Source organism: Sorangium sp. So ce394 (assembly GCF_051474665.1).
Lineage (GTDB): Bacteria > Myxococcota_A > Polyangia > Polyangiales > Polyangiaceae > Sorangium > Sorangium cellulosum_D.
In genome coordinates this window covers 5,692,475-5,923,160 of the sequence record NZ_CP150339.1, presented here as the reverse complement: position 1 = coordinate 5,923,160, position 230,686 = coordinate 5,692,475, and the positions used below count along the sequence as shown (strand labels likewise).

Below are 230,686 nucleotides of genomic sequence, written 5' to 3'. Positions count from 1 at the left end.
CGCCTCGCGCACGGCCACGGACCTCGCCGCCCCGGGGTCGCGCCCCGCCCCGAGCGGCACCGCGCGGCCCAGCCCTCCGACGGGCCTGGGCGGCGGGCCGGCGTCGCGGGACGACGCCATCGCCGAGGTCATCGGCCCCGCCGGCGCATCGCCGGCAGGCGCGCGGACCGACGGCGACCGCTTCACGGCCGGCGACGCGGGGGCCGGCGGCACGCTCTGGCCGCTGCGCTCGCCCCGGCCCCCCTCCGCGCTCGGCGGTCGCGACGGCGCCGCGAGGGACCCGGCTCCCGACGCGCCCGGCCTCGGCGGCGGCGCGCTCGCCGTGGCAGGAGACGCGCCGGACGCCTGAGGCGGCGCGCTCAAGGGCGTCTTCGGCGCGCTCCCGATCGCCGGCGGCGAGTCCGTGGCCGTGGCCGAGCCCGGATCCTCCTCGGTCACCGCGATCTTCTGCGCCACCTCCGCGGCCGCCTTGAAGAGCTCGAGGGCGCGCAGGTCGGCGTTGGCATCCGAGGCCTGCTCCGCGGCGCGGCGCAGCCACCTCAGCGCTTCTTCACGCTCGCCGCGCCCCCACAGGGCGGTCGCGGTCGACAGCGCCCAGTGCACGTCTTCGTCGTCTTCGTCGTGCGGCGGCGGGATCGGGCGCAAATTGGCTTCCATGAGGCCTCGTCGAGCAGGTCGCTCCCCTGTACCACGACTCTCGCGCCCGCGTCTCCAGCCCGCTCTGGCGCACTCTTCGCTACGAATCATTCCTTTTCGCCCGGTGCCGTTCTCTTGCAGGCGCCCATCGATCGCCCCAGCGGCGCTCGCTGCATTCTTCCTGCCCGACCGTGCTCGCGTAGTATCTGCTGCGATGAGCCGACCTCGCGCCGCGCTCCTGCCGCCGCCGCTCGGCGCGGCCGCTTCACGCCCGCTCCGCGCCCGCGCTCGTGCGCCCCGGGCGCCGCGCGCAGCGCCGCCGGCCGCGGCGAGGAGGGCCGCGTCCGCGCGCGGCACGTCGCTGGGAAATGTCAAGCAGCCGCGCGCCGAGCGCGCCGCCACCGGGCGCCGCGGCCGCAGTTCCCGGAGCGGATCGCCGCGGTCATCGGCAAGGCCGCGGCGCCGATCCGGTACGAGAGCTTCGGCCCGGAAGCCGATGAGATCATTCCTCTCGGCCGCCGTCGCGCCCGAACTTGAGGTTCGTGTCCCCTTCGTGGCACCCTGGCTTCGCAGGACCTCCTTCGTGACGTGCGAGCGCGATGGCGCTGCGTCGCTCCGGCAGACGTCGAGGCTGCGTGCCTCCACGAACGTAAAGGCGGCACTCGAGCCCCACCCCTCCCAACTCCGCCTCCCCCTCTAGGACCACCGCGTGCAGATCTTGTCGGACCTCAAGCCTGGAGACACGCTGGGCCGCTACGAGATCCTCATGCCGGTCGCCCGTGGAGGGATGGCGGCCGTCTGGGCGGCGCGCCTCGTGGGCTCCCGCGGCTTCCAGAAGATCGTCGCCATCAAGACGATGCTGCCGGAGATCGGCAACGACCCGGCCTTCGAGGCGATGTTCCTCGACGAGGCGCGCCTCGCGTCCCGCATCCGGCACCCCCACGCGGTCGAGATCGTCGAGCTCGGCGACGAGAACGGCGTCCTCTACATCGTGATGGAGTGGGTCGACGGCGACACCATCTCCACGCTCAACAAGCAGGTCCGATCGACCGGCGGCGTCCCCCTGCCGATCCTCCTGCGCATCGCCTCGAGCATCTGCGCCGGCCTCCACGCCGCGCACGAGCTCCGCGACGACGAGGGGAAGCTCGTCGACCTCGTGCACCGCGACATCTCGCCGCAGAACGTCATGGTGTCGTACGACGGCATCGTAAAGATCGTCGATTTCGGCGTCGCCAAGGCCACGGGCCGGCTGCACGAGACGCGCGTCGTCGGCCAGCTCAAGGGCAAGATCCCGTACCTCTCTCCGGAGCAGCTCACCTCGGGCAAGGTCGATCGCCGCTCCGACATCTTCTCGCTCGGCGTCCTCCTCTACACCACCCTGAGCGGCTATCACCCGTTCCGCGGCCGGAGCGACGCCAAGACCATGGAGAACATCCTGCGGTTCGCCCCGGTCCCCCTCCGGGAGCTCGTGCCCGACGTCCCGTTCGACCTCGCGGTCGCCATCGAGCGCGCGCTGGCCAAGGATCCGGCGGACCGCTGGAACGACTGCGCGTCGTTCCAGCGCACGCTCGACCAGATCGCGATCGCGATCGGCACCCCGGTGACGGACGGCGACGTCGGCCGCTTCGTCCGCGAGACGCTCGGGGACATCGTTGCCGAGCGCCGGAAGAAGCTCGCGACCGCGATCCAGCTCGCGGACAGCCGCATGTCGGCGCGGGGGGAAGGCCGCACCGCGTCCTCGATCAGGGGCGACCGGCGCAAGCAGGCGCCCGCCGGGAACACGCCCCTCCCCGCCACCTTCGCGGGCATCCTGCCCGTCTCGCTCGAGGAGCCTCCCCCGAAGTCCTCGTCCCAGTCGCTGCCCGCGAGCCTCGCGCTGCCGGTCGCGTCCGCGCCTCCGGCCCTGGTCACCCCGGCGCCCCGCGCCCGGCGAAGGTGGCGCCGCCGCATCTCCCTGGCCCTGCTCCTGGTCCTGCTGCTCGTCACGGGCGCGGCGCTCGCCGCCCGCGCGGGCCTCCTGCCCGTTCCCGGCGAGGTGCACGATCTCCTGCGCGACGGGCGCTCGCTCCTGCGCAGCGCGCGCGAGCTGCTCCGCGGCTTGCTCGAGCGGCTGAGCGCCCTCCTCGCCGACTAGCTCCACGCTCGGCCGCGGCGGCCTCGCGCCGCGCGGTCAGCGCGGGTCGGCCGCGGTCACTTGATGCCGGCGGACGGCTCCGGCAGGCAGACGCCGAGCGTGCAGAGCAGGAGGTTGACGTCGCCGGCCGCGCAGTACACCTGCCGCGCGCAGTAATCGTCGTAACCGCAGAGCTGATGGCAGGACGCCTCGTTCCCGAGCGCGCCGGTGAACGTCATGCACGACCAGCCGCTCGAGAGCCACAGCCCCTCGGGCCGCTTCGTGTCGAAGAGGCACGCGTCGGCGCGCGTCTCCGGGTCGAACACCTCCGCGGTGCACGCCTCGCCCCCGGACAGCTTGCTCCGCGCGGCGGACATCGTGTTGAGCAGGTAGGTCACGTCGCACGTCTGCCCGGTGGCCGACTCCCTCACGACCCGGGCGCGCAGCTCGTCCTTCCTCGCCGCGTAGGCCCGCACGGCGCGGATCGCGCCCGTGACCTGGTTGTTGCCGCCGTCGGGCTTCGGCCCCTCGGTGAGCGCCGCGAGCACCCGCTCGGCCAGCTGCTCCGCCTCGGGATCGGCGCCCGCCGCGCCGTCCTTCGCGTAGCCGAGGCGGATGTACGAGGCGGGCGTGCGCGGCGTGCACGGCTTCGCGTGGGCCCAGAGCTCCTCGCTCACGATGGGCGGCCGCTTCGTCTCCGGCTGCTTGCAGACGCCCACCGAGCCGGGGGGCAGCGTGCCGGAGGCCCGCGGCGTCGGCTGCCCCGGACCTTCGTTGACGTACTCGGTCGACGCGCAGCCCGCGGCGCCCGCGGCGACAGACAGCGCGACCAGGCAGCCCACCGAGAGAGCGAAAGCAGAGCGGCGCGGAGCGATTCCCACGGCCGCACGGTAGCAGAGCCGGCGCGCGAGCAGAAATTCTCGCCGGGAGGCCCGCGGCGGCGGCGGTCGACGCCGGCTCCGCGGCGAGCCCGCCCCGAGGCGCGAGCCCGCCCCGAGGCTCCCGCGACCGGACCGAGAGGACCTCGCGGCGCCCTCCCGCGCCGCGGGCGATCCCCGCCGACCGGCGCCCGGGCCTACAGGCCGAGGTTGGACTGCTCGATCAGGTCGTCGACGACGGCCTCGAAGCTCTGCGTCCGGGCGTAGACCGCGAGCTGGCGATCGGCGCTCGTCCCCTCGTCGAGGATCGCCCGGATCCGCTCGAGCTCGCCCTGCGATCCGAAGATCTCCGCCGACTCCTGCACGAACTCGAGCAGCTCGCCGACGAGGAGGCGGACGGGGACCTGCTCCTGCTTGCCGAAGTCGATGAGCTGCCCGTCGATGCCGTAGCGCACGGCGCGCCACTTGTTCTCCTCGATGAGCTCCTGCCGGTACTCGCGGAACCCCAGGTTGCGCCGGTAGAGCAGGTAGAGCTTGCCCATGACGGCCTGGATGAGCGCCGCCAGCGCCACGGTGTCGTCGAGGCGCGTCGTCATGTCGCAGATCCGGACCTCGACCGTGTCGAAGAACGGGTGGGCGCGCACGTCCCACCAGATCTTCTTCGCGTTGTCGATGCAGCCCGTCTTCACGAGCAAGTCGACGAAGCGCTGGAAGTGGCCGTACGACTCGAAGCGCCCCGGGATGCCGGTGCGCGGGAAGCGCTTGAAGATCTCGCTGCGCGTGCTCTTCAGGCCCGAGGAGCGGCCGAGCCAGAACGGCGAGCTCGTCGACAGCGCGAGGATGTGCGGGAGGAAATAGCGGACCTGGTTCGCCAGGGCCATCGCCACCTCGCGGTCCTTGACGCCCACGTGCACGTGAAGCCCGAAGATGAGGTTCGCCCGGGCGACGTCCTGCAGGTCCTCCACGATGCCCCGGTAGCGCTCGCCGTCGGTGATCTCCTGCTTCTTCCAGTCGCTGAACGGGTGCGTTCCCGCCGCGACGATGCGCATCCCGCCTTGCCGCGCGAGCGCCCTGAGGCTGCCGCGCAGCTCGGCCAGCTCTTCCCTCGCCTGCCGGATATCCCGGCAGACGCCGGTGCCCGTCTCGACGACCGACTGGTGCATCTCCGGGCGGACCCGCTCGCGCAGGAGCTTGTGGCCCTGCCCCCCCTCGAGCAGCTGGCTCACGTACGACCGGAGCTCGCGCGTCTCGGCGTCGACGATCTGGAACTCCTCCTCGATGCCCAGCGTGAACTGGCCGTCGAGCAGCCCCAGGGCCGCGGTCACGACGAGGCCCCGAGCCGGACCTTCTGCACGGAAGGCCGCACGAGCCTCGACCACGCGTAGCCGTCGCGCGTCCGCCGGTCGCCGCGCGCGCACTCCACGGCGTACGCGACCATCCAGTCGACCGCGATGTTGAAGTAGCGCTCCCGCAGGTGCTCGATGTGCATGTCGGGCGCCGGGTTCGTGAAGTCGATCGCGTACGGCACCCCGTCCCGGATCGCGAACTCGACCGAGTTCATGTCGTAGCCGAGCGCCCTGTTGATCTTGATCGCGTCCTCGACGATGCGATCGTGGAGCGCCTTCGGGAGCCACCGCTCGTCGTCGTGCTGCACGTAGCAGCCGCGGAGCCCGGTCGGGCCGATCGCCTTGGGGTCGTACTGGATCGGGAGGATGCGATCCTTGCCGACGCAGATGCAGCGGACGTAGTCGTCGAAGTCGATGAACTCCTGCAGGGTCATGACGTTCTGCCCGGAGGCGTTGTAGGCGGCGAGCAGCTCCTCCTGGCTGCGCACCACCGACACGTCCTTCCAGCCGCCGCCGTCCGCGGGCTTGAGGATGGCCGGGAAGCGCACGTAGTCGATGATCGACTCCCAGTTGAGCGGGTACTCGAGGTTGCGGAGGCTGCGCTCCTTGACGATGGCCGGGATGTAGTCGCGCTGGGGCAGCATGACGGTGCGCGGCGTCGCGATCCCGATCTGCGACGCGAGCGAGTAGCCGAAGAACTTGTCGTCCGCGCTCCACCAGAACGGGTCGTTGATCACGAACGCCCCGCCGAGCGCCGCCGCCTTGAGGTGGAAGCGGTAGTGCTTCACCTCCTGGCTGATCCGGTCGATGAGCACCCGGTACGGGCTCTCGAAGCGCTCGGGCGTCCCGCCGATCTTCGCGATCTCCGCCCGGACGCCCGGCACCTTGTTGCACCTCTCGAGGAAGGCCTGCGGGAACGACTGCTCCCAGCCGACGAGGATGCCGATTTTCTCCGCCATACGTTGCTGTCTCCTCCCACCACACATGGTCGCGGCCACCGCCGCTGACGCACAGCGTAGCGCGGATACCCAGGAATTTTACGCTAGAAGTGTAGCGATGAGACGGCCGCGCGAGCCCGGTCAACGGCTCTGCCCGCCGGTCCGTCCGGTGCGATCGCGGCATGGCCGTGCTCGGCGGGACACAGAGACAGAGGAGGACGTCCGCCACCGGCGAGCGTGGCGCGCGCGGCGTGAAGAGCGCGCCACGCGTACGGCACGCGCTTGACGCGCAGCCCCAGGCGGAAAACCCCGGCCAGATCGGCCAGGGACGGAGGCCGTCCGAAAATAGATCTTGACGGAACCTGCTCGGCGAGTAGAGTCGCGCACCTCTCCGACGGGGCGGGTAGCTCAGCGGCAGAGCGTCGGCCTTACAAGCCGATGGTCGCAGGTTCGACCCCTGTCCCGCCCACTCCTGGGTCAAGGGCCTGGGCGAGCTGTGATGATGTCAGTCTGGGGTGGTAGTTAAGTTGGTTATAACGCCGGCCTGTCACGCCGGAGGCCGCGGGTTCGAGTCCCGTCCACCCCGCCAGCTTTCTTTTATATTTCCGAGTCGCCGCTTCCCTGAGCCTCCCTCGGTAGTTCCGTGTCGATCGATGCGGCGCTGCGAGGAAGATTGGCTCATGGGAGCCGGGCATCTGCCCGCACGGCGATCGGAACGCTGACATCTGGGGTGGTAGTTAAGTTGGTTATAACGCCGGCCTGTCACGCCGGAGGCCGCGGGTTCGAGTCCCGTCCACCCCGCCAGCACCGCATCGGAATCTTCGATGCCCGGCCGTCAGGCCGCTTTCTCCAGGGCCGCTCGACAGCCTGTTGAGCCCGTTGACCTGGCCGCGCGCCGTCACAGGCTGGGCCATCGCTGCGCCGCAGGCCCTGCGCTCGCCGCGCTGCCTCACCGCGCCGTAGGCCCTGCCCTCACCGCGCCGTAGGCCTGCCCTCGCCGCGCCGCTTCGCGCCGTAGGCCCTGCCCTCACCGCGCCATCACGCGCTGGATGGCCGCGTCGAGGTCGCGAAAGCTCACCGGCTTGATGAGGTGCTCCAGGAAGCCGGCGCGGATCGTCTTGCGGCGATCCTCCTCCATGCCGTAGCCGCTCAACGCGATGGCCTTGAGCTCGTGGCCGGCGGACCGGATCGACGCGATCAGGTCCGTGCCGCTGCCGTCGGGCAGCCCGAGGTCGCTCACGAGCAGATCGAACGCCTCCGCCCCGACCAGGTCGAGCGCGGCGCGCACGCTCCGGGCGATGCGCACCGTGTGGCCGGTCAGCGTGAGCAGCTCGCTCATCATCTCCGCCGTGTCCTCGTGGTCCTCCACGAGCAGGATGCGCAGCGCGCGCCTCGGCGCGGCCGTCCCGGCGGCCTTCGCCTGCGTCGGCGTGGCGGCCGCAGGCGGCCTCGCGGCGGGCAGGAGGACGCGGAAGGTCGCCCCGGCCCCCCGCCCAGGGCTCGACGCCGTGATCGTGCCGCCGTGCAGCTGCACGATCGCGCGCGAGATCGCGAGCCCGAGGCCGAGCCCGCCGAAGTGCCGCGTCGTGTCCGCGTTCCCCTGCTCGAAGGCGTCGAAGATCCGCGGCAGCACCTCGGGCTCGATGCCGACCCCCTGATCCCGCACCTCGATGACCACCTGCGCGGCCTCGTCATAGCAGCAGAGCTCGATCTGCGACCCGGGATAGCTGAACTTCACCGCGTTCTTCAGGAGGTTCCAGACCACCTGCTCCAGCCGGGCGACGTCCGCCGAGACCCAGTGCTCGCCGGGCGCGACGTCGAGCGTCAGCCGGATGCTCTTCGCGTCGACCTCGTCGGCGCAGATCTCCATCGCGTGCTCCAGCACCGTGCGCGCCGCGACCGTGTGCGTGACCAGCTCGAGCTTGCCTCGAACCACCCGCGTCAGGTCCAGGAGATCGTCGATGAGGCGCGCCTCGAGCTCGGCGTTGCGCTGGATCATCTCGACGCCCCGGCGGACCTCGTCGGGCAGGTCGTCGCGGCGGAGCAGCCGCGACGCGGCGGTGACCACCGGCGTGAGCGGCGTCCTGAGCTCGTGCGACAGGACGGCCAGGAACTGATCCTTCGTGCGGTTCGCGTGCTCCGCGGCCTCGCGCGCCGTGATGAGCTCCGCCTCGACCTCCTTGCGCCGCGTGATGTCCTGCACCACCGCCATCGTGTGGGTGATGCGGCCGCCCGCGTCCCGCACCGCCGTCACCGTGGTGCTCGCCCAGAGGCGCCTCGCGTCCCTCGTCACGTAGCGGTTCTCGAGCGCGAAGTCGCTGATCTCGCCGCGCAGCAGCCGCTCGTACCGATCGGCGACGGCGCTCGCGTCCTCCGGGGCCGTGACGTCGAGGAGCGCCTTGCCGAGGAGCTCCCTCGCCTCGTGCCCGAGCATGCCGGCGAACTTCCTGTTCACCCGCACGAAGCGGCCCGTGGCGGGCTCGCACTGGACCTTGCCGACCACGGCGCTCTCGAAGATCAGGCGGAAGTCCTCCTCGCTCGCGCGGAGCGCCTCCTCCGCGCGCTTGCGCCGCGTGATGTCGGTCAGCATCGCGGACGCCCCGATGATCGCGCCGCCGGCGTCGTGGATGGGCGCGACGCTGATCGAGACGTGGACCCGATCGCCGCCGCGCGCGATCCCCACCGTCTCCACGGGCTCCACCCGCTCGCCGCCGAGCACCCGATCGAGGACGGCCCGCATCTCGTCCGCGCGCTCGGGCGCGATGATGAGGTGCACGGGGCGGCCGGTCACGTCCCTCTCGCCGTAGCCGAACATCCGCTCCGCGGCCGCGTTCCAGCTCGTGATCGCCCCGTCGACCGCCGCGCCCAGGATCGCCTGCTCGGCCGACGCGACGATCGCGGCGAGCCGGCCGCGCTGCTCCTCGGCCTCCTTGACGCTCGTCACGTTCACGAGCGTGACGACCACGCCCGAGATGACGTTCGCCAGCGTGCGGTACGGCAGCACCCGCAGCATGTAGCAGCAGCGGCCGTCCTCGAGCTGCACCTCCCGCTCCTTCGGCGCGAGCGTCCGCAGCACGTCGCGCGCGTCCGCGACGAGCGAGGAGGCGTCGAAGCGCGCCGCGATGTCGAGGATGGATCGACCGATGTCGCCCTCGATCAGCCGGAAGACCTCCGTCGCCGCGGGCGTGAACCGCCGGATCCTGAGCTCGTCGTCGAGGAACACCGTCGGGATCTGGGTGCTGAGCAGGAGGTTCTGGAGGTCGTCGTTGGCCGCGTCGAGGGCCTCGATCTTCGACTTCAGCTCGCTGTTCAGCGTCTCGAACTCCTCGTTCAGGCTCTGGAGCTCCTCGTTCATGCTGAGGAGCTCCTCGTTCGAGCTCTTCAGCTCCTCGTTCGACGTCTCGAGCTCCTCGATCGTCGTCTGGAGGTGCTCCCGCGTGGCCTTGAGCTCGTGCTCGAGCTGGTCGACGAGCGACGCGCTCTCCCGCCGCGGGCCGGGCGGCGGCGCCTCGCCCCGCGCCGCCGGCCGGAGCTCGTCGAACACGACGACGAACAGGCCGAGGTCGTCCTCGAGGCCGCCGAGCGGCCGCACGACGAGGTTGAGGCGCTGCGTCCCCGCGATGGTCTCGACCGCGATGTTCTCGTGGACCACCTGCTCGCGCATCCTGACGGCGCGGTGCACGGCCGACCGCACCTCGGGGCGCAGCGCCCGCAGCACCATGTTCGAGACGTTGACGTCGAGCGCCCCCGTCGACGGCGCGAGGTACTTCCCCGTCTCGCCGGACAGGTACACGATGTCGCCCTGCTCGTTCACGACGACGCACGGCGGCCCATAGCGCTCGAGGAGGCACCGCTCGATGGTGCGCTCGATGCTCTGCTCGGCCGACCAGGCGCCGCGGCGCGCGAGCTCGCCCGCGCGCCCGTCCACCCCGGTCCGCTCGGCGAGCGGGAGCCGCGGCAGCGCGTGCCCGACGGCGCGCTTCTTCTGGAAGATCCGCCGCTTGCCGTCGATGGGGCGGAACAGGTCGCTCCGCTGCGACACGCTCTCCGAGGGGCCGAGGAGCAGGTAGCCGTCATCGACGAGCGCGTAGTGGAAGACCCCGAGCACCCGCCGCTGGAGCTCGCCCTCGAGGTAGATGAGGACGTTGCGGCATGAGATCAGATCGAGCCGCGAGAACGGCGGATCCCTGGTGAGATCGTGCCGGGAGAAGACGCAGACGTCGCGGATCGCCTTGGCGACCGAGCGGGCGCCGCCCTCCTCGGCGACGAGGAAGCGCGCGAGCCGGCCCGACGCGATGAGCTGCGTCGCCTCGCTCGGGTAGCGCCCCTGCCGGGCGATCTCGATGGCCTGGTCGTCCACGTCGGTGCCGAAGATCTGCACGCGCGGGGCCGCGGGCAGCTGCTCGACGTGCTCCATGAGGAGCATCGCGATCGTGTAGACCTCCTCGCCGGTGGCGCAGCCCGGCACCCAGACGCGGATCGGGCTGTCCGCCTCGCGCTCCGCGAAGAGCGCCGGCACGATCTCCTGCCGCACCGCCTCGAACGTCTCCGGATCGCGGAAGAACTCGGTCACGCCGATGAGGAGATCGCGGACGAGCTGCGTCGGCTCGTCCGCCTCCCGCCGGAGCAGCGCCATGTAGTCGGCGATCGAGGTCGCCCGCAGCACCTGGGCCCGGTGCTGCACCCGCCGGACCAGCGTGGTCCGCTTGTACTGGCGGAAGTCGTGCCCCGTGCGCTCGAGGAGCAGCGCGCAGATCTCCGGCAGCCGCGCGGCGATCTCCTCGACGAGGTCCGCGCGATCCCCCTCCGCGGGCAGGCGCCGCGCGTACTCGAGCAGCGCGGCGGGGATGTCGCGGAGGGCGAGCACGTAGTTGACGAGCCCGGTGTCGATCGCGTGCCGCGGCATCTCCGGGTGAGCGGCGGTCGCGGGGTGCTGCGCGATCGTGAGCCCGCCGTGCTCTCGGACGACCTTGAGCCCGCTCATGCCGTCGTGCCCCGAGCCGGAGAGCACCACCGCCACCGCCCGCTGCTTCGCCTCTTCGGCGAGCGACCGGAGCAGCGCGTCCATCGCCGCGCGGTGCCCGCGCGGCTCCGCGAGGCGGCTCAGCCGGAAGACGCCGTCCTGGATCGTCGCCGTGGCGTGCGAGGGGGTGACGTAGACGTGGCTCGGCTGGATCGGCAGCCCGTCCGTCGCCTCCAGCACGGGCATGCCCGTGTGGGCGGCGAGCAGCTGCGACATCACGCCCGCGTTGTGCGGCTCGAGGTGCACGAGCACGAAGGCGAACCCGCTGTCGGGCGGTATCGCCGAGAGGAAGGCCCTGAAGGCCTCCAGGCCCCCCGCCGACGCCCCGAGCGCGACGACGAGGCTGTCGGCCAACCGTGTTCGCTGGGGCGACGGGACCCCCGTCGCGGCATCGCGGCTCTCACCGTCGCTTCGCATCAAAGCCCCTGACGCTTAGTACACGTCTGGGACAACAGCCAGCGAACGTCGGCGCGAAGCGCGGCCGGGAGCGCCATAAGGATCTACCCGACCGCCATATCCAGGTGCGCCACCTCCTGGGAGCGCTCGTGGCTCGGTCGTCACACGTCGTCTCCGCGGGCGCGAATGCGACGCTTGTCCTTGACAAATCGCATCATCTCCGCGTGCATAGCCGCCGAGCGGCCGGACCGGCCGCGGAGACACGGAGCGCTTATGAGTCGATTTCTACTCTGGTGGAGGGCGACGTCCGTCACGGTGAAGGCGGCGGCGGCGTGCGCCGTGGTGGGCGCCCTGGGCGCCGCGGTGCTCGTCGGGCGCTGCGCCGTGACGACGCAGGCGGAGCCGCCGCGGGCCGGGCCGGTCCTCGTGAGCGGCGCGGTGGTCACGATCGACGCGGTGCCCGCCGCGCCGCCGGGGGTCGTCGTGGTCGGGCAGGCGACGGACTTCGGCGGGCCCGAGACCGCGGGGGTGAACGCGCTGCGCGGCCTCGTGTACTTCGTGCCGAACGGCACGTCGCACCTCCTGAACACCGCCTCGCTGAGCCCGGTCGCGGTCCTCTACACGCCGCGGCTCGATATCTCGCCGCGGTCCTGGCAGAGCGGCTTCCCGGGCGTGCCCGGCGGACGCAACGAGTGGTTCCAGATCTCGTACGAGGGAGAGTTCGTGACCTCGCGCAGCGGAGCGCACCAGTTCGAGCTGCTCTCCGACGACGGCTCCAGGCTCTTCATCGACGACCGGGTGGTGGTCGAGAACGACGGCCGGCACGAGCCGCAGAGCGCGCAGGGCGCGGTGATGCTGGAGCCGGGGAAGCACCGGATCCGGCTCGGCTATTTCCAGGGGCCGCGCTTCGAGATCGCGCTGCAGCTCTTCGTGACGCCCCCGCAGGGCGGCCGGCAGATCCTCGACATCTCCCGGGTGCTCTGAGCGCGGCGCGCGCGGCGGCCGCGCCCCTCAGCCGCCGCGCTGCGCGAGCGCGAGCAGCGCCTTGACCTTTGCGTACGAGACGTAGGGGTTGTCCTCGGTGCCCCCGAGATCGTCGCTGTCCTCGCCGGTCCCCTGGGCCCGGACCGGCATCCACGCGTAGTCGGGGTGGAGCTCCTTGCCGTTGATCCCGTTGACGATCGACGGGTTCTTGATCCACTCCCCCCCGAGGATCGTGAGATCGCTGTCGAGCTCGAGCACGTAGTGCAGCTCCGAGACGGAGAGCGGGACGTCGCGCTGGGCGGGCGGGAGGAGCAGCGTCTCGCCGGTGACCGAATCGGAGATCATCCAGAAGCGCGCGGCCACGCGGACGAAGCGCCTCGCGGCCGGGTTCATCCGGTAGCTGTAACAGTCGGCGCCCATGTACGCGCCGCCGCACAGGAGCCGCGCGGCGTCTTGCGGGCCGATCTCCTCGATGGTGTCGATCGAGAACTGTTTCACGGGGAAGCTCCACACCTCCGCGTCCCAGGTGTGGTCGACGATGAACATGAGCCGCTGTTTCTGGGTCGACTCGCCGGAGAGCGGCTTCGCGCCGACCCCGAGCAACCCGGTCATGGCGACGTGCATCGTGGCGGGGTTGAGGTCGCGGCAGGCGGGGTCGAGCGGCCTGCCGTAGATGTCGCGCGCCGTCCGATCCGCCCGCGTCTCGCAGCGGCGCCCCGAGAAGGTCACCGCGTCGCTGAAGTAGACCTCGCTCATGAGCGCCTCGATGTCCGCCATGCGGAACAGGACGCACCCGGTCTCCGCCGCGGCGCACTCGGTCACCTTGGAGTCGACGAGCTTCACCCGGACGTCGCGGCGCGGCCCGGCGCCCTCGGCGGCGACGTACGCCGACCACCCGTTGCAGTGCCCCCACCAGTACTCCGGATAGATCCCCTGGTAGAGCCCGTGATGCTGCAGCTCCCAGCGCGTCGCCGGACCGGCCACGACCACCGCCGGCTGGATGTAGGGCGGGTTGCGCAGGTACGGGGGCCTCCGGAGGTCGTCCGCGCTCCACGTGGCGATGCTCGCGAGCGACTCCATCTGTCCCGGGTGGAAGAGAACGTCGTATTTCTCGACGGGAGAGAGGTTGTCCGGGTCGGAGGTCCGATCGGAGTAGTTCTTGAACATCGAGTTCCAGCGGTCGGCGATGCCGTTCTGCCGCTGGGGCCACCAGTTCGAGGGGAACGCGCTCGACTGCGCCTCGCCTTGCAGCAGCGTCGTGTCGAGCCGGAGCCGGGCGCCCTGGAGATCGGGGTGCAGGTGCGAGGGCAGGTTGGCGCCGTCGATCGCCTCGCGGCCGCCGGTCGTGGGGATGAGCAGCTGGTGGGCGCCGCCGAGGATCTGGCCGGTCTCGGGCGTGTAGCCGAGCACGTAGGGCACGGGCCCACCCTCGATGAAGCGGAAGGCGGGGCCGTTCACGCTGCTCTGCGCGGCGGCGACGCGCTCGTCCGGCGCCCGGTCGAGCTCCGCGCAGCCCAGGAGCAGAAACACCGAGCTCACGATGCCCGCCTTCATCCGCGTCTTCATCGCTGATCCCCCCGGAGACCGACGCTCGCCGATCCCTCGGGCGTTCTCTGCAGAGGCCGCGCCACCGGGCGCGTCGTTAAAGAGCGCAGCCATTGCACGCGTCGGCAGCCGGAGCATTCACCGTGCGCCGATGCGCCAGAGCACGACCTTCACGGTGTCGATGAGGATGGAGATATCGAACCAGAGCGAGAAGCTCTTCATGTAATAGAGATCGTACTGGAGCTTCTCCAGCGCGTCCTCGGCGGACGCGCCGTAACGGCAGCGCACCTGTGCGTGCCCCGTCACGCCCGGCTTCACGCAGAGCCGCTGCCGGAAGAAGGGGATCTGCTTCTCCAGCGCCTCGATGAACTCGGGGCGCTCGGGCCGCGGCCCCACCATGCTCATCTCGCCGACGAGCACGTTCCAGAGCTGAGGCAGCTCGTCGAGCCGCGTCTTCCGGATGAACCGCCCGACCCGGGTCACGCGCGGATCGTTCTCGATGGCCCACGCGGCCCCGTTCTTCTCGGCGTCGGTCCGCATCGACCGGAATTTGTGGATGCGGAACGGCTTCCCGAGGGCGCCTGTCCGGATCTGCGAATAGAGCGCCGGTCCCCTGGAGTCGACCTTCACCGCGATGGCCGTGAGCGCCATCAGCGGCAATGCGAGCACGAGCCCGGCGCTCGCGCATACGACGTCGAAGAGCCGCTTCGCGACCAGCGTCCGCCGCCGCACGCGGAAGCCGTGAGAGAAGATGATCTGGCTCGGCTTCAGCTCGCGCACGCAGATCTTGCCGGTCACGCGCTCGTAGAAATCCATGCCCTCCTCGATCTGGACGCCGCGGAACTTCAGATCGAGCAGCTCCTCCAGCGGGAAGGCGGCGCGCCGATCGGGGATCGCCACGATCACCACCGCGACGCCGCGCTGCTCGACGAGGCGCCGGAGATCCCGGGTCCTGCCCGCGATCTCGGGATCGTCGATCGGCTCTTCGTCCCTGACGAGCCGGCCGGCGAGGCGCAGCCCGAGGACGTCTCCGTCTTTCCGGATGAGGGACGCGCACGTGCGGGCGAGCTCGCCCGACCCCAGCACGACCGCCAGCGTGGAGAAGCTCTCGCTGCTCAGCACCCGATTGCACGCCGCGCGCCACGCCGGGAGCACGATCGCCGCTGCCCCGAGCGACGTCAGGAGCACCCGGTCGCCGAGCTCCGCGTCCGGCACGAGCCAGAACGCGAGCCACAGCACCGCCGCCGCCATGCCGAGCGCCCGGAACATCGTCAGGAACAGCGCGCGCGCCCTGGGCGGCTCCGGCCCGTACAGGCCGTGATAGTAGAGCGACGCCAGCGCGACCAGCGAGATGCTCAGCGTCTGCCCGAAGCGCTCTCCGTCGAGCGCGTGCTCCCAGCCCACGAGCACGCCCGGCGCGCAACACACCAGGAGCGAGAGCAGGCTGGCCTCGACAAACCACACCATGGCCCGGCGCGGCGACCGGAACAGCTCCAGCATCGTCCCTCCCCACTCGTCTAGCCCAGCGCCCCGGGCGGTCGCGCGCCACGGCGCATCGCCTCCGGCGGGGCACACACGGTTGTAGTTGGACCCACATTAGAGCGGACCGGGGCAGATCGCCAGATGCCTCCGACGAATCTCGTCCATCGGCGGCGGACTGAGCCGCCGCGCGCGAAGCCGGGCGCGGCGCAATCGACGACATCGCGGGCGGTTGCGCCGGGAATGCGCGGTGACGAGGGGAGTCGCGGCGAGAGAACGCTGTCGACGGACTGAGTACGTCGTCTCCGGGCGCGCGCTCGGGGAGCTTTGCGGATCGGCGGCGCGGCGAGCGCGTCGCTCCGGCCGGGAGCGCGCTTTGCCCCGTCGTGTCGAACAGGGGCGTTGAACGGGTGTGTCGAACAGGTATGTCGACGCGGCTTATCGCGCGCCGACGTCACCGGCGCGCGCGGGCGGCGTCTCCCGCGGGGCCTCGCCGGGGGCGGCGGTGTCGCCGGAGGCGGCGCTGCGGTCGTCGCGCTCGCCGCCCGGCTCGGGCGGTCGCCAGCGGCCGGACGGCATTCCCTGGATCATCGCGGCGCGGCGCTCGTCGTCCCAGGCGCTGTCGGGATCGCGGCGCACGGTCCGATGGCGATCCGTCGACAGCGTCCCCGAGAGCCCGGCCGTCACGATGCTCCTCAGCGAGCCGCCGGCCTCGCCTGTGCTCGGCGCCGGGTCGAGCGCGGCGCGCACGAACTCCAGGTCGACGCCGCCGCGCAGCGCGATCCCGCGCGCCAGGGGATAGGCGATCTCCGCGCCCGCGAGCGCCGTGGTCGTGGACAGCGAGCCTTCCCTGGAGGGCGCCGGCGCGCCGGGGGCGAGGTGGAGCGGCGGATTCGCGGCGACGGGGGCGCTGCCGGTCGAGAAGCGGGCGACGCCGGTCACGAGGAGATCGCGGGTCGCGCCGCCCCGCGCAGGCCGGAAGCTCGCTTCGAGGGACGCCTCGTGCTCGTGCCCGAATCCGATCCTCGGCCCGAGCGACGTATAGGCGTACGCGTACCCCGCTGTCAGCCGGTAGCGCTCCTGCACGTAGGTGAGACCGACCCGCGCCGTCGGCGCGATCACCGCGTCGCGCGACGACAGCACGGGCGGCGGGCTCGCGACGGTCACGCCGCCCGAGGCGCGCGCCGAGGCGTTGCGCGTGAGCTCGTGGGTCGCGGACAGGAGCGCCGCGCCGGCGTGGACGCGGGCCTCCCCGCGCGTGAGCTCGGTGTCGAGCAGCGCGTGATGATACTGGGTGATCTCGTACCGGAGCTCGGGGGTCAGCGTGTCCAGCGCGCCGAGGTCGATCGACGTGCTCACCTGGGCCCGCCCCGTGTGCGCGTCGATCCCGACCCCGGCCGGGTCGTCGGCCGAGAGCGCGCCCGCCTGCTCGTACCCGAGCTCGAGGCGCGCCGCGGCTCGCCGCGATGTCGCGATCGACAGGGCCGGTCCCCCGGAGAGCGTGTATTGCAGGCGATTGCCGTACAGGAACGGATCGCGCGCGGCGAGCGCGTCGGCGGCGCGCACGCCGAGGCGGGTCGCCAGGTAGCCGGCCGCCGCCATCGAGAGGTCCGCGCGCGGCGAGAGCGTCCAGCCCGCTCCCCCGCCGAGGCGCGCCGAGACGCTGTCGGACGGCGCGGAGCGCGCCGCGTCGAGCGAGACCTGAAGGACCCGCCCGTAGCTCCCGTCGACGCTGAAGCCGTAGCGCGAGCGCTCGCCGCGCAGCGAGCCCTCGACCGAGCCCCCGGCGCCGGCCATCAGCGCGCCGGAGCCCACGTCCCCGACGTTCGACGCCACGCTCTGCTCCACCGCCGCCTGCGCCGTCACGTCGGACTCCCACATCGGCAAGACGAACGAGAACACGCGCCCCCTTGCTGTCGAGCGGCACGCCGCGCGGCGGGCACGACCCGAATCGGCCGCCCTCCCCTCCCCGGCAGCGCCCGGCGCCCGGAGCGTCCCACGTTCGTTGATGTTTGCAACATTACAAATTTGACCCCGGCATGCCGCGGGTGTGGCGCATGGCTGCGCGCGGCGGCGACCTGAGCGCTCCTCGGGGGCTGGCACCGCGGGCTCTCCCGGCGTGGACGTGCGCAGGCAGGGCGGGACGTACCTCGAGTCGGTCCCTGCCCCGCTGGGGCGGAAGGACGGTTTGTAGTATGAATTACATCATGAAATCCGGCGTGGGCGCGGGCGTGGAGGAGGAAGGCTTGTCGAGGCCGCTGCGCGTTCTCTGGGTGACGCGCATCTTTCCGAACCGGGTTGAGCCGCTGTCGTGCGCGTTCCAGCGGCAGCAGCTCGCGGCGCTGTCGCGGCGCTGCGAGGTGGAGGTGCTGGCCGCGATCCCGTACCACCCGGGCGTATCGCTCCTGGGCGGGCGCACGCGGCCGGGCCGCCTGACGGCGGTGCCCGAGCGCGACGAGATCGACGGCGTGCCGGTGGTGCACCCGCGCGCGCCGTACCTGCCGGGGGCGGGCCGCGTGCTGGCGCCGGTGAACGCGCCGCTCTACCTGGCGGGGCTCCTGCCCTACGTCCCGCGGCTGCGCGGGCGGTTCGACGTCGTGCTGGGGGCGTGGCTGTACCCCGACGCCTGCGCGGCGGCGCTGCTCGCCCGGATGCTCGGCCTCCCCTATGCGGTGAAGGCCCATGGCACGGACGTGAACGTCGTCGCCCGCTGGCGCTCGGTGCGTCCGCTCGTCGGCGGCGCGCTCCGGTCCGCCGCGTACGCGATCGGCGTGAGCCGTCCGATGGTGGAGGCGCTCGCGGCGCTCGGCGCCCCGCGGGATCGCGCGGTCCTCGTCCGCAACGGGGTCGACCGCGCGCTCTTCCGCCCGGCGGACCGGCGCGCCGCCCGGCGCGAGCTCGGGCTCCCGGAGCGCGGGCGCGTCGTGACGTTCGTCGGGAACGTCCTCCGCGAGAAGGGCATTCACGAGCTGCTGCGCGCGTTCGAGGCGATCGACCGGGATGGCGGCGACGGCGGCGAGCCGATCCACCTCGTGGTCGTCGGCGACGGCCCGGAGCGGGCGGCGGTCGAGCAGGCGGCGCTGCGGCGCGATCGCGAGGGCGGGTCGGCCGAGCTGCGGGGCGAGCGGGGCCGGATCATCGCGGTCGGGGCGCGGCCGCTCGCCCAGGTTGCCCGCCACCTCGCGGCGACGGATCTGCTGGCGCTCCCGAGCTGGGCGGAGGGCACCCCGAACGTGGTGCTCGAGGCGCTGGCCGCGGCGCGGCCCGTGGTGGCGACGCGCGTGGGGGGCATTCCGGACGTGGTGACGCCGGGGCGCACCGGGCTGCTCGTCCCGCCGCGCGACGCCGGAGCGCTCGGCCGCGCGCTGCGCGACGCGCTCGCGCGGACCTGGGACGACGGCGCGTTCGCCGATGCGGCGCCGCCGTCCTGGGAGGAGAGCGCGGAGGCGCTGCGCCGGCTGCTCGCGCGGGCGGCGTTCGGAGAAGGCGGGCGGGCCGCCGCCTGACGCCTGGGACGTCGCGCGGCGCCGCGGCGCCGGGCGTGACCGCGCAGCCCCCTCCCCTCGCCGCTCACCCCCACGAGATCGACCAGGTGCACCGCGGCGCCCCGTGGTGCCTGCAGGTCGTGTGGTCGACCGCGATGCGCCGGCTGCCCGCGAGCGCCAGGCCCGCCTCGATCCAGCCGGAGATGCCCTGACTGCACAGGTAGAGCGGCAAGCCGCCGCCCGAGAGCGTGACCCTCCCCGCGACCTCGCTGACGACCCGCACGCTGAAGTCGCCGTATTTGAAGTAAGTCCTGTACACGAGGCCGAAGCGCTTGAAGAGCATCGACGGCGAGCTCCCCAGCGCCATCGTCTTGTAGATCGTCGTCAGATCGCTCCGGGCGACGTCCGCGCCGAAGTGGCGCATCTTCTCCATCCTGCCGGCGAAGACGCCGTGGATGAGCGCGCAGTCGATCTCGATGAGCGGCGCCATTTCGTTCCAGGTCGACGGGATCGGCGGATCGCTGAGATAGCGGGCCGCCTGCGGCGAAAGCTGGCGGCCGAGATCCGCCACGAACCGCTCGCCATAGCTCTGCCGCAGCGTCTGGGCGCGCGAGCCGATCAGGGTGCCTTTCACGAGATTGCCCTCGCCGACGATCCGTGGATCGCCGAGGAACGGGGAGAAGTCTGGTGCGAGCATACTGCGGAGGGCTCCCATCTTCTCATAGTGTAGCGGCAGATCCGCGCCCATGTGCGACAGATTCGCGTCACCTCCTCCTTTCTGAACCGGGCCTGCCGCCCGGAGACGGGCAGCGCGGCGGCCTCGTTGCTCGTCCTGCGCGTCGTCCTGCGCGTCGTCCCGCGCTCGAGCACCAGCTTTCGACAGCGGCGCGGCTCGAGCGGGATGCTGGTCGCGTTGGCCGTGTTGGTCGCGTTGGGCGCGTCGGTTGCGCCGGTTGCGCCGGTTGCGCCGGGCGCGATGTTTCGACAATGTTTCTTGAATGTTTCGCGGGTGCGAGCTTCGGCGCCTGGCGGCGGGCGGCCGTTCGGCAGGAACGCTCGGCGCTTTCGGGGTGACGCGGGGCGCGCACGCTTGTACCCGGCATGACGCGTGCTGCTCGGCGTCGATCGACGCTGGCCGGCGCGGCTGTTCGCGCCGAGCAACATTGAGGATCCCATGCGACCGATTCACCACATCCTCACCGCCGCGGCGCTCTCTCTGGGCCTTGTCGGCGCGGCGGCGCGCGCCGACGCGGCGCCCACCGCAGGGCACCCGCGACTCTGGCTCACGAAAGACCACCTCCCCAGGCTGCGCGGGTGGGCGGCCGACAGCCGCAACCGCATGTACAAGGAGGCCATGCTGCCCGCGCTCCAGGGCGCCATCGCGGCGTACGACGGCCGCTTCTACCCGAATGGCCGGCCGAACCCCGCGTGGCCGGACGGCGGCACCAACGCCTACGTGCAGTATCCGACCGAGGCGTATGCCGAGTTCTTCGCCTTCATGTCGCTCATCGATCCGGACGTCGCGGCCCGCCCGGTCCACGCCGTCAGGGCGCGCAACCTGCTGATGTACGCCATCGAGGAGGCGAGCAAGGGGAGCGCCGACGGCAAGCCCTTCCGCGACCCGAAGTTCGCGACCGGCGACCGCTCGCGCTGGTGGGGCGATGGGTTCCCGCTGACGGTGGACTGGATCTACGGCGCGACCGACGCGGGCGGCCGCCCCGTGCTCTCCGCCGGGGACAAGGCCAAAATACGGCAGGTTTTTCTCAGGTGGGCTGACGACAACCTTCACGCCGCCACGGCGGGCAACGAGCACCCCCACCCGGTCGGCGTCATGAACGATCCGGCGCTGCTCCGCGATCCGCTCCAGCTCCGGTGGGCGGCGAACAACTTCTATCTCGGCCACCTGCGCCAGGTCACGCTGATGTCGCTCGCGATGGACGAGGCGGACGACCGCCCGCTCGATCCGAACACCCCGCCGGAGGCGCTCGGCAACACGCTGCGCAGCTACCGCGCGGACGCCACCGGCGCCTGGCTCTATCAGGCCTTCGCTATCTTCGAGGCGCCCGAGATCGCCGCCAAGCACCTCGGCGTCTCGCCCGACGGCCTCGGCGTGGCCAGCGGCGGCCTGCCCGTGGAGGGCTTCCTCTACGGCGGCGGGCTGGCGAGCCTCCACCAGGCGCTCCTCGCGCTCCACACGGCCGGCTACGACGCCCGCGCCCTGTCAGGCCCGCAGATCGGCCTCTTGCGCAGCGGGTACTGGGACCGGTTCTCGGACGGGTTCCTGCACTCGATGTCGCCGGGCCCGGTCACGTACCCGTCGATGCCCGACCTCGGGCCGGTGTACGAGGCGGCGAACTACGGCGACACCTTGCGGGTCCGGGTCGAGCCGCGCTTCGCCGAGGTGTTCGGCTCGCTGGGCGTCTACGACCTCCTCACCGGCAACACGGCGCGCTTGCAGAAATCGCGCTGGATCGTGGCCAACGCGTTCGAGGGCGGCGCGCCCGCGCTCTACGCCCGCACGTCCAAGGTCTGGGGCTCGCCGGTCCCGACCCGGGCCATCCTGAGCTTCTTGCTCTTCGACCCGGCAGCGCCGCTCCCGCCGGATCCTCGCCCGGCGATGCCCACCGTCTTCTTCGAGCGGGCGCCGGGCCGCGGCGCCGTGCTCGCGCGCTCGGACTGGACCAAGAGCGCGACGTGGTTCACGTGGCGGTGCGGCTGGGTCACCATCAACCACCAGCTCGGGGACTGCAATCAGATCGAGCTCTACCGGAAGGGAGAGTGGTTGACCAAGGAGCACACGAGTTACTCCAGCAACCTCATCGGGTCCACGGCCGACTACCACAACACCCTCTCCCTGCAGAACGACCAGCCGTCGCGGCTGCGCTGGTTCGAGAAGGAGCTCGCCCCGCGAGGCGGCCAGTGGCGCGAGGGGCGCGCCGCCGGCGACCCGATCGCGCGCATGAGCCGGGGCGCAGGCTACGTGTTCGCCGAGGGCGTCGCGACGGACCTCTACAACACCCGCGCGAACGCCTGGGTCCCGTCGGACGCCGCCAGCGACATCGTCCACGCGAGCCGGTCGGTCGTCTGGCTGGAGCCCGATCACGTGGTGGTCTACGACCGCGCGGCGTCGCGCACCGCCGGCCGGTTCAAGCGGTTCAACCTGATGACCACCGCGGCGCCGCAGATCTCGGGCCGGACGGCCACCGCCGTGACCCCGAGGGGGCAGGCGCTGTTCGTCCAGAGCCTCCTGCCCCGCAGCGCCCGCATGACGGCCGTGCCGGTCGAGGACGTCGACGACGCGGCGGAGATGGAGCCGACGACCCACCGCCTCGTCGTGGAGGACCCGGCCGGCCCCGCGGACGTCCGCTTCCTCCACGTGCTGCAAGGCGCGGACGCGGGCGCGACGATGGACGCGGCCGTGCGGATCGAGGGCGCCCAGGGCTCCGGCGTCGAGGGCGCCCTGGTGGCCGGCCGGGCCGTCCTTTTCCGCTCGGACCTGCAAGCGACCCCGGGGCCGGTGTCCTATCGGGTGCCCGCCGCGACGCGCAGGCACGTGATCACCGGCCTCTCGCCGAGGGCCGGCTACGACGTGGCCGTCGTGCCGCAAGGGGCGGAGCTCGTGGTCCGCGTCACGCCGGGCAGCGCCCACACGACCGACGACGCGGGCGTGCTGGCGTTCGGCGCCCCGTAGCGCGCGGGCCGCGGCGCGCCACGGCGCGACGCTGCCCTCGCCTCAGGCCTTCGGGGCGAAGACCCGATCGAGCTCCTCTTTCCCGAACACCGGCGCCCACGGCAGGAGCTCGTACTGCGCAATCCCCTTCTGCGTGAAGGGATCGCCGTCCCGGATCTGATCCAGCGTCGCCCCGGCCGCGTCGTCCGGCACCCGGAGCAGGATCGCTCCGCCGTAGCGCGGGTCGAGCGGCCCTGACGCGAGCACCAGCCCTTGATCGATGAGCCTCTTGAGATAAGCGCGGTGGTCGTCGACGACCTTCAGCACCTCGTCGAGCGGGCGCCGGTAACGGATGATCGCAATCGCGTACATGATGTCTCGATTCCTCGGGCGGCAATCTACCAGAGCGCAGCGCCCTGCCGAGCCTGTTCTGGACAGGCCGCCGTCCGCCGGAGATCGCGCGCCCGCGCGGGGCGCGTCCGAAGGGGGCGCGCGCCGGCGGGCCGCCGCGACGGATCGCGAGAAAACCCATCGCATCGCCGGAATGTGCTGCCCTCGCGATCTCCAGGCTTGACTTGGCGGCCCGCCATGCGGGAGCGCGGCGGCGAGGGCGCGCGAGGGCACGCGAGGGCACGCGAGGGCACGATGGACGTCGCGTCGTCGCACGCCCCCCTTTCCCTTCGCGCTTCCGTCTGGCAGTGTGCGCGCCCTCCGCTGGAGACATCTGTATGGCGCGACCCCCGAAAGCAGCACCTGCTCCCGTTCTCCCGTCCTCGCCTGCCGCCGCGCTCGCGGCGTACGGCCGCGTTGAGCCGAAGCTCCTCGAGCTCGGCCCCGAGGACCTCGTGACCGTCTACGTCGAGGTCCCCAGGGCCGTGAGCTCCGTGCTCTCCGCCCTGCCCCACCTGCGCGAGCTCCGCGACGAGATCGTCCGCGATCTCCCGAACCACCCGATCGAGATGCTGGACGAGCTCGAGGACTACGCCCTCGCGGCGTGGTACGCCGACCTGCTCTACAGCACGCCCGCGAGCGAGCTCGACGCGAAGAAGCTCACCGACGACGCCGGCACGCTGCGCGAGGGGCTCCTCGTCGCCGCCGAGGCGCTCGCCTACAGGAACCTGCTCGACAAGCAGCGCGTCGCCGACATCCGCAAGGGCAAGGGCCACACGGATCTCGCGAGCGATCTCATCGCCCTCGCCGAGCTGTTCCGCGGCTCCTGGGACAAGGTCCGCGCGAAGACGGCGGTCGAGGACGAGGAGCTCGAGCGCGCCGCGGATCTCGGCGTGCGCCTCCTCGCCGCGCTCGCCGCGAAGCCCGGCAAGGGCTCGTCCGCGGCGCCGAAGATCACCGACGCGAGCGATCGCCGCGCCCGCGCGATCTCGCTGGTCGCCAAGGCCTACGAGGAGTGCCGCCGCGCCGTCGCCTACCTGCGCTGGCACGAGGGCGGCGACGGCGACCTGGCCCCGTCGCTCCTGCAGAAGCCGCGCGGCCGCCCGCGGAACGCCGAGAAGGCCGCCGCGGCCGCGAGCGGCGCGGCCGCCGAGGCGCCGTCGAAGGCGTCGGCCGACGACGCGGCCGCCGCGGACGGCGGCGCGCTGCCCGCCCCCGAGCCGGCGAACGACGCAGCGCCGGTCGCGAGCGCCTGAGAACCTCGGCGCCTCGCGAGGGGATCCACGCGACGAGGCGCGGACGCCGCGGAGGCCCTCGAGCCTCCGCCCCGCTCCGCGCCTCTCCGGTCGCGCGCTCTCTCCTCGACCTCGCCTCGACCTCGGCCTGCCGGCCTCGATCGTCGGGCTACTGGTTGCGGCTCGACTCCTCGATGAGCTCGACCTTGTAGCCGTCCGGATCCTCGACGAACGCGATCACCGTCTTGCCGTGCTTCATCGGGCCCGGCTCGCGCGTGATCTTCCCGCCCGCCGCGCGGATGCGGTCGCAGGCCGCGTAGATGTCGTCCACCCCGAGCGCGACGTGCCCGTACGCCGTGCCGAGCTCGTACTTCTCCACGCCCCAGTTGTGCGTGAGCTCGATCTCCGCGTGCTCCGGGTTCCTCCCGTACCCGAGGAAGCACAGCGTGAACTTGCCCTCCGGGTAGTCCTTCCGCGACAGGAGCTGCATCCCGAGCACGTCCCTGTAGAAGCCGATCGAGCGCTCGAGATCGCCGACCCGCAGCATCGTGTGCAAGATCCTCATGCCGAACTCCTGCTCCTTTTCCTCTTCCTCCGGCCGCGCCGCTGCGGCGCTCAGCCGTACCGCACCGAGATGATCTCCATCTCCGCCTCGCCCGCCGGGCGGCGCACGGTGATCACGTCGCCCGCGCGCTTGCCGAGGAGCGATCGGCCGACCGGCGAGCGCCAGCTGATGCGCCCGGCCCCGCTGTCGATCTCGTCCTCGCCCACGATCTGGTAGGTGTGGCGCGCGCCGTCCTCGTCCTCGATCTCGACCGTCGCGCCGAAGAAGACCTTGTCGCCGCGCTGCTCCGACGGGTCGACGACCACGGCCTTCTCCAGCCGCTTGGTCAGGTAGTGCATCCGCCGGTCGATCTCGCGCAGCTTCTTCTTGCCGTAGATGTACTCGGCGTTCTCGGAGCGGTCGCCCTGCGCCGCCGCGTCGGCGACCTCCTGGACGATGCGCGGCCGCTCCACGGAACGGAGGCGCGCGAGCTCCTCGGACAGCTTCTTCGCCCCGCCGGGCGTGATGTAAGCCGGGTCGGACATGGTTCGATCGCGACGGAGCCTACGCCGCGCCGCCCGTCGGATCCACCGCCCTGGCGCCCGCCGCGGACCCGCCCCACGACACCCCCGGCAGGCCCCCGGATCGCGTCTGATTTCCGGAAGATGGCCCCCCTGTCACGGACGCATGTTGACGCGACGCGGCGGCATGCTAGGCGAATGAAGAACTATGCCGCGGCTGCGCGGTAGACCGGGAAGGGTACCGGCTGCCAGCGCCGGATGCCGCGGCACCGAGGAGGTCTCCCATGTCGAACGCCCAAACCTTCCAGAACCGCTACAAGGCTGACCTCCGCGAGATCCGCTTCCTCCTGTTCGAGCAATTCCGCCTAGACGAGCTGCTCGGCAACGCGCCGTACGACGCGTGGGGGCGCGACGAGGTCTCGATGGTCGTCGACGAGGTGTACAAGTTCGCGTGCGAGGTCTTCGGCCCGCTGAACACGGTCGGCGATCGGGTCGGCTGTCGCATCGAGGCGGGGCAGGTCAAGACCCCGCCGGGGTTCAAGGAGGCCTGGGACAAGCTGTACGAGGCCGGGTGGAAGTCGGTCTCCGTCTCGCCCGCCTACGACGGCCAGGGCGGCCCGTTCACGCTCTACACGGTGGTCGAGGAGTTCCTCTGCGGCGCCAACGCGGCGCTCAACATGTACCCCGGGCTGACCTACGGGGCGGCGGAGCTGATCGAGCACTTCGGGACGCCGCGGCAGCGCGACATCTACCTGAAGCGGATGTTCGGCGGGCAGTGGAGCGGGACGATGTGCCTGACCGAGCCCCAGGCCGGCTCGGACGTCGGCTCGTCGCGGACGACCGCGGTGAAGCAGAAGGACGGCAAGTACCTCATCCGCGGCACCAAGATCTTCATCTCCGGCGGCGACCAGGACCTCACCGAGAACGTCGTGCACCTCGTGCTCGCCCGCGTCGAGGGCGCTCCGCCCGGGACGAAGGGGCTCAGCCTGTTCGTCGTGCCGAAGTTCCGGGTGAACGACGACGGCTCGCTCGGCGAGCCGAACGACGTCCTCGTCGGCAACATCGAGCACAAGATGGGCATCAACGGCTCGTCGACGTGCGTGCTCAACTTCGGCGAGAACGACGGCTGCCTCGGGGAGCTCGTCGGCACCGTCGAGCACCAGGGCATGCCGCAGATGTTCCGGATGATGAACGGCGCGCGCATCTCGGTCGGCCTGCAGGGCGTGTCGGTCGCGTCGTCCGCGTACCTGAACGCGCTCGAGTACGCGAAGGACCGCAAGCAGGGCTCGTCGATCCTCCAGTGGAAGGACGCGACCGCGCCGCGCGTGCCGATCGTCGACCACCCGGACGTGCGGCGGATGCTGCTCGACATGAAGAGCCGCGTGGAGGGCATCCGGGCGCTGATCATCAAGCTCGCGCGCCACCAGGACGCGGTCGCCGTCTACCAGGGCAAGGACGACCGCGCGGCCGCGTACAACCAGGGCCAGGTCGATCTGCTCGTGCCGCTCGTGAAGGCCTACTCGTCCGATCAGGCGTTCCGCGTCTGCGAGACGGCGATCCAGACCTTCGGCGGCGCCGGGTACACGAAGGACTACCCGGTCGAGCAGTACTGCCGCGACGCGAAGGTCTTCTCGATCTACGAGGGCACGAACCACATCCAGGCGATGGACCTCGTCGGGCGCAAGCTCGGCCAGGCCGGCGGGGCCAACCTGCAGGCCTTCCTGAACGACGTGGCCGAGTTCGTGAAGGCGCACGAGAAGCACCCCGTCCTCGCCGCGAGCGTCAAGGAGCTCCGCGAGGCGCACGAGGCCGTCGCCGGCACCGCGATGCGGCTGCTCTCGTGGTTCCAGATGGGCAAGATGCCGATGGTGCCGCTCGCGGCGAACCGGTTCCTCGAGATGATGAGCGAGCTGGCGATCGGCTGGCTCCTGCTCGACGGCGCGGTCATCGCGCTCAAGGCGCTGGAGACCTTGCCGCAGGGCGACGCCGGCGCGAAGGACCGCGCCTTCTACGAGGGCAAGAAGCACGCGGCCCTCTACTTCGCGTCCAACGTGCTCCCGCACGCGAAGTTCTCCGCCGAGCTCCTCGGCCGCGAGGACTCGTCCGCCCTGGACATCCCCGTCGAGTCGTTCGCGACCGTCTGATCTCGCCCGTCCCGCTCGGGTCGTTCGCCGCCGTCCGACCGCCCTCCCCCGCGCCGGGCTCGCCTCGGGGCGGGGGCTCGGCCGCGCGGCGCGGGCTCATTCCGGGACCGTGAGGCGCTCCGCCAGGTCCCGGATGGGCACCGGCATAGTCGGGTCGCGCGACACGGCCGCGATGTCGGCGCGGAGCGCCCGCGCCTCCGTGAGCCGGAGCCACGCGAGCGCGAGGCGCGTCATGCTCGGCAGGCCCCGCGCGAGCACCGCCCGGACGACGTCGACCGCGGGGAACGAGAAGGCCACCTCCTCGGGGGGCAAGCCCGCGGCCTTCGCCGCCGCCTCGATGCTCGCGTCGAAGTCGTCCCGCCGCGACTCCAGCACCTCGAAGAAGACGCGCCCGCGCTCGGGCGCGAACGCCTGAGCCGCCCCGCCGTCCTCGGGCGCGAAGACCCAGCCGCCCGCGCCGTCGAGCCCCACCCGCGCGCCCGACTCGAGCGTGACGAGCGGCAGGAAGCGACCGCCTTCGAGCGGCTCCCCGCCGCCGGCGTCGAGCAGCTCGCGCACGAGGTCCTTCAGGTTCGCGCTCATGGGCCGATGTTCGCACGGAAACCACCGCGATGGGCAAGCGCGATGGGCGACCGCGATGGCAGCTCGGCAGATACACCTCCTTCCGGCGGGGGACGTCGCGCTCTAAGCCCCCGTCGCGCGCGGCGCTGACACCCCGCGGCGACGGCGGCCGCGACGAGAACATCCGTGGAGAGCGCGCCGCGCGGGAGGCGCCAGGTCGCTTTGCTTGGTAAACGCCCCGGGGTGGCCGGAATAAGAATAGTATGGGGATTCAATTCAAAGCTGATGCACTCGTATTGCTGGGATTCATTTCGGCTGCCGCGGCGACGGCCAGCGGTTGCAGCCTCGGCGGGGGTGATTCCATCCAGATACCCATCGATGATGGGCCGTCGGACGACGACTGCACTCCGAGCAAGGCCAAGGGGAAGATCGCTTCGTCGTGCGGCCTGTGGGTCTCCCGCACCGGGCACGACGGCAACGCGGGGACCTCGGGGGCGCCGCTGAAGACGCTCTCGAAGGCGCTCGAGCTCGCCTTTAGCAAGGGAAAGCGCATCTACGTCTGCGCCGAGGAGTTCGACGAGGCGGTGCTCGTGCCCGCGGGACACAGGATCTTCGGTGGGCTCGATTGCCGCGACGACTGGCGGTGGATAGGCGACAAGAAGAAGACGACGCTCACCGCGCCTGAAGGCGAGACACCGATCAAGTTCCATGGCGGCAGCGGCGCCGCGACGGTGCTCGTCGAGGACCTCCACGTCATCGCGCGCTCGATCCTGCCGACCCACACCGAGCTGGCTGGCCGCTCCTCGATCGCCGCGAACACCTCGGGGATCCCGGTCGCCTTCACGCGGTGCATCCTCGAGGCGGGCGACGGGGCGCCGGGCAAAGAGGGCGAGTCGTTCGCGAGCGACCCCGCCGAGGCGGGGCAGTCCGGCAACTTCGGCAACGCCGCGTGCACGTCCGCTTCGGTCCTCGGCGGGGCCCCGGTGTTCAACACCTGCGGTACGCCCGACGACCGCGAGGACGACTCGCGCAGCGGCAGCGGGGGCGTCGGCTCGATCTCGTCGGGCTCCGATGGCGGCGACGGGGACCCGCGCGGCGCGGAGACCAGCGCGGAGAACGGCGGGCGTGGCGAGTCCAGCAGCAGGGCCTGCACGCCGGGCGTGGCGGGCGCGGACGGCGCAGATGGGCGTCCGGGCGCGGGGGCGGCCGGCTTCGGCGACGTGATCCTGGACGGGTACACCGGCCCGCTCGCCGGCAACGGCACGCCGGGCAAGCCGGGTCAGGGCGGCGGGGGCGGCGGCGGCGCCAAGGGCGGCGCGGGCGCGCTGATGTGCCCGTTCGAGAGCACGGCGGGAGGCGCCGCGGGCGGCTCCGGGGGCGCAGGCGGCTGCGGCGGGCTCGGCGGCAACGGCGGGGGCGCGGGCGGGGCGAGCATCGCCGTGTTCGCGGGGAGCGCGACGGTCCTCTTCGACGACGTGGTGCTGAGGACCGGGCGCGGGGGCGACGGCGGAGACGGCGGCAGGGGCCAGGAGGGCGGCGAGGGCGGTCAGGGCGGGCCCGGCGGCATCCTGGGCGAGGCCACGGGGCTGAACGCCGCCTGCAGCGGCGGCCCGGGCGGGCGAGGCGGCCGGGGCGGCCACGGCGGCGGTGGGCTCGGCGGGCACTCGATCGCCGTCGCCTACGCGGTCAGGGCGCCTTCCCTCTCGAACACGACCATCGAGCTCGGCGAGGCCGGGCTCGGCGGGCGCGGGGGCTCGGCGCGGTACAACGGGCAGGACGGCGTCGCGGCCGAGATCTACGACATCGAGCAGTCCTTCCGGCAGTAGCGCGCTGGCCGCCGGAGAGCGCCTACGCCGGCGCCGGGGGCGCGGGCCAGCTCCGGTCCTCCTGCATGCAGCGGAGCTGCGTCACGCGCCGTCCCTCGGCGGTCGTCACCGCGCTCTCCCGGACGGGCGCGTCGCGCCGCGCGCGCCGGCTCAGCTTCTCGACCACCAGGAACCCCTCCCGCTCGCCCGCGAGGCGGAGGAACTCGTCGAACAGCGCGACGTGCCCGCCGGGCGCCCCGTCCTCGGCCGTCGCGATGCGGCGCTGCGTGGCGACGCCGATCGCCACCGCGCCGCCCCGGGCGCGCACGACCATCGCAGGATCGAGCCCGCGCTGGCTCTCTTCAGGCAACGTCCAGATCTCCGCGACCCCCGCCTCGGCGAGCCGCCGCTTCACGTAGTGGAAGGCGGACTCGAGCGTGTTGTTCCGGTACGGGACCGCCCTCGACTCCATCGGATCGACGTGGTTCCGCCAGAACGCGATCAGCGCGTGCGCCCAGCGCCTACCGTCGGGCCGGCGGTCCTGGAACGGCCAGTCCCCGGCCATCGCGTCCGCGCAGGCGCGGAGCAGCGCCTGCTCGTCGATCCCGCGCGTCGCCAGGCAGGGCGCGCAGTGCATGTACGCCGTGCCCCGCTCGAGGAGCGCGCCGCACATCGAGCAGACGTCGTTGCCGTAGCCAGGGCCCATGTACCGGAGCCAGCCGGCGTTGAGCGCCAGGTGGGCCGCGCGGCGATCGTCGAGCCACGCGAGCTCCCGCAGCCCGTCCCTGAGGGCCATCGAGGCCGCGCGCCGCTCGTCTTCTCGCTGCGTCATCCGCCGTCCTCCAGCGTGGGCCCCGTCCGCGCCGGCCCCGCAGTGTAGCGCCTGGACCTCCGCCGCGCTTCGCGCGGTGACGCGGACCGTCCGTGCGAGATCAGCAGCGGTCAGCGCGGCGTTCCGGGTTGTTGACATCGACTTTCAATTACCCTTACGCTACGCGTCGACAACATGTCGCGATTTGCCTCAGTTCTCGCGCTTCCTGTGCTCTTCATCTTCGGCTGCGGCGGAGAGCCTGCGCCCGACGACCCGCTGCTCGGCCTGCAGCTGATCGGCGATGATCTCAGCGACATCCCGCTGCACGGCGCCTCCGCGGAGCAGGTGGCCCGGTTCAAGGAGGGCGACGCGCTCTTCGACTTCGTGTTTCGCGAGCGCGACGGGCTCGGGCCGCTGTACATCCGCTCCTCGTGCGCGGGGTGCCACGAGGGGGCCGCGCGCGGCCCGGGCGCCGTCCAGAAGATGGTGCTCGTCGAGGCCGACGGCGTGACGCCGGCGGTGGATCAGGCGGCGCTCCCCTACGGGCACACGATGCGGCCCTACGGGGTCGCCGGGGCGACGACGCTCGCGCGGCCCGAGCTCGAGGGGACGATCAAGCTCTCGCAGCGCCTCGGCCCGCCGGTGTTCGGTCGCGGGTACATGGAGGCGGTCGACGACGCCGAGATAGAGCGGGTCGCGACCGAGCAGGCCGCGCGCGGCGACGCCATCCGCGGGCGCATCAACCGGGTGGTGTTCCACTCGAAGAAGAACGCGGACGAGACGTTCCACGCCTTCGCCGAGGGCGACGAGAACCTCATCGGCCGCTTCGGGTTCAAGGCGCGGGTCGCGACGCTCGATGACTTCACGGCCGACGCCTACCAGGGCGACATGGGCATCACCTCGCCGCTCCGCCCCGACGAGCTGCCGAACCCGGACGGGCTCACGGACGACGCCAAGCCGGGCGAGGACGTGGTCCTCGACACGGTGAACGCCGTCGCCGACTACATGCGCTTGCTGGAGATCCCGAGGCGCGCGCCCGCCGACGAGCGCGGTCAGGCGTTGTTCGCCGAGGTCGACTGCGCCGCTTGCCACGTCCCCTCGCTGCGGACGCGCGCCGACTACCCGATCGCGCAGCTCGCGGACATCGACGCGCCCGTCTACACCGACTTCCTCCTGCACGACCTCGGCCCCGATCTCGCCGACGGGCTGGCCGACGAGTCGGCGAGCTCCGTCTCCTGGCGGACGGCGCCGCTCATCGGCATGCGCCACAGCACCTCGTACCTCCACGACGGCCGCGCCAGGACCATCGAGCAGGCCATCCTGCTCCACGACGGCCCGGCGTCGGAGGCGGCCGACTCGGTCGCCGCCTTCCGCGCGCTCTCCCGGGAGGATCGCGAAGCCCTCATCGACTTCGTGCGCTCGCTCTGATCGACGTTTGCCGGCGCGCGCTCGCGCCAACCGACATCCCGCGCTCGCTCCGGGCGAGCCGCGACCAAGGAGCTCGAAAGATCCATGCACATCCCCGCCTGCCTGCGGTCCGGTCTGGCCATCGCCGCCGCCGCCCTCTCGCTCCCCGCGTGCGGGAGCGACAACGAGACGCTGTACACCGACGCGGATTATGAGCGACGGGCAGTGCTCGAGGTGAAGGCCTTCATCCAGGACAACCTCGACGAGTTCGCCGCCGCCACGGCCGCGCTCCAGGCGGCCGCGCCCGAGCCGGACGAGGACGGGTGGAGCGCGTCGAGCGACAAGGCGGCCGTCGACGCGATGAAGGCCGCGTGGAAGGAGGCGCGGCAGTCCTACGAGCGCGTCGAGGGGGCCATCGCGGTCGTCTTTCCGGACCTCGATTACTCGACGGACGCCCGCTACGACGCGTTCATCGAGGTCGCCGCCGACGACGACCTCTTCGACGACGAGGGGGTGACCGGCGTGCACGCCGTCGAGCGCATCCTCTGGGCGGACGAGATCCCGGAGCCCGTCCTCGCCTTCGAGTCGGCGCTCACGAACTACAAGGCCGCGGCCTTCCCGGCCACCGAGGCCGAGGCGGCCGCGTTCAAGGGCGAGCTCTGCGAGCGGCTCAAGGCCGACGCGGAGAAGATGAAGGCCGATTTCGAGGGCCTCGCGCTCGACGCGCCGTCCGCGTACCGCGGGGTGATCAGCTCGATCCTGGAGCAGGTCGAGAAGACGAGCAAGGCGGCGACCGGCGAGGAGGAGTCGCGCTACGCGCAGTACACCCTCGCCGACATGCGCGCGAACGTCGCGGCCGGCGAGCAGACCTACGCCGCCTTCCAGCCGTGGCTGCTCACCAAGGGGGCCGAGGGCGCGGAGGTCGACCAGGCGGTGCTCGCCGGCTTCGACCGGCTGTCGAGCGCGTACGACGCGATCGAGGGCGACGCGCTGCCGCCGCTGCCGGACGAGTGGAGCGAGGAGGCGCCGACCGAGGAGCAGCTCGCGACCCCGTTCGGCAAGCTGTTCTCGCTCGTCGAGCGCGAGAGCGATGACGCGACGCCGGGCACGCTCGCTTACGATATGACGAGATCCGCCGACCTCCTCGGCATCCCCTCCCTGCCTTAGGCGCTCACCCGCTGCGGATACGGGCCCAGCTCGACGTTTTCGGTGCTCGGCGTACAGGAGTACGCCTCCGCGCCGAAAACGCCGATCTGGGCCCGTCTCCTGTGCGGGTGAGCGCCGCGAGCGCACATCCGTTGGGGGAGAGAGCGGGCGGTAGGAGCGTGGCGAGCGGGCGTCCGTTGGGGGGGAGAGCGGGCGGTTGGGGACGTCAGGCGGCGGGGGTCCAGCGGATGAGGACGCACGTCACGTTGTCGGGGCCGCCGTGCTGGTTGGCGCGGTCGATGAGCGAGCGGGCCGTCGTGGCGAGATCGGCGCCCTGCGCGAGCAGCTCGGCGATCTCCGGCTCGGGGACCGGGCCGGAGAGGCCGTCCGAGCAGATGAGCAGGAGATCGCCGGCCTCGGGGCGCTCGATGCGCGTGGCGACGTCGACCGTCTTCCCCATCCCGAGCGCGCGCGTCACGACGTTGCGGGCGAGCAGCGGATCCACGTCGTCGGGCAGCTGCTCGCCGCTGTGCAGGTGCTCGTTCCAGAGCGAGTGGTCCTCGGTGAGCCGCTCCAGCCGGTGCTCGCGGTACCGGTAGACCCGGCTGTCGCCCACGTGCGCGATGCACGCCGAGGTCGCGTCGGCGTACACGCCCGCAAACGTCGTCCCCATCCCGTAGAAGCGCGGGTCGCGCTGCCCCACCTCGAAGATGCGCTCGTTGGCGCGCCAGATGGACGAGACCAGGCGCAGCTCCAACGGGCCCGCGGTCTCGTCGTAGCCCGTGGGCTGCGTGATCTCGCCCTCGCCCTCCTTGCAGCACGCCTGCACGATGTCGACCGCCATCCGCGACGCGATCTCCCCCCCGGCGGCGCCGCCGATGCCGTCCGCGACGACGAAGAGGCCGAGATCCAGATCGACGGCGAAGCTGTCCTCGTTGTGCTCGCGCTGGCGGCCAACATGGCTTTCACCGGCGGCTTCGATGCGGAGCGGGGCGTTCACGGAGCTTCCTCGTCGGCGAGACGCATGTCGACTCCGGGCAGCATCCAGCGACCGGACGCCTCGCGCAAGTCAGGAAGGGGCTCAATTCGAGCGGGGAGCGCCGGGCCGCTCGCGCACGCGCGCTACGTGCGCAGCGCCGCGGTCGCGGGCGACCGCAGCGGCGGGGGGGCGCCGTGCGGCTCGCGGAGCTGCTCGGCAGGGGGCGGGACGCTGGCCGTGCGGGCCTCGAAGCGGCCGTTCTTCCAGGTCACGAGCCCGCCCGAGAGGCGCGCGGAGCTGCCCGCGCCGGGCTCGGACCGCAGCCAGACCAGGGGGCGCGCGGCGAAGACCGGCTTGGTGCAGGCGATGTCCTCGAAGGCGGCGGACCACGAGCCGGTGTTGCCGAAGAACAGCCCGCCCTCCCAGCTGCCCTCGGGTGTGTGCGTGTGGCCGAAGACGACCGCCCGGGCGCGGTGGGCGCGGGCGACCTGGCGCGCGGCGCGGCTGACCCGCTGCCAGGTGGCCTCGAGCGGGAGCTTCGGCACGAGGCGCTCGTAGACGACGAGCCCCGCCGGCGCGACGAGCGCCGCCGGCGCGAGCCAGGTCGGCGCGAGCAGCAGCCACACGAGGGCCACGGCGACCGCGAGCAGCCCGAGGGCGGCCCGGTCGAGCCAGAGCTCGCGCGCGACGAGCCCCAGCCGGTCCTCGGCCGGCGGCGCGAACAGGCGGGCGTGGCGGGCGACGGCGCGGAGCGGGGCGCCCGTCTCCTGCGCGGCGGCGGCGAGGCACTCGCGCAGGCGGGCGCGCCGCTCGGGCTCGCGCCGGCGAACGAGCTCGACGACCGTGCGCAGCGCGCCGAGCGCCCACGCCCCCGCGAGCGAGCGGCGAGAGAACAGGTAATAGCGCGCCCAGTGCGCGAGGTAGCCGAACGCGGACAGCATGAACGAGGAGTCCACGTGCGGGTTGAAGTACCCCATCCGCGAGACGAGCAACCGGCACACGAGCGAGCCCATGGTCGGCTGGATCTCGCCCGGCTTCCGGCCGAACGGGACCATGGGGTAGCGGTAGCTGCAATAGGCGTCGTACTGGTTGCCGTGCTCCACGATGATGCCGTCCGGCGTCTTGTGGAACCAGGCGCGGAACACGACGCGCGCGCCCAGCGCCGCGCGCGCCCGCTCGGCCTCGCCCGCGGGCGAGCTCGAGCCGGGGCGCGGCGCGCCGTCCAGCGCGGCGAGCGCCGCCTCGACCACGCGGGACCGGACCAGGTCGCGCACCTCGGGCAACGTGAGCTGAACGTCGTGGTTGCCGGAGATGAACACGACGGTGTGACCATCCGCGACGACGCGGCCCAGCGCCTCGATGAACACCGGGTGGTCCGCGAGGATCGCCTTCATCGCCGGGACCGCGTGCTCGGCGCTGCGCGGCAGGTCGTGGAAGACGCTCTTTTGATCGATCACACGCGGCGCGTCGAGGTCGAACACGTCGCCGTTGAGCACCAGCGTGAGCTCATGCCGCCCGGCGCCGCGCGCCGTGCCCTGCTTCATCTCGTCCCGAAGCGCGTCCAGCATCGCCGCGACCTCGCTGTCGGGGGAGTAAGGAGCCTGACGGTAGCGCATCCAAAGACCGTCACCCGGCTCGAGCTCGCAAAGATGGATATCTGAGATTGCCACCGTATGGAGCATCCCTCAAGGTGACACACGCGCCTGACCACGGCTGTCAGGGAACGGTCACGACTGGGGTCGGGCGATAGCGTATGGCGCGGCGGCGCGGCGGCGCGGCGGCGCGGCGATTGCCCTGGCTGCAAGGCGCGGCGCGGCTGTCGGGGGCTGTGGTGTCTCGGGCGTTGTGGCGTGGCGAGGTCGCAATCACGACGACCTCGCCCGCTCGCTACTGCCGTCCTTTGCGCTTGATGATCACGAACTGGACGCGGCGGTTCTTCTGGCGCCCTGTCTTGACTCGGTTGTCCCCGAGCGGCTGCTCGAAGCCGTAGCCCCTGGCGACGAGCTTCTCTCGCGGCACCCCCGCGGCCACGAGCCACGAGAGGACGGCCTCGGCGCGCTCCTGGGACAAGCGCTGGTTGTAGTCCTCGGTCCCGCTGTCGTCCGTGTGGCCTTGCACCTCGACGAGCTCGATGTCCGGGTTCTGCTGGATGGCGTCGCGCACCTCGTACAGGATCTCGTCGGAGACGGGATCGACCGTCTGGGCGCGGGTCTTGCCGTACACGACGAACTGCACCGGCTTCGACGTCGTGATCTCGTCGGCGTTCACGCGGACGAATTTGGGGCAGCCGTTCTGCCGTGGATCGGGGTCGGAGAGCCCCCGCTCGTTCGGGCAGGCGTCCGCGGCGCCGCGGACGCCGTCGCCGTCCGGATCGTCCGGGCAGCCGTTCTGCTTCGGGTTCTGGCTCGCTGGCCCCTTGACCTTCGGGCAGGCGTCCGAGGCGTCGGCGATGCCGTCGCCGTCCGCGTCGCTCGGGCAGCCCACCTGCTTCGGGTCGTCGCTCGGCCCGCCGCGCACGCTGGGGCAAGCGTCGATGCCGTCGTGGAAGCCGTCGTCGTCCGAGTCGTCCGGGCAGCCGTTCCGCGTGGCGTCGGCGCTGCGCGCGCCAGGGGTGGACGGGCAGGCGTCGTCGATGTCGAGCACCGCGTCGCCGTCGCGGTCCGCCGGAGGGCAGCCGTCCCTCGCGGGATCGGGCGAAGGATCGCCCTTGACGTCGGGGCAGGCGTCGATGTGGTCGTCGATGCCGTCGTCGTCCTTGTCGCCAGCCGCGGCGACGTTCGGCGCGCGCGCCGAGGCCGGCTTCGGGAGGGGCGCCCAGCCGAGCACGCCGACGGCGCGCACGGTCGGCGTGCCAACGGCGTTCAGGAGGCCGGGACCGAGCGCGGCGCCGAACGTCAAGCCGCCGAGGACCCGCAGCTTGGCGCCGAAGAGCAGCTCGGCGTTGACGCCGGCGTCCGCTTGCGTGGCCGGCACGCTCGACAGCACGAGCTCCTCGCCGAGCGGCGCTGCGCCGTACAGCTCGGCGCCGAGCTGGAGGAGATCGCCGCCCAGGAGGAGCCCCGCGGCGCCGCCGAACGTGACCAGCGGAGGGCGGTTCTGCCCTCCGCCGAGCTCGACCCCGCCGCTCGCATTCCAGAGGAAACCGAGCGTCGAGCCGGCGCGCCCGCCGATGCTCGCGTGGAAGGCGCCGCGGACCTCGGCGTCGCCGGTGTACTGCGACGGTGAGCCCGTGGGCGCGAACAGGTAGCCGCCGAGCCCGAGCTGGACCGGACCCGCGTCCTCGCCGAGCAGGCGGACCCGCGCGCCGAGGCGGAGGTCGGCGAGCTTCGGCGCCGTCAGCTCGGTGAACTGCACGCCGGGGATGCCCGGGTCGTCGCCCCCTTGCGCGATGGCGAGCGGCGCGTCGATCGAGAGCAGCAGGCGCTCCCACAGCGCGAGCGAGGCGTCGAGGCGCAGGTACGCCTGCGAGGAGACGATGGCGACATCCGCCTCGCCGCTCGTGCGGATCGGCAGGTGGGAGTAATCGAGCATCGCGTGGGCGCGCGCCGCGAAGTGGCCGGGAGCGGCGGGCGACGGCACGCCGAAGAACGCGTCCCCGGCGGGCGCCGGCTCGAACCGGTTGAGGGAGAAGCCGCCGGTGGACTGGCCTCTCGACGCGCTGGCGAGCGTCATGAGGACGGCCGCGGAAGCGACCGCTGCGACGGAGGGAGACCTCATCGGCCGGCCACGATAGCGGGGCGGTGACGCGGGGGGCAACATGCCATCGCGCCGCGGCGGGTCACGCGTGCCCCCCCGCGCGTTCCCGCAGGACTCACCGCATGGCTGCTCGTCCGCACATGATCCGGCTCGCTCGAACCCCGTTCGCGAGTCCCGGCGCCATTGACATCGATGTGCCAGTGTACCTTGAATTCCTTGCCTCTTGGCGCCTGTCCAGTGACGATGGACGTCCCGTCGTCTGCTATCGCGGCCGAGCCATTCGGCGCGACCGCGGTGTCGTCCACGGCCACGACGGTCCCATAGACGCTGAGACCCGCGTAGGCGTGTAGCGCGTGCCAGGTAGCACGTAGACTGGAATCGAAGCCTCCGCGCATCGTGCCGCGTCCAACGGGGCACGGTCGGCCGGACCTGAGCCGCGTCGCGCCGCGGGCCGGCGCGTCAGAACTGGTACCGCAGGCTCGCCCCGGGCGCGATCATCAGGACGAAGTCGCCCATGAGCGACTCGTGCTCGTACGTCCCGATGCCGTCGGTCGACGCCGCGAGCTCGATGGTCCTGTCCCACGACGGCTTGCTGAGGCCGATCAGGAGGAGCAGCTTCACGCTGGCCGAGAGCTCCCAGCGCTCCCCGAGCCGCACGCCGAGCCTCGCCTCCGGATCCACGTAGAAGTACGTCGCCGAGGCGAAGTCGACCACCGGGTACGTGTTGAACCACGCCCCCTGGGTCGTCCTGAACCTGCCCGCCCGCTCGTCGCGGACCTCGCCCACGAGCACCCCGGCGCCGAGCCGCAGCAGCGCGGGGTACTGCTCGCCGAGGTGATAGCCGAACGTCGCGCCGGCCAGGAAGCCGCCGAGGCGGAGCGCGTCGCTCGCCGCGCCGCCGAGCGGATCCCGGTAGCCGATCGGCCTGAGCTCCGCCGCGCGCTCGTCGAGCTGCTGCGCCGCGACGATGCCGCCGAGCTCGATCCCGACGCCGAGGCCCGAGCCGAGCTCGTAGCCGCCGTGGATCGTGCCGAGCCCGCCGAGGCCGATCGCGCTCGAGCACCCCGAGCCGCAGGCGCTCGCGACGTCGCCGCCGAAGGTCGGCGCCACGAGGAACGAGGCGCTCGCCTCGAGCGTGATCTTCGGCGGCTTGCGCCAGATCTCCGCGTCCTCGTCGCGCTCGAGCGCGAGGCTCAGGCCCTGCCGCTGGCCCTTCTGCAGCGTCACCGTGCGCGCCTCGGAGACGAACCCGTCGGCCTTCACCTCCACCCGGTGCGCGCCGGCCTTGAGCCGGCCCAGCCAGACGCCGTTGCCCACGTTGACCGAGTTGATCCAGACGCTCGCGCCGGGCGGCGTGGGGTCGACCCGCAGCGACGCGTCGAGGTCCTCGGCGAGGAGCGACAGCGTCGTGAGCTCCTGCGGCTTCACGGGCGCCGCCGTCGGCTGCGTCCCGAGCTTCCCCTCGCCGCGCAGCGCCACCATGTGATCGCCGACCGACAGCGTGCCGATCCACGGCGTCTGCCCCACGACCACGTTGTCCACGAGCACGTCGACGGTCTTGCCGGCCCGCTCCACGACGCGCAGCCGGCCGGAGCGGACCAGCCTGCGGAGCTTCGCGTTCACCGTGACCGTCTGGCCCCCGGCGACGTCGACGCGCACCTCGACCGGCTCGTAGCCCTCCTTGAACACGCGGACGACGTGCGCGCCCGCGGCGACGCGGATCGGCTTGACGGGCGGGTACTGCCCGCGCTCCTCGCCGCTCACCACGATCGACGCCCCGGGCTCGGCGTTCGTGATGTCGAGCGTCCCCACGAGCGCGCGCAGCTCGGCGATCTCGCGTTGCGCGACCGCGCGCTCGGCGGCCGACATGGTGAAATCGCGCAGGAAGGTCTCGAACATCTCGAGCGCCTCGTCGTAGCGCTGGAGCCTGCGCAGCGCGATCGCGGCGTTGTTCGTGGCCGCGCGCGTCGGGTAGAGCTTGCGCGAGAGGAGGAACTCGGCGAGCGCGGGGCCCCAGGCCTCCTCGCGCAGCAGGGCGAGCCCCTTCTCGAAGTGGAGCCGCGCGACCTGCCGGGTCGTCTCGGAGACGGGCGCCTCCTCGGCCGGCGCGGCGCCCTCCCCGCCGGCCGGCGCGGCGTCCTCCGCAGCGGCCGGCGCCGGCTGCGCGAACGCCGGCCCCGCGGCGACCGCGACGGCGAGCGCGGCCGAGAGCGCGCGCAGCCACCGCGCCGACCGAAGCCGCCGCGCGAGGGAGAGAGGACACGAGCCGCCGCGCCGCGTACGCAGATCCATTCGATCGAGCACCGTACTCAGCCTTGTCCTTCTGCGCTTACTTTCCGAACTCTTCCGTGTCGTTGATGATCCCCTTGTAGGTCGTCGGCGCTGGGGCCGGCGCCGGCGCGGCGGAGGCGCTCTTCGCCGGAGGCGCCGGGGCGCCCTTCGTCGGGGTCGGCGCGAGCTCGATCTTGAGCGGCCGCGCGCCGCTGGTGGTCACGATCACGTCGGTCACCGCCTCGTTCGCCCCCTTGAACACGCGCACCCTGTGCTCGCTCCCGAGCGGCCCGGTGATCTCGAGGATCCCGTTCCTGGTGGTCGCGCGCGCGCCTTCGACCTCGACCGAGGCGTCGGGCGGCAGGATGACCACCTGAACCCGCCTGGGCTGCAGCTCGGCCGCGACGGCCTCCGACGTCTCCGTCGCGGCGGGCGGCGGCGCCGGGGTCGGCGCCGGGGTGGCCGCCGCCGTCGGGAGCACCTCCGGGGTCGCCGCCGCCGCCGGCGGCGCGGCGGGCTCTGGCGACCCGCCGCTGACGAAGTACACGCCGGCCGCGATGCCCGCGGCGAGCAGCGCGGCGCCGGCCACGACCGGCACCCGCGACGCGCCCGGCTGCGTGCCGCGATGCGACTGCGTGAGCGCCCCGGTGGTCGCGGCGCCGGCGTGGTTGGCGGCCGGCGCGATCGCGCCGTGCGGCCCGCCCGGGTTCGGGGGCGGCGCGAACGACGGGTACCCTCCTCCGCGGTGCTCGTGCGGGACCGCGGGGTACCCTCCGCTCTGGTTGGCGGGCGAGGCGGCGGCGTACGCGCCGCTCTGGTTCGCGGGCGAGGCCGCGAGCGCCGGGTACCCTCCGCTCTGGTTGGCGGGCGAGGCGGCGGCGTACGCGCCGCTCTGGTTCGCGGGCGGGGCGTTGACGTTCATCGAGAGCCGCGGCGCGGACTGCCTGCGCACCGCGTCCGGCAGCGGCACGAGCATGCTCTCGTGGATGCCCCAGCCGTAGGGGAGCAGCGGCCGGATGGCGCCGAACATCTCCTGCGCGCTCTGGTAGCGCTGCCCGGGCGCCTGCAGCAGACAGCGGTGCACGATCGCCGCCACCTCCGGCGGCACCCACGGGGCGAAGTCCTGCACCGGCGGCGGGGGATCCGAGCAGATGGCGATGATGAGCTCGCCGAGCGCGGTGATGTGATGGTACGGCGTTCGCCCGGTGAGCGCCTGGTAGAGCACGGCGCCGAGCGACCAGATGTCGGTGCGGTGATCGATCTCCTTTTGCCCGCGCGCCTGCTCGGGCGACATGTAGAGCGGGGAGCCGATGAGGTTCCCGGTGCGCGTGAGGTCGGCGCCCTCGGTCTCGTTCGCCCGGTCCATCTTGACCTTGGCGATGCCGAAATCGAGCAGCTTGACGAGGATCTCGCCGGCGTCGCGCCGCGAGAGGAACAGGTTGTGCGGCTTGATGTCGCGGTGGACGACGCTCGCCTCGTGCGCCTTCTGGAGCCCGAGGCACGACTGCGCGACGATGCGCAGCGAGAGGTCGGGCGCGAGCGGCCCGACGCGCTTGATGAGCTGGTGGACGTCCTCGCCCGCGAGGTACTCCATCGCGAGGAAGGGCAGCTTCGAGTCGCGGTCGACGCCGGCGTCGAGCACCTGGGTGATGTGCTGCGTGTCGATCGCGCCCGCCGCGCGCGCCTCGCGCTGGAAGCGGCTGACCACCTTCGGATCGCGGGTGAGATCGGCCGAGCTGATCACCTTCACGGCGCAGCGGCGTCCGGTCCCCGTGTGCTCGGCCTCATAGACCGAGCCCATGGCGCCCTCCCCGAGCAGCTTGCGTATCTGGTACTTGCCGTCGATGATCGTGCCGATCACAGCGTTCCGGCCACTCTAAGGGATTGCGCACGGGGGGGCAATGTCCGCGAGCGCGCGCGGGCTCGCGGCCCAACCCGTCGCGGATGCGTGTACAGTCTCGCGGGACACGCCGCGCTCCTGGGGGGGCGCGTACCTGGAGCGAGGCGCGGCCTCACCCGGCCACGCCGCGTCCGGACGAGCCAGCCGCCTCCGCCGCCGTCACGTCCCCGGCATCGCTGGCCGCCTGGGGGTAGGCCCCAGGCGGCCGCGGGGATATCTGCGAGAGAGCTGGCGACAGAGGGCCGATGCCGGCCGGCCATCAAGGCGAGGTCGAGGGCTCTGCTAGCGCCGCGCGAGCGGGCGTGGCGTTAGCAGCTGCCGCGGTCCGAGCGCCGGCTACCAGCCGAAATCGCCGCCCCCACCGCAGTGATGCGGCCGGCAGAAGTGGTGGAACGGCGGGCAGCAGTGGTGGAACGGCGGGCAGAAGCGGAAGTCGTCGCGGAAGCGGAAGTCGTCGCGGAAGTCGTCGCGGAACGGCGGGCAGAAGCGGAAGTCGTCGCGGAAGCGGCAGTCGTCGCGGAAGCGGAAGTCGTCGCGGAAGCGGCAGTCGTCGCGGAAGCGGAAGTCGTCAAAGAGCGTGTTGATGTTGACGTTGGTGTTGTTGTTAAAAATCGTGGGGCAGCAGCCGAAGCCGCCGAAGCCGCCGAAGCCGATGCCGCCGAAGCGCGAGCCCACGGCGCCGAAGCCCGGCATGCCGAAGCCGAGGCCCGGCACGCCGACGCCCGGCACGCCGACGCCCGGCAGGCCGAGGCCCGGCAGGCCAGGCGCGCCGACGCCCGGCACGCCCACAGGCCCCTGGCCAATCGGCGCCTGGCCGACCTGGCCAATCGGCGCCTGGCCGACCTGGCCAATCGGCCCCTGGAGACCGGGAGCCGCCGGCCCCTGCGCGCCGATCGGCGCCTGGCCGAGATCCGCAGGCCCCTGCAGCCCCCCCTTGAGCGGCGCCTTGCTCGGCGCCTGCTGGAACCCGCCCCTCGCCTCGTCATCCCCCTCGAGCGCCTGGGCGGTCGAATCGACCTGCTCGACCTCGTCGAGACCGGCCTCGTCGAGCTCCACGTCGCTCACCGAGTCGACGGCGCACCCCGTGCCCAGCGCCGCCATCACCACCGCGAGTCCCAGCACCTTGCCATGAATCGAAAGCATGTTGTTGTCCTCCTCAATATCCCGTGATGGCCGGAAGGCCCGCGCCATCTTGGGCTCATCGAAGAGCAGGCTGTGTGCCTCAGCCTTCGTGTGCAGACACTGCCGCTCGGAGCTCGCGCTGCCGGCCGCGCCGCGCTCGCGAAAAGGCATTCTCTGGATCAGCGCCGGCGCTGGTTTCCCGGGTTCTCAGCGCGAAGACCGGCGGGACGTCCACCGCGCGGCGGTCCTATCGCGCGCGGGCTGTGCGCGTCCGCTGGAGATGACGAACTCACCGCTTTCGCGGCCGTCGCTCGCGCGGCGCGCAAAACCCCCTACCGCGCGCGTTCGAGCAGATCACGTGCGCTCCCGCCCGCGCCGCGGCCGTCGTGAACGAGAGCCGCGGCGACCCTCCGGCGACGCGCGGGCGGCCGGCGCGCGCCGCCTCGCGGGCCGATCGTCTGACCCGGCCAGAAACCGCCCTCGCCGCAGCGGAGGCCCCGGCCCCCTGCGCCTCACCTGCTCAGGATGCGCCGTTTGTGACCAACGAAGGCAAGAGGCGAGTCGATCGACTCGGGCCGTAACCATCCGCCTCCGTCACCGCGGCTCCGCGGTGGGCGCTCGAACTCCGCAGCTCCGCCGTGCGCGCTCGAGTCCGCCGCGCCAGAGCAAACCTGCGCCGATGGACCACCTGATGCGCGTAAGTGGGCTCATGTGAGCGAGCCTGTGTTGTGGGGATCCGGACGGCCGTTTACGTGCGGTCAGCGGGTTGGTAGAACTTTTCTCCGGAGGACGCATGAGCAACGAGCCGAAGGAGACGGAAGGCGCCGACGCGAACCGCCGCGGGGGGCTGCGCGCGGCCGCCATGACCGCCGCGGCCATCGTGAGCGGCGCCGCCGGGGGCGCGCCGTCCGCGGCGCCCGCGTCCCCTCGAGGCGCCGCGGCGGCGCCGCCCCGCACGCTCGGGCGGACCGGCGCGCAGGTGGAGGCGGTGTCGCTCGGCGGAGAGGGGATCCTCCGGACCACCGGCCGGCATCGCGAGGCGGTGCCGGTGATCCTGGAGGCGCTGCGCCTGGGGGTCAGGTACTGCGACACCGCGCCTGCGTACCAGCAGAGCCAGGACTATTATGGTGAAGCCTTCCGCGCCGCCGGGCCGAGCGCGCGCGAGCAGGTCTTCCTCGCCTCCAAGACGCACGCGCGCGATCGCGATGGCGCGCTCAGGCTGCTCGACGACAGCCTGCGCCGCCTCGGGACAGACCACCTCGATCTGTGGCAGTTGCACGACCTGCGCGAATTGGACGAGCTCGACGCCATCTTCGGCAAGGGGGGCGCGATCGAGGCCGTGGAGCAGGCCAAGGCGGACGGCCGCGTGCGCCACGTGGGGATCACCGGGCACCACGACCCGCAGATCCTCGTCGAGGCGATGCGGCGCTACCCGGTCGACACCGTGCTGTGCGCGATCAACCCCGCGGATCCGGCGCGGCTCCCGTTCCTGACGACGGTGGTCGAGGAGGCGCGGCGGCGCGGCGTCGGCGTCATCGGTATGAAGATCATGGCCGCGGGCCGCCTGCTCCAGGATCGCGCCGCGAGCCCGAGCGAGCTCATCCGCTATGCGGCGAGCCACGCCGACACGGTGATCATCGGCTGCTCCTCGATCGCCGAGGTGCGCGAGAACCTCGGCGCGAGGTCCCTGCCCTTCCCCATGCCGCCCGCCGAGCGTGCCGCGCTGGAGGCGCGCGTCGCGCCGCGCGCCGGCCGTTACGACGCCTTCAAGGCCTGAACGGCGCGCCGGCGCCCGCTGAACGCGGCGCGCGCGGCCGCGCAGACCGCGGTCTGCGCCGGCGCGCGAGCGCCGCGAGCAGCAGCAGCAAGCTGGCGCCGGCGCCCTCGCTGGCGCCTCCGCCGGCTGTCATGCGGCAGTCGCAGCCCCCCTCGAATTTCGGCCTGTCGAACGGCGGCTCCCCGTCCGCGCCGCCTGCGCCTCCCTGGCCGCCGCCGGCCCCGGCCTCGCCGCCGCCCGCGCCGCCCGCGCCGCCTGCGCCGCCCGCGCCGCCCTGGCCGGTCGGCATGCAGGTCTCGCCCCGCTCGGTCGGGCACGGATCGCAGGCGTCGCCGAGGTCGTCCTCGTCCGCGTCGGACTGGTCGTTCTCGACGAGGGGGCAGTTGTCCTCGTCGTCGAGCGCGCCGTCGTCGTCGTCGTCATCATCGCACGCGTTGCCGTCGCCGTCGCCGTCGGTGTCGAGCTGATCGTCGCTCGGGTCGTCCGGCGTCGGCAGGGTGGGCCCGTTCGCGACGAAGGGGCAGTTGTCGTCGTCGTCGGGCGCGCCGTCGTTGTCGTCGTCTCCGTCGCACACGTCGCCTTCGCCGTCTTCGTCGGCGTCGAGCTGGTCGTCGCTCGGGTCGTCCGGCGTCGGCGCGGCAGGCCCGTTCGCCACGTACACGCAGTTGTCCTCGAAGTTCCGGATTCCATCGTTGTCGATGTCCTCGTCGTCGCACGCGTCCCCGCGCCCGTCGCCGTCCTCGTCGTGCTGATCCAGGGTGCGGTGGGTCCTGCAGTTGTCGACCTTGTCGAGGAAGCCGTCGTTGTCCGAGTCGAGATCGCGATAATCGGGGATCCAGTCGCGGTCGTCGCCGATCGCGTCGGTGTCTGCCGGAAGGCCGTCCGGGGTGAGCGGCTGCGCCTCATCCTCGTCGGGCACGGAGTCACCATCGCTGTCTCTGTCGAGCGCATCGATACCTTCGTCGTCGTCGTCCGTGTCGGTCGGCTCCGTGAAGTAGCAGCCCCCCGCCTCGCAGGGCGTCAGGCTGTCGGGGAGCGCGTCGCCGTCGGTGTCGATCGGGAGTAGGGCATAGCAGTCGCGCGGGTCGCTCTCCGAGCACACCTCGAGCGCGTCGGGGACGCCGTCGCCGCGGACCGTATCGACGGCCTTTGCGATATAGCAGCTCCGGGGGGCGTCATCCTGGGTGCAGATCCGCAGGCTGTCGATGACCCCGCTGGTGTCGCCGTTGCCGGCGACGCTGTTCCACGGGACGCATGTCACGAAGTTCGGGCACACCTCGGTGGCGTCGTCGATGCCGTCAGCGTCGGTGTCCGAGTTCCGCGAGCCCGTGGCCCAGAGCGTCTCCAGCTGATTGTGAAGGCCGTCGTTGTCGGCGTCGTTGTCGCACGAGTCGCCGAGGCCGTCGCCGTCGGTGTCGGCCTGCGAGGCGTCCAGCCCCGGGGGCGGGTTGGCGACGAACTGGCAGTTGTCGATGTCGTCGGCGACGCCATCGTTGTCGTCGTCGGGGTCGCAGGCGTCGCCGCCGTCGGTGCCGTCGTTGTCGGCCTGCGGCCCGCCCGGGGTCGCCGGTGGATTGGCCGTGAACGGGCAATTGTCGACGTTGTCGAGGACGAGGTCGTTGTCGTCGTCGGGGTCGCAGGCGTCGCCGCCGCCGGTGCCGTCGTTGTCGGCCTGCGGCTCGCCCGGGGCCGCGGGCGGGTTGGCGACGAACTGGCAGTTGTCGATATCGTCGGGAACGCCGTCGTTGTCGTCGTCGGGGTCGCAGGCGTCGCCGCCGCCGGTGCCGTCGTTGTCGGCCTGCGGACCGCCTGGGGTCGCAGGCGGGTTGGCGACGAAGGGGCAGTTGTCGACGTCGTCGGCGACGCCATCGTTGTCGTCGTCGGGGTCGCAGGCGTCGCCGTCGCCGTCGTTGTCGCTGTCGTCCTGCGGCCCGCCCGGGGCCGAAGGCGGATTCGCGACGAACCGGCAATTGTCGTCGACGTCGAGGACGTCATCGTTGTCGTCGTCGAGGTCGCAGGCGTCGCCCTCGCCATCGCCGTCGTTGTCGTCCTGCGGCCCGCCTGGGGCCGAAGGCGGATTCGCGACGAAGGGGCAATTGTCGTCGACGTCGAGGACGTCATCGTTGTCGTCATCGAGGTCGCAGGCGTCGCCCTCGCCATCGCCGTCGTTGTCGTCCTGCGGCTCGCCCGGGGCGGGAGGCGGATTCGCAACGAACCGGCAATTGTCGACGTCGTCGTCGACGCCATCGTTGTCGTCGTCGGGGTCGCAGGCGTCGCCGTCGCCGTCGCCGTCGCTGTCACGTTGGATATCGAGGTCAGGCCCCGGCTCCAGCGGCCCGTTGTCGGCATCGGGGCAGTTGTCGCACGCGTTGCCGAGGCCGTCGCCGTCGTTGTCGTCCTGCGGCTCGCCCGGCGTCGCCGGCGGGTTCTCGATGAACTGGCAGTTGTCGAGCGGCGCGTCGTCCTCCCCGACATCGGGGACGCCGTCGTCGTCGTCGTCGGGATCGCAGGCATCGCCCTCCCCGTCGCCATCGTTGTCGGCTTGCGGCTCGCCCGGCGTCGCGGGCGGGTTCTCGACGAACCGACAGTTGTCGTCGTCGTCATCGATGCCGTCGTTGTCGTCGTCGTCGTCGCACGGGTTCCCGCGGCCGTCTGCGTCGTTGTCGCCGAAGTCCTCGCTGGCGAGGTATGGGCAGTTGTCGCAGTCATTGCCCCTGCTGTCCCCGTCCTGGTTCCACTGGCTCTCGTTCTTGGTGCTCGGGCAGTTGTCGCAAGCGTCGCCGTGCCTGTCCCCGTCTCCGTTCTCCTGTTCGGGATTGGGAAGATCCGGGCAGTTGTCAGGGTAAGCACCGACGTTGCTGACGCAATCGCCATCGGGATCGAGCGCCGCGGGCAGAGTGCACGACTGGGCCCAGGCGCTGCGCGCGCTCAGCACCGACGCGGCGAGGATCGACAAGCCGACGACGAGCAAGCGGGAATGCCACATCACAGCGGACGGGAGCGTGCCGCCACGCAGAGAGTACCGGTGAGAGGAAGGAGACAGAAGGTGACGAGCCACGGCGAGCCCTCCGCGGTAGGTGTAGGAGAATACCATCAAAAGAGCTGCCCTGATCTGGGAAGCCGAGCCGCTGCGAACTGCGCGGCGTTGCCGGGCGTCCGTCACGAGGGAGGCGCGTCGGCGCTGCTTCCGCCGCCTCTCACGGTCGCGGTCCTGGCGCTCGATGCGCCCGCCCTGGGGGTCATGCAGCGGGCGAATTATCGCCGCAACAGCTCGTCTGGCCGCACGCGCGTGCGGCCGAGTGGATGATTGCCGTCGCGGCGAACGGAAGAACCCCAAACGTCGCATGAGCCCTCTCTCGGTTCGGCCGAGATCTTGGTTTTACACCCCTGTCGTCTCCGGCGGCGATCCCATCGTCGTCGCGATCGAGCTGATCTCCGTTGCCACCCGCGTCACGCCGGGCGGCGGTCGTCACAAGACGCACGCGTTCGCAGAAGGTGCCGTGCAATCGTCGTTGCCCTCGCATACGCAGGCACCTTCGACGCACTTGCCCGATCCGCCACATTCTTCGGTGCTGGTGCACACGAACGGCTCGGATTCGATCCTGCAGAACGTCTTACCGACATCGTCGACCCCGACGCACTTGGCTCTCCCCGAGCAATCCGTGTCGACGGAGCACGGGGTGACGCACTGCCTCACGCCGCCGGATGGCACGCACTGCTTGTTCGGATTGGTGCCGCCGTTCGTACAGTCGTCTTGGCTCGCGCACTGCGGCGCGCCGCAGATGCCCTCGTCACAGGTATAGTTCGTGGGATAGCTGTCGCTCGGGCAATTGCCCTGACCCGGCGCACAGCAATCCGCGGGCGTCGCGCAGCCCTTGGCGCAGTAGCCATAGATCGTCGCCCCGCCCGTGCCTCCTGCGCCGCCTGTGCCCGCGCCGCCCATACCCCCCGCCCCGCCTGTGCCCGCGCCGCCGGCACCCCCGCCGCCCGTGCCCGTTCCGCCCCCCTGGCCTCCCTCGCCGCCGCCGGTGCTGCTCCCACCGCCGCTCGTGGTCGTGGTGGTGGCGTCTGCCGCCCCCGCGCCGCCGGTCGTCGCGTCGCCGGGCGCGGCATCCTCGCCGCACGCAGCCCCCTGGAGGAGCGCCGTCACGGCAAGTGAAAGATAGGTCAATCGTCGCATGAATTCCCCTCTCGATTCGGCCGAGATCTCCATTTACACCCCGCCTCTCGCGCGCAGCAAGCGCGTCCGGCGACAGGATCGCGCCCGTGTGGTCCCGTGTGGGGCCCGGCGCGATCCGCGCTGCCGCGCTCCGCCGCTCCGCGCGCGTCGCTCTCCGGTTCGCCGTTCCCGGTTCGCCGTTCCCGTTCCCCCGCTCCCCCGCTCCCCCGTTCTGATTCCGCGGCGCGGCGCTCTCCGGTTCTGATATCGTGCGGCCTCCTCGTCCGGCAGCGCCATGCGCCGGCCACCGCTGCGCCGGCCGGACGGACTCCCGAGGAAGGAACACGACTCCGTGCTCAAGCCCAAGCGCGATCCCGCCGCGCCGCTCCCGCGACCTGCCAGGATCCTCGCCGGCGCGGGCGCCGTCCTGCTGCTTTCGGTCTGCTCCGAGCGCCCCCGCGCGCCGGAGGGCCCGCCGGCAGCTCCGCCCGCGCCGGTCGGCGCGGCGGACAGCCGCGCCCGGCTCGCGGCGATCCGCGCGCGCCTGCCGGGCGCCGGCGCCGCGCTCGCGCTGCGCCCCGGGCCGGCGAGCGTCGCCGTCTCCCCGGGCGTCGTCCGGCCGCACGTCCCGCGCGCGCTCGCGGCCGTGGAGCTCTCGCCCCGCGCCTCCGGGCCGGTCCGTCTCAGCGACATGACCTCGGGCCTCGGCGTGGCGTTCTCGCTGGACGGCGCCGCGGACGCGCCGCTCGCCGAGGCGGACGGGTTCGCGATCTACGCGGGGGCCGGGCCCGACGGCGCGGATCTGCTCCACCGGATCGACCGCGTGGGCACCGAGGACTTCGCGTTCTTCGAGCGCGCGCCCGCGCGCGAGGAGCTCCGGTACCGCGTCGACGTGGGCGGCGCCGCCGGCCTGCGCCTCGTCGCGAACACGCTGGAGTTCCTCGACGCGGGCGGCGCCCCGCGGCTGCGCATCGCGCCGCCGTACGTGCTCGACGCGGACGGCGAGCGGCGGCCCGCGCGGCTCGCGGTGGAGGGCTGCGCGGTCGACACGAGCCCGCGACCGCCGTGGGGTCGGCCCGTCACCGCGCCGGGCGCGGCGGCGTGCGCGGTGACGGTCGCCTGGGCGGGCGCGGGCGTGCGTTATCCGGCGCTCGTCGACCCGTACTGGCAGGTCACCTCCGAGGCGATGGCCGAGGCGCGCACGCGCCACACCGCGACGCGGCTGGACGACGACGATCCGCGGAGCCGGGTGCTCATCGCCGGCGGCTTCGGCGCCTCGGGCGCGGCGCTCGCCTCGGCCGAGCTCTACGATCAGCAGAGCCGCTCGTTCGGCACGATCGCCCCGATGCCCCAGGCGCGCGGCGGCCACACCGCGACGCGGCTCGACACGGGCGCGGTCTTCCTGGCCGGCGGCAGCGGGTCGGCCACCGGGACGGCCGTCACTACCACGCTCGTCTACGCCGACGGCCTGTTCTCACCGGGCCCGCCGATGCGCTCTGCGCGCATCGCCCACACCGCGACGCGGCTCGCGGACGGCCGCGTGCTCATCGCCGGCGGCGCGACCTCCTCCGCGAACGTGTTCCCGCTCGGGACCTTCGACGTCTACGACCCGGAGAGCGGCGCGTTCGTCTCCGGTGACGGCGCGATGCAGGCGTCGCGCAAGGCGCACGCGGCCGTCCTGCTGAACGACGGCCGCGTGCTCGTCGCCGGCGGCTTCGTGGACGCCGTCGTCGCCGGGCAGACGCTCGAGATCTACGACCCGGCGGGGGGCCCGCGGGGCACGTTCGCCTTGCTCTCCCAGCGGCTGATCGGCAGCCGGGCCCGGCACACGGCCACGCTCCTCGACCCCGGTCCCGAGGAGGGCTCGTCCAGCGTCCTGTTCACGGGCGGCGTGACCGCGGCGAGCGGCAATTTCACCTACCTGAGCAGCGCCGAGCGCATCACGATCGCGGGGGACGCCGTCGCCGTCAGCGCGGCGCCCGCGATGGGCGTGCGGCGCGCCGCGCACACCGCGACGCGGCTCTCGAGCGGGGACGTCGTCATCGCCGGCGGGACCGACGGCAGACCGCTCGCCAGCGCGGAGATCTACTCGGCGCTCTCGGGCAGGTTCGGCGCGCTCATCCCGGGCGCGAGGGACCAGCACCATCAGGACCATGCGGCCGTGCTGGTCAGCGGCGGCGACTCCATCGCGTCCGGCGTCGGCGTGCTCGTGACGGGCGGCGTCGGCCTCGCCCTCGCGACGGACGATGTCGTGGTGCAATCCAGCGCGGAGGTGCTGGTGAGGGCGCTCGGGGATGCCTGCCGGGAGGACAGCGACTGTCTGTCCGGGTACTGCACCGAAAACGTGTGTTGCAACGAGCGCTGCGCCGGCCAGTGCATCTCGTGCCTGGCGGCGCGCAAGCAGAGCGGCGACGACAACGGGATCTGCGGGCCTGTCGAGGCCGAAGCGAAGCTCCCGGTGGAGTGCGTCGGCGGCATCGAGGTGCACAACAAGTGCGACGGCGCAGGCGAGGTCGTGGCGAGCGACCTGACGCGCAGCTGCGCCCCCGGCGTGTGCGGACCTGACGGCCTGTGCGTCAGCCGGTGCGCGGCGAGCGCCGACTGCGCGGCCGACGCCTGGTGCGACCTCTCTGCGGGCGCAGAGGGCGAGGGCGGCGCTGGGGGTGCCGGCGGCGCGGCGGGTGCTGGGGGTGCCGGCGGCGCGGGCGCGGCTGGTGGCTCGGGCGGCGGGGCGGGCGCCGCGGGGACCGGCGGCGCGGGGGCCGCTGGCGGTTCGGGCGGCGCGGCGGGCGCTGGTGGCGCCGGGAGCGCGGCGGGCGCCGGGGGCGACGGCGCGGGCGCCGCGGGGGGCTCGGGCGGCGCGACGGGCGCCGCGGGGACCGGCGGCGCGACGGGCGCCGCGGGCACCGGCGGCGCGGGGGCCGCTGGCGGCGCCGGGAGCGCGGCGGGCGCAGGCGGCGCGGGGGCCGGCGGCGGCTCTCCGGCGAACGTCGGCCTGTGCAGGCGCAAGCTGCCTGTCAGCACGAGCTGCACGGACGACGAGCAGTGCGCATCCGCGCACTGCGTCGATGGAGTCTGCTGCGACAGCGCGTGCGGCGCCCCCTGTCAGGCCTGCGACATCGCGAGCTCGCTGGGCAGGTGCACGGCGGTCGGAACGGACGAGCGGCGGGAGGACCCGCACCCCAATGCCGGCGCCGACGGCGCCCCGCGGCGCGAGGGCTGCGGCGGCGAAGAGAGCTGTCGCGGCTACTGCGGCGGGAACGCAGACGGATCGTGCAAGTTCCCCCAGAGCGATGAGGTCCTGAGGGAGGGCGAGTGCACGTGTGCCGGCGGCGACTGCGCCATCGCCGCTGGCACGCAGCTGCGCTTCTCCTGCGACGGCAGAGGCGGCTACACGACCGAGCGCTCGTCGTGCCGCGGATTCCGCTGCGCCGAGGACGGCACGGCGTGCAGGACGACCTGCGCGTCGGACGCCGACTGCATCCTCGACTTCATCTGCCAGGACGGCGCCTGCGCCGATCTGCGCGAGATCGGCCCGAGCTGCGACGGCGAGCACACGCGCCGCATCGCCGGCGCCGCGGATCAGGACTGCTCTCCCTACCGCTGCCCATCCGGCGCCGGCGATTGCCTGAAGCAGTGCCGGTCGACGGCCGACTGCGTCTCCCCCTCGGTGTGCAACCTGGCCGGCCAGTGCGTCGTCCCGCCGTCGCCCCCCGGCGTCCCGTCCTGCTCCTGCCGGGTCCCGGGCGCGCCGGACATGGGCGAGCGAGGCGCGGGCGCCCCGCTGCTGGCCATGCTCGCCGGGCTCGGCGTCGCTGCGGCTGCGCGCCGGCGCCGCCGCTGAGCCCCGGCGAGGCGGGGGATCCCGGCGAGCACGGGAGGCCTCCAGGCCCGGCGGCGCCCCGCCCCGCGGCTCGCCGGGGTCAGACGGCGCACCCTCGCACCGCGGGGGGCGCCGCCGCGCGCCGCAGGGCGCGCGCGCTCACGGTGACCCGATGTCCTTGCAGCAGCGGAATCCCAGGTGGTAGTTCGCGTGGCTGCCCTTGCTCATGATCCGCGTTCCATGCCAGGCGGGCGCGCGCCATCTGCAGTCGTCGGCGTGGACCTCCATCGACGAGAACGCGAACCAGCTGCCCTTCATCTCGGTGAAGCCCCGATCGCCGCGCCGCGCGAGCTCGTCGGGCAGGATGGGCAGGCTCATGTGCTCGGCCACGTTGCCGTGCAGATCGAAGACCCCGAGGCGGCTCCGGCACGCGGGGAAGGCGCCGGCCGGATACGTGTTGGAGCCGCAGCGGTCCCACCCGCCGCCCGGGCAGCCCGGCGTGCGGGCGCTCCCCGTCCCGCAGAGCGCGTGGTTCTTCTCGGAACCGTAGCTCCACACCTTCTCGCGAAGGAGGTTGTGGTGCCAGCTCGCCTCGTCCCGGGGCCGCTCCCACTCGTACTCGACGTCGGGCTCCCTCAGGGCGCCGGCGCACGCCCCTTCCCACTCGTGCGCATCGCAGATCCGCTTCCCGATCGCCCTGCAGAGGAGCGCCGCTTCGCGCGCCCGGACGTGCACGACCGGATACTCGCAGGGGATGTTCGGGAACTCGAGCTGATCGATGCACACCGGCGCGCTCTCCGCGGTCTGCCCGCGCGTGGGATCGAAGAGCGGCACCATCCCCGGCGCGCCGCAGGCCGGCTCGCGCGCCGGCGCGACGCCCGCGAGCTCCCGGGCGCGGCGGCACTCGGAGCGCGACATCGGGTGACGCGAGAGCGCGGGGTTGCCCTGCCCGAGCACCGGCGACGCCGCGAAGATCGCCTCGACCTCCCGCATCGCCTCGTCAGAGAGCGCGAGCTCGCGCCGCATCCGCGCGAAGAGCCGGAGGCGCTGCTCCTCCAGCGTGTCCGGCGCGACGTCCTCGTCGTCCCCCGCGGGCGCCGCGCGCTCCGGCGGCGCGGCCGACGCGGCGAGCGCGCGCTCCTGCAGCGCGCCTGCGATGAGCGGCGCCGCGGCCCGCGCCGCCGGCGCGTTCGCGTGCGCCGCGGTCTCCACGGCGGCGGCCGCGCCGAGCGCGCCTGCGCCGAGCGCGCCCGCGGCGGCGAGCGCCGCGATCGAGCCACCGCCGCGCGCGCCGCGCGCGGTGGCGCTCTTCGCGTTCGCAGCGCGCGGGCCTGTCGAGAGCGCCGGCGGCGGATCGCTCGGCGCGGTCGGTCGCGGCGCGGAGGCCGGGTCGTGCGGCGTCTCGGGGCAGGACATCGGTGGGACGGCTCGCGCTTACTGCTACGGACATCCATCAATTTCGGCAACTTTCAGGGCGCGCGCGGCCGCCTGCCCACCCGAGCGGCTGCTTGACGGTCCTGCCCGGGGCACGTCAAATGAAGCATCGTGCGAAGGGCGGCCCTGCGAATTCTCTACCTGGCGCTCCTGCCGGTGCTCGTCCTGTCCGCCCTGATCGTCGCCCCCGCCGTGGTCGTCTCGCGCATCGCGAGCCGCGGCCGCGTGTGGCGGCCGGAGACGTGGAAGAAGGTCTCCTACGGGAGCCGCTATTTCCGATCGTCGTTCCGGGGTCGGCTCGGCGAGGTCGTCGACGTCATCGACGTCGTCCGCGATCGCCTGATCCTGCTGTTCCTCGTCCTCGCCGCGGTCTGCCTCGCCGGCGGGTTCATCGCGCATCTCCTCGAGATCGGGGTCCCGAGCTGGCTGACCGCGTGGCTGGACGGCTCGATCCTCTCGTCCTTCGGGTCCGATCTCGCGTGGTTCCCTGCGGGCGGCAGCGTCTCGTTCGGGGGCGGCGCGGCGTTCGTCCTCGCCGGCTGCATCGCGCTCGCGCTGCTCGCGCTCGGGCTCTCGCTGTATGCCTGGCTCGCGTTCGCCCTGGGCGAGGCGACCCGGGTGATCCTGCGGTATGGCGGCGCGGCGACGCTGTTCCCCGACCCTGGGGACGCGATCCCCGGCGGGCGGCTCGTGCTCTGCCAGCTCTCCGATCTGCACATCACGGCGGGCGGCCGCGAGCCGTACGAGATCGAGGAGGGCTCGGCCGCGTGGCCCGAGGGGGTCGCTCGCCCCGACACCGCCGAGCTGACCGGCCGTCTCCGGCGGCTCGTCGCGGAGATCGCGGCCATGAAGCCGCCGCTCGTCGCGCTGACGGGCGACATGACCGATCTCGGGGAAGAGGCGCAGTGGGCCGAGCTCGAGGCGGCGCTCTCCGGCATCCCGGCGTCGTCGCAGGTGCTCATGGTGCCTGGCAACCACGATATCGCCATCAACGTCGGCACGTCGCCCGACCCGTACCTCAAAAAGCGGGCCGAGCGCGAGCAGCGCTTCATCGAGGTGCTCACCCGGGTGGAGCGCGGCCCCTTCCAGCCCCGCTTGCACATCCCCGCCCGCAAGCGGGCGCGGCGCCGGCTGCGCGCGATCGCCGGCCTGTATCCGCGGCGGCTCGATCTCGAGGGGGGAATCCGGATCTTCGGGCTCAACTCGAACCGTTACCGCTCGCGGTTCGTGGGGTCGAACGCGATCGGGCAGATCGGCGGCGGTCAGCTCCGGCGCCTGGCCCGCGCGCTCCGGCGGGGCTCCGGCCCGGTCATCGTGCTCCTGCACCACCACGTGGCGCGCCTCGCGGGGCCGATCTCGCTCAACGACACGTTCATGATCGCGATGGATGGCCCGCGCCTGCTCGAGATGCTCGCGGCGTACCAGCAGAAGAACCCGAAGAAGAACAGCGCGCTCGTGCTGCACGGGCACAAGCACCTCGCGTTCTTCGGCCACTACCGCTCGAAGAGCGGCGGTCGCGTCAGCGTCTACGCGCACCCCTCGTCGACGCTGGGCCACGAGACGGACGGCCACCTCGACGGCGTCGCCCGGTTCGCGGCGATCCGGCTGACCGACGAGGGCATCTGGCGCGTCGAGACGCACCCGCTCCGCCCCGCGCGCGCCGCCGTCGAGGCGCCCCCGGCCGCCGCCGAGGCTGCGATGTCCTGAGGATGAACCGCCAAGCCGCCAAGGACGCCAAGAGTGGATTGTCTTCTCGGCGTTCTTGGCGGCTTGGCGGCTTGGCGGTCCGTAGCTCTGCGCTCTTCAGGCCGTTTCAACCCGCTCAGGCCGTCTCAATCCGTTGGTCGCTCTTGACGACCCGCCGCGCCCTCTCCAGGTGGTCACCCATGGAACAGTCGACACCCAGCACGATGCGGGCAATCGCGATCGACCGGTTCGGCGGTCCCGAGACGCTCGCCCTTCGAACGGTCCCTGTCCCTACCCTCGCCCCGGACGAGGTCCTCATTCGCGTCGAGGTCGCTGGCGTCGGCGAATGGGACCCTTTCGAGCGCGAAGGCGGCTACGCCGAGATGCTCGGGCAGCCGCCCCAGTTTCCGTACGTGCTCGGCTCCGAGGGCGCGGGCACCATCGTCGTGGTGGGCGAGCACGTCCGCCGCCTCCGCGCGGGCGACCGCGTCTACGCGCTCGGCTTCCTCAACCCCAAGGGCGGCTTCTATGCAGAGTACGCCGCCGTGCGCGCCGATCTCGTCTCCGCGATCCCCGGCGCGCTCACGCTCGAGCAAGCGGCCGTGATGGGCGGCGTCGCCACCACCGCGCTGCGCGGGCTGGACGACACGCTGCACCTCAAGCAGGGCGAATCGGTGGTGATCCTCGGCGCCAGCGGCGGCGTCGGGCACACGGCCGTACAGCTCGCCAAGCGGATGGGCGCCCGGGTGCTCGCGGCGGCCTCGGGCGACGACGGCGTGGCGCTGGTCGAGCGGCTGGGCGCCGACGCCGCCGTCGACGGGCGCAAGGGCGATGTGCTGGCCGCCGCCCGCGCGTTCGCGCCCGACGGGCTCGATGCCGCCCTGCTCGCCGCCGGCGGCGAGGCCGCTCAGCGAGCGCTGCTCGCAGTGCGCGACGGCGGGCGCGCCGCCTACCCGAACGGCGTCCAGCCCGCGCCGGAGGCGCCTCCAGCCGTCCAGATCGCCAGCTACAACGGCGAGCCCGACGCCGACATCATCGAACGGCTGAACCGCCTTGTCGCGTCCGGCCCCTTCCACGTCGAGATCGCCGGCCGATTCCCCCTGGCCCAGGCCGCCGAAGCCCACCTCGCCCTCGGCCGTCACCACCTCGGCAAGCTCGCCCTCCAGGTGCATTGAGCCGGCAGCGCCGCGCGGCCGCGCGCGCGAACGCGGCGCTCCGGGCCCTCACCCCCGCACCCCGGCGCCGCGCGACGGCCGGCGTGAGACACGCGACCACAATCCAAGGAATGCGGTGTCGCGGTGGTCCCATTGCCGCGGCGCAATGCCGTGAAGCATCATTTCGCGGTCGGACGCCGGCCGGCAGGTAGCTCCGTCAGCTATGCTGTATGGACCGCGGGATCTCGAAGCGAGCTTCGCGGCCGCGTTTGCCTTGAATGTGTCACGCACCATCGACGGCTCCGCGCGTCAACCTGCGCCCGGACCGCGCTCATGGAGGATCCAGCTCATGAAATTGCCCACGAAGACCATTGTGTTGCTGACAGTGGGTGCGATCGGTGTCGCATGTGGGAGCAATGGCGCCGGGGACAGCGGCGGGAGCTCGCAGTCCGGCCCCGGGACTGGCAGCGCGACGACGAGCGGCGGCCGGGGCGAAGGGGGCGCGGGCGACGGGGGCGCGGGCGAAGGAGGCTTGCCGGGGTTTGGCGGCGATCTCGGGCCGGGGGGCCCGGGCAGCGGCGGCTCCTCGGGCGAGGGCGGAGCGTGCGCCACCCAGACCGCCGAGGCCGATCTCGAGCCCGTCTACCTGGCCTTCGCGTTCGACGTGTCCGGCAGCATGGGCATGGGCGACGACCCCTGGCACGACAAGTCGCTCAAATGGGATCCCGTCGTCGCGGCGACGAAGCAGTTCTTCTCTGACCCCCTGTCCGAGGGGCTCAACGCCTCGCTCCGGTTCTTCCCGAGCGAGGGCGACACCGACACGAAGTGCGACGCGGACACCTACACGACGCCGGAGGTGCCGATGACGCCGCTGCCCTCGCCCGCCTTCGCCGCGGCGATCGACGCCATCACGCCCGAGACCGCCGACGACTGGCGCGGCGGCACGCCCACGCTGTTCGTGATGCAAGGGACGATCTCGTACGTCGAGGCGCAGCGGGAGACCACGCCGGGGAGATACGCGATCGTCCTCGTCACGGACGGTTATCCGCAGGGGTGCGGCACGCGGTACAACCAGATCTCGCTCGTGGCGGACGAGGCCTCGAGCGCCCTCTCGAACAACATCCCCACGTACGTCATCGGGGTCGCCAACCCGCCCATCCAGGGCGCGCCGGAGACCGTCGAGGACATGGACGAGGTCGCCGTGGCGGGCGGCACCGACCACGCCTACCTGATCGACACCGGCAACCCCGCGGCGACCTCGGCCGCCTTCAAGGCCGCCATCGACGCGATCCGCGGCGCGGCGGTCTCCTGCACGGTCGACATCCCGCCCGCGCCCGACGGGAGGACCTTCGACGCGCAGAAGGTCCGCGTGACGTACACGAGCGGCGACGGCGCCCCGACCGCGCTCGCGTACGACCAGGAGTGCGCGGCCGAGAACGCATGGCGCTACGACAGCCCCGAGAACCCGTCGCAGATCGTGCTCTGCGACAGCACGTGCGCCACGATCCAGGCGGACCCGCGCGCGGCCCTCGGGGTCGACTTCACCTGCGAGGACGTGATCACGATCCCCCGGTGATCCGCCGCCAGCGACGGCCCCTCCGCCCCGCGCGCCGCGCCCCGGCGGCGCGGCCCGCCGACACCGCCGCAGGTCCTTGACACCCTGCGGCAATCCCGCCCACGATGGATCGGGTGATCCCCCGCACGCCGAAGTCGCCCGCGGCATTCGCGGCCCCCCGCGCCTCCGCCTGCTCCGCCCTCGCCGTCGCGCTGTCGCTGCTCGCCGGCGCGTGCAAGAGCTCGTCGACGAGCACGAGCCCGCCCGCGGAGAAGACCGCCGCGCCGACCGCGGCCGAGGCGAGCGCGTCGGCCGCCGCGCCGACCGCCCAATACAAGGTGGGCATGATCCTGGTCGGCCCTTACAACGACAAGGGGTGGAACCAGGCCCATTACGACGGTCTCCGGTCGGTCCTCGGCAAGATGCCGGATGTCAGCTTCGAGTACGTCGACAAGGTGAACCCGGCCGATCGCCCCAACGTGAAGGGCTCCCAGGTCGCGGACGACCTCATCTCCCGCGGCGCCAAGCTCGTCGTCTACAACTCCGACGATTACAAGGACGACGCCCTCGAGACCGCGCGCAAGCACCCGCAGGTCACCGTCCTCCACGTCTCCGGCGATTACGCCTGGAAGGACGGCAAGAACCACAAGCCCCAGCCCAACCTGGGCAACATCATGGGCCGCATCGAGACCGCCAAGCACATCTCCGGGTGCGCCGCCGCGCTCGGCACCGAGACCGGCAAGATCGGGTATCTCGGCCCGCTCGTGAACGACGAGACCCGCCGGCTCGTCACGGCGGCGTACCTCGGCGCGCGCTACTGCTGGGAGAAGTACCAGAAGAAGAAGCCGGAGGAGCTCACCTTCAAGGTCACGTGGATCGGCTTCTGGTTCAACATCCCGGGCGTCACCCTCGACCCCACCAAGGTGGCCGACGACTTCTACAGCAGCGGCTTCGACGTGCTCCTCACCGGGCTCGACACGCCCGAGGCCGCGCTGCAGGCCAAGAAGGCGAGCGGCGCCGGCAAGAAGGTCAAGTACGTCCATTACGACCACAAGGCCGGCTGCGACCTGGCGCCGGACATCTGCCTCGGCGTCGCCTACTACAACTGGGCGCCGCTCTACCGCGACGCCATCGAGAAGGCGCGCGCGGGCAAGTACACGAGCGAGTTCGTCTGGGAAGGGCCGGACTTCCGCGACCTCAACGGCGACGCCTCGGTCGTCGGCTTCCTGCCGGGCAACGCGCTGGGCGAGCGCAAGGCGCAGCTCGGCGCGTTCGTCCTGACGCTCGCCAACGGGCTCGACCTCTGGAAGGGACCGCTCAAGTTCCAGGACGGCACCGACTTCCTGAAGGACGGCGAGGCCGCGACGCCCCAGCAGATCTGGTATCTGCCGCAGCTGGTCCAGGGGATCACCGGGCCGAGCAAGTAGCCGCCGCGGGGCGGTGCTCCATGCAGATCGAGATCGAGCGCGTCGCCAAGCGGTTCGGCCCGGTCAGGGCCAACGACGACGTGTCGCTGATGATCCGGGCGGGCGCCGTCCACGGCCTGCTCGGCGAGAACGGCGCCGGCAAGAGCACGCTGCTCCGCATCCTCGGCGGGCTCCTCCGCCCGGACGCCGGCCGCCTGCTCTTCGACGGCCGTCCGGTGGCGCTCGCCAGCCCGGCCGACGCCCTCGCCGCCGGCGTCGGCGTGCTCCACCAGGAGCCGCTCGACTTCCCTCCCCTCACCGTCCTGGAGAGCTTCCTCGTCGCCCGCCCCGCTGCCGCGGCGCGGCACGAGAGCGGCGCGCCCTCCCCCGCGCCGCCCTCGCGCCGCGCCGCGGGCGTCTTCCTCCCCCGCCGCGCGGCGCGCGAGGAGCTGCTCGCGCTTGCGGCGCGGTTCGGCTTCTCCGTCGATCCGGACGAGCAGGTCGGGCGGCTCACCCTCGGGGAGCGCCAGCAGCTCGAGCTCCTGCGGCTCCTCTCGCTGGGCGTCCGCGCGCTCCTCCTGGACGAGCCGACGACGGGGATCTCCGGCGCGCAGCAGGACGCCCTCTTCGCGGCGCTGCGGCGGCTCAAGCAGGACGGCAAGGCGATCGTGCTCGTCTCGCACAAGCTCTCGGACGTCGAGGCGCTCTGCGACCGCGTGACCGTGCTGCGGCACGGCAAGGTGGCCGGCGAGGCGGAGATGCCGGCTGGCGCCGAGCGCCTCGTCGCGCTGATGTTCGGCGAGGCGCTCGCGCCCCCGGAGCGGCTCCCGACGGCCGGCGACGGGGTCGCGCTCGCCCTCGACGGCGTCGGCGTCGGCGATCACCGCCTCGACCTGCGCCTCCCCCGCCTCGCCGTGCGCCGCGGCGAGGTGCTCGGGCTCGCGGGCCTCGAGGGGAGCGGCCAGCGCCTCCTGCTGCGCGCCTGCGCCGGGCTGCTCCGGGTGCGGCAGGGCCGCGTCGCCGTCGGCGGGGCCGACCTGACCGGCCGCCCCTACCCGGCGTTCCTGCGCGCCGGCGTGGGCTACCTGCCCGCGGATCGCCGGCGGGAGGGCCTCATCGCGGGCCTCTCCCTCGAGGAGCACGTCGCGCTGCGCGCGCCCCGGCCGGGGGTGTTCCTCCGCCCGCGGGACATCCGCCGCGCCGCCGAGCGGCTCATCGAGGCGTTCCGGATCCGCGGTCGCCCCGAGACCCGCGTCGAGGCGCTCTCCGGCGGCAACCAGCAGCGCACCCAGCTCGCGCTGCTCCCCGAGGGCCTCACGCTGCTGCTCCTGGAGCAGCCGACCCGGGGGCTCGACCTCGCGTCGGCGCGGTGGGTCTGGGAGCAGCTCCTCGCGCGGTGCCGGGCCGGTACGGCGCTCGTGTTCGCGTCGTCCGAGCTCGACGAGCTCATGCGCTACAGCGACCGGATCCTCGTGTTCAGCGGCGGTCGCGTCTCGCGGCCCGTCAGCGCGGCCGACCTCACCCTGGACCGGCTCGGCCGGATGATCGGCGGCGAGCTCGACGAGCCCGCCCCGGCCGCGCCCGCGGGGGTCGGGCCATGAGCCCCGAGCCGCCCGCCATCGGCCCCGAGCCGCCCGCCATCGGCCCCGAGCCGCCCGCCATGAGCTCCGGGCCGCCCGGCGGATCCCGCCCCGGCGCGCGGCCGGCGTGGCCGCGCGAGGTCGCCGCCCGCCTTTCGCCGCTCGCGCCGCTCGCCCTCTCGCTCGCGCTCGTCGCGGGGCTTTGCGCGCTCCTCGGCGCCTCGCCGGCGGCGGTGGCCGCGGGCCTGTGGGACGGCGCGTTCGGCACGGCGGATCAGGCCGCGCGGGTGTTCGTCACGCTGGCGCCGCTGCTCCTCTGCGGCAGCGGCCTCCTGTTCACGTTCCGCGCCGGCCTGTACCACCTCGGGGTCGAGGGGCAGCTCGTCATCGGCGCCGTCTGCGCCACCGGCGCCGCGCGCGCGCTCTGGCCGGGCCTCCCCGCCGGGCTCGTCGTCGCGCTCGCGGTCGCCGCCGGGGCGCTCGGCGGGGTCCTCTGGGGCGCGCTCACGGGCGCGCTGCACACGCGCGCCCGGGTGAGCGAGATCTTCGCCGGCCTCGGCATGAACTTCGTCGCCCAGGGGGCGGTCCTCTACCTCGTCTTTGGGCCGTGGAAGCGGCCTGGCGTCGCGTCGATGGCCGGCACCGAGCCGCTCGACGGCGCGCTCTGGCTCTCCACGCTGGGCGGCACCGACCTGAGCCCGACCGCGCTCCTGCTCGCGGCGCTCGCGCTCGTCGGCGCGGCGGTGGTGCTCGGGCGGACCCACTTCGGGCTCCGGCTGCGCGCGGTGGGGCTGAGCCCGGAGGCCGCGGCGGTGCTCGGCGTCCCGGCGGCGCGGGAGATGCTCGCCGCGTTCGCGATCTCGGGCGCGCTCGCCGGCGTCGCCGGCGCGCTGCAGGTGCTCGGCACGTTCCACCGGCTCCTCCCGAACGTCTCGAGCAACCTCGGCTTCCTCGCGCTGCTCGTGGTGCTGCTCGCGGGCCGGCGCGCGGCGCTCGTCGCGCCGATCGCCCTGTTCTTCAGCGCGCTCAACGTCGGCAGCCTCAAGCTCCCGATGACGCTCGGCCTGGAGTCCTCGCTCGCGGGCGTGCTCCAGGGCGCGCTCGTCCTCTTCGCGCTGCTGTCGCCCTGGAGCGCGCGCCGGGCGCCCGGCGGCGGCCGCCCGGAGGAGGCCTGATGGACGACGGCGGCGAGCTCCTCTCGCTCCTCGCGACCGCGCTCGCGGCCTCGACGCCGCTCGTCTATGCGGCGGTCGGCGAGACGATCGCCGAGCGGGCCGGGGTCATCAACCTCTCGGCGGAGGGCTCGATGATGCTCTCGGCGATGGTCGGCTTCGCGGCCGCGCTGTCGACCGGGAGCGTCCTCGCCGGCTTCGCCGCCGCGGCCGCGACCGGCGCGCTCGTCGCGCTCGTCGTGGCGATCGGCGGGATCTTCCTGCGCCGCTCGCAGATCGCGATCGGCTTCGTGCTGGCGATGCTCTGCGCGGATCTCTCGTCGGTGCTCGGCGGCCCGTTCGTGCGGGTGCCTGGTCCCACGGTCCCGGCGCTCTCGATCCCGGTGCTCGGGGACGTGCCCATCGTCGGCCCGCTGTTCTTCCGGAGCGATCCGGTGGTGTACGCGAGCTACCTGCTCGTCGCGTGCGCCTGGGTGTTCCTGTACCGCACGCGCGCGGGGCTCTTGGTCCGGGCGGTGGGCGAGCAGCCCGCGGCGGCGCACGCCCGCGGGGCGCGCGTGGCCCGGGTGCGCGCCCTGGCGACGCTCGTCGGCGGGGCGCTCGTGGGGATCGGCGGCGCGGCGTACTCGCTCGACTTCAAGGCGGGCTGGAGCCACCGCCACACGGCCGGCTACGGCTGGATCGCGCTGGCGATCGTCATCTTCGGCGGCTTTCATCCGGTGCGGGCGGCGCTCGGCGCGTGCCTGTTCGGCGTGCTCTCGTCGATGGCGAGCCTCGGCCAGAGCGCGCTGCCTTCGGTGCCGACGCAGGTCTTCAGCGTGGCGCCGTTCGCGCTGATGATCGTGGTCCTGGGGCTCACCTCGAGCGGGCTCCTCTCGCGCCTCGGCGCGCTCTTGCCCGACGCGGCGCGCCGCCCGCTCCTGCGCGCGTTCGACGCGACGCCCCCCGCCGCGCTCGGCAGGCCCTACCCCGCGGAGGACAGCGCGGAGGCGAGGCCGCGCGGCGCGGATCAGGGCGCGGAATAGCAGATCTCGAGCCAGGGGCGGTCCTCCTGGAGGGGGTGGTCGCTCGAGCGGTACGACGTGCGCCCGGTCGGGTCCTCCTCGACGAGGAAGCCGTGGTTCGGCGCCGTGCCGTCGACCCATGCCTGGACGAGGCCGGTCAGGTCGGCGCTCATATCGTAGGGTCCGATCCAGGTGAGATCGGCCTCGACGTCCTCGTCGTAGCTCGCGGCGAAGTTGTTCCAGGTGACGTTGTCCTCGCGCCAGGGCGCGGTGATGCGGTGGATGCGGACGATCTCGTCGCCTGGGCCGTAGGCGGCCACGCCGAAGTCGGCCGACGTGACGGTGGCGCCGGCGGGGATGCTGTCGAGCCCGAACCAGTAGAGCGCTTGCTTGCGGAAGCCGTGGGCGTTGCCCGAGGCGTTGTAGGGGACGCGGCCGTCGCTGTAGTTGGGGAACGCTTCCCAGATATCGGCGTCCGCGACCTCGCCGAAGGTGCCTCGCTGGAGGGTGACGCAGGCGTGTGCGCACGCGTCCCCGTGTCCGTCGCCGTCGCTGTCGGCCTGGTCTGGATTGGCGGCGGAGGGACAGTTGTCGCAGGCGTCGCCGATCCCGTCGGCGTCGCTGTCGGTCTGGCTCGGGTTGGCGGCGGAGGCGCAGTTGTCGGCCGCGTCGCAGACGGCGTCGCGGTCGCGGTCGCCGCGCGGACAGGGGTCGCAGGCGTCGCCGATCCCGTCGGCGTCCTCGTCGGCCTGATCCGGGTTGTGCGTGACGGGGCAGTTGTCGCAGCCCCGGCCCAGGCCTGGCGCGATGCCGTCCCTGTCCTGGCTCCCGAGCGACGTCAGCCCGACGCCGTAGCCGTCGCAGACGTCGCGATCCGCGCACGGAATCGGGCCGCGCTCGGCGTCGTACAGGCACAGGTACGATGAGCCTTCGGTCGAATCGACGTGAATGCGCGCAAAGCCGAGGAGCAGGCCCTGGCCTTTGTCGATATCGACCCGGACATCGTTGCAGGTGTTCGGGTCGTAGAGGGCCAGCACCTCGGGTTCGGTGAACGCCCTCTGGAGCGTCTCCGTGCGGCATTCGCACCCGTTCTCGCTCGGGACCGTGTCGAGGAGGACCCCGTTCAGGTAGAGCGAGAACTCGGCGTTGCCGCAATCGGCATGGTTGATGACGAACGTGATCGCGGTCGTCGCCCCGAACGCCGTCCCGGGGAGCGCAGCGAGCACGAGGAGGGAGAGGCAAGCGCGCGCGGTGCTTGTACGGATGTATCGCATGATCCACCTTATATTCCTCCCTTGCACGGTATACAACGCTCATTGCTGACTTTTTGGTCGAGCGTGTTCACGCGTCGGGTGCGGGGGGCGCGAACGGGTCTGGCGGTGCCGGGGTGGTGCCGGGTCGGTTGCGTCGGCTACGGCGGCCACGGCGGTTGCGGCGGCTACGTCGGCTGCGTCGCGGATTGGCGGTGATGTCGCGATCCGCTGAACGTGGTGTGAACGCGGCGTGGGCGTGGCGCGCGTTCAGGGCTCCGGGGGCATTGACGGTTTCTTGCGGAGCATGGCTCCGACGGGTGGGCTCGCTGGCGAGGGGTAGGTGGTCGGGATATACGGTGACGAACGGGGGAGCGCTTACGTTCGCCCACAGATGGTCAGGAGATGGCCAGGAGATGACCAGGAGAAGAGGCAGGCATGAGGCGAACGTTCACCGCCGTTGATCTGGTCCAGCTCCCGAAGCTGGACGCGCCGTCCGCCCAGGCGCTGGGCACCGAGGTGTTGACCGCCGCGAAGGCCGTGCTGGGCGACAGGGGCGCGGCCCGGAAGGTCCCCGAGGGGGTGATGGAGGCGCACGAGGACCTGACGTCGGCGCTCGCGACCTTGAACCAGGCGGTCGCGACGCGCCTACCTTCCCAGCCGACCGAGGACACGGCGCGCGCGAAGGCGGCCGATATCACGGTGGACGCCATCTGGAGCGGTCTCTACGACGTGCTGGGCGGCTGGTCGAAGATCCCCGGGCTGCCGGAGGCCGAGTCGGCGTCGTCGCTGCGCGCCGCGTTGTTTCCGAGAGGGCTCAAGTTCACGCAGATCGCGTACAAGCTCGAGTGGGCCGAGAGCAATACGCGCATCTTGATGATCAAGGACAACGAGCTCGAGGCGCAGCTGAAGCGGCTCGGCGCGGGGAAGATCCTCGAGCGGCTCTACGAGGCGCACGAGGCGTACGGCGCGGCGCTGGGGATCACGTCGCCCGTGGAGGGCCCCGAGGTCGAGGTGACGAACGTGCGCGCGGCCCTGGACGAGCTCGTGGACGCGTTGCGGACGTACGTGGTCCGCGTGTCGGGGATGGTCAGCAAGCGGGATCCGAGGAAGACGGAGATCGCGCAGCAGCTGCTCGCGCCAATCGAGAACTGGCGCCCTGCGGCGGCGCGGGGGAAGGCGGCGGAGACGCCGGCCGAGGCGCCGGGGGCGGAGCCGAGCGGGGAGCCGGGGGCGGCGCAGCCGGGGCTGGCGGAGGCGAGCCCCGTGGATGCCGGCGAGGAGGCCGGGGGGCTTTAGGGTCAAGGCGGGGCGGGGCGCGACCTGCGGGTCGGCTGCGGGGTGGTTCGGAGCGGGCGGACGCGACCTGTGGGTCGGCTGCGGGGTGGTTCGGAGCGGGCGGACGCGACCTGTGGGTCGGCTGCGGGGGCGTCTGGACCGGGTGGGCGCGACCTGCGGGTCGGCTGCGCGGTGGTCCGGACCGGGCGAGCGCGACCTGTGAGTCGGCTGCGGGGTGGTACGGACCAAGGGGGGCGCGACCTGCGGGTCGGCTGCAGGGGGTCCGGACCGGGCGGGCGGGACCTGCGGGTCGGGTCTGGCGTGATCCGGACCGGGCGACCGATGGGCGCGCGCTACCGCCCGACGCGCGCGCGGATGGCGGCCCTCGTTTCCGCCGAGAGCGTGTCCAGGTAGGAATCGGAGAGCGCTCGGAGCACGTCATCGGGCAATGCAAGGAGCACCTGCTCGGGCGGCAGCCCGGCCACCCGCTGCTCGGGCGGCAGGCCCGCCACCCGTTGCTCGGGGGGGAACGCCGAGAGCACCTGCTCGGGCGGCAGGCCCGCCACCCGTTGCTCGGGGGGGAACGCCGAGAGCACCTGCTCGGGCGGGAGGGTCGAAAGCAGCTTCCGGACGACCTCGTCGAAGCCCTCCAAGTCGTGCATGGCCATCGCGATCTCCTCGGCTCCAACCTGCTGCGCCAGCCACCGGCGGGCCGCGAGCGTCGGGGCCTCGTCGTGACCGAACAATCGTAGCAGATCGTCGTTCTCCGCCGCCGCCACCGCCTCGATCTCCACGACCACCAGCGCGAAGGCTCCGCCCCGGAGCCGCCAGTAGCCGTCGCCGAGCTCGTCCCATCCCAGACCCAGGTCCGCCACATCCGCATCGAGCGACCTCGTGCGTGTCGGGACGAGCAGCACCCCGCACAGGTCGCTCCGCTGCTCGATCCGTTCCAGATTATCGGCGCAGTACAGGTGCAGGTAGCTGAACAGCCGATCGAGGTTACGGCGGCGATACGGCCGGCCGATGCTCTTGAACTCGACGATCGCGTCCTTGGACAGGAGAGCCCAGAGCTTCCTCAACGTGCCGGCCGGCTCGCTCGAGTCGGGCGCCGCGTTCTTCCGGAGCAGCAGGTAGTCCGCCCGGAGCGGCTCGGTCGAGAGCGGCACCTCGACGCGCACCTCGAAGCTGCGCGACCCGCGCTGGCTGAGGAGCGCAGCGAGCAACACGTGCCAGGCCGTCCGGGTCGTGCCCATGCAGGCCCGCCTACAAGCTCCTCCGGCGGCGGGCCAACAATCCGCTCCGCGGCGGATTGCCGACGTCTTCGCAACGGAGGAGCCGGCGGCGCGCGCTCTAGACCGGACGTCGTGGTGTCACGCGGGTCAGGAGCGAAAGTCCTGGTCCAGGCGGGCGACCAGGTCCATCCGATCAATGCTGCGCCAAGCGGCGCGCGCGGCGTCGACGTGCCGCCGCTGGGTCGTGGAGTCGGGAGCGATGGCGGCGAGATAGTAATGGGTACAGCCGATCGAGTAAGGTTCCGGGATTCGCTGGTACAGCGGGAGGGCCTCTTGATAACGAGCATGAGCAGCGTCGGCATTGCCGTGGGCTCGCGCGATGTCTCCGAGGCTCTGGAGGCAGTTGGCCTCCCCGTGTACAGCCCCCACTGTCCGGTAGAGCGGCAGCGCTTGCTCGTAGCGCGCTGTGGCCTTGGCGTGCTGCGAACGTCTCAGCTCGACGTCTCCGAGGCTCTTGATGCAGTTGGCCTCGCCGAGCACAGCCCCCACCTTCTGGTAGAGCGGCAGCGCTTGCTCGTAGCGCGCACTGGCCTCGGCGAGCTGCGAACGCGCCAGCGCGACGTCTCCGAGGCTCTTGATGCAGTTGGCCTCGCCGAGCACATCCCCCACCTTCTGGTAGAGCGGCAGCGCCTGCTCGTAGCGCGCTGTGGCCTCGGCGTGCTGCGAGCGCTCCAGCGCGATGTCTCCAAGGCTCCGGATGCAGTCGGCCTCGCCGACCACATCCCCCGCCTTCTTGTAGAGCGGCATCGCTTGCTCGTAGCGCGCACCGGCCTCGGCGAGCTGCGAACGTGCCAGCGCGATCTCTCCGAGGCTCCGGATGCACCGCGCCTCTCGCCGCCTGTCGCCGGCGCGCTGCGCCGCCTCCAGCGCCGGACCGAGGGGCAACGGCGCCGTATGCCCGGAGAAACGCGCGAAAGCCGTCAACGCCGCCGCCGCGTCGATCCATCGCCCCGCGCCGGCCTCCGCGAGCCCCCGCCGGATCATCGCATCCAGGTTCGCCGCCTCCGGCGCGAGCCGCGCGGCCGCCTCGGTGCCGCCGGGCCCCCCCGGCAGCGGACCGAGCGTGCGCGCGAGCTCACCGTAGTGCTCCATCACCTGCCCGAGATCCTCGGCAGCCGGCGGATTGGCCGCGCTCACGTACTCGCGCACGGGCGAGAGCATCTTGAGCCGCCCGCCTTCGAAGTAGGCCAGCCGGAGCTGCGCCAGCACGCGCGCCGCCGCAGGCCCTGCATCCGGTAGGATCGCGGCGAGATCCCGCTGCGCGATCCCGTCCGGCAGCACCGCAAGCACCGCGAGCAGTCGATGCGCCTCCGCGGTCATCCGCCGCGAGCCGATCGACAGCTCCAGCGAGGCCTTCCAGCTCCGGAGCCGGTCGCGCGCTCCGCCCCCACGCTCCAGCACCGCCGCCCGGCTGAGCTCCCACTCCTCCCTCAGGTTGACGAGGTCATTGCCCTGCGCCGCGCTCGCGAGCAGATCGATCGCCAGCGGGACGCCCTCCTGCAGCGACAGGAGCTCGGCGAGCGCCGGCTCGCCCCGGTGCTCCTCGCCCGCGATCGCGCAGAACATCTCCTCCGCCGCGGCCGGTGCGAGCGGCCGGAGCTCGACCGGCGCGCTCCAGGCCACGCGCCCCGGCCGGCCCGCGCCCCGCACGGACGCCACGAGCGCGAGCTGCGGCATCGCCGCGAGCTCCGCGAGCAGCGCCTCGGTCCCGGCCTGGTCGCCGCCATCCCAGGGCGTCTCCAGGTTGTCCAGCGCGAGCACCGCCGGCCCCGCGGCGAGGAACGACAGCGCCCGCTGCCGCAGATCCGGTCCGGGCGGGATGCGCAGCGCGTCGGCCAGCGCCACGGCCGCGGATGCCGCGTCCGGCGCGGCGTCGAGCTCCACGAAGAAACGCCGCTCCTCGAAGCGGGCCACGACCTCGGGCCGGTGCAGGACCGCCCGGCTGACGGTGCTCTTGCCGATCCCCGCCGCGCCGAGGAGGAGCACGCGCCCCGGAAGATCGCGCGATACCGCCGCGGCGAGCGCCTCCACCTCCGCGTCACGGCCGATGCACCGCCCCACGTCGGGCAGCCCCGCCGCCCCCGCACGCGGGCGGCCGCCGGCCGCTCGACGCCGCGCCACCTGATCGGCGACCTCCAGCAGGCCGCGCGTCACCTCATTCCAGGGCTCGTCCCGATCCGGCCAGGCGTTGACGGGCCGCCCACCCGCCGGCAGCGGTTTGAGCCGGCCGAACCCCGTCCAGCTCCAGTCGCAGTGCCGCACAGGCACCGGCACGATCACCACCTCGCCCGCGGCGCTCCGGGCGAGCGCGCGCGCTGCCTCCTCGTGATGATGGCGATCCGAGGCGAGGAAATCAGGGCTCACCAGCAGCACCACGATGTCCGCCGCCTCGAGCCTCGCCCGCGCCTCCGCCGCGGACGCGTCACCGGCGCCGACACGCCCCTCGTGCCAGACGTCAATCCGCCCGCCGCGCTCGTGGGGCTTCAGGCAGACGTCGAGCTCGTCACGTAACGCGGCGTCCTTCGGGACAGCGGAGATGAAGAGACGGACCGGATCCGACATGCGCGCGCAGGGCTGCTGTCTGCTCCGGCGAGCTTACAGCCGTCGCGGTGCGCTGGACAGCGAATGACACCCGCCACGGATCAGGACGCGTCGGCAGGAGAGGCCCGGGACGCTCCCTCTCCGGGCACTCTCCCGCCGGGCCGCGCGACGATGGACCTCATCGCCCGTCGCGCGCCACGGAACCCCGGTCTCCCCTCCTCCCCGCGCGCCGGAGCGGCGCGAGCGCGGCCAGGAGCAGCAGGGCGAGCCCCGCCTTCGGCGTGGAGCTCCGCGAGAACGCGCAGCCCGACGCCTCGCGCTCGACCTGGAGCACCTCGCTGCGCTCGCTCTCGTTGCCGGCCTCGTCGATCGCCGAGACCGCGATGTACACGTTGCGGCCCACGTGGTCCTCGTCGACGTAGAGGAACATCGAATCGCCCTCCAGCCACGCGTCCGGCTGCGACTTGGCGAGCGCTTGCTCCGGGCTGAAGCCCACGTACACGGCGTAGACGAGCGCCTCGGCGGGCGTGTGATCGTCCTCGCTGGGCGCGGCCAGATCGAACGTCAGCGTGGTCATGTCCGGGCAGCCGCCGTAACCGCACGCGGGCTCGTTCGCGTGGAACTCGATGTCTCCGCCCGCCAGCACCGGCGCGCTCGGCGGGGTGCCATCGACGACATCCGACGTCCGGACGAGGCGCTCGACAGTGGGCCTCAGGCGCAATCGGTACGTGGTGTCAGGGGCCAGCGTATCGGCGGGGCGAATCACGCTGTAGCCCGGCGGGGCCACCGGAACGTCGGAGCCAGCGCCGGCGACGGCGGCGCCGGTCTCCTCTTCGACCAGCAGGTGCGACAGCTCCGGGAGCTCGCCCCAGATCACGATCGCCACATTGCGTGGCACCGTGGCGGGCTCTCCCGGCGCGGCAGCGCGAAGGAACCCCTCCGAGACGCTGGTATCCACAGGGTCGCAGGCGCTCGCGGGGCCGCCGGCCGTCAGCACGCCGAGCGCGGTCGCGAGGGTGAGGCACGTTCCGAGCTTCATGCGGGGCCAGCAGAGCAAGCCGCACGCCACGCGGGCGTGTACGTGAGCCGGCGTCGCCCGGCGCCACCGAGGTCTGATCGCCGCGTCGCGTCCAGCCAGCGCCGGCCACGCCGCGTACGCGGCAGCGCGCCTCACGCCGCGAGCGCGACGCCAGCGCCACGACGCGCCGCCCGGGCAACCGATGGTCGTAGCGAGACCGACCCTGGGGCGAGGTGGGCCGAGGTGTCGCACAGTTGCGCCGCCGGCCATCCGGCGACATCGGCCCGCTCCCGTGTACCATCGCGCGATGTCGCGGCCGATTCGCGCCGGGGGAGCCGTGCCGGTCAGGCGCGCCGTCGCGCTGCTGCTCGGCGCAGCGCTCTCCCTCGCGCCGGGCGGGACGCTCGGCCGCGGCGCCGCGCCCCGCATGCCCGGGCCCGAGCCGCCCAGGAACCTCGATCCCGTGGCCGTGAACCGCGATTGCGAGCGGTGCCACGCGGAGATCGCGCGCGAATGGCGCGGGTCGAAGCACCAGCGCGCCTACGTCGACGCGCCCTTCCAGGCAGCGCTCGCGAAGGAGCGAGCGCGCCGCGAGGCGCGAGGCGCGGAGCGGGCCTGCTGCGGGCTCAGCCCGCGGGCGACGGTGACGGGGCGCCGCCCCGAGGCGATCTCGACAGCGCGGCGATCAGCGCTCAGGCCGGCCGATGCGCTTCCGGATCGCGTCCTGGACCTCGGCCGGGAGCGAGCGCAGGTGCTCGTCGGGGAAGCCGCGTAGCGCCTCGTCGGACAGCGCCAGCAGCTGGTGCGCGGGCGACAGCCCGGCCAGCCGCTCCTCCGGAGCCAGCCCGGCCAGCCGCTCCTCCGGGGTCAGCCCAACCAGCCGCCGCTCGACCGGCAGTGAGTCGAGCAGCTTCTGCAGCATCTCGTCGTAACCTTCCAGCTCCTCCACGTCCTGCATCGTACCCTCCTCCGGCCTCACCCACTGCTGTAACCACCGCCGCGCCTCCGGGCTGAGCACCGGGCGATGGCTGAAGATCCTCAAGAAGTCGTCCTGCTCCGACTCCGCCACCTCGTCCGTGACGACAAGATAGGTCGTGTACACCGCGCCGTCGATGCGGCCATAACCGCCGCCCAGAGGCACCAGCACCCAGTCCATTTCGGCGAGCTCCCGGACCAGCGTGCGCGTAACGCTCGCGACGACCAGGACCAGCGTGAGCGCGCGATACCCCGACAGCCGCTCGATCTGAGCCACGTGGTGCTGCACGCCGTACCCCCACAGGCGCAGGAGATCACCGCGGCGGAACGCGGACCGGGCAGGGCTCTTGTACTCGAGCACCGTGTCCGTTCCGAGCAGAGGCCACAGGCCGCGCAGCACCCGGGCGTCACCCGCCTCGTGCGGGGCGTCCGCTTTCCGCAGCAGCAGGACGTCCGCGCGCTGCGGCTCGACCGTGAGCGGCACATCGAGCTGGACCGCGACGTTCGAGGGCCCGCGGGCGCGAACCAGGTTCGCGAAGCCCAGGTGCCACAAGTTCCGGGATGTCGTCGCCATGAAGGGCCATCCAGAGGACGCCGGAGAGCGGCGCGCTGGATTGCGCGCAGGCTCCGCTGCAGCGCAACGGGTGGGCGTCGTTCATGGGTTCCGGACAGGGGCGCAGCGCTATCTCGGAAACGACATGCAGCCAGGGGGCCTCAGCCTCGGCCGGCCGGCGCGCCGCCCCGCCAGGCTGCACCGAGAGCTAGCTGCGGCCGGCGCGCCGCGAGACCTGATCCCAGACGTCGGTATAGGAGAAGCGAGTCAGGACCGGGGCGGCGCAGGCGGCCCCGCGCGCCGTCGAGCGTCGGCTCGGCGCAGGATCAGCTGATGCCCATGGGCGCGCCGCCCTCGGCGACGAACCGATCGGCGATGTCCACGAGGAGCGCGTCGGTGGCGGGCTTGCTCTTCACCGTGACCTGCGTCTCGTCCGGCAGGAGCACGAACGAGCCGATCACCTTGCCGTCGAGCCGCACCTCGTGGCTGCCGCCGGGCGGAGCGGAGGCGACCTCGTAGACCTTGCCGTCGCGTGCCTTGATCTTCATGCCCTAGCGGTAGCACGCGGCGGCGCGGCGCGGGGTCGCCTGCCGATGACGCCGCGAGCGCGCGAGCACGGCGGCGCCCCCCCTTCACCGCGGGCGGATGGCGCGGTAGGATGCGGCCGCGCCGCGCGCGAGGAGTGTGCACCGTGCCGAGATTCGATCTGGTCCTGATCCCGTCGCTTGCATCGGCGAGGCGGGGCTCCGCGCGGAAGCGGCCCGGGGGAGCGTCATGACGGCGGCCTCCTCGCAGCTCATCGAACCACGGACCGACGCCGCGGGTCCCCCGCTCGACGCCGATTGCTGATGGCGATGCCAGACTCTGGCCAGCCCCACGAGACCGGCGGCGGCGGGTGGATCATCCTCGGCGTCCTGAACGAGATCCTCCTCAAGCTCGCGAGCCAGCCGGATCTGCGGTCGCTCTGGGAGGAGGTCTGCTCGAGCGCGCGCTGGAGCGTCCCGTCCCAGCGGCTCTGCGTCGTGCTCGGCAACGACGGCGGCGGCGCGCGGATCGCGGCGCGGTACGAGCGCGGCAACTTCGAGTACGGCGCGCCCCAGGGCGGCGGCGTCGTCGTGGACGCGTGGATGGTCGCGGCGCTGGAGGCGCAGCGCGCCGCGTGGTTCAAGGGGCCCTGGACCGAGGCGCGGGAGGCGGACCAGGCGCGCGCGTGGCTCCTCGCGGAGGACCCGGAGGTCGTCTTCCACGTGCCGATCCAGGTCTACAAGAAGACGATCGGCACGATGCTCTTCGCCCTGGAGGACCAGCGCCAGATCGACCGGAAGGCGCTGGCGAGCGCGACCACGTACGCGCTCTACGTCGGCGCCACGTACACGATGCTCAAGAACTCGCTCGACCTCGCCGCCGCGAGCGCGCAGCTGCGCGAGCAGAACGAGGAGCTCGAGCGCGTCCAGCTCGAGCTCCGGCGGCAGCTCGACCGGGTCCGCGCGCAGCACGAGGCGATGCTCGAGATGTCGACGCCGATCATCCAGGTGTGGGACAGCGTGCTCACGCTGCCGGTGATCGGCACGGTCGACGGCGCGCGCGCGGCGCGGATGATGGAAGAGGTGCTCGCCGCGGTCGTCCAGCACGGCGCCCGCTTCATGATCGTGGACCTCACCGGCGCGCAGGCGACCGACGCCTCGACGATCGAGCACCTCCTCAGGATCTTCGCGGCGACGAGGCTGCTCGGCAGCCAGTGCATCGTCTCCGGCGTCCCGGCGGCGATGGTCGGGCGCCTCCTGGAGGTCGGCGGCAGCCTGGAGGGGATCCCGGTGTTCAGCACGCTGAGGAGCGCGCTCGAGCACGTGATGGGCGCCCTCCGGCAGAGGCCGCGGTAGGCCGACCCAAGAAGCGGCGGCCGGACGCGGGCGCGGCGCCGGCGGCGCGCTTCGCGGCGCGCCCTGTGATACGCCCGCGGGCGCAGACAGGAGCGTGACAGATGAAGCTCGCAATGATCGGACTCGGGAGGATGGGCGCCAACATGGCGCGCCGGCTCATGCGCGGCGGCCACGAGGTCGTGGCGTTCGATCTGAACCAGGACAGCGTGAGGCAGCTCGGCGCGGAGGGCGCGGCGACGGCCTCGTCCCTCGGCGAGGTGGTGGCGCAGCTCGCGTCGCCGCGCGTGGTCTGGGTCATGCTCCCGGCGGGCGCCCCGACCGAGCGCGTGGTCCAGGAGCTCGGCGAGAAGCTCGGCGCGGGCGACGTGATCATCGACGGGGGCAACACCTACTTCAAGGACGACGTCCGCCGCGCCAGGGCGCTCGCCCCGAGGGGCATCCGCTACGTCGACGTGGGGACGAGCGGCGGCGTGTGGGGGATCGAGCGCGGCTACTGCCTCATGGTCGGCGGCGCGCCCGAGACGTTCGCGCTGGTGGAGCCGATCCTGCGGACGCTCGCGCCCGGGCCGGGGGACATCCCGCGCACGCCGGGCCGGCGCGAGGCGCAGAGCACGGCGGACGAGGGCTTCCTCCACTGCGGCCCGGTCGGCGCCGGCCACTTCGTGAAGATGGTCCACAACGGGATCGAGTACGGCCTCATGCAGGCGTACGCGGAGGGGTTCGACATCCTGAAGAACGCGGGGACCGAGCGGCTGCCCGAGGAGCACCGGTACGCGCTCGATCTCGGCGAGATCGCCGAGGTCTGGCGGCGGGGGAGCGTGGTGGGCTCGTGGCTGCTCGACCTCACCGCGATCGCCCTGACCGAGAGCCCGGAGCTCGCCGGGTACAGCGGCTTCGTGCAGGACTCCGGCGAGGGCCGCTGGACCGTGATGGCGGCGATCGAGGAGGCGGTGCCCGCCGAGGTGCTCTCGTCGGCGCTCTACGCGCGCTTCCGCTCGCGGCACGATCACACGTTCGCCGAGAAGGTGCTGTCGGCGATGCGCCACAAGTTCGGCGGGCACCTGGAGCGGCCGACGGGGGGGTGAGCGGGGCGAGGAGGGAGCCGCCGGCGAGGGGTAGCTCGGGCGCCCATCGGGGAGCTCGAGGGGCGTGCCGATCCATGCAAACGTCCGCCGTCCCCCGTCCGCCGTCCCCCGTCCGCCGTCCCGCCCTCCCCCGTCCCGCCGTCCCCCATCTTCCGTCTTCCGTCTTCCGTGCGCGTCCTTCGTGCGCGTGCGCGTGCGCGATTCCTCGGAGTCAACGCGCACGCGCACGAGCACGAAGAGGGAAGACGGAAGACGGAAGACGGAAGACGGAAGACGGAAGACCGTGTCAGTCCCACCTAAGGACCGCTCTAGAACAGCCGAGGCGAACGTCTTGAACCGAGGTGCGAATGCGTCCGAAGGAAAAGAAAGGATCTCCCGCGGGCGCGTCTTTGACCGAGGGGGAAGAGCGCGCCCGTGAAGCGATCGAGCGCTGGCGCGCGTCTCCGGCACCCGCGTGCCTGCTGCACGGTGCTCCGGGAGCCGGCAAAGCGGCGCTGTGCGCCCGGCTCGTCGCCGAGGCGCGCGAGCGTGCCGGGGTATGTGCCGCTGTGGTGCATATAGAACGATCGCGCCGCTTCGCCTCCGAGCATGAGATCCTCACGTCGCTCCTGCAGCAGCTCGGCGAAGACGTGCTGCGCCCTCCGCGGGACCTCCTGAAGCTGCGCTCGGAGCTCCGGAACAGGCTGGCCAATGGCCAGGATGAAGACGAGCCCGAGTTGCTCCTCGTGCTCGATGGTCTCGACGAGTGCATCGACTGGCCTCACGATGGGCGGATATCCACGCTTCGGGAGCTCGGGAAGCACGTTCGATGTGCGGTTTCGATCTCCGGTGGCGAGAGCGAGGCGCACGCCTGGAGGGAGCGCCTCGGCTGGAACGGCGTTGATGCGCATCTCGTCGAGATTGCACCCGTTTCCCCCGCGGCGGCGGAGAGCCGAGGCGTCCCGAGCGGGGCAGACGCGAGCGCGCACCTCGCCCTCGGCGGCGCTCCTGTCGCCTCGATGCTCGCGTTCGCGGAGCCGAGCTGGGTACGCCCTGTCTCCGCCGAGGCGCTCGCCGATGCCCTCGTCGATCTCCGCCGCCTGCGCGATCGTCTCGGAGAGGAGGTGGAGCGTTGCAGGTCCCTCACTCCGAACCTCGCCGCGGCGCTCGTCCGCTGCGCGGCGGCGCAGGGCGCGGCGGCGACGCTGGGAGACGCGGAGCCGTGGGCGAGCCCCGATGCCGACCTCGTCACGCCACGACTCGACGCGGACGCGGCGCGCGCTCTCTCCTTGGTCGCCCTCGCAGCGGAGGTCTCACCGTCCCCCCGAGCCGGGGTCCTCGAGAAAGCGTTCGAGCTCGCCGATCGCACGGGCGCGCGGTGGTCGAGCCCCTCGGCGCTGATCGCCGTGGCCGAGGCGGCAGAGGGCGAGCGGCGCATCCGGATCGCGCGCGCCGCGCTGGACGTTGCGCGCTGTTCGGACGGGGGGGACGCGCCCCGGGAGCTCGTCGCGGCGGCGGGTCTGCTCCCCGAAGAGGAAGCTCAGGAGATCGCGGCAGAGGCCATCGTGCGCGCTGGAGGGGCGCCACCCACGCTCGTGCCTGGCCCGGGCGTGGGCGAGGCTTCCGCCGTCGCGCTGGAGCGAGCTTCGCGTTCCCTGCCCGCGCCCCAGCGGATTCGGGTCCTCGCCCGGCTGCTCGCCGGCCTGCCGGCAGCGGCGAGGGCTCGCGCTGTCCAGGAGATCGAGAGGAACTGGTCGCCTTGGTGCTTCGAGAACGAAGCGGAGGCCGCGGCGGTGGCGCCTCATCTGACCGAGCCTCTCCTGGAGAGGGCGCTCGAGGAGGTCCCGGTCTGGCCGGTGCACGCTCTCGGCGCGCGGCTGGTATCGCTCGGGCGAGAGGACGAGGCGCGCGCGCTCGTGCTGCGATGGGCGGGGAGCAGCGCCGGGTACCAGGCGGACGCGCTGCTTCGCCTCGGCGAGAGGCTCCCTCCGGGAAGGCGGCCGGAGAAGGAGATAAAGGCCCTCATCGAAGAGCTCGCTCCGGAAGAGCGATGCAATTCGATCAAAGAGCACCCCTCCGCCTCGGTCGCGATCCTGGGGGCGGAAGCGGCTTTACGGATCGTGGAAGACTGTAACGAGCTCTCCGGGAGCTATGTTCGAATCGTGGCGCTGGCACGGCTCGCCCGGGCCCTCCCCGAACCGATGCGCGCCGAGGCTGCCCGGCGCGCGGTGCTCGCCTTCGAGGCAGGAGGCGCGGACGCCGACGCGCTCGGCGATCTCTGCGAGGCAGCGCCGTGGATGAGCCCCGCCGACGCGGCACGGCTGCTGTCGACGTGCCTGTTCGACGCGTCGGGGAGCCCGTCGCTGGCCGGTGTCTTCCAGGGATGGGCAAGCCTGACCCAGCTCGCAGGCGTCCTTCGCCGGGCCGGAGGCGAGGAGGCCGTGCTCGCGGCCTCCGATGAGGTGGCGATTGCCGGAAGATGGCTGCACAAGATGGCGATCAGCCAGCTAGATCAATAGATTTCAACCGATGTCCCCGGTCTGAAAGCTCTCCGGCAGGTCGGGCTCCTCGGGCTGCGCTCGCTGCCCGGCGGCGAGGAGCGCCTCGGCCACGAGCATCGCGTCGACCGGCCAGAGCTCGGGCGGGCGCCGGTGCTTCGCCCCCGCCTCGGGCAGCGGGCGGCAGGACAGCACGAGCCGCCGGAAGCGATCCGGCACGGCGTCCCGGCCGTGAACCGCGCCGAGCAGCGCGCCGGCGATCGCGGCGTTCGTGTCGGTGTCGCCGCCGGCCATCACCGTGTCGACGAGCCCCTGCTCGAGCGAGGGCGCGTGGAGGAGCCGGTAGAAGGCGTTCTGCAGGGCGATGATGACCCAGCCGGCCTGATGCGAGAAGCTCCGGGGCGGCGCGCGCTGCGCCGCCTCCAGCGCGGCGAGGACCACGCGCTCGCCGCTCCGCTCCGCCTCGGCGCGCGCGGCCGCGAAGGCCCCATCGACGCCGGCGCCGCCCACGGCGGCGGCGATGGCCGCGACGAACGCGCCAGAGGCGGCGCAGCAGACCGGATGGGGGTGCGTGAGCGCGCTGTCGTCGCGCGCCCACGCCGCGGCCTCCCGCGGGCGGCCCGCTCCGAGGATGCCGAGGGGCGCCGCGCGCATCACCGAGCCGTTCGCCTCGCTGGTCAGGCTCGCGGCCGCCCTCGCGTGGTCGCGGCGCGCGCCGGGCGAGGGCGCGCCCGCGGCGGCGCGGAGCGCGGCAGCGACGGTGTTGCCGACGTCGAACGGGCCGGAGCGGTACCAGTGCACGTAGGCGTCGAGCGCGGCCTCGGCGACGAAGCCGCGCTTGCGGACGATCGACCGCGCCAGCAGGAGCGCCATCTCGGAGTCGTCGGTCGGCTGCCCGGCGAGGGTGTCCCACGTCCCGCCATCGGCGAGGTCCCGGGCCCCGCCCGGATAGAGGCGCTCGATCTGCTCCGCGCTCCGGAACTCGACGAGGGAGCCGAGCGCGTCGCCCGCGAGCTGGCCGAGCAGGCAGCCCTGGGCCCGGGAGAGCGCGCCGGCGCCCTCGATCAGCAGGCTGTGCGACGGGCGCAGCAGCCCGTACGTCCCCTGAGGCGCCGGGATGCGGCCGTGGATGACGGCGTTCCACGGGCGCCGCGCGAGCTCCTGGACGACCGCGGGGGCGCCGCCGAAGAGGCGGCAGATCTGGCCCTCGCGCTCCGGGGTGTACGCGATGGGCGCGCCGTCGTCGTCGACGAGCTCGCCGCCCGCGGCGCGCACGAGCGCGTGGCCGGCCGCGTAGTCCCAGCAGCGCGGCCGGCTGAGCGAGACCGCGGCGACCCCCTCCCCGACCGCCGCCAGCGCGAGCCGGTAGGCGAGGCTCGGCAGCGAGAGGAACCGCGCCGGCGCGACGCACCGGGCGTTGCGGGCCGGGAGGTAGTCCGCCGACTGCGAGAGCAGCACGACGGCGTAGCGATCGAGCGTGGCGCCGGCGAGCGACGACGAGACGGGCGCGCCGTTGCGCCGGATCGGCCCGGCGCCCTCCGCCCAGGCGATGAGGTCGCCGTGGTCGTCGGGGTAGGCGTACGCGAAGACGACGCCGAGCACCGGCGTGCCCTCGCGCAAAAGGCCGATCGAGACCGAGGCGCCGCGGTAGCCGTGCAGGAAGGACGCGGTGCCGTCGTGCGGATCGACGACCCAGCGGTGCGACGGGTCCGCGCCGTCCAGGGCGCCGGTCTCCTCCCCGAGGAACGCGTAGGGGGTCGCGCGGGTGAGCGCGTCGCGCAAGAGGCGCTCGACCTCCACATCGACGTCGGCGTGCGTCCCGGCGCCGCGAGGGCCGCCGGGGCGGTGGAACTCCGCGCGGAGGAGCGAGCCCGCGCGGCGCGCCGCCTCGACGGCGAGCGCGAGCTCAGCGTCGTAACCCATGCCGGTCCCGTGGCTCCAAGCGAGGCCGCCTACCCGAGCTCGGCGCGCCGGCACCCGCCGGCGTCGAGCGGTCCTGGCGGGGGCGCGGCGCCGTAGCTGCGGAGGTCGGCGACGGCCGCGTCGACCTGGGCGACGATGGTGCGGGCGTGATCGAGGAACGCCGCGCCCGCCGGCAGGAGGCGCATGCCGCGCGCGGTGCGCTCGAACAGCTGCGCGCCGAGCTCGTCCTCCAGGCCGCGGATCTGCCGGCTGAGGGGCGGCTGCGCGATGTGGAGCCGGCGTGCGGCGCGGCCGACGTGGCCCTCCTCGGCGACGGCGATGAAGTAACGGATCTGCGACAGGCTCACGCGGCCGATTCTACTCGAACGCCGCTCGGGAGAGGAGCCGGGCGCGGGCGCCCGAGATCAAAACAGTATTGGATGGCCGCGCGCCGCGCGCGCATACGCCTCGCATGAACGTGGACATCCTTCGGCCTCGCGCGTGCGAGGCGATGCGGCGCGCCGGGCGCGCGGCCGCGGCGACCCTGGCCGCCGTCGGGGCGCGGCTCGCGCCCTTCGTGACGACCGCGGACATCGACCACTGGGTGCGCGAGGACACGGCGCAGCGCGGCGGCCGCCCGAGTCAGCTCGGGTACAAGGGCTTCCCCGCGGCGGTGTGCACGAGCCGGAACCACGTCGTCTGCCACGGGATCCCGCGGCGCGACGAGGTGCTCCAGCCGGGCGACATCATCAACGTCGACGTGACCACCGAGCTCGACGGCTACCACGGCGACACCTCCGCGACGTTCTTCGTCGGGGAGCCGAGCGCCGAGGCGCGGCACGTGGTGGACGTCGCCCGGCGGTGCCGGGACGCGGGGATCGCGGTCGTGCGCGACGGGGCGCGGCTCGGCGACATCGGCGCGGCGATCGAGGAGCTCGCGCGGGCGGAGGGGTGCAGCGTGGTCCGCGAGGTCGGCGGGCACGGCATCGGGCGGAAGATGCACCTGCCGCCGCACGTCGCGCACACGGGCGTGCGCGGGGCGGGCATGCGGCTCCGCGCCGGGATGGCCATCACGATCGAGCCGATGGTCAACCTGGGCTCGCACAACATCCGCACGCTCGACGACGGGTGGACCATCGTCACCGAGGACGGCAGCCTCTCGGCGCAGTTCGAGCACACCGTGCTCGTGACGCGGGACGGCTGCGAGATCCTGACGCGCTGACGCGAGCGGCCGCGCGGCGCGCGCTCCCGGCGCGCCGCGCGCGATCGCGCCGGCGGCCCGGGCGCCGTCACACCCCCTTGGTCACCCAGGCCCAGACGAACTCGCACTCCATCGGCGACGCGCCGCCCTCGTCCGTCACGGTGACGGCGACGGCGACGTCCCCCTTCGGCTGGTCGAGGAAGGCCTGCCGCTGCTCGGGGGACAGGGTCGCGACCGCGCGCAGCCCGCCGCGGGCGCGGCGCGTGTAGTCGACCTTCATGCTGCGCAGGAGCGGCAGCTTGTCGTCGGGGAGGTTGACGGCGACGACGAACCCGGTCGCGGTCTCGGCCAGGAGCCCCGCCGCCGCCGCGTGCACGCCGCCGATGTGGTTATGCACCCTGCGGCCGTTGGCGAGCCGCAGCGCCACCCGATCCGGGCCCACCTCCTCGAACAGGATCCCCGCGGTCCCCGTGAACGGCACCATGCGCTGGAACAGCACGGTCTGCGCGCGCGAGCGCAGGAAGGGCGGGAGCACCTGGAGCGGGGCGAGGGCGCGGGCGATGAAGTTCGGCTTGGTCGACATGGGGCCTCCGAGGGCCGCGAGCTTACCCCATGCCGGCGTCATCCCGGCGCGAAGCTCGGCGAGCGGCCGGCGCGCGGAGCCCGGGTCAGCGCCGCCGCCGCCGCGCCTTGCTCACCGCGACCCCGGCCTCTTCCTCCGCCTGCTCCGCCTCCTCCGCCCGGGAGCGCGCCGTGTCCGCCTCGACGCGGAGCCTGCCCTGCCGCTCCTCGTCCGCCCCCTCGATGCGCTGGCGCCGGGCCGCGGCGGGGCGCGGGCCCCTGCCGGCCGCCCGCGCGAGGGCCACCTCGTGCATGCGGCGGTGGTGCTCGCGCCAGAGCTCCATGCGCTCGGCCTCCTCGGCCCAGTCGTCCTCGTGCGCCGTGAACGCGACGAGCGCGTGGATGGCGACGCCGATGCCCCAGCCCAGCGGGATGATCGCCGCCCAGAGCACGACGCCGAGCACGAGCGCGAGCGTGAGGAGCGCCGCGTTGACGATGAGGTAGACGCCGAGGTGCCGGTAGAAGTTGCGGCGCTTGCGCCGGAGCCAGGCGGCGCGCTCGGCGGCGGTCGCCGCGCCGGCCTTCCGCTCCACGCCGTCGCGCTCGCGCGCGCGCAGCGCGCGGCTCGCCTCGCGCACCGCCTCCGGGTCGACGCCCACCTCCTCCGCCGCGGCGAGCAGGTCGTCGAAGCCGAGCCGCGCGTCGCCCCTCGGCGCGCGCGCGGCGCCGGCCTCGCCCGCGGCCTGGCGCTCGATCGCCCGCGCGAGCACGTCGCGGACCTCCTCGGTCGAGAATCGCTGCGCCGCGGTCTCGCCGCCGCGGGGCGCCTCGCCCCCCTTCGCGGCGGGCGCCTGCGCGTGCGGCGCCGGCATCGCGGCGGGCGCCTCGCCCCGCCCGGCCGCCTCGAGCGCGCGCACGAGGTCATCCATCGACGCGAACCGGTCCTCGGGGCGCTTCGACAGCGCGCGCAGCACGACCGCGCTCACCGCGGGCGGCACGGCGGCGGCGTCGAGCGCGGCGCGGTCGGCCTCGTCGGTGAGGATCGAGGCGACGACGGCGAGCATGTCGCCGGCGCCGCGCCAGGGCAGCCGGCCGGTGAGGAGCTCGAACGCGAGCACGCCCCACGCGAACTGGTCCGCGCGCCCGTCGAGCTCGGCGCCGCGGATCTGCTCCGGGGCCATGTAGACGGGCGTCCCGAGCTTGACGCCGAGGGCGGTCAGCGTCGGCAGCGCGGGGGCCTCGGTGGACGCGGTCGGATCGGCGCCGCCGGCGGCGCGGCGCGCGATGCCGAAGTCGAGCACCTTGATCACGCCGTCGTCCCGGACCATCACGTTCTCCGGCTTGATGTCCCGGTGGACGAGCCCCCGCCGGTGCGCCGCGGCGAGCGCGCGGGCGACGTCGGCGAGCCAGCCGACCCGGGTCGGGACCGGCGCCTCGGCGCCGCCGATCGCGCTGCGCAGGGTGCGGCCGTCGACGAGCTCCATCGCGATGAACGGCGTCCCATCGAGCTCGCCGACGTCGAAGATCGAGACGGCGTTCGGGTGATCGAGCGCGGCGGCGGCGCGGGCCTCGCGGAGCAGGCGCGCGCCGGCGTCGTGGTCCATGGCGCCGCCCGCGATCACCTTGACGGCGACGCGCCGCCCGAGCCGCGCGTCGTGCGCCCGGTAGACGCAGCCCATCCCCCCTTGCCCGATGGCGGCCTCGATCGTGTAGCGCTCGAACGAATCGCCCGGCTTCAGCATGCCCGGCGGCGAGCGTAATGGATCCACGCGGGCTTGGACAGGCGGCCGGCGGCCCTGGCCCGCCAGGAGGGCGGTCGCTCCGCGGCCACGGAGGGCGATCGGGGCGCGAACTCCGCGGCTCACGGCGCCGCGGCTTGTGTAAGGTGGCGTCATGTCATCGCATCGAACGATGCTGCTCGGGGTCGCGGTGGGGGCAGCGGGCGGTCTGACGGCGAACGCGGTCGCGGCGGGCTCCCCGGCGCTCACCTGGATCGTCGATCACATCACCTACCCGGTGGGCCAGATCTTCCTGCGCCTGCTGTTCATGCTCGTGCTCCCGATCCTGTTCTCGGCGCTCGTCATGGGCGTCTGCGAGCTCGATCTGAAGCACGTCGGCCGGCTCGGCCTGCGGACGCTGGGCTACACGGCCGTGGTCTCGACCATCGCGGTGCTGATCGGCCTCGTCCTGGTGAACCTGATCCGCCCGGGGGACGGCCTGCCCGAGGCGGTCCGGAGCCTCGCGCACGGCGGCGGGATCAAGGCGGCCACCGCCCCGGTCGACACCTCGCCGGTGGGGATGATCATCGCGATGGTGCCGGACAACGTCATCAAGGCGGCCGCCGGGGGCGACGTGCTCGCCGTGATCACGTTCTCGCTGCTCTTCGGCCTCGCGCTGTCGCTCACCCAGACCGAGGCGGCGGCGCGGCTCCGCGAGGTCATCCAGGGGCTGTTCGACGTCTCGATGCGGCTCATCGAGGGGGTGCTCCGGTTCGCGGCGATCGGCGTGGGCGCGCTGCTCTTCACGATCACGTCCCGCATGGGCATCGGCATCATGCAGCAGCTGGCGGCGTACGTGCTCACGGTGCTGCTCGGCCTCGGGCTGCACATGTTCGTCGTGTACTCGCTCTCGGTGCGCTTCCTCGGCGGGATGTCGCCGGTCGCGTTCTTCCGGGGGAGCCGGACGGCGATCGTGACGGCGTTCTCGACCGCCTCGTCGAACGCGACGCTGCCGACCTCGCTGAAGGTGGCCGAGGAGGAGCTCAAGCTGCCGCCGTCCGTCGCCCGGTTCGTGCTGACCGCCGGCGCCGCGATGAACCAGAACGGGACGGCGCTCTTCGAGGGGGTGACCGTGCTCTTCCTCGCGCAGGTCTACGGCGTGTCGCTGACCTTCGGGCAGCAGGCGATCGTGATGCTCATCTCGGTGCTCGGGGGCATCGGCACCGCGGGCATCCCGGCCGGTTCGCTCCCCGTCATCGCGATGATCCTGGGTCTGCTCGGGATCCCGCCCGAGGGGCTCGGCCTGGTCCTCGGCGTGGATCGGTTCCTCGACATGTGCCGGACCGTGATCAACGTGGTGGGGGATCTGGCCGCCGCGGTGTACGTATCGCGGGACCAGCACCCGAAGCCGCCGGAGGCGGCCGGGGCGTGACCGGGCGAGGCCGGCGCGCCGCGCCTCGCGGGTGAGGCCTCGCGCCAGCACAAAACCCCGATAAGCGGGAGCGCTCGCCCTCGCTTATCGGGGTTTTTGACGTCTGTCCTCGATCCGAGATCAGGCCGCCATCTTCATGCCGGGCATCATGCCCATCATGTTCGGCATCATCATGCCGGGCATCATGCCCATCATGTTCGGCATCATGCCGCCCATCATCATGTTGGGCATCATGCCCATCATGTTCGGCATCATGCCGCCCATCATCATGTTGGGCATCATGCCCATCATGTTCGGCATCATCATGCCGGGCATCATGCCCATCATGTTCGGCATCATGCCGCCCATCGTGCGGCTCATCATCATGTTGGGCATCATGCCCATCATGTCGGACATCATCGGCATCATGCCGCCCATCATGTTCGGCATCATGCCCATCATACCCATCATGTTGGGCATCATCGGCATCATGCCGCCCATCGGCATCATGCCGCTCATCGACGGCATCATCGTACACATCATCGGCATCGAGCTCATTGGCATGGTCATCATGGCTTTTCTCTCCGTCAGGTCGTTGCGGGGATTGAAATAACTCCCTGCCCGGATCGGAGCAATATCCAAGGCTTGGAGCGCGGCGCTTTCCTCCACGGGAGCGGACAGGGCTTCGGACGGAGCGGATGGATGGACGAACCGAACGGAGGAGCGTCCACGATAGCGACAGCCGTCGCCGCCGCCCTGGCCGCACGGGCCGGCAGCGCCAGGCGCCTCTGGCGTTCGCGACAAAACGCTGTGTGCTGGACGAAACACGTCCGAAACGGGGCAGCCGAAGGCAGCAACTTGAGAGCGACGAGAGGCAAAGCGCCGTGATCATCCGCCGAGCTCGTCCGCTCGTGGATGAGCTCGTCGCGAGTGCCTCGCTGCATTGTGAAGGCGATATGCGCCCCGTTCGCCTGCTCGGCTGGCCGTGGTCGGCTGGCCGTAGGTAGCAGGTAGGTAGGTAGCAGGTAGGCAGCAGGTGGAAGGAGGGGCTGCGGCTCCCGCCGAGCTCGCGGTGGGGACGGGGCTCCGGCGGAGCCGCGCCCAGGGTCGGGGTGGAATGGCGCTCTCCCCGGGAGACAAAAAAGCGCGCGGCCGGGGCTGAGCCCGGCCGCGGCGCCGACTCGCGAGGAACGCTCACGCCGTCATCAGGAGAACGACCGGTGTTCCGAGCGGTAACGCGCGCTGGCCGCCGTCGTCGCGTAGGCCGAACGGTAGTCGGTCACGAGCCAGACCAGGCCGACGGCCACGCCCGACACGACGAAGAAATTCCTCGCCGCGGGCGCCGCATCGAAGTTGAACAGCCAGGGCGCGGCGACGAGGAACACGCCGACCGCGGCCTCGAGCCCTCCGTGCACCGGGAACGGGATGATCTTGGCGGCGCCCAGCGGAAACGCGGTGAGCAGCGTCATGCCGAGGTGCACGGCGCCCAGGATATAGCAGAGCGTCTCCGGGAGACCGCTGAAGCCGAACAGCGACGGAGCCAGCAGGAACAGGGCCGCAACCGCATAATCGATGTACCCATGAACTCGAGGCGACAGGATCTTCATGACCGACTCCTTGCAATCCTATGTTTGGTTTGAGTGCCTTCGTCGGTCTGGCGAGCTGCAAGGCGCATGCCGCGGGGCAGCCCGGCGCGGAGGGCCGTCCGCCGCGGCGAGCTCAGCGGCCATTCCATCATTCCACGGCGCCGAGAGGGATTGTCAGCCGGCCTGCGCTGGCGCGCTGCGGCGGCGATGGCCACCGCGAGCGCCGCGCTCCTGGATCACGAGCGCCGCTCCTGCCGCATGGCCGGTGCCCTGGAGATCTCGTCCTGTGGCACATTGCCCCGAGATCGCCCACCCGCCACGGGACACGGTACCTCTCGACGGGTCATGTCCTTGGCGGAGAGGCCGTGTCGTCCTGGCTGTCCAGCGCGCTCGCCCGTTCTCCCAGGCCCGCGCCGCCCCGGGCGCGCCGGCGTGCGGGGCGCCCTTAAGGAGCTTGCTCGAGGAAGCCCACGAGCGCGTCCCGGTATTTCTCGAACGCCTCGACCTGCGGCAGGTGGCCGACGCCGGGCAGCTCGACGAGCTTGGCCCCCGGGATCGCCTGCGCGGTCTTCTTGCCCAGGGTCGTGTAGTCGCCGAGCGCGTCCGCGGCCTCCTTCGGCGCCCAGGCGCGGCCGAGCGCCGTCCGGTCGCGCAGCCCGATGATGAGCAGCGTGGGCGTGCGGAGGCGCGGGAGCTCGTAGACGACGGGCTGCGTGAAGACCATGTCGTACGTGAGCGCGGAGCACCAGGCGACGCGCGGATACTCGGGGTGCTCCGTCCAGCCCGCCTGGATCTCGATCTGGCGCTCGTACTCGGGCTTCCACGCCCCGTCGTAATAGCTCTTGCGCTGGTACTCGCGGATGCTGTCGCGCGTCGCCTCGAGCTCCTGCTTGTACCAGGCGTCGATGGAGCGATACGGGACCACCGTCTTCCAGTCCTCGAGGCCGATGGGGTTCACGAGGATGAGGCGCTCCGTCCGGTCGGCGAACATGAGGGCGAAGCGCGCGGCGAGCATGCCCCCCATCGAGTGGCCGACCACGGCCGGCCGCTGGACGCCGAGGGCGTCGAGCAGCGCGCGCGTCGTCTCGGCCAGCCCGTGGAAGCTGAACTGATAGGCGGCGGGCTTTGTCGATTTGCCGAACCCGATCTGATCGGGCGCGATGACCCGGAACCCCCGCTCGGTCAGCGCCCGGATCGTCGGCTCCCAGTACGCCGCGGAGAAGTTCTTGCCGTGGAGGAGGAGCACCGCGCGCCCGTTCGGCTTCTCGGGCTGCACGTCCATGTACGCCATGCGGAGCTTCTGGCGCTGCGACTCGACCTCGAAGTGCTTGACCGGATAAGGGTACGCGTACGACGTGAGCTCCGGGTCGAGGCCGGCCGCCGGCTTCCCCACGGGCTGCGCGGCCGGCGGCCCCTCGGGGCGCGCGGCCGGCGACCCGGCCGGCCGAGGCTCGACGCGGGGGGCCGGCGCGCAGCCGGACGCCGGGACGAGCGAGAGGAGGAGCGACGCGAGGACGGGGGTTAGCGCGAGCGTTCTCAACAGGGACCTTCCAGGTGGCGTATTCTCAGGACGACGAGGGGAGCGGCGCTGCGGAGGAGCGGCGCGGGCCGTGGGTCAGGAATCCCGCCAGGGACCTGCCTCGCGAGCATGAGAGATTTCAACGCAAAGACGCCAAGAGCGCAAAGACGCAAAAATGCAGATTCATGCTATTATTTATTTTTTGCGCCTTTGCGCCTTTGCGTTGAAATCTCTCTCCGGATCCCTGGCCGGACTCCTGGTGGGTGGAGCGAGGAGGCCGGCCGTCACTTCGCCGGCGTGACCAGGAGCTCGGGATCGACGCGCGTCTCGAAGAGGTTCATGCGCCAGTCGAGGTGCGGCCCGTTCGTGCGGCCGGTCATGCCGACGGTCGCGACGACCTGACCTTGCTTGACCTCGTCGTTCACCTTCGCGGCGAAGCCGTGCAGATGGATGAACGTGGAGGTGAGCCCATGGCCGTGATCGATGATCATGGTGTGGCCGCTCAGCGGGAGGTCCTTCTCGACGAAGACGACCTTGCCGCAGGCGGGCGCGCGCACCGGCGACCCGACGGGCACCGCGATGTCCACGCCCCAGTGGACGCCGCCGTCCGTGCCGTTGAGCACGCGCGGCTGGCCGTACCGCGAGGTGACCGGGCCCTTCGACGGCCAGATGAAGCCGTTCTTGTAGCAGTTCTTCTTCGTGTACTTGTTGCGGATGGCGTCGAGCTTCTTCTCGGCCTGCGTGAGCTTCACGCGCGTGGCCATGTCGAGCTTGACCATGTTCTCCGGGAGGTTGTCGACCTTGTCGACCTCGTAGGTGCGCTGCTCCACGTCGAAGAGCTTCTCGAGCACCTGTCCGTCGTCGAACGTGATGGTCAGCTTCTCCTGCGCCGGCGCGTTGCGCGAGAAGGCGATGAGGAACTCCCCCTCATCGCTCACCGTCACGCGGTGGCCGGGGAACGCCATGCGGCGCAGCTTGCCGTTCAGCTTGGCGCGGAGGAGCCCTCCCTGGACGGCGCGCCCCTCCACCGTGAGCCGGCCGTCGTCGGCCGCGGGGGGACCGGCGTCGCCCGCGTCCGCGCTCGCTGCCGCGGCCGCGCCGGCGTCGGCCGGGGCGGGCGCGGCGCCGGCGTCGCCCGCCGCGTCCGCGCTCGCCGGGGCCGGCGCGCTGGCCGAGGCGAGCGGGGCGGCGGAGGCATCCGCCACCGGAGCGGCCGAGGCCTGGGCATCCGCGGCGGGCGAGCTCGATGGAGCGCCGCGATCGCAGGCAGCGATGGTGAGCAAGCTTACGACGATGGCGGGAACGCGCATGGCTGAGATCGTGCCAGAATTTGCGCACACCGCGAAAATAATGTGGATGTGGGCAATGCAGGCACGCGCCGGTGGGAGCGGCGGGAGGGGCCGCCGCCTGGCGCCCTCGCCCGCGCTGCCGAGCGTGAGGCTCAGGCCAGCGACGGCTCGCTGGGCCGATCCGGGCGAGCTCGGCGCGGCGGGGCGGACGGGGGCGGCGGGGAGCCGCCGCTCCGCGTGAGGGGCGTCAGTTGTCCGCGCGAGGGGTATCGTGGCGCGGCTGCGGCCGCGCCTGGGGCTGTCCCTGCGGCTGAGGCCGCGCCTGCCCCTCGGGCCGCGCCGGCGGCTGGGGCCGCGCCGGTCCCTGAGGCCGGGCGTGCCCGTGCGGCTGCGGCCTGCCCTGCGCCTGGGGCCGGCCCTGCCCTTGCGGGCGCTGCTGGGGCCGTCCCTGCGCCAGAGGTCGCCCCCCCTGCCCTTGCGGGCGCTGCTGCTGCGGCCGCCCCTGCGCCTGGGGCCGCCCCTGCGGCTGCGCCTGATGGGCGGGCCTGGGGTCGGCCTGGAGCCAGGGGATCCCGGGGATGGAGAGGAGCGGGAGGCGCTTCTGGATGAGGCGCTCGATGTCGGCGAGGTACGGGCGCTCCTCGCTGTCGCAGAACGAGAGCGCCACCCCCGACGCCCCGGCGCGCGCCGTGCGGCCGATGCGGTGCACGTAGCTCTCCGGGATGTTCGGGAGGTCGTAGTTGATCACGTGCGAGATGTCCTCGATGTCGATGCCGCGCGCCGCGATGTCGGTCGCGACGAGCACGCTCGTCGTCCCCTGCTTGAAGCTCGCGAGCGCCCGCTCGCGCGCGCCCTGCGACTTGTTCCCGTGGATCGCGACGGCCTCGATGCGCGCGCGGCTGAGCTGCTGGACCACGCGGTTGGCGCCGTGCTTGGTGCGGGTGAACACGATCGCCCGGCGGAGCGCGGGGTCCTTGAGCACGTGCTCCAGCATCGCGCGCTTGTCGGACCGCTCGACGAAGGCCACCCGCTGGTCGATGTTCTCGGCGGTCGTGGCGACCCGCGCGACCTCGACCCGCACCGGGCGGTGCAGGATGGTGTCCGCGAGCTTCTGGATGTCCGGCGGCATCGTGGCCGAGAACAGGAGCGTCTGGCGGCGCTCGGGCAGCATCGCGAGCACGCGCCGGATGTCGTGGATGAACCCCATGTCGAGCATCCGGTCGGCCTCGTCGAGCACGAGCGTCTCGAGCCGCCCGAACGGCGAGAGGCCCTGCGAGCACAGGTCGAGCAGCCGGCCCGGCGTCGCCACGAGGACGTCGACGCCGCGGCGCAGCGCCTCCATCTGGGGGCGCTGCCCCACCCCGCCGAAGACGACCGCGGTCCGTAAGCCGAGGTTCTTGCCGTACGTGGTGAAGCTCTCGCCGACCTGCGCGGCGAGCTCGCGCGTCGGGGTGAGCACGAGCACGCGGAGCCCGCGCTGGGTCGGCGCGCCGCTCTGCGCGAGGCGCTGCAGGATCGGCAAGGCGAACGCGGCGGTCTTGCCGGTCCCGGTCTGCGCGCACCCGAGGACGTCGTTGCCCTCGAGGATCGGCGGGATGGCCTGCTGCTGGATCGGCGTCGGGGTGCTGTATCCTTCGGCCTCGATGGCGCGGAGCAGCGGTTCGATGAGCTTGAGATCGGCAAATTCCATGGACATCGGGCTCGTGGAGAGCCCCTCCTGAGCAAGGGCGGAAAGCGCCGCGGCACCGCGCCCTCCTCTGCGAAGGGCCCGATCACGGAGAGCTGCCGCCTCGCGCCTCCCTCAGCGGAGACTGCGAGGTCCACATGACAGCGACCGAGCACCGCGACCCGTGCCAGGTCAGTCCGAGGCCGCGACTCTAGTACGGCGCGGTGAGGAAGTCGAGGCGCGACCGCGAACCTGGCAGCGGGATCGTCGCCGCGCGCCGCGACGGACGCGGCGGTCGGACCCGCGCTCGCCGCTCCTCTCCGCTCCGCGCCGCGCCTGCGCGGCGCGGGTTTCGTGCGCTCGGCGCATCGTGCTACACCCTCCCCGAGCCGGGGGGACCGCGGATCGCGAGCGCCCGCGTCGCTTCGCTGCTCCCCTCCACGCGACGCATCCGCATCACGCGCATCACGCGCATCACGCGCATCACGCGCATCATCCAATGGCCGACACCGCCGAAGCCTCGAACACGCCGGCCCAGGCCGGGCACTCCGCCCCGCAGCGCCCCGACGCCCTGCAACGCCGCCGCCGGCTGCGGCGCTGGGTCCTCGGCTCCCTCGCCGTCTCGGGGCTCGCCGGCGTCGGATTGTGGATCGCGGTGCACCGGATCCCGTGGATGGGCCCGCTCGTCGCGAACGGCCTGCGCTCCGTGATCGGGGCCGAGAACGTGACGGCGCTCGAGGAGACCGCCTACGGCGTCGAGGATCGCGTCCACCAGCTCCTTCGCAAGAACGAGCCGCCGAAGACGTACTGGGAGGTGCCCGAGCCGGCGCCGGCGCCGGCCGCGCCCGCCGCCGAGGCGAGCGCCGCGGTCGCCCCGGCGGTCGTGGCGGCGGCGTTCCGGCCGAAGGACGTCGGCCCCTCGCACGCGGCCTGGCCGGCGCCCGGCGACGGGCAGTGGGTGCCCATCGTGGATCGCGCGCGCCCGGGCGACCCGCCGCGCCTCTACAAGACGCTGATCCACCCGGATCCGCACCGCTCCTGGGCGGAGCTGTTCATCGTGGCGGTGGATCTCTCGGGGGTCGACGTCCACCTCATGGCCGGCTCGCGGGAGCCGGCGGCGACGACCGAGGAGGGCAAGACCTACGAGCGGCCCGCGAAGATCCCGGAGGCGGACCACGAGCGGCTGCTCGCGGCGTTCAACGGCGGCTTCATGACCGAGCACGGCCAGTGGGGCATGCGGATCGACGGCGTGACCCTGGTGCGCCCCCGGGAGAACGGCTGCACCCTCGCGCTCCACGGCGACGGCCGGATGCAGATCGCGCCGTGGGCCCGCATGGCCGCCGAGGAGGGCGCCATGCGGTGGTGGCGGCAGACGCCGAGCTGCATGGTCGACGAGGGCGAGCTCCACCCGGCGCTCCGCGTGCCCGAGGTCCGCAACTGGGGCGCCACGCTGGACGGCAACACGGTGATCCGCCGCTCCGCGGTGGGGCTCGATCGCGACGGCAAGGTCCTCTTCGTGGCCATCAGCAACCACACGACGGCGCCCGCCATCGCGCTCGGCCTGCGCCACGTCGGCGCCACGGCGGTGGCGCAGCTCGACGTGAACTGGTCGTACCCGAAGTTCTTGCTCTACGAGCCCGGCGAGGGCGGCGCGCTCATGCCGGTCGCGCTGGCGAGCGGCTTCGAGTTCTCGGAAGACGAGTACATCCGCAAGCGCTCGCTGCGCGACTTCTTCTACCTCACGCGCAAGCCCGCCGCGCCCTCCGCGGGCAAGCCGTAGCCCCCGCGACGCGAGGGCCGCTCGCTCACGGCGCGAGCAGGAGCACCTTGACCTGGCTCGGCACCACGGAGACGGCGGGGCAGTTCGTGGAGTTCGTGATCGTCATGCTCGTCAGCCGCGTGGCCGGGATGCCGCCGGCAAGCACGGTGAACGACGCGGTGACGTGGCGCGACGGGCCCATCACCATGCCCGAGGCGACCCCGAGCGCGACGCCCGGGTTGTCGCCGTTCGTGAGCGGCACGGTGGTCGCCAGGTTGTGCGCCGGCGTGCACATGAACAGCACGTTGTACGCGGCCGGGATGCCCATCGGCTGCATGGAGATGTTGGGATAAGGGATCGGCGTCGGGGCCGGCATCGGCGTGAGGCACACGTCGGGGAAGCCGAGGGACATGCCCATCATCTGCGTGTTCGCGAACATCTCGTGTCCTCCGTCCTCTCAGCCCAGGTGGATCTGGGGGCCGTCGATCTTGGTCAGCCCGCCGCTGTTCACGAGCGTCGCCTCCGCCTTCACGTGGAACGCGGACCGCGCCTCGAACTCCACGTACTCCGCGCGCACCGTCTCGGACCGCGCGATGAAGCGGTAGGCCCGGTCGAGCCGCTGCACCAGGCGCTCGGCGACCGTCTCCACCGACTGCGCCACGGTCTTCACGCGGTCGACCTGCGCGGTGACGCTGTCGCCGAGGAGGCTCAGCGCCCCGAGCACGACCTCGGCGCGCCCCGCCGAGACGCGCGCGGCGCCCGCCGCGATCACGGCCTCGCCGGGCGTGAGCACCTCCACGCCGTCGCGCCCGCTCACCGAGACCCTGCCCGCGGCCGCGGCGATCTCGAGGTCGCCCTCGGCGGAGAGCCGCGCCGGCGCGTCCTCGTCGCGCTCCAGCACCGCGAGCACGTGCGAGCCGCGCTCGTGGTGCGCCACGAGGACCTCGTCGCCGAGCGCCGGGTCGAGGAGACAGCTGGCCGCGCGCCGCGCCTCGAGCTCGCCGGAGCTCGATCGGACGCGCAGGCAGCGGCCCGACACCCCCACCACGGTCGCGACCTCCTGTTCAGGCAACGCGAGCTTTCTTGCCAGATTGTCTCTCATCGGTACCTCCTTGCTGCCTATCGACTCTCCGAGCGCCGCTCCGCCGCGCTCAGCTCCTCGTCGTCGCCGAGCGCCGCGGACCGGCTGGTGAACTGGGTGTCCTGCTCGCGCGTCCGGTGGAACCGCGCGCGGAACAGCTTGCAAAGCGAGAAGTCGGCCCTCGTGAGGTCCGCGTAGGAGAAGTCGGCGTACGTCAGATCGGCGCCGGTGAACGTCGCGCCGATGCAGCTCGCGCTCTTGAAGATCGCCTGGCACGCGCTCGCGCCGTCGAGGACCGCCGCGTCGAGCCGCGCCTTCACGAAGAGCGCCTGGTCGAGCTTCGCCTTCGCGAGCGACGCGTTCGACAGGTTGGCGTCGGCGAAGAGGGCGCGCTCGAGGTTCGCCTCGTCGAGGCGGGCGCCCACGAGGGACGCCCCCTTGAAGTTCGTCTGCACGAGCCGCGCGCCCCGGAGGTCGCAGCCGCCGAGATCCGCGTCCATGAGCTGCGCGAGCGTGAGGTCCATGCCCGAGAGGTCCTGGCCGGTGAGCTTGCTGCCGATCAGCATCGTCTTGTCGAGGCGCGCGCCGCGCAGGCTCGCCGTCGTCAGGTCCGCCTTCAGGAGCGCCGTCTGCAGCAGGTTCGCGCCCTCGAGGACGATCCGCGGGGCGTCGGCGTCGACGAGCGCGGCGCGGTCGAGGTTCGCCCCCTTCAGGCTCGCCTCCTCGAGGCGCGGCTTGACGAGGCTCGCGATGGTCAGGTCGGCGCCGTCGAGGCACGACCGCGACAGGTCGGCTTCCACCAGGCTCGCGGCGACCAGATCGGCGCCGCGCAGGTCGGCCGCGAGGAACGTGCACTGGTCGAAGGTCGCGTGGCGCAGGCGCGCGCCCGGGAGCCGCGCCCCCTCGAACCGGCAGTCGGCGAAGACCGACTCGTGGAGCTTCGCCGAGGTCAGGTCGGCCCCCCGGAACGACACGCGCTCGAACACGGCGCCGGAGAGGTCGGCCTCGCGGAGGTCCGCGCCCGTGAGGTCCTCGTCGGTCACCGGCTCCGCGTTCGCGACGCACGCGAGGAGATCGTCTCTGGTCATCGCTTCCGCCTCGGGAACAGGGTGCGGACGACGTGGGCGTCCTTGAAGCTCGTGCGCGCGTCGCCCTCGGCGCCCATCAGGTTCGCGCGGAACAGGTTGGCCCGCTGGAACGACGCGCCGGGCACCTTCGCGCCCTGCAGCATCGCCTCCATCAGGTTCGCGTCCGAGAGCTCGGCGTCGGCGAGGTCCGTGCGGATGAGCCGCGCGCCCCGGAGGCTCGCGCCCGCGAGGCGCGCCTCGCGCAGGCTCGACTCGCTGAGGTCGCACCCGTCGGCCCGGACGGCGGAGAGATCCGCCTTCGCCATCGCGGCGCCGCGCATCGTCGCCAGGGCGAGCTCAGCGCCCGAGAGATCGGCCCCGCCGAGCTCGCACCCGAGCACGAGGCGCAGGTTGTTCGCCCGGGCGCCCCGGAGCGACGCGCCCTCGGCGCGGGACTCGACGAGCGCCGCGCCCTCGAGCACCGCCTCCGCGAGGCTCGCCCCCGCCATCCGGCACCGGTAGAAGGTCGCCTTGCGCAGGCTCGCGCGGTCGAGCTTGGCGCCCTCGAGGTCGCACTCGAAGAAGAGGACCTCGTCTGCGAGCGCGCCCTCGAGGTCCCCCCGCGGCAAGCGCGCCTCGAGCAGGTCCGCGCCGCGGAGGTCCGCGCCGCGGAAGACCGCCTCCTCGAGCGCGCCGCGCTGCAGGACCGCCCTGGCGAGGCGCGCGCCCCCGAAGTCGGCGCCGCGCGCCTGCGCCTCGCCGAGGTTCGCGCCGTCGAGCGTCGCGCCCGCGAGGCGGACACCCTCGAGGTTGGCGCGCGTCAGCACGGCCCCGGACAGGTCCGCGCCGGACAGGGTGCAGCCGCGCAGGTCGGCGCGCTCGAGCAGCGCCTGCTGCAGGGCGGCCCCGGACAGGTCGAGCCCGCGGAGGTCCGCGCCGGTGAGGTCCCAGCCGGTCATCACCGCGCGCGCGCCGGAAGCGAGCGCAGCCTCGACGCGGCCGCGCAGATCCCGCCGCGTCTCGGCGTCGGGGATGGCCGCGGGCGGCAGGTGGTGCGCGGTCAGCCGGTAGGCGACGAGCTGGGCCTCCTCGAGCTTGCGCAGCCTCGCGAGGAACGCGGGGTCGTCGAGCTGCGCCTCGAGCTGCTCCAGCGGGGCGCCGAGCTCACGGCCCGCCTCGGCGGTCTCGCGCATGCGGGCGATGTGCTCGTCGACGCGGAACCGCGGCGGCCCGCCTTGCTCGCTCTTCGACCGCTCGATGATCTCGTCGAGGTTCAGGCCGTGCTCGGCGAGCTCCTGGCGCGCCACGGCGAGCGCCTCCTCCTGCTTGGCCTTGGCCTCGGCCTCGATGCGGGCTGCCTCCGACTCGACCCGCTCGACGTAGTCGGGCAAGTCGTCGAGCCGCGGCGGCGCCTCGGGCGGCGGCAGCTCGCGCGGGACGCCCTTCTCGTCCGGATCGATGCCGAGCGCCCGCAGGGACAGGCGCGCCTTCTCCAGCTCGCGCCGCGCCCGCTCGTGCGACCGCCGCTCCAGCACGCCTTCGCGCTGGAGGAGGTCCTCCATGTCGCCGATCTTCTCGTCCGGCAGCGCGGGCGCGCCAGGGTCGGGCTCGGGCAGGAGGTCGCGGTCGCGGAACGCCACGAGCGCGCCTTTCTTCTTGTCGAGGCGCTGCGAGAAGATGGCCTGGTAATGCTCCTTGGGGCGCGGCGCGCCGCGGCGCTCGAGCGCGGCGAGCAGGCACTTCACGTCGTGCGCGTCGTCCTCCTCGACGCGCGCGACGCCGCGGAAGATCGCGATCATGCGCGCGACGTTGGGCAGGAGCACGACCGTATCGAGCCGCGTCGCGACCTCCTCGAGCGGGACGTCGCCCGCGGCGCGCGTCAAGAAGCAGCGCGCGGCGAGCGCCGTCACGCGGCTCGTCAGGGCGGCCTGCTCGGGGTGGAGGTGCTCGAGCGCGATCGGCTCGTCGCCCTGGAAGAACCCGGGCAGGCGCTGGTCGGGCGGCGCCACCATGAAGTACTCGGGGTCGAGGTCGCGGGCGAGGCCGGGGAAGTCGTTCTCGAGCCAGGCGGCGTCGTACGTGCCCGCCTTGTCCATCCGCCCTGGCCAGGTGGGGTCGAGGGGGCCGAACGCCGCGGGCGGCGGGCGATCGTTCGGCGACTTCACGAGGCGCTTCGGGTCCTCGAGCTGGGGGAGCGCGTGGATCTTCTTGCCGTTCTCCTCGGTCGGCGCGAACCCCGTCCCGAGCGGGTTCGCGGCGAACCCCGGCCCGCCGAACGCCTTGTCCCAGCCGAGGGCGAGCTCGGTGAGCGGCTCGGGGTCGGTCGGCACGCCGCGCTCCCAGCGGCGCTTGCCGACGACGTACACGACCTTGTCGATGGGGCCGACCTGGACGCGCGCGCGGAACGCCGGGCGCGGCTGGCCGCCCGCCGAAAACGCCTTGCCGAAGACCAGGACCTCGCCCCGCGGCTTCGGGAGCCCTTCGTCGAGCGCGGCGTCCTTGCCGAGCTGCTTCGCGACCTCCTGCCACATCGCGATCTCCGGGAGCGGGAGCTCCGGCGCGTCGAGCGGGACATAGGCCGTGAGGCCGAGGGCGAGGAAGCGCTCCTGCTTGAGCTCGAACACGCGCTGCAGGATCGAGACGCGCTGGGGTTTGATGACGCGCATGGAGGATTCGAGGGCTCGGGGGGGCTCGTTCAGACCGGAAGAGGGATCATCGCTTGGGCTCGCCCGTGAGGCGGCGCGCGGCGTACGCGCGAGAGAACGTCGCCCACGTCACGTCCGGGTAGATGAGCCCGGGGTCCTCGGCGTCGATCTTCACGCCCACGGGCCTCCCGGGCTCGACCTGCGACAAGGAGCTCGTGTTGAGCTCCCATTCCGTCGTCGCGGCGTACGCAGCCCCGCTCGAGGGGCGCACATCGAGCCGGAGCTCGACGAAGGCCATGGCGCCGCCTTCGAAGGTGGTGAGCGTGCGGCTCGACGACACCGTGGCCTGGGCCGGGGTGGCGCGCGCGATCCTCTGCGTCAGCGCGGCCATCCGCTCCCTGCCCTTGGCGATGAGCGCATTTTCGCCCCGGAAGACGAAGAAGAGGATGGCCGCGATGACGATCAGCGGCACGAGGAAGGCTGTGAGAGCGATGACGATACCCATGTTCCTGCGCGCGCTTTCCTTGGCCTGCATGGGGCGCTAGATCGAGGCTCGCGAGATCGAGCCGCGCAGGCGGCCCGGGAGAGCTCCGTCCGGCGCGCTAGCTGAGGACATGGACGTTCGAGAGGGAGAAGCGGAGCGAGCTCATCGCGAGCCTCGCCGGCATGTGCTCGATCCGCGCCTTGACCTCCTTGAGCTCGATCGGGCGCACCGTGATGTCCGCGGAGTTGTTGATCGTGAGCGAGGCGCCGAACTTGTAGGCCATCGCGACGCCGGCAGTGATGTCGAACTTGGCCGCGTAGGTCGCCGTGAAGGCGGCCGACAGCTCCAGGGTCGCCTTGAGGCCGATGAAGGTGGAGACGGCGCCGCCGACGGCCGTGGTGACCGAGAGCCCGAGGAACGTGTCGCTCTTGAACCCGCCCGTGACGTTGACGTTGTTCGAGACGAAGAGCTTCTTGAAGGGACCGTAGGTCTTGAGCTCCTCCGCGCCCTTGATCTGCCCGACGCGGTTGCCGTCGATGTACTCGATCATGTTGCTCTTGACCCGGACCTCGCACTCGTCCTGCGTGTCGAGCGTGAGCTTGCCCTTGCTCTTCACGGTCGTGGTCCCGGCCTGGGTGTCGACGAGCGTATTGCCCGCCTTCGTGGTGACGGTGGTGTCCCCGGTGTTGACGTTCACCGTGTAATTGCCGGTCTTCACCGTCGTCGTGGTGTCTCCCTCGACGTTGGTCACCATCGTGGCCGAGTCGACGTCGGTGAAGAGGTTGCCGCTCGTGACGTGGAGCCACGTGTCGCCCTTGACCTCGGTGTACGAGGTGCCGGTCTCGATGTAGAGCTCGTGGATGCCGGACTGGACGTGGGTGATCCAGTTGTCCTTGATGGTGGCGTTCCACGACCCGCCGCCGTTCTGGCCCACCGTCTGGTCGAACGTCTTGCCCGCGTCGAGGAGCGTGTTGTCGTCGGTCTTGACGATGAGCTCGTGCCCGTCGTTGGGAGAGCCCATGCGCACGTAGGTGTTCGAGTACGGGGTCGACAGGGTGACGCGCTGCTGCCCGGCCTGGTCCTCGAGCTCGAGGCGGTTGCGGCCGCCCGTCTGGATGACGTTCTTCGTGTGGTTGCCGCTCGTGACCGGGCTCGGCGTGAGCGCGTTCGGCACGACGCCCGAGATGACCGGCCGATCGGGGTCGCCGCCGAGGAAGCTCAGGACCACCTCCGTGCCCCGGCGCAGCGGGAAGTGGAAGCCCTCGATGCCGCCGCCGTGGGGCTGCATCATGCGCACGAAGGTCGAGGCCTTCCCGCTCTTCAGGTTGCTCTCGTCGAACCTGAACTTCACGTTGTAGCGGCCGAGGTCGTCGATCTGCGCGTACTCGCTCTCGGCCGGTCCATCCACCGTGCCGTTCTCGTACCCGTAGATGCGCGGCCACGGCGTGCGGGACTCCGCGCGAAACTGCGTCTTCAGGGGGATGGCGGTGATCTCGGCGAAATAGACGTCCTCGTGCTGCAGGTCGAGCAGCTCGCGGAGCTGCGTGGACGCCGCCATCTGGTTGCCCTGGTGGCGCACCTCGATGGTGAGGTATCTCGCGTTGAACGCCGCGCGCGGGTGGTCCTCGAGCTCGAACGTGTAGCCGGATCGGAGGTGCGTGCGGGTGCCCGTCCCGTGATACAGCACCTGCCGCGCGAGCATCTCCTCGGCGCGGATCTTCGCGAGCCGCTCGCCCGCCGCCGGCGTGAAGAAGCGCTCCCCGTACAGGTTCACCTCGCCCGCGCCGTTCGGCGACACGTGGGCCGAGCCAGCGACATTGAGGTTGGGCCGGGCGTAGTCGTAGTCCTTGAGCTTGATCATCGCCGGCAGCGTCGTGTGCTGGCAGGTGAAGGACCGGAACGACGCGCCCGCGGTCACGTCGTGACCTTCCTGGGGATGGTAGCGGACGGGCTCGCCGATCGCGTCCTCTTCATAGCTGGTGGCGTCGCAGAAGATGACCTTGTCGCCGTCCGGCGTGTGCTCGAAGAAATAGAAGATGCCCTCGCGCTCCATCCACCGCGAGAGGAAGTCGAGGTCGCTCTCGCGGTACTGGCAGATGTGCTCCTCGACCTCGTAGCTGCCGAGCCGCAGCTCGTACTCGTCGGCGGCGATCCCGTTCTCCTCCAGGACGGCCTTGATGACGTCGGGCACCGATTGCCTGGTGAAGATGCGGCTGTGCCGGGAGAGGCTGAGCAGCCAGAGCTTCGGGACGAGCGCCGCGCGGAGCAGCGTGCGGCCCTCGGTCTCGTGCAGGATCGAGACGTTCGCGAAGATGCCGGAGAACACGAAAGGTGGGAGCTTGTCGGTGACCCGATCCAGCACGAGCGAGGCCTTGGCGCCCACCGCGTCGGAGAGGTCGAACGACTCCGCGTCTTGGCCCTGGAGCTGGAGGAAGATCTCGATCTGGTACGGGCGCGAGATGGCCTCGATGCCGCGAAAGCCGACGACGCGCGTGGTGGCAGGGAGCACGCCCGAAGAGATTGTGATGAGATCCATGGCATTCACCTGCAACTTTCGAGGGCACGCACCGGGGATCGCGCGACGACCGCGGCCGCCTGACGCCCCGGGGGGGCTCATCATGCAACTAGACAAAAATCGGCCGCAACGTCAACTTCTGGAAAGTTCTCCTGGATCGCCTTCGGACGGCGGGATCTCGACGAGGGAGCGGAGGATGGCGCCGCTCGACTTTGCGCTCTCGAGCTTGACGCCATAGACGTTGGCGCCCGCGAGGTCCGCGTCGCGCAGGTCGGCGCCCTCCACGCTGGCGCGCGGGAGCTGCGCTTCTTTGAGCTTCGCCGCGCGAAGGACGGCGCCGGAGAGGTTGGCGCGCGAGAAGCCGGCGCGCGAGAAGTCGGCCTTGCTGCCGTTGATGCCGGCGAGGTTCGCCCGGTCGAAGGTGGCCTCGATGAAGCGCGCCTGCCGCAGGTCGGCGCCCTGCAGCGACGCGCCGGCGAAGGTCGCGTTCGAGCCCTTCGCGAAGGAGAGATCCGCGCGATCGAGGATCGCGGAGGAGAGCTGCGCGCGGTCCAGCGTGGCGCGGGAGAGATCGGCGCGCGTGAGGTCGGCGGCGTCGAGGCGCGCGTCCGTCAGATCCGCGCCGCGCAGGTTGGCCCCGGCGAGGCGCGCCGCCGAGAGGTTGCACCGGGCGAGGGTCGCGCCGGCGAGGTTCAGGTGCTCGAGCGACGCTCCGTTGAAATCGATGCCGTCGAGGTCGAGGCCCGCCAGCTCCAGGTCGTCGAGCGGCCCGCGGCTGCGCAGTCTAGCGAGCAGCGTCGCGCGTGTGCCCCGGGCCCCGGCGGGAGCGTCGAGGTGCGGCGGGGGCGCGGCCACCTCGGCGGGAGCGTCGAGGTGCGGCGGGAGCGCGGCCTCGGCGCGGGCGAAGGGCCTCGCGAACGGCACGGAGCCCGGGGCCGGCTCGGGACGCGGCACCGGCGCCGGCGCCGGCACGAACGGCAAGCCGGCAGGCGGCGACGGCTCGGCGCCGCCTGCCTGGGGCGGGGACGTATCGAACGGCGGCGCGGACGCGCTCACCGTGGCGTCCGCCGTCTCGCCGAGCAGCGGATTCAACGGCATGAAGCGCACCGGGCTCCAGGGCGCCCCGGGGAGCGCGGTCCCCTGGGGCGCAGGCGCGCTCCGGGGCTCGGCCAGCGCGAAGGGCGCAAGCGGGCGGGACCGGGGCCTCGAGGGGTGGCCGTCGGAGGTCTCGCCCTCCTGCTCGTCCCCGGCGAGCGTCAGGCCACGACCGGCCCCAGGTGCGCTCCCGGCGGGGGGCGCATCGGGAGGCGCGAGGGGCGACGCCGGGCCAGAGCGTGGAGAGGGCCACACGAGCGGCACCCCCGGCATCTCGACGCCCGCGGCCACGCGCATCCGGGCCAGCGTGTCGCCCGGCGCGAGCGCGGCGCTCCCGCGCCAGACCATCGAGCAGAGCAGGCGATCCGCGTCGATGGCCAGCGTGTCGGCGACCAGCTCGACCGGCTGCTCGTGGTCCTCGCCCCCCGGCCCGCTCCGGTAGAGCCGCGCGACCCCGCGCGCCGGCGGCAGGCTCGACCGGAACCACGGGTAGTGCGGATGCAGTCCTTCGAGGTAGATCCACGCGCCGCCGCGCAGGAAATCGAGCTGCTGGTCCGCGGGCGCGGCTTGGAAGTAGCGGAAATCGAAGCTGCCATCGAGCGCCGGCACGGGGGCGTCGGGCTCCTGGCCCTGCTGGAGGAAGCACCGCCGCGGGGCCCATGTCCGCGCGATCGGACCGAAGCCGGCCGGCCGCGTCGCGTCGGCCGGATCCACCAGGTTCGGCAGCGTCGCGCCGAACCCCACGCCCACGGGGTTCGTCTCGACATGCGGGCCGCCGTACGCGCGCTCGTACACGATCGGGATGCGGGCGAACGGGCGTGGGCTCGGCGCCTCGCGCGTGCGGTCGCCGTAGACGTGGAGCACCTTGTTGAGGATCCAGCGGTCATCGCCGAAGAGCGCGATCCGCACCGAGAGCGCGGTGACGGTCGTCCCCGCGGGCGCCGAGGCGTGTCCGCGCACGAGGACCCCTGCGCTCGGGAGGTAGGGTGCTGTCTCGCAGGCCTGTTCGAGGCTGCCCCACCCATCCCGAGGAACGTCGGCGCCGACGAGAGCCGCCGGAGCGGCGAGCTCCGCGGTGCGCTCGTGGACGAGGGAGAAGGTGGCCTTGACGATGACCGTGAGCCGCTCGGCCCCCTGCATCCGCCACAGGACGGCGCCGCACGAGGCCGGCGTCAGGGTGGCGACAGGGAGGGGCCAGGGCGACTGCACGAACGAGCTCTCGAGCCCCGCGCGCCTCGACCGCGACGGAGGGCTCTTGGGCCGTGTAACGTACCGTGGCGCGCCTCGCGGATGCAAGCGGGCGCAGCGAAGGTGAGGTAGGTCGCCTGTCCGGATCGCTCCAGGTAGGAGCGTGTCGTTCCGGAGACCTCGCCGCGAGCACACCGGCCCAGTCGAGGGGCGAGCGGACTCGACGCGATCGCGAGCGACAGAGGCGCGCTGGCCCCCGCGCGTCGCACGCGTCTCCGTCGACGCGCGTCGCGCTCGACGCCCGTCGGCAACCGCCTTTCCGCTTCATGCCGCATCCACGTCGCGCCCGCCCCGCCGGCATTGACATTACGGCGAGCGACCCTCGATTGCCACGTTCCGCGCTTTATCTTGGGTCTTTACGATTTGCGTATCAATTTTCCCATCATTTATTCAACAAAAGCATCGGTGTCCACGATTGACAGCGCGAGGAAGTTCTCGATAGGGAACAACACCTCAATTACGGGTCACCATGCGTTTCTATGCCGACCTTCACGTGCATTCGAAATACTCGCGTGCCACGAGCAGCGATTGCGATCTCGCGCACCTGAGCTACTGGGCTCAGCGCAAGGGCATCGCGGTGCTCGGCACGGGGGATTTCACCCATCCGGCGTGGATGGCCGAGCTCCGCGAGCGCCTCGTGCCCGCCGAGCCCGGCCTCTTCCGCCTGCGAGACGACCTGGGCCGCGCCGTGTCGGAGCGTCTCCCTGGCGCGTGCCGCGGGGAGACCCGCTTCATGCTCTCGGTGGAGATCTCGACGATCTACAAGAAGGGAGATCGGACGCGCAAAATCCATCATCTCCTCTATGCGCCGGACTTCGAAGCCGCGGACCGGATCGTCCGCGCGCTCTCGAAGATCGGCAACCTGACCGCCGACGGGCGGCCGATCCTGGGGCTCGATTCGCGCCACCTGCTCGAGATCGTGCTGGAGTCGGGCGAGGGCTCCTACCTCGTGCCAGCGCACATCTGGACTCCGTGGTTCTCGGTGCTCGGCTCCAAGGCCGGCTTCGACGCGGTCGAGGAGTGCTACGGCGATCTCGCGCCGCACATCTTCGCGCTCGAGACCGGGCTCTCGTCCGATCCCGCGATGAACTGGCGCATCTCGGGGCTCGATCGCTACCGGCTCGTCTCCAGCTCGGACGCGCACTCGCCCGCGAAGCTCGGCCGCGAGGCCACGGCGTTCGACGCGCCGCTCGATTACTTCGCGATCCGGCGCGCCCTGGAGACCGGACAGGGCTTCGGCGGCACGGTGGAGTTCTTCCCGGAGGAGGGCAAATACCACCTCGACGGCCACCGGAAGTGCAATGTCGTGCTGTCGCCGGCGGAGACGCGGGCGCGCTCCCTCGCGTGCCCCGTGTGCGGGCACCCGGTCACCGTGGGCGTGCTGCACCGGGTCGAGGAGCTCGCCGACCGCGAGGAGGGGGTGCGCCCCGAGGGCGCGAGCGAGTTCCGCAACCTGGTGCCGCTGCCCGAGGTGCTGGCCGAGCTCCACGGCGTTGGCGCCTCCAGCAAGGTGGTGCAGCGGAGCTACGACGGGGTGCTGTCGCGGCTCGGCCCCGAGCTGTTCCTCCTCGGCGACGCCCCGCTCGACGAGATCGAGCGCGCCGGGACGCCGCTCCTCTCCGAGGCGATCGCGCGGATGCGCGAGGGGCGCGTGATCCGCGACGCCGGCTACGACGGCGAGTACGGCGTGATCCGGGTCTTCCAGCCGGAGGAGCTCACGCAGCGCCGCGGGGGCGGGCTCCTCTTCCAGCCCGAGCCCGCGGCGCCGGAGCCGCCGTCCGCGCCGGCGCGCCCTCCCGCGCCGCCGCGCGCTTCCGACGCGTCGCGGCCGCCCCCGCGCCGCGGCCGGGCCCCCGCCGAGCGCGCGCCGGGGCCCGCCGGCGAGGCGTCCCTCGGCGCGCCGCCCGGCGGAGGGCCCCCGGGCGGCGCGGCGCTGCTCGACGGGCTCGACCCGGAGCAGCGGGCCGCGGCCGAGCTCACGGACGGCGCGGTGCTCCTCCTGGCGGGGCCGGGCACGGGCAAGACCCGCACGCTCACGCACCGGATCGCCCACCTCGTCCTGGATCTCGGCGTGCCGCCGGAGCAGTGCCTCGCGATCACCTTCACGCGCCGGGCCGCCGACGAGATGCGGGAGCGGCTCGGCGCGCTGCTCGGCGAGGCCGGCGGCCGCGTGCCGGCCATGACCTTCCACGCGCTCGGCCTCTCGCTGCTCCGCGAGCACGCGCAGGCCGCCGGCGGCGCTCCGCCCGGGATCGCCGGCGAGCGCGAGCGGCTGGCGATGCTCGCCGCGGCGCTCAACGTCCCCGAGCGGCGGGCGGCCCGGCTGCTCGCCGACATCGCCGCGCTGAAGCGGCGCTACCCGCGCCACGCCGACGCGCCCCGGCCGCAGGAGGGCGCGCCGGCCGAAGGCGGCGAGATCGACCGCCACCTCGACCGCGCGTGGAAGGTGTACGAGGACGAGCTCGCCGCGCGCGGGCTCCTCGACCTGGACGATCTCGTCGGCCATGCGGTGCTGCTCCTCGAGGCGCAGGGCGACGCGCTCGCCGCGGCGCGCGCGCGGGCCCGGTATCTCTCCATCGACGAGTACCAGGACATCGACGAGCGCCAGTACCGGCTGGTGCGCGCGCTGGTCCCGCCCGGTGGGAACGTCTGCGCCATCGGCGATCCGGATCAGGCCATCTACGGCTTCCGCGGCGCCGACGTGGGCTTCTTCTTCCGCTTCCAGCAGGACTTCCCGGCGGCGCGCGTGGTGCGGCTGAAGCGGAATTACCGCTCGTCGCGCCCGATCGTCGAGGCGGCGCTCCAGGTGATCGCGCCCTCGCCGACGCTCGGCGCGCGGGAGCTCCTGCCGAGCGCGGGGGGCGTGGAGCTCGTGGCGGTTCATGACTCGCCCACGGAGGCGGCCGAGGCCGAGCGCGTGGTGCACACCATCGAGCGGATGCTCGGGGGGTCGACGTTCTTTTCGATGGATAGCGGGCGGGTGGACTCGCCTGCGGCGGGCGGCGAGTACTCCTTCTCGGATTTCGCGGTGCTCTACCGGACGGAGGCGCAATCCGAGCCGCTCCGGGAGGCGTTCGCCCGTTCGGGCATGCCGTTCCAGCGGCGGTCCGAGCGTCGCCTCGTCGAGCGCGCGGCCTCGGAGGCGCTCGCGCGGGCGCTGGCCGGCGCTCCGCCGGGGCCGCTCGCGGCGCGGCTCAAGGCGGCCGCGGCGCGGCTGCGGGAGGAGGTCGCGCAGCCGGCGGTGGACGTCGCTCCGCCCGCGGAGGCGGTCGCGGAGGGCGCGGCGCGCCTCGGCGAGGCCGACGTCGACGCGGCGCTGGAGCTGCTTTTGCCGCTCGCGGAGCGCTGCGGAGGGGATCTCGACCGATTCTTGATCGAGCTCGCGGTGAGCACAGAGATCGACGCGTGGGATCCGCGGGCCGACCGCATCTCGCTCCTCACGCTGCACGCGGCCAAGGGGCTGGAGTTCCGGGTGGTCTTCCTGGTGGGGTGCGAGGACGGCCTGCTCCCGTTGCGGTTCCCTGGCAGGGAGGAGACGGACGTCGCCGAGGAGCGCCGGCTCTTCTATGTCGGCATGACGCGGGCGCGAGAGCGGCTGTTCCTCACGCGCGCGATGCAGCGCGCGCGGCACGGCAAGGTGGTCGAGACCGAGATCTCGCCGTTCGTTCGCGAGGTCGAGGAGCGGCTGCTCCTGCGGGCCGGTCCGTCGCCGGAGGCGCAGAAGAGGCCGCGCGCGGCGGCGGATCGCCAGATGAAGCTGTTTTAGGGCGGTTCTGAGCCGGGACTGAGACACCGTCTCTCGTCGCTGGTTTCCGTTCTCCGCTTTCGTCTTCCGTCTTCCCGCTTCCGTCTTCGTGCGCGTGCGCGTGCGCGCTGATTCCGGGGAATCGCGCACGCGCACGCGCACGAAGGACGCGCACGGAAGAGGGGAGACGAGAGACGAGAGACGAGAGACGGAAGAGGAGTGAGGGAAGACCGGCGCGAGGGAGCGCCCGCCTCGTCGACCTGAGCTCGCGGTTCGCCGGAGCGCCGCGGCCCTCGCCTACTTGCGCGCGCCGCCGAGCCGCTTCTGGCTCGCGCACGCCGCCTTGTCCTGGGTCCGCGAGCACTGCTCCGCGTAGAAGGCCCGCGCGCGCTCCTTGTCCTTCTTCTCCAGGAGCTGTCCGAACGCGTCGCACGCCTTCTTCTCCCCCCACTGCGAGCACGCCTTCTCGTACAGCGAGAACGCCCGCTCCGGGTCCGCCGTCACCCCGTCCCCGCGCTGCCAGATCTCCGCGGCCCGCAGGCAGCCGCCCGAGCCGCACACCTTCTCGTAGAGCGCGGCGGCGCGCGCCATGTCCTTCGGAATGCCGGTCCCCTTCTCGTACATCCCGGCGAGGCTCATGCACGCCTCGGCGCCGAAGCCCTTCTCCGGGCAACCCTTCTCGAAGAACGAATAGGCCTTCGCGACGTCCCTCGGCACGCCGTCGCCCTCCGCGAAGACCGCGCCCGCGGCGTTGCACGCGCGCATGTCCCCCAGGCTGCAGCCGCGCCGGTACGCCGCGATCGCCTTCACCCCGTCCTTCGGCGCGCCCTGCCCCTTGCGGAGGATGTCCCCCAGGTCGACGCAGTCCTCGGCCTGGCCCCCCTCGCACGCGCGCTGGAGCACGCCCACCGCCACCGCCACGTCCTTCGCCGCGAGCTTCCCCTCGATGAGCATCTTGCCCAGCGCGCTGCAGCTCGGCCCGTACCCGAGATCGCAGCCGCGCCGGAGGAACGCGACCGCGCGCGTCGCGTCCTTCGGGAGGACCGCCTGCGGGCCCTCGCTCAGGTACCACTCGGCCGCGCTGAAGCACGCCCAGCCGTCGCCCATCTCGCACGCCTTGTCGGCGAACTCGCGCACCTTCGCCCGCCCCGCGGTGTCCGGCGGCACCTTGGCGCTCTGGATGTCGCGCAGCTGCAGCCGCGCCCGCGCGTAGCAGGCCTGCGTGACGCCCGCGCCGCACGCCTTCTCGAACAGCTCCGCCGCCCTCGCGTCGTCGCGCGGCAGGTCCTTGCCGCTCAGGTAGTGAATCCCGAGGTGATAGCAGCTGCCGACGTCGCCCTTCCCGCACTGCGCCGCGCACGCCCTCGCGTCCGCGGGCTCGCACAGGTGCGCGGGCGTGGCCGCCGGCGGCGAGCACTTCGCCCCGCTCCTCACCGTCCCGACCGGGCACGAGCTCGCCAGCTTCGGGAGCTCGTCCTCGGCCGGCTTCGCCGCCGGCTCGGCCGTCTCTGCCTTCTTCGCCTCCAGCGGGACGAGCTCCAGGCGAAGCGGCGCATGGCAGCGGTCCGTCGGGGCCTGCGCGTCGGGCTTCGCGGCCCGGCACGCCTCGAGCTCCCCTTCCCGGCTCGCGGTGCCCCCCTGGTTCGACGCTGCCGCAGGCGCGACCGCCGCGAAGACCTGATCGACCGTCCGCGCCGCGCCGCGGCTGCCCGGCGCCATCGCGAAGGCCCCGAGGAGCGCCGCGCGCACGAAGTGCGTCGCGCCCTCGCAGCTGCCCGAGAGGTCCTGCGCCGAGGCCGACGTCACCGTGGTCGCCATCTTCCCTGCGGGCACGAGCGCCACGTCGAACGCGGCCGTCTGGTTGCCTTCGATCGCGGTGCTGAGCGCCGGCGCGCCGAACGGAACGTTCGCCTGCATCTCCGCAGGATTTGTTAATTGAATCACATTTTCGTTCCGGCTCACGCCCGCGTAGGAGTAGGTCCCTGGGAGCTTGCACTGGGCGAGGAGCTTCAACGTCGTGCAGTCGTAGGAGACGACGGCGACGCCTTCTTTCATCGCGAGGCCGAGATCGGAGCGGCGGGTCGTGAGCCAGTCGACGATGAGCGGCTCGGTGTGGCCGATGGCCGGACACCCGCCGGTGTTCTCGCCGGCGCTGCTCGCGGGCAAGACGGTGGGCCGGGGCGGGTGCACGACCACCTCGGGATCCAGGCCCGGTCCACAGGCCGTCGCTGCGAGCGAGAGCCCAACCACGCACATGTCGAAGGCGCGCTTCATCGGGGCGACAGAACCATGAGCCGTGGGGTCCGGTCAATATGGCGAGCGCGGCAGCGCGCCCGTACGCCGGCCGCGCGGTCCGTGCCGGGCTATGCTCGGCGCGCCGCCCGCGCCCGGAGCCTCCATGAGCACGTCCAGGTCCCAGGAGAGACTGCAAGAGAGCCAGAGCCTGGTGACTACCCTGCTCGAAAAGCAACGCGTCATCGAGGCCCTGACGCACAAGCAGGAGAGCAAGAACAAAGAGCTGATCGAGTCGCTGGTCCACCGTCAAAATCTCGCCCTGCTGCAGAGGAAGCTCAGGGATCTGCACCCGGCGGACCTCGCTCACATCATCGAGGTGCTCCCCCAGCCGGACCGGCTTGTGGTCTGGGCTGAGCTCGAGCCCCACCACGCCGCACAGGAGCTCTTCGTGGGCCTGATGAACGGCGCGGTCTGGGGCACGCTGGTGGGGCTCTCCGCGATGGCCCTCTACGGCAGCGTCCCTCTCGGTCTGGTGATGGCCGCGGCGATCCTGCTCAACCTGGTGGTGGCGGCCATGGTCGGCTGCATGGTTCCGATCGTTCTTCAGCGCCTGGGCCGCGATCCGGCCCAGGGTTCGAGCGTCCTGCTCACGTTCACCACGGACAGCATGGGTTTCTTCATTTTCCTCGGCCTGGCCCGTGCGTTCCTCGTCTGAGCCTGCGCCGTCGGATCGCGCTACGCTCGCGTCATGGATGCCGTCCCTGCCCCGCCTCGCCCGCTCGTCGCGATCCGCTACTGCCCGAAGTGCCGTTGGCTGACGCGCGCCGCCTGGCTTGCTCAGGAGCTCCTCATCACGTTCCCCGACGAGATCGACGTGCTCCTCTCGCCGGGATCGAGTGGCATCTTCGACGTCACGCTCGACGGCGTCCTCCTCTTCTCGCGCGCCTCTGCCGAGCGTTTCCCCGAGCCCAAGGAGCTGAAGCAATCGATCCGCGACCGCATCGCCCCCGACCGCCCCCTAGGCCACTCCGACCGCTGACCCCCCTGCCCTCCCGCGCTCCTCAATCACCTCTTCTACATACAAAATAAAAATGTGGCGCCCAGCGGCGGTCGCCCGCACAGGAGACGGGCCCAGATCGGCGTTTTCGGCGCGCAGGCGTACTCTTGTACGCCGAGCACCGAAAACGTCGAGATGGGCCCGTCTCCGAAGCGGGCGCCCGCCTCAGATATCGAAGTCTAGAATGCTGGCGTCCAGCTCGGAGCCGCCGACGGCGGGCGCGCCCTGGGACGGCGAGGCGACGCGCAGCCTGGGCGCCTCGATCGCCACGCGCTGGCCGCCGGCGACGCTCTTCGTCAGGAACACCGAGCCGCCCACCACGCTCCCCTGCCCCAGCACCGTCTTTCCGCCGAGCACGGTGGCATTCGCGTAGATGGTGACATCGTCCTCCACCGTGGGGTGGCGCTTCAGGCCGCGCGCGCCCCGCGAGTGCTGGGGCAACGACAGGGCGCCGAGCGTCACGCCCTGGTAGAGCTTGACGTGCGCGCCGATGTCGGTGGTCTCGCCGATGACGACGCCGGTCGCGTGATCGATGAAGAAGCTGTCGCCGATGTTGGCGCCCGGGTGGATGTCGGCGCCCGTCCGCGTGTGCGCCCACTCGCTCATGATCCGGGGCATGAGCGGCACGCCGAGCAGGTACAGCTCGTGCGCGACCCGGTGCACCGTCACGGCGAGCAGGCCCGGATAGGCCAGGATGATCTCGTCCATCGAGGCCGCCGCCGGGTCGCCGTCGTAGGCCGCCTGCACGTCGAGCAGGAGGCGCCGCCGGACGTCCGGCAGCCGGCTCACGAACGCCCGCGCCACGTCGCGCCCCCGCTGCCGGCACTTCGGGACGTCGAGGCGCCGCGCGTCCACCGTCTCGTCCTGGAAGCAGAGGCAGCGCTCGATCTGCCGCTCCAGCTTGTCCCGCAGGTTCGAGACCAGCGTGCCCACGTGGTAGAGCAGGTCCTCGTCCGACAGGTCCTGTCGCCCGTGGTAGCCCGGGTAGAAGATCTGGAGCAGGAGATCGATGATCTCCGTGATCTCCTGGCGCGACGGGGTGAAGCGCTTGTTGATGTGATGCCCGCGCGGATCTTCGCGGTAGCTCGCGATCAGCGCATCGACGATGCCGTGCAGGTCGCCCGACGCCTGGGCCGAGGCACCATCACATTCCTTGCTCACGTCGACCTCACGAGGCCTTCATCGCCTCGATCTCCGCGAACATCCCTTCGAAGAGGGGCCCGGAGAGGTACCGCTCGCCTGCGTCCGGCAGGATGGCCACGATGGTCTTGCCTTCCCACTTCGGATCCCGCGCGAGCCGGCTCGCCGCGACCATCGCGGCGCCGCAGGAGACGCCGCACAGGATGCCCTCCTCGCGCGCCAGGCGCCGCGACATGGCGATCGACTCGTCGTTGGAGACCGCCTCGACCTGATCCACGAAGGAGAGGTCGAGGTTCTTGGGGACGAAGCCGGCGCCGATGCCCTGGATCTTGTGGGGCGACGGGGTGAGCGGCTGGCCCGCGAGCGTCTGCGCGATGACCGGCGAGTGGACCGGCTCCACGGCCACCGAGTGCAGCGCGCGGCCGCGGACGCGCTCGAAGTAGCGGCTGACGCCGGTCAGCGTGCCGCCGGTGCCCACGCCCGAGACGAGGACGTCGACGTTGCCGCCGGTGTCGTCCCAGATCTCGGGGCCGGTCGTGGTCTCGTGGATGGCGGGGTTCGCCGGGTTCTCGAACTGCCGCATCAGCACGTAGCGGCCGGGGTCCGAGGCGGCCAGGGCCTCGGCCTTGGCGATGGCGCCGTTCATCCCCTGGGGGCCCGGCGTCAGGAGGAGCTTGGCCCCGAGGGCCACGAGCACCTTGCGCCGCTCCATGCTCATCGTCTCGGGCATGGTGAGCACGCACTCGATGCCGCGCGAGGCGGCGGCGAAGGCCAGCGCGATGCCGGTGTTGCCGCTGGTCGCCTCGACGATCGCCTTGCCGGGGCCGAGCGCGCCCCGCTTCTCGGCCTCCCAGACCATGGCCGCGCCGATGCGGCACTTGACCGAGTACGCCGGGTTCCGCCCCTCGATCTTCGCGAGCACGATGGCGCCGCCGCCGTCGGTCACCCGGCGGATGCGGACGAGCGGCGTGCGGCCGATGCTCTGGGTGTTGTCTTCGTAGACGCGGGGGAAGTTGGTCATGGGGGCCCGTGCGGGTGGGAGGAGGGGAAAGGAGATCCAGAGGCGCCCCGCGCTGTCAAGGCCCACGTTCGCCCCGCCCCTCGCCGCCCCGGATTTCCAACGCGCGGCGCGGCGTTGCCCGGCGCTCCCCAGCGACCGCTCGCTCGCCGGGCGCCCGCGCGGCGCGCGACCGCTCGCGGGCCGTTGGACGTGCAACCGATGGACGTGCAACCGACCCGTTGGACATCCAACGGCTTGCGAGGCCCGGCGCGCGAGCGCTCGCGCGCCACGGACGCCGCGAGCGCCAGACGGGTGGACGTCAGTCGGTTCATGGCCAGTTCACACCGTCAGGCCGCGAATTCGAGTACGCGCGAAGCGCGGTAGACGCAAACGCGTTCGGTCGCGAAGTAAGGTGATTGCCTGAGGGCTCGGCTGACCATCTCCATGGTACGACGTCGGACCAGGTCCACCTTCTTGACGCGCGCGAATGCGAGCTTAGCTTGCTGAATTTCGCGCTTGCCCTTCGTGGCATGGGCCTCGCATCATGGCTGAGCATGTTCCCCGCAGAGCCCCATCGCGCGGAGGTCCAACTGCTTCACGACGAGGATGAACCCACTTTAATTTTCCGCCGTCCCCCGGCATCGCTTGCGGGCATGGCCATGCCGGTCGGGGCGGCGGCTCCGGTCGATGCGACGCCAGTCGAGGCGGCTCCGGTCGAGGCGGCGCCGGTGCGGCGTTCCATGTCGCGCCTGATCGCGCTGAGCGCGGGGGCGGGCCTGGGCTTTGCGGCGGTGCTGGGCGCGCTCGTCTCGCTGCAGCTCGGGGCTGCGGGCTTCGATCTCCGCGGGGGCTCGGCGATCCAGCCCGCGGCGGCTGCGGCGGCTGTCCTGCGCTCCACCGGGGCGGCGGCGCGGGTCGAGGCGCGGGCGAAGGCGGCTGCGCCGGTCCAGGCGCAGGCGGAGGCGGCTGCGCCGCTCATCGATCTCGACGACCGTGCCGACGCGACGCTCGATCGCTCGGCGGTGATCCCGATCCCCGACGGCATCATCACCATCCCCTCGTCGTTCTCCTCGGCGGATGGGGCTTACGACCTCGTGGTCCATTTTCACGGGATCAACGACGTCGTCCAGACGGGGTTCGAGCGGGCCGGGCTCAACGCGGTCGTGATGATCATCAACATGGGCATCAGCTCGGCGGCGTACGAGACCCGGTTCTCGATCCGCTCCTACCTGCCGGTGCTCCTCGCGAAGGCGCAGACCGCGCTCGAGGCGCGCGGGCTGCGCGACGCCCGGCTCAGGCGCGTCGCGCTCTCGGCGTTCAGCGCGGGGTACGGCGCGGTTCGCGGGCTCCTGAACCAGCCCGGGTTCACCGACAAGGTCGACGCCGTCCTCCTCCTGGACGGCATCCATACCGGGTACATGCCGATCGACCACAGCCTGGACATGGAGCGTCTCAAGCCGTTCGGGCGCTTCGCCGAGCTGGCGGCCGCCGGCAAGAAGCTCATGTCGATCACGCATTCGGAGATCATCCCGGTGGGCGATTACGCCGGCACGCACGAGAGCACGGACGCTCTCCTCAAGCTCACGGGGGCGCAGCGCTCGCCGAGCGCCGGCGCCGATGCGCAGGCGGTCTATGACCTGACGGGGACGTCGGGCGAGGCGAAGCCCCGGTTCGCTCCGCTGTCGGAGGCGCACCGGGGTGCGTTCCACGTGCGGGGATATCCAGGCACCCAGAAGCCGGATCACGTGCGACATCTCACCCGCATGGCGGAGACGGCCGTGCCCGATCTGGTGCGCCACTGGAGCGAGACCCCCGCGCGGTGACGGGCGGAGAGCGCATATTGAGCGCGCGCCCTCGACAAGAGGGTGGGTTACGGAGATGAAGTCAGTTTCATTTGAGAATTCAGCTTGAGGTCGGTTCGACGCGTCGGTCGCGAGCGCTGTCGAGGGAGGGCGGCCGGCGGACGTCGTTGAGCCAGCCTAGGAGTTGGCTCCTGCGATCGTGATCTGCTACCGCGCGGCGCGATGGGTCAGCCGGACCTGTTCGCCAAGCGAACCTTCGCCGAAGAGACGGAGCGCCTCACCGGAGGCGCCATCACCTGGCAGGATCCACCGGAGATCCGGCTCGAGAAGGTGCAGAGCGACGGGCTGCTCCTGATACATCGCCCCGATTTCCTGGAGCACCTGACGGCGCCGTGGCCCGAGGCGCGGAAGCACGAGGAGGTGATGGTCGAGCTGAAGCTCGCCGGGGATCACGTGGATCGAAGGGCGATCGAGAGGGCTCTGTTGCGACGCCAGGCGAGGCAGTTGCAGCGGGTCGAGGAGCAGGAGCCGACGCCGTCCTGGCTGGGCCACGAGCCGCTCTGGATGGTCGCGCCGCACGTGCCGGAGTGGCTGGGACGGGTGTACGCGCCCGTCCGCTTCGCGCCCGGCTGCTACCGGGTGGAGCCGCTCGGGCACTGCTTGGTGTGGGTCGCAGCGAACGAGCTCCCCCTGCGGGACGAGCTGATCGCGTTCCTGGTCGCCCGCTCCGGTCGAGCCCTCGACGAGTTCGGCCGCTGGGTCGCGGGGCGCAGGCCCATCGAGTGGGTGCTGACCATGCTAGAGTACCTGGCGATGTCAGCGACGACCCGTGAGGAGCTCCTGTGGCGGTTCGGCAAGGCCGAGGACCCGGAGGTGGAGGCCCGGCGGCAGCGCATCCTCGAGGTGCTGCTCGAAGCGAGCCCGCAGGTTCAGAAGCGGCTGATCGAGAAAGGTGTCGAACAAGGCATCGAGAAGGGCATCGGCAAGGGACGGCTGGCCGAGGCGCGCGCCGCCCTGCGACGCGTGCTCGCACGCCGTAAGCTCGAGCTCAGCCCCGACGACGACGCCCGCATCGAGGCGTGTGTCGACCTCCCGACGCTGGAGCGCTGGCACGACCAGGCCATCACCGCGGCGAGCGCCTCGGAGGCGCTGCAGTAGCTCAGCCCGACGTGGAGCCGTGTCGCTCGTCCCGAGGAGCGCGGCTCGACCGCCCACATCGTCTCGGCACGACGAGCCGAGCGCCCATGACGGCAAGCGTAACACGGATCGTCTGCACGGATGGGGTCGTCCCCTCGCCGAACCTGAAGTCCGTCCCGTCTCGAGCCGAAGCGTCCGTGCAGCCCTGAGCAGCTGTTCAATCCAGGCTCGTGACGAGCGTGGAAACCCATCGCCGTCCGGGACCGCGTGTATCCCGCGGCCCAGTGCGTCTCGATGCCCAGGAGCGAAATCCGTGCGCCAGGCGCGTCGCCAAGCCGCGAGCGTGGCAGTTCGCCTCATTCTGGGGCGCGTATGCCGAGCTCAGCTGGCTACGCCATGAGATAAGGAGCCAGGGCGCGGATCGCATTCCGGTATCGAAATTGCTTTGCCGTCAAAAAAAAGGCGGTGCGCGACGATGGTCGGACAGAGACAAGCGCGAAGCGCGGCGCGGCGGACTCAGGACGAGCGGCCCCTACCCCCGACAGCCCGCCGCAGACGCGGCGCGACTGCGACGGACGTGGACGGCCTGCGCTCGTCCACCGCGAAGGGACAGGCGGACGGCGCCGCCGCGGCCCCGCGCCGGACGCTGACCTACGCGGATGCGCTCGAGGGCGCGCGGAGAGGGCCGTTCCCGGACGAGGTCGAACCCCAGCTCGCGACGCTCGTCACCGGGCCTCCGCAGGGCGAAGGGTGGCTCTACGAGGTCAAATTCGACGGCTACCGGATGCTCGCGCAGCTCCGCGGCGGCCGCGTGACGCTCCTGACCCGCCGCGGCCAGGACTGGACCGAGCGGTTCGCGAGCGTGCGCGACGACCTCGCTCGGCTGCCAGCCCGCGATGCGGTGATGGACGGCGAGATCGTCATCGTCGGGCCCGATGGCGTGACCGATTTCCAGGCCCTTCAGAACGCGCTCAGCGACGGAAATGATGGGCGCGAGGGGCGACTGATGTACTTCGTGTTCGACCTGCTCTACCTGGACGGCCGCGATCTCCGCGACTGCGCGCAGGTCACCCGCAAACGGGCGCTCAAGGCGCTGCTGGAGGAAGCGCCCGAGGAGGGCACCCTGCGCTACACGGAGCACCTCGAGGAGGACGGCGCCGCGGTGTTCCAGCACGCGTGCAAGCTCGGGATCGAGGGCGTCATCGCGAAGCGCCCGGAGGCTCACTACCGGAGCGGGCGCGGGAACAGCTGGCTCAAGGTGAAGTGCGGCAAGCGCCAGGAGTTCGTGATCGTCGGGTTCACCGAGCCGACCGGGGCCCGCCAGGGGCTCGGGGCCGTCCTCGTCGGCGTGAACAGGTCAGGCAAGCTCGCCTACGCCGGAAAGGTGGGCACGGGCTTCACGAACAAGACGCTCACGACCCTGCGCAGCCGTCTCGAGTCGATCGAGCGCGCCAAGCCGGCCTTCGCAGGGGCGCCGCGCATGCGCGGCGTGCACTGGGTCGAGCCCAAGCTCCTCGCCGAGGTCCAATTCTCCGCCTGGACGCGCGACGGGCGGCTGCGGCACCCGTCGTTCGAGGGCCTCCGCGAGGACCGCACCCCGGAGTCGGTCACCGTCGAGCGCGAGCAGCCCCCGCCGGCGCCGCCGCCCCGCAAGGCGGCCGGCGCGCCGAGCAAGGCGGTGAGCGCGGCCAGGAGCAAGGGGGCGAGCGCGAAAGCCGGCAAGGCGGTGAGCGCGGCCCTGAGCGAGGCGGCCGGCGCGGCGGGCAAAAGGGCGCGCAGGGCCGCCGGCACGACGCCCGGCAAGGCGGCCGGCGCAGCGGCGATCGAGGCGCCGGGCAAGGCCCCTCTCGGCGGCCGGGGCGGCGCCGAGAGGATCGAGGTCGCGGGGACGCGGCTGACGAACCCCGACAAGGTGCTCTATCCGGCGCAGGGGATCACGAAGCTCGCTCTCGCGCGGTATTACGCGCGGGTCGCCGAGCACATGCTGCCCTATGTCGCGAAGCGGCTGCTCACGCTCGTCCGCTGCCCCGCGGGTCAGGGCAAACCCTGCTTCTTTCAGAGGCACGAGGCCGAGGGGCTCTCGGAGGCCATCCGGCGGACGCTCGTCGAAGAGGACGATGGAACACGAACGTATCTCTACATCGAGAACACCGAAGGGCTGGTGTCGCTCGTGCAGATGGGGGCGCTCGAGATGCACATCTGGGGGAGCCGCGTCGACCGGATCGAGCAGCCGGACATGATGGTCTTCGACCTCGACCCGGCGCCGGAGCTCCCCTGGGAGCGCGTGGCCGAGGCCGCGAAGACCGTGCGGCACCTCCTGGAGACGCTGGGGCTGCGGAGCTTCGTCAAGACGACCGGCGGCAAAGGCCTCCACGTGGTGGTCCCGATCGAGGCGCGCAGGCGCTGGGACGAGGTGAAGCCGTTCACCAAGGCCGTGGCCGACGCGCTCGTGCGCTTCGAGCCGGCGCGGTACATCGCGACGCTCTCGAAGGCCAAGCGCACCGGCAAGGTCTTCGTCGACTACCTGCGGAACGGGCGCGGCGCGACCGCCGTGGCGCCGTACTCGACCCGCGCGCGCCCCGGCGCAGCCGTGGCGACGCCGCTCTCGTGGGACGAGCTCGACGCGCCGCTCGATCCCGCCTCGTTCACCATCGAGACCGTGCCGCAGCGCCTCGCGACCATCGCAGATCCGTGGGCCGAGCTCCCGACCGTGCGGCAGTCCATCACCAGTGCCATGATGAAGCAGGTCGGGCTCTGACCTCCTCGCGACGTCCCCGGCAAACCCAGGAGCCGGTGAGCACACCGAAGAAGAGAGACACCTGCGACACAACGAATGTACCTTTCACTGACGCTATGTTCAGCGGGGTCGTACTATCGCAACATGGCGGCGTGCGCTTGGTTGACGATGCCGCGGGCGCGCTGCATCGTCCCCTGCGTCTGTCATGGCCAAGGATCGGGACTCCAGCGCGCTGGCGGAAATTGCAGAGCGACTCCACCAGTTCGACGGTGAGCCGCTGCGGGTCGCGTTTCTGGCGCGCGGCATCGATGCGCTCACCCAGGTCGCCGAGCGGCTCGATCAGCGCGAGCTCGGCGAGGTCGTCGCGTCGCCCAGCAACGCGGACGCCCTGGTGACGGCGCTCACGCAGCCGAGCGCCGTGGGCCTCTTCTCCGCTGCGGATCCGCTCACGCCGGCCCGCCTCCGCGGCCTCCAGGCGAGGGACGCGCTCCTCGCCGCCGAGGGGGGCGCGCTCACCGCGGAGGAGGTCGGCGAGGCGCTCCACCTCGCGCCGCAAGCCATCGAGGCGCGGCGCGCCGCCGGGAGGCTGCTGGCCGTGAGCATCGGCCGTCGGGGGCACCTCTACCCCGCATGGCAGTTCGCGGACGACGGCGTGCTGCCGGGGCTGGAGGAGATCCTGGCCCTCCTCGACGACCACCCCCCGCTGGCGAAGGTCCGGTTCTTCCTCTCCGGCAACCACCGCCTCGACGGGGATCGGCCGCTCGACCGGATTCGCCGCGGCGATCTGGATCCGGTGCGGCTCGCCGCGCGCACGTTCGGCGAGCAAGGCGCGGCCTGAGAGCGCGCTGCGAAGCCGACATGACGACGACGATCGGGCCGCATCCGGACCCGCCCTTCGACTTCGCGACGAGGCCGCTCCCCATCACGATCTTCCGGCGGTGCTGGTTCCGGATCCACGGGCTCGCGCGCGATCCGCTGTACTTCGGCCGCTCGGGCGACAACCGCTTCGACGCCCCGGCCGGCGAGTTCGGGGTGCTGTACGCCGGGAAGGACGAGCATTGCTCGTTCATCGAGGTGTTCGGCCACGCGACCGGCGTGCGCTTCGTGGAGCAAGGCGAGCTCGCCGCGCGCGGGCTCGCGCGCATCGCGCCGAGGCGCCCGCTGCGGCTCGTGAACCTCACGAGAGAGGGGCTCGCGCGCCTCGGGGCCGACGCCCGCCTGACCTCCGGCGAATCGTACGGGGCCGCGCACCGCTGGGCGCTCGCGATCCACGAGCACCCGAGGCGACCCGACGGCATCGCCTATGCGGCGCGCCACGATCCGAGCCGCGTCTGCGCCGCCCTCTTCGAGCGCGCCAGCGCGGACCTCTCGGTCACCCGGCTCGGCTCCCTCGCGGATCCGGCGCACGCGGCGCTCCTCGCCACGATCCTGGACACCTACAAGTTCGGGCTCGTCTGAGCATCGACGCGCGGAGGGCCGCGCGGCGCCCGAGGCGCCTTGCCGCGCCGCGAGACGGCGGCGCCGGGCGCGGCGTGGGCGCGCCCGCCGGGAGCCACGCGCGTGCGCGCCGGGCGCGCGCGCGCCGGCACAGCCGGTGCTTCCCGTGAACACAGGCGCGCTGCGGCGGCGCCGCGGCGGGCGGTGGCCACGGCGCGCGCGGCCGGGCGGCGGGGGGTTCGATGAAAATCAAGAATCTGCGGCTGGAAACAGGCTATCTCGTGGAGCCCATCGCGCTCCAGAAGGGGCTCGCGATTCACCAGATCCAGATCGCGACGATCGGCGGCGAGGGGTCGTCTCGGGTCCGGCTCTCGCTCGAAGCCAACGTTTGCACGATCGACAGCTTCGGCGAGGCGAAGGCGTGCGCGCGGGGGGCGCCCATCCACCTGGACGCGGACGTGGAGCTCCTCGAGGAGTGCGATGAGAAGCAGCTGCTCGCCCTCAAGTTCGACGGCGGCAGCGGGCCGGCGCTCCGGCTGGCGCTCCTGCCCCTCTGCGGCGTCGTCCAGCAGGCGATCGTGGCGCGGCTCCTCGTTTTCGGGGAGAGCGGCGAGCTCAAGGCCATCGTGCCGATGCAGGGATCGTCGGCGGGCTGCGTGGTGGCCTGAGCGAGCGCGGCGGCGCTGCCAGCGCCTGGAGCCCGGAAAGGGCGTCGTTCAGGAGCCGCGCGGGCCGCCGCCGGGCCCGAAAGGACCGGCCGGCCCGCCGGAGACGCCGTCGGGACCAGCGCCGTGGGGGCCGGGTGCGCCCTGCGGCGCGCCGTAGGCACCGGCGGGCGCGCCGTAGGCACCGGGCGGGGCCCCCGGAGGCGCACCGTAAGCGCCGGGCTGAGCGCCAGGGAAAGCGCCATAGGCGCCCGCGGGAGCCCCGTAGGCGCCGGCCGGACCGGGGGGAGCTCCAGGCGGCGCGCCGTAGGCCGCGGGGGCAGCGCCGTAGGCGCCGGGCGGGGCCCCAGGAGGCGCGCCGTAAGCGCCGGGCGGGGCCCCAGGAGGCGCGCCGTAAGCGCCGGGTGGGGCTCCAGGAGGCGCGCCGTAAGCGCCGGGCGGGGCTCCAGGAGGCGCGCCGTAAGCGCCGGGGGCAGCGCCGTAGGCGCCCGCGGGAACGCCGTAAGCGCCCGCGGGAACGCCGTAAGCGCCGGCGGGAGCGCCATAAGCGCCGGCGGGAACGCCGTAGGCGCCGGGCTGAGCCCCTGGTGGCGCTCCGTGAGCCCCCACCGGAGGATAGCCCCCGAGCGCGGCTGCGGTGGCCGGCCCCTGCCCGGGCGGGTACGCGGCCTCCATGGCGACGCGGCGGGGATTGGCCGGGTCGTAGCGCACCGTGACGATGCACCCCGGCTGGATACGAGGGGCCGCGAGCACCGACACGAGGGCGACCGTCTCCACCTGATAGGGCGGCATTCCCGGCGGCATCACCTCGAGGAGCAGCTTGAGGCTGTAGGAGTCCTGGGCGCCCATCGACACCTTCATGCCGGTCTCCTGGTACTGCAGCACGCGCGCCGCGCACGAGACGCCGATTCGAAGCAGCTGCTGCTGCTCCTGCTGCTGGGCCCGGAGCGGACCGAGGACCTTCTTCCAGACCCCGAAGAGGACCGCCGCAGTGATGCCGAGCGGCACGATGACGCTGAGCGCGATGATCAGCAGGGTGGACGTCATCGGGTCAGCGTACCAGGCCGGCGCCCCGGCGCACCAGGGCGTCGGCGCCCGTCATCGCCGATCGCGCCGCGCGCGTCGGGGCGCCCCGCGGAGCTCAGGGGCAGCGGCGGAATGTGAGGGCATAATCGATCCGGACCTGCACGTCGGTGGTGTCGTTCGTGAGGACCCCGGAGCTCGACGGCGCGAGGCGGTTCGTGACGTAAAGGCTCGTCTTGATGTTGAGCGGCCGCACCGTGCCGCACTCGGACCAGACCGTGGTCGCGAACGCGTCCGTGCGCGAGAAGTCGTTCGTGAACGGCCCGATCATGCTCCATGTGAGCGGCCCCGAGGTGAGCGGCGAGCCCGAGAAATAATACGATGTCTCGTGGAGCCCGTGGACGCCCGGCTCCAGGTCGGCAAAGCCGCGGTACGTGGCGTCGAAGACGGCCACCTGCCATCCCGGATCAAACCGAAGATCCACGGCCAGCTGGCAGAACGCGCGGTTCGCGGCGCGCGCGGCGCCCGGGCCGGCGTGCGCCTCGAACTGGTCGAAGATGACCGTCAACGCCTTTTGATCCGGCGAGATCACCCCCGCGGCGGAGCCGACGGGACATCCGCTGCCGGCGTAGGTGAACGCCTCGATCCGCGCATTCTGCGCCAGCGCCGGAAATGCGAAGAGAAACGCCGAAGAAAAGCCGAACGCCCATCGCAGCAACATGCTTGCCCCCCTTTTCATCTTCAGACGACATCGCGTCGCCGTCCGTCGGCGCCCGCGCGCGGATCAACGCTGTCGCAAGCCAGCCGACATGTCATGACGAGCATGCGATGGCGGCGCGCTCCGCGCAACCTGCGCGGGGCGCCCACGCGCGGCGCGCAGGTTGCGTGGGGCGCGGATTGAGCGGAATCCATCGAGCGGCGTGAGATCCGCGGGACGCACGGACATTCGACCGGATCCCGGAGCGCAGACGAGATGCGGAGAGGCGGCTCAGGGCGAGGCGGCGACGCGGAACACCGGGACGAGGTTCACGCGCTCGTCCCAGGAGGGGTGGCGCCGGTAGAAGAAATCGAGCCGGGCCTTCGCGTCCTTCGCGAACGCGGGATCGCGCAGGCGCGCCTCGAACTCGGCGCGCAGCGCCGGATCGGCGGCCAGCATGCGGCGAGCCTCCTCCTCGGCGACGTAGGCCTCCATGTACTCTTTGCGCTCGAAGGCGGCGTTGAAGAAGCCCCAGGCCACGAGGGAATCGGGCGCGAGCGGCTCGAGGAGGTGCATGACGAGGGGCGCCCGCGGCTGCGCGATGGGTACGAAGAGCGAGCCGGCCGGCAGATCTTGTCGCTCCGGCCGGAAGGCGCCCTTCAGCTCGACGGGCGTCCGGCCCTCGAAGGACGGCTCGTAAGCCACCGCGTCGGCCCGGAACGCCTCGACGGCGAAGCCGGGGCGCGCCTCGGACAGGAGCTCGTAACGCACGCCGTGCAGGCGCAGCTTGTCGGCCACCCAGGCCGCGTGCGCCGCCGGGACGACATAGCCGGCGGCGGGCGCGGTGACGGTCAGATCCGGCTCGAGGCGGTCGAACAGCGGCACGCGCCAGATCTCCGGGCGGGACTCGTCGTAGCGGGTCCACGTGCCGCCCGAGATCTCCGAGGCGCGCTTCTCGTAGGCGTACCCGCGGAACGGGAAGATGCGCGGGACCGGCCCCGCGCGGTGCGTGAGGGCGAAGGGGGCGCCGGCGAGGCGCGCGGCGGCGGCGTCCGCGCGATCGGCCGCCGCGCGGAGGGCGCCCGCGCCGCCGGCGGCGGCACGTTCAAAGAGCGCCGCGAGCAGGTCGTGGACCGCCCGCACGCGCGCGGCGTGGGTGGCCCAGCTGTGCGTCTCGACGAGCACGCCGACGCGGTTGCGGGCGGCGCCGTAGCTCTGCGAGTAGCGCGGCGGCCCCGGCTTGGCCGAGATGCCCGACGCGGGGTCGTCGTCCTCGCGGAACGACGGATAGAACGGGAGCGGCAGGTGACCGAGCGCCGAGAGGCGCGCCTGGAGCGCGTCGGAGAGCTCGCGCGCCGCGGCGTCGAGGTTGCCAGGGTGCGGCGTCGAGGGCTCGACGATGACCGCGACGTCGTGCTGGAACTTCGCGCCGTCGGTCGTGTGCAGGTCGACCTGGACCACGGGGTCCCAGGCGTCGAGGAGGGCCAGCATCGCCCGCATCTCGGGCGCCTCGGCCTTCATGTAATCGCGGTTCAGGTTGAGGTTCTGGCCGGTGGTGCGGAAGCCCATCTCCTCGGGGCCGCGCTGGTTGGGCCGCTGGTTTCGGCGGAAGCGCTCGTGGCCGTCGACGTTGAACACGGGCACGAAGAGCGCGGTGGCCGCGGCGAGGGCGCCGGGCGCCATGGCGCCGTCGAGCAGCTCGCGGAGCGCCCAGAAGCCGCCGTCCTTGCCGTCGATCTCGCCGGCGTGGATGCCGCCCTGGAACAGGATCACCGGGCGCCGCTTCGCCCGCGCCGCGGCGGGGTCGAGCGCGCCGTCGTCGGAGGCGGCGATCGCGAGCATGGGCCTGCCCTCGGGCGTCGCGCCGAAGCGGACGCAGCGGGCGCGGCCCGGATAGGCCTGCTCGAAGGCGGCGCACAGCCGCTCGACCTCGGCGTAGCGGCCGGTGCGCTGGAAGCCGGTCCGCTCGGCCTCCGTGACGAGCGACGGCGGCGGCGCGCGCGGGATGACGGGCGCCGGCGCGAGCGCGGGCCGACCGGCGGCCGGATCCGCCGGCGAGCCGGGCGCCGGGGCCTGGCAGGCCGCGAGCAGCGAGAACAGCGCGATTCCGCGGGAAAGTACGCGGCCAGCGAGCGCGGCGCGGGGGCGTGACATCGCGGGAGTCGACCAAATTCCGCGGTCAACGGCAAGGCGTGCTCCCATGGTTGGGCGCGAGGTAAGCTCGCGCTGGATGAGCGCGCTCCCTTCCCGCCGTGCGCTGGCCCTCGGAGCGGCCCTGATCGGGGGCGCGGCGCTGCTCACCCCGCTCGGCATCGCGTCGCTGCGGCGCACCGAGGCGGAGCGTGGCGAGGCCCCGGCGGGGTCGGCGGCGGCGCCAGGGCCGGGGGCCGCGGCGGCGGTGCCCGGGGATGGCGGGGCGCTCCCGGCCGACGGCGGCGCCGGCTTGCTGGACGACGGCGGGGCCAGCCTCTCGGACGGCGGCATGGACGCGGGCCCGGCGCTGTTCGAGAAGCCCGTGTGGTCGGAGGCGTCGCGCGCGGCCACCTACGGGCGGCTCTCGAGCGACGCGTGCGACCGCGAGCTGAAGCGCCGCGGGATCCCCCACGCGCCGGCGCCGCGCGGCGCCCCGCTGGTCGACCGGCCGGTCCGGATCACCGGCGCGCTGCGCGGGGTGACGTTCCGCGGCGACGGCGTGGCGAAGCCGCGGTCGACCTCGGTCTTCGACATCGCCGATTGCCGGCTGGTCCTCGCGCTCGACGATCTCGCCGCCTTCCTCGCGACGCGCGGGATCGCCGAGGTGGTGCACGTCAGCATCCACCGGCCCGCGCCCGCCGGCACGCCCGCGCCCAAGCCGAAGAAGCCAAAAAAGGCGCAGAAGACGCCCGCGAAGCCGCCGGCCGGCAAGAAGACCTCGAAGGGCGCGGCCAAGGCGGCGAAGAAGGGCGCGGTCGCCCCGAAGCCGCCGGCGCCGGCGCCCGGGCGTCCCAGCCAGCACGCCCTCGGGCTCGCCATCGACGTGGCCGCCTTCGTGAAGGCCGACGGAGCGCGGCTCGACGTGAAGACCGACTGGCACGGCGCCATCGGCGCGCCGCCGTGCGGCCCCGGGTCGGAGCCGAAGGAGCCGAGCCCCCACGCCCTCGAGCTGCGGGAGATCATCTGCGCCGTTCATACGAGCGGGCTGTTCAACGTGGTGCTCACGCCCAACGCGAACGAGGCGCACGCGGACCACTTCCACTTCGATATCAAGCGCGACGCGCACTACTTCCTGCTCGAATGAGCCGCCGCGCGCGTGGCCATGCCGCCGGAATTCGGCAGCTGGAGCGTATGAGAGACCGCCCCGGCGCCAAGGACTCAATGGACAACAGGACAAGAGGCGCTGTCCGGTCCGCGTCCCAGCATGGCGCATGCTGGCGTCACTCGACCCACATCGAATGCGAAACGGGCTTCGCGGGGGCCTGAAGCCGCCCACGACGAAGAGAAGAACCGGCGTGCAATCTGGACAGACGCGGTGCTTCGTGCGACTTTTTGGAAAGAACATGTCGATCCGGTGTCGCAGCCATGTTCGCAGCTTTTCCGCAGGCGAGGTGCACTGGGAGGAGTGGAGCCCTCCCCGGAATGGCGACCCGGACAAGCGCACCGTGGTCCTGGTGCACGGCCTGTCCGATAGCTGTAGGACCTGGAACCGGCTCGCGCCCGCGCTCGCGGCCGGCGGGCGCCGGGTCGTCGCGCTCGACCTGCCCGGCCACGGACACTCGGCCCGTCCGGACGCTCCCTACACGGTCGCCTGGTACGCGAGCGTCGTCGCGGAGTGGATCCGCGCCCTCGGGCTCAGCGATTTCGATCTGATCGGGCACTCGTTCGGCGGCAGCGTCTCGATGTGCGTGGCGATCGAGCGGCCGGGGCGCGTGCACCGCCTCGGGCTGGTCGCCGCGGGCGGCATCGGGAGCGAGGTCGCGCTGCCGCTGCGCTTCGCCGCGGTGACAGGGCTGCTGGAGCTGGCCGCGCCGGTGCTCATGGGCGTCGGCACCCACGCGGGGATGCTGGTGCTCGGCGGCAACTTCAACGCGGAGGAGCGCCGGCACCTCGCCCGCGTGAACGCGCGGCCCGGCACGGCCCGCGCGCTGTCGCGCACGCTCCGCCACGCGATCGATCTGCGCGGCCAGCGCGAGCACCTCATGGACATCGCGCACCGGATCCCGGAGATACCGCCGGTCGCCGTCTACTGGGGCGAGCGCGATCCCGTGATCCCCGTGCGCCACGCGGCGGACATCGACCGCTACCTGGAGGGGGTGGCGGTGCGCCGCTTCGCGAAGGCGGGGCACTACCCGCACCGGGAAGCGGTGGCCGATCTCGCCCCCGAGCTGCTGCGCTTCCTCGACGAGCCTCGGCCCGCGCCGCGCCTGCGCGCCGGGGCGCGCGCGCCTCGCGCTGCCGCCGCGGCGGTCGCGGCGCCGGCCAGCCCGCGGTGGCAGCCGTGGGCGGACGCCCCGGTCCGGCAGTGGGCGATGCGCTCGCTCTCACCGCTGCTCCGGCAAACACCGCAGCAGGACCCCGGCGACTCCGTGTCTCCCGCCGACCTCGGGAGCCGGCCGCCGCCCGTCCCCTGCTGACGGCGCGCGGCCCCGCCGGCGCCGCGCCGCCCCTTCCCTGTTGACGCCCCGCCCCCGGGTGCGGTTCTCTCGGGCGCCGGTGCAACTCGAATGTGAGACCTGCGGCGCCTCGCTGCGCGTCGAAGCGGACCAGCGGACCGCGGTGTGCCCCTACTGCGCGTCGCCGTCGGTCGTGGAGCGGCCGCCCTCGAACGACCGGCCGTCGCCGCACTTCGTGCTCGGGTTCGCGATGGCCAGGGAGAGCGCGCAGGGCGCCGTCGCGGCGTGGCTCGGGAAGCGGAGCCTCTTCGTGCAGTCGAGCGTCAAGAAGGGCACCATCGACGCGATCCGCGGCGTCTACACGCCCGCGTACCTGTACTCGGCGATGGCGCAGACGCGCTACGCGGCGCAGATCGGCGAGAATTACCAGGAGACCGAGACGTACACGACGACCGACGACAAGGGGAACACCGTCACCCGCACGCGCGTCGTCACGAGGACCGAGCACCGGCACCTCGAAGGCCAGCACGCCACCTACGTCATGGATGTGCTCGTCGTGGCGTCGCGCGCCGTCCAGAACGCCGAGCTCGAGGCGATCGAGCCGTTCGACCTGCGCACGATGCGGCGCTACACGCCCGCGGTGCTGAGCGGCTGGGTCGCCGAGGAGCCGACCATGACGCAGGCGGAGTGCTACGCCCTCGCGCGGCGGGAGGCGCTCGAGAAGGTCGGCCGCGACCTCCCGGGCTTCATGCCCGGGGACAGCCACCACGGCCTCACCCACGAGACGCGCCTCGACCAGGAGACGCTCGAGCTCATCTATGTGCCCCTCTGGGTGCTCGCGATCCGGCACGACCCGCGCAAGCCGCCCTTCCGGGTCCTCATCAACGGCCAGACCGGCGCCATCCACGGCAAGGCGCCCCTCTCCTGGGTGAAGATCGCCCTCGCCGTGCTGCTCGCGATCCTGCTCCTCGCGGCGCCGTTCGTCCTGGCCGCGGCGCGCGACCGCGACCCGGCCGAGCGGCGCGGCGTCGCGCGGCCGCCGGCCCCCGCCGCCGCGCCCGCGCCGGCCGAGCGCGCCCGTCCCGGCGGGAGCAGGCCCACCCCGACCGGAGGGGCGCGATGAGCATGAGCGTGGGCGTCTCGCCGGCCGCGGCGCGGTGCTGCGCGCGCTGCCAGGGGCCGCTGGAACCGGGCGACCTGCGCTGCGCCGTCTGCGGCCTCGCCGCGCCGCTGGACCGCGGCCCGGCCCCGCCGCCGGTGCAGGTGCTGCGGTGCACCGAGTGCGGCGCCGCGGTGGCGTACTCGGCCGAGGCGCAGGCGCCGAAGTGCCGCTTCTGCGGCGCGGTCACGCGCCTGGAGCAGCCGGTCGACCCGGTCGACCAGGCCGACTGGCTGCTCCCGTTCGGGGTGCCTCCCGCGGAGGCCGACCAGGCGCTGCGGCGGTGGATGTCGACGCTCGGCTTCTTCCGGCCGTCGGACCTGTCGCAGGCGGCGACCGTGGAGGGGCTGCGTCCGATCTGGTGGGCGGGCTGGCTCGTCAACGCGGACGCGGTGGTGAGCTGGACGGCGGACTCGAACGCGGGCGCCCGGCGGAGCGCCTGGGCCCCCCACGCCGGACAGACGCAGCTGCCGTTCCGCAGCCTGCTCGTGTCCGCGTCGCGCGGGCTGTCGCTCGACGAGGCCCGGGAGCTCGCGCCGCACTTCCGGCTCGACCAGGTGGTGCCGGTCGCGCAGCGGGCCCAGCAGCAGCTCGGCCCAGAGGACGCGGTGCTGGAGCAGTTCGACGCGCAGCGCTCGGCGGCGCGGAAGATCGTCAGCGAGCGGATCGCCGCGGCCGCGGCGGAGGCGCTGAAGCAGGGCGTGATCCCCGGGTCCACCTTCCGCAATGTGCACGTGGCGGTGCTCCTGCGCGCGCTCGAGACGCGCCGGGTGGCGCTGCCCTCGTACGTGCTCGCCTACCGCTACGAGGGGCGCAGCTACCGCGCCGTCGTGCACGGCCAGGACGCGAGCTGCGTCACGGGCACGGCGCCGATCGCGTGGGGCAAGGTGGCGCTCGTGGTCGTCGGCGCGCTCGCGCTGATCGCGATCGTCGTCGCGGCGCTCGCGCTCACGCGCGCTGGGTAGCTCCGCCAGCGCCGCGCGACAGCCCTCCTGGCGCTGCGCAAGGCGGCGGCTCGCGCTCGCGCGGACCGCGCGGACGGCTGTGGCGGAATGCCTCTAGCGCACGCTGGGTGCGGCACAACAGGGCCGTTCATCGCGCGATCTCGCGGGTGAGCCGGCCGTGGTCCGGATCTCGCAACTGACGGCGGGACTCAACGGAGGAGACCATGGAAACTGGGTCGCGAGAGAAGCTGCTGGAGATCCTCAAGAAGTTCCGGAATGCCATGCTCGTCACGCAGGCCAACCACGGCTCGCTGCGGGCGCGTCCCATGGCGCTGGTGAAGGTCGACGACGGCACCGGTGACATCTGGTTCATGACGAGCATCGACTCGGGCAAGATCGACGAGATCGAGTCGAATCCGGAGGTGAACGTGACGCTCCAGGAGGAGCGCCGCTTCCTGTCGCTCTCGGGTCGCGCGTCGATCGTGAGGAGCCGGGCGAAGATCGAGGAGCTGTGGTCGGAAGAGGCCAGGGTCTACTTCCCGAAGGGCAAGGACGACCCCCACCTCGCGCTCATCCATGTGACCCCGCGCGAGGGCGAGTACTGGGACAACCAGGGCACGGCCGGGCTCCGGTTCCTGGTCGAGGCGGTCAAGGCCTACGTCACCGGGACGACCCCGAAGACCGACGCCAGCCAGCACGCCGCGGTGCCGCTGAACGGCGGGCCGACGAGCGACGGCCGGGTGGCCGCGCGGTAAGCGATCTCCACCGCGGCGAGGAGCGCTGCGCCGGCTCGCTCTGGCGCAGCGCTCCGACGCGTCGATGTGGCCGACGTGGCGCGGCGCCGCATGCGACATCGCGCCTCACTGCCCTCTGCGGCGCTCCTGAGTCTGCCCCCCTCCCCCAGCATCGAACCGGCGCGCGTAGCAGATCGCTCCGCCCGTGCAGGCTGGCCCCACCTCCACGATCCCGCGCGAGGAACGAACGCCGCGCCGCGCGCGGCGAGCGCGCGAATCCAGCGGACGCGGCGAGTCCGCGAGCGCCCCCGCGCGCGGGGGACCAGCGGGACGGAGCGTGGCGCATCCCTTGCTTTTCATGGAATTGCACCGTGCTCACCTTCTGAGATGGACGTGACGCGGGAACCCGTCAGCAGCGAGGTCAGGCATGGGGATCTTCACGATATCTCGTCGAGCTCAGATGATGATGGTCGCGGCGGCCGCGGTCGTTGTCATCGTGGGGTTACGCTACGCCGAGCCGTTCCTCGTGCCGGTGCTGTTCGGGATCGCGCTCGCGGCCATCTCCTCGCCCATCGCGAGCTGGGTGACGCGGCGGGGGCTCCCCCCGGCCGTCGGGGCGCTGGCGGCGCTCGTGGTCGACCTCGCGATCCTGGCCTTCGTGGGGGCGGTGGTCACCATCGCCGGGGTGGAGCTGGAGGAGAAGGTGCCGGCCTACCTGGCGCGCGCCTCGGAGATCACCGTGGCGATCGCCGCGACGCTCACGGAGCGCGGGCTGCCGGTGAACCCGGAGTTCCTGTCCAAGACGCTGCACACGGCGTCCCTGGTGCCGCTGCTCGGCGGGGCCGCGGTGACGGTCGCCAGCGCGGCGTCGAACCTGGGCATGGTGCTCCTCGTCGTCTTCTTCGCGCTCTGCGAGTTCGCAGGCGCCGGCGCGAAGCTCCGGGCGATCATCGCGGACCCCGGCCGCGGGCTCGAGCACGTCGACCGCATCGTGCGCGAGGTGAAGAAGTACCTGCTCGTGAAGACGCTGACCAGCCTGCTCGTCGCCGTGCTCGCCTACGTGATGCTGGTCCTCCTGGACGTGGACCTGGCGCTCCTCCTGGCGTCGAGCCTGTTCGTCCTGCACTTCATCCCGAACATCGGCGCGGCGGTGGCGACGATCCCGGCCGTGCTCGCCGCGCTGGCGAGCCAGGGGCCCGGGACCGCGGCGATCGTGGCGATCGGGTATCTGCTCATCAACCTGCTGGTGGGCAATGTGTTGGAGCCGCGGGTCCTCGGGCGGACGCTGGGGCTGTCCCCGCTCGCCGTGCTGCTCGGGATGCTCTTCTGGGGCTGGCTCTGGGGGCCGTCGGGGGCGCTGCTGTCGGTGCCGATCATGATGGTGGCGAAGATCACGCTGGAGAACGTGGAGGGGCTGTCGTGGATCGCGCGCGTCATGGAGCCGGCGCCGGAGGAGCACGAGCCCGAGGCGGCGCCGGCGAGCGAGGAGCCGCCGCCGTCGCTGCTGCGGCCGAGCGTGGCGGGAGCGCGGAGATCAGGGTGAGCGAGGTTGTGCCCGGCCAGGGGGCCGGCGAGGGAGCACGTCGCGCGGTGCGGGTCAGGGCGCCGCGGACGGCGCCGGCGCGATCCCGAAGACGCGCTCGTGGCGGGCGCTCACATGACACCCCATGCACGACGCGACCCGGCCGGCGGAGGTCACCTCGCCCCCGGGCGTGACCGTCCCGTAGACCCAGCCGGCGTCGGTGCCGGGCGTCTCCGGCGCGACCTTGAGCACCACGTAGGCGCCGGCGAAGCGCGACGCGCGGTAGACGCGATCGCCGTCCCGCAGGTAAGGATCGAAGTGATCTGGCGTGCCGGACGCGCCGTCAGCCCCCGAAGGCTGGTGCGACGGGAGCTCGGGGACCTCCTTCGCGTCGACGAGCTCGGGGTGGTAGCTCTCCTTGACGAGGGCCTGCCCGACCGGCTGGGATACGGGCGCCTCGGCCTGCACCAGCGGATAGCGATCGCGGTGCTTGGCGAACACCGAGTAGAGCTTGCGGGCGTGACCGCCGTCCTCGGCGGCGCTCATGCGGGCACGGCCGGGGAGCGGCAGGCGGCAGAGCCAGGGCGCCCAGCGGAGCTCGTCGTCGACGCGGCCCCACGCCTTGTAGTCGCGATAGGCGGAGGCGATCAGCGGGGCGAAGCGGGCGTCCACCTCGGCGGCGCCTGCCGAGGGCGCAGCGGCCGGAGACGCCGGAGAGGAGGACGAACCGCCGGAGGGAGGGCTCTTCGGATTCTCGGCATCCGGAGAGACGGGCTCGTCCACGGGGTGGCTGCACGCAGGCACGAGCACGAGAAGGAACCAGGCGACGCGCATGAGGCTGGATCTTACGATCCGGCCGACAAAAAGGTCTCGGCCTCGCGCATCTCCGGATCTCGGCCGCCTCGCCGCCCTCCGCAGGCGGCCAAGATCACGATACCGATCGCGTAGATCCGTCCGATGAAGGCGCGGACCCGTCCGAGGACGGCGCAGATCCGTCCGGCTGCATTGTCTCCGCCGGCGTCGCTGGAGCGGCCGACGGCGCCGGCGCGGCGCGGGCCGGCTGGCAGCGGGGGCAGAAGTACGTCGACCGCATCATCGTCCCCTGGCGGCGCATCTGGATCGCGGCGCCGCAGTCGTAACAGGCGCGCCCCTCGCGGCCGTAGACGCTGACCGGCCGCCTGCCGCGGTCGAACCCCGCGCGCGTCGTGCGCGTGTGGAGGTAGTGCGCGGTGGGGCCGCGGTACGCGCCGGAGGGATCCCGCGGCTCGACGTTGGCCTGCAGGAGACGGCGGCCGAGGTCGAGCATCGCGGAGAGCTCCTCGTCCGAGTACGCCCGGACCGGGGCGAACGGGTCGAGCCGCCTCCGGAAGAGGAGCTCGCTCTTGTAGACGTTGCCGATGCCGGCGACGACGCGCTGATCCATGATCGCGACCCCGAGCGGCACCTCGTCGAGCGCGCGCAGGCGGCGGAGCGCCTCCGCGGCGTCGAAGCCGTCGCCGAGCAGGTCCGGGCCGAGGCCGCCGAGCAGCCGGTCGCCGCGCAAGGCGCTCGCGCGGAGCAGGCGCACGATGGGCGCGCGGAAGCAGACGGCGACGTAGCCCGGGACCGCGAGGATCGCCGTCGCCGTCGCCTCGGACCGCTTCCAGCGCTCGCCCTCGCGGTAGAGGTGCCACGCGCCGCTCATCCGCAGGTGCGTGTGCAGCACCGTGCCCTCGTCGAAGAAGATCAACAGGTTCTTGCCGCGCGCCTCCACGCGCTCGATCCGCCGGCCGACGAGCGCGTCGCACCGCCGGTCGCTCCGGGGCAGCTCCAGGGCGATGACGCGCGCGCCCTCCAGCGCGGGGCCAAGGGCAGCGGCGATCCGGAAGAGCGTGTCGCCTTCGGGCATGAGCGGCGTGAGGACGCTCTGGGTGCAGACCGACCGGATCGCAAGGGGCTCCCGCGCGAAGAGCGCACGATCGTCCGCCGGCACATGTCCGCCTGCATCCGCGCGCAGGAGACGATCGTCCTCGAGATCGGGAACGCCACCGACGCCGACAGCAAGGCGGCGAGGATCGGCGCCCGCCGAGATCCCGGGGAGCTACCGCGTCGTCCACGAGAGCGGCGAGCACCGTCTGTCTCTCAGGCGTTCGTTAAGAATTGTAATGTTGGGTGTTATGGCGTGAAGGGCGCAAAAAAAAACCGAGCTGAGCCAGGCAGACGAAGGGGACGGCACTGCTGTGCCTGCGGACTTTTCTTTCGGAGCGACAATCGACCGTCGGCGCGCAGCGCGCGAGGTTTGCCGTTGCAGCAAGGCTGGTGCGCTGTTTCCACCATTCGCCGCCACCCTCGGCGGCGCTCTCACCAATGCAGGAATGCATCCGTCGATGGCCGTATCGAGCGCTCGGCCCGCGCGCTTGCCCGAGCCGGGCATTCGTTCTAAGGTGTGTCGCATCGACCCGGAGGCCAGGAAAGACCTCCATCGCAAAAGGAGTTATCCATGCGTCGGATCGGCCCTGCTACCCGCTTGCGGTTCTTCTTCGCTGCCCTGACTGCAGGCGCGGCGATGCTGGGAAGCGCCGCCCTGCTGGCTCCCTCGAGCGAGGCGGCGCCCGGGGCGAACTGCATCTACTACAGCGACGAGAGCCACACGACGGTCGTCGGCAAGTATGGCCGCGATTGCTGCAACAACCAGATCGCGTGGGGCACCAAGACGCAGCATTACGAGTGCGGCGGGTGTTTTCTCTGCACCCCGCCTCCTCGCTGAGGCAAGCGCGCCACGCTCCGCACGCTCTCGTGACCGTCGCACGGATCGCTCCTCGGCACGGATCGCAATCGATCCAGAGGACAGCGGGAATTCCAGGGACCGATCTGCCCGGCGTGCCTGGCCGGGCGCGTGCTCTCTCGGATCGCGCGGCTGACCAACGGCTTTCTTGCTCCAGAAGTCACCATCGACGATCATCCAAATCGCGGGGGGTTGGCATGAACAAGAACCGTGCTTCTCGATGGCTGTGCGGCGCGCTCGGGCTCGGGCTCGCGGCCCTCTCTGGCTGCTCTGGCAAGGTCGACAGGGTTGACCCTGGCCCGGGCGGCTCGTCGAGCGCAGGGGGCTCGACCGGAGCGGACGGCCACGGCGTCAGCGCCGGCGTCAGCGCGAGCGGCGCTGGCGCGGGCGGCGCGGGGGCCTCTGGCGCGGGTACGGGCGGCGCCGGCGACGGCGGCTCCGGGGGTGCTGGGACGAGCGGCTCCGGGGCTGGCGGCTCAAGCCACGGGTCGGGCGGTTCGAGCAGCGCGGGCAACGGCAAATTCGTCGGCAACATCACGACGGATCGCGCCGTGCGCGACGACTTCATCCGGTACTGGGACCAGATCGCGCCCGAGGTAGAGGGCTGGTTCAGCAGCGTCGCGCCCTCCCGCGACGTTCGAGACTGGAGCAGGCTCGACGCGATCTACGCGTACGCGCAGGACAACGACATCCCCTTCACGGAGTACGCCTTCGTGTATGGCAACACCCCGCCGAACTGGATCGGGCGCCTCACCGCCGACGAGCAGCGGCAGGCCATCAGGGACTGGATGCAGGCGTTCTGCGAACGGTATCCCGCGACGAAGTACATCATCGTCGTGAACGAGCCGCCGCCCCACACCACGCCTACCTTCAAGAACGCCATCGGGGGCGATGGCGAGAGCGGCTATGACTGGATCGTCAACTCCTTCACGTGGGCGCGCGAGTTCTGCCCGGGCGCGACCCTGATCCTGAACGACTACAACAACATCGAGTACAAGGGCGAGCACGACCGCTTCGTCGAGATGGTGAAGGCGCTGCTGGCCGCGGGCGCTCCGATCGACGGCCTCGGCGCGGAGGCCCACGATGCTTACAAGTTCGACACCAGCACGGTGAAGGGCTTCATCGACGGGCTCGCCGCCACGGGCCTGCCCGTCTACATCACCGAGTACGACATCAGCCTCGCGGACGACGAGGAGCAGCGACGGGTGATGGAGGAGCAGTTCACGATGTTCTACAACCACCCCGCCGTCAAAGGCATCACCCTCTGGGGCTACGTCGTCGGCTCCACCTGGCGGGACAACACGGGTCTCCTGCACCCGGACGGCACCATGCGGCCGGCCATGGCCTGGCTGATGGAGTTCCTCGGTCGCGGGGAGTGACCCGTCGCCGGCCCGCTCGGAGCGTGGAGCGACGAGCACCGCACCGCCGCGCCCGACTCGGCAGCGGGCGAGCCGAGCGCACGCGCTGGAGGCCCGCGGCTGAACCCGGATACGGCAGAGCGGCGGCGCTGGCCGCAGCGGTGAGCGCGGTGAGCGCCGACGGGCAACCGCTGGGGCGGGCACGTGAGGGGACGCCGGCCGTCGGCGTCAGCGCGTGGGCGGCGAGGAGCCGACCGTCCGCGCGCAGCGGAAGCCCATATCATGGGCCCGGGTGGAGTAGCTCTCCAAGCCGGAGCCGTACGATCGATCCGCGAGCCGCAGCTTCGTCAGCGCGGTGTACCAGGAGCCCCCCCGCGCGCCGGCGCCAACGACGTCGACGTCAGGCCAGCCGAGCAACTTGACGTCGGGGTTCCCGAAGCCGTCGAGCTCGCCGGTGCCGGGGGTACCGGTAAACGCCCGGCCCTGGGGCTCCCCGACGGTCACGCACCACTCCCAGAGATTGCCGCTCAGCCCCATCACCCGGTAATACGATGCGCCGGTCCGCTCTCGCTCGTTCACCTGGACCGGGGACAGGCCGGACTGGTCCTCGGCGAAATCGCGACGCATGCCGAAGGCGCACGCGCCGGACCAGGACGCCGGCGGGCCGCCGAAGGCGTTGCCGGGCAGCGGTCCGGAGCCGCCGTCGCCGCCGACGAAGATGGCCTGTTGGAAGGCCGCGTTGCCGTTGACCCAGCTCACGCCCCCCTCGTTGCCGAAGATCACCTGGGCCTGCACGGCCGTGGTGGTGCCCCACGCATACTCGCAGCTCACGGCCTGCGCTGGACCACGGCAGGCCTTCTCGTACTCGAGCTCCGTCAGCGGGCGCAGGCCCGCCCAGCAGGCGAAGGCTGCCCCGTCCATCCACGCGAGCCAATTGCAGGCGTTGTCGGGACGCAGCGTGAGGCGAGCGCTCGATTGCGTCATGAAGGTGGTGTAGCGATACGAACCAAACCAGTACGAAAAGCGCACCGTTCTCGCCGGGCCCTGGAGCGTGTTGACGAAATCGCCGTACTGGCCCTGGTTGATCTGGTACTTCATCACGTAGAAGGCGCCGTACCCGTTCGGGAATCCCTTCGGAATCGGGCCCTGCCCGTCGCCCTCGTTCCCCTCGGACGCGTCCCCGTCGTAGTAGAGCCGCGACCGGTCGCCGTTCGGCCCCACCTCGATCGGGCCGTCGGACGTCACGCGGTAGGATCGATCGGGGTCCTTGTCGCCGAGCGAGGCGTCGTAGAAGCAGGCGGCCGGCCCGCCTGGGCCCAGCGGATCCCCCAGCGAGAACGGGCCCTCGGGGATGTAGACCATCTCGATGCCGAACACCCAGAGCGACACGTGGTCGGCGAAGGCAGGGCCGTCCGGTGGGCGGCAGAGGGTCAGGGTCACCGCGCGGAAGACGACAGGGCCCACGCCGGCGTTCTCGTCGCTGCGGTAGAGGAACACGCCGCGCTGATCCTCGGGGAGGAGCACCTCGCCTCCAACGGGCGCGCGGGCGGCTGCGATCAGCGCGTGCCGCCACTCGCTCATCCGGCTGGCCTCGAGGCCGTGGCCCCTGTCGCCGAGCGCCCGCACGGTGATGTCCTCGACGGACGACTCCAGCGGGCCCATCGGGCTGCGGTGGTGGTACCGCTCCACCCGGACGCGCCACTTCTGGCCCGGGGTCACCGGGTGCACCTCACGCTTGCCGCGCAATCGCAGGGAGCTCGGCCTCCCAGACACGGGAGCGGGGATCGGCGCAGCCGCCGCGGGAACGGGGATCGCCACCGCAGCCGCCGCGGGAACGGGGATCGCCACCGCAGCCGCCACGGCAGCGGGGACCGCCGCGGGAGCGGGGATCGCCGCCATCGCCGCTGCGGCGAGCGGGGACAGGTCCCCCTGATCCGCCGCAGCGCGGATCTCCCCGTTGTCGTGCAACGGGACCACCTCGGTGCCGCGGTACTTGACGAAGAGCCAGACGGCGTCCCAGTTGCCAGCCCCCGGCCCGCCGCGCTCGCGGAACGAGTTGTCCCAGGCGACATCGAAGCGAACGGTGATCTCGTCGCCCTCCCGGCCGACGATCTCCAGGTTGGTGACGCGCGCGCTGCCGGCGGTCGGGGGGCTGCGGGTCTCGAGGTCCATTGCTGTTTCTCCTTGCTCGACGTGACACACGGGCGTGTCGAGGGGTGAGCCCGTCGCGCCGCGTCCGCTCAGGTGGGGTGCACCGTCGGCCAGCGACGGTAGCGCGGCGCGTCCACAGCCGGGCTCGCCTCGCGCAGGCGCTCCACGTCGGCGCAGTCCCGGATCACCCCCTCGGGGCGGCTCCGGCTGCGCACCAGGAGGGCGGGCTCCCCGGAGTAGCCCGGCGGGACGTCCGCCGCGTGGTAGCGCAGATCGAGGCTCCAGCGGACGCGCTCGGTCCGGTTCAGGCCGGACCGGTGCGGCATGAGGCCGCTCATGAGGAGCACATCGCCCGGGCGGGCCGGGACCTTCACGGACTCGAGCGGCGGCAGCGCCTCGCCCAGGATCTCGAGGAACGGCTCGCCGTGCACGTTGCGGTGCGGAAGGATGCCTCGATGACCGCGGGGGAGCACCTCGATGCAGCCGTTCTCCTCGGTGGACTCCGTGAGCGGGATCCAGACGGTCGCGTAGAAGTACCGGTCACACTCCGGCACCAGGTAGGCCACGTCCTGGTGCCACGGCATGGCGCGCATCCACGAGATGGGGCTGCTGCTCGGGAGCTTCGGCCGGACGCGGTAGCCGGGGTGGCAGGCGATCTCGGGGCCGAGCAGCGGCTCGAGCAGATCGAGCAGCGCGGGGCCGCGGATCAGCTCGAGCAGCGCAGGGCGCATGTAGTTGCGGTTGAAGAGCGTCCGCACCACCGCGTCCGTGCGCAGGGAGAGCCGGTGCAGGCGCGTGTCGAAGCCGTGCTCCTCCAGCGGATCCTCGAGCTGGCCTCGGTCGCGGAGATCCCGGGAGCAGGCGTCGACCGCCGCGTCGAGCTCGTCGATGACCGCGGCGACGACCGGCGGGGGGAGCGCGCCCTCGACGAGCAGGTAGCCCTCGTCGGAGAAGGCGCGGAGCATGGCGTCGCTGAGGGTCGCGCTGCTCACAGGGTGATCTCCTCCCATCCCCCCGCGGGCTCGGCGCGCGCGGCGAGCAGCTCCGCGAGGGCGAGCACGCCCGGCGAGCGTAACACATCGACGATCGAGACCGCGATCGCCAGCTCGGCCGCGAGCCGGCTCCGGAGCTCGACCGCCATGAGCGAATCGAGGCCGAGGCGGACGAGGGGCTCGTCCAAGGGCAGATCCGCCGCGGGCCGGCGCAGCGCTGCCGCAACGCGGGCCCGCAGGTACAGCTCGAGGCGCCCCCGCCGCTCCTCGGGCGCGCCGGCGAGCGGGTCGGCGACCAGCAGGGCGGCGCCCCCCGGGCCCTCGCCGGGCGAGGGGGCCGCGCCGCGCCCGGCGAGCAACGCGAGGCGCGGCGCGGCCGCGGCCTCGGGGTAGGCTGCCGACCACGCGCTCCAGTCGACGCCCAGCACGCCGACGTGGGGGGGCGCGCCAGCGAGCAGGCGCTCCAGCACGTCGAGGCAGCGATCCGGGGCGAGGGGCGCGACGCCGCGCGGCGCGGCGCGCCGGCCCTCGGCCCGCTCGCGCCGCGCGGCCATGCCGACGCCGTCCCAGTAGCCCCAGCCGACGCTCAGCGCGGGGAGGCCGCGCGCCCGGCGATCGTGGGCGAGCGCGTCGAGGAACGCGTTGGCGGCGGCGTAGCCGCCGAGCAGGGGCGAGCCGAGCTGCGTCGCGGCGGAGGAGAAGAGCACGAAGAGGTCGAGATCCGCGAGCAGGCGATCGAGCAGCCAGGCGCCGAGCACCTTGGATCGCAGGTCGGGGAGGAGGTCGTCGGCCGCGAGCTGGTCGAGCGGCGCGGGGCGATGCACCCCGGCGCAGTGGATCACGCCGCGGATGGCAGGCCAGGCCGCGGCGTCGTGGGCCGCGAGCGAGGCGCGCAGGGCCCGCTCGTCGCCGACGTCGGCCACGGCGATCCGCACGCGCGCCCCGAGCGCCTCGAGGGCGGTGATCGCGGCGGCGCGCGCGTCGCCCGCCCCGGCCGCGCCGGGCGGCGTCCGGCCGAGGAGGACGAGGTGCCGCGCGCCCCGCTCGACCAGGCGGCGCGCGACGAGCAGCCCGAGGTCGCCGAGGCCGCCGGTGACGAGGTAGCTCGCGTCGGGGCGCAGCCGGAGCGGCTCGGGGGCGGAGCGCTCGTCGTCCCAGGTCGAGAGCCGAGCCGCGAGGCGCTCACCCCGGCGGTACGCCACCTCCTCCGCGGGGCCGGATCGACCGGCGATCTCCGCGGCGATCAGGGCCGCAGCCTCCCCGGCGGCGGCGTCCGGCGGCAGGTCCACGAGGCCGCCGAGGTGCTCGGGGCGCTCGGCCTCGAGCGTGCGACCGAGCCCGAGGAGCACGGCCTGCGCCGCGGCGACCGGGCCTGGCTCGACCGGCTGCGCGCCGCGCGTGATCAGCCAGATCCGGTGCGATCGCCCGGAGTCGAGCGCGCCGTGGAGCTGCTCCAGCGCGAGGCCCGCGAGCCGCAGCACCTCGGCTTCCAGCGCGGCCGCGCTGGCGGCGCCGCCCGCCGGCGCGTCCAGCGCGGCGAGGTAGACGATCTCCCACGGCGGCTCCGGCGCCGCGGCGCCGGGGAGCGAGGCGTGTGCGGCGCCGACGTCCGGCCTCACGAGAGCGCAGGGGCGGCCATCGGCCCGAGCGATGGCCGCGAGGCGGTCGCCCACGCCGCCCCGATCCGCGACGATCAGCCAGCCGCCGCGCGACGTCGGCGCGCCGGCGGGGCGCGGCGCCGGCTGCCATTGGAGGACCGTGAGCGCGTCCTCGGGGCGGCGCTCCGGTCCGCGCGCGGCGAGGCGCGCCAGCCGGAGATCGTCGACCTCGACCACGATCCGGCCGTCCGGATCCGCGACGCGCACGTCCGCGTGTACGCCGTCTCGATCGCGGCGGCGGACGGTCAGGTGGCTCCAGAGCCGCGGGACCAGGGGGCCGCGCAGGCGCACCCGCGCGACGCCCGCGAGCACGAAGGGGCCGGGCATCGCGGGGTCCTCGGCGAGCTCCACGGCGGCCTGGCCGCAGGCGTCGAGCAACGCGGGGTGCAGCGCGTGGCGCGGCAGCGCGCCGGCGACCTCCGCGGGGGCCACGATCTCGGCGAGCGCCTCGGCGTCGCCGCGCCACAGCCGCGCGATGCCCTGGAAGCCGGGGCCCCAGGCGTTGCCGCGCGCGGCGCGCCGCGCGTAGAAGGCGGCGCCAGGCTCGACGGCGCCGCAGCGGGCGCGGATCGCGGCGACGTCGAGCGCGAGGGGCGCGGTGGCTGGCTGGGCGACGGCGGCTCCGCCGCGCGCGACGAGCGTCCATGCCGGCTCGCCAGGGCGGCGCTGGTGCAGGCGGAACGCGGCCGCGCCCGGGCCCTGCTCGGTGACGAGCATCTGGAACCGGCACGTGCCGTCGTCTGGCAGCACCGCGGGCCGTTCGTAGACGACGTCCGTGAGATCGCGGGGGCCCGGTCCGAAGAGCTCCGCCGTGGCGGCGAGCGCCGCGTCGAGCGTCGCCGTGCCCGGGAGCACGATGGCGTCCTCGACGCGGTGGTCGGCGAAGAGGGCCAGATCCGCCGCGTCGAGCGCGCCGTGCCAGAGGTGAGCGCCCGGCGGCTCGGCCAGCGCGATGTGCTCGCCGAGCAGCGAGCGGGCCGCCGGAGCGCGGCGCTCCGGCGCTGCCGGGAGGGCCGCGCGGTCCCAGGGGTAGGCCGGCAGCGCTGCGCGCGGCCCGCCGGGCGGCTGGAGCGCGCTCCACGCGACGGGGAAGCCGAAGCAGTACAGCGCGCCGACGGCGCCGAGGAGGCCCGCGCGATCGTCCTCGCCCCGCCGCATGGCGGCGAGCAGCGGGCTGCGCGCCTCGAGGCCGAGGAGGGCGAGGCCCTCCCGGAGCGGCGCGAGCAGCGTCGGGTGCGGGCCCAGCTCGAGGAACACGGAGGGGGTGTCGGACACGAGCGTCCGCAGCGCGGGCCAGAAGCGCACCGGCTCCCGGAGGTTCCGGGCCCAGTAGGCGGCGTCGAGCTCGGGCCCCTCGACCGGCGCGCCCGTCACCGTGGAGATCATCGGCATCGCCGCGCGGCGGGGCTGCAGATCCGCGAGCTCGGCGCGGATCGTGGGGCAGAGCTCCTCCACCGCCGCGCTGTGCGAGGCCACGTCCACCCGGATCCGCCGCGCGTCCACCCCGCGGCGCTCCAGCTCCGCGACGATGGCGTCGAGCGCGGCGGCGTCGCCCGCGATGACCGTCGCGGTCGGCCCGTTGACGGCGGCGATCGAGAGCGCCTCCGGCCGCCCTGCGACGAGCTCCGCGGCCTGCTCCGCCGAGAGCGCGACCGCGGCCATGCCGCCCGAGCCTCGCGCGCGCGAGAGGAGCCGGCTGCGGCGCGCGACGACCCGCAGGCCCGCCTCGACGTCGAGCGCGCCCGCGACGACGGCGGCCGCGGCCTCGCCCATGCTGTGGCCGATCACCGCGTCGGGCTCGATGCCGAAGGCGCGGAGCTGCGCGGCCAGGGAGACCTGGAGCGCGAAGAGCAGCGGCTGGACGCGATCGACGCGATCGAGCCAGGCGGGATCGCCGGCGAGCGCGTCGCGGAGCGACCAGCCCTCGGCGGCGCGCAGGGCGCGGTCGCATGCCTCGAAGCGCTCGCGAAAGGCGGGCTCGCTCTCGAGCAGCGCGCGGCCCATGCCGGGCCACTGGCCGCCCTGCCCCGGGAAGACGAAGGCGAGCCGCGGCCGTCCGGCGACCGGAGCGCGCCCGGCGCTCGTACCGGGCCGCGGCTCGCCCTTCAGGAACGCGTCGAGCCGCTCGGCGAGCTCGGCGCGGCCCCGGGCGACCAGCGCGAGGCGGTGCTCGTGGTGCGCGCGCCCGAGCGCGGCGGCGGCGCAGATCGCCTGGACCTCCGCGCGCGAAGGCTCGCCCTCCGGCGCGTCGAGGAGCCGCCGGTAGCCCGCCGCGAGCGCGCGCAGCGCCCCGGGGCTGCGCGCCGAGATGGGCAGGAGCTCGGCGCACCCTGGCGGGCGCGGCGCGGGCGCGGGCGCCGGGCGGGGCGCCTCCTCGAGCACGAGGTGCGCGTTCGTGCCGCTCAGGCCGAAGGAGCTGAGCCCCGCGAGCCGCGGCCCGCCCCCGGGCGGCCACGGCGTCGGGGCTCGCGGCAAGAGGAAGCACGAGCCCGCGAGCGGCAGATCGGGGTTGGTCTCCTCCAGGTGGAGGTTCGGCGGGATCTCGCCGCGCTGCAGCGCGAGCGCCGCCTTGAGCAGCCCCGCCATCCCGGCGGCGGCCTCGAGGTGCCCGAGGTTGGTCTTCACCGCGCCGAGCACGCAGGCCCCCCGATCGGGGCGCGGCGCGCCGACGACGGCGCGCAGGGCCTCGACCTCGATGGGATCGCCGATCCGGGTGCCGCTGCCGTGCGTCTCGACGTAGCCGATCTGCGCGGGCGAGGCGGCGGCGTCGGCGAGGGCCAGCCGGATGACCTCCTCCTGCGCGCGGCCGCTCGGCGCGGTCAGGCCGTTGGTGCGGCCGTCCTGGTTCACCGCCGTCCCGCGCACGAGCGCGCGGATGTCGCGGCCCGCGGCGAGCGCATCGGAGAGCCGCTCGAGGACGACGACGCCGCAGCCCTCGCCGCGCACGAAGCCGTCCGCGCGCGCGTCGAAGGTCTTGCAGCGCCCGTCGGCCGCGAGCATGCCGAGCTTGGCCATCGCCACGCACTCCTCCGGCGCGAGCACGAGGCTCACCGCGCCGACGATGGCGCGGTCGCACTCGCCGGCCAGCAGGCTGCGGCAGGCGAGGTGGACGGCGACGAGCGAGGACGAGCAGGCGGTGTCCACGACGAGGCTCGGCCCGCGCAGGTCGAGCAGGTAGGAGATGCGGCCCGCCGCGAGGCACTGCTGGGCGCCGAGGCCCGCGTAGGCGTCGATCGCGCCCGGGTCCGCGAGCGCGAGGCGCGCGTGGTCACCCTGGTAAGCCGCGACGAATACCGCGGTTCGGCTGCCGGCGAGGGAGGGGCCCGGCAGGCCGGCGTCGTCGAGCGCCTCCCAGGTGACCTCGAGGAGCACGCGGTGCTTCGGGTCCATGCGCGCCGCTTCGCGCGGGGAGACGCCGAAGAACGCGGCGTCGAAGCGATCGATCTCGCGCAGGAAGGCGCCCCACCGCGAGCTCGTCCGACCGGGCGCGCCCGGGTCCGGGTCGTACCAGGCGCGCGCGTCCCAGCGCTCGGGCGGCACCTCGGTCACGGCGTCGTGGCCGCCGCGCAGCAGGCGCCAGAGGCCCTCCGGATCGTCGGCGCCACCTGGGAGCCGGCAGCCCATGCCCACGATGGCGACGGGATCGACCACGAGCCGCCGCGGGATCTCACCCGCGGCGCGCAGCTTGCGCGCGAAGAGCGCCCGCCGCTCCGGCGACAGCGCGGCGGCGCGCGCCGACACCTCGTCCCAGGGGATCTCCCGGCCTTCCATCCAGCACCCCGCCAGCAGCCCGCGCGCTGCCGCGCTCGAGCGCGCACCCTACCACGAGCGCGCGTGCGCATGTCACGAGCCACAGCGGCCCGCGCCGGCTTGCTGATCCAGAAGTTCTCACGTATTCAGCGGACTTTCCACGCGAGGTTCGCTCGTTCCCGGGAGGTCGCGTGCCGCTGTACTCGACGGATGACAAGCAGGTGGGGGCCTGCGACACGACCGCAAGGCGCGGCGAGGAACCCCGGAGCGTCGAGCCCGCCGAGCCGGTCGCGCTCATCGGGATGGCCGGCCGCTTCCCCGGGGCGCCGAGCGTCGAGGATCTCTGGAAGCTCCTCTGCGACGGCGCGGAGGCCATCCGCGACGTCCCTGCAGACCGCTGGGACGCGGAGGCCTACCACGCGCCCGATCCGGCCGCGCCCGGCAAGATGCTCACGCGCGCGGGCGGCTTTCTCGGCGAGGTCGACCGCTTCGACGCGGCCTTCTTCGGCATCTCGCCGCGCGAGGCCGCGCACATGGACCCGCAGCAGCGCCTCGCGCTCGAGGCGAGCTGGGAGGCGCTCGAGGACGCGGGCATCCCGGCGGCGGGGCTCACCGGCAGCGCGACGGGCGTGTTCCTGGGCGCCATGTGGCGCGACTATGGCCGGCTGCCCGGCGCCCGCGGCGAGGCGATCTCGCAGCACACGGCGACGGGCAACGATCTCAGCATCCTGGCAGCGCGCGTCTCGTACGCGCTCGGGCTGGAGGGGCCGAGCGTGGCCCTCAACACCGCTTGCTCCTCGGCGCTCGTCGCCGTCCACCTCGCCTGCCAGAGCCTGCGCGCGGGCGAGTCGTCGCTCGCGCTCGTGGGCGGCGTGAACCTCATGCTCTCGCCCGAAAGCACGGTGGCCATGACCAAGTTCGGCGGGCTGTCGCCCGACGGCCGGTGCTTCTCTTTCGACGCGCGGGCCAACGGCTACGTGCGGGGCGAGGGCGTGGGCGTCGTGGTGCTGAAGCTCCTCGCGCGCGCGCGCGAGGACGGCGACCGCGTCCGCTGCGTGATCCTCGGCAGCGCAGTGAACAACGACGGTCGGGGCCGGACGGGGCTGAGCTCCCCGAGCGCCCGCGCGCAGGCCGCGCTCCTGCGCCGCGCCTACCGGAGCGCGGGCGTCCTGCCGGCCGCGGTCCAGTACGTCGAGGCGCACGGCACCGGCACGTCCGCCGGCGACCCCGTGGAGGCGGAGGCGCTCGGGGAGGTGCTCGGCGCGGGCCGGCCGGCGGACCGCCCGCTCCGCATCGGATCCGTGAAGACCAACATCGGGCACCTCGAGCCTGCAGCGGGCGCCGCGGGCCTGATCAAGGCCGCGCTCTGCGTCGAGCGCGGGGCCGTGCCGCCGAGCCTGAACTTCGAGACGCCGAACCCCCGCGTCCCCTTCGAGGCGTGGCGCCTGCGCGTGCAGACCGAGATCGGCCCCTGGCCCTCGCCTGCCGAGCCCGCCCTCGCCGGCGTGAGCGCGTTCGGCTTCGGTGGCACCAACGCCCACCTGGTCCTCGCCGAGCCGCCAGCGCCAGAGGGCGAGGCGCACGCGCCAGGCCTGCGGGTGATCCTGGTGTTCGCGGGCCACGGATCGCAGCGGCCGGGCATGGGCGGCGCGCTGCTCGAGCGCGAGCCGGTCTTCCGCGCGGCGCTCGAGGCGTGCGCCGACGCGCTCCATGGCCTCGGCGGCCCCGCGATCCTGCCGGCGATCGCGGCCGGCGCGGCGAGCGCCGCGCTGGAGGACGTCGAGGTGGCCTGGCCTGCGCTGGTGGCGGTGGAGATCGGGCTCGCGGCGCTGCTGCGATCGTGGCGCGTGGAGCCCGCGGCCGTGGTGGGCCACAGCGTCGGCGAGGTCGCGGCCGCGCACGTGGTCGGGGCGCTGAGCCTCGAGGAGGCGATGGAGATCGCGCTGCGCCTGGCCCGGCGGGCCGCGCGCGCGCGCGGCGGCGCCATGGCCCACGTCGACCTGCCCCCGGCCGAGGCGGCCGCGCTGATCGAGGGGCGCGCGGATCGGCTCCGGGTCGCGGTGCACGCGAGCCCCGGGGCCACGGTGCTGTCCGGCGACGCCGAGGCGCTCGGCGACGTGCTCGCCGCGTGCACCGCCCGCGGCGTCGGGTGGCGGCCGGTGCGGGGCGACGTCGCCGCGCACGGGCCGGCGCTCGCCTGCCCCGCCGCGCGCGCGGAGCTCGGCGCGGCGCTCGCCGGGCTCCGGCCCCGCGCGGCCCGGGTACCCCTCTATTCCAGCGCGACCGGCGGCGCAGCGCGGGGCGAGTCGCTCGACGCGGCGCACTGGGAGCGGAGCATCGCCGAGCCGGCGCGCTTCGCCGAGGCGGTCGCCGGCGCCGCCGCGGAGCCCTCGGCCGTGCTCGTGGAGGTGAGCGCGCAGCCGATCCTGCAGCAGGACCTCGAGGCCATCCTGGCGCACGCCGGGCGGGCCGCGGTGGTGCTCCCGTCGCTCCGGCGCGGCGAGGACGAGCGCCGCTCGATGCTCGACGCGCTGGCCGCGGTCCGCGAGGCCGCCTCCGGGCAGCGCGCCCCGTGCCCCGCGCGCGTGGAGATCGTCCCGCTGTCTGCGAGGGATCCGGCCGCGCTCGCCGCCCTGGCGCGCGCGCACCGGGCTCATCTCGCCTCGGAGGCGGGCCGACGCGCGCTGCTCGCCGACATCGCCTACACCGCCGCGGTCCGCCGCAGCCACCTCGAGCATCGCGCCGCCGCGGTCGGCGGCTCCCGCGAGGAGATCGGCGCCGCGCTCGACGCCCTGGCGGCGGCCGAGCGCGCCCCGGCGCCCGCCCTGGGGCGCCCCCGGATCGCGTTCGTGATCTCGGGCCAGGGCACGCAATGGGCAGGGATGGGCAGGGAGCTCTCCGCCTCGGAGCCCGTGTTCCGCGCGGCGATCGCGCGCTGCGACGAGCGCTGGCGGCGGCTCGCAGGCTGGTCGCTCGAGGCCGCGCTGGAGGCGGGCGAGGCCTCGAGGCGCCTGCACGACACCGAGATCGCCCAGCCGACCCTCTTCGCCGTCCAGCTCGGTTTGATGGAGCTCCTCGTATCGTGGGGCGTCGAGCCGGAGCTGCTGCTCGGCCACAGCCTCGGCGAGGTGGCAGCGGCCTGCGCGGCGGGGGCGCTGACGCTCGACGACGCCCTCGTCGTGGTGCACCACCGATCCCGGCTCCTTCAGCGAGCGACCGGGCTCGGCGCGATGGCCGCCGTCGAGCTCGCGCCCGAGGAGGCGGCGCGCGCGATCGCCGGCCACGAGGGCCGCGTGGCCATCGCCGCGGTCAACGATCCGGGCTCGGTGGTGCTGTCCGGGGAGACCGCGGCGCTCGAGGAGGTGCTGCGCGCGCTCCGCGGCCGGGGCGTCGAGGCCCGATCGCTGCCGGTCCGCTACGCCTTTCATAGCCCCCAGGTGGCGCCGCTCGGCGACGCGATCGAGCGCGCGCTGGACCGCCTCGCGCCGCGGCGCGCGGCGCGCGGCCTGATCAGCACGGTGACAGGCGCGCGCGCCTCCGGCGCAGAGCTCGACGCGCGCTACTGGGGCCGGAACGTGCGCGAGCCCGTCCAGCTCGCGGCGGCGACGCGCGCCGCGCTGGATCTCGGAGCCGACGTGCTCGTCGAGATCTCCCCCCACCCCGCCCTCGCAACGTACCTCGAGCGCGCGATCGCCGCCGCTGGCGCCGCGGGCCGCGTCATCACCACCCTGCGCCGCGGCCGCGCGGAGCGCCGCGCGATGCTCGAGGCGCTCGCCGCGCTCTACGCCGCCGGCGTGGACGTCCGCTGGCAGGCGCTGTATCCCCGCGGCGGCCGCTGCGTCTCGCTGCCCTCGTACCCGTGGCAGCGGACGCGCTTCTGGCTCGACGCGCCCCCGGCCGAAGCGCCGGAGCGCCCCGCGCGGACCGGCGAGCACCCGCTGCTCGGCGGCGGCTTCACCGTGGCCACGCAGCCAGGCGCCCGGTTCTGGGAGCGGCGCCTCCGCGCCGGCGCGCCGCGCTGGCTGGCGGACCATAGCGTCCTCGGCGAGGTGATCGTCCCCGCGGCCGTCCTGGCGGAGATGGCGCTCGCGGCCGCGGCGGGGAGCGCCCCCGGAGGCGTCGTGCTGGACGATCTGCGCTTCGAGCGCCCGCTCGCGCTGCCAGCCACGGGCGCGCGGACCGTCCAGGTGGCCGTCACGCCTGGGCCGGGGGCGGGCGCCTTGGTGCAGGTGGCGAGCCTGCACGAGGGCGGTGAGGCGTGGGTGGTACACGCGCGCGGCGAGGCGCAGCCCGCGGACGGCGCGCCCGGCGCGGAGCCCTCGCCGCCCGCCCCGCCGGAGCGGGCCGTCGCCGAGGACGCCGCCGCCCATTACGCCGACCTCGCCGCGCGCGGGCTCGTCTACGGGCCGTCGTTCCAGGGGCTCGTGGAGCTCTGGCGCGCCCCGGGCGAGGCCCTGGCCCGCCTCGTCGCGCCCGCCGCTCCGGCTCTCGAGCCCGGCCGCTGGATCCTCCAGCCCGCGCTCGTCGACGGCGGGCTCCAGCTGCTCGCAAGGCTCCTCGGCGCTGCGCTGGAGGAGGGGCCCGGGGCGGCGGCCGGCTCGCCTGGCGACGCCGGCGCCGCAGGGATCGCCTACGTGCCCGCCGGCGCTGAGCGGCTCCGCGTGTACGAGGCGCTGCCGCGCGAGGCGTGGGTGCGCGCGCGGCTCCGGCCGGCGGTGGGCGGCGAGCTGCCGCGCGGCGATCTCGCGTGGATGGATGCGCGCGGCCGGGTGCTGGTAGAGGCCAGCGGAGTGCGCTTCGGCCAGCTCCACGGGACGCGCGCCTCGGACGCGTGGCTGCACCGCGTCTCGTGGGCGCCCATGCCGCTGCGGGCCGCGGCGCCGCCGGGGAGCTCCTCGCCCGAGGCGGGCACGTGGGTCATCGTGGGGGACGCGGGCGGGCTGGGCGCGGCCCTGGCGGCTCGGCTCGAAGCGAGGGGCCATCGCTGCGTGCGCGCGGCGGCCGGCGCGCGCGCCCCGCGCCGCGTCGACCGCCTGGATCCCGCCGATCCGGGGGCGCATCGCGCGCTCCGCGACCTCTCCCTCGCGGGCGGCGTTCCGCTGCGGGGTGTCGTGCACCTCGGCGCGCTGGACGCGACGGCGCTGCCAGAGGCGGGCCTCGACGCGATCGAGGCCGTCGCGCGGCTCGGTCTCCTCGGCGCGCTCGGCGCCGCCCGGGCCATCCTGCGCGGGGAGACACGCGACGCGCCGCGGCTCTGGCTGGTCTCGCGCGGCGCCCAGGCCGTGCGCGAGGCCGAGCCCGCGCGGCCCGCACAGGCGCTGCTGTGGGGCCTCGGTCAGGCGCTCGCGCTCGAGCACCCGGAGCTGCGCTGCACCTCGGTCGATCTCGATCCGGCGCCCCGCTCGGACGAGGCGGAGGCCCTGCTCGCGGAGCTGCTCGCGCCCGACGGCGAGGATCGCGTCGCGCTGCGCGCGGACGGCCGGCGCGCCGCGCGCCTCGTCCGCGCCCCGCTCGCGCCGGCGCCAGATCCGCAGCTGGCGCCGGACGCTACCTACCTCGTCACCGGCGGGCTCGGCGGCCTCGGCCTCAGGCTCGTGCGCTGGATGGTCGCGCGCGGCGCGCGGCGCGTGGTGCTGGCGGGGCGGCGCGCGCCGAGCAGCGCGGCCGCCGAGGTCATCGCGGAGCTCGGTCGGGCCGGCGCGCGCGTCGACGCCGCGGCGGTGGACGTCGCGGACCGCGCGCAGCTCGCCGCGCTCCTCGACGCCATCGCGCGCGAGGGGCCGCCGCTGCGCGGCGTGATGCACGCCGCGGCGGTGCTCGACGACGGCACCGCGCTCGAGCTCGACGCGCCGCGCCTCGCCCGCGTCCTCGCGCCCAAGGCCCGGGGCGCCTGGAACCTGCACGCGCTCACCGCTTCCTTGCCGCTCGATTTCTTCGTGCTCTTCTCGTCCGTCGCCTCGCTCTTCGGATCCGCGGGGCAAGGCAGCTACGCTGCCGCCAACGCTTTCCTCGACGCCCTCGCGCGCGCCCGCCAGGCCGCCGGCCTGCCCGGCCTCAGCGTGGCGTTCGGGCCCTTTTCCGAGGTCGGCCTCGCGGCGGCCGACGAGCGCCGCGGGGCCCGGCTCGGCCGCCGGGGCGTCGGCAGCTTGAGCCCTGCCGAGGGACTGTCGGCGCTCGGCCGGCTGCTCGGGGCCGGCGCCGCCGGCACCTGGGGGGTGGTCCGCCTCGACGCGCTCCGCTTCTTGGAGTCGCATCCGGGCGCCGCGGCTTCGCCCTTCTGGTCGGCGCTGCGGGGCGCGGGGGAGCACGCCCTGCCCTCGTCGGCGGCGGGCATGCGGGACGCGCTGTCGAGGGCGCGCCCAGAGGCGCGCGTCGCCTTGATCGAGGCCCACCTCGCCGAGCAGATCGCGCGCGTCGTCGGCGTCGACGTCGCGCGCCTCGACCTGACCCGGCCGATCCTCGATCTCGGCATGGACTCCCTGATGAGCCTCGACCTGCGCAACGGCCTGGAGGCCAGCCTCGGCCTCCGGCTCGCGGCCACGCTGCTCTTCGCCTACCCGAGCGTGAAGGCGCTCTCGGCCCACCTGCTCGCGGAGCTCGGCCTCGGCGACGCGCCGGCGTCGCGCGCGCCGGCCGCGCCCCCGGCGGGCTCTCGCTCGGCCTCGCCGGGCGGTGACCCGCCCGCGCTCGCCGAGGAGGCGATCCTCCGCCTGTCCGAGGCGGAGGCCGAAGCGCTGCTCCTCGAGCGACTCGGGGCGCTGGAGCGGCGAGGGGCGCCTTGAGCGACGCGCAGGCCTCCCCGATCAAGCGCGCCCTCGCCGCGATCGAGGAGCTCCGCGCCGAGCTCGACGCGCTACGCCGCGAGCGCGCCGAGCCCATCGCCGTCATCGGCATGGCCTGCCGCTTCCCGGGCGGGGCCTCGTCGCCCGAGGCGCTCTGGCGGCTGCTCGACGGCGGCGCCGACGCGGTGACCGAGGTCCCGCCGGACCGCTGGCCCCTCGCGCCCGCCGCGGACCTGGCGCCCGCGCAGCGCGCCGCGCGCTGGGGCGCCTTCCTCCGCGACATCGACGCCTTCGACCCGCATCACTTCGGCGTCTCGCCCCGGGAGGCGGCGAGCATGGATCCACAGCAGCGGATCCTGCTCGAGGTCGCCTGGGAGGCGCTCGAGCGCGCGGGCCAGGTGCCCGAGCGGCTCGCGGGCAGCGCCGCCGGCGTCTTCGTCGGGGCGATGCACGACGACCACCGCGAGCGCAGCGCCGCCGGGGACCCGTCCCGCTTCGACCTGCACACCGGCACCGGTGCGTTCCGCGGCTTCGCGGCGGGCCGGATCTCGCACGTGTTCGGGCTCACGGGCCCCAGCCTGGTCGTCGACACCGCGTGCTCCTCCTCGCTGGTGGCCGTGCACCTCGCCTGCCAGAGCCTGCGCCTCGGCGAGTGCGATCTCGCGCTCGCCGGCGGCGTGAGCCTGATGCTCTCGCCCGCCACGATGGAGATGGGCGCGCGGCTGAACGGCGCGCTCTCGCCCGAGGGCCGCTGCCGGACCTTCGACGCGCGAGCGAGCGGCTTCGTGCGGGGCGAGGGCTGCGGGCTCGTGGCGCTCAAGCGCCTGTCGCGGGCGCGCGCCGACGGCGACCCGGTGCTGGCGCTGCTCCGGGGCTCGGCCGTGAACCAGGATGGGCGCTCGGCGGGGTTGACCGTGCCCAGCGTGCGCGCGCAGGAAGAGCTGCTCCGCGCCGCGCTCCAGCGCAGCGGCGTCGCTCCCGAGGACGTCACCTACGTGGAGACACACGGCACCGGCACCCCGCTCGGCGACCCGATCGAGGTGGAGGCGCTCGCGGCCGTGCTGGGCGGCGCGCACAGCGGTCCGCCGTGCGCGCTGGGCGCGCTGAAGCCCCACCTCGGGCACCTCGAGGCGGCCGCCGGCGTCGCCGGGCTCATCAAGGTCGTGCTCGCCATGGAGCACGGCGCGATCCCCGCGAACCTCCACTTCGAGGCCCTGAACCCCCGCATCTCGCTCGAGGGCACGCGCCTCCGCCTGGCGACCTCGAGGCTGCCCTGGCCCGCCGCCGGCAGACCGCGCGTGGCCGGGGTCAGCTCGTTCGGGCTGAGCGGCACCAACGCGCACATCGTCGTCGAGGAGGCCCCGCCCCCGCCCGCGACCGAGGCCGCGCCCGCCGGACGCGCCGTGCTCCTGCCGCTCTCGGCCCGCGACCCCGCCGCCCTCCGCGCGCTCGCGGCCGCGTACCGCGAGCCGATCGCAGCCGCGCCCTCGGCCGCGCTCGCGGATCTCGCGTACACGGCCGGCGCGCGGCGCGCTCACTTCGAGCACCGCCTCGCCGTCGTCGGGGCGTCGCGCGGCGAGATCGACGCCGCGCTCGCCGCGGTCGTGCGCGGCGAGGCGCATCCGGCGGCGCTCCGGTCCGACGGCGCCGGAGCGCGCCCGTCCGCGCGGCGGCCGCACCGCCTGGTCTTCGTCTGCCCGGGCACCGGCGCGCATCGGGCGGGGATGGGGCGCGAGCTCCTCCGCGACGAGCCCGCCTTCCGCCGCGAGCTCGAGGCGTGCGACGCCGAGGTCCAGCGCCGCGCGGGCTGGAGCCTGCTCGAGGAGATCGCGGCCGACTCCGACCCGGCGCGCGCCGACCTGGTGACCATCGGCCAGCCCCTGATCTTCGCGCTCAGCGCCGCGCTGGCCGCGCTGTGGCGCTCCTGGGGAGTCCTGCCGGACGCGGTGGTGGGCCACAGCTTGGGCGAGGTGACGGCCGCCTACCTGGCCGGTGCGCTGAGCCTGGCCGAGGCGGTGCGCGTCGTGTGCACCCGCGCGGAGAGCCTGGCGCTCAGCGCCGGCCGCGGCGCCATGGCCGCGATCGACCTCGGGCCGGCCGACGCCGAGGAGCAGCTCCGCGGCGAGGACGACCGCCTCGCGATCGCCGCCTGGAACGGCCCCGGCGAGGCCGTGCTCTCGGGGCCCGTCGAGGCGCTCGACGCCGCGCTCGCCCGGCTCGCCGCGCGTGGGGTGGCCGCGCGCCGCCTGCGCTCCCCCCACGCATTCCACGGCCCCGCCGTACGCCCCGCCGCGGACGCGTTGCGCGCCGCGCTCGCGGATCTCGCGCCCCGGCCCGTGGCGCTGCCCCTCTACTCCACCGTGACCGGCGCACGCGTCGAGGGGCCGGATCTCGGCGCGGCGCACTGGGCCCGCAACGTGCGCGATCGCGTGCTCTTCTGGCCAGCCGTCGAGCGCCTGCTCGAGGACGGGCACGGGATCTTCCTCGAGCTCAGCGCGCACCCCGCGCTGCTCCCGTCCGTCGACGACGCCGCGCGCCGCACGGAGCGGCAGGCGCTCACGCTCGCCTCGCTGCGCCGTGATCGCGGCGAGCGGCGAGCGATGCTCGAGGCGCTCGCCGCGCTTTACACAGAGGGCCGCCCCGTGGACTGGGCCCGCCTCCACCCGGGCCGCGCGCGCTGCGTCCCCGCGCCCACCTACCCCTGGCAGCGGCAGCGCTTTCCGATCCCCGGCGCGCCGCCCGCCCGCCCGCGCGCCGCGGCGACGGAGGCGGCGCCGCCGCTGTCCGCCGCACCGGAGGGGGTCGACCTTCCCGCCGCCCCCCCGGTCGTCCACGGCGTCACCTGGAGCCCGGAGCCGCGCCCCGTCATGGCGCCGCCGGCGCCGACGGCCCCGGGCCGATGGATCCTGCTCGGCGGCGCGCGCGGCGCGGCCGGCGCGCTCGCCGCCCGGCTGGGCGCCGCCGGCGACACCTGCGCGCGCGTCAGCGTGGAGGAGCCGGAGCAGCTCCGCGCCGCCATCGACGCGCTCCTCGCCGCGCCCGCGCCGCCCTGCCGCGGCGTCGTGCACCTCGGCGCGCTCGATCTCCGCGAGCGCGCGCCGGGCGCGCTGACCGGCGCGGTCCTGCTCCGGGACGCCGAGGCCGCCGCGGCCGGCCTGCTGCACGCCGCGCAAGCGCTCGCCGCCTGCCGCGCTCCGCCCCGGCTCTGGCTGGTCACCACCGGCGCGGCCGTGGATGCGCCCCGCGACGCCGCGTCCCTGGCCGCGGCGTCCCTGTGGGGCCTTGGGCGGGGGATCGCCGCCGAGCATCCCGAGCTCGCCTTCACCAGCGTCGACCTCGCCGCGCCCGGCGAACCCGAGCTCGGCGCGCTCGCCGAGGTGCTGCGATCGGACGACCGCGCCGAGCAGGTAGGCCTGCGCGGCGGCGCGAGGCTCGTGCCCCGCGTCGCCCCGCTGCCCCTGCCCTCGGCCGCGGCGCCCCGCGTCGCCGGCGCCTGGCTCGTCACCGGCGGCCTCGGCGCGCTCGGCCTCGCCGTGGCTCGCTGGCTCGCCCGGCAGGGCGCGGAGGCGATCGTGCTCGTGGGCCGGCGCCCCCCCGGCGAGGCCGCGGCGCGCGTCGTCGACGACCTGTCGCGCGGCGGCGCCCGCATCCTCGTCGAGCGCGCCGACGTCGCGGACGCCGAGCAGCTCGCGGCCCTGCTCGCGCGCGCCGCGGGGGCGCTCCCGCCGCTGCGCGGCGTCGTGCACGCGGCGGGGGTCGCCGAGCGCGCGCTCGTCACCGATCTCGCGCCCCGCGCGCTCGGCGCCCTGCTCGCGCCCAAGCTCGCCGGCGCCTGGAACCTCCACCGCCTCACCCTGGAGAGTCCGCTCGACGCCTTCGTGCTCTTCTCGTCCGTCGCCGCCTGGATCGGCGTCCCGGGCGCCGCCGCGTACGCCGCCGCCAACGCCTCCCTCGACGCCCTCGCGCGCCATCGCCGCGCCCTCGGCCTCCCCGCGCTGAGCATCGGTTGGGCCGCCTGGTCCGGCCGTGGCATGGCCAGCGACCCGCGCGTGGCCCGTGCCCACGCCTATTTCGAGCGCCGCGGCATGGCCGGCATCGCCGAGGACGACGCGCTGTCCTTGCTCGGCCGCCTCCTTGATCCCGCCGCGGCGGCCCCGCCGCACGTGCTCACGCTGCCGCTCGACCCCGCGGGCCTGGCGGCGGAGCGCCGCCGCGCCGACGCCCGCTGGCTCGCGCTGCTCGGGCAGGAGCCGGCCCCCTCGGGCGGGATCGCGCCCGCGCGCGCCATGCTCGCGCAGGCCACGCCCGCGGCGCGGCGCGCCGCGCTGGAGCAGCACGTCCTCGGGCTCGCCGCCCTGGTGCTCGGCACTCCCGCCGATCAGATGCCCCTCGGCGCTTCCTGGAGCGACCTGGGCATGGACTCGTTCCTCGCCACCGAGCTGCGGCGCCTGCTGGAGGCGAGCCTCGGCGTGCCGCTCCCGGTCACCCTCGCCTGGCGACACCCCACGCTCGCCGACCTCACGCGCCACCTCGCCGGCGCGCTCGGCCTCGATCTGCCCGCCTCGGCCGAGCTCGCGGCCGCCCCCTGCCCCGCCGGCGGCGCGGCGCTCGGGGACATGCTCGGCGAGATCGAGCAGCTGCCGGACGCCGAGGTGCGACGGCTGCTCCGCGGAGCGTGAGGCGGGCGCGGGCCGGCAGGAGAGCCGCCCTCGCCGAGAGCGAGGCTCCCGCGCGCGGGTAACCGACGGAGACCGACGGAGACCGACGGAAAGCGGCGCGCGCTCGCGATCCGACAACCGGACGACTGCCACCCGGAGTAGGATGGGTTACGGTGGACGCCTCCGAGCTCCTTGCGGTTTTGGCACGACGCGGTGTCGAGCTATCGACCGATGGAGACCAGCTCCGGCTTCGCGCCCCCGCGGGCGTGATCACGCCCGCGCTCCGGGACCTCGTGGCTCGCCACAAACCGGAGCTGATCGCCCTGCAGCGCACCCGCCGCAGCGCCCGCGCCATCCCGCCGGCGCCGGCCCACGGCCCCCTCCTGGCCTCGTGGGCCCAGGAGAGCCTCTACCTCTTCGAGCGCCTCGCGCCGAGCTGCGCCGCGTACAACATCGCGCTCACGATTCACCTCGCCGGCCCGCTCGATCCAGGCGCCCTCGCCCGATCCATCGAGCTCATCGGCCTCCGCCACGAGCCGCTCCGGACCACCTTCGCCGAGGTGGACGGCGCGTGCTCGCAGATCGTCGCTCCCCCGGAGCGCTCGGCCCTCCCGGTGCGCTACCTCGACCTGCGCGGCGCGCCGGACGCCGCCGAGCGCGCCGGCGCCGTCGCGGACGAGGAGGCCGAGCAGCGCTTCGACCTCGCCCGCGGCCCGCTCGCGCGCGCCGTCCTGCTCCGGCTCGCCGAGGAGCGGCACCGCCTGCTCTTCGTCGCGCACCACATCGCCTTCGACGCCTGGTCGACGCGCGTGCTCGCCCGCGAGATCGAGGCCAGCTACCCTGCCCTCGCTGCGGGCCTCCGGCCGGAGCTCGCGCCCCTCCCCGTCAGGTACGCCGATTACGCCGCCTGGCAGCGCGCCCGCTCCGGCCCGGAGGTCGACGCCGATCTCGCCTTCTGGCGCGCCCAGCTGCGGGATCTCGGCCCGCTGCCGCTGCCCGCCGATCGCCCGCGCCCCGCCGCCCCGAGCTACCGCGGCCGGCGTGTCGGGCGCGAGGTGCCGCCCGAGATCGCGCAGGCGCTCTCCGCGTGGAGCCGCGCCGAGGGCGTCACCCCGTTCGCCACGCTGCTCGCGGCCCTGCAGATCCTGCTCGCGCGGCTCTGCGGGCAGGCCGACGTCGCCGTGGGCGCGCCGAGCGCGGGCCGCGGCATGCCCGAGCTCGATCCGCTCATCGGCCTGTTCGTGGACACGCCCGTGGTGCGCGCCGATCTCTCCGATGATCCCTCGTTCCGCGCGCTCGCGCGCCGGGCCTCGGCGGCGGCGCTGGAAGCCTTCGCGCACGACCGGGTCCCGCTCGCCCGCATCGCGGCCGAGCTCGCGGCGGACCGGCGCCAACGCGGGCCGCTCTTCCAGGTGATGCTCAACTGGATCGGCTTCGAGGAGGCCCGCCTCTCCCTGCCGGGCGTCGAGGCCGAGCTCGAGGAGCGCATGCCGGGGGCGCGCTTCGATCTCACGCTCTACGCGCGGCCGCGCGGCGAGCGCCTGCGCCTCGAGCTGGCCTGCGCCGCCGACCTGTTCTCGGAGGAGCGCGCGCGGGAGCTGCTCGCGCAGATCGCCGCCCTGCTCGCCCAGGCGCTGGAGGATCCGGAGCGGCGCGCCAGCCAGTTCTCGCTGGTCACGCCCGAGGCAGCGCGGCGCCTGCCCGACCCGGCGGCGCCGATCCGCGCCACGTCGGGGCCGCCGGTGCACCTCCGCTTCGCGGATCATGCGCGCCGCGATCCGGCGCGGGTGGCGGTGGAGGCGCCGGGCGAGCGCTGGACGTACGGCGCGCTCGGCGCCCGCTCCAGCCAGCTCGCGCGCCTGCTCGCCGCGCGCGGCGTGAGGCGGGGCGATCGGGTCGCGGTGTACGCGCAGCGCAGCGCGGCGTTGGTGTGGGCGCTGCTCGGCGTGGCCAGGGCAGGCGCAGCGTTCGTGGTGCTCGACGCGGCCTACCCGCAAGCGCGGCTCGCGGCGTGCGTGCGCATCGCCGCGCCGCGGGCCTGCCTCCACCTCGAACAGGCGGGCCCGCTGCCGCCCGAGCTCGCAGCCGCCCTCGCCGAGGCCGGCTGCGGGGCCGCGGTGATCCGGCTCCCGCCGGGCGGCGCGGATGCGGAGGGGCCGTGGCGCGCGCTGCCCCCGGACGACCCCGGCGTCGAGATCGGCGCCGGCGATCTCGCCTACGTGGCCTTCACCTCGGGCACCACCGGCGCGCCGCGCGGCGTCGAGGGCGCCCACGGCCCGCTCGCGCACTTCGTCGCCTGGCACGCGCGCGCCACCGGCCTCGGGCCGGACGACCGCTTCGCGCTGCTCTCCGGCCTCGCGCACGATCCGTTGCTGCGCGACGTCTTCACCCCGCTGTCGCTCGGCGCCGCGCTCTGCGTACCGGACGGCGAGGCCGCGGCGCCGCCCGGCCTCTCGGCGTGGCTGCGCCGCGCGGCCGTCACCGCCGTCCACCTCACCCCGGCCGTCGGGCGCCTGCTCGAGGCGCCGCTGCCGGCGCTGCGCCGCGTCTGCTTCGGCGGCGAGGCGCTCTTCCCGCGCGACGTCGCCGCGGCGCGCGCCGCGGCGACGGGCGCCGCCTTCGTGAGCTTCTACGGTGCCACCGAGACGCCGCAGGCGATGGGCTGGATCGCGCTGCCCGAGGGCTGCGAGGCGCTCGCGCGCGAGCGCGTGCCGCTCGGCCGGGGCATCGACGGCGCGCAGCTGCTGGTCCTCACGCCCGATCGCCGCCTCGCCGGCGTGGGTGAGCTCGGCGAGATCTACGTGCGCACCCCGCACCTCGCGCGCGGCTACGCGGGCGACGCCGAGGCGACGCGCGAGCGCTTCCTGCCAAGCCCCTTCTCCGCCGATCCCGGCGACCGCCTCTACCGCACCGGGGATCTCGGCCGCTTCCTCCCGGACGGCCAGGTGGAGATCGCCGGGCGCGCCGACCGCCAGCTGAAGCTCCGGGGCGTGCGCGTCGAGCCTGGCGAGGTCGAGGCCGCGCTGCGGCAGCACCCAGCGGTGCGGGAGGCGACCGTGGTGCTGGCCGAGGGCCGCGGAGGCGAGGCGGAGCTGCGGGCGTACGTCGTGGGCACGGGCGAGGCGCCTGGCGCGCCGGAGCTGCGCGGGTTCTTGCGGGCGAGGCTGCCGGAGGCGATGGTGCCCGGCGCGATCACGGCGCTCGCCGCGCTGCCGCTGACGCCCAACGGCAAGGTGGATCTGCGCGCGCTGCCGCCGCCCCGCCCGGAGCCGCCGGCGGCGGACGAGGCGCCGCGCACCCCGGTGGAGGACGTCGTGTGCGCGTTGTGGGCGCACGTGCTCGGCGCGGCCCCGGCCGGGCGGCGGGCGAGCTTCTTCGAGGCGGGGGGGCACTCGCTGCTGGCCGCGCGGCTCCTCGCGCGGGTGCGGGACGCGCTCGGGGTGGAGCTCACCCTGAAAGCGCTCTTCGAGGCGCCCACGGTCGAGGCCCTCGCCGCGCGCGTCGAGGCGGCGCGCGCGGCGCCCGGGGCGGAGCCGGCGCCCGCGCTGCGGCCGGCGCTCCGGGACGGGCCGCCGCCGGCCTCGTTCGCGCAGCGACGGCTGTGGCTCCTGCACCGGATCGACCCGTCGGACACCTCGCTCCGAATCGCGCAGGCGGCGCGGCTGCGGGGCCGGCTCGACCGCGAGGCGCTGGAGCGAAGCCTCGCGGAGATCGAGCAGCGGCACGAGGTGCTGCGGATCACGTTCACGCCGGCAGACGGCGAGCCGATGCCGCGGATCGGCCCGGCGCGCCGCGCGCTGCTCGAGCCGATCGAGCTGCCGATCGGGCCCGGGGAGGAGCCCGCGGCGGCCGTCCGGCGCTGGCTCGCGGCCTGGTCCGATCGCCCGTTCGACCTGGAGCGGGGCCCGATCTGGCGAGCGGCGCTCGTGCCGATGGGGCCGCACGAGCACGTGCTCGCCGTGTGCGTGCACCACATCGCGGCGGACGCGGCGTCGATGCGCGTGCTGCGGGAGGAGCTCTGCGCGCTCTACGGGGCGCTCGCGCGAGGCCAGCCGTCGCCGCTCGGCCCGCTGCCCGTCCAGTACGCGGACCACGCGGCGTGGCAGCGGCGCCGCCTGACGGCGCGCGCCGCCGACGCGCACCTGGCCTACTGGCGGGAGCAGCTCGCCGGCGCGCCGGAGCTCGAGCTGCCGCTCTGCGCGCCGCGCGCGCGAGCGGGGCCCCGGCGGGCAGCGAGGCGGTCGCGCGCGCTGCCCGGTCCGCTGGTCGAGGCGGTCCGGCGGCTCGCGCGCGGCGAGGGGGCGACGCCGTTCATGGCCGTGCTGGCGGCGCTCGGCGTGGTGCTGGGTCGCCACGCCGGGCTCTCCGAGGTGGTGATCGGGGCGCCCTTCGGCCAGCGGGAGCAGCTCGAGGTGGAGGGGCTGATCGGCCTGTTCGTCGAGCCGGCCGCGCTGCGGGTGGATCTGCGCGGCGACCCGACCTTCCGGGCGCTCTGCGGGCGCGCGCGGGAGGCGGTGCTGGGGGCTCACGCGCACCGCGCGCTGCCCTTCGAGCGCGTCGTGCAGGCGCTCTCGTCCGGTCGCGAACCGGGGCGGCACCCGCTGTTCCAGGTCTTCTTCAACTGGGTCCACGCCGACGTCGAGCGCTTCTCGCTGGGGGAGCTGGAAGCGGAGATGCTCGTCCCCGCGGAGCTGCCGGCGCCCTACACGCTGACGGTGCGCGCGGTGGAGCGGCCGGACGGCGTCGCGCTCACCGCGGCGCACGACGCGGCCGTGTTCGCCCCGGAGCAGGCGGACCAGCTGCTGGAGCACGTGGCGGAGGTGCTGGCGGCGGCGACGCTGCGGCCGGACGCTCCGGTCTCGTCCATCGCCCTGTCGCCGCCCACCGCGGCGCGCCGCGAGCGGCGGGCGCTCGGCGCGCCCGGCCCGCGCTTCGTGGAGCTGCGCGGCGAGGGCGACACGCTCGTGGCCTGCTTCGAGGCCCAGGCGCGGCGGCGCGCGGCGGCCGTGGCGGTGGACACCGGCGCGAAGCAGGTCACTTACGCCGAGCTGGACGCGCGGGCCGAGCGCGCGGCGGCGGCGCTGCTCGGGCGCGCGGCGGCCGCGGCGCGCGTGGCGCTGCTGTTCGAGCACGACGAGCAGATGGTGGCGGGCGTGCTCGGGACCCTCAAGGCGGGCGGCGCGTACGTGCCGCTCGACCCCCGCCTGCCCGACGATCGCCTGGCCACGATCGCGCTCGACGCCGAGGTGGGCGCGATCCTGACGCACGCCGGGGGGCTGGCCCGCGCGGCGCGCGTCGCGCCCCCCGGCGCCGCGGTGGTGGACGTCGACGAGGCGCCCGCGGGACCGAAGCGCGCCCGGCCGGCGGTAGCGCCCGAGGCGCTGGCCTACCTCCTGTACACCTCCGGCTCGACAGGGCGGCCGAAGGGGGTGATGCAGAGCCACCGCGGCGCGCTGCACCACGCGCGCACCTACGCGAGCGGCCTGTTCCTCGACGCGGACGACCGCGTCAGCTTGCTCTCGAGCTACGCCTTCGACGCGGCGGTGATGGACCTCTTCGGCGCGCTGCTCGCCGGGGCCACCCTCTGCCCGATCGAGGCCGGCGGCGAGGCGCTGCTGCGGCTGGGCCCGGCGGTGGCCGAGCGGCGCGTGACGGTGCTGCACGCCACGCCGACCGTCTACCGGCGCATCCTGGAGACGCTCCCCGCGCCCGAGATCCTCGAGACCGTGCGCCGGGTGGTGCTGGGCGGCGAGGAGGCCCGGCGCAGCGACGTCGAGGCCCTCTCGGCGAGCTTCCCGCCCGGGTGCGTGCTGGTCAACGGCCTGGGTCCGACCGAGTGCACGCTCGCGCTGCAGGCCTACTTCGAGGGCCGCGCGGCCCTCGCGCGGCCCTCGGCGCCGGTGGGCTTCCCGGTGCCTGGCGTCGAGGTCCTGCTGCTCTCCGGCGGGCGCGAGCAGGTCGCGGTGTACGGGGTCGGCGAGATCGTCCTGCGCAGCCAGCACCTGGCGCTCGGCTACTGGCGCGACCCCGAGCGCACCGCGGCCGCCTTCGCGATCGACGCCGAGGGGCGCCGGCTCTACCGCACCGGGGACCTCGGCCGGCTCATGCCCGACGGCAGCCTCGAGCACGCCGGGCGGCGCGACGCGCAGGTCAAGATCCGGGGCGTGCGCGTCGAGCCCGGCGAGGTCGAGGCCGCGCTGCGGGGGCTCGCCGACGTGGAGGACGCGGCGGTGGTCGCCGCGGGGGAGCCCGGGGAGGTGCGGCTCGCGGCGTACGTGGTCCCGCACCGCGGCGCGCGCCCCGACCCCGCGGCGCTGTCCGGCGCGCTCCGAGAGCGGCTGCCGGCGGCGATGATCCCGGCCTCGCTCACCGTGCTCGACGCGCTGCCGCTCACGCCCACCGGCAAGGTGGATCGCCTCGCGCTCGCGCGCCTCGCGCCGGTCCCCGCCGGCGGGCCCCTCGCCTGCGGTGCGGGCGCCGCGCGCGCGCCGGAGCCGAGCCGCGACCCGCTCGAGGCCGAGGTGGCCCGCGTCTGGGAGGACGTGCTCGGCGTGCGCCCTGCCGGCGTGCACGACGATTTCTTCGCGCTCGGCGGTCACTCCCTGCTCGCCGCGCGCCTCGTGGAGCGCCTTGAGCGGCGTTGTGGCGCCGCGCTGCCCCTCGCGGCCGTGTTCGAGGGGCCCACCGTCGCGGAGATCGCGCGGCGGCTGCGGCGCGAGCGCCCGGAGCCGGCCGCCCTCGGGGAAGCGAAGCTCGTCTCCCTGAGGACAGGCGGCGAGAGGCCGCCCTTCGTGTGCCTCACGCCGCCTGGATCCCGCGCGTCCCTGCACTTCCAGCACCTCGCGGCGCGGATCGCGCCGGACCGGCCCTTCCTCGCGATCGAGCCGCCCACGTTCGGGGCCAGCGGCCCGCTGCCCACCCTGGCGCAGGCGGTGGACGCCTGCCGCGCCGCTCTTGGCGCGGGCCCAGTGGGCCCCCTCGTCCTCGGCGGCTACTCGAACGGGGGCATCCTCGCCTTCGAGCTGGCGCGCCGGCTCCTCGCGGCCGGCGAGCGCGTGCTGGCGGTCGTGATGCTCGACGCCGCCGCGCCGTCGATGGTCGCGCGGGCCCTCGCCGTGCACGACGACGTCGCCTGGACGCTGCGCTTCGCGGCGAACCTCCTCCGGCGCGGCCGCGCGCGCGAGGCCGGCCGCGACCCCGCGCCGCCCCCGCTAGAGGCCGCCGCGCTGCGCGGCCTCGATCCGGAGGCGCGGCTCTGCCGCGTGCTCGAGGCGGCGCGCGACGCCGGGGCGCTGCCGGCCACGACCACCGTGCGGGAGATCGGCGACGCCCTCGCGTACTACCGCGCCAACACCGAGCGCAACGCCGCGATCCTCGGCCGCTACGCCCCTCCCCCGTGCCCCGTCCGCGTCGCGCTCCTGCGCGCCGAGCGCCGCGCCGTGGGCGACCCGGATCTCGGGTGGGGGCCGCTCTCCGCCTGGCCGGTCGAGGTGCGCCCGACCCCGGGCGACCACGAGTCGATGCTCGAGGAGCCCGCGGTCGCGGCGCTCGCCGAGCTGCTCTCGCGCTGCCTCGACCAGGTCAGCGCGCCCCCGGGCGGCGAGGGAACGCAGTGGCGGGACACCATGGATCTCGGCGATGGGCGCGGCGCCCCCGCCGGCGCGCAGGAGAGGAGCTCATGCACACCCCGGGTTACAACGTCGTAGACACCCTGTACACGAGCGCGCACACGATCGTGTCCCGCGCGCGCCGGGAAGCCGACGGTCGCACCGTGATCCTGCGGGCGCCCAGGCGCCCCGACAGCACCGCGGATCTGGCGAAGCTCCGGCACGAATACGGGATGCTGCTCCTGCTCGGCTGGGGGCACTTCCTCAATGCGCGCGAGCCGAGCCGGCTGCACCCCGGGGTGGTGGTGGCCTCCGAGGATCCGGGCGGGGCGCCGCTCGCGCGCATCATCCCCGGCGAGGGCATGCCGCAGGAGACCGCGCTCTGGATCGCCGAGCGGCTCATGGATCGCGTCGGCGAGATGCACCAGCGCCGCATCCTCCACAAGGACGTGAACCCGTACAACGTGCTCGTCGACGTGGGGGCGCGGCGGGTCGAGCTGCTCGGCTTCAGCACCGCCACGCGCCTGCCGCGCGAGGCGCCCAACGCGCTGAGCCCGGAGCGCATCGAGGGCCTCCTGCCCTACGTCTCGCCGGAGCAGACGGGCCGGATGAACCGGCCCATCGACCACCGCACGGACTACTACTCCTTCGGGGTCACGCTCTACCAGATGCTGACCGGGCGCCTGCCCTTCCGCCTCTCGGACCCGATGGAGATGGTGCACGCGCACCTGGCGCGGACACCGACGCCGCCGCACGAGCTCGTGCCGGCCGTCTCGCGGCCCGTCTCCGACCTGGTGATGAGGCTGCTCGCCAAGAACCCGGAGGAGCGCTACCAGAGCGCCCGCGGCGTCCTCGCCGACCTGCGCGCAGCCCTCGAGCAGCTCGCCACGCTCGGGCGCGTCGAGCACTTGAACCTCGGCGCCAGCGACCGGCCCGATCTCTTCCAGATCCCCCAGCGGCTGTACGGTCGCGAGGCCGAGGTGGCCGCGCTGGTCGAGGCGTTCGAGCGCGCGAGCGCCGGCCGTCGCGAGCTCGTGCTCGTGGCTGGCTACTCGGGCATCGGCAAGAGCGCCATCGTGCGCGAGGTGCACAAGCCCGTCGTGCGCCGGCGGGGGTTGTACATCGAGGGCAAGTACGAGCAGCTCAAGGCCGACATCCCCTACTTCGCGCTCACCGCCGCCTTCCGAGGCCTCTTGCGGCAGCTGCTCGGCGGGTCTCCCGAGAGCCTCGCCCGCTGGCGAGAGCGGCTGCTGGAGGCCCTCGGCAAGGACGGGGGCGTGCTCACCGACGTCATCCCGGAGCTCTCGTTGATCATCGGCGAGCAGCCGCCCGCCGTGGAGCTCGGCCCGAGCGAGGCGCAGAACCGCTTCAGCTCCCTCTTCGAGCGCTTCGTCGGCGTCTTCGCCGGGCCGGAGCACCCGCTCGTGGTCTTCCTCGACGACATGCAGTGGGCGGACTCCGCGTCGTTGAAGCTCGTGCAGCGGCTCACCACCGGCCCGGAGGAGCTGCACCTGCTCGTGGTGGGCGCCTACCGCGACAACGAGGTCGACGCGGGACACCCGCTCCAGCTCGCGATGAAGGAGATCGAGCGGGCTGGCGCGCGGATGAGCTCGATCGCGGTGGGGCCGCTCGCCGGGCCCGACGTCGTGGCGCTGGTCACCGACGCGCTCCGCGCCGCCCGCGGCGAGGCCGAGCCGCTCGCCACGGTGCTCCTGGAGCGGACCCACGGCAACCCCTTCTTCCTGATCCAGTTCCTGCACGCCCTGCACGAGGAGGGGCTGCTCCGCTTCGACCCGCAGAGCGGCTCCTTCCGCTGCGACGTGGGCGAGGTGCGCCGGCAGAAGGGCAGCACCGACAACGTGATCGATCTGATGGTGCGGCGCCTGCGGAGGCTCCCCGAGCGGACCCGGGCGACCCTGACGCTCGCGGCCTGCATCGGCAACCTCTTCCACCTGAGCACGCTGGCCGTGGTCACCGGCCGCTCGCGCGCCGAGATCGCCGCCGATCTCTGGGAGGCGGTGAACGAGGGGCAGATCGTCCCGCTCCTGGACGACCTCAGCCCCGAGGCCCGCGCCCTGCTCGAGAGCGGGCGGGCCGCCGCCGGCCCTCCCTCCCAGGAGCGCCCGCCGTCCACCGCCTCGCAGCCGCACAGCAAGCTCGGCCAGGGCGAGCCGTCGCAGACCCTCCCCTTCGACGCCGATCCTGCGGCGCTCGAGCCGATCGAGATCTCCTACCGCTTCCTGCACGACCGGGTGCAGCAGGCCGCCTACACGCTGATCTCGGAAGAGGAGCGGCGCGCGGTGCACCTCAAGACCGGCCGCCTCCTGCTCGCGCGCGTGAGCCCCGCCGCGCTCGAGGAGCAGGTGTTCGACATCGCGGGCCACCTCAACCTCTGCCTGGACCTCATCGACGCGCCCGCCGAGCGGCGGCAGCTCACCGAGCTGAACCTGCTCGCCGGGCGGCGCGCGCGCGCCTCCACCGCCTACGGCGTCGCGCTCAAGCACCTGGCCGTGGCCGACCAGCTCCTGACCGACGGGAGCTGGGAGCGCGACTACGAGCTGGTCTACGCGCTGCACCTCCTGCGCGCGGAGTGCGAGTTCCTGGACGCGAATCACGACGCCGCCGAGCGGCTGTTCGTGGACCTGCTCGGCCACGCCCGCACGGCGCTGGAGAAGGCGAACATCTGCGTCCTGCGGACGATGCTCTACCGGAACGCGGTGCGCTACGGCGACGCCGTGCAGGTGATCCTCTCCGGCCTGCGCCTGCTCGGCGTCGATCTGCCGTCGCCGGACGACGCCGAGCGGCTCGGCGCGATCGCCGCCGCCGAGGCGGGCGAGCTCAAGGCGCTGCTCGCCGGCCGGGCCATCGCGGATCTCATCGACCTGCCCGAGGTCACCGACCCCGAGACGCTGGTCGTGATGGATCTGCTCGAGGAGCTCTCCATCGACGCCATCTACGTGGGGCCGCTGCTCCTGCAGGTCGCCGTCTTCAAGCTGGTCGTGCTCTCGCTGCGCCACGGCAACGCGCGCGCCTCCTGCTCCGCCTACGCGGCGTACGGCTCGCTGCTCGGGGTGGCCATGCACGACTCGCGGGCCGGCTGCGCGTTCGGCCAGCTGGCCATGGAGCTCAGCCGGAGGTTCGGCGACCCGCGCGCCGGGTGCCGCTCGGGCGTGTGGTACGGCGCCTGCGTCGGGCACTTTGGCGAGCCGCTGCCGGTGGGCATCGCCGTCCTGCGCGAGGCCTGCGACATGGGCGTGCGCGCGGGCGACCCGGCCTACGCCTCGTACGCCGCGTTCTTCCTCGCGGTGCACTCGATGGCGCGCGGGGAGAGCATGGATGAGGCGCTCACCGAGCTCGCCCACTACCGGCGGCACATGGACGCCGAGAGCCGCCTCAGCGTGCTCGCCCACCGCCAGATGGCGCTCAGCCTGAAGGGCGCGACGCGCGCCCCGGGCGACTTCGACGACGGGACCATCGAGGAGGCCCGCTTCATCGCGGATCTGCGGGCGTGCAGCGTGCTCGCGCTGCAGCACTACCACGTCGCCAAGCTGCAGGCCCTCGCCCTCTCCGGCCGCCACGAGGAGGCGATGCGCGTCATCGACGCCTCCATCGCCCTCGGCGACATCGAGTCGATCCTCTTCGGCCAGCTCGCGCCCACCATCTTCGCGTTCTACGCCGCCCTCTCCACGATGATCGTGGCCCAGGGGCTCTCCGGCCCCGAGCGCGCCGCGCGCGAGGAGGCGGCGCTGCGCTGGCTGGACAAGCTGCGGCGCTGGGCCGAGGGCTGCCCGGCGAACTTCCAGCACCAGCACCTGCTCCTCTCGGCCGAGCTCGCGCGCCTGCAGGGCCGGGAGATCGACGCCATCGACCTCTACGAGCAGGCGATCGTGTCGGCCAGCGAGCACGGCTTCCTGCAGCACCTCGCGCTGGCGGCCGAGCGCGCCGCCGAGCTCCACCTCGACCGCGGCCGGCGTACCCTCGTGCGAGGCTACCTCGTCATCGCCCACGACGCCTACACCCGCTGGGGCGCCACGGCCAAGGCGAGGACGCTGGAGGAGCGCTATCCCCACCTCACCGCCGAGCACGTCGACGGCGGCCCCTCGGGCGCGGCGCTCGACGCGACCACGGTGATGAAGGCCGTGCAGACGATATCGAGCGAGATCGTGCTGGAGCGCCTGCTCCAGCGCATGATGCGCATCATCCTGGAGAACGCCGGCGCGGAGCGCGGCCACCTCCTCGTCCACCGCGAGAGCGGGCTCGCGGAGGAGGCGGCGGGCACCGCCGGCGGCGAGCATGTCACCGCCCTCCGGTCCACCCCCGTCGAGCGGTGCACGGACCTCCCGCTCTCCATCGTCCGCTACGTCGAGCGCACCGGCGAGATCCTGGTGCTCGACGACGCGGCGAACGACCCCCGCTTCCACGCCGATCCCACCGTGGCGAGGCGCCGGATCAAATCGATCCTGTGCGCGCCCGTCGTCAAGCAGCGGCGGCGGCTCGCGATCCTCTACCTGGAGAACAACCTGACCACCGGCGCGTTCACCGCGGATCGCACGCGCGTCCTCGAGGTCCTCTCCTCCCAGGCGGCGATCTCCCTGGAGAACGCCTGGCTGTACGACACCCTGGAGCAGAAGGTGGCGCAGAGGACCACGGAGCTGCAGAGCAAGAACACCGAGCTGGAGCGGGCGATGAGCCGCCTCGTCGAGACCCGGAACCAGCTGCTCATGCAGGAGAAGCTCGCCAGCCTCGGCGCGCTGACCGCCGGCATCGCCCACGAGATCAAGAACCCGCTGAACTTCGTGAACAACTTCGCTGAGCTCTCGGTGGGGCTGCTCGACGACCTGCGGGAGCAGCTCACCGCCGTGGCCGGGCGCGACCCTGCGGCGGCGGAGCGGGTGGAGGATCTGCTCGACGACCTCCAGCAGATCGTGACGAAGATCAACCAGCACGGCCGGCGCGCCGACGCCATCGTGCGGGCGATGCTGGAGCACTCCCGCGGGGGCACCGGCTCGCGGGAGGCGATCGACATCAACGCGCTCCTCGCCGAGTACGTCGCGCTCGCCTGCCACGCCCTGCGCTCGCGCGACGGCCTGGATCCGGTGGCCGTCGAGGCGAGCTATGACGCGTCCACCCCGCGCGTCGTGCTCGTGCCGCAGGAGATCGGCCGGGTCTTCGTGAACCTCATCAACAACGCCTGGTATGCGACGCGCGCCAAGCAGGCGACGGCCGGCAGCGACTTCGCTCCGTCGATCGCCCTGAGCACGAAGAACCTCGGCGACCATGTGGAGATCCGCGTCCGCGACAACGGCACCGGCGTCCCCCTGGCCATCCGCGACAGCATCTTCCAGCCCTTCTTCACGACCAAGCCGCCAGGCGAGGGCACGGGCCTCGGGCTGTCGATCAGCCACGAGATCGTGCAGGCCAACGGGGGCACCCTCCGCATGGAGAGCGAGGAGGGCCAGTTCGCGGAGTTCATCGTCAAGCTGCCCCTGCCGGGGCCGTCGGTCGGCTGATCCGCGCGGCGGCGCGCCCGGCCGCGGCGCTACATCTCGACGGTCGGCATCTCCGCGAGCGCGCGCGACGCGGGGTCGCTCCGAAGCACCCGGTAGACCGCCGTCGGATCCGCCCTCGGCCAGACGCCCCGCGCGCCGGCGGCCTCGAGCTTGATGTCGCGCCTGGCCCCCGCGCAGACCGCTTCGTCGACGAGGATCTCTCCGGGGAGCGCCGCCCGCGCGAGGTGGGCGGCGGCGTTCACCGCCTCGCCCAGCACCGAGTAGCCGAGCTGCCCGCACGCGTGCGAGCCGACGCCCGCCGCGAGGACGTCGCCCGTGGAGAGGCCGATGCACACCCCGTGCGCATACGGCGAGTCGTCGCCTGCGCGCTGCGCGATCGTCTCGATCTGCGCGCGCACGGCGAGGCACGCCCGGAGCGCCCGATCGAGGTGATCCGGCCCATGGAACACCGCCATGACCGCGTCGCCGACGAACTTGTCGACCATCCCGCCCTGCGCCAGGAGCTCCGGGACGATCACCTCGAAGTTGGCGTTGAGCCGCCGCGTGGCCTCGACGGGGGGCCGCTCCTTCGCGATGCGGGTGAACCGGTGGACATCGACGAACACCACCGTCGCCTCGAGCGTCTCGCTCGCCGTCACGCCCGCGGGCCCGTGCGACCGGAGCCGCTCGATCAGGGCTGCATTCGTGAACTTCCGCAAGAGGTCGTTCTCCTCGTTCGAACGCGCTTTGCGCCGGTGCTCCTCGACGCTGCTGAGCGTCTTCTCCAGCGTCGCCTCCAGATCCTCGAAGTGGATTGGCTTGAACAGGAAATCGAAGGCCCCCCGGTTCATGGCGCGGCGGATGTTGGCCATGTCGCCGTACGCGGACACGATCACCGTCTTCGCCAGCGGGTTCACCTCGGGGACGCGCTCGAGGAGGGAGAACCCGTCCATCACCGGCATGTTGAGATCGGTGACGATGACGTCGATGTCCGGGTTTCGCCGGAGCTCGTCGAGGGCGAGCTGGCCGTTGTCGGCGAAGACGAGCTCGTAGGCGCGGCCGGTCTTCTTGCGAAAATACAGCTTGAGCAGCATCTGGAGGTCGGGCTCGTCGTCGACGACCAGGATCTTGGCGGGGCTCGCCGCGGCATTGCAGATCGCGGCGAAGGCCGAGACGAGCTCTCGGCCCGACTGGAACCTGCGAGAGCGGTCCTTCGCCAGGGCGCGCTCGAAGAAGCGGTCGACGCCGGGGGGGAGGTCGACGCCGAGCGACGACGCCGGCGCGAACGGATCGGTGCAGATGCTGACGATGAGCTCCGGGACGTCGGTCAACGGAAACGGGAGATGGCCGGTGAGCGCGCGGTAGACGATGACGCCGAGCGACCAGAGATCGGTCAGGGGATGGGGGACGGCGCCGCGGACCTGCTCGGGACTCATGTACGCCGGGGTCCCGAACCGCCCGCTATACCGCTCGTTCGATGGAGCGTCGCTCCCCTCGTGGAGCGTCCACCCGATCCCGAAATCGAGGATCTTCACGGATTCGCCGTATGCGCTCCGGGCAAGGAAGATGTTTGCGGGCTTGAGATCGCAATGGACGATGCCCGCCGCGCTCGCGGCGTCGAGCCCCGCGCTGATCTGCCGGAGCAACGACAGCACGGTCGGGGCCGGGAGCAGGCGCACCCGCCGGAGCCGCGAGTCGAGGTCCTCGCCCTCGAGCAGCTCCATGACGATGTAGGGCGACCCCTCGTCGATGCCGAAGTCGTGCACTTGGACGATGTGCTCATGCCGGACCCGGGCGATCGTCGTCGCCTCCTGCGCCAAGCGGCGCTGCGCTTCGTCGGAGGCGAGCTCATGGGGGGCCATCAGCTTGATCGCCACCGTCCGGCGGAGCATCTGATCGAACGCCTCCCACACGACGCTCATGCCGCCGCGGCCAATCATGCGCCGAAGCGCGTACCTGCCTCCGATCGTGTGGTCGTGCATGACAACTCAAAACACCTACGCTTCCGCGGACCGCCGGTCAACGGGCAGCGCGCCGCAGGGCCGTTCGGGCGCGGCCGCGGAGATCGCTCGCCATGATGCGGAGATCGCCCGCTGCTGCGCCGCGCGCGGGCGGAAGGAGCGATCTCCTCTACCACCCTCGCTTCGAGCGCGCCGTCCTGCGGGACATCGCCGTTCGGGACGCGGCCGAGCTGCCGCGGGTGGGGCCGTGCTGCGTCGCGCCGGGGGCCGCCCGCGGCGCGACGCGCGAGGGCGGCCCCCTCCGCCGCGAGCGCTACCGGGGCACCAGCACCGAGACGCTGTGGGCCGGCATCGCGTACGTGAAGGCGTTCGTGGCGCCCGGGGTGACCGCATCCGCGGCCACGAGATCGGCCTTTGCGGCCGTGAGCTGCCACACGTCGACGGCCGTGTAGCTCGCGTAGGCGGCGAGGGTCACCGCGGCCGTGAGCGGGGCCGCCGTCTTGTTGATCGCGACGAGGACCATGCGGTTCGGATCGGCCTCGTCGATGCTCGCGTACACGGTGGCCTTCGCGACGTCGCTCGTCTCGGCGTGGATGGACGTGTCGCCGAAGCGCGCGCCTTTCCCGTCGTAGCTCGTGAACGCCCGCACGCCGGCCCGGAGCATCGACACCTCCTCGCCGGGATCCCAGATCGTCGCGAGGAACACGCCCTCGCGGCCGAAGACGCCGAGCGCGTCGGCCTGGGCGATCGCGCCGGAGATGTGGTTGCCGCCCCCGTAATTGTACTCGGTGAAGCCGATCTCGGTGCCCGGGTAATGGGCGTCGATCAGGCCGCGGAGCCACGGGATGAGCGTGATCGGGCCGTTCAACACGTCGTTCGCGATCCAGCTGTCCTCCTTGAAGGTGGGATCCCAGAGCGAGCGCGGCGCCTGGACGCGCGCCTCCACGGACTCGGGCGAGGAATCGTCGCCCGTGATGCGCTCGCCGTTCGCGTAGATCTCCGTGTACCAGTGCAGATCGAGCACGTCGACGAGGCGGTGCCCCGCGCTCGCCTCGGCGGCCTTCATGGCGTCGAGGTAATGCTCGATGAAGTTCCCGTCCGCGTCCGGCGCGCCCTGCAGGCTGACGTAGCCAGAATACCCGTACGAGACGAAGCCGGTGACGAGCGCGTTCGGCGCGACGTCCTTGACCGCGGCGGCAAACTCGATGTTCTTCTCGACGAGCTCGGCGTAGGTCACCGGCTCCGGGTGGATGCGCTCGTGGGTGTGATTCCAGAGGTCGGGCTCGTTGTCGAGCGAGAACAGGACGCTCGCGACCTCGCCCTGGAAAGCGTCGGGGAAGGCCTGCTTCATCCAGGCGACGAACTCGTCCTGGTACACGGCGTCGTCGCCGAGATCCGGCGCCGCGGAGAGCGGCGCGCCCTTGCGCGCGATCGTGGGGTGAAAGCGCGTCTGGAGGTAATTCGGGGTCTTGTTGACGTCGCCGTCGCCGGCCTTGTCGGCCGCGACATAGCCGCAGATCGGGATGGTCGCGATGAAGGCGGCGCCGTGCGACAGCGCGTCCTCGGCCAGCACGCGCACCGCCTCGCCGGGGACATCGCCGCTCGGGCCGTTGCCGGCGAGGTGGGCGTCGTTCTGAAACATGTAGTCCGAGCCGGCGTTGGAGGCGTTGTTCTCCCAGTTGTAGGCGGTCATGCGGTTGCCGCCCATGCGCACGACGCTCGTCCCGCGCTGCTCGCCGTCCAGGTCCTCGGCCCAGTTGGCTCCGTAGATGAGCGGGCTGATGGGGCGCACCCCCTGATCGACGCGCACGGTGAAGGTGACATCGCCCTGCCCGGGGTCGCCGGGCTCGACGATGTCCGCGGGCAGATGGCCGCCCTGGCCGCCGCCGGCCGTGCCGGAGCCGCCGCCGGCCGTGCCGGTGCCGCCGCCGGCAGCGCCGGTGCCGCCGCTGCCCGTGCCGGTGCCGCCGCCGGAGGCGCCGGCGCCGCCGCTGCCCGCCAGGGACGTGTCGCCGTCGTCGCCGCAGGCCAGGAGGGCGGCCGACGCGAGCAGCGCGAACAGGACTCGCTCGGGAGCAAGCGAACCAAGTGTAGAAATTTTCATTACGATGGTCTCCTGCCGGCCATCATTTCCCGAACCGCTTAAGTTAAATCTATTTATTAACCGGTTTACCCTGCCCGGTTGGCGCCCTTGATAGCTTGGCGGTCCACGCTTTCGCGGCGCTGCGTGCGGCCGTTACCGCATCACCCGCTACCGGCGGAGCAGCGCCGGGTCCATGAGATCGACCTCGCCGGGAGATGGCTTGGCGGCAGGGCGCGCTCGCTCGACCGCGGGCGCCTCAGGGGGGCTGTCCTTGGCCGGCGGCGCGGCGGGACGGGCGCGCGCGCTGGACGGCGGGCGCGCTGGCGGGCTCGGCGGCGCCGCTGCGGCCGCGGCCCCCGCGCCCTGCGACGGCGGGGCGCCCGCGGAGGCGTCGGTCTCCGCGGGCGCCGCCGCGCTCGCCGCCGGAGCGGGCGGCGGTGGTGGCGCGGGCGCGGCGGCGCTGCGCTGGAGCGCGTGGCTCGGGCTCGGCGTCCCGTCGGTCGACGGCGCCGTCGCGCCGGCGGAGGCAGGCGCCGCGAGCGGGCCCTCCTCGCCCCCCGGGGCGCGCAGCACGGCCACGAGCCCAGCGCCGAGCGCGATCGCCGCGCCCGCGACCAGGACGAGCGCGCCGCGCCGCCCCCTGGACGCGGCCGGCGCATTCCGGGTGCGCGCCGTGGTCGCGCGTTCCGAGGGCGCGTCGTCCGGGCGCGCGGCCGGCGCGCCCGCGTCCGCGCCCGGCGCGGCGCTCGCGTCGGCGGCCGCCGCGCCGGCCCCGGCGACGCGGGCGATGCGCTCGACCGAGAGCCGCGAGCCCTCCGGCGCGTACGGCCCGAGCGCCTGCGCGAGCTCGGCGACGCTCTGAAAGCGCCGCGCGGGGTCCTTCTCCAGGCAGCGGAGCACGACCGCGGCGAGGCCCTCCGGGGCCTCGGGGCAGCCCTCGCGGAGCCCGGCGGGCGCGCCGGCGGCGATCTTCGCGCCCATGGCCATGAAGCTGCCCGCCGCGAACGGCGGACGGCCGGTGAGGAGCTCCTGCAGGACCACGCCGAGCGACCAGATGTCCGTGCGGGCGTCCACGCGCTTCGTGCTCTCGAGCTGCTCGGGCGACATGTACAGCGGAGAGCCCATGATCGCGTCGGGCGCGGTGATGCTCACGTCGAGCGGGAGCGTCACCGCGTGCGCGTCGTCGCCTGCCCGCGCGGCGTCGCTCGCGCGCGAGATCTTCGAGATGCCGAAATCGAGCACCTTGACGAGCGGCGAGCCGTCCCGCCGCGCGGTGAGGAACAGGTTCGACGGCTTCAGATCCCGGTGGACGACGCCGAGCGCGTGCGCCTCGGCGATCGCCTCCCCCGCCTGGAGCACGTAGTCCACCGCCACCCCGACCGGCAGCCGCTTCTTCTCGTGCAGGACCTGCCCGAGGTCCTTGCCGCTCAGGAACTCCATCACGATGAACGGCGTCTCGTCGTCGAGCGTGCCGACGTCCATCACCCGCGCGACGTGCTCGCTCTCGAGCCGCGACGCCGCCCGCGCCTCGCGCAGGAAGCGCGCCACGTCCCCGCCGCTCTTCCTGCCGCGCAGGAGCTTGAGCGCCACGTTCCGCTCGAGCGCCTCGTGCCGCGCGAGCAGCACGACCCCCATCCCGCCGCTGCCCAGCGTCCGGACCACCCGGTACTTGCCGGCGAGCAGCGTCCCCGGCGCGGCGGCCTGCGCCGGGTCGCCGGCCGCCGCGGCCGGGGCGGCGCCGAGGCCCCCGTCGGCGAGGAGGGCGCCGAGCTCGGCGGCGACCTCGGCGGCGCTCGCCGGGCGGCCCTCGGGGGCCTTGGAGAGCATCCGCGCGACGAGCGCCTCGAGCGCCGGCGGGGCGAGCGGGCAGAGCTCCCGGACCGCGGGGGGCCGCTCGACGAGGATCTTCACCAGCACCGCCTCGGTGTCCGCGCCCGAGAACGGCGCCCGGCCGGTCAGGCACTCGAAGAGCACCGCGCCGAGCGCGAACACGTCGGTGCGCGCGTCAGGGGTCGCCGCGCCGCGCACCTGCTCGGGCGCCATGTAGCTCGGCGTGCCGACGAGCGTCCCGGCGCCGGTGACCGCGGCCGCGTTCGGCCCGCGCGCGAGCCCGAAATCGAGGAGCTTGACCCGATCGACGGCGCCGTCCTGCAGGAAGATGTTGCTCGGCTTGATGTCGCGGTGGACGAGGCCCTTCTCGTGCGCGGCGGCGAGGGCCGAGGCGACGCCGTGCCCGACCTCGGCCGCGTCGCGCACGCCGAGCGGGCCGGCGGCGAGCCGCTCCGCGAGCGTCACGCCCACGAGCCGCTCCATGGCGAGGTACCGCTCGCCCATCGGGGTGCTGCCGTGGGCGACGTAGCCGACGATCCCCGGGTGGGAGAGCGCGGCGAGCGCCTCGGCCTCCCGGTCGAACCGGGCGCTCGTCGCCTCGTCGACGTCGCGCAGGAGCTTGAGCGCCACGCTCCGGCGCTCCTCGCGGTCCCAGGCCTCGAAGACGACGCCCATGCCGCCCTCCCCGAGCAGCGTGTCGATCTCGAACCTGCCGGCGACGACCTCGGGCTCGGCCGCGAGCGAGACGAGGCGCCCGACCCCCGCGTCGTCGAGGAAGGTCACCGGGCGCCCCCGAGCAAGGCGCGCGACTCGGCCTCGAACTCGGCCTCGGAGCCGGTGATCTCCCGGAGCTTGTCGAGGAGCAGGCCGCGGAACTCGCGCCGCGCGGAGGCGAGGTAGTTGGTCACGTCGGTGACCTTGATCCCGAGCTCCGCGGCGAGCTCAGCATAGGTGGGGCGGCCCTCGGGGCCCTCGTCGAGCACGTAGCGCTCGAAGACGCGGAAGGTGAGCTGCTTGCCGCCCCGCTCGCAGCGCTCGCGGAGGGCGTCGACCGCCATCCCGACCAGGTGACGCTTCCACTCCCGGTCGAAGTACGTGTCGATCGAGTCGGACGCGGGCACGGCGAGCGCCTCAATCTCCCGCTCGGCAGAGGGGAAGTCAAGGCTCAGCGTCACCGCATGTCCGCCGCGCTTCTGCCGCCCGCTGCTCTCGGCCTCCTTCATGACGAAGCGGTCGAGGCACATCTTGAGATAGGTGCGGAACAGCGCCCGCGCCGGGTCGTACGCGGAGAACGTCCGCTGCTCGAGCGCGCGCGCGAAGAAGCCCTGCGTCAGGTCGGCGGCGCGCTCGCCTTCCATGCGCCAGCGGACGCGGAGGTGCTTGTACACCGGCTTCCAGTAGGCGCGCACCAGGATGTCGAACGAGCGCGCGCGCTCCGCCGGGTCGTCGCTGCCCACCGCGACGACGGCGGACCGGTGGGTCGTCGGAAACCTGCCTCGCCGGGGCCCGCGCGAGAAATCGTCGGCCATGCCTAAAGGGACGCGGGGGCCACGCGGAATAGGATCATCGACGAGGCGAAGCTACCACAGGCCGACCCCGGGAGGGAGCTCCGGCGGGCCGCGGGCGCAGGGCGCAGGGCGCATCGCGGGCCTGCCGGCGCTCCGAGCGCTCGCGCCGCCCGGCGCTCGGCGCTGCGGAGGCGCGCCTCGGTGGTACGGGAGGCGCGGCCTCGGGAGCACTCGATGTTTGAGCCGACCTTTCGTGAAGAGGAGAACAGGACATGAACAAGGCATCTCGTTTGGCCCTTGCCTCGCTGCCAGCCGCGTGTGACGACGGGGGCGTCGACGTGGAAGGACAGCAGGTTACCTTCACGGTGCTCGGCGTCCCGGCCGCACGCCCGGGGATCGGGCTGGCAGGCCGGAGCGATGCTCCGACGGCTTCTGAGACTCTTGACCGCTAGCGCCTCCCGAGGACCACGTGAAACCGCTCCGTCCGTTCCGTCGCACGCTCCGCGCTCCCCTCGCGGGGGCGCTCCTCGGCGCCTCCGCGCTGCTCTGGGGCCGGCAGGCCGCCGCCGTGGAGAGCGCCGCCGAGCAGCTGTTTCGAGAGGGCCGCGCGCTCCTCGTCGAGCAGCGCTTCGCCGAGGCCTGCCCCAAGCTCGAGGAGAGCCAGCGCCTCGAGCCGAGCCTCGGGACGAAGCTCAACCTCGCCTTCTGCCACGAGCGGCTCGGCCAGGTGGCCACGGCCTGGGTCGGCTTCCAGGAGGCGCTGATCACGGCGCGGACCGCGGGGGACGCGGCCCGGGAGGCGTTCGCCAAGGCGCGGATCGACGCGCTCGCGCCGCGGGTGCCCTGGCTCCGGGTGCGCGCCTCGGCGGGCGACGCGGGCGCCGACCAGGTGACGATCCTGCTCGACGGGGCGGCGCTCGATCCGGTCGCGTGGGACAAGGAGCTGCCGGTGGATCCGGGCGAGCACGTCGTGGCCGCGGCGCACCAAGGGGAGGTCTTCTGGGAGACGACGGTGGCGCTGAAGGAGTCGGAGCGCGTGGACGTCGCCGTGCCGGCGCCCGCGCCGGCGGAGGCGGCCCCGGCGGAGGCGGCGCCGGGGGCCGCGTCAAGGCCGGCGCGGTCGCCGGCGGTGCGGCTGCCCAGGGCGCGGCTGCTGCCCGAGGCGCCGCGCGATGGAGTGCGCGACGAGAGGAGCGTGCGCGCCGCCGCGCCGGGCGTATTGGACCGCCTCGTCTTCGAGGCAGGCGGGTTCATCGGCTATCTCTGGATGGAGGCAGACGAGATGGATGTCTGCAGCAGCAGCGGGTATGGGGACTGTTACTACGCTCTCGCAGAGGGTAGCTTCCTCGCAGGGGCGACGGGGTTCATCGGATACACGGCGACGGAGCGCCTGGACCTCGGCGTTCGCGCCCACCTCAGCCTTCACTCGAGCGCGGGCCTGCTCATCGCGCTCGGCCCGTCGGTGTCGTACCCGCTCGGCGATCGCTTCCGGGTGGGATCGTCGCTGCTCTTCGGCACGGCGACGCAGAGCGGGACGGCCTACACGGAGGGCTATTCGTGGAATGAGAACGGCTACGAATATGGTGGAGACATGGTGGAGGCGAGCTTGTCGCTGGGATTTGCGCTGGGCCTGGGCGCCGAGATCGGCATGAAGCTCACGGACAGCCCGTCGGGCTCGCTCTTCCTGCAGGCCACGCCGCTGTTCCTCGTCGGCGCGGACGGCCTGGCGGCGTCCCTGCCGCTCGGCGTGGCCTACCGGTGGAACTGACGTCCTGAGCCGGCTGCGCTCAGGGCGCGGTCACGACGGCGATCTCGCCGGTCGCGTACAGCGCGGAGGTGTCCCACGCGAGCCCCGGTGCGAGCGGCACGTCGATGTTCACCGAGGCGAACGCCCCTGTGAGGTCACCGCTCCAGCCGAGCAGAGCCACGGTGTCCCCGGCCTGGAACGACGCCGAACCGTCCGCCGGCCGGACCTCGAGCGCCCCGTCGAGGTGGACGTCGCCGTCCACCTGGAGGAGCGGCAAGGCGCTCGATCCTGCGACCGTGACGCGGAGGGCGGCGCCTGGCCCCTGGGTGTAGCTGCCGGCGACGACGGTCGACAGGTGGACCTCTCCCACGGAGAGCTCGCCGGCCTGGAGGTTGTCGAGATCGCCCACGAAGCTGCCGGTCTCGAGGCGCCCGCCGGCGAGCTCGAAGTCGCCCTCCGCGACCTCCATCGCGCCCGCGATGAGGTCGCCGTCCGCGAGGCGCACGGACGGCCCCAGGTACGGGTAGGGATCGCCGCCTGCCCACGGCGTGGTCCGCAGGAGGCCGCCAATGCTCACGAAGGCGTGCTTGTCGACCAGGAGCGATGGATACTGGTTGCCGATGGCAGAGACGGTGACGTCGCCGCTGTTGATCCACGATGCATAGACATCGTTCACCTTGACGAAGCCCCCGCCGAGCTCGGAGCGGATCTCGGTCTCTTCCGTCACGAGGGTCCCATAGGCCCCGACGGTGAGCGTGCCGTATCCGCGGTTCGCCCCCACGCGCAGGAGCCCCTGGTTGGTCCACGTGCCGCCCCAGCCGCTCACGGTCGCGTGGCTGTTCAGGAGGTCATCGCCGTCGATGCGCGCGCCCACCGTGAACAGCTCGCCGCGGTGAATGTTCAGGAGGCCACGGCTCGCCACGCCGAGGACGAACTCCCCCGTGCTCACCCACTTCGTCGCGGAGCCCGTGATCACGACCTCGCCCCCGCAGATCGAGCAGCCGTGGACGCCGCCGATATAGACGTCATGGGAGAAGAGGCTCCCTCCTTGCTTGAGCTCGACGTAGCCCTGCCCGAGGTCGCCGACGTAGGTGTTTCCTCCGCTCGTCAGGGTGGCGTCGTACCCCTCGACGAACAGACGACCATGACCCAGCGTGCCTCTCGCGCCCACCACGAGGTCGTCGGTGATCACCTCGGCGCCGTTCCGGACGACGACCCAGCCCTCGGAGAGGTTGGCTCTGCCGATCCCCATGGATCCATGGTTGATCCATGTCGAGCCATACCCCTCGATCAAGACGGTGCCGAAATCGGCGCTCCCCCCGTTCACGGACGCGCCGGGGCTGATCAACGTCCCACCATCGGTCACCTCGACCGTCCCGGATCCCACGACGAGCTGGCTCGTCCCCAGGTCCCAAGGATCGGATGGATTCTGAGGAGATACGCCTCCCGCGATGGTCACGGCTGCGTGGGCCTGTTCTGCCGCGCCCGCCGACGTGGCGACGAGCAGCACCGAGAGAGCGCATCGAGCTTGATAGTTCATCATTCTGATCCCTCCACGAGAAAGTTCAGTGCGCGTGAGAGCGCGCCATTGCCTGATGCCTCCGCAGCTCCGGAGCACCATGCGAATGTGGTCTCCCACGATGAAATGGATAGGCGAATCGATTCACCATTGCAATGCATTTCGCCGGGTCATCGCGGCCTGGGTCCGCATGTCACCGGATGGTAGAAATCGAGTCACACAGCCCCGTGATCCCAGCGCCAGCGCCAGCGCCGCAGCGCAGCGCCTGGATGACGCGCTGCAGTGCGACGCCCGGGGACGCGGCGGACACCGGTTCTTCGGCGAGCGCGGCTCTGCTCCCTACCCCGCTGCGCTGGACGTGTCGTGAGCGTCCGGCGCGCGCCGGACGTTCGTGCCAGGGGTAAGCACCCATCTCGCTCGGTCAACGGGTCTGGCAAGATTTCATCGCTCCTGGTCGACGAGGGCGCTGAGCATCGGCGGCCTCCTCCGGACGGCGCCCTGGGCTGGCGGCGATCCCTACCCCTACCCGGGGCCGGCCTCCGCCCACGCCGTGCTCCCCGTCGCCCAGTTCGCGGAGGAGGAGGGCACGATGACGAACCTCGAAGGGCGGGTGATCCTCCGGCAGCGGGCGCGCCGGCCGCTTCTATCACCCCGGCGGCCGGGCGCGCTTCCACGCCGTCCACCACCGGCCGGCCGCCGAGCTCCCCGACGACGCGTATCCGCTCTACTTCACGACCGGACGCTACAAGGAGCATTACAACTCCGGCGCTCAGACGCGCCGGGTCTCCGCGCTGGACGAGGCGAAGCCCGAGCCGAAGGTCCAGGCCCACCCCCGGCTGGTGGCGCGGCTCGGCGTGGTCGAAGGCGACTGGCTGCTCGTCGAGAGCCGCCGAGGGTCGGTCGTCTTCCGGGTCTCGGTCACGCCGGAGATCCGGCCCGACACGCTGTTTGCGCCGTTCCACTGGGGCGGCAAGAAGGCCGCCAACGTCCTCACCAAGCCGGCGCTGGACCCGACCAGCCGGATGCCGGAGTTCAAGGTGTGCGCCGTCAGGGCGCGCCGGGTCTCGGAGTCGAACCGATGCGAAGGAAGGACCTTGTCGTCGTTGGCAATGGCATGGCCACCTGCCGCCTGCTGGACGAGCTCGTCTCGCGCGGCGCCCGGGACCGCTACAACATCACCGTGTTCGGCGAGGAGCCCGGCGGCGCGTACAGCCGCGTCCTGCTCAGCAAGGTGCTCGCGGGCGAGGCGCCCGACTCCATCGTGACGAAGCCGCCGGCGTGGTACGAGCGGAACGGCGTGAAGCTCGTCAGCGGGACGTCCGTGGAGCGGCTCGACACCGCGGCCAGGATGGTCGTGACGGACGGCGCCGCGGCCCACCGTTACGACGTCGCGGTGATCGCCACCGGGAGCCGGCCGCTCGTCCCGCCGCTCGAGGGGATGACGACGGCGGAGGGCGATCTGCGTCCGGGCGTCTTCGTCTACAGGACCATGGACGATTGCCTCCGGATGCGCGGCCACGCGCGGGCGGGAGACAACGCCATCGTGGTCGGCGGCGGGCTGCTCGGCCTGGAGGCCGCCAAGGTGCTGAGCGACATGGGGCTGCACGTGACCGTCATTCACGTCGCCAAGGGCCTCATGAACGCGCAGCTCGATCAGATGGGCGGCGACATGCTCGAGCAGCAGATCGAGCGCTGCGGGATCTTCGTCCGCACCGGGCGCACGGTCGAGGCGATCTGCGGGGACGAGGTGGTGGAAGGGGGCCGGCTCGACGACGGCAGCGTGTTGCCGGCGGACATGGTGATCCTGGCGTGCGGGGTGCGGCCGCGCGTCGACGTCGCGCGCGCCTCGGGGCTGCCCATCAACAAAGGCATCGTGGTCAACGACACCATGGCCACCCAGGTGCCCGGCGTCTACGCGATCGGCGAGTGCGCGGAGCACCGGGGCAGGCTCTACGGCATCGTGACGCCGATCTGGGAGCAGGCCGCCGTCCTCGCGGATCTCCTGACGGGCGCGAACCCGCAGGCGCGCTACCGGGGCTCGAAGCTCTACAGCCGGCTGAAGGTGGCGGGGGTCGACGTCACCTCGATGGGCAGCGTCGAGCCGGAGCTCGAGAGCGACGAGGTGCTGCAGATCGTGGAGACGCGGAAGTGCACCTACCGGAAGCTCGTCCTTCGCGACGGGCGGCTCCTCGGGGCCATGTTCGTCGGCAACACCGCGGCCTCGGCGGCGCTCGTGCAGCTGTTCGATCGCAACGATCCGCTGCCGGCCGACCCGCTGGAGGTGCTCTGCGCGGGCGGCGGCGGCGGTGTTGGAGGGACGGCGGCGCAGGGCGAGCGGATGGTGTGCAATTGCCACAAGGTCAGCGAGTCGGCGCTCCGAGAGGCGATCCAGGGGGGCGCCTGCACGCTCGAGGCGGTGTGCGCGGCGACCAAGGCGGGCACCGGGTGCGGCTCGTGCCGCAGCGAGGTCACGCAGATCGTGGCGCGGCACGCCCCCGCGGAGGAGCCGCCCGCGGGACGCATCGTGGCCGCGGGGTAGGCGCGGGTTCCTGGCTTCTCGTGGGGGTTCGCGCGGCGCGTACCGGAGGAGCAAGCGATTCCGCGCGAGCCCGGGCGCTTACTTCTTGTTGATGTTCGACACGGCGAACTGGCTTCGAACCGGATAATGCACGCCGACCTTCGCGGTCACGTCGACGTTGGCCTTGCGCTCGAACACCATCACGCAATCCGAACCGCCGAACTGGAAGTACGAGAACATCTCGCCTTTGCTCAGCGGCTTGCCCACCAGCTCGGCTCGGATCTTCTGGTTCAAGAGATCGACCTGCTGCTGGTAATCGCGCCCCTTCTTCTCCTCCGGCGTCAGCGTGATAGGCCGCTGTCCGTCGGCCGCGGGGGTCACGAACACCACGGAAGAGACCTGCGCCATGCCCATGGGCAGGACCGCGACCTTGCCGATGTCGGACTCGAGCACCAGGAGGCCGCGGCACTGCACGAACTGGTATCCCGTCGGGTCCCCGGCGTCCAGGTAGCGCTGCGGGATGACCGCCCGCGCGAGATCGCCGTTCACGTCGTTCCCATCCTGCGTCTCGAGCGCCACCTCCAGGTAGACCTGCCCCGGGATGAACTTGGCCTCCAGCACCCTGCCCGCCACGGGCGTGTGCTGCCGGTGGTAGTCATAGGTGTTCAGGAAGCTGTGGCAGAAGACGCCGCCCTCGAAGAAGCTCGCATACTCGCTGTCCTGGAGGAGCTCGCGGATCGACCACTCGATGTGCTTGACCACGATCGAGGGCGGCGCCGGCAGCGGCTTGCCCACCTTCGTGCTGACCGTCCACTGCCCCACGAACGTCGATTCGGCGGGGAACACGACGACCCGATCGTCCTTCGCGGAGGCGACCGGCCGCTGTCCATCGATGTCCCTGAATTTGCGCGCGAAGAACTCGTTGAAGGTCGTGTATTCCTCGGGCGCCTTCTCGTAGTCCTGCCAGGCATACTCAGGCGCGTACTTGAAGCTCTCGATGTACTTCATCGACGCCGGCGTGTCGAGGAAGGCCCCCCACTCGACGGCGAAGTCGCGCAGCCAGCGTGAGACCGGGGAGAGCTTCGCCCCGTCGAGCGGCGCGATCGGGCTCTGCAGGACCTCCAGCGACGGCTGGTTGAAGTAGTAGTAGAACTGCGTGATCCGCAGGTACACCGTGCGCTCGTGCAGCTCCTCGCCATCCCAGTCCCAGACGCGGATCTCCGGGATCCAGGTCACCAGCGCGTCCACGTAGAAATAGAATTGGTCCAGGGTCTTGATCTGATCCAGCTCCGGGACCCTCTGGGCGCTCACGGTCTTGATGGCGTCCTCGAAGGCGCCACGATAGTAGTTCGCCTCGATGATGGACTTGAGCTCCTTCGTCGCCCGTTGCTGGGGCTCGTAGGCCACCCCCTCCTGGGGCAGGTCTCGCAGGAACGGCGGCGCCTGCGGCGGAAGCTGCTTGGCCGCCGCGGAGGCGAGCTCGCCCGTCGCTCGCCCTGCGGTCTCGTGGGAGCGCTTCAAAGCCCGATCCAGGTCCTGAGCGGACGCGACGCGCCTCCGTCGGACGGAGCTGGGAACGATGCGGTGCTTGCTGCTCATAGGCCTCTCCTTGGCGCGAGTCGTTGGTTGGTGGCTCGAACGTTCGACGTCCGGCGCGCGCCGACACGAGAGCTCTGGCGCTGCGCGTGTCGCCGCGATGCTTTGCAGTGGGCGTGCCATGGCCTCGGGGACCCGAGAGGCGGCTGAGACACCGGACGGCACGCACCTCGGGACGGCCCCGCGGTCGGCCTAGATCGCGCAGACCAGCGCAACGGCCCGCGCGCATCGGGGGCGCCCGGGAGCTCTTGCCGACGGCGGCGCCTGGCAGATCCTTGCCGGCCGGCAACGACTTGCCGGCAAATCCTTGCCGGATGGAGCGCCGCCAGCGAACGGTCCAGCGAGCCTGCGGCCGCGCCGTGCTCGCGCGTGAGGCATGCGAAGCGTTGGTCGGGCTCGGGCGCCTCGCAGGCTCACCGCCGGAGCAGCGTCTCCGCCCCCGCCTGCGAGCTGCCCAGGCTGGCCCATCGCCCCGTGAGCTGCCTGCCCTCGATCGCATAGCTCACCACGCCGACCGGCTGCCCCGGCGACCAGCCCACCACGAGCTGGTCTCCCGAGCGGAGGCCCACCCCCTTCAGCGCGCCGGTGCTCAGCGTCCAGGTCACCGCGTACGTGTCGCCCGTGCGCGCGATGGCGACCGTCCCTCTCCGGCTCCCCTCGACGATGCGGTAGCTGCCGGTCAACCCCTCGGGCCCCTGCAGCGTCTCGGCCTCGACCTGGCCGGGCCGATCGCTCGCGATCCACTGCCCGCGCAGGCGATCGCCCTCGATGCGGTAGGCGGCCGCGCCGTACGGGCCGCCGCTCGCCCAGCCCACGGCGAGGGTCTGCCCCTGCAAGAACGCGATCCCCTCGTAGCCGGCGCCTTTCGTGATGATCCAGGCGATGCGGTACGTGTCCCCGCTCCGCGACAGGAGGACGTTGCCCGCATAGCTGCCCTGCCCGCCCGGGTTGCGCGACGCGGTGATGTCGTACGTGCCGGCCAGGTCGACGTCGCCGGCCGTCGCGGCGCCCGGAGGCCGGGCCGGCGGTGTCGGGGCGCCGGCGGGGGCCGCGCCGGCGCTGCCGGCGCTGCCGTACGGCGGCGGCAGGGCCTCGGGCTCGGTCGCGCGCAGGCGCGCGACGAGCACGACGCCGCCGACGGCGAGGGCGGCGACGGCGAGCAGCCCGCCGCCGGCGATCGCGAGCAGCAGGCCCCAGGGCGCCCTGCGCGCCGGTCGGGCCGGGACCGGCACCAGGGTGCCGCCGGCCACGCCGCCGACGCCGGTGCCGACGAGCGTCGGGTAGATCGCGCCCGTGGTCGCCGGCGGGGCCGGCGCGAACGGCCCGGGCAGCGGGGCCGCGGGCCGGTGGGCGGCCGCGGCGAGCACGGGATCGAGCGCGGCCATGGCCTGCGCGGCGTCGGCGAAGCGAGCGCGGGCGTCGCGCGCGACGCACCGGGCGAACCAGGCGTCGAAGCCCGCCGGGATCAGGTGCGGGCAGCCGAGGCGCGCGGCGCGGGCGGACGCCGGCTCCAGCGGGACGAACAGCACCTCGCGCATCAGCGACATGACCGAGGCGCTCGGCCCGCGGCTCGGCTCGAGCCAGTACATGCGCCCCGTGAGCACCGTGAAGGCGAGCAGCCCGAGCGCCCAGACGTCCGACGCCGGGGTGACGTGCTGCGACGCCTCGGTCTGCTCCGGCGCCATCCAGAGCGGCGTCCCGACCGACGCGGTCAGCGCCGTGGTGGCGCGCGCCTCGGCCACGATCTTCGCGACGCCGAAGTCGAGCACCTTGACCTTGAAGCGGACGTTCTGCTGCCGCGGCCGCGCGATGAAGACGTTCTCGGGCTTGAGGTCGCGGTGCACCACGCCCGCGCGGTGCGCCGCCGCGAGCGCGTGGCACAGCTGCCCCATCAGCTCGCGGACCTCGTCGGGCGGCAGCGCGCCGCGCTGCGCGATCACGGTCGACAGATCGGCCCCGTCGAGCAGCTCCATCGCGAGCCACGGGGTCTGCGTCGCCGGATCGACGCCGGCCGCGACCACCTCCACCACGTGGTCGCTCTCGATGCGCGCCCCCACCCTCGCCTCCTGCTCGAAGCGCTCGCGGAACCGCGGGTCCTGCGCGAGCTGCGCGTGCATCAGCTTCACCGCGCGCTGCTTGCCCGTGGAGATCTGCTCGGCCACGAGCACGGCGCCCATGCCCCCCTGGCTCAGGGGGCGGACGATGCGGAAATCGCCCCCGAGGACGGTGCCGGGGGCGAGCGGTGCGGCTGTCGTGAGGTCGAGCATGGCGAGAGGGGCGGCGCCGCGAGCGGCGCGCTCCGGTAGCGTACCCCCGGACGCGCGACGAAGGGGCGCCGCAAAGCGCCCGGCCACGCTGGCGGCGGCGCCGTCGCCGGGCCCCCAGGGCTCAGATCTCCGCCAGACCGATGTCGATCGTCGCGAGGCCGCGCGCGCCCTCGGGCGCGCCCACGGACAGCTCCAGCACGCTCTCCGGGGGGACGTCCTCGACGATGACGAGCGGCACGTGGATCGCCGCCTTGGCGCCGATCGGGAAGTAGCGCATCGGCTGGCCGTCGCGCGTGAGCAAGAGGTAGATGAGCTCGGACGTGGAGTTGCCGGCGCGCAGGTAGATGAGCTGCGCGCGCTTGTCCCGCGGGACCGTGTACCCGATCACCGGACGGAGGGGGACCGGCCGCTCCAGCCCCTGCCCCTCGAACGCGTAGACCCCCTGGATGAACCTCGGTGTTTCCAACGTGACCTCCCGGGCGAGCCGCCGGGCGAGCGCGCCCCTCGGCGCGCCGCGTGGGGTGCGATTCGGCTGCACGGGAGTGATACAGCGCGGCCAGTTTCGAGGGCACGTTGCCTGGCGAAGCGATCCCGTGTAGGTCGAGTTTCCAAGGTGTTTCGATCGTCTCCGTCCTCTTCTCCCCGCCCGGGCGGGGCCGCCGAGCTCGTCGTGGTCGGGGCCGGCTCGGCCGGCGCGGTGATCGCGGCGCGCGTCACGGAGCGCGCCGATCGCGAGGTGCTGCTGCTCGAGGCGGGCCCGGACTACCCGGACCACGCGCGCCTGCCCGCCGACCTGCGGGACGGCACGCGCAACTCGTGGCTCGCGCACGACTGGGGCTACCGCCACCGGCCGACGCCGGGGCAGATCATGTTCCTGTTCCCGCGCGGCAAGGTGGTCGGCGGCTCGTCGGCCGTGAACACGTGCATCGCGATCCGCGGCATGCCGTACGACTACGACGAGTGGGCCGCGCTCGGCCTGCCCGAGTGGGGCTTCGACGCCTGCCTGCCCTACTTCAAGCGCCTCGAGGACGACCGCGACTTCGGCGAGCCGTGGCACGGCAAGGGCGGCCCGGTGCCCATCCGCCGGGCGCGGCGCGAGGAGCTCGTGCCGTGGCAGGCGGCGTTCGTCGACGGGTGCAGGGCGCTCGGCTACCGCGAGTGCGCGGACACGAACGATCCGCAGGCGCCCGACGGAGTCGGGCCGCACGCGATGAACAAGATCGACGGCCAGCGCATGAGCGCCGCGCGCTGCTACCTGACCGCCGAGGTGCGCCGGCGGGAGAACCTGCGGCTCCGGCCGCGCACGACGGTGCGGCGGGTGCTGGTGCGGAATCGCCGCGTCGAGGGGGTCGAGGTCGAGACCGACGGGCGCGTCGAGGTCGTCGCGACGCGGAAGGTGGTGTTGAGCGCGGGCGCGATCGCGACGCCCGGGATCCTGCTGCGCAGCGGGATCGGGCCGCGCGACCAGCTCGCGCGGCTCGGGGTCGAGCCCGTGTCCGACGTGCCCGCCGTGGGGGCGCGGCTGCTCGACCATCCGGGGGCGGCCATCGGCCTGTGGCCGCGCCGCCGCGGGCTGATCGACGTCCTGCGCCAGCCGCTCGTGCAGACGGTGCTCCGCTACACGTCGCGCGGCAGCCCGTACCCGAACGACATGCAGCTCCAGCCGGGCTCCTTCTTCCCGGTGCACCCGCGCCTCACGATCCCGGCGTTCGCCATCGCGTGCTGCATCGGCAAGCCGCGCGGCGCTGGCCGCATCGAGTACCTGAGCGCCGACCCGCACGCGCGGCCGCGCATCGTCTCCAACATGCTCGTCGACCGCGACGATCGCGCGCGGGCGGTCGACGCGCTGGTGCTCGCGTACGAGGTCGCCCGCACCGCGCCGATGCGCGATCTCGGCTTCTTCCTGTGGCCCACGGAGCGCACGCTGATGCGGCGCGAGGCGCTGGAGCGGTGGATCACCCGGAGCTGCGGCTCCGGGTATCACCCGTGCGGGACGGTCCCGATGGGGCCCGAGGGGGACGCGGCGGCGGCGGTCGACGGGCGCGGGCGGGTGCGCGGCGTCGAGGGCCTGATCGTCGCGGATGCGAGCATCATGCCGACCATCCCGAGCGTGAACACGAACCTGACCGCGCTGATGATCGGCGAGCGCTTCGGCGAGTGGCTCCGCGAGGGCGCGGTGTAGCCGGCGGCGGACGCGGACCAGCGCGCGCAGCGTGACTGTCTGGGGGAGCGGCCAGCTGTGGAGTGCATGGGCAGCAGCGCGGGAGGAACGTCATGAATCGACCGGAGCAGCTACACGAGCGGCTGGACGCGATCGGTCGCTCGCTGGAGAGCAGCGGCAAGGCGCTCGCGTTGATCGGACTGGGCTCGCTGGGCGTCGAGACCGCGCGGGCAGACAGGTACTCGGACCTCGACTTCTACGCCGTCGTGCGCCCCGGCCACAAGGCTGAGCTCCTCCGCGATCTTCGCTGGATGAGCGCGGCCCATCCCGTGGCGTGGTGCTTCCAGAACACGCCGCACGGCTACAAGCTGCTCTACGAGGACGGGATCTTCTGCGAGCTCGAGGTGTACGAGCCAGAGGATCTGCCCAAGGTGCGCTATGCCGAGGGGCGATTCGTCTGGAAGGCGCGGGACTGCGATGCGTCTTTGCGGATCCCGGCCCAGGAGATCGGAGATCGAGAGGAGCGGTCGGTCGCGTGGAACGTGGGCGAGCTGGTGACCAACCTGTACGTCGGCCTGTGCCGGTATCGACGCGGGGAGAAGCTCTCGGCGTACCGGTTCGTGCAGGGATACGCGGTCGATCGGGTGATGGAACTGCTCCCGCACATCAGGACACCCGAGCCGGTGCACCGCGATCCGTTCGGTCGCGAGCGGCGCATCGAGCAGCAGTATCCGGACATGACGGCTGATTTTGCCTCGTTCATGCAGGGCTACGAGAGGACGCCGGAATCGGCGCTTTCGCTCTTGCGCTGGGTAGAGCGGTACTTCGAGGTGAACCCCGCGATGCGCCGCCTCGTCGAGGAACTTTGCCTGCGGTGAGGCACGGCGGGGGCCGCGCGCGATGATGTCAGGCGGTGGTTGCGGATGGCGCCGCTCGGGCTGACGGTGCACCCGCCGCCGCTCGATCTCGCCAGCTTCTGGTTCGCGCTGATCTGGCATCGGCGCGCGCAGAGCGAGCCGGCGCAGCGCTGGCTGCGCGACCAGATCGTGAAGGCAGCTTCCCGACGGCGGCGTCCCTCGGAACGAGCGCCTCGTTCCTGTAGGCTCGGCCGTCATGCGCACCCGATACCTGATCTTGCTCGCCTTCACCTCGGCCACCTTTTCGCTTGTCGCCTGCGGAGGTGATGCCGGCGCGGACCCCCAGGCCGAAGGCGGCGGTGGCGCGGGCGGCGCGGACCCCCAGGCCGGGGGCGGCGGCGGCGCGGGCGGCGCGGACCCCCAGGCCGAGGGCGGCGGCGGCGCGGGCGGCGCGGACCCCCAGGCCGAGGGCGGCGGCGGCGCGGGCGGCGCGGATCCCCAGGCCGGGGGCGGCGGCGGCGCGGGCGGCGCGGATCCCCAGGCCGGGGGCGGCGGCGGCGCGGGCGGCGCGGACCCCCATAGCTCGGACGACATCCTCGATCAGCTCCAGACCGTCGAGGGGCTCACGGTCGAGGAGCTGGACTCGGGCCTTCCGGGCTACCGCTACTTCGTCATGGAGATCGACCAGCCTGCGGATCACGATGAGCCGGACGGCGCGCGGTTTCGCCAGCGCCTTGTGCTCCACCACCGGGACCTCGCCGCGCCCGTGGTGATCGCGACGGAAGGCTACAACCTCTGGCCGGACTACCAGTGGCTCGACGAGCCCACCGAGCTGCTCGCCGGCAACCAGATCCGCGTCGAGCACCGCTTCTTCACGCCTTCCCGCCCGGAGCCTGCGGACTGGTCGCAGCTCACCATCGAGCAAGCCGCCGCGGACATTCACCACGTCATCGCGTCGTTGAGGCCCTTCTACGAGGGCAAGTGGATCTCCACCGGCGGGAGCAAGGGCGGGATGACCTCGATCTACCATCGTCGCTTCTATCCCGACGACGTGGACGGCACCGTGGCTTACGTGGCGCCGCACAGCATGGGCAACCCCGACCCGCGCTACCTCGAGTTCCTGGCCGAGCGCGGCGATGCGGCCTGCCAGGGCGCGCTCCGGGAGTTCCAGCGCGAGGTGCTGCTGCGGCGCCCGGCGATGCTGGCGCGCATGGAGGCCGACGCAGCGGCAGAGGGCTTCTCCTACGACCTGCTCGGCATCGAGAGGGTCCTGGAGACCGCGGTGGTCGACTCCGTCTTTGCGTTCTGGCAGTACATGGACGCGACCCTCTGCGGCGCCGTCCCGACCGCGGCGTCGGACGACGAGGACGTCTGGGCCTTCCTCGATACGGTGAGCCAGCCCTCGTTCTACAGCGATGCTTCCCTCCTCGTGTACGAGCCGTACTACTGGCAAGCTGCGGTCCAGCTTGGTTATCCGGCGATCGCGACGGAGCACCTCGCCGACCTCCTCGTGTACCCCGACGCCGACACGGCCACGTCGTTCATCGTGCCTGGACCCGGCAAGGATCCGGTCTTCGATCCCGGGGCGATGCGGGACATCTCCGCTTGGCTCACCGCCGAGGGCGAGCGGCTGATGTTCCTTTACGGCGAGAACGACCCGTACACGGCCGCCGCCTTCGACGTCGGGGAGGCTCGGGACACGCACCGCTTCGTCGTGCCGGATGGAAACCACCTCTCCAGCCTGGGCGATCTCTCGCCGCCCGAGCGCGATATCGCCTTCGGTGCGCTCGCGTCGTGGGCGGGTGTCTCGCCCATCGACGTCGACCGCGCGCGCGCGCGTGCGCCCCGCATGCTGCTCCGCGGCCATCGGTGGATCATGCGGCGCTGACCGCAGTCGCCGGTAGTGGTCAACGTTGCCCGGAGAGAGTCCACATGAAGGCGAGAAGACGGGAAGATCATGAAGGTTTTCTTCCCGCCTTCCCGCCTTCATGTTCAAATTTGACCACTACTCAGTCGCCCGTCCTAGAGGGCGGAGTTCCTGACGGGCGGAGCTAGGTGGCCGACTGCATGCTCCCCCGCGCCGCGCGGTAGTCGGTGAACATCGAGCCCAGGATGTTGGCGGCCCCTGTGGCAATTTGGACGAAGGCGGCGAGCGGTGCGCGCTTCGTGTACCCGAGCGCGAACGGCGCCGCGATCACCGAGGCGCTCCACACATAATCGAGCACCTCGTGCGCCTGGATCGGGATCAGCTTGGCCAGGCTCATCCGGTAGTCGGTGAGCAGGGACACGGAGATCACCGAGGCGCCGAGGATCGCACCGGCGACCTTTGCCTCACGTCGGTTCGAGGCGAGGCCGGCCAGGGCCACCATGAGGCCGTTCGAGTAATCGAGGGCGGAGTGGACGTCCTGGGGGATGAGGCGCCGGATGGGCAGGACGCCGAAGAGCAGCTTGGAGGGGATCGCAGCGTTCTTCTGGACCGCCGGCGCGGCGGCGCCCGGCCTGGTCACCTCCGGCGACAGCATGTCTTCGGTGCTCGGATAGATCGCGGACTGTGTCATGAGAAACCTCCCGCCCCGCGGCTTAGCAATCCGCGGACCGAAGGCCGTCAAAGCCGCGCTCGTCCGCTCGTCGAGCGCCCGCTCGTCGAGCGAGCGCGAGCGCGGTTACCGCAGGATCTCCTCGAGCAGCCGGTTCGGCTCGCCGCGGAGATCGTCGCCGAACGACGCCACGCCGAGCCCGTAGTACTGGTTCATGATCGTGAACCAGAGATCGCGGAGCTGGCGATCGCCCCCGACGGGGCCGTAGGCGACGTGCGCGTCATTCAGGAACACGCCGTCGCCGCCCAGGAGCACGATCGGAAGGTCGTAGGCGTCGTGATCGCGCATTGAATGGCCATGACCAGGAGATCGATCATGACGTTCGCGTGGTCTTCGTGCTTGTACTCGCCGGCCTCCGTGCTGTCGTCCTCGTTGAGCCCCTGCCCCGGCGGCTCGGGCACCATCCCGGGCTCGGCGATCGGCGCGCAGCCCAGGTTGGCCGGGATCGTCGACTGGACCCGGGCCACGTTCTTCTCGATCTCCCGCAGCGAATCCAGGTACAGGCCCCCTCGGAAGTCAAGCACCTCGCCGCGAGCGCCTCTCTCCAGGTCCTCCCCGGAGCACGACCCGGCGTCTCCCCTCCAGCAAGAGGAATTCCGGCGGCGCAGAGGACTCGGAGAGAATCCCAGAGAGCCTCTGTGCTCTCCGTGCCCTCTGTGCTCTCTGTGCCTGCGGGGCGTGGATCTCGGGCTTTCGCGCCCCCCGGCGCGAGAGGCCTCTCCCGGAGGGCCCGCGGCTTGCTCTCCCCAGCGCAGGTGCGCGCTTCGTGGCACCGGGAGGGGCTCATGCGGACTTCGAAGACGGGGAGAAACAGCGGTAGGTCAACAAGAGGGAGAGGCGTCGTGGGGGGGCTCGCCGGGCTTCTCGGGCTCGGTCTCTGTCTCGGCATCTCCAGCGCTTCCGCGGGCGACGCCGCACAGGCCACCTCGCTGCAGGCGCATGCGCATGCGCAAGGCCGCCTCGGGCCGCAGCGGGCCTCGATCGGCACGCAGCAGGCCGCCTCCACCTACGTCGCGAACCCCCAGAAGCGGCGCTGGATCGTCGCCGGAGCGTCCACGCTGGGCGGCTTCTGGACCGCGTCGGCCATCTACGGCGCCGCGCTCAGCCTCGAGCGGCCGCACTCCCGGCTCGTTCCCCATTGCACCAAGTGCGCTTGCTCCCTCGTCCGGCAGCGTGACAGCGCCTCGGCGAGCCCCACCACGCTGCTCATCCCCCTCGCCGGCCCCTGGATCCACCTCGGCACGGGGCGGCACTCGGCGGCAGGCGCGGTCGGCCTCTCCGTCTTGGGCGCCGGCCAGGCCGTCGGCCTCGGGATGCTGCTCGGCGGCATCGCCATGCCGCGGCAGGTGCGGGTGCCGATGAAGCGCGGCAGCGTGCTCCAGGTGGGCGCAGCGCCGGTCGTCACCCCCGACGGGCTCGGGCTCTCGATCCACGGCTCGATGTAGCCGCGGATCGAGGTCCCCGCCCGCGCCCGGATCGCGGAGCGCCCGCGGCGCGCCGGCGCGCTCATCCAGCGCGCCGGCGCGCGGGTCACGGCGCGAGGCCCAGGATCGCCCGCACGCGCAGCCGCTCCTCGGGCGTGAACGCGCGCGCGAGCAGCGCCTCCTCGGCGGCGCGGTGCGCCTCCGGATCGGCCTCGGTCGCCGCGATAGCCGCGCGCGCGCCCTCGAACGCGTCGAGGCGCCGCTGCCAGTCCGCCCGCTGCCGGTCGAGCTCCGCGAGCCGGTCCGCGGCCTCGGAGCCCACGGTCGCGACCCTGTGCGCGTAGAGCTCCTCGTCCGAGGCGCCCGCGTCGCGGAGCGCCTGCTCCTCGGCCTGCTGGACGAGCGGGCGCACCGCCGCCTCCCGCGCCTCGCGGAGGTGCTCGGGCAGCGCCGCCTCGACCTCGGCGAGCCGCGCGTCGCGCTCCTCGGGCGAGAGGGTCGCGTCCGCGAGGACGCGCGACGCCTCGATCGCCGCCTCCCCCTCGCGCTCCTCGTCGCCGAACAGCTGCGCCGCGACCTCGTCGCCGAAGTGCGCCCGCCGGATCTCGCGCAGCGCGGCGAGCCGCTCGGCCGGATCGGCCGCCTGCGCGGCGCGCTCCGCGCTGGCCGCCTCGCGGTAGCCGAGGTACCGGTCGAGCAGGGCGATCGCCTGGTCCGCCGCGGGCCCCGCCGCGCGCTCCCGGATCGCCGCCACGATGCGGGCGCGGATCGCCGCGGCCGGCGCCTCGCCGGTCGCGCTCAGGAAGTAGTCGAACAGCGCGAGGAGCTCGGGCCCGACGATCAGATCGCCGTTCGCGTCGACGAGCACCGCGCCGTCGACGTCCGTGCCGCGGAGCGACGGCGCCGCGGCCGTCCGCGGCAGCGCGGCCGCGGGGGGCGCGACCGACAGCGCCTGCCGGACGCGCGCGGGGGCCGCCGCCGTCGACAGCGCCGGCCGCGCTTCCGCCGGGAGGGAGCGCGCGGCCAGCCCGCTCGTCCGCGCGGCGGACGCGGCCGGTCGGGGCCGCTCCCGCGAGAGGAGCCGCCCGGCGCCGAGCAGCGCGGCGACCGCCATCGCCGCGACGAGGACGTTCCTTCTACGACGCTCCACGGGCCATCACCGGATCAGAGACCGAGGTTCTTCAGGCGGCTCGCGTGCGCCCGGAACACGGATTTCGGGTTCGGGCCAGACAGGTTGATAAACCCGAACAGCTGATTCACCTCGTCGAGGTGGTTCATCCCGTAATCGTCGCGGACCACCTCCCCGAAGTGGGCGCTGCACCTGCCCACCATCCCGTCGTTCGACTCCGAGTACAGCTTGGAGATGAGCCCGAGCGTCACGTCGGTCGGATCGAGGAGGCTCGTGATGATCCCGGTCCCCGACCACGAGAAGAAGCGCACGCCGTTCTCCTCGGCGGCGCCCTGCCCGCACCGGCTGGCGGGCAGCCCGGCCGGGTAAAGCGCGTTGAACTCGCGCATCCCCTCGGCCGAGAGCGACCTCACGGCGGCGATCGAGTCCTGAGGCGCCACGTGCCCGCTGAGCAGGCTGAGCACCGTGCCCAGGCTGTTGGCGAGGAACGAGAGCGCCCCCTGGGCGAAGCCGCCGTCGCGCAGGTTCTCCTGGAGATAGCTGGCGAGCTCGGCCCCCTGGTGCGGCGACCCGATCGTGGTCACCGAGGCGACGAGATCCGGCCGCACCGCGGCGACGTACCGGACGTCGAGCCCGCCATGGCTGTGCCCGATCAGGTTGACCTTCCCGCTCCCGGTGCGCGCGACGATATCCTCGACCTGGGCGAGCAGCGCCTCCCCGCGCGCCTCGGTGCTGTCGAACTGGGGCACGGAGGTGGCGTACACCTCGGCTCCGCCGGAGCGCAGCGTCGACGCGATCCCACCGAAGTAGTCGACCACACCGAACATTGCCTTGAAGCCGGCCATCCCGTGACAGAGCACGATCGGATACTGCGTCTTCGCATAGCTCTTCAGCGCCAGGGCCGCCTCGCCGACGTCGGCGCGCTCCTCGCCCGCCGCCTCATCCATCGACGCAACGCATCCTTGCGAGAGCAGCAGGACGGCAGCGCCCGCCGCACAGCGCAATGCGTCAATCCACATTCGACACCCAGCCCCTCGTTTTCTCTCGACTCTCTGCCCATTTCGAGCAGGTGTGACGGTGGTGGGTAGTACAGCGCCCGTGTTGGAGGAATGAGCTCGTCTGATCACCTGTCACCTCTGATAGAGTATTTTTTTAATTTGAATCAAGCAGAACTCACAGGCTCTCAGCGCAATAAGCACCTCGCTCATCCTGGACAATCGGCAGGCAGGTGTCCGGCCCCGCACCGGTCACGTTCGTCCAGGCGACGCGACAGGCCACGAGCCGCGCGCGTCAAACCGTCCATGTCGCGCATGTCGCGCCGATCCGCGCGGGAAGCGGACGCGCACGGGCGGGCGAGGCGGAGGGTGAATGCACCCCTCGGGCCGGCTGGCTCGCTGCGACGCGAGGCCGGCTAGGTCGACGCGGCGCCCAGGACGATGCGCGCGTTCTCCGGCACCGCGGTCAGGAACCGCTCGCGCCGCCGTGGGTCCGCGATGCGCTGGGCCCGCGCGAGCAGGCTCTCTCTGGCGTCGGCGAGGACGGCGGCCGCCTCGGCGTGCGCGCCGGACGCCGCGAGCGCCTCGGCGTACGCGAGCCGCACGAGCGACTCGCCCTCTTCCAGGGACCCGAGCGCCGCGAGCTCGCCGAACGCCGCCCGCGCCGCGCCGAGGGCCGCCGCGACCTGGCCGCCGGCGAGCAGCGCGCGCGCGCGCACCGCCATGGCCGGCGCGCGCAGCCGCGGGGCCACGCGCAGCGCCGCCTCGGCCGCGCTCGCCTCCCGCTCGGCGGTCGCGGCGTCGCCCGAGAGCAGCGCGATCTTCGCGAGGTACGTGCGCGCCACGCCCTCCATGCGCAGGTCGCCCCGCTGCTGGAACGCCTCCACCGCGCGCCCCTCGACGAGCTGCGCCTCGTCGAGCTTGCCGAGCTGCCCGAGCACGTGGCCGAGGTTGTGCAGCGCCACGGTCGCGAGCTCGCGCAGCCCCATTCGATCGGCGGCCTCCAGGGCGGCGCGCAGGGCCGCCTCGGCCGCCTCGAGCTCGCCGAGCTCGGCGTAGATGAAGCCGACGTTCGCGCGGATCACGCAGGCGTTGCGCCTGTCCCCGGCCTGCTCGAACGCGGCGAGCGCCGCCTCCAGGCCCTCGAGGCAGGCCTCGGGGTCGCCGCCGGCCGAGGCGCGGATGGCGCGGAGCTGCTGCGCCATCGCGACGAGCTCGGCGTCGGGCGGCGGGGCCGCGCGGAGGTCCTCGTCGATGCGCGCGAGCAGGGCGTCGGCCTCGGCGTAGCGGCCGCCGAACACGAGCTGCGCGCCGCACTCGCAGAAGCACGCGATCCGCGCGCGCCGCAGCGCCGGCGCGCCGGAGGGCGGCGGCGCGGGCGCGCTCGGGGGCGGCGGCGCGGCGGGATCGCGCGCCGCGGACAGGCCCTCGGCGATGGCGGCCCACCCCGCCACGCGGTCGACGGCGCCGAGCTTCCCCGCGGCGGCGGCGATCTGCGTCACGGCCCGGAACCACCCGGGGGAGCCGGCCGGGAGCAGCTCGGCCGCGGACGCGCCCAGCGCCTCGGCGGCGGCGAGATCGCCCTCCCAGACCTTGGCCTCGGCCGCGACGAGCCGCAGCGCGCCGAGGTCGTCGCCCGCGGCGCCGCACGCCTCGCCGCTCGCGGCGCGCTCGATCGCGGCGCAGAGGTCGTTCGCCTCGAGCGATTGCTCGGCCGCGCGCCGGTACCAGCGCACCGCGCGGCCGGGCTCGCCGCCCCGCCGGAAGTGCTCGGCCACGACCTGCGGATCCACGGACGCGCCCCGCTCGAGCCACGCGCCCGCCAGCCGGTGGCCGAGCGCGCGATCGTGCTCGGTCAGCATGGCGTAGGCAGCCTCGCGGACGAGCGTGTGGCGGAAGACGTGGTCGGCGGCGTCGGCGAGGCCCCCCGACCCGGAGGCCGGCGCGACGAGCTCGCGGTCGGCGAGCGCCCTGAGCCACGCCTCGACGTCGTCGAGGCGCTCCTCGCCGCCGAGCAGCGCCGCGACGCCGCGCTTCGAGAAGCGATCGCCGAAGATGCTGGCCGCCCGGAGCACGCGCTTGCCCTCGTTGCCCTCGGCGTCGAGCCGCGCCTCGACCGTGCCGAGCACCGAGTCGGGCAGGAGCTCGCCCTTGCCGCTGGCGACCGCCCGGATGAGCTCTTCGAGGTAGAACGGGTTGCCGCCGGCGCGCTCGACCAGGTGCGCCACCACGCCCTCGGGCACGGGCTCGCCGAGCGCCGCGCGCACGAGCTCCGCGCCCGCGCGGCGCGGCAGCGGTCCGAGCTTGATCGTCTGCACCTCGCGCTCGGCCCAGAGGTTCGGGAACTGCCGGTGGACGTCGGGGCGCGCGAGCGCGAGCACGAGGAGCGGCAGCTCGCGGAGGTTCCGCAGGGTCGCGTCGAGCAGGCGCACGGTGGCGGCGTCGCCCCAGTGCAGGTCCTCCAGCGCGAGGAGCACCGGGCGCGCGGCGCACTCGGCCGCGAGCCAGTCCTCCCACGCGGCCCACACGCCGTCGCTCACGCCCGCGGCGCTCTGGCGCGCGGCGCGCAGCAGCCGGGCGTGCTCGGGCGACGGCGCGCCGGCGATCTCGCCGAGGAACGCCGCCGCGCGCTCGAGCGCCGGGCCGCCGAGGTGGCGCCCGAGCCGCTGCTTCAGCTTGCGGTGGCGCGCCGCCCTCGGGTCGCGCTCGCGGAGGCCCGCGGCCCGGCAGAGGACGTCGGCGATCATGCCGAACGGCGAGCCGGGGGAGCTCGAATCGGCGCGGCCCCAGAGGATCTCGACCGGCTCGTCCTCTCGCCGCAGGGCGGCGAAGAGCTCCAGGCGGAGCCGGGACTTGCCGGCGCCGGGCGGCCCGACGACGAGCACGGCGCTCGCGAGCGACTCGGAGATGCAGCCGGAGAGCGCGCCGTGGAGCATCGAGAGCTCGCGGGCGCGGCCGACGCAGGGCGTGCGCTTCCCGAGCAGCGCGGGGGCGATCTCGTCCACGGCGCGCTCGCCGGAGAGGACGAGCGGCTCGTCCGGCGCGGGGCGCGCGACGACGAAGCGGGGCCCGAGCATGTCGGCGGTCGCGCGGTCGAGGCGCACGGCGCGCGCGCCGCCCGCGCCGCGCGCGTCGCGGAGCTCGGCGAGGCCGCGGTCGATCGCGTCGCCACCGGCGACGCCCGCGGAGAAGACGCCCCGCCCCGTGACGACGCAGAGCGGCGCGCCCGGCAGCTCGGCGCGGAGGGCGAGCGCGCACTGGGCGGCGCGCTCGGCGCGGTCGACGGCGCTGCCGGGGCCGGACATCACGACGAGGTCCACGCCCGGGGCGAGCTGGGTGAGCCTGCCGCCGTGGAGCTCGACGAGCGCGCGGATCTCGGCGCCGCGCGAGCTCGACGCGGGCGGCGAGCCGGCCTCGCCGAGGGCGCCGCGGTCGACCTCGGCGACGGCGCCGTGGTCGGCCGCGCCGAGGAAGACGAGGCTCGCGACGCGCTGCTCGTCCAGCGTGAGGGCGGCGCGCTCGCGCGGGCCGGGGCCGCGGCCCCGCGCGCTCCCCGCGCGCGTCGGCGCGCCGGGCGGCACGCTCCCCGACAGCGTCGGCGCGTCGGGCGGTGCGATCCACGCGCCGGCCATCGCGGCGATCCGGTCGATCTCCGCCGCGACCTCGGCGCCGTCGCGCGGGCGATCGCCGGGCTGCCTCGACAGCATGCGCGCGACGAGCTCGTCGAGCGGCGCGGGCGCGTCCGCGCGCGCGTCGCGGAGGCGGGGCGGATCTTCGAGGAGCATCTTGCTGAGCGCGGCCATCGGGCTCGCGGCCGCGAAGGCGGGCTGGCCGGTGAGGCACTCGAAGAGGACGCACCCGAGGGAGAACACGTCGCTGCGCGGATCGGGCGCGCTCCTGGCCTCGACCTGCTCGGGGGCCATGTACCCGGGCGTGCCGAGGACGCCGCCGGTGATGGTCACGCGCCCCGCGTCCGCGCTGGGGCGCGCGATGCCGAAGTCGACGAGCTTGACCCGCCCCGCGTCGCCGCCGGGGAGGAAGAGGTTGCTCGGCTTGATGTCGCGGTGGACGATGCCGCGCGCGTGCGCGAACGCGAGGGCGTCGGCGGCCCGGCGCACGAGCGAGAGCCCCTCGCTCGCGGGCAGGACGCGGCGGGCGAGGCGCGCGGCGAGGTCCTCGCCGTCGAGCCACTCCATGGCGAGGTAGCGGTCGCCCTCCGGGGTGCTGCCGTGCGCGACGTAGCGCACGATGCCCGGGTGGACGAGCGCGGCGAGGAGCGCGGCCTCCCGCTCGAACCGCTCGACCTGGATCGCGCTCCGCAGGCGGACGATCTTGAGGGCGACCGACGCGCCGCCGAGGCGGTCGTGCGCCTTGTAGACGGTGCCCATCCCTCCGGCGGCGGCCTCGCCCTCGAGGACGAAGCGCCCTGCGACGACCTCCGCGTGGCTCACGTCAGCGCAGGAACACGGTGACCGAGCCCGGGTGCGGCACCTCTTCGACGGCGAGCTCGCCCGAGCGGCCGCGGTCCGTGCTGCGGCAGTTCCGGAAGCTCCCGTCGCTGCTCGGCGCGTCGCACAGGCGCTCGCACGATCCGCCGACCTCGATCGCGCACGTCTCGAGCGACGGCCCGCAGACGCGGGGGATGGCCGAGATCCCTTGCGGGAGGCACGCGCGGTAGAGGGGCCGCGCCGCGAAGATGTCGCCGTAGTACGTCGCCTCCCGCACGGGGAACGCGGCGCGCTCGACCTTGTCGGCGAGGAGCTCCGCGCGATCGCCGCGGAGGGAGATCCTCACCCGCTCTCCGAGGTAGTTGACGCGGGCGAGGACGCAGCCGCTGACCCAGCTCCGGCACGCGCCGTCGCAGGATCCGCCCTCCTTTCCCCAGCGCGGCGCGAGGCCGAGCTCTCCCGGGAAGGAGTGCTCGTCGCCGTCGATGGTGAGGGCGAGGCGCTCGCCTCGCGGCAGCGCGCAGCTCGCGATGTACTTCAGCGCCGTGCGCGCGGCCGGGTCGCGGAGCGCCGCGGCCGTGAGCGGGTTTTCCGAGAGCGCCTCGGCGGTGAGCGCGTTCGACGTCAGCGCCTTCGACGTCAGCGCCTCGGCGGTGAGCGCGTTCGACGTCAGCGCGTTCGACGTCAGCGCGTTGTTCGACCCGACGGCCTGGGACGCGTCGCCGTCCTCGGCCTCGGCCGAGGGTTCCGGGTCGAGCGGGGCCGCGCAGGCGCCTGTGCAGAGCGCGGCGACGGCCAGGACGAGTGCAGCCAGCTTCGGCGAATGCTCCATGGTTAACGCCCCCTGGGATGCCCATGAGCTCTTCGCCCATGAGCTCCCGAAACGACCGGCGCCTGAACGCGGACCACGGGTGCTCGCATCGAACGCCGGTGCGTACATCTTGGTTCAAATGCACGAGCCGCGAAGAAGTCTACAAGGCCGGAGCGGCCGACGTGAGTCATCTCCGCTACAGCGACACGTGGAAAGATGTCACTGATAAACCGCGTGGCAAAGACCGACGCGCACGCAATACGCTCTTTTTTTTGTGCCGCGGAGCGATCGCTCTGTCGGGGCGAGACCACCGCTCTGTCCACGCCATCACGGACAGCGATGCTCCCACCGGGGACGGAGGCGCGATGAGCGGCGGAGGCGCCGCTGAGGCGCTGACAGCCACCCTCCTGCCGGGCGGAGCGCGGGGGCGCTCGTCGCGGGCGTCGTCGGCGCCGAGAGTCGCGCTGGCGTCGCCGGGGCGGAGGACGAGGACGTCGTGGTCTGCCGACCTGCGTGGCCGGCGTTCCCTGGGTCCGCGTCGACACGCCGGGGGCGCGGCGGCGCGGGGTCGCGGGGCGGCGGCGACGGCAGCGCTGGCTCGTCCGGGCAGGGGGCGCCCCGTCGGCGCGCGGCCGTCCGCGGCGTTCGCTCGATCGAGGGGCGCGCCGCGGGCGGGGCGCACGGCGGCGGGACGGACTGCTCGGCGCGGTGCGTCGATGCGCCCTTGACGCCGCTGCGCCTCGATCATTACATGCCGCAGACCATGAAGGGCCATGCGCGCAATCTGATGACCGAGCGCGTGATCGCTTTGGAGCAGGGCACGCCGGTCACCGACATGCTGCAGCTGTTCGCGCAGCAGAACCTGAGCGGCGCGCCGGTCATCGACGAGGGGCACCACATCGTCGGGTTCGTCAGCGAGACGGATCTCCTGGGCGCGCTCCTGCGCGAGGAGTACGAGGGCATGACGGCCGCGGACGTGATGAGCACCCCGCCGATCTGCGTGGACGAGTTCATGCCCACCGACGAGGTGATGACGCTGCTGCGCGAGAACCGGATCCACCATCTGCCGGTCGTGCGCGAGGGGCGGCTCGTCGGGATCATCACGCCCGAGGACATCCTCCGCTACCTCGTGGAGCGGGTGCTGCCGGTCCCGCCGACCTCCGCCTGAGGCGACCGGCGCCCGGAGGGCAGCCGATCGCTGTCCTCACCAGCACATCGACGTGGCCACAGGATGGCTCGCTGGGACGCGTGCCGACACATCGAGGTCTCGAGCGGCACCGGCGCGTCGAAGCCGATGGCTCCCCGGCGTCCTCGAGAATGCTGGGGCGATTTCAGAACGAATCGGGGCCGCTCCAGCAAGCGCTGGAGTTTCCTTGTGCATTACACGGGACGCCTCCTGTTTGCCGCCGAATGCGATGCGAGATCGCAGAAACTGGCATACTCGCTCTCACGCTATTCGTGCGTTGAAAAGCATCCTATCGCGTGCGCCCCGGCTTCTCTGCCGAAGACTTGCCTCCTGCGCGTCGGTCATCGAGGGTTGCCCCATGCCGAAGTCGCCGCGCAAGCGTGCGCTGAGCTCGCCCCACGATGCGCTGTTCCAGTGGACCTTCTCCCAGCGCGAGCACGCCGTCGGCCTGCTGAAGGCCGCGCTGCCGCCGCCGCTGGTCGCCGCAGTGCGATGGGGCACGCTGCGCGTCGAGAAGGGCAGCTTCGTCGACCGCGCGCTGCGCAGCCGCCGTAGCGATCTCGTGCTCTCCGCCAGGATCGGAGAGGGGCGGGTCTACTTTCACGTGATCGTCGAGCAGCAGCGCGACGTCGAGCCGCTGATGGTCTTCCGCATGGGCCTGTACATGATGCGCCTCTGGGAGCAGCTCGTCCGCGAACAGCCGGGACTGAAGAAGCTGCCGCCGGTCATGCCGGTGCTGGTCCATCACAGCGACACGGGGTGGACGGCGGCCAGGGCCTTCGAGGACATCGTCGCGATCGATGGACCGGCGCGGGCGGCGCTCCTGCCGCACACGCCGCGCTTCGAGCTGCGCCTGATCGACGTGAGCGGCGGGCGCGCCGGCGATCTGGTGGAGCAGGCGCTGACGGCGCTGGGAAAGGTGGTGCTGTGGTGCCTCTCGGTGTCCGGCGACGACGCGCGGCTCGAGCGGGAGATCGGGCGCATCGCGGCCGCGCTGGACGAGGTGCTGCAGGCGCCGAGCGGGCTCGCTGCCCTGGAGGCGCTCTTGCGCTATCTTGTGACCACGCACGCGCGCTTCAGCGTGCGGAAGATCGGTCGGCTCTTGGAAAAGGCGGCGGGCCCGCGGGCCCAGGAGGCCATCGTGACGACGCTGGACGAGATCGAGCGCAGGGGCGAACGCAGGGGGCGCGCGCAGGGGCGCGCGCAGGGGCGAGCGCAGGGGCGAGCGCAGGGGCGCGCACAGACGCTCCTGGAGCTGCTCGCGGCCCGGTTCGGCGCGGTGCCTGCCGACGTGAGCGCCCGGATCCTGGCCGCGGACGAGGCGGCGCTCGTCGCCTGGACGACGCGGGTGCTCACGGCCCCGACGCCGGAGGACGTCCTCGCCGAGGACGGCGAGCGCCCCGCAGCGGCGCGGCGCCCTGCGGCACGCAAACGCGCCCGGCGGGCCTGATCCGGGGAAACGCCGCCACGCCCGCCCGGAGGCGGCCGCCCGCTCGGCCGCACCCCCGGCCGCAGGTGAAGCGCCCGCGGAGCCGCCGGCGGACGCCCCCTACCGCCGATCGAACTGGTACCGCGCCCGCTCCGCGCCCTCGATCTCGACCACGACGCGCTTCGGGCCGAGGCGCACCACGGCGTGCGCGGCCGCGGGGCGGCCCGGCGCGTCGTCATCGAGGTTCTCGATCAAGCTCTGGAGCGTCACGTACGGGATGCCGCGGATCACGTCGAGGTGGTTCCAGTGCAGGTGGCCGTTGAAGACCGCGAGGACGCCGTGCTCCTCGAAGAGCTTCCGCATCGCGCGCCGCTCGCGCACGAGGCAGATGTGCGGGCTCCCCTCGAACCAGCGGTTGCCCCGGAGATCCTGATCGGCCGCGCTGTGGTGCATCAGCACGACCTTGGGCAGCGAGGTCCCCGCGAGGTCCTCGGCGAGCCAGGCGAGCTGCTCGGGCCCCACCGACACGTCGTGATCCTTGCGCTCGCGCGTGTGGAGGACCGTGAAGTGGTACCCGCCGCGGTCGAACGAGTAGTGGAGCCGCGTCACCTCGGGCCTCCCCCAGGCGGACAGCAGCTCGGCCTCGCTCAGGTGGATCACGTCGTGGTTGCCGGCGACGTGAAAGAGCTCGGCCCGCACGCCGCGGAGCGCCGCCATGCACTCGCCGTAACGCGCCCGATCCGCCTCGGGCCCCTCGTCCTCGATGTCGTCTCCGAGGTTCACGACGAGGTCGGGCCGCGTGACCTCGTTCATCCGCTCCACGAAGGCGCGCGTCAGCGCGGGCGCCTCGCCCGTGAGCTTGCGCAGCTTGCCCCCGAACGACGCCTGCGGGCCGAAGTGCAGGTCCGAGACGAGCGCGACGACGAGCTCCATCCGCGCCCCGCCGCTCAGCTCGACGCCGCGCCGGGATCCGGCGTCCCCTTGGAGCCGCCCAGGCACGCGGGCGAGCGGAAGCCCGCGCTGCCCTGCCGCTCCCACTCGTCCGGCGTCATCGCGCGGATCGTCAGGGCGTGCAGCCCGGCGCCGAACTCCTCGCGCACGACCTCGTTGACGCGCCGGTGGCGCTCGAGGGGGCTCAGGCCCCGGAACGCCTCGCTCACCACGAGCACCTTGAAGTGCGTCTCCGAGCCCGCCGGCACGCTGTGCATGCGGCTCTCGTTCTCCACCTCGAGGTGTACGGGCTCGAGCGCGCGGGCGAGCTTGCTCTGGATCGACTCCTGCCTCGTCGCTGTCGTCATGGCCGCGCGAAGCTTAGCCTCGGCCGCGCCGCCGGTCACCCGATGAGCGCCGCCGCGGAGGGGCGCCCGCCCGCCGGGACCCTGGCCGGAGGGCCCTCCGCGGGCCGCGAGATGGCCGCCATGGACGAAGGGATTGCCCGGCGCCACGCCAACGGATAAACCGCGCGGCATGGCATCTCCGATGGTTGCGCGGCTCGCGCTCGTCCTCGTCGCCGGGCTCGCCGGCGCTTCCGGCTGCAGCGACGATGAGACGTCGACCGCCCCCGGCCCGACCGGAGTGCCAGAGCTCGAGATCGTGAGCCCGAAGGACGGCGCCTGCGTCGCGATCGGGGAGCCCTCGGACGCCTCGTCCGACGATGTGCCGACGGTTCCGATCAGCGTCACGGTCTCCGAGCTCCTCCTCCGCCCTCCCGGCACCTGCTTGACGTACCGGCAGTGCGGGCACCTCGTGCTCAGCGTCGGCGGCGAGAGGAACAACGCCGCGGCCGGCCGCGTGATCGACGTGCGCCTCGGCGCGCTCGATCCCGAGGAACGCTACGGTGAGCTCGAGATCACCGTCGCCGCCGTGAGCGACGCGGGCGAGCCGATCCTCGGCGGCGAGAGCAAGCAGGAGCCGCTCACCCGGAGCCTGTCGCTGACCGTCGCTCCATCGTGTGAAGACGGCAGCGGCGGCGCGGGCGGTGACGGCGGCGGCGGCTCGGGCGGTGACGGCGGCGCGGGCGGCGGCGGTGGCTCGCGCGGTGACGGCGGCGCGAGCGGCGATGGTGGCGGCGGCTCGGGCGGTGACGGCGGCGCGAGCGGCGACGGTGGCGGTGGTTCGAGCGGCGATGGTGGTGGCGGCGGCTCGGGCGGTGACGGCGGCTCGGGCGGCGGCTGAGGCGACCTCTCGCGAGCGCGGGAGAACCCGACGCGCTGGCGGGAGAGCCCGACGTGCCCATCGCCGGAGCGCGGAGACGCACGGCCGCTGCCGCCTCTCCTGGGCGCCGTGGCGCTTGGCCCCTTCTCCTCCGGGCGCCCTAGCCCGCTCGCTGTTGCCCCGCGCCGGTCCAGCCCGGCCGATCGATCATTTCGCCTCTGGATCGGCGCGCGGCAGGCCGCGCTCGTCGAACAGGAGCGCGATGTCGACGTGGAACTGAGCTCTGCGGGAGGAAGGCGGGGCCCGGTGTGAGCTCGGCGGCGGGGTGGAATGGCTGCCGTGGGCCTCACCTTCCAGCGCACCCGGCGCGAGCGCCTCTCGCTGCGCTGGTGCCGCGCCCACCTGCCCCGCCGTGATCTCCGGCTGCGGGTACCCCGCTCCGCGCTGCGAGGCCGGCACCGGCGTCTCCTGCCGAAGAGGCGCCCCGGCGAGCTGCGCCTCCCGCCGCGAGCTCGGCACCGCCGGCTGCGACAAGGGCGCCGCCGGCCACGAGCTCGGCGCGGCCGGACGCGAGCTCGGCGCTAGCGGCTCGCGCCGGGACGACGCCCCGGCCGGCCGCGAGCTCGGCGCGGCCGGCCGCGAGCTCGGCGCAGCCTGCCGTGAGCTCGGCGCGGCCGGGCGCGAGCTCGGCGCCAACGGCTCGCGCCGGGACGACGCCCCGGCCGCCTGCCACGAGCCAGGCACCGCCGGCTGCGACAGCGGCGCCGGCGTGTCCCGCCGCGGCACCGCGACCCCCGGCTGCCCCTCGCGCCGCAGGTAGGCGGCGGCCGGCCGCGACAGCGGCGCCGGCGTGTCCCGCCGCGGATGCGCGGCGGCCGGCAGCGTCGCTCCCCGCGCGTACGTCGCGGCCAGCTGCGAGCCCGCCACCGGCGTATCCCGGCGCGCGTACCCGCCCGCCGGCTGCGAGCCCGGCATCGGCGTGTCCCGCCGCGCGTACGCGCCCGCCCTGCCCGCGGGCGGCACCGACGCGTCCCGGCGCGCAACCACCACGCCGGTCGGCGCCGGCGGCGACGAGGGCAGCGCGCGCGACGTCAACGCCATCACGCCCAGGCGCTCCGCGCGCGGCGCCGCCGGATCGAGCGGGCGGTGCGACGCCTCCCCCTGGCCTCCGGCCGCCAAGCGCTCCGGCCGCTGCGAGGCCACGGCGGCCGCCACGCGCTCGCGGAACGCGAGATCCTGCGCGCCCGCGCTCCGCGGCCCGGAGCGCGGCAGCGGCGTCGCCTCGGCGTCGCGCCGCGACGACGCATCCGTCATCGCCCCGAGGGTCCAGCGCTCCGAGCGCGGCCCCGCGCCGTCGTCCGCGGGCGTCAGCGAGTAGCGCCCCGGCGTGTGCTGCCACGAGCGCTGCTTGCGGCTCTCGCGCGCCGCCGTGCCGAGCATCGCCCCGAGCTCGTCGTCCGTCAGCGTCTCGTCGACGCGCACGAGCGTGCTCACCACCTCGCGCGCGATCTCCTCGAACCCGTCGGGAGCCAGCGCGTAGGTCGACGACGTGACCACGATGGCCACCGGCCGGCGCTCCTCCGCCAGCGCCGCGGCCATCGATACGGGGCACGCCTTGACGACGATCCCCACATCCATCGCTGCCGCCTGGCAGCGCTCTAGCAGCGCCTGATCGCCGCCGATGAGGAGGGCCGTCGGGATCTGGGCGCGAAGCGTGGCGTCGGAAATTCGCGGCATCGGTCCAAGGATCCTAACCTCCTCGACCCAAACAGAGGTCAGGAAAATCCTGTCATCGGACATTCCCCGTCATGTCTGGATAGCGAGCTCAACCGATGTGGGGAACTGCGCTCCGCCGGATCACTTCACGGATGCGTAGGTGCGGTGGGTAACTCGGTGAGGTGGCAAGCAGCCCAGTGACCGGGACGGCGCTCCTCCAGCGGAGGAGCCTCGATGCTGCACCGCTCCATCGCATACGGACAGCGGGTGTGGAAATGGCACCCTGAGGGCGGATTCAGCGGACTCGGCACTTCGCCGACGAGCGTCAGGCGACGCCGCTTGCGCTCCTGGTCAGGATCCGGGATCGGGATCGCCGATAGCAGCGCCTGCGTGTACGGATGCTGCGGTGAGCGGAATAGTGCATCTGGGCGGGCGCGCTCGACGATCCGGCCGAGGTACATCACCGCGATCTCGCTTGACAGGTGGCGGACCACCGCGAGGTCGTGCGCCACGAACACGTACGTGAGGGACAGCTCGCGCTGGAGCGAGGCGAGCAGGTTGACGATCTGCGCCTGGATGCTCACGTCGAGCGCGCTGACCGGCTCGTCCGCGATCACGAGCTTCGGCTTCAGGGCGAGCGCGCGGGCGATGCCGATCCGCTGCCGCTGGCCGCCGGAGAACTCGTGCGGATAGCGGCGCATGTACGAGGGCGAGAGCCCCACGAGCTCCATCAGGCGCGCGACCTCGCGGAGCGACTCGTCGCGCGACGAGGCGAGGCCGTGGGTGAAGAGCGGCTCGGCGATGAGGTCGTGGACCGTCATGCGCGGGTTCAGGCTCGCGTACGGGTCCTGGAAGATCATCTGCATCTCGCGGCGGGCCTTGCGCAGCGCGCGCGGCTCGAGCGTCAGGATCTCCCGGCCGTCGATCTTCACGCTCCCCGACGTGGGTGGGACGAGGCGCAGGATGCCCCGCCCCGTCGTCGACTTGCCGCAGCCGGACTCGCCGACGAGGCCGAGCGTGGCGCCGCGGCCGACGTCGAAGGAGACGCCGTCGACCGCGCGCACCGTGCCGACCTGCCGCTGGAGCAGGCCGCGCCGCACCGGGAAGTGGACCTTGAGATCGCGCACCGAGAGCAGCGGCGGAGGTGTGGCGGGTGTGGTCATGGCGCTCGTCCGGCGACGTCCTCGACATGGCACCGCACGACGTGCAGCGCCCTCCTGTCCCCCTCGCCCGAGACGACCCGAGGCAGCGGCGCCTCTTCGCGGCACGCGGCGACGGCGTGCGCGCAGCGCGGGTGGAACGGGCAGCCCGGCGGCAGGCGCGCGAGCGACGGCGGCATCCCGGGGATGGGGACGAGGTCGGCGCCGCGCGGGCCCTCGATCCGCGGGATCGACCGCGACAGGCCGATCGTGTACGGGTGCCGCGGGGCATGGAAGATGGCGCTGACCGGGCCCTCCTCGACGATGCGCCCGGCGTACATGACCGCGACGCGATCGGCCATCTTCGCGACGACGCCGAGGTCGTGCGTGATGAGCAGGACCGCCGCGCCGAGCGCCTCCTTCCGCTCCCGGATGAGGTCCAGGATCTGCGCCTGGATCGTGACGTCGAGCGCCGTCGTCGGCTCGTCGGCGATGAGCAGATCCGGGTCGCAGAGCAGCGCCATGGCGATCATCACGCGCTGCCGCATCCCGCCCGAGAGCTGGTGCGGGTAGTCGTCGATCCGCGACGCCGCCGCGGGGATGCCCACCGCCTGCAGCATCTCGACGCTGCGCCGGCGGGCCTCGGCGCGCCCCATGCCGCGGTGCAGCTCCAGCACCTCGATGAGCTGCTCGCTCACCCGGAGGTAGGGGTTCAGCGACGTCATCGGGTCCTGGAAGATCATCGCGATCCGGTCGCCGCGGATGCGCTCCATCCGCGTCTCGCTCGCCTCCACGAGGTCCTCGACGACGCCCCCCTCGGACTCGAGCAGGATCTGGCCGCCGACGATCCGCCCCGGCGGGTCGGGGATGAGCCGGAGCAGCGAGAGGCTCGTCACGCTCTTGCCCGAGCCCGACTCGCCGACGATCCCGAGCACCTCGCCGCGATCGAGGCTGAAGGAGATGCCGTCGACCGCGCGCACCACCCCCTCCTCGGTGAAGAAGTGGGTCTTCAGGTTGTTGACCTCGATCAGCATGGTTCGTCTGGGCGCGCGCGCCGCGGGGGCGGCGCAGCCCTTCAGTCCTTTCGGATGCGTGGATCGAGGGCGTCGCGGAGCCCGTCGCCGAGGAAGTTGAAGCAGATCAGCGTGAGCGCGAGCATCAGCGCCGGGAAGATGAGCTGCCAGGGGAAGAGGTCCATCGCGTCGGCGCCCGTGGACGCGAGCAGGCCCCAGCTCGAGAGCGGCTCCTGCGTGCCGAGGCCGAGGAAGCTCAGGAACGCCTCGGTCATCATCACCTCGGGGATGGTGAGCGTCGTGTAGACGATGATCGGGCCGAGCGCGTTCGGCACGAGGTGCCGGAAGATCAGCGCGGCGTGGCCGACGCCGATCGAGCGCGCCGACTCGATGAACGGCTGGCTGCGCAGCGCGATGACCTGGCCGCGGACGATGCGGGCCATCGTGAGCCACGAGATGCCGCCGAGGGCCGCGAAGACGACGACGATCTGGAAGATGGGGAAATAGCTCGGATCCGAGGGATCCTGCACGAACAGGCCGAGCGCGACCTTCCAGGCGCGGTAGAGGGGCGTCTGGTCGTTCGCGAAGAAGACCATGAGCAGGATGACGAGGATGAGGAACGGGAACGTGTAGAGCACGTCCACGATGCGCATCATGATCGCGTCGACCTTGCCGCCGAAGTAGCCGGCGACGCCGCCCCAGCTCACGCCGATGACGAAGCTCACGAGCGTCGCGATGATGCCGACGGCGAACGAGATGCGCCCGCCGAAGAAGACGCGGGCCATCAGGTCGCGGCCGAAGTAGTCGGTGCCCATCCAGTGCGCGAGCGACGGGGGCTGGGCGCCGAGCTTGAGGTCGGCCTTGTCGTACCGGTAGCTGGAGAGCTCGGGGACGAGGATGCAGGCGAGGATCATCGCGAGGAGCACGGCGCCGCAGGCGACCGCCGCGCGGTTCTTGCGGAGCCGCCGCCACGCGTCGCGCCCGAGGCTCGACCCCTGCTCGAGGGCATCGAGCCGCAGCGGGCCTGCGGGGCGCGGCGCCGCGCCGCCGGGGACGGCCGGCAGGTCGCCGGGCGGGGCGGGCGAGGCGCCGGCAGCGGCGGCCTCTGCGGCGGGCGGCGGGGGGGCGGCGGGCATGGTCAGCGCAGCTCCACGCGCGGGTCGATGAAGGCGTACGCCACGTCGACGAGCGCGTTGAAGAGCATGAGCAGGAAGCCGTAGACGAGCATGACCCCCATCACGAGGTTGTAGTCGCGGTTCGTGGCCGCTTCGACGAAGTAGCGGCCCATGCCGGGGATGTTGAAGATCTTCTCGACGACGAGGGAGCCGACGAGCAGGCCGCTGAAGCCGGGGCCGAGGAAGCTCACGACCGGGAGCAGACCGCCCCGGAGCGCGTGCTTCAGGACGACCTTGCGCTCGGACAGCCCCTTGGCGCGGGCGGTCCGGATGAAGTCGGAGCGGATCACCTCGAGCATCCCGCCGCGCGTCAGCCGGGCGATGTAGGCGGCCACCGGCAATCCGGCGCAGATGACCGGGAGCACCATGTGCCGCCAGGTCTCCCAGCGGGCCACGGGGAACCAGTAGAGCTTGAGCGAGAAGACAAGCATGAGCAGCGGCGCGAGCACGTACCGCGGCACGCTGAGGCCGACCATGGCGACCCCCATGGCCGCCGTGTCCTTCCAGGTGTTCTGGCGGATGGCGCCGACGATCCCGAGCGGGATGCCCATCGCCAGGGCGAAGAGCATCGCCCAGAACCCGAGCTGCATCGACACGGGCAGGCTCAGGGCGATGATCTCGTTGACGGTGCGGTTCGGGTACTTGAACGTCGGGCCCAGATCGCCTCGGGTGACGAGCGCAAAGAGCCAGTCGCCATACTGCTTCAGCACCGGATCGTTCAGGTGGTACTTGGCGTCGAGCTGCCGCTGGACCTCGACGGGCACGGCCCGCTCCTGATCGAACGGGCCGCCCGGCACGATGCGCACCAGGATGAACACCAGGGTGGCGACGATGAAGAGCGTGGGGATGATCGAGAGCAGCCGCTTGACGGCGTAGGTGCTCATGGCGCGCCGCCTGCCGGCCGTCGTGCCGCGCCGCTCGCCTCGTCATGCCGCCGCCTTGCGTGGATCCCGAGCGATGTCACGAGGTGCCTCCGTGCTGCCTTCCTTCAGCGCGGCGACGGCCAGGGCGCGCCGCGTCTTCCCGCATATCACGGAATCGCTGGCCGGCGCGGCGTTTCGCGCGGCGCGTCGCGCTGCCGCGGCCGAGGCGGCCTGCGCGCTGGGGGCGCCGCGCGCGGCCGGCGCTACGGGGAGAGGGCTAAGACGAAGGCGTCCGAGGGGCCGCTGACGGCGCTAGTGGGTGAAAGCCGCGACGAAGGCTTCCGAAGGATGCCCGCCGGGGATCGCGTCGGATCCGAAGCCGACCTCCTCGGCCGATCAGCCAGCTCCAGATCACATCGCCCGTCGGCGCGAATTTCGTGACGGCGAACTGCAGGACGCAGGGGCAGTATCCGGTCGGCGAGTACTTGGACTCGCTCACGGCCAGCACGTTGCCGGCGCTGTCGAGCGCGAGGTCTCCGTGGCGGTTGAGGTTCCCTGCTGTGGGGATCTCGCGCGTCCAGACGAGATCGCCCTCGGCGTCCAGCCTCGCCACGGACACGACCCCCTCGGTGTCTCCAGCGCTGTGGAGGGTCACGTACGCATAGCCGAGCGCATCGACGGCGATCTTTTCCGCGCTCTGGCGCCGGAGCTCCGTGAACTCGGAGACGAGGGCCCCACGGCTCCAGAGGTGGCTTCCATCCGGGTCGAGCTTGACCACGAAGCCCGCGCTGGAGAACCTGCCCGGGGCCGGGAGCGGACCACCGCCGAAGTCGACGCTGGGAGGGGATCACGAGAGAGAGCGCAGCGGAAGCGTACCTCTTCCGCGCCGAAGCCGAGCCCGCACGATCCTTGCGTCTGTCCATGTCGGCTCTGGTGCGCGCGCCGTGCTCGGCGTTCATCCGCGCCCGCTCACGGCTGCTTCTTGAGCTTGCCCTGATCGCGGAGCTTCACGAGCTCGGCATAGCCGCCCTCGAGGACCCCGTCGACGAACACCATCGGGAACGTCGGATAGCCGGCCCAGAGCTTGATGGCGAGGCGCTCCTTCCACTTGGAGACGTAGCTTCCGTATTCCAGGTAGGTATATCTCACGCCCTCTCCGTCGAGCAGCTGCCGCGCTTTCTTCACGAAGGGATTCTGGGCCATCCCGACGACGACCACCCGGTCGCGGCCCACGGCGCCCGCGACCTCGTCAACGATGGATCGATGAAAGCTCGCGACCTGCGACTTCACCGCGTCGGAAACCTTCTCGGGAGCAAGCGTGGGACGTTCGGACATGAGATGAGCACCTCCGCGCCGGCAGCGTACCGGCGCGGAGGGCGCGCGGTCAACCTTGCGCCGGAACGCGCTACCGCGCCTCGCCGTCCAGCCTGCAGGCCCTCGTCGAGGATCGCGGCGAGCGGCTCCTCGGGCCCGCCTCGCCCGGGCTCGCAGCCCTCGTCGGACCGGAGGGCGTAGCGCTTCCGCCGACCGGGCGCGGGGAGCGGCGCGGCCGCAGGGCCGCTCCCCGCGCGTGCGCCGGCCGAGCGCAGCGCTGTCGGGCGTGGCGGGGCCGCATGCGCTGCCGCGCGACAGCGATGGTGACAAGACAGCGCCGTCAGGCGCGAATGACCGACACGGCTCGCCCTCCAGGTGTCATCCGGGGCTCGACGGTGACCCGCTGCTCCACGGGAGGTTGCTCTTTCCGCTGGTTGAAGATCACCAGCCACCCCCGCGCCAGGTTCAGACCGGCCAGGTAGCGATCGATCTGCTCCAGCCCATCCTCCACCGGGTCCCTCCGCCCGTCGCGCCACACCTTGATCTCGATGGCCACCACGTCCGGGCCATAGCGCAAGCACAGGTCCATCCGCCCCGAGCCAATGGCGTACTCGCGCTCCAGCGTACCTCCGCGATCGGCCACGCGATCGAGGAACGCCATCAGGACGAGGTGCGGTGCGATCTCATGGTACGACGCCGCCTGGAGCAGCGGCTCGCCGTGCTGGCGCCAGAACGCGACGAACGCCTCCAACAGCCGATCGACATTCATCCGGCCACCGGGCTCCAGCCATGTCGGCTCGATCTGCGGGAGCGCGGCGAGCGGACCGAACGTGAGCTCCTGGACGATGATCTCCCGGTAGATGGGGTTGGCGGCCTCGAGGCCCCCCGACTCGCGCATCCGCACGAGGCCAAGATCCTGGACGTAGCGGATGTCGTCGTTTCGCGGCCCGCTCAGGGTGGTGCCTGCGAGGATCGGCTCGATGATCGCCTTGACCCGCGGCTCGTTCAGCCGCTCACCGAGCGAATCGATGTGCGTGCGCGTGTCCCGGATCAACGCTGTCTTGGCGCTATCGACGTGGTCCGCGGTGATCGGCGTATGGCCGTCGGGGACCGTTTCCACGGTGAGCGTCTGGGCGAGCGCGTTGACGAGCCATGGTTGTCCTCGCGTGAGCTCGAACACGCGATCGACGGCGGACTGCTCGAAGGGCTGCCCTTTCTCCTGCGTGTATTGGCCGTAGAGCTCCGCGATCTGGCTCCGGTCGAACGGGGCGAGCGTGATCGATTTGTCCACGATGTTGAACGGGCTCGGCGTGCCGCGCCGGCCCTCGTCGTCCGAGGCGAGCCGGTAGTCGCGCACGTCGCGCAGGCCGACGAAGGCCAGGGACCAGGGAAACCCGCTGGGTCGATGGCGGTGTCCCACCTGAATCTGCCGGAGCACCGAGAGCAGCACGCTGTCGCGCAGCGAGTCGAACTCGTCGAGAAAGAGGACCAGCGGCTTCGGAGCCGCGGCATGCGCCCAGGCGTTCAGGGCGGCGCCGATCCGGTCGCGCGGCGGCGCATCGGGCCAGGGAGGTGGCCGGAGCTCCGGCGGGAGCTCCTCCCTGGCGCTGCGCCGCCAGCTCGACAGGATGGCCAGCTCCGCGGTGCCGACGTCCTCCACGTTGTCGCCCCCCTCGAGCATCGAGATGAGCACGGCGACATGAGAGCCCTTCGCGGTGAGATCTCTGGCGAAGGTCTGGAGCGACGTCGTCTTGCCGACACCGCGCGGCGCGTGGACGACGAAATACTCCTTCTGGTTGATCAACCGGGACACCTGCGGCAGGCGCTCCCAGGTCGGGAGCATGAAGTGATCATGCGGGTTGCAGGCGCCGGTGGTGTTGAACCAACGGGGCATCAGACGCCTATAGCACAGGCCCCCGCGCTCGGGCTCGAAACCACATTGGCCGAGCTTGACTGGCTCAATTGTCGCGCATTGTCGCGCTGAGCGCTGGCTCCGAAGCCTCGGTTCACCTCGATGGTCGCCGGTGAGAATAATTTTCGCGTGAATACAATGCAGCGTCGAACCCTACCAGACGCACGGCCTCAAAAAAGAAGATTAAAAATGGAAAATTTTGTCACTCGACGGAATGCAACGCTGATCGGGCCCGAGCCGTAGCGAGGAACCCGCGAAGGCCGCTGTCAGGCGAGGAGGACGACCGCGGCGCGACCGGTCGACGTCTCCCGTCGGCTCACGGCGAGCCGTTCTTCCACAGGCGGAATTCCGTTCCGCTGATCGAAGAGGACCAGCCACCCTGCCCTGGCCTCCAGCCCGGCGAGGTGATCCTCGAGCTGTTCCAGGCCTTCGGCCAGCGGGTCTGCGCCCCCTTCGCGCCACACCTTGAGCGTGAGGCCGAGCACCTCCGGCCCGTACCGCAGGCAGAGGTCCATCCGCCCCCGGCCGATGCCGTACGCTCGCTCCAGCGTTCCGCCGCCGCTCGCCACGCGGTCCAGGAACGCGGTCATGACCATGTAGGGCGCGATCTCGGGGCTCGCCGAGGTGAGCAGGGCCTCGCCGTGGCGTCGCCAGAAGCCGACGAACGCGTCGAGGAGCCGCTCCAGGTCCAGACGTCCGTCCGCTCGGAGCCACGTCGGCGGGAGGTGCGGCAGCGACGCGCGCGACGCCAGCGCAAGCGTGCGCGCGATCAGCTCACGGTAGATGGGGTTCGCGACCTCCATGGACCTCCCCGGCACCTGACGGACCAAGCCGAGCTGCGCGACGAGGAGGATGTCCTCTTCCGGCAGCGCCTCGGGCCTCGTGCCGGCGATCATCGGCTCGAAGACCGCCCGGATCCGGGGGGCCTGCAATCGCTGGGACAGGCGGTCGAGGGGAGTTCCGCGCGCGGCGAGCAGGAGCTCTCCGGCGCGCTCGACGTCGGCAAGAGCCACAGGCCGGGCGCGGTCGACGTCGAGCTGCTCGACGAGCAGCTTGGCGAGCGCGTTGACGAGCCACGGTTGACCTCGGCTGAGCGCGAACGCCCGCTCCACCGCCGCGCGTTCGAAGCGCTGGCCGGTCGCCTCCGTGTGCTGCTGGTAGAGCTCGGCCACGTCGTCCCGCGTGAAGTCGGGAAGGGTGATCGACCGGACGGCGTGGAGAATCGGCTCCGGCGCGCCAGGATCGGTGTGACCGGCGGCAGCGCTCCAGCGCTCGGGGCCGCCGTGCAGGCCGAGGAGGGCCAGCGTCCAGGGGGCGGCCTCAGCAGGCTGCCCCAGGGAGGCCCGCAGCAGCTGCCGCAGCACGTGGTCCATGGCGCTGCCCGGGAAGGCGTCGACGTCGTCGAAGAAGACGACGAGCGGCCGACGCAAGGCCCGCGCCCATGCCCGCAGCGCGGCGTCGAGGCGGCCGCCCGGCTGGGCCTCGGGCCGCGGAGGCGGCTGCTGCTCCGAGGGGAGCTGCGCCCTGGCCGCTTGTTCGAGCGCGTGAAGGAGGGCGAGATCGGCCCCGCCGGGCTCGTCCGGGCGATCCGCTCCGGCGAGCGTGGACACGAGGAGAGCGACGTGGCGCCCCTCCGCCGTGAGCTCCTCGGCGAGCGCGAGGAACGATGTCGTCTTGCCGACACGACGGGGCGCGTGGACGACGAACGACTCCCGCTGATCGATGAGCCGGCGCACGTCAGGCAGGCGGCGATGCGTCGGGAGCATGTAATGGTCTGCCGGTAGACAGGCACCGGCCGTGTTGAACCAGCGGGACACCGGCCGGAGTCTACCCCAGAACGGTGCGGACCTGCGCGCCCGGGTCGCGTGCATCCCGCGCTCCCGTGCTGGATCGAGGCGAAAGGCAAGCAGGTCGCGGTGAATCGCCCATGGCAGCGGGCTGCTCGGGCGTCGCCGCCGGTGGACGCCCATGTGGACCAGGTTCCCCGCCTCGAGCGCTCCAGAGCGACGCTCCCGCCGCCAAGGGCTGCCCCCCCGGACGTCGTGAGCTCCGCCGCCCAGCGCAAGCTGCGGTTATTGACTGGCCCTGATACGGCCTGCGCCATTGCGCTGCATCGCTCCTGGGGAGATCGGCAGTACCGCGAGCGAGAGCGCCGGCTCAAAGGCGCTGCACCGCCGCTTCGGCGTCCAGAGCCCGAGCGAGCTCCTCGCCCTCTGCCTCGGCCAGAGCCCGCCGGGCGCGGCGCGATAGCGGTGTGCGCCCACTCCCGGCGCTACGGCACGAGCAGCACCTTCCCCGTCGTCGCCCGCCCGGCGAGCGCGCGGTGCGCCTCCGCCGCCTCGGCGAGCGGGTACGTCGCGCCGACCGAGATCGTGAGCTCGCCGCGCGCGATCGCGCCGAGCACGTCCTCCGCGCGCTGGAGCAGCTCCTCGCGCGTCGCCGTGTAGTGCCCGAGGCTCGGCCGCGTCAGGAAGAGCGACCCCTTCTGGCTCAGGATCTGCGGGTCGAACGCGGGCACCGGCCCGCTCGACTGCCCGAAGAGCACCAGCATGCCGCGCGGGCGGAGCGCGCCCAGGCTCTTCTCGAACGTGTCGCGCCCGACCCCGTCGTAGACCACGTCGACCCCGGCGCCGCCCGTGAGCCGGCGCGCCTCGACCTCGACGTCGGCCCGCGTGTACAGGATCACCTCGTCGGCGCCGGCCTCGCGCGCGAGCCGCGCCTTCTCCTCGGTCGAGACGGTGCCGATCACGCGCGCGCCGAGGCGCTTCGCCATCTGGCAGAGGAGCAGCCCCATCCCGCCCGCCGCCGCGTGGACCAGGCACGTATGGCCCGGCCCGAGCGCGAACGTGGAGCGCACGAGGTAATGCGCGGTCATGCCCTGGAGCATCGCCGCCGCCGCGCGCTTCGCGCCGACGCCCGCGGGCACCGGGACCAGCTTCGCGACCGGGATGCGGACGTGCGTCGCGTACGAGCCGGGGCCGCCGGCCCACGCGACCTCGTCCCCTTCCCTCACCCCGGTGACCGACGGCCCCACCGCCTCGACGCGCCCCGCGCCCTCGAGCCCGAGCGGGATCGGCGGCTCGACCTTGTACTGGCCGCTCCGCTGGTAGATGTCGATGAAGTTCACCCCGGCGGCCTCGACGCGGACCACGGCTTCACCCGGGCCTGGCGTCGGCGTCGGGTGCTCCTCCAGCGTCATCACCTCGGGGCCGCCAGCGGCTTTCGGTCGGATCGCGAGCATGCCGCCCATGTTGCCGAGCCGGAGCGGCCCGTCAAGCGACCGGCGCGGGCATCGACGCACCGCTTCACGCTTCAGCCGGGCGCCGCCGCGCCGCGGGCATCGATCCCATTGCTGCCCAACGCGCGCCGTGGATGATGCGCTCTCATGTCCGCTTCCACTCCTTCCGAGTCGCTCACCCAGCACAACGCCCCTGGCGCCTCGCCCGCCCCGTCCGCTGCCGCGGCCGCCGCATCCGGCTCGGCGCCCGCGTCGCCGGCCCCGTCGGCCGGCGCGGGGCCGGCAGGCACGACGGCCGCGCCGTTCCCCGAGGGCTTCCTGTGGGGCGCCGCCACCGCGGCCTACCAGATCGAAGGCGCCGCCACCGAGGACGGCCGCGGCCCCTCCGTGTGGGACGTCTTCTCGAACACCCCCGGGAAGGTCTTCGAAGGGCACACCGGGAACGTCGCGTGCGACCACTACCACCGCTACAAGGAGGACTTCGGGCTGCTCGCCGAGCTCGGGGCCAAGAGCTATCGCTTCAGCGTCTCGTGGACGCGCGTCCTCCCGGAGGGCACGGGCAAGATCAATCAAAAAGGGCTCGACTTCTACGACCGGCTCGTCGACGAGCTCCTCCGCCTCGGCATCGTGCCCCTGTGCACGCTGTTCCACTGGGACTTCCCCCAGGCGCTCCAGGACCGCGGCGGGTTCCTCCAGCGGGACGTCGCCGACTGGTTCGCCGACTACACGACCGTCGTCGCAGAGCGGCTCGGCGATCGCGTGCCGTGGTGGGTGACGCAGAACGAGCCGCAGGCGTTCATCGGCAACGCGCTCCTCGAGGGGCACTTCGCTCCCGGGCTCAAGCTCCCGTACCGGGACTACCTGACCGCCGCGCACAACCAGATGCGCGCCCACGGCAAGCAGGTGGACGCCCTGCGCGCCGCGGCCAAGGCGGCGAAGGTCGGCTACGTGCTCGCGACCCAGGTCCAGCGCCCCGCGACGGAGGACCCGGGCGACGTCGAGGCGGCGCGCGAGGCGATCTTCTCGGTCTACGAGCGGCACCCGTGGAACAACGCCTGGTGGATCGCGCCGGTGCTGGAGGGGCGGTATCCGGAGAGCGGCCTCAAGCTCTTCGGCAACGACGTGCCCGACTTCCCCGCCAGCGACTTCGACCAGATCAAGCGGCCGCTCGACTACCTCGGGCTCAACATGTACTCGGCGGGCACGTGGCGGCGGGGCAAGGACGGCAAGCCCGAGCGCGTCGCGACCCCGCCCGGCTACCCGCGCGCGACGCTCGACTGGCTGCAGGTGGTCCCCAGCACCCTGTACTGGGGCACGAGGTACTTCTGGGAGCGGTACAAGCTGCCCATCGGGATCACCGAGCACGGCACCGCCACGCGGGACCAGGTCTTCCTCGACGGGAAGGTGCACGACCCGCAGCGCATCGACCTGATGCACCGGTACCTGCTCGGCCTCGCGCGGGCGATGAAGGAGGGCGTCGATGTCTTCGGATACTGGGCCTGGTCGCTCCTCGACAACTTCGAGTGGGCCGAGGGCTACAGGGAGCGGTTCGGGCTCGTCTACGTCGATTACCAGACCCAGCGCCGGATCCCGAAGGACTCGTTCTCCTGGTACAAGGAGGTCATCGCGACCAACGGGCGCTCGCTCCTCGGGCCGACCGCGGTGGCCTGGGACAACGTGACCGGCTGATCCCGGAGGCCCGCGGCCCGATTCCCCGTCGGGCCGCGCGGCCGGCGCGCTCCTCGTCCTGCGCCGGCGGTCGCTGCCCGAGCGGGGCCCTCGCGCGCGACGGCGTCGAACTCTGGCTTTCCCGAGCTCGTCTCCCTGCGCCATCTTCGACGATGATATCGTCGCGGCGTGGAGAGGCAGGGATGAACAGAAGCCGGTACTCGCTGAGGCGTCTTGCTCTGGTGACCGCGCTGGCTGCGCTCGGATGCGGCGGGAGGAGCAGCCTGGAGGACGCGGCTCCGACCCCGGCGGGCGGCCCCGCCGCAGGGGAAGGCGGCGCCGGCGGCAGCAGCGTCGGCGGCGGCGGCGGTAGCGCTCCTGTGTGCGAGGCGGGTTGCCTCGAGGTCGCGTTCGCGCGTCCATTCGACTACGCCGAGGTGACCGGCCTCGCGGTCGACGCCCGCGGCAACATCCTCATCACCGGGGCGTTCGAGGGCACCGTCGATTTCGGAGGCGGTCCTCTCGTGAGCACGGGCTACAAGGACGCGTTCGTCCTCAAGCTCGATCCGCTCGGCCGCCATCTCTGGAGTCGGCGGTTCGGCGAGCTCTCCGCCGTGCCCGAGCTTCAGGCCGGTCTTGCCATCGCGACCGACGCGGCGGGGAACGTCCTCGTCGGGGGTCACTTCGGCGCAACGACGGATTTCGGCGGTGGCCCGTTGGCGGCGCAGGGTAAGAGCGGCTTCATCGTCCTGCTCGACGCCTCGGGACAGCACGTCTGGAGCACGCACGTCGGGGTGGGGTCCGCGGCGGTCCGCGGCGTCGGCTTCCATCCGGCGGGAGGGATCGTCGTCACCGGCGATTACGTGGGGACCATGGATCTCGGCGGGGAGGCCTTCATCGACCGCAGGGACGAGCCGAGCGTCTTCGTCGCCAGGCTCGATGCTGCGGGCGGCCACGTCTGGAGCAAGAGCTTCGGCCGGTCGGGCGCCGTGCAATCTTCCACGCTCGCCCTGGATGCGGCGGGGAACATCGCGCTCGGAGGTAGCTTCGACGTCGTCGTCGACTTCGGCGGCGGCCCGCTCCGGGCTGCTGGCCCATCCGGGGCAGCCGGAGCGTCCGACATCTTCGTCGCCTCGCTCGGTCCGGACGGCGAGCATCGATGGAGCCAGCGGCTAGGCAGCGTCGCTGGCGAGCACCCCGGCGGCACGGTCGTGGATGGGGCAGGCAACGTGGTCTCGCTCGGCTCCATCGGCCAGACGTTCCAGTTCGGCGGCGACACCCTGACGAGCGATGGGGATGCCGTGTTCGTCGCCAAGCTCTCCGCCACCGGCGCCCCGACGTTCGGCAGGAGCTTCTCGAGAGCGCACGCGCTCGCCGCCGACGCCGCCGGCAACACGTGGCTGGCCGGCGCCTTCCTCTACGACGCGGACTTCGGCTGCGGTCCGCTGACCGCGAAGCTCCAGGGGCTCTTCGTCGCCGGGCTCGACCCGCGCGGCGAGGGCTTCTGCAGCGTCTCCTTCGAGCCGTCGGAGTACGGAGGCCTGTCCCGGATCGCCGTCGACCCCACCGGAGCCCTCGTCGCCGTCGGGAACCTCAAGGGCACGATCGATTTCGGCGCCGGACCGATCTCGAGCCCGGAAGCGAGGGAGTCGATGATCGTCGTGAAGCTCATCCCGTGACGGCGCAGGGCTCGGCGCGCGGCCCTGTTCGCGCGCGGCCCGAGCGGCGCCTCCGCGCGATCCGCGTCGTTCCGCGTGGCGCAGCCGTCGCCCCGGCGCGCTCTCGGGGAACACGTGGCTCGGCCCATCGCAGCGCGCAAATCCTGCCGCGAGGGGACGAGCTCTGGTGTGCAAAGACTCTGTGGATTCGACGCGAATGCGCTAATCTCTGCGTCTTTGCGTGTGCGCGCGGACGCACAGGCGCTCACAAAGGACACAGGGATATGGTTCTTCGCAACGTTGTAGTTACGCTCACTGCGGCAGGTGTGATGTTCCTCGTCGCGTGCGATCCCGGTGACCCGCCCCCCGCCGGCGCTGGCGCTGCGGGTGGGGCTGGCGGCTCGGGTGGGGCTGGCGGCGGCGGCGGCTCGGCCGAGCCGGGGTGCCCCGCGCCGTCCGGCGGCCCGACGGATCACTCGGGCGATGTGAGCGAAGATGAGACCTGGACCGCGGAGGGGAGCCCGCACGTCGTGAGCTTCCCTGTCCGCCTCCGCCCCGGCGTGACGCTCACGATCGAGCCGTGCGCCGAGGTGCTGCTCGAGGAGGACACGGGCATCTCCGCGATGGATGAGGGCGCCGAGCTGAAGGCCGAGGGCACCGAGGCGCGGCCGATCACGTTCCGCGGCAGCGAGGGCGCGCGGTGGAACGACGTGCACGTCGCGTGGCCGGCCAAGGCGACCCTCCGCCACGTGACGCTCGAGGGCGGCGGCGGCGATCGCTTCCACGCGAACGCGGCGCTCTCCGCGTACGGAGGGTCCGTGACCCCCGCGGCGCCGGTGCTGCTCGTCGACCACGTGACGGTGCGCGGGTCGCTCGGCGCCGGGGTGCTCCTCTTGCGGGCGTCGGCGTTCGCCGAGGGCTCCACCGATCTCGTGATCACCGAGAGCGGCAGCGAGGAGCACCCGTATCCGCTGGAGCTCGGCGAGCAGGCGCTCGGCTCGATCCCGGTCGGCGTGTACACCGGCAATCGAAGGGACGAGATCCTGATCCAGGACGAGGGCGCCAATCAGACCTCCGGGCTGCAGCAGGACACGACCCTGCGCGACCGCGGCGTGCCCTACCACTTCGGCGACTGGCGCGACGCCCGCTTCAACATCGGCGGCGGCGGCGAGGGCGCGCCGCTCACGACGCTCACCATCGAGCCCGGCGTCACCATCCGGTTCGAGCCCGGCAATTTCATGCAGATCGAGCGCTTCACCGGCGAGTTCGCCGCGAGCGGCGCCCTCCGCGCGCTGGGCACGCCGGAGCGGCCCATCGTCTTCACCTCGGCCGCGGAGACCCCCGCGCCCGGCGACTGGGGCGGGCTCTGGTTCGGCGGCATCCCGCGCGACGAGAACGTCCTGGAGAACGTCATCGTCGAGTATGCGGGTTACGACTGCGGTTGCATCCTGCTCAGCTGCAACGATCTCACGACCTTCAACGGCGCCGTCATCTTCAGCCAGGCGCCGAGCAGCGCGTTCATCCAGGGGTCGACGTTCCGCCACGTCGCCGGCCACGGCGTCACCCGCGGCTGGAACGGCACCGCGGGGCCCGATTTCGTGTCTGGAAACACCTTCGAGGACGTGAGCGGCTGCGAGCAGACGCGCCCCTGGGTCGAGGGCCAGCCGTGCCCTGACCCGAAGCCCTCCTGCCCCGAGGACTAACCCAACGCGGGCCCGACCGGCCGCCTTCAGAAGCTTCAGCGTCCACCACGGCGGGAGCGGCGCAGGGGGCACGTGGATGTCAGCAGGACCTGCCGGTTCGCGCGCGCGACCAGCAGCCGGCGCCCGTCGATCGGCGGCGACGCGTCTCCCCGCGATCCCATGTCGGCGCCGCTGGTCTGCTCGTGCGTCGAAGCACTATCCTCGTTCCGTGTTCGGCATCGTGCTCGATCGCGCCTCGCGGCGCTCCCTGGCGCTCCAGCTCGCGGACGGGCTGCGCCAGGCGGTCGTCGCCGGCGAGCTCGCGCCCGGCGCCAGGCTCCCCCCCTCGCGCCTGCTGGCCGCGGAGCTGGGGATCTCCCGGCGGCTGGTGACGGACGCTTACGAGCAGCTCACCGGCGAAGGCTATTTCGAGACCCGGGCGGGCCACGGGACCTACGCCGCCGCGCTGCCGGTGCGGGCGCCGCACGCCAGCGTCCCGAGGGCGGCCACGCTCCGGCGGCACCGGCCCACCATCCGCTTCGACTTCACCCCCGGGATCCCCGATCTCGCCAGCTTCCCGCGGCAAGCGTGGCGCCGCGCCGCCGACGACGCGATCTCTCTGGCGCTCGCCGCCGACCTCTCCTACGGCCCGGCGCTCGGCGACGCCCGGCTGCGCCAGGCCATCTCCGACTACCTGTACCGGTTCCGCGGGCTGGCCGCCGATCCGGAGCAGATCTGCATCACCTCCGGCACCTCGCATTCCCTGTCGCTGCTCTCACGGCTCCTCCCCGCCACGACCCTCTTCTGCGAGGAGCCCGGGCTCACCTTCGCCCGCGACGTCTTCGGCTCGGCCGGGTTCCGCTGCCGCCCGATGCACGTCGACGACTCCGGCGCGCTCCCTTCCGGCCTGGGCGAGGTGCCCCGCGGCGCGCTCTTCTACCTGACGCCCTCCCACCAGTTCCCGACCGGCGCGCTCCTGCCCCTCAAGCGGCGGGTGAAGTTCCTGGAGCTGGCCGCCCCGGCCGAAGGGCTGGTGCTCGAGGACGACTACGACTCCGAGTTCCGCTTCCGCGGCAGCCCGGTCCCGCCGCTCGCCTCGCTCGACGCCGAGCGCGTCGTCTACCTGGGGACCTTCTCGAAGTGCCTGGCGCCGTTCGTGCGGGTCGGGTATCTCATCGCCCCGCCCCACCTCGTCGGCCCGATCGCGGACCTGGTGCGGCGAACCAACCTCCGGGGCTCCACTCCGCACCAGCGGACGCTGGCCCGCTTCATCGAGGAGGGTCATCTCGAGCGCCATATCTTCGCCATGAAGCGGCGCTACCGCGCGCGGCTGGAAGCGATCCTCGACTTCCTGGGGACCCGCTACGGGGATCAGGTCCGCACCGGCGGCGGCGAGACCGGATTCCACCTGCACGCGCGCTTCTGCGGGCGGCGCTTCGGCCCGATCTTCACCGACGCCTGCAGCGCGGAGGGGCTGCGGATCTCGACCGAGGACGAGTTCCGGGCCGAGCCGCCCCGCGCGAGCGACGCGCTGGTGATCGGCTATGGCAACGTGGCGGACGAGAAGCTCGACGAGGGTCTCGAGCTGCTTGGAGCCCTCGTCGAGCGGAATACGGACCGTGAGATCCGTTCGCCATGAGCCCTTCGTCGCCGCGCCTGCGGCGTTGCGATCAGGATAGGCGGAGTCGATGGGCGGGCTCTACAGGTTTCGATCCTCGTACGCCACGAGCTCTGCCACCTGACGCGCCTGCTCGGCGGTGAGCGCCCCCTTCTCCATGGCCCGCGCGTTCTCCACGGCCTGGGCCGTGCTCTTGAAGCCGGGGATGGGGATGGTGTTCGGGCTCTTGGCCCAGATCCACGCCAGCGCGCCCTGGACCAGGGTCCGGCCGTTGCTGGTCAGGATCTCGCGGGCGGCCTCCAGGCGGCGGGCGTAATTGGGGTTCACCTTGCCGTCCTTGAACCAGGTGATCCACTCGAAGTTGCTGGTCCGCACGTCGCCGCGGGGCAACGTCTCGCCCTTCGTGTACCGGCCCGAGAGCATGCCCATGGCCAGCGGGCTCCGGCACAGGAGCGCCAGCCCTTTGCCCTCGCCGTAGGCGATCAGCCGGTCGTTTCCCTCGAACACGTTGAGCAGGATCTGGGCCGCGCCGCAGTGCGGGCCGCGGGCGAAGGCCTCGACCGAGGCCTTCACGTCGGTGCTCCAGCCGTAAGCGCGTATCTTCCCCTCCTTCACGAGCTGCTCGAGCACCTCCACCACCTCGCCGGCTTTCTGCGGCGGGTGCTCCCAGATGTGGAGCTGGTAGAGGTCGATTCGATCGGTCCCCAGCCGCCGCAGGCTCCCCTCCACGGCGCGCCGGATGTACGCCGGGCTGGCGTCGGTCCTGCCCAGGTTGGCGTGCTTCTCCTCGTCGAAGACGTGACCGAATTTGGTCGCCAGGGTGACACGGTCGCGGATCCCCTGGATGGCCTTCCCGACCAGGACCTCGCTGTGCCCCGACCCGTACACGTCGGCGGTGTCGAGCAGCGTGACGCCGGCGTCGATGCCGGCGCGGATGGCCCGGATCGACTCCGCGTCGTCGGTGCCGTGCCATTCCCAGCTCGCGCCCGGGTCGTTCCACTTCCCAGCGATGGCCCAGCACCCCAGGCCCAGCGCGCTCGTCTCGATGCCCACGCTCTCCCATCGTCGCTTCATGGCGTCCTCCTCATGGATCGAATGTCCGGACCCAGGTATGAGGCCGCAGGCGCGCGGGAACGAGGACCGCCGCTGCGGTTCCGGCGTGGACCACCGCGAGAGCCATGGTCGGGGGCGGCCGCCGCGGACCCCGGCCCGTGCAGGGGCCCATGCTCCGACGCCCGTCGAGCGATGTGTCGGCAGGGCCGGAGGGCGGCGCCGGCGCCGCGCTTGCTACCGGTCCACGTGGGGAGTCTGCCCGGCGGGCGGCGCCGATGCCGCGGTCGGGCTCCCCGGAAGACTAGCTCACACCGGCGAGAGCCCGCGCGCGTCGTGCCCGTTGGCCGCGGCGAGCCGGGCTCCGTCTTGGCGGAGCACCACCGTCTGCGCCGGGGCCGGGTAGCCCAGCTTCGCGACCTCGTCGTAAACGACGAGGTGCGCGGCGGCGAGCGCCAGCGGGTACTTCGAGCTCTCGATGTAGGGGTGCGCGACGAGCAGCGGGCCGGTGGGGGTCACGCCCACCAGCTCGACGAACGGCGCTGGGCTGCTGACGGCGTGCGGCGCCTGGGCGAGCTTCTCCTTCAATACAGCGATAACCTTGTGCACGTCGGCGCCGTGAGGGAGCTGCACGTTGATGTTCAAGCGCGCGACGGGGTTCTCCGAGTGATTCTTGATGATCTCGCCGAAGATCTTGTTGTTGCCGAGAAAGGTGCGTTCGTTGTCGAAGGTGTCGACCGACGTGACGAAGAGGCCGATCGAGTGCACGATGCCCGTCACGCCGGCGATGGTGACCACGTCGCCGACCTTGAAAGGGCGCAGCACGATCATGAAGACGCCAGCGGCCAGGTTGGCGAGCAGGCCGGACCAGGCCATACCGATGGCGACCCCGGTGGCCGCCAGGATCCCGGCGAAGGTGAAGGTCTGGACGCCGAAGACGCCGAGGACCGTGATGACGAGCAGGATGTTGAGAAGCACGCTCGCGACCGAGTGCAGGTAGCGCGCGAGCGTTTCGTCGATGTTGCGAAACTTCGTCGTTCGATCGAGCAGACGAAGGATGCCGCGTATGACCAGGCGCCCTGCGATCCACAGGACGATGGCACCGATGATCTTGGTGCCGATCTCGGCGCCGATCACGAGCCCGACGTCCACGTACCTCTTGAGGGTCTCGTTCATCCCGCGATCTCTCCCTTCTCTTGGTCCAGCGATGTCCCCGCGAGCGAGCGGGTGATGGTTCCTCGCGCCCGCCCGACCTCTGCCGATCGGCGCGGCGCCCTCGCAAACAAGAACCCATGCGAGCCGTGGGAGCCGGAATGCGCTCGCACGCCTCGGCAACACACCGGTGGCCGGGCGGCCGAGCAGGACAAACCTCGGCGCGGGTGCGCCAACCCCCCAAGCTGCGTGGCCGAACCCCGTCCCAGCCGAGGTCCAGCACGATCATGGTACCGAGCAACACAGCGACGGGTCAAGTCTCGCCGTCCCATCCTCCGTCGCTTCACCGACGTGGCAGGCCATGCGCCCCTGTGCGCTCCACGACCTCCGACCGGGCGCGAGATCTGCGTTGCCCCCTGACGAGCAACGGTCGATGAACGCCGTGCCCGCGCCCAGCATCGAAGCGGCCATGACCAGAGACTCCGATCCTATCCATTCAGCATCCACGGCCAGCATGGGCGCCTCGGCCGCCTTCACCATAGCGGCTGTCCTCGCCGCCGCGGCGTGCGAGCCGGCGGCGCGCGGGGGCGCGGCCGGGGATGGCCAGAGCGGCAGCGCCACAGCGGACAGCGACCACACGGTCAACGCGCGGAGCGCGCTGGGCGACGGGGGCGCGGACGACTGCGAGGCCTCGAGTGGCAGCGCCGGCGAGGGCGGCAGCGGCGCTACCGGCGGCGGCGAGGGCGGCAGCAGCTCCACCGGCGCCGGCGGCGAGGGCGGCGCCGGCTCGACCGGCAGCGGGATGCCAGGCACGTGCGCGCCAGGCTCGGTCGTCGTCTGCTACACCGGCCCCGCGGGCACCGCGGGCGTCGGGCGCTGCGCTCCTGGAACGCAGACATGCCGCGTCGATGGCCTCGGCTACGGCCCTTGTACGGGCGAGGTGACGCCCGCCACGGAGCTCTGCGCCACGCCGGTGGACGAGAGCTGCGACGGCGTGCCCGATTGTCCTCAGGTGTCGCCGTGGGCGCGGGGCTACGGCAGCCCCGGCTACGATCACGGCCTGTCCATCGTGAGCGACCTCTCGGGCAACTACTACGTCTCCGGGGACTTCGAGGGAACGGTCGACTTCGGCGCCGGCCCCCTCACCAGCGCAGGGGAATCCGACGTCTTCCTCCTCAAGCTCGATCCCACGGGCGCGGTGATCTGGAGCAGGCGCTACGGGACCGAGTTCGACGATTGGAGCGGCGTCATGACCGTCGACGGGAACGGCAACATCTTCCTCGCCGGCGCGTACGAGGGCATCATCGGGCTCTTCCCAGGCCCGGATTTCGGCGGGGGCCCCATCGCGCCCGGCGACGACATCGGAGTCTTCGTGGCCAAGCTCGACGCCGGCGGCGATCATGTCTGGAGCGCCGGATACACGGTTAACAACGCCTCATTTCTGACGAGAGTAGCGGAGATCGCCGTCGATGCCGTCGGCACCCCGTACATGCTCTACGGCATCGACGATTCCACCTACCTGGCGAAGCTCGGCGCCGGCGGCGCTGGCGTCCTCTGGACACAGTTCGTTCCGGCGTCCGACGTCAGCAATGCAGCGGTGAGCCTCGCGGTCGACAGCGCCGGCAACGCGATCGTGGCAAACGAGGATCCCCCGGTCAGCTGGCATCTCGGCGAGGAGTACTTCATCGTCTCCAAGTTCGACCCGGCGGGCGCGCTCGTCTGGACGCGGATGTTCGAGAACGACGGGGCGATGGGCGCCTCCTCGGTGGTGGTCAACGCGTCGGATGAGATCCTCGTGGCGGGCTCCGCGGATGGGCTCGTCGACTTCGGCGGCGGCGTGCTCCCCGCCGGACCCGTGCTCGTCAAGCTGGACTCGGCAGGCCAGCACGTCTTCAGCCGTTCGGTCCGCTTCGGCAACGAGATCGCCCTGGATCCTGCCGGCGGCGTGATCGTCGCCGGGGGCGGGCTCGCCAGGCTCGACGCGAGCGGCAACGAGCTCTGGTGGGTTGACTTCGATCCTCGCGTGGGGGATATCGCGATCGCGCCGAATGGCACGATCGCCGTCACCGGCAGCATGATCGGTCCAGTCGATTTCGGGACGGGCCCGATACCTTACGCGGCCGGCCGGGATATCTTCGTCGCCGCGTTCGGCCCCTGAGGGGCTCGGTCCGGCGTCGTCGCGACGCCCGCGCTCGCACGATGGCGCGGGCGTCGCGCGGCGATCCCGCCCGCGACCCGAGGCGCGGCGCGCCTCCCCTCACCGCGGGACGTCGACGGGCACGAAGCAGGAGATGTTCGTCTCGATGTGGAAGTTCGACCCGTCGGTGTGGCGCTCCGCGTGGAAGATATCCATCGTGTACGTGTTGCCCGGAGCGATGCCCAGGTAGTCGGCCTGGGCGTCGAAGTCGATCACGCCCGACTCGGGCCCGTGCATGCTGCCGAGATCGAGGGCGAGCTTGCCGTTGATGAAGATCCACATGTCGTCGTCGCCCCGGAAGCTGAACTCCTGGCCGGCGACGTAGCCGAACTTGAGGTGGATCTCGGTGGTGAAGAGGAAGTTCTGGTTCTTGCCGTTGGGAGGGTTGATCCCGAACCCCTCCTCCGGCGCGAGCGGGAAGAAATCCGTGCTGTCGAAGACGTACCGGCCCGAGCCGGGCGGCGACTCCTCGAGCTCGAGCTGCTTGGGGAAGGTCATGTTCACGCCAGGCACGTCGCGGTACCACTGGCTGAACGACTCGCTGCTCGTGATGACGACCTGGTTCGGGGTCCCGCCCCCGCAGTCGAGCGGGGTCTGCAGGTCCGCCTGGCACCCGATCGAGTCGAGGAACACCGGCTTGCTGTCGCCGTCGAGCTGCGGCTCGATGAGCTTGCGGCGAACCACGTCGCCCCGGAAGTCCATCTCGAAGTCGGGGTGCGTGTCCTTGAAGTCGCGGTAGAGGACCTCGAGCGTGCTCTTGCAGTCGCTCCCGCCGGCGCCGCCGGCGCCGATGGTCACGTTGCCCCCCGAGATGCTCCCGATGTCGTCGCCGCTCGAGCTGCTGCTCTCCCCCGAAGGCGACCCGCTGGTGCCGCCGGTGGTCGGCCCGCCGCCAGAGCCGGAGCTCGAGTTGCCGTTGTTGTCGTCAGGCCCCGAAGAGCAGGCCAGGGCCGCGATGGCGAAGGTCACAAGAAAGAGAGAGCGAGGGGACATAGAGAGTACTCCTGGGATAAAGTAGGACAACCACACCTCGTGGGGGTTGTCAACGTCGCCCCTGGAATCCTACGCGAGATCGCGCGGCGCCTGCCGCCACGATCGCGTGGAGATCGCTTAATTCAGCCCTGCTGCATCCGACGGAATCCTGCCTCGTTTGGCAAGAGAGAGAACTAATGCGCTGCGTCGTCCCGCGCGGGCCGGTCAGGGCGAGGCGGGTTGGTCGGGTGCGGGCGCGGCGGCGCCGCACCCCTCGGGCTCCATCGCGGCGATCCACGCGCGGACGAGCTCGACGCCGTCCGCGTCCGGCAGACGATTCGAGAGCTCCGGCATCTTGATCTCGGGATCGGTCGAGCGCATGCGGAAGATCATGATGCTCTCCTCCGGGGCGCCGGGGACGATATCGTAGGTGTTCCCGCCGGTGCCCGCGCCGGCCGCCGCCGCGACCTTGCACACGCCGTTCTTGGACGGGTCGGTCTCCCAGGCGAGCAGGACCAGCCCGCTCACGCCGCCGCCGCCGCCCGGGCGGTGGCAATGGGCGCAGTTGCCGTGCAGGTACGCCCGGGCGCGTGCGTCGAGCGGCGCGTCGCCGAACGGATCCGGGAAGCTGGGCAGCCGCTCGGGCGCGCCGAGGGGCGCGCGGAAGATCCCCTGCGCCTCGAGCCACGCGAGCTGGTTCCGGGGCGCCCCGTCGACGACGATCTCGCGGTTCAGCTGCGGGGTGATCAGCCCGAGCACGGCGGTGCGGTCGTCGCGCTCGTGACAGCTGTTGCACTGGTTGGTGTTGGGGACGAGGTACTGCGCGCGCGCCGGGCTCCCCGAAGCGTCGATCACGTCGAGCGCGATCCGAGCGCCCGCCACGCTGCGCGTCGCCTCGGTCTGCTCCTCGTTCCAGACGTACGTGTGCGGCTTCCACCCCTCTTCCCCGAGGATGAGCAGGCGTGTCTCGAGGATGCGGGCGGCGCTCGAAGGATCGCGCCGATCGAGCCCCAGAAAGAACGTCTTGATGACGATGGTGCCGAGCGGGAACTCCCAGTCTTCCACCTCGCTCGCCGCGATCTGCTCCCCCGCCGGGAGCACCAGGAATCGCCCCTTGCCGGCGTGGTCGGCCCAGAGCGGCGCGGCCACCTCGTAGGGGATCACGCCCTCGGCCGGCCGCAGCGCCGACAGCGCGCCCTCGAAGAAGCCGTATTCCGACAGCGTGTCGTACGGCACGCTCTTCTGCGGCGGCTCGGGCGGATCCGGCGGATCGGGTCGCTCGGGCTCCTCGGGCGGCGGGGCGCCCCCCGGCCGGGTGTCCCCCTCGCCGGCGCAGCCGAAGGCCGCGAGCGAGAGGCACGCGACGAGGCTAAGGCTGCGCGGGAGGGAGCGGGTCATAGGCGCACTCGACCGCAGAGACGTCCTGGCTCTCCGCCGGCAGCTCGCCGCAGAGGTTGAAGTTCACGTACGTGGCCTCGGGCTCCGAGACGCAGTTGACGAGGTGACCGTCGTCCTCGGCGCTCGGGTCGGTGCAGCCGTCCCAGGCCACGTCGGGCATCGGCCGTATCTCCGTGAACAGCGAGAAGAACGGGAGCGGCTCCGTCCCGTTGCCCTCGTAGACGTTGTCGTGGACGGAGTTGCCCTGCGGGAAGAGGTCGAAATCGTCGTCCATCACCGGGCCGAGGAGATCTTCGCTATAGCTCAGGATCGCCACCGCGACGGACTGGTTGCCCCGGATCTCGTTCTCGTGAACCTCGTTGTCGTCGGACGCGAGGATCATGACGCCGAGCCCCGGCGGCAGGGCCGCGACGACGGTGCCCGCGGCGGCGAAGTTCGGGCCGTTGTTGTTCTCGATCCGGTTCTTGTACACGTTGACGCGCTTGCCGTCCTGGACCGGCAGATCCGGCAGGTTGAAGAGGAGCAGGCCGCCCGTGTTGTCGTGCGTGTAGTTGTCGCGCACGACCGCATCCGTCGAGTTCTCGATCTCGATGCCGGCGACATTGCCGTAGGCCTCGTTCGAGGCGACGAGGATGTGCTGCGACTGACCGACGTAGATCCCGGCGTCGCGCGCCCCCTTGACCACGCACCGCTCGATCACGACGTCGGTCGAGCCGACCGGGTAGAGGCCGTAAGCGCCGCTGTCCTCCGACGCGTCCGCCTCCCACATCACGGCGACGTCGCGGAAGGCGATCCCCTGCACGCTGTCGGCGCGGATGCCGTCGCCCGGCGTGTTGCGCACCTGGAGATCCCGCACGGTGACGCCGTCGCCGCGGATGAGGAGCCCGTTGGCGCCGGTGTCCTGGTCCGAGAAGTCCAGGATCGTCTCGTCCTTGCCCGCGCCGATCAGCGTCACGCCGTCGACGTCGAGCGACAGCTCGGTGGTGAACGAGAACGTC

General features: G+C 73.1%; 150 protein-coding genes, 3 tRNA genes and 2 pseudogenes (2 of these 155 cut by a window edge). 67 read left to right on the top strand and 88 right to left on the bottom strand.

Annotated features, from left to right (window positions below; translation table 11 throughout):
- Positions 1-657: the 5' portion of a hypothetical protein gene (locus WMF33_RS21620; protein WP_437338914.1), read on the bottom strand. The gene continues 996 nt to the left of window position 1, outside the view; the window shows 657 of its 1,653 coding nt (coding positions 1-657); its start codon is at positions 655-657; the stop codon falls past the left edge of the window.
- A gap of 688 nt (positions 658-1,345) precedes the next feature.
- Between WMF33_RS21620 and WMF33_RS21615 the strand changes: the two genes are divergently transcribed.
- On the top strand, positions 1,346-2,770 hold the full coding sequence (locus tag WMF33_RS21615; protein ID WP_437338913.1) for a serine/threonine protein kinase: 1,425 nt from the start codon (positions 1,346-1,348) through the stop codon (positions 2,768-2,770).
- A 56-nt stretch (positions 2,771-2,826) separates the two neighbouring features.
- Here the strand turns inward: WMF33_RS21615 and WMF33_RS21610 are convergent, their stop codons facing one another.
- The 3 genes from WMF33_RS21610 to WMF33_RS21600 all read right to left on the bottom strand — a co-directional run bounded on the left by WMF33_RS21610 (position 2,827) and on the right by WMF33_RS21600 (position 5,932).
- Positions 2,827-3,591 carry a hypothetical protein gene (locus WMF33_RS21610; protein WP_061626381.1) on the bottom strand — a complete coding sequence of 255 codons (765 nt, stop codon included), beginning with the start codon at positions 3,589-3,591 and terminating at the stop codon, positions 2,827-2,829.
- 233 nt (positions 3,592-3,824) lie between these two features.
- Positions 3,825-4,952 carry a carboxylate-amine ligase gene (locus WMF33_RS21605; protein WP_437338912.1) on the bottom strand — a complete coding sequence of 376 codons (1,128 nt, stop codon included), beginning with the start codon at positions 4,950-4,952 and terminating at the stop codon, positions 3,825-3,827.
- Positions 4,949-5,932 carry an ATP-grasp domain-containing protein gene (locus WMF33_RS21600; protein WP_437338911.1) on the bottom strand — a complete coding sequence of 328 codons (984 nt, stop codon included), beginning with the start codon at positions 5,930-5,932 and terminating at the stop codon, positions 4,949-4,951. Before WMF33_RS21600 ends, WMF33_RS21605 begins: the two co-directional genes overlap by 4 nt.
- 376 nt (positions 5,933-6,308) lie before the next feature.
- Between WMF33_RS21600 and WMF33_RS21595 the strand changes: the two genes are divergently transcribed.
- From WMF33_RS21595 to WMF33_RS21585, 3 genes are all read left to right on the top strand, one after another.
- Positions 6,309-6,380, top strand: a tRNA-Val gene (locus WMF33_RS21595).
- 43 nt (positions 6,381-6,423) lie between these two features.
- A tRNA-Asp gene (locus WMF33_RS21590) sits at positions 6,424-6,500 on the top strand.
- A gap of 138 nt (positions 6,501-6,638) precedes the next feature.
- A tRNA-Asp gene (locus tag WMF33_RS21585) sits at positions 6,639-6,715 on the top strand.
- 223 nt (positions 6,716-6,938) lie between these two features.
- Here WMF33_RS21585 and WMF33_RS21580 read toward each other — a convergent pair.
- On the bottom strand, positions 6,939-11,288 hold the full coding sequence (locus tag WMF33_RS21580; RefSeq protein WP_437338910.1) for a PAS domain S-box protein: 4,350 nt from the start codon (positions 11,286-11,288) through the stop codon (positions 6,939-6,941).
- Positions 11,289-11,603: 315 nt separating this feature from the next.
- On the opposite strand from WMF33_RS21580, the gene WMF33_RS21575 reads away from it, so the two are divergent.
- Positions 11,604-12,314, top strand: a complete 711-nt coding sequence (locus WMF33_RS21575) for a PA14 domain-containing protein (RefSeq protein ID WP_437338909.1) — start codon at positions 11,604-11,606, stop codon at positions 12,312-12,314.
- A 27-nt stretch (positions 12,315-12,341) separates the two neighbouring features.
- On the opposite strand, the gene WMF33_RS21570 is transcribed toward WMF33_RS21575, so the two are convergent.
- The 3 genes from WMF33_RS21570 to WMF33_RS21560 form a co-directional block, all read right to left on the bottom strand.
- Entirely contained in the window at positions 12,342-13,880 is a 1,539-nt protein-coding gene (locus tag WMF33_RS21570) for a hypothetical protein (protein WP_437338908.1), read from the bottom strand.
- Positions 13,881-13,997: 117 nt separating this feature from the next.
- Positions 13,998-15,359 carry a TIGR03013 family XrtA/PEP-CTERM system glycosyltransferase gene (locus tag WMF33_RS21565; protein WP_020736272.1) on the bottom strand — a complete coding sequence of 454 codons (1,362 nt, stop codon included), beginning with the start codon at positions 15,357-15,359 and terminating at the stop codon, positions 13,998-14,000.
- A gap of 417 nt (positions 15,360-15,776) precedes the next feature.
- Positions 15,777-17,240 carry a hypothetical protein gene (locus tag WMF33_RS21560; RefSeq protein ID WP_437338907.1) on the bottom strand — a complete coding sequence of 488 codons (1,464 nt, stop codon included), beginning with the start codon at positions 17,238-17,240 and terminating at the stop codon, positions 15,777-15,779.
- A 305-nt stretch (positions 17,241-17,545) separates the two neighbouring features.
- On the opposite strand from WMF33_RS21560, the gene WMF33_RS21555 reads away from it, so the two are divergent.
- Positions 17,546-18,844 carry a glycosyltransferase family 4 protein gene (locus tag WMF33_RS21555; protein WP_437338906.1) on the top strand — a complete coding sequence of 433 codons (1,299 nt, stop codon included), beginning with the start codon at positions 17,546-17,548 and terminating at the stop codon, positions 18,842-18,844.
- A 64-nt stretch (positions 18,845-18,908) separates the two neighbouring features.
- On the opposite strand, the gene WMF33_RS21550 is transcribed toward WMF33_RS21555, so the two are convergent.
- Positions 18,909-19,520, bottom strand: coding sequence for a hypothetical protein (locus tag WMF33_RS21550; RefSeq protein ID WP_437338905.1), 612 nt, complete (start codon positions 19,518-19,520; stop codon positions 18,909-18,911).
- 477 nt (positions 19,521-19,997) lie between these two features.
- On the opposite strand from WMF33_RS21550, the gene WMF33_RS21545 reads away from it, so the two are divergent.
- Positions 19,998-22,514: a hypothetical protein gene (locus WMF33_RS21545; protein WP_437338904.1), complete on the top strand. Its 2,517-nt coding sequence runs from the start codon at positions 19,998-20,000 to the stop codon at positions 22,512-22,514.
- A 42-nt stretch (positions 22,515-22,556) separates the two neighbouring features.
- Here the strand turns inward: WMF33_RS21545 and WMF33_RS21540 are convergent, their stop codons facing one another.
- A complete protein-coding gene (locus tag WMF33_RS21540) occupies positions 22,557-22,865 on the bottom strand; it encodes a YciI family protein (protein ID WP_437321198.1) in 309 nt (102 codons plus the stop codon).
- Positions 22,866-23,221: 356 nt separating this feature from the next.
- On the opposite strand from WMF33_RS21540, the gene WMF33_RS21535 reads away from it, so the two are divergent.
- A complete protein-coding gene (locus tag WMF33_RS21535) occupies positions 23,222-24,139 on the top strand; it encodes a hypothetical protein (RefSeq protein ID WP_061628650.1) in 918 nt (305 codons plus the stop codon).
- A gap of 148 nt (positions 24,140-24,287) precedes the next feature.
- On the opposite strand, the gene gloA is transcribed toward WMF33_RS21535, so the two are convergent.
- Both gloA and greB read right to left on the bottom strand, forming a co-directional pair.
- A complete protein-coding gene (gene gloA / locus WMF33_RS21530; protein WP_061628651.1) occupies positions 24,288-24,683 on the bottom strand; it encodes a lactoylglutathione lyase in 396 nt (131 codons plus the stop codon).
- Between the two features lie 50 nt (positions 24,684-24,733).
- Complete coding sequence (greB, locus tag WMF33_RS21525) at positions 24,734-25,207, bottom strand: transcription elongation factor GreB (protein ID WP_020736264.1); 474 nt, start codon at positions 25,205-25,207, stop codon at positions 24,734-24,736.
- A 260-nt stretch (positions 25,208-25,467) separates the two neighbouring features.
- Here greB and WMF33_RS21520 point away from each other — a divergent pair, with 260 nt between their 5' ends.
- A complete protein-coding gene (locus WMF33_RS21520; RefSeq protein ID WP_061628652.1) occupies positions 25,468-27,327 on the top strand; it encodes an acyl-CoA dehydrogenase in 1,860 nt (619 codons plus the stop codon).
- A 96-nt stretch (positions 27,328-27,423) separates the two neighbouring features.
- Here WMF33_RS21520 and WMF33_RS21515 read toward each other — a convergent pair whose 3' ends face one another.
- On the bottom strand, positions 27,424-27,909 hold the full coding sequence (locus WMF33_RS21515) for a hypothetical protein (RefSeq protein ID WP_437338903.1): 486 nt from the start codon (positions 27,907-27,909) through the stop codon (positions 27,424-27,426).
- A 275-nt stretch (positions 27,910-28,184) separates the two neighbouring features.
- Between WMF33_RS21515 and WMF33_RS21510 the strand changes: the two genes are divergently transcribed.
- Positions 28,185-29,714: a PGRS family protein gene (locus WMF33_RS21510; protein WP_437338902.1), complete on the top strand. Its 1,530-nt coding sequence runs from the start codon at positions 28,185-28,187 to the stop codon at positions 29,712-29,714.
- A 22-nt stretch (positions 29,715-29,736) separates the two neighbouring features.
- On the opposite strand, the gene WMF33_RS21505 is transcribed toward WMF33_RS21510, so the two are convergent.
- Positions 29,737-30,525 carry a hypothetical protein gene (locus tag WMF33_RS21505; RefSeq protein ID WP_437338901.1) on the bottom strand — a complete coding sequence of 263 codons (789 nt, stop codon included), beginning with the start codon at positions 30,523-30,525 and terminating at the stop codon, positions 29,737-29,739.
- Between the two features lie 207 nt (positions 30,526-30,732).
- Between WMF33_RS21505 and WMF33_RS21500 the strand changes: the two genes are divergently transcribed.
- Both WMF33_RS21500 and WMF33_RS21495 read left to right on the top strand, forming a co-directional pair.
- Positions 30,733-31,932, top strand: coding sequence for a di-heme oxidoredictase family protein (locus WMF33_RS21500; RefSeq protein ID WP_437338900.1), 1,200 nt, complete (start codon positions 30,733-30,735; stop codon positions 31,930-31,932).
- An 84-nt stretch (positions 31,933-32,016) separates the two neighbouring features.
- The gene (locus WMF33_RS21495; RefSeq protein ID WP_437338899.1) at positions 32,017-33,078 is read left to right on the top strand and encodes an EfeM/EfeO family lipoprotein; all 1,062 of its coding nucleotides are present in this window, start codon (positions 32,017-32,019) and stop codon (positions 33,076-33,078) included.
- 205 nt (positions 33,079-33,283) lie between these two features.
- On the opposite strand, the gene WMF33_RS21490 is transcribed toward WMF33_RS21495, so the two are convergent.
- From WMF33_RS21490 to WMF33_RS21465, 6 genes are all read right to left on the bottom strand, one after another.
- Positions 33,284-34,057 (bottom strand): PP2C family protein-serine/threonine phosphatase, encoded by a 774-nt coding sequence (locus tag WMF33_RS21490; protein WP_437338898.1) that lies wholly within the window; start codon positions 34,055-34,057, stop codon positions 33,284-33,286.
- A 122-nt stretch (positions 34,058-34,179) separates the two neighbouring features.
- Positions 34,180-35,652 (bottom strand): hypothetical protein, encoded by a 1,473-nt coding sequence (locus tag WMF33_RS21485; protein WP_437338897.1) that lies wholly within the window; start codon positions 35,650-35,652, stop codon positions 34,180-34,182.
- A gap of 271 nt (positions 35,653-35,923) precedes the next feature.
- Positions 35,924-37,753, bottom strand: a complete 1,830-nt coding sequence (locus WMF33_RS21480; protein ID WP_437338896.1) for an OmpA family protein — start codon at positions 37,751-37,753, stop codon at positions 35,924-35,926.
- A gap of 438 nt (positions 37,754-38,191) precedes the next feature.
- Entirely contained in the window at positions 38,192-40,036 is a 1,845-nt protein-coding gene (locus WMF33_RS21475; protein WP_437338895.1) for a PEGA domain-containing protein, read from the bottom strand.
- 25 nt (positions 40,037-40,061) lie between these two features.
- Entirely contained in the window at positions 40,062-41,864 is a 1,803-nt protein-coding gene (locus WMF33_RS21470) for a serine/threonine protein kinase (protein ID WP_437338894.1), read from the bottom strand.
- A 375-nt stretch (positions 41,865-42,239) separates the two neighbouring features.
- Positions 42,240-43,046: a hypothetical protein gene (locus tag WMF33_RS21465; protein ID WP_437338893.1), complete on the bottom strand. Its 807-nt coding sequence runs from the start codon at positions 43,044-43,046 to the stop codon at positions 42,240-42,242.
- A gap of 772 nt (positions 43,047-43,818) precedes the next feature.
- Between WMF33_RS21465 and WMF33_RS21460 the strand changes: the two genes are divergently transcribed.
- Entirely contained in the window at positions 43,819-44,802 is a 984-nt protein-coding gene (locus WMF33_RS21460) for an aldo/keto reductase (protein WP_437338892.1), read from the top strand.
- Here WMF33_RS21460 and WMF33_RS21455 read toward each other — a convergent pair.
- The gene (locus tag WMF33_RS21455) at positions 44,792-47,788 is read right to left on the bottom strand and encodes a thrombospondin type 3 repeat-containing protein (RefSeq protein ID WP_437338891.1); all 2,997 of its coding nucleotides are present in this window, start codon (positions 47,786-47,788) and stop codon (positions 44,792-44,794) included. The genes WMF33_RS21460 and WMF33_RS21455 overlap by 11 nt on opposite strands.
- 483 nt (positions 47,789-48,271) lie before the next feature.
- Complete coding sequence (locus WMF33_RS21450) at positions 48,272-48,982, bottom strand: hypothetical protein (protein ID WP_437338890.1); 711 nt, start codon at positions 48,980-48,982, stop codon at positions 48,272-48,274.
- Positions 48,983-49,313: 331 nt separating this feature from the next.
- Here WMF33_RS21450 and WMF33_RS21445 point away from each other — a divergent pair, with 331 nt between their 5' ends.
- Entirely contained in the window at positions 49,314-52,805 is a 3,492-nt protein-coding gene (locus tag WMF33_RS21445) for a Kelch repeat-containing protein (RefSeq protein ID WP_437338889.1), read from the top strand.
- Positions 52,806-52,943: 138 nt separating this feature from the next.
- On the opposite strand, the gene WMF33_RS21440 is transcribed toward WMF33_RS21445, so the two are convergent.
- Positions 52,944-54,200, bottom strand: a complete 1,257-nt coding sequence (locus WMF33_RS21440) for an SUMF1/EgtB/PvdO family nonheme iron enzyme (RefSeq protein WP_437338888.1) — start codon at positions 54,198-54,200, stop codon at positions 52,944-52,946.
- 129 nt (positions 54,201-54,329) lie between these two features.
- On the opposite strand from WMF33_RS21440, the gene WMF33_RS21435 reads away from it, so the two are divergent.
- The 8 genes and pseudogenes from WMF33_RS21435 (at position 54,330) to WMF33_RS21400 (ending at position 63,796) form a co-directional block, all read left to right on the top strand.
- Entirely contained in the window at positions 54,330-55,925 is a 1,596-nt protein-coding gene (locus WMF33_RS21435) for a metallophosphoesterase family protein (protein WP_437338887.1), read from the top strand.
- A 179-nt stretch (positions 55,926-56,104) separates the two neighbouring features.
- On the top strand, positions 56,105-57,079 hold the full coding sequence (locus WMF33_RS21430; protein ID WP_437338886.1) for a quinone oxidoreductase family protein: 975 nt from the start codon (positions 56,105-56,107) through the stop codon (positions 57,077-57,079).
- A gap of 328 nt (positions 57,080-57,407) precedes the next feature.
- Positions 57,408-58,634, top strand: a complete 1,227-nt coding sequence (locus tag WMF33_RS21425; protein WP_437338885.1) for a vWA domain-containing protein — start codon at positions 57,408-57,410, stop codon at positions 58,632-58,634.
- A gap of 104 nt (positions 58,635-58,738) precedes the next feature.
- Positions 58,739-60,040 (top strand): BMP family lipoprotein, encoded by a 1,302-nt coding sequence (locus WMF33_RS21420; RefSeq protein ID WP_437338884.1) that lies wholly within the window; start codon positions 58,739-58,741, stop codon positions 60,038-60,040.
- 83 nt (positions 60,041-60,123) lie between these two features.
- Positions 60,124-60,603: pseudogene (locus WMF33_RS21415) on the top strand (ATP-binding cassette domain-containing protein); the annotation flags it as partial.
- A 174-nt stretch (positions 60,604-60,777) separates the two neighbouring features.
- On the top strand, positions 60,778-61,620 hold the full coding sequence (locus tag WMF33_RS21410; RefSeq protein WP_437339506.1) for an ATP-binding cassette domain-containing protein: 843 nt from the start codon (positions 60,778-60,780) through the stop codon (positions 61,618-61,620).
- Positions 61,617-62,774 (top strand): ABC transporter permease, encoded by a 1,158-nt coding sequence (locus tag WMF33_RS21405; RefSeq protein WP_437338883.1) that lies wholly within the window; start codon positions 61,617-61,619, stop codon positions 62,772-62,774. Before WMF33_RS21410 ends, WMF33_RS21405 begins: the two co-directional genes overlap by 4 nt.
- Positions 62,774-63,796 (top strand): ABC transporter permease, encoded by a 1,023-nt coding sequence (locus tag WMF33_RS21400; protein ID WP_437338882.1) that lies wholly within the window; start codon positions 62,774-62,776, stop codon positions 63,794-63,796. The genes WMF33_RS21405 and WMF33_RS21400 overlap by 1 nt, the downstream gene beginning before the upstream one ends.
- Here the strand turns inward: WMF33_RS21400 and WMF33_RS21395 are convergent.
- On the bottom strand, positions 63,781-65,049 hold the full coding sequence (locus tag WMF33_RS21395; RefSeq protein WP_437338881.1) for a DNRLRE domain-containing protein: 1,269 nt from the start codon (positions 65,047-65,049) through the stop codon (positions 63,781-63,783). The two genes, WMF33_RS21400 and WMF33_RS21395, sit on opposite strands and share 16 nt — an antisense overlap.
- Before the next feature lie 414 nt (positions 65,050-65,463).
- Here WMF33_RS21395 and WMF33_RS21390 point away from each other — a divergent pair, with 414 nt between their 5' ends.
- On the top strand, positions 65,464-66,324 hold the full coding sequence (locus tag WMF33_RS21390; RefSeq protein ID WP_437338880.1) for a hypothetical protein: 861 nt from the start codon (positions 65,464-65,466) through the stop codon (positions 66,322-66,324).
- A gap of 332 nt (positions 66,325-66,656) precedes the next feature.
- Here WMF33_RS21390 and WMF33_RS21385 read toward each other — a convergent pair whose 3' ends face one another.
- From WMF33_RS21385 to WMF33_RS21375, 3 genes are all read right to left on the bottom strand, one after another.
- Positions 66,657-67,556, bottom strand: a complete 900-nt coding sequence (locus tag WMF33_RS21385) for a hypothetical protein (RefSeq protein ID WP_437338879.1) — start codon at positions 67,554-67,556, stop codon at positions 66,657-66,659.
- A 126-nt stretch (positions 67,557-67,682) separates the two neighbouring features.
- The gene (locus WMF33_RS21380; protein WP_437338878.1) at positions 67,683-70,157 is read right to left on the bottom strand and encodes a tetratricopeptide repeat protein; all 2,475 of its coding nucleotides are present in this window, start codon (positions 70,155-70,157) and stop codon (positions 67,683-67,685) included.
- Between the two features lie 157 nt (positions 70,158-70,314).
- Positions 70,315-71,175, bottom strand: a complete 861-nt coding sequence (locus tag WMF33_RS21375) for a hypothetical protein (protein ID WP_437338877.1) — start codon at positions 71,173-71,175, stop codon at positions 70,315-70,317.
- 286 nt (positions 71,176-71,461) lie between these two features.
- Here WMF33_RS21375 and WMF33_RS21370 point away from each other — a divergent pair, with 286 nt between their 5' ends.
- Complete coding sequence (locus tag WMF33_RS21370) at positions 71,462-71,929, top strand: multiheme c-type cytochrome (protein ID WP_437338876.1); 468 nt, start codon at positions 71,462-71,464, stop codon at positions 71,927-71,929.
- On the opposite strand, the gene WMF33_RS21365 is transcribed toward WMF33_RS21370, so the two are convergent.
- Positions 71,840-72,703, bottom strand: a complete 864-nt coding sequence (locus tag WMF33_RS21365) for a hypothetical protein (protein WP_437338875.1) — start codon at positions 72,701-72,703, stop codon at positions 71,840-71,842. The genes WMF33_RS21370 and WMF33_RS21365 overlap by 90 nt on opposite strands.
- A 305-nt stretch (positions 72,704-73,008) precedes the next feature.
- Positions 73,009-73,230 (bottom strand): hypothetical protein, encoded by a 222-nt coding sequence (locus WMF33_RS21360; protein WP_020736229.1) that lies wholly within the window; start codon positions 73,228-73,230, stop codon positions 73,009-73,011.
- Positions 73,231-73,536: 306 nt separating this feature from the next.
- Between WMF33_RS21360 and WMF33_RS21355 the strand changes: the two genes are divergently transcribed.
- The 3 genes from WMF33_RS21355 to WMF33_RS21345 all read left to right on the top strand — a co-directional run bounded on the left by WMF33_RS21355 (position 73,537) and on the right by WMF33_RS21345 (position 78,145).
- Complete coding sequence (locus WMF33_RS21355; RefSeq protein ID WP_437338874.1) at positions 73,537-74,562, top strand: STAS domain-containing protein; 1,026 nt, start codon at positions 73,537-73,539, stop codon at positions 74,560-74,562.
- Between the two features lie 101 nt (positions 74,563-74,663).
- Positions 74,664-75,647, top strand: a complete 984-nt coding sequence (gnd, locus tag WMF33_RS21350; RefSeq protein WP_437338873.1) for a phosphogluconate dehydrogenase (NAD(+)-dependent, decarboxylating) — start codon at positions 74,664-74,666, stop codon at positions 75,645-75,647.
- A 347-nt stretch (positions 75,648-75,994) separates the two neighbouring features.
- Positions 75,995-78,145 (top strand): AAA family ATPase, encoded by a 2,151-nt coding sequence (locus tag WMF33_RS21345; RefSeq protein ID WP_437338872.1) that lies wholly within the window; start codon positions 75,995-75,997, stop codon positions 78,143-78,145.
- Between the two features lie 3 nt (positions 78,146-78,148).
- Here WMF33_RS21345 and WMF33_RS21340 read toward each other — a convergent pair whose 3' ends face one another.
- Positions 78,149-80,047, bottom strand: a complete 1,899-nt coding sequence (locus tag WMF33_RS21340; protein ID WP_437338871.1) for an inositol monophosphatase family protein — start codon at positions 80,045-80,047, stop codon at positions 78,149-78,151.
- Positions 80,048-80,076: 29 nt separating this feature from the next.
- Entirely contained in the window at positions 80,077-80,394 is a 318-nt protein-coding gene (locus tag WMF33_RS21335) for a LysR family transcriptional regulator (RefSeq protein WP_061626142.1), read from the bottom strand.
- Positions 80,395-80,498: 104 nt separating this feature from the next.
- On the opposite strand from WMF33_RS21335, the gene map reads away from it, so the two are divergent.
- Positions 80,499-81,248 (top strand): type I methionyl aminopeptidase, encoded by a 750-nt coding sequence (gene map / locus WMF33_RS21330; protein WP_437338870.1) that lies wholly within the window; start codon positions 80,499-80,501, stop codon positions 81,246-81,248.
- Positions 81,249-81,315: 67 nt separating this feature from the next.
- Here map and WMF33_RS21325 read toward each other — a convergent pair whose 3' ends face one another.
- Together WMF33_RS21325 and WMF33_RS21320 are read right to left on the bottom strand one after the other, a co-directional pair.
- Positions 81,316-81,810 carry a hotdog fold domain-containing protein gene (locus tag WMF33_RS21325; RefSeq protein ID WP_437338869.1) on the bottom strand — a complete coding sequence of 165 codons (495 nt, stop codon included), beginning with the start codon at positions 81,808-81,810 and terminating at the stop codon, positions 81,316-81,318.
- A gap of 85 nt (positions 81,811-81,895) precedes the next feature.
- Positions 81,896-83,530: a protein kinase domain-containing protein gene (locus tag WMF33_RS21320; RefSeq protein ID WP_437338868.1), complete on the bottom strand. Its 1,635-nt coding sequence runs from the start codon at positions 83,528-83,530 to the stop codon at positions 81,896-81,898.
- A gap of 151 nt (positions 83,531-83,681) precedes the next feature.
- Between WMF33_RS21320 and WMF33_RS21315 the strand changes: the two genes are divergently transcribed.
- Positions 83,682-84,938 (top strand): dicarboxylate/amino acid:cation symporter, encoded by a 1,257-nt coding sequence (locus WMF33_RS21315; protein WP_437338867.1) that lies wholly within the window; start codon positions 83,682-83,684, stop codon positions 84,936-84,938.
- 120 nt (positions 84,939-85,058) lie between these two features.
- Here WMF33_RS21315 and WMF33_RS21310 read toward each other — a convergent pair whose 3' ends face one another.
- The 5 genes from WMF33_RS21310 to WMF33_RS21290 form a co-directional block, all read right to left on the bottom strand.
- Positions 85,059-85,586 carry a hypothetical protein gene (locus WMF33_RS21310; RefSeq protein ID WP_437338866.1) on the bottom strand — a complete coding sequence of 176 codons (528 nt, stop codon included), beginning with the start codon at positions 85,584-85,586 and terminating at the stop codon, positions 85,059-85,061.
- Between the two features lie 536 nt (positions 85,587-86,122).
- Entirely contained in the window at positions 86,123-86,524 is a 402-nt protein-coding gene (locus WMF33_RS21305; RefSeq protein ID WP_061623518.1) for an SPW repeat domain-containing protein, read from the bottom strand.
- 424 nt (positions 86,525-86,948) lie between these two features.
- Positions 86,949-88,043: an alpha/beta fold hydrolase gene (locus WMF33_RS21300; RefSeq protein WP_437338865.1), complete on the bottom strand. Its 1,095-nt coding sequence runs from the start codon at positions 88,041-88,043 to the stop codon at positions 86,949-86,951.
- A 263-nt stretch (positions 88,044-88,306) separates the two neighbouring features.
- Positions 88,307-89,332, bottom strand: a complete 1,026-nt coding sequence (locus WMF33_RS21295; protein ID WP_437338864.1) for a M23 family metallopeptidase — start codon at positions 89,330-89,332, stop codon at positions 88,307-88,309.
- Between the two features lie 226 nt (positions 89,333-89,558).
- Entirely contained in the window at positions 89,559-91,001 is a 1,443-nt protein-coding gene (locus WMF33_RS21290; protein ID WP_437338863.1) for a DEAD/DEAH box helicase, read from the bottom strand.
- Between the two features lie 475 nt (positions 91,002-91,476).
- On the opposite strand from WMF33_RS21290, the gene WMF33_RS21285 reads away from it, so the two are divergent.
- Complete coding sequence (locus tag WMF33_RS21285) at positions 91,477-92,757, top strand: hypothetical protein (RefSeq protein ID WP_437338862.1); 1,281 nt, start codon at positions 91,477-91,479, stop codon at positions 92,755-92,757.
- 25 nt (positions 92,758-92,782) lie between these two features.
- Here WMF33_RS21285 and WMF33_RS21280 read toward each other — a convergent pair whose 3' ends face one another.
- The 7 genes from WMF33_RS21280 to WMF33_RS21250 all read right to left on the bottom strand — a co-directional run bounded on the left by WMF33_RS21280 (position 92,783) and on the right by WMF33_RS21250 (position 102,832).
- Complete coding sequence (locus tag WMF33_RS21280; protein WP_061627573.1) at positions 92,783-93,175, bottom strand: DUF4150 domain-containing protein; 393 nt, start codon at positions 93,173-93,175, stop codon at positions 92,783-92,785.
- An 18-nt stretch (positions 93,176-93,193) separates the two neighbouring features.
- Positions 93,194-93,838, bottom strand: a complete 645-nt coding sequence (locus tag WMF33_RS21275) for a DUF3540 domain-containing protein (protein WP_437338861.1) — start codon at positions 93,836-93,838, stop codon at positions 93,194-93,196.
- A gap of 17 nt (positions 93,839-93,855) precedes the next feature.
- Positions 93,856-94,905 carry a pentapeptide repeat-containing protein gene (locus WMF33_RS21270; RefSeq protein WP_437338860.1) on the bottom strand — a complete coding sequence of 350 codons (1,050 nt, stop codon included), beginning with the start codon at positions 94,903-94,905 and terminating at the stop codon, positions 93,856-93,858.
- Positions 94,902-97,550, bottom strand: a complete 2,649-nt coding sequence (locus tag WMF33_RS21265) for a DUF2169 domain-containing protein (RefSeq protein ID WP_437338859.1) — start codon at positions 97,548-97,550, stop codon at positions 94,902-94,904. The genes WMF33_RS21270 and WMF33_RS21265 overlap by 4 nt, the downstream gene beginning before the upstream one ends.
- A gap of 46 nt (positions 97,551-97,596) precedes the next feature.
- On the bottom strand, positions 97,597-98,064 hold the full coding sequence (locus WMF33_RS21260; protein WP_437338858.1) for a hypothetical protein: 468 nt from the start codon (positions 98,062-98,064) through the stop codon (positions 97,597-97,599).
- Between the two features lie 67 nt (positions 98,065-98,131).
- Positions 98,132-100,549 (bottom strand): type VI secretion system Vgr family protein, encoded by a 2,418-nt coding sequence (locus tag WMF33_RS21255; protein ID WP_437338857.1) that lies wholly within the window; start codon positions 100,547-100,549, stop codon positions 98,132-98,134.
- Between the two features lie 111 nt (positions 100,550-100,660).
- Positions 100,661-102,832, bottom strand: coding sequence for a DUF2169 family type VI secretion system accessory protein (locus tag WMF33_RS21250; RefSeq protein WP_437338856.1), 2,172 nt, complete (start codon positions 102,830-102,832; stop codon positions 100,661-100,663).
- A 508-nt stretch (positions 102,833-103,340) separates the two neighbouring features.
- On the opposite strand from WMF33_RS21250, the gene WMF33_RS21245 reads away from it, so the two are divergent.
- Positions 103,341-106,637, top strand: coding sequence for a UvrD-helicase domain-containing protein (locus WMF33_RS21245; RefSeq protein WP_437338855.1), 3,297 nt, complete (start codon positions 103,341-103,343; stop codon positions 106,635-106,637).
- Positions 106,638-106,913: 276 nt separating this feature from the next.
- Here WMF33_RS21245 and WMF33_RS21240 read toward each other — a convergent pair whose 3' ends face one another.
- Positions 106,914-108,533 (bottom strand): SEL1-like repeat protein, encoded by a 1,620-nt coding sequence (locus WMF33_RS21240; RefSeq protein WP_437338854.1) that lies wholly within the window; start codon positions 108,531-108,533, stop codon positions 106,914-106,916.
- A gap of 166 nt (positions 108,534-108,699) precedes the next feature.
- On the opposite strand from WMF33_RS21240, the gene WMF33_RS21235 reads away from it, so the two are divergent.
- The 3 genes from WMF33_RS21235 to WMF33_RS21225 all read left to right on the top strand — a co-directional run bounded on the left by WMF33_RS21235 (position 108,700) and on the right by WMF33_RS21225 (position 109,890).
- Positions 108,700-108,909: a hypothetical protein gene (locus tag WMF33_RS21235; RefSeq protein WP_236644690.1), complete on the top strand. Its 210-nt coding sequence runs from the start codon at positions 108,700-108,702 to the stop codon at positions 108,907-108,909.
- A 153-nt stretch (positions 108,910-109,062) separates the two neighbouring features.
- Positions 109,063-109,566: a magnesium transporter gene (locus tag WMF33_RS21230; RefSeq protein WP_437338853.1), complete on the top strand. Its 504-nt coding sequence runs from the start codon at positions 109,063-109,065 to the stop codon at positions 109,564-109,566.
- A 33-nt stretch (positions 109,567-109,599) separates the two neighbouring features.
- Positions 109,600-109,890, top strand: coding sequence for a SelT/SelW/SelH family protein (locus tag WMF33_RS21225; protein WP_437338852.1), 291 nt, complete (start codon positions 109,600-109,602; stop codon positions 109,888-109,890).
- 183 nt (positions 109,891-110,073) lie between these two features.
- Here the strand turns inward: WMF33_RS21225 and WMF33_RS21220 are convergent, their stop codons facing one another.
- Positions 110,074-111,069, bottom strand: coding sequence for a serine O-acetyltransferase (locus WMF33_RS21220; protein WP_437338851.1), 996 nt, complete (start codon positions 111,067-111,069; stop codon positions 110,074-110,076).
- A 7-nt stretch (positions 111,070-111,076) separates the two neighbouring features.
- Positions 111,077-112,069: a cysteine synthase A gene (gene cysK, locus WMF33_RS21215; protein ID WP_437338850.1), complete on the bottom strand. Its 993-nt coding sequence runs from the start codon at positions 112,067-112,069 to the stop codon at positions 111,077-111,079.
- A gap of 479 nt (positions 112,070-112,548) precedes the next feature.
- On the opposite strand from cysK, the gene WMF33_RS21210 reads away from it, so the two are divergent.
- The 6 genes from WMF33_RS21210 (at position 112,549) to WMF33_RS21185 (ending at position 119,829) form a co-directional block, all read left to right on the top strand.
- A complete protein-coding gene (locus tag WMF33_RS21210; RefSeq protein ID WP_437338849.1) occupies positions 112,549-113,871 on the top strand; it encodes a hypothetical protein in 1,323 nt (440 codons plus the stop codon).
- 201 nt (positions 113,872-114,072) lie between these two features.
- The gene (locus tag WMF33_RS21205) at positions 114,073-115,008 is read left to right on the top strand and encodes a hypothetical protein (RefSeq protein WP_437338848.1); all 936 of its coding nucleotides are present in this window, start codon (positions 114,073-114,075) and stop codon (positions 115,006-115,008) included.
- A 556-nt stretch (positions 115,009-115,564) separates the two neighbouring features.
- Positions 115,565-117,745: a DNA ligase D gene (gene ligD / locus WMF33_RS21200; RefSeq protein ID WP_437338847.1), complete on the top strand. Its 2,181-nt coding sequence runs from the start codon at positions 115,565-115,567 to the stop codon at positions 117,743-117,745.
- 184 nt (positions 117,746-117,929) lie between these two features.
- A complete protein-coding gene (locus tag WMF33_RS21195; protein ID WP_437338846.1) occupies positions 117,930-118,562 on the top strand; it encodes a hypothetical protein in 633 nt (210 codons plus the stop codon).
- Positions 118,563-118,582: 20 nt separating this feature from the next.
- Entirely contained in the window at positions 118,583-119,182 is a 600-nt protein-coding gene (locus WMF33_RS21190; RefSeq protein ID WP_437338845.1) for an RES family NAD+ phosphorylase, read from the top strand.
- A gap of 221 nt (positions 119,183-119,403) precedes the next feature.
- Positions 119,404-119,829 (top strand): hypothetical protein, encoded by a 426-nt coding sequence (locus WMF33_RS21185; protein ID WP_437338844.1) that lies wholly within the window; start codon positions 119,404-119,406, stop codon positions 119,827-119,829.
- Positions 119,830-119,877: 48 nt separating this feature from the next.
- Here WMF33_RS21185 and WMF33_RS21180 read toward each other — a convergent pair whose 3' ends face one another.
- From WMF33_RS21180 to WMF33_RS21170, 3 genes are all read right to left on the bottom strand, one after another.
- The gene (locus WMF33_RS21180) at positions 119,878-120,873 is read right to left on the bottom strand and encodes a hypothetical protein (protein ID WP_437338843.1); all 996 of its coding nucleotides are present in this window, start codon (positions 120,871-120,873) and stop codon (positions 119,878-119,880) included.
- A gap of 94 nt (positions 120,874-120,967) precedes the next feature.
- Entirely contained in the window at positions 120,968-121,570 is a 603-nt protein-coding gene (locus WMF33_RS21175; RefSeq protein ID WP_437338842.1) for a DUF4360 domain-containing protein, read from the bottom strand.
- A 267-nt stretch (positions 121,571-121,837) separates the two neighbouring features.
- The gene (locus WMF33_RS21170; protein WP_437338841.1) at positions 121,838-123,700 is read right to left on the bottom strand and encodes a M14 family zinc carboxypeptidase; all 1,863 of its coding nucleotides are present in this window, start codon (positions 123,698-123,700) and stop codon (positions 121,838-121,840) included.
- 76 nt (positions 123,701-123,776) lie between these two features.
- Between WMF33_RS21170 and WMF33_RS21165 the strand changes: the two genes are divergently transcribed.
- The 6 genes from WMF33_RS21165 (at position 123,777) to WMF33_RS21140 (ending at position 130,515) form a co-directional block, all read left to right on the top strand.
- Positions 123,777-124,823: an extensin family protein gene (locus WMF33_RS21165; protein WP_437338840.1), complete on the top strand. Its 1,047-nt coding sequence runs from the start codon at positions 123,777-123,779 to the stop codon at positions 124,821-124,823.
- 259 nt (positions 124,824-125,082) lie between these two features.
- On the top strand, positions 125,083-126,156 hold the full coding sequence (locus tag WMF33_RS21160) for an alpha/beta fold hydrolase (protein WP_437338839.1): 1,074 nt from the start codon (positions 125,083-125,085) through the stop codon (positions 126,154-126,156).
- Positions 126,157-126,196: 40 nt separating this feature from the next.
- On the top strand, positions 126,197-127,258 hold the full coding sequence (locus WMF33_RS21155; protein ID WP_437338838.1) for a hypothetical protein: 1,062 nt from the start codon (positions 126,197-126,199) through the stop codon (positions 127,256-127,258).
- Positions 127,255-128,259, top strand: coding sequence for a zinc ribbon domain-containing protein (locus WMF33_RS21150; RefSeq protein ID WP_437338837.1), 1,005 nt, complete (start codon positions 127,255-127,257; stop codon positions 128,257-128,259). Before WMF33_RS21155 ends, WMF33_RS21150 begins: the two co-directional genes overlap by 4 nt.
- 203 nt (positions 128,260-128,462) lie before the next feature.
- The gene (locus tag WMF33_RS21145; RefSeq protein WP_020736186.1) at positions 128,463-128,993 is read left to right on the top strand and encodes a pyridoxamine 5'-phosphate oxidase family protein; all 531 of its coding nucleotides are present in this window, start codon (positions 128,463-128,465) and stop codon (positions 128,991-128,993) included.
- A 439-nt stretch (positions 128,994-129,432) separates the two neighbouring features.
- Complete coding sequence (locus tag WMF33_RS21140) at positions 129,433-130,515, top strand: AI-2E family transporter (protein ID WP_437338836.1); 1,083 nt, start codon at positions 129,433-129,435, stop codon at positions 130,513-130,515.
- A gap of 54 nt (positions 130,516-130,569) precedes the next feature.
- Here WMF33_RS21140 and WMF33_RS21135 read toward each other — a convergent pair whose 3' ends face one another.
- Together WMF33_RS21135 and WMF33_RS21130 are read right to left on the bottom strand one after the other, a co-directional pair.
- The gene (locus tag WMF33_RS21135) at positions 130,570-131,328 is read right to left on the bottom strand and encodes a hypothetical protein (protein ID WP_437338835.1); all 759 of its coding nucleotides are present in this window, start codon (positions 131,326-131,328) and stop codon (positions 130,570-130,572) included.
- Between the two features lie 94 nt (positions 131,329-131,422).
- Positions 131,423-132,382 (bottom strand): DNA-formamidopyrimidine glycosylase family protein, encoded by a 960-nt coding sequence (locus WMF33_RS21130; RefSeq protein ID WP_437338834.1) that lies wholly within the window; start codon positions 132,380-132,382, stop codon positions 131,423-131,425.
- A gap of 591 nt (positions 132,383-132,973) precedes the next feature.
- Between WMF33_RS21130 and WMF33_RS21125 the strand changes: the two genes are divergently transcribed.
- Complete coding sequence (locus tag WMF33_RS21125) at positions 132,974-133,240, top strand: DUF6289 family protein (RefSeq protein WP_061627948.1); 267 nt, start codon at positions 132,974-132,976, stop codon at positions 133,238-133,240.
- A 215-nt stretch (positions 133,241-133,455) separates the two neighbouring features.
- On the top strand, positions 133,456-134,637 hold the full coding sequence (locus WMF33_RS21120; RefSeq protein ID WP_437338833.1) for an endo-1,4-beta-xylanase: 1,182 nt from the start codon (positions 133,456-133,458) through the stop codon (positions 134,635-134,637).
- Positions 134,638-134,844: 207 nt separating this feature from the next.
- On the opposite strand, the gene WMF33_RS21115 is transcribed toward WMF33_RS21120, so the two are convergent.
- The 3 genes from WMF33_RS21115 to WMF33_RS21105 all read right to left on the bottom strand — a co-directional run bounded on the left by WMF33_RS21115 (position 134,845) and on the right by WMF33_RS21105 (position 143,188).
- Positions 134,845-136,788: a formylglycine-generating enzyme family protein gene (locus WMF33_RS21115; protein ID WP_437338832.1), complete on the bottom strand. Its 1,944-nt coding sequence runs from the start codon at positions 136,786-136,788 to the stop codon at positions 134,845-134,847.
- Positions 136,789-136,856: 68 nt separating this feature from the next.
- Complete coding sequence (locus WMF33_RS21110) at positions 136,857-137,759, bottom strand: phytanoyl-CoA dioxygenase family protein (RefSeq protein WP_061627950.1); 903 nt, start codon at positions 137,757-137,759, stop codon at positions 136,857-136,859.
- A complete protein-coding gene (locus WMF33_RS21105; RefSeq protein ID WP_437338831.1) occupies positions 137,756-143,188 on the bottom strand; it encodes a type I polyketide synthase in 5,433 nt (1,810 codons plus the stop codon). Before WMF33_RS21105 ends, WMF33_RS21110 begins: the two co-directional genes overlap by 4 nt.
- 170 nt (positions 143,189-143,358) lie before the next feature.
- On the opposite strand from WMF33_RS21105, the gene WMF33_RS21100 reads away from it, so the two are divergent.
- The 4 genes from WMF33_RS21100 to WMF33_RS21085 all read left to right on the top strand — a co-directional run bounded on the left by WMF33_RS21100 (position 143,359) and on the right by WMF33_RS21085 (position 167,724).
- Positions 143,359-149,949 (top strand): type I polyketide synthase, encoded by a 6,591-nt coding sequence (locus tag WMF33_RS21100; RefSeq protein WP_437338830.1) that lies wholly within the window; start codon positions 143,359-143,361, stop codon positions 149,947-149,949.
- A complete protein-coding gene (locus WMF33_RS21095; protein WP_437338829.1) occupies positions 149,946-154,628 on the top strand; it encodes a type I polyketide synthase in 4,683 nt (1,560 codons plus the stop codon). The genes WMF33_RS21100 and WMF33_RS21095 overlap by 4 nt, the downstream gene beginning before the upstream one ends.
- A gap of 152 nt (positions 154,629-154,780) precedes the next feature.
- Positions 154,781-162,313, top strand: a complete 7,533-nt coding sequence (locus tag WMF33_RS21090) for an amino acid adenylation domain-containing protein (RefSeq protein WP_437338828.1) — start codon at positions 154,781-154,783, stop codon at positions 162,311-162,313.
- Entirely contained in the window at positions 162,286-167,724 is a 5,439-nt protein-coding gene (locus WMF33_RS21085) for a trifunctional serine/threonine-protein kinase/ATP-binding protein/sensor histidine kinase (RefSeq protein WP_437338827.1), read from the top strand. Before WMF33_RS21090 ends, WMF33_RS21085 begins: the two co-directional genes overlap by 28 nt.
- Positions 167,725-167,753: 29 nt before the next feature.
- Here WMF33_RS21085 and WMF33_RS21080 read toward each other — a convergent pair whose 3' ends face one another.
- From WMF33_RS21080 to WMF33_RS21065, 4 genes are all read right to left on the bottom strand, one after another.
- On the bottom strand, positions 167,754-169,685 hold the full coding sequence (locus tag WMF33_RS21080) for a protein kinase domain-containing protein (RefSeq protein ID WP_437338826.1): 1,932 nt from the start codon (positions 169,683-169,685) through the stop codon (positions 167,754-167,756).
- A gap of 292 nt (positions 169,686-169,977) precedes the next feature.
- Entirely contained in the window at positions 169,978-171,768 is a 1,791-nt protein-coding gene (locus tag WMF33_RS21075; RefSeq protein ID WP_437338825.1) for a glycoside hydrolase family 44 protein, read from the bottom strand.
- Positions 171,769-171,915: 147 nt separating this feature from the next.
- Positions 171,916-174,360 (bottom strand): serine/threonine-protein kinase, encoded by a 2,445-nt coding sequence (locus tag WMF33_RS21070; RefSeq protein WP_437338824.1) that lies wholly within the window; start codon positions 174,358-174,360, stop codon positions 171,916-171,918.
- Positions 174,357-175,106, bottom strand: coding sequence for an RNA polymerase sigma factor (locus WMF33_RS21065; RefSeq protein ID WP_437338823.1), 750 nt, complete (start codon positions 175,104-175,106; stop codon positions 174,357-174,359). The genes WMF33_RS21070 and WMF33_RS21065 overlap by 4 nt, the downstream gene beginning before the upstream one ends.
- A 448-nt stretch (positions 175,107-175,554) precedes the next feature.
- Here WMF33_RS21065 and WMF33_RS21060 point away from each other — a divergent pair, with 448 nt between their 5' ends.
- A complete protein-coding gene (locus tag WMF33_RS21060) occupies positions 175,555-176,853 on the top strand; it encodes a hypothetical protein (protein ID WP_437338822.1) in 1,299 nt (432 codons plus the stop codon).
- A gap of 19 nt (positions 176,854-176,872) precedes the next feature.
- On the opposite strand, the gene WMF33_RS21055 is transcribed toward WMF33_RS21060, so the two are convergent.
- Positions 176,873-178,372: a hypothetical protein gene (locus tag WMF33_RS21055; protein WP_437338821.1), complete on the bottom strand. Its 1,500-nt coding sequence runs from the start codon at positions 178,370-178,372 to the stop codon at positions 176,873-176,875.
- A 761-nt stretch (positions 178,373-179,133) separates the two neighbouring features.
- Between WMF33_RS21055 and WMF33_RS21050 the strand changes: the two are divergent.
- Positions 179,134-179,337 (top strand): annotated as a pseudogene (locus WMF33_RS21050) (molybdopterin dinucleotide binding domain-containing protein); the annotation flags it as partial.
- Between the two features lie 92 nt (positions 179,338-179,429).
- The gene (locus WMF33_RS21045) at positions 179,430-180,890 is read left to right on the top strand and encodes an FAD-dependent oxidoreductase (RefSeq protein ID WP_437338820.1); all 1,461 of its coding nucleotides are present in this window, start codon (positions 179,430-179,432) and stop codon (positions 180,888-180,890) included.
- A gap of 78 nt (positions 180,891-180,968) precedes the next feature.
- Here the strand turns inward: WMF33_RS21045 and WMF33_RS21040 are convergent, their stop codons facing one another.
- The 3 genes from WMF33_RS21040 to WMF33_RS21030 all read right to left on the bottom strand — a co-directional run bounded on the left by WMF33_RS21040 (position 180,969) and on the right by WMF33_RS21030 (position 185,198).
- The gene (locus tag WMF33_RS21040; protein WP_437338819.1) at positions 180,969-182,390 is read right to left on the bottom strand and encodes a phosphatidylserine decarboxylase; all 1,422 of its coding nucleotides are present in this window, start codon (positions 182,388-182,390) and stop codon (positions 180,969-180,971) included.
- Positions 182,391-182,878: 488 nt separating this feature from the next.
- Positions 182,879-184,732 (bottom strand): serine/threonine-protein kinase, encoded by a 1,854-nt coding sequence (locus tag WMF33_RS21035; RefSeq protein ID WP_437338818.1) that lies wholly within the window; start codon positions 184,730-184,732, stop codon positions 182,879-182,881.
- A gap of 121 nt (positions 184,733-184,853) precedes the next feature.
- Positions 184,854-185,198 (bottom strand): molybdopterin oxidoreductase, encoded by a 345-nt coding sequence (locus WMF33_RS21030; RefSeq protein ID WP_437338817.1) that lies wholly within the window; start codon positions 185,196-185,198, stop codon positions 184,854-184,856.
- Positions 185,199-185,345: 147 nt separating this feature from the next.
- Here WMF33_RS21030 and WMF33_RS21025 point away from each other — a divergent pair, with 147 nt between their 5' ends.
- From WMF33_RS21025 to WMF33_RS21015, 3 genes are all read left to right on the top strand, one after another.
- Positions 185,346-186,914 carry a GMC family oxidoreductase gene (locus WMF33_RS21025; protein WP_061621665.1) on the top strand — a complete coding sequence of 523 codons (1,569 nt, stop codon included), beginning with the start codon at positions 185,346-185,348 and terminating at the stop codon, positions 186,912-186,914.
- A 92-nt stretch (positions 186,915-187,006) separates the two neighbouring features.
- Positions 187,007-187,771, top strand: coding sequence for a hypothetical protein (locus WMF33_RS21020; RefSeq protein WP_437338816.1), 765 nt, complete (start codon positions 187,007-187,009; stop codon positions 187,769-187,771).
- A 235-nt stretch (positions 187,772-188,006) separates the two neighbouring features.
- Complete coding sequence (locus WMF33_RS21015) at positions 188,007-189,638, top strand: S28 family serine protease (protein ID WP_437338815.1); 1,632 nt, start codon at positions 188,007-188,009, stop codon at positions 189,636-189,638.
- A gap of 163 nt (positions 189,639-189,801) precedes the next feature.
- On the opposite strand, the gene WMF33_RS21010 is transcribed toward WMF33_RS21015, so the two are convergent.
- From WMF33_RS21010 to WMF33_RS21000, 3 genes are all read right to left on the bottom strand, one after another.
- Positions 189,802-190,308 (bottom strand): hypothetical protein, encoded by a 507-nt coding sequence (locus tag WMF33_RS21010; RefSeq protein ID WP_061628507.1) that lies wholly within the window; start codon positions 190,306-190,308, stop codon positions 189,802-189,804.
- A 105-nt stretch (positions 190,309-190,413) separates the two neighbouring features.
- Positions 190,414-190,602: a hypothetical protein gene (locus tag WMF33_RS21005; protein ID WP_437338814.1), complete on the bottom strand. Its 189-nt coding sequence runs from the start codon at positions 190,600-190,602 to the stop codon at positions 190,414-190,416.
- A complete protein-coding gene (locus WMF33_RS21000) occupies positions 190,572-190,871 on the bottom strand; it encodes a DUF1552 domain-containing protein (RefSeq protein WP_437338813.1) in 300 nt (99 codons plus the stop codon). The genes WMF33_RS21005 and WMF33_RS21000 overlap by 31 nt, the downstream gene beginning before the upstream one ends.
- Positions 190,872-191,189: 318 nt before the next feature.
- On the opposite strand from WMF33_RS21000, the gene WMF33_RS20995 reads away from it, so the two are divergent.
- Positions 191,190-191,792 carry a hypothetical protein gene (locus WMF33_RS20995; protein WP_437338812.1) on the top strand — a complete coding sequence of 201 codons (603 nt, stop codon included), beginning with the start codon at positions 191,190-191,192 and terminating at the stop codon, positions 191,790-191,792.
- Between the two features lie 85 nt (positions 191,793-191,877).
- On the opposite strand, the gene WMF33_RS20990 is transcribed toward WMF33_RS20995, so the two are convergent.
- The 4 genes from WMF33_RS20990 to WMF33_RS20975 all read right to left on the bottom strand — a co-directional run bounded on the left by WMF33_RS20990 (position 191,878) and on the right by WMF33_RS20975 (position 199,175).
- Positions 191,878-192,921, bottom strand: a complete 1,044-nt coding sequence (locus WMF33_RS20990) for a lipase secretion chaperone (protein WP_437338811.1) — start codon at positions 192,919-192,921, stop codon at positions 191,878-191,880.
- Between the two features lie 14 nt (positions 192,922-192,935).
- Positions 192,936-193,847, bottom strand: coding sequence for an esterase/lipase family protein (locus tag WMF33_RS20985; RefSeq protein WP_437338810.1), 912 nt, complete (start codon positions 193,845-193,847; stop codon positions 192,936-192,938).
- 464 nt (positions 193,848-194,311) lie between these two features.
- On the bottom strand, positions 194,312-198,346 hold the full coding sequence (locus WMF33_RS20980; RefSeq protein ID WP_437338809.1) for a serine/threonine-protein kinase: 4,035 nt from the start codon (positions 198,344-198,346) through the stop codon (positions 194,312-194,314).
- Position 198,347: 1 nt separating this feature from the next.
- Positions 198,348-199,175, bottom strand: a complete 828-nt coding sequence (locus tag WMF33_RS20975) for a hypothetical protein (RefSeq protein WP_437338808.1) — start codon at positions 199,173-199,175, stop codon at positions 198,348-198,350.
- Between the two features lie 475 nt (positions 199,176-199,650).
- On the opposite strand from WMF33_RS20975, the gene WMF33_RS20970 reads away from it, so the two are divergent.
- Positions 199,651-200,322 carry a CBS domain-containing protein gene (locus WMF33_RS20970; RefSeq protein ID WP_437338807.1) on the top strand — a complete coding sequence of 224 codons (672 nt, stop codon included), beginning with the start codon at positions 199,651-199,653 and terminating at the stop codon, positions 200,320-200,322.
- A gap of 376 nt (positions 200,323-200,698) precedes the next feature.
- Positions 200,699-201,790 (top strand): Rpn family recombination-promoting nuclease/putative transposase, encoded by a 1,092-nt coding sequence (locus tag WMF33_RS20965; RefSeq protein WP_437338806.1) that lies wholly within the window; start codon positions 200,699-200,701, stop codon positions 201,788-201,790.
- A 99-nt stretch (positions 201,791-201,889) separates the two neighbouring features.
- Here WMF33_RS20965 and WMF33_RS20960 read toward each other — a convergent pair whose 3' ends face one another.
- Positions 201,890-202,702 carry a metallophosphoesterase family protein gene (locus WMF33_RS20960; protein ID WP_437338805.1) on the bottom strand — a complete coding sequence of 271 codons (813 nt, stop codon included), beginning with the start codon at positions 202,700-202,702 and terminating at the stop codon, positions 201,890-201,892.
- Between the two features lie 14 nt (positions 202,703-202,716).
- The gene (locus WMF33_RS20955) at positions 202,717-203,067 is read right to left on the bottom strand and encodes a BolA family protein (protein ID WP_044988516.1); all 351 of its coding nucleotides are present in this window, start codon (positions 203,065-203,067) and stop codon (positions 202,717-202,719) included.
- Between the two features lie 169 nt (positions 203,068-203,236).
- On the opposite strand from WMF33_RS20955, the gene WMF33_RS20950 reads away from it, so the two are divergent.
- The gene (locus WMF33_RS20950) at positions 203,237-203,944 is read left to right on the top strand and encodes a hypothetical protein (protein ID WP_437338804.1); all 708 of its coding nucleotides are present in this window, start codon (positions 203,237-203,239) and stop codon (positions 203,942-203,944) included.
- Between the two features lie 186 nt (positions 203,945-204,130).
- Here the strand turns inward: WMF33_RS20950 and WMF33_RS20945 are convergent, their stop codons facing one another.
- The 10 genes from WMF33_RS20945 to WMF33_RS20900 form a co-directional block, all read right to left on the bottom strand.
- A complete protein-coding gene (locus tag WMF33_RS20945) occupies positions 204,131-205,660 on the bottom strand; it encodes a hypothetical protein (RefSeq protein WP_437338803.1) in 1,530 nt (509 codons plus the stop codon).
- Positions 205,661-205,785: 125 nt separating this feature from the next.
- Positions 205,786-206,802: an ABC transporter ATP-binding protein gene (locus WMF33_RS20940; protein WP_437338802.1), complete on the bottom strand. Its 1,017-nt coding sequence runs from the start codon at positions 206,800-206,802 to the stop codon at positions 205,786-205,788.
- Positions 206,799-207,812 carry an ABC transporter ATP-binding protein gene (locus WMF33_RS20935; RefSeq protein WP_437338801.1) on the bottom strand — a complete coding sequence of 338 codons (1,014 nt, stop codon included), beginning with the start codon at positions 207,810-207,812 and terminating at the stop codon, positions 206,799-206,801. Before WMF33_RS20935 ends, WMF33_RS20940 begins: the two co-directional genes overlap by 4 nt.
- Before the next feature lie 41 nt (positions 207,813-207,853).
- Entirely contained in the window at positions 207,854-208,927 is a 1,074-nt protein-coding gene (locus WMF33_RS20930; RefSeq protein ID WP_437338800.1) for an ABC transporter permease, read from the bottom strand.
- 2 nt (positions 208,928-208,929) lie between these two features.
- Positions 208,930-209,850: an ABC transporter permease gene (locus WMF33_RS20925; RefSeq protein ID WP_437338799.1), complete on the bottom strand. Its 921-nt coding sequence runs from the start codon at positions 209,848-209,850 to the stop codon at positions 208,930-208,932.
- Positions 209,851-210,106: 256 nt separating this feature from the next.
- The gene (locus WMF33_RS20920; protein ID WP_437338798.1) at positions 210,107-210,607 is read right to left on the bottom strand and encodes a hypothetical protein; all 501 of its coding nucleotides are present in this window, start codon (positions 210,605-210,607) and stop codon (positions 210,107-210,109) included.
- Positions 210,608-210,798: 191 nt separating this feature from the next.
- Complete coding sequence (locus WMF33_RS20915; RefSeq protein WP_437338797.1) at positions 210,799-211,164, bottom strand: glutaredoxin; 366 nt, start codon at positions 211,162-211,164, stop codon at positions 210,799-210,801.
- A 319-nt stretch (positions 211,165-211,483) separates the two neighbouring features.
- Positions 211,484-213,037 carry an AAA family ATPase gene (locus WMF33_RS20910; RefSeq protein ID WP_437338796.1) on the bottom strand — a complete coding sequence of 518 codons (1,554 nt, stop codon included), beginning with the start codon at positions 213,035-213,037 and terminating at the stop codon, positions 211,484-211,486.
- A 284-nt stretch (positions 213,038-213,321) separates the two neighbouring features.
- Positions 213,322-214,926, bottom strand: coding sequence for an ATP-binding protein (locus WMF33_RS20905; protein ID WP_437338795.1), 1,605 nt, complete (start codon positions 214,924-214,926; stop codon positions 213,322-213,324).
- A 401-nt stretch (positions 214,927-215,327) separates the two neighbouring features.
- The gene (locus tag WMF33_RS20900) at positions 215,328-216,296 is read right to left on the bottom strand and encodes a quinone oxidoreductase family protein (protein WP_437338794.1); all 969 of its coding nucleotides are present in this window, start codon (positions 216,294-216,296) and stop codon (positions 215,328-215,330) included.
- 144 nt (positions 216,297-216,440) lie between these two features.
- On the opposite strand from WMF33_RS20900, the gene WMF33_RS20895 reads away from it, so the two are divergent.
- The 4 genes from WMF33_RS20895 to WMF33_RS20880 all read left to right on the top strand — a co-directional run bounded on the left by WMF33_RS20895 (position 216,441) and on the right by WMF33_RS20880 (position 222,940).
- A complete protein-coding gene (locus WMF33_RS20895) occupies positions 216,441-217,982 on the top strand; it encodes a GH1 family beta-glucosidase (protein ID WP_437338793.1) in 1,542 nt (513 codons plus the stop codon).
- Between the two features lie 182 nt (positions 217,983-218,164).
- Positions 218,165-219,640, top strand: a complete 1,476-nt coding sequence (locus WMF33_RS20890) for a hypothetical protein (protein WP_437338792.1) — start codon at positions 218,165-218,167, stop codon at positions 219,638-219,640.
- A 464-nt stretch (positions 219,641-220,104) separates the two neighbouring features.
- Positions 220,105-221,322 carry a hypothetical protein gene (locus WMF33_RS20885; RefSeq protein ID WP_437338791.1) on the top strand — a complete coding sequence of 406 codons (1,218 nt, stop codon included), beginning with the start codon at positions 220,105-220,107 and terminating at the stop codon, positions 221,320-221,322.
- A gap of 208 nt (positions 221,323-221,530) precedes the next feature.
- Positions 221,531-222,940 (top strand): PLP-dependent aminotransferase family protein, encoded by a 1,410-nt coding sequence (locus WMF33_RS20880; RefSeq protein WP_437338790.1) that lies wholly within the window; start codon positions 221,531-221,533, stop codon positions 222,938-222,940.
- A 60-nt stretch (positions 222,941-223,000) separates the two neighbouring features.
- Here WMF33_RS20880 and WMF33_RS20875 read toward each other — a convergent pair whose 3' ends face one another.
- Both WMF33_RS20875 and WMF33_RS20870 read right to left on the bottom strand, forming a co-directional pair.
- Positions 223,001-223,993, bottom strand: a complete 993-nt coding sequence (locus tag WMF33_RS20875; protein WP_020736128.1) for an aldo/keto reductase — start codon at positions 223,991-223,993, stop codon at positions 223,001-223,003.
- Between the two features lie 285 nt (positions 223,994-224,278).
- Positions 224,279-225,106 (bottom strand): mechanosensitive ion channel family protein, encoded by an 828-nt coding sequence (locus WMF33_RS20870; RefSeq protein ID WP_437338789.1) that lies wholly within the window; start codon positions 225,104-225,106, stop codon positions 224,279-224,281.
- A 484-nt stretch (positions 225,107-225,590) separates the two neighbouring features.
- Between WMF33_RS20870 and WMF33_RS20865 the strand changes: the two genes are divergently transcribed.
- Positions 225,591-227,279 (top strand): hypothetical protein, encoded by a 1,689-nt coding sequence (locus WMF33_RS20865; protein ID WP_437338788.1) that lies wholly within the window; start codon positions 225,591-225,593, stop codon positions 227,277-227,279.
- A gap of 99 nt (positions 227,280-227,378) precedes the next feature.
- Here the strand turns inward: WMF33_RS20865 and WMF33_RS20860 are convergent, their stop codons facing one another.
- The 3 genes from WMF33_RS20860 to WMF33_RS20850 form a co-directional block, all read right to left on the bottom strand.
- Positions 227,379-228,311: a fibro-slime domain-containing protein gene (locus tag WMF33_RS20860; protein WP_437338787.1), complete on the bottom strand. Its 933-nt coding sequence runs from the start codon at positions 228,309-228,311 to the stop codon at positions 227,379-227,381.
- A 204-nt stretch (positions 228,312-228,515) separates the two neighbouring features.
- A complete protein-coding gene (locus WMF33_RS20855; protein ID WP_437338786.1) occupies positions 228,516-229,688 on the bottom strand; it encodes an SO2930 family diheme c-type cytochrome in 1,173 nt (390 codons plus the stop codon).
- Positions 229,660-230,686, bottom strand: the 3' portion of a protein-coding gene (locus WMF33_RS20850; protein ID WP_437338785.1) for a parallel beta-helix domain-containing protein. Its footprint extends 248 nt past the window's final position; the window shows 1,027 of its 1,275 coding nt (coding positions 249-1,275); its start codon lies beyond the right edge, outside the window; it ends in the stop codon at positions 229,660-229,662. Before WMF33_RS20850 ends, WMF33_RS20855 begins: the two co-directional genes overlap by 29 nt.

Coding starts and splice junctions, on each gene's coding strand:
- WMF33_RS21600 (WP_437338911.1), bottom strand. CDS start 5,932: ATGGCGGAGAAAATCGGCATCCTCGTCGGCTGGGAGCAGTCGTTCCCG.
- WMF33_RS21575 (WP_437338909.1), top strand. CDS start 11,604: ATGAGTCGATTTCTACTCTGGTGGAGGGCGACGTCCGTCACGGTGAAG.
- WMF33_RS21570 (WP_437338908.1), bottom strand. CDS start 13,880: ATGAAGACGCGGATGAAGGCGGGCATCGTGAGCTCGGTGTTTCTGCTC.
- WMF33_RS21565 (WP_020736272.1), bottom strand. CDS start 15,359: ATGCTGGAGCTGTTCCGGTCGCCGCGCCGGGCCATGGTGTGGTTTGTC.
- WMF33_RS21555 (WP_437338906.1), top strand. CDS start 17,546: ATGAAATCCGGCGTGGGCGCGGGCGTGGAGGAGGAAGGCTTGTCGAGG.
- WMF33_RS21550 (WP_437338905.1), bottom strand. CDS start 19,520: ATGCTCGCACCAGACTTCTCCCCGTTCCTCGGCGATCCACGGATCGTC.
- WMF33_RS21545 (WP_437338904.1), top strand. CDS start 19,998: ATGCGACCGATTCACCACATCCTCACCGCCGCGGCGCTCTCTCTGGGC.
- WMF33_RS21540 (WP_437321198.1), bottom strand. CDS start 22,865: ATGTACGCGATTGCGATCATCCGTTACCGGCGCCCGCTCGACGAGGTG.
- WMF33_RS21535 (WP_061628650.1), top strand. CDS start 23,222: ATGGCGCGACCCCCGAAAGCAGCACCTGCTCCCGTTCTCCCGTCCTCG.
- gloA (WP_061628651.1), bottom strand. CDS start 24,683: ATGAGGATCTTGCACACGATGCTGCGGGTCGGCGATCTCGAGCGCTCG.
- greB (WP_020736264.1), bottom strand. CDS start 25,207: ATGTCCGACCCGGCTTACATCACGCCCGGCGGGGCGAAGAAGCTGTCC.
- WMF33_RS21520 (WP_061628652.1), top strand. CDS start 25,468: ATGTCGAACGCCCAAACCTTCCAGAACCGCTACAAGGCTGACCTCCGC.
- WMF33_RS21515 (WP_437338903.1), bottom strand. CDS start 27,909: ATGAGCGCGAACCTGAAGGACCTCGTGCGCGAGCTGCTCGACGCCGGC.
- WMF33_RS21505 (WP_437338901.1), bottom strand. CDS start 30,525: ATGACGCAGCGAGAAGACGAGCGGCGCGCGGCCTCGATGGCCCTCAGG.
- WMF33_RS21495 (WP_437338899.1), top strand. CDS start 32,017: ATGCACATCCCCGCCTGCCTGCGGTCCGGTCTGGCCATCGCCGCCGCC.
- WMF33_RS21485 (WP_437338897.1), bottom strand. CDS start 35,652: ATGCGCTACCGTCAGGCTCCTTACTCCCCCGACAGCGAGGTCGCGGCG.
- WMF33_RS21480 (WP_437338896.1), bottom strand. CDS start 37,753: ATGAGGTCTCCCTCCGTCGCAGCGGTCGCTTCCGCGGCCGTCCTCATG.
- WMF33_RS21465 (WP_437338893.1), bottom strand. CDS start 43,046: ATGCTTTCGATTCATGGCAAGGTGCTGGGACTCGCGGTGGTGATGGCG.
- WMF33_RS21460 (WP_437338892.1), top strand. CDS start 43,819: ATGAGCAACGAGCCGAAGGAGACGGAAGGCGCCGACGCGAACCGCCGC.
- WMF33_RS21455 (WP_437338891.1), bottom strand. CDS start 47,788: ATGTGGCATTCCCGCTTGCTCGTCGTCGGCTTGTCGATCCTCGCCGCG.
- WMF33_RS21450 (WP_437338890.1), bottom strand. CDS start 48,982: ATGCGACGATTGACCTATCTTTCACTTGCCGTGACGGCGCTCCTCCAG.
- WMF33_RS21440 (WP_437338888.1), bottom strand. CDS start 54,200: ATGTCCTGCCCCGAGACGCCGCACGACCCGGCCTCCGCGCCGCGACCG.
- WMF33_RS21430 (WP_437338886.1), top strand. CDS start 56,105: ATGGAACAGTCGACACCCAGCACGATGCGGGCAATCGCGATCGACCGG.
- WMF33_RS21425 (WP_437338885.1), top strand. CDS start 57,408: ATGAAATTGCCCACGAAGACCATTGTGTTGCTGACAGTGGGTGCGATC.
- WMF33_RS21420 (WP_437338884.1), top strand. CDS start 58,739: ATGGATCGGGTGATCCCCCGCACGCCGAAGTCGCCCGCGGCATTCGCG.
- WMF33_RS21410 (WP_437339506.1), top strand. CDS start 60,778: ATGCCGGCTGGCGCCGAGCGCCTCGTCGCGCTGATGTTCGGCGAGGCG.
- WMF33_RS21405 (WP_437338883.1), top strand. CDS start 61,617: ATGAGCCCCGAGCCGCCCGCCATCGGCCCCGAGCCGCCCGCCATCGGC.
- WMF33_RS21400 (WP_437338882.1), top strand. CDS start 62,774: ATGGACGACGGCGGCGAGCTCCTCTCGCTCCTCGCGACCGCGCTCGCG.
- WMF33_RS21395 (WP_437338881.1), bottom strand. CDS start 65,049: ATGCGATACATCCGTACAAGCACCGCGCGCGCTTGCCTCTCCCTCCTC.
- WMF33_RS21390 (WP_437338880.1), top strand. CDS start 65,464: ATGAGGCGAACGTTCACCGCCGTTGATCTGGTCCAGCTCCCGAAGCTG.
- WMF33_RS21385 (WP_437338879.1), bottom strand. CDS start 67,556: ATGGGCACGACCCGGACGGCCTGGCACGTGTTGCTCGCTGCGCTCCTC.
- WMF33_RS21380 (WP_437338878.1), bottom strand. CDS start 70,157: ATGTCGGATCCGGTCCGTCTCTTCATCTCCGCTGTCCCGAAGGACGCC.
- WMF33_RS21375 (WP_437338877.1), bottom strand. CDS start 71,175: ATGAAGCTCGGAACGTGCCTCACCCTCGCGACCGCGCTCGGCGTGCTG.
- WMF33_RS21370 (WP_437338876.1), top strand. CDS start 71,462: ATGTCGCGGCCGATTCGCGCCGGGGGAGCCGTGCCGGTCAGGCGCGCC.
- WMF33_RS21365 (WP_437338875.1), bottom strand. CDS start 72,703: ATGGCGACGACATCCCGGAACTTGTGGCACCTGGGCTTCGCGAACCTG.
- WMF33_RS21360 (WP_020736229.1), bottom strand. CDS start 73,230: ATGAAGATCAAGGCACGCGACGGCAAGGTCTACGAGGTCGCCTCCGCT.
- WMF33_RS21355 (WP_437338874.1), top strand. CDS start 73,537: ATGCCAGACTCTGGCCAGCCCCACGAGACCGGCGGCGGCGGGTGGATC.
- gnd (WP_437338873.1), top strand. CDS start 74,664: ATGAAGCTCGCAATGATCGGACTCGGGAGGATGGGCGCCAACATGGCG.
- WMF33_RS21345 (WP_437338872.1), top strand. CDS start 75,995: ATGCGTCCGAAGGAAAAGAAAGGATCTCCCGCGGGCGCGTCTTTGACC.
- WMF33_RS21340 (WP_437338871.1), bottom strand. CDS start 80,047: ATGGGTTACGACGCTGAGCTCGCGCTCGCCGTCGAGGCGGCGCGCCGC.
- map (WP_437338870.1), top strand. CDS start 80,499: ATGAACGTGGACATCCTTCGGCCTCGCGCGTGCGAGGCGATGCGGCGC.
- WMF33_RS21325 (WP_437338869.1), bottom strand. CDS start 81,810: ATGTCGACCAAGCCGAACTTCATCGCCCGCGCCCTCGCCCCGCTCCAG.
- WMF33_RS21320 (WP_437338868.1), bottom strand. CDS start 83,530: ATGCTGAAGCCGGGCGATTCGTTCGAGCGCTACACGATCGAGGCCGCC.
- WMF33_RS21315 (WP_437338867.1), top strand. CDS start 83,682: ATGTCATCGCATCGAACGATGCTGCTCGGGGTCGCGGTGGGGGCAGCG.
- WMF33_RS21305 (WP_061623518.1), bottom strand. CDS start 86,524: ATGAAGATCCTGTCGCCTCGAGTTCATGGGTACATCGATTATGCGGTT.
- WMF33_RS21295 (WP_437338864.1), bottom strand. CDS start 89,332: ATGCGCGTTCCCGCCATCGTCGTAAGCTTGCTCACCATCGCTGCCTGC.
- WMF33_RS21290 (WP_437338863.1), bottom strand. CDS start 91,001: ATGGAATTTGCCGATCTCAAGCTCATCGAACCGCTGCTCCGCGCCATC.
- WMF33_RS21285 (WP_437338862.1), top strand. CDS start 91,477: ATGGCCGACACCGCCGAAGCCTCGAACACGCCGGCCCAGGCCGGGCAC.
- WMF33_RS21280 (WP_061627573.1), bottom strand. CDS start 93,175: ATGTTCGCGAACACGCAGATGATGGGCATGTCCCTCGGCTTCCCCGAC.
- WMF33_RS21275 (WP_437338861.1), bottom strand. CDS start 93,838: ATGAGAGACAATCTGGCAAGAAAGCTCGCGTTGCCTGAACAGGAGGTC.
- WMF33_RS21270 (WP_437338860.1), bottom strand. CDS start 94,905: ATGACCAGAGACGATCTCCTCGCGTGCGTCGCGAACGCGGAGCCGGTG.
- WMF33_RS21265 (WP_437338859.1), bottom strand. CDS start 97,550: ATGCGCGTCATCAAACCCCAGCGCGTCTCGATCCTGCAGCGCGTGTTC.
- WMF33_RS21260 (WP_437338858.1), bottom strand. CDS start 98,064: ATGCAGGCCAAGGAAAGCGCGCGCAGGAACATGGGTATCGTCATCGCT.
- WMF33_RS21255 (WP_437338857.1), bottom strand. CDS start 100,549: ATGGATCTCATCACAATCTCTTCGGGCGTGCTCCCTGCCACCACGCGC.
- WMF33_RS21245 (WP_437338855.1), top strand. CDS start 103,341: ATGCGTTTCTATGCCGACCTTCACGTGCATTCGAAATACTCGCGTGCC.
- WMF33_RS21240 (WP_437338854.1), bottom strand. CDS start 108,533: ATGCAGGCGAACGTTCCGTTCGGCGCGCCGGCGCTCAGCACCGCGATC.
- WMF33_RS21225 (WP_437338852.1), top strand. CDS start 109,600: ATGGATGCCGTCCCTGCCCCGCCTCGCCCGCTCGTCGCGATCCGCTAC.
- cysK (WP_437338850.1), bottom strand. CDS start 112,069: ATGACCAACTTCCCCCGCGTCTACGAAGACAACACCCAGAGCATCGGC.
- WMF33_RS21205 (WP_437338848.1), top strand. CDS start 114,073: ATGGGTCAGCCGGACCTGTTCGCCAAGCGAACCTTCGCCGAAGAGACG.
- WMF33_RS21195 (WP_437338846.1), top strand. CDS start 117,930: ATGGCCAAGGATCGGGACTCCAGCGCGCTGGCGGAAATTGCAGAGCGA.
- WMF33_RS21190 (WP_437338845.1), top strand. CDS start 118,583: ATGACGACGACGATCGGGCCGCATCCGGACCCGCCCTTCGACTTCGCG.
- WMF33_RS21185 (WP_437338844.1), top strand. CDS start 119,404: ATGAAAATCAAGAATCTGCGGCTGGAAACAGGCTATCTCGTGGAGCCC.
- WMF33_RS21180 (WP_437338843.1), bottom strand. CDS start 120,873: ATGACGTCCACCCTGCTGATCATCGCGCTCAGCGTCATCGTGCCGCTC.
- WMF33_RS21175 (WP_437338842.1), bottom strand. CDS start 121,570: ATGTTGCTGCGATGGGCGTTCGGCTTTTCTTCGGCGTTTCTCTTCGCA.
- WMF33_RS21170 (WP_437338841.1), bottom strand. CDS start 123,700: ATGTCACGCCCCCGCGCCGCGCTCGCTGGCCGCGTACTTTCCCGCGGA.
- WMF33_RS21165 (WP_437338840.1), top strand. CDS start 123,777: ATGAGCGCGCTCCCTTCCCGCCGTGCGCTGGCCCTCGGAGCGGCCCTG.
- WMF33_RS21160 (WP_437338839.1), top strand. CDS start 125,083: ATGTCGATCCGGTGTCGCAGCCATGTTCGCAGCTTTTCCGCAGGCGAG.
- WMF33_RS21150 (WP_437338837.1), top strand. CDS start 127,255: ATGAGCATGAGCGTGGGCGTCTCGCCGGCCGCGGCGCGGTGCTGCGCG.
- WMF33_RS21145 (WP_020736186.1), top strand. CDS start 128,463: ATGGAAACTGGGTCGCGAGAGAAGCTGCTGGAGATCCTCAAGAAGTTC.
- WMF33_RS21140 (WP_437338836.1), top strand. CDS start 129,433: ATGATGATGGTCGCGGCGGCCGCGGTCGTTGTCATCGTGGGGTTACGC.
- WMF33_RS21135 (WP_437338835.1), bottom strand. CDS start 131,328: ATGCGCGTCGCCTGGTTCCTTCTCGTGCTCGTGCCTGCGTGCAGCCAC.
- WMF33_RS21130 (WP_437338834.1), bottom strand. CDS start 132,382: ATGCCCGAAGGCGACACGCTCTTCCGGATCGCCGCTGCCCTTGGCCCC.
- WMF33_RS21125 (WP_061627948.1), top strand. CDS start 132,974: ATGCGTCGGATCGGCCCTGCTACCCGCTTGCGGTTCTTCTTCGCTGCC.
- WMF33_RS21120 (WP_437338833.1), top strand. CDS start 133,456: ATGAACAAGAACCGTGCTTCTCGATGGCTGTGCGGCGCGCTCGGGCTC.
- WMF33_RS21115 (WP_437338832.1), bottom strand. CDS start 136,788: ATGGACCTCGAGACCCGCAGCCCCCCGACCGCCGGCAGCGCGCGCGTC.
- WMF33_RS21105 (WP_437338831.1), bottom strand. CDS start 143,188: ATGGAAGGCCGGGAGATCCCCTGGGACGAGGTGTCGGCGCGCGCCGCC.
- WMF33_RS21085 (WP_437338827.1), top strand. CDS start 162,286: ATGCACACCCCGGGTTACAACGTCGTAGACACCCTGTACACGAGCGCG.
- WMF33_RS21080 (WP_437338826.1), bottom strand. CDS start 169,685: ATGCACGACCACACGATCGGAGGCAGGTACGCGCTTCGGCGCATGATT.
- WMF33_RS21075 (WP_437338825.1), bottom strand. CDS start 171,768: ATGAAAATTTCTACACTTGGTTCGCTTGCTCCCGAGCGAGTCCTGTTC.
- WMF33_RS21065 (WP_437338823.1), bottom strand. CDS start 175,106: ATGGCCGACGATTTCTCGCGCGGGCCCCGGCGAGGCAGGTTTCCGACG.
- WMF33_RS21055 (WP_437338821.1), bottom strand. CDS start 178,372: ATGAACTATCAAGCTCGATGCGCTCTCTCGGTGCTGCTCGTCGCCACG.
- WMF33_RS21045 (WP_437338820.1), top strand. CDS start 179,430: ATGCGAAGGAAGGACCTTGTCGTCGTTGGCAATGGCATGGCCACCTGC.
- WMF33_RS21035 (WP_437338818.1), bottom strand. CDS start 184,732: ATGCTCGACCTCACGACAGCCGCACCGCTCGCCCCCGGCACCGTCCTC.
- WMF33_RS21020 (WP_437338816.1), top strand. CDS start 187,007: ATGAATCGACCGGAGCAGCTACACGAGCGGCTGGACGCGATCGGTCGC.
- WMF33_RS21015 (WP_437338815.1), top strand. CDS start 188,007: ATGCGCACCCGATACCTGATCTTGCTCGCCTTCACCTCGGCCACCTTT.
- WMF33_RS21010 (WP_061628507.1), bottom strand. CDS start 190,308: ATGACACAGTCCGCGATCTATCCGAGCACCGAAGACATGCTGTCGCCG.
- WMF33_RS20985 (WP_437338810.1), bottom strand. CDS start 193,847: ATGGATGAGGCGGCGGGCGAGGAGCGCGCCGACGTCGGCGAGGCGGCC.
- WMF33_RS20975 (WP_437338808.1), bottom strand. CDS start 199,175: ATGGAGCATTCGCCGAAGCTGGCTGCACTCGTCCTGGCCGTCGCCGCG.
- WMF33_RS20965 (WP_437338806.1), top strand. CDS start 200,699: ATGCCGAAGTCGCCGCGCAAGCGTGCGCTGAGCTCGCCCCACGATGCG.
- WMF33_RS20960 (WP_437338805.1), bottom strand. CDS start 202,702: ATGGAGCTCGTCGTCGCGCTCGTCTCGGACCTGCACTTCGGCCCGCAG.
- WMF33_RS20955 (WP_044988516.1), bottom strand. CDS start 203,067: ATGACGACAGCGACGAGGCAGGAGTCGATCCAGAGCAAGCTCGCCCGC.
- WMF33_RS20950 (WP_437338804.1), top strand. CDS start 203,237: ATGGCATCTCCGATGGTTGCGCGGCTCGCGCTCGTCCTCGTCGCCGGG.
- WMF33_RS20945 (WP_437338803.1), bottom strand. CDS start 205,660: ATGCCGCGAATTTCCGACGCCACGCTTCGCGCCCAGATCCCGACGGCC.
- WMF33_RS20940 (WP_437338802.1), bottom strand. CDS start 206,802: ATGACCACACCCGCCACACCTCCGCCGCTGCTCTCGGTGCGCGATCTC.
- WMF33_RS20935 (WP_437338801.1), bottom strand. CDS start 207,812: ATGCTGATCGAGGTCAACAACCTGAAGACCCACTTCTTCACCGAGGAG.
- WMF33_RS20930 (WP_437338800.1), bottom strand. CDS start 208,927: ATGCCCGCCGCCCCCCCGCCGCCCGCCGCAGAGGCCGCCGCTGCCGGC.
- WMF33_RS20925 (WP_437338799.1), bottom strand. CDS start 209,850: ATGAGCACCTACGCCGTCAAGCGGCTGCTCTCGATCATCCCCACGCTC.
- WMF33_RS20915 (WP_437338797.1), bottom strand. CDS start 211,164: ATGTCCGAACGTCCCACGCTTGCTCCCGAGAAGGTTTCCGACGCGGTG.
- WMF33_RS20910 (WP_437338796.1), bottom strand. CDS start 213,037: ATGCCCCGTTGGTTCAACACCACCGGCGCCTGCAACCCGCATGATCAC.
- WMF33_RS20905 (WP_437338795.1), bottom strand. CDS start 214,926: ATGCACGCGACCCGGGCGCGCAGGTCCGCACCGTTCTGGGGTAGACTC.
- WMF33_RS20900 (WP_437338794.1), bottom strand. CDS start 216,296: ATGCTCGCGATCCGACCGAAAGCCGCTGGCGGCCCCGAGGTGATGACG.
- WMF33_RS20895 (WP_437338793.1), top strand. CDS start 216,441: ATGTCCGCTTCCACTCCTTCCGAGTCGCTCACCCAGCACAACGCCCCT.
- WMF33_RS20890 (WP_437338792.1), top strand. CDS start 218,165: ATGAACAGAAGCCGGTACTCGCTGAGGCGTCTTGCTCTGGTGACCGCG.
- WMF33_RS20875 (WP_020736128.1), bottom strand. CDS start 223,993: ATGAAGCGACGATGGGAGAGCGTGGGCATCGAGACGAGCGCGCTGGGC.
- WMF33_RS20865 (WP_437338788.1), top strand. CDS start 225,591: ATGACCAGAGACTCCGATCCTATCCATTCAGCATCCACGGCCAGCATG.
- WMF33_RS20860 (WP_437338787.1), bottom strand. CDS start 228,311: ATGTCCCCTCGCTCTCTCTTTCTTGTGACCTTCGCCATCGCGGCCCTG.
- WMF33_RS20855 (WP_437338786.1), bottom strand. CDS start 229,688: ATGACCCGCTCCCTCCCGCGCAGCCTTAGCCTCGTCGCGTGCCTCTCG.